This window comes from Microbacterium amylolyticum, assembly GCF_011046975.1.
Classification (GTDB): Bacteria; Actinomycetota; Actinomycetes; order Actinomycetales; family Microbacteriaceae; genus Microbacterium; species Microbacterium amylolyticum.
The window spans coordinates 1,592,902-1,823,587 of sequence record NZ_CP049253.1 but is presented as its reverse complement, the minus strand read 5'-3'; the positions used below and the strand labels follow the sequence as shown (position 1 = coordinate 1,823,587).

Here is a 230,686-nt window from a genome sequence, read left to right as displayed (position 1 = left end):
GTCTCGACCCCGAGGGCATTCGCTGGATTCGTCTGCTGATGCGCCGTTTCGCCGATGAGGGTCGCACCGTGCTGATGTCGTCGCACGTGCTCAGCGAGGTGGAGCAGGTCGCCGACTCACTGATCATCCTCAACGAGGGTCAGCTGTTGTTCGAGGGACCGATCGAACTCCTCAGCGAGGCAGAAGGCGGCCTCGTCACGGTTGACGCCGACGATCGCGTGGCCCTGCTGGAACTTCTCGACGACAACGGGTACGCCTATCGCGTGCTGCGGTCGGGAATCGCGATCGACGGGACCACCACGTCCGAGATCGGCGCGCTGGCAACCGCGGCCGGGGTTCCGCTGCGCACGCTCACGCATCGGGGCCCATCGCTCGAAGACGTTTACCTGCAGATCATCGACGGCACATGGTCCGCGCCGGCGCGAACGGCTGCTCTCGATCCCACGGCTTTTGCCGCCGCGTCGGCCGTAGCGGAAGACGAGCCCGTGGCCGAGGAACCGGCGCACGACGAACCGGAAGCCTCGGAGTCCGATGTGGCCGAGGTCATCGCTGATGGGACTCCCGCCGAAGAAGACGCGGAAGACGAGATCGTCGAGATTGCTGCGTCTACCGGGGTTGTCGCGACGATGGCCGGAGCAGCCACGGTGTTGCCCGGAGCCGCGTCGCTCGCCGCGCTCGCCAGCGACCTGCGTGACGAAGAGGACGAAGCAGCAGAAGACGCGGAGGAATCGGACGACGCCGAAGCCGCGACCGACGTTCCGCCGCGCCCGCACGGATTTACCGCGACGTCGTTCCGGTCCTGACCGATCGAGGGCCGCTCCGCCGGGTTCAGTCGGCGACGGCGGAGCCGCCCTGCTCCGGCTCGTCGTCTCGCTGAAGCGCCTTGACCAGAGCGACGCCATGACGCGTCGCCAAAACGACACGTTCGAACTCGCCCCCGGCATCGAGATCGATCACAACGCCCGGACGTCCCGTGCGGATCGCCGCAAAATCATCGCCGAAGACAGACTTCCACGTGCCGAACGCCAAACGACCGGGCACGTGTGTTCCGGGCGCGCGAACACCGCGTAGCCACGTGAACGGATCTTCGGTCAGCTGGACCTTGACAATCGACGCGCGATCGATGCGCAGCGGCTCCTTCCGGCGGGCGAGAACCCGCTCGAACGGCGCGAGCTGCACCTCGAGGGTGTCGGAATCAACGAGCAGGCTGACCATGAGTCCATCCAAACACGTCCCGCATGCCTCCGCGACGATCCCGTTCCGACGCACCCCTTAGCGCAATCCGGTGCGAGACTAAGAATCTGATGACGCTGTTGGATCACTCCCTTCTCTCCGATGTTCTTGCCCGCGCGGAACGAGGAGAACGCCTGTCCGCCGCGGATGCCGAAGCGCTGCTCGGCGCCGACGACGCGGCGTTCGAACGGGTGCTCGCCGCGGCTTCCCGTGCCCGCGACGACGGGCTTCGCCTGGCCGGACGGCCCGGCATCATCACCTACTCACGCAAAGTCTTCGTTCCGCTCACGACGCTGTGCCGCGATCGATGCCACTACTGCGTTTTCGTCGACACCCCCGGGCAGCTCCTGAAGAAGCGCAAACCCCCCTTCATGTCGCCAGCGCAAGTGCTTGCCGTCGTGAAACAGGGCCAGGCGCTCGGTTGCAAAGAGGCCCTGCTCACCCTCGGTGATCGTCCCGAGGATCGGTGGCCAGAAGCACGCGAATGGCTGGACGCCAACGGCTACGCGTCAACGCTCGAGTACGTTGCCGCTATGGCGCGGCTGATCCGCGAAGAAACGGGCCTTCTCCCCCATCTGAACCCCGGGGTGATGCGGCCGGACGAACTCGTCATGCTGAGAAAGATGGCGCCATCGATAGGCGTCATGCTGGAAACGACCTCCCGTCGCCTTTTCGAGGAACAGGGACAGGTCCACTACGGGTCACCGGACAAAGACCCCGCCGTGCGCCTGCAGCTCCTTGAAGACGCCGGGGCGGCGCGTATCCCGTTCACAACCGGCATCCTCGTCGGTATTGGCGAGTCGCTCCGTGATCGCGCGGAGTCCATGATCGCCCTGCGTGACAGCCACGATCGCCACGGCCACATCCAGGAAGTGATCGTGCAGAACTTCCGCGCCAAGCCGCGCACGGCGATGCAAAACGTTCCCGACGCGGCACTGCGCGAATACGTGGCCGCCGTCGCCGTGATGCGTCTGGTGTTCGGGCCGCGCATGCGCATTCAGGTTCCGCCCAATCTGCAGGATCCGGTCGAACTGGAGTTGCTCGTTCGCGCCGGAGCCGACGACTGGGGCGGTGTTTCGCCCCTCACCGCGGATCATGTCAACCCCGAGCGCCCGTGGCCGCACCTGGACGATCTCGCCGCCCGCACGCGCGAGCTGGGCTTCGTTTTGTCGGAGCGGCTCACGGCGCACCCCGAGTTCCTCGGCCCCGAGTGGGTGGACGAGGGCCTCCGCGACGCGGTCGATGCGCTGGCCGACCCTGAAACAGGCCTGGGCCGTGCGAGCACGATTCCGCGCGGTGTGGCGCGCTCGGACGTTCCGGAAGAGCGCGCGGAGGATCACACGCCAACGTTGAACGCGCCGGGCGGGCTGATCGCCGCGATCATCGAGCGCGCGGCGCAGGACCCCGCGTCGCTCGACGATAGCGAATGGGAGCGCCTGCTCACGGCAACGGGCGACGAACTCGAGGCCGTCGTTCGTACGGCCGATGATGTTCGCCGCTACACGGTGGGTGAGGCCGTCAGCATCGTCGGCAATCGCAACATCGCCTCGACGCACGTCCGGCTGCGCCGGGACGAGCCCGGCACATTTATCCTCGCCGATGCCGAGGACATGGCACGCGATGCCTGGCAGCTCGGACTTACGGAGGTTTGTGTGCAGGGGATGATCCCAGCGCATATGCCCGCAGAGACATATCTCGACATCGCGCGCTCCGTTCGGCGCGGGGCGCCCGATATTCACCTGCACGCCTTCCGGCCGCAGGACATCCGGGACCTCGCCGATCGCACGGGCCTCGGAACTACAGCGGCCCTCAGCGCGATGCGTGACGCGGGCGTCGACACCGTACCCGGGACGGGCGTCAAGGTCCTCAGCGAACGCGTGCGCCGAGAGCTCATGCCGAGTGATCTTGAGATCGATGCGTGGACCGAGACCATCATCGCCGCCCATGGCGCGGGTTTCACCTCAACGTCCGTTCTGTTTTACGGCCACATCGAGACGGCGGCGGAACGCATCGCCCACCTGCGCGAGCTCATGCGCATCCACAACCTCACCGGCGGCTTCACGGAGTTCGTCCCGATCCCCCTGCCGGGTGCCGGCACCCCCCTCGTGGGCGGTCGGCAACCGATCGATGAGCATCGCGCGATGGCGGCTGTCTCGCGCCTGATGCTGACGGGAACGATCCCGCACATCCAGATCCCCTGGACCCGCCACGGGCGCGCCGTCACCGCCGAGCTCCTGTGCGCAGGAGGCGACGACCTGGGCGGAACGCTTCTCGACGGGCGGGTGAGTCCCCTCTCCGGCGTGGAACACGGCCAGGAGCTCCCCCTCGATGCCGCCGGGGCGCTCGTTCGTCCGTTGATGCGCCCTCTCCGCCTGCGCACGACGACATACGGCGAGATCAGCGCCGAGCGCCGCGCCGCCGCGGCACGCGGAGCGGCCGGAAGCGAGGCGACACGATGACCGCTTCGCTGCGCGTCGACGTCGTTGTTATCGGTGCCGGATTCGCGGGGATCGCACAGGCGATCGCGCTGCGCGAGGCGGGCGTGGAATCGTTCGTCGTGCTCGAACGCGCCCCCCGCATCGGCGGAACCTGGCGCGATAACACCTACCCGGGCATCGCCTGCGATATCCCCAGCCACCTCTACGAGCTCGGAGCGCACCCGTGGCCATACTGGTCGCGCGCCTTCGCCCCCGGCGCGGAGATCCAGGCCTACCTCGAACGCGTCGTGACAGAGGAAAGCCTCTCCCCACACATTCTGCTCAACACGTCGATGTCGGCCGCCCAGTGGGATGGCGTCGCATGGCGCATCACCGCCATGCGCGGTACCGGACACCCGGATACCTCGGCATCCGAGATTATCGCCGACCACCTCGTTCTGGCCTGCGGGCGCCTCACAGAACCGCGCATTCCCGCGATCGCCGGGCTCGGGACGTTCCGCGGCCCCCTCTTCCACTCCGCCCGTTGGGACCATGGCGCCCTCCACGGCGACCTGACCGGACAGCGCATCGGCGTCGTCGGAACCGGGGCCAGCGCCATCCAACTGGTGCCGGAACTTGCCCGACGCGGCGCCGACGTCGTCCTCTTCCAGAGAAGCCCCGCCTGGATCGTTCCGCGCGGCGATCACCCCGTCGACGAGGCCGACATCCGCCGCTACGCCGACGACCCCTCGGCGCTGAGAGCACATCGCGAACGGCTCTTCGCCGAGGGGGAACAGCGCTTCGCTTCGCGCTCCGGTGACGAAAATGCCGCGGCCGCCACGCGCGACGTCGCGCTCGACCACCTCGCCGAGCAGGTGCCGGATCCGGATCTTCGCCAGGCGCTCACGCCGGACTACGCGTTCGGCTGTAAGCGCGTGCTCCTGAGCGATGATTTCTACCCCGCGATCGCCTCGGGCCAGGTGCGCCTGGAACCCAGTGCCCTCGAGCGCGCATCCGGGTCCACCCTGACCGCCGCATCCGGTGCGACGTACGACGTCGACGCGCTCGTTCTCGCAACGGGCTTCGAAACGGCGGAGCAACCCTATGCGCGGCTCGTCACGGGAGACAACGGAGAAACACTCGCCGAACACTGGTCGACGGGGATGGCGGCGGTGGCCTCAACGCTCGTGGCGGGGTTCCCCAACCTGTTCGTCGTCAACGGGCCAAACGCCTCGCTTGGGCACAATTCGTCGGTGCTCATCTCCGAAGCGCAGGCGGAGTTCGCGGCAGCGCTGATCGCCGAGCGCACCGCCGCGCCCTTCGCCTACCCCGACCCCGTTCGCGTCACTCAGGCCGAAGAAGATGCCGCCTCTCGCGACGTCGCCCAGCGCGCCGCGCGCACCCCCTGGGTAACAGGAGGGTGCTCAAACTGGTACGTTGACGATCGCAGCGGCAGGCTGACGCTGCTGTGGCCAGGCACCGTCGCCGATTTCCGACTGCGCCTCTCCAGCGCCCGAGTGCGCTCACGTCGACTCACACAGAACGAAGGAGCCCCCTCGTGACCGTTCCCTTCCGCTTCGGCTACAAAGCTTCCGCCGAACAGTTCGCCCCGCGCGAGCTGCTCGACTATGCCGTTGGCGCCGAGGAGAACGGATTCGACTCCGTCTTTCTCAGCGATCACCTGCAGCCATGGATGCACGATGGCGGCCACGCGCCGGCAGCGCTGCCCTGGCTCGGATCCGTCGGCGAAGCCACCAAGAAGGTCCTGCTGGGCACGAGCGTGCTCACCCCCACCTTCCGTTACCACCCGGGTGTGATCGCCCAGGCGTTCGGAACGCTCGGCGCGATGTACCCCGGGCGAATGATCCTCGGCGTTGGCACCGGCGAAGCCCTCAACGAGGTCACCCTCGGCCAGACCTGGCCCGATCCGCCCGAGCGATTCCAACGGATGAAAGAAGCCATCCTGCTGATCCGCGAGCTCTGGCGCGAGGAACGTGTCACCTACGAGGGCACCTACTACTCCACAAAGGACGCGACGATCTACGATCGCCCCGAGCAGGAGGTTCCGATCTACATTGGCGCCTCCGGACCCGCCGCAACACGCCTCGCGGGACGGATGGCCGACGGCTGGATCACCACCAGCGGGAAGGCCGCTGAGCTCTATACCGACAAGCTCCTGCCTGCCTTCGATGAGGGAATCGAAAAGGGCGGCCGCGACCGCAACGACGTCGACAGGATGCTCGAGGTGAAGGTGTCGCTGCGACCCGACCGAAGCGCCGCTCTCGAGAACACGCGCTTCTGGGCGCCGCTGGCGCTCAAGCCCGAGGAGAAGATGGGCGTCGACGACCCGCAGGAGATGCAGCGCCTCGCAGAAGCGCTGCCGATCGAGCGTGCGGCAAGCCGATTCATCGTGTCGGATGATCCCGACGAGCACATCTCCCGCATCCAGCACTATCTGGATCTCGGTTTTACGCACCTCGTCTTCCATGACCCCGGCCACGATCAGGCCGACTTCCTTGAGCTGTACGGCCGCGAGGTCCTTCCGAAGCTGCGCGGGCTGGTCGCGTGAGCGGCTCCTGGTCGCTCGTCATCCCGGTCAAGCCGACAGCTGATGGCAAATCGCGTTTGGACGGCGCTCGGCTTCCCCGGCCAGCTCTCGCCCTCGCAATCGCGCTCGACACCATCGCAGCCGCTGCTGATGCGCGTTGTGTCGATGAGGTCATCGTTGTCACAAGCAGCGCGGATGTTATCGCGGGCCTTGAGCACATCCCCGGAACGCGTGCGATTCCCGACCCCGGCATGGGCCTCAACGGCGCCGTGCGCGCCGGGCTCGCGCAGGCAGCCGGTCCCGCCCGCGCCGCGATGCTGGGCGACCTCCCCGCCCTCTCCGCTCACGATCTCGACGGGGCGCTCACCGCAGGAACCCAGTACGCGCGCGCCTTCGTCCCCGATGCCGAGGGCACGGGCACAACGCTCGTGATGTGGCGCGATGTCACCCTGTATGAGTCGCGATTCGGCGCCGGCTCTGCCAACGAGCATCGCGCGGCTGCCTTCGTTGCCCTTCCGGTGGACGCTCCCGGCCTCCGGCGTGACGTCGACACGGCGGAGCAACTGAGGGACGCCGCTCAGATGGGCCTCGGACCCCGCACCACCAACCTGCTGCGGGCCGTCGAAGCCGCGTGACCTACCGCTACACGGTTCACGCCACACCGATCGGTGCGGCCGTGGCGGTGTTCGCGGACGACGCGATCGTCGCCCTCGGAACCGCCGAGGAGCCCCTGTGGGTCGTCGAAGCCGTCGCCCGAGAACTGCGCGGCGACCTCCGTGCCGAGCGAACGGACATCGCCGGGCTCGGCGCTCAGATCGGCGAATACTTCCGTGGCGATCGCACGGGGTTCGACGTGGAGATCGACTGGCGCCTTGCCCGTGGTTTCGCCCGCGACGCCCTGCAGGCCGTGTGCCGCGTTCCCTATGGGGAGACGACGAGCTACGGCGACGTGGCCGCAATGGCCGGCCGGCCGCGCGCCGCTCGAGCGGTGGGCACGGCCTGCCGGCTGACGCCGCTGACGCTCGTCGTCCCGGTGCACCGCATCATCCGCTCCGATGGCTCGCTCGGCGAATACGGCGGGCGAGAACACATTAAACAGCAACTCATCGACCTGGAACGGCGTCGTTAGGAACTCCTCTCGCGCGGGGTCACCGCGAGCGGGGCACCTGTTGACCGCTACCCTCCGCGAGAGGGGGCCTTGCAGCAACCACCCTGCCGCGAGAGAGGGCGTTAGGCAGCCGCCGAGGCAGCCGCCTTTGCCGCCGCGGGGAGGACGTCGACGATGCGGCCGAGCGCCTCGTCGTCGTGGGCGGCGGTGAGGAACCAGGCCTCGTACACGCTCGGCGGAAGGTTGACGCCCCCGGCCAGCATCGCGTGGAAGAACGGTGGGTAGCGGTGCGCCTCCTGCATCTTCGCGATCTCGTAGTTCGCGGGGGCACGGTCGAAGAACGCGAGGCCGAAAAGGGAACCAACGCGAGGAATCGCGTGAACAACGCCCTCCGCGGCGAGCGCGGACGTCAGCGCCGAGGTGACGGTGTCGGCAGCCGCGTTGATGTGCGCATAGACCTCGTCGGTGGCCAGCTCGAGGGTGGCGAGGCCCGCTGCCACCGAGAGGGGGTTACCCGAGAGGGTGCCCGCCTGGTAAACGGGGCCGGTTGGCGCGAGGTGCTCCATGATGGCGCGCTTGCCGCCGAGCGCGGCGAGGGGCATTCCGCCACCGACGACCTTGCCGAAGGTGATGATGTCGGGCTCGTAGGCGGGTCCGTTTTCGACCTGAAGACCCCAGGCGCCGGCGCGGTGCACGCGGAACCCTGTGAGCACCTCATCGAGGATCAGCAGCGCGCCCGCGCCGTGAGCCATTTCGGCGAGGTCGGCGTTGAACCCGTAAGGCGGCTCGACCACGCCCATGTTGGCGGGGGCTCCCTCGACGATGATCGCGGCGATGCGATCGCCATACGCGGCGATAACCTCGCGGACCGCTTCGAGATCCCCGTAGGGAACGACGAGGGTTTCCGCCGCAACACCGGCCGGAACACCGGCTGTTCCCGGAAGGGCAAGCGTGGCCACGCCGGATCCTGCCGCGGCGAGGAGGCCATCGGAGTGCCCGTGATAGTTGCCGTCGAACTTCACGAGAAGATCGCGGCCCGTGACGCCGCGCGCGAGACGAATGGCGGTCATCGTCGCCTCCGTGCCCGTTGACACGAGGCGGACTTCCTCGACCGGCGACAGCCCCGCGGCCTGAACGCGGTCGGCGATCACGCCAGCCAACTGCACCTCACCTTCCGTGGGGGCGCCGAAGGACAGCCCCTTCTCGGCGGCGGCCTTTACGGCATCGACCACCTGCGGGTGAGTGTGGCCGATCAGCGCCGGCCCCCAGGAGGCAACGAGGTCCACGTACTCCCGACCATCAGCGTCCGTCACATACGCTCCGCGCGCCGACTGCAGGAACAGCGGTGTTCCGCCGACCGAGCCGAATGCCCGCACGGGGGAGTTCACTCCGCCGGGGATGACGTTTCGGGCGCGGTCGAACAGTTCGTCGTTGCGTGTCATACCCCCATTGTCTCGTGCCCATCCCCGGATCAGCCGACCGGAACGGAATCGATCGCGCGGCCTAGAACAGCCCGACGGTATCGCCGTTCTCGTCGATGTCGATCTGTTCGGCGGCGGGGGCCGAGCCGAGCCCCGGCATCGTGCGCATATCACCGCAGATCATGTAGACGAAACCTGCTCCTGCCGACAGCCGCACTTCCCGCACGGGGAGCCGCCAGCCGGTGGGCGCGCCCGAGCGTTTCGGATCGCTCGACAACGACAGATGGGTTTTGGCGATACACACGGGGAGGTGCCCGAATCCCTGCGCCTCGAACGCGGCAAGGTCTTTCGCGGCCTGGGGACTGATGTCGACGCCGTCCGCGCCGTACACCTCGGTTGCAATGGCCTCGACCTTTTCGACAAGCGTGGCCTCATCAGGGTAAAGGAACCCGAACGATGTCGGCTCGGACGTGGCCTCTTCGACGAGCCGCGCGAGCTCGGCAGCGCCGGGGTTCTCGGCGAGCAGTTCCTCGGGCAGGGGTTTCCCTGCCACGATCCGGTGGCGCCCTGAGTGCGCCTTCATCGATCGCACGGTGGTGACGATCACGGCGGCGTCTGGCGCCATTCCGGACACGCGGCACTTGATGTTGAAGAACCGTTCGGCCCCCATATCGGCCGCGAACCCCGCCTCAGTGACGAGGAATTCGCCGGCGCGCGATCCGATCAGATCGGCAACAACAGACGAGTTTCCGGTTGCGATGTTCCCAAACGGTCCGCAGTGGACGAAGGCGGGCGTGTGCTCGATGGTCTGCAGCAGATTGGGCCGTAGCGCCTGTTTCAGCAGAACGGTCATCGCCCCGGCCCCGCGAATGTCTTCGGCGGTGACCGGATCGCCGGAACGGTTCCAGCCGATGACAATGCGCCCCATTCGTGCGCGCAGATCCTGCAGGGAGGTGGCGAGCGAGAGGGCGGCCATGACCTCGGACGCGGCCGTGATGTCGAAGCCCGTTTCGCGCACGGGGCCGTTGTCGTTGTCTTCCCCTCTCCCAGCGGCGTCGGAGTCACGGCCGTCACCAGCACGTACTTTGCGCGGGGACGATCGCTCATCGCGTCGATGGCCGCCAGGTCGATCTTGGCGACGCCCGTTCCGAACGGCTCGACGAACTCGTCGGGAATCCCCGCCGCCGCCGCCGCCACCTCTCCAATGGGCAGAAGGGTGGCGCGAGCAGCGATGTCGAAGCTATTGATGCGGGAGCTCATCCACCCACCTCCTCGCCGTGGAGGGCCTGTTTCGGTGCGTCTTTGTCGGGATCGATGAACGGCTTGGGGACAACCGTTGCGGGCACGATGCCCTCCAGGGTCTGCACCTGAACGACGTTTCCGATGTGGCCGAGAGACGTGGGCATCATGGCCAGTCCGATGTTCTTCTCGAGGCGCGGTGAAACGCGCATGTCCCCCAGCTCGAACTCGCGCAACCAGTAGTAGCCGACGGCGCACTTGGACAGGTCACGCGGCACGAGCATGTTCGTAAAGGTGAAGGCGTCGGGCCCGGTGATTTCGATCTGGCGTTCAACGCCGACATCCCAGAGCGTGACGCCGTTGACCAGTGCCCAGTATTCGTCAACAGGATCGCCGTAGTGGCGGGGGTGGTACGTGTGGTTGTAGACGCTGTACATGGCCACACCGTGTTGCCGTGAGGCGTGGAAGAACGGTGACTTCCGTAGCCTCGGGTAAAGCAGGATCCGCGGATCCGGGATGACGTGCATGAGGACCTCCTTGTCCAACGCCGGCGCGCTCACAGGACAGAGCCGACCGATGCCGCACGAGCGCGCTCCCGACTATGCCCGCGCCGACGACAATCGTCTCCGCGCGTTCGGGTCGTCCACACATCGCCACCATCTCCTTCGACAGTGATCGACGTGCTCGGTTCCGGTGACCCTACCCGTGTGGATGCGTCGAACGGAAGGGGTATCGAGGCACACCATCGACAACGGCGCAGGATGCGCCAAACGGCACACGATTCGGTGATTTTCGTGTGCCGTTTGGGCGGTTCTGCGGCGCCTGCACGTCAGATGTCTTCGCGCAACCAGCCTGCGGCTTCTGTTGCCGCATACGTCAGGATGGCATCGGCTCCCGCGCGACGGAATGCCAGCAGCGAATCGGTCATCGTGGCTCGGCGATCGATCCACCCCTTTTCTGCCGCAGCCTCGATCATCGAGTACTCACCGGAAACCTGGTACGCCCACACGGGAACGTCGACAGCAGCGCGCACGTCGGCCAGAACGTCGAGATACGGAAGACCCGGCTTGACCATGACGATGTCGGCGCCCTCCTCCACATCGAGAAGGGCTTCGCGCACGCCCTCTCGCGCGTTTGCTGCGTCCATCTGGTACGTGCGGCGGTCCCCGGTCAGCTGCGAGTCCACGGCTTCACGGAAGGGTCCGTAGAACGCCCCCGCGTACTTCGCCGAATAGGCGAGGATGATCGTGTCGGAGAAGCCCGCCCCGTCCAACGCCTGGCGCACAACGGCCGTCTGGCCGTCCATCATTCCCGACAGGCCGAGCAGGTGCGAGCCGGCTTCGGCTTGGGCGATGGCCATGGCGGCATAGCGATCGAGCGTCGCATCGTTGTCGACGGCGCCGCCCGCCGTCAAAACGCCGCAGTGACCGTGGTCGGTGAACTCGTCGAGGCACAGATCGGTCTGCACGACGATGGCGTCGCCCACCTCTTCGATCACCGCGGACGTGGCGACGTTGAGGATACCGGTCGGATCATCGGCGCCCGATCCGATCGCGTCCCGCACGGAGGGGACGCCGAAGAGCATGATGCCACCGACCCCCGCCTCGGCTGCTTCGGCTGCAGCGCGGCGCAGGGAGTCCAGCGTGTGCTGCTGCTGGCCGGGCATGGAGCTGATCGGCTGAGGAGCGTCGATGCCCTCGCGTACGAACGCCGGAAGAACCAGCTGCGAGGGAACCAGGTGCGTTTCGCGCATCAGACGCCGCACGGGGGCGGAGGTGCGCAACCGGCGGGGGCGGTGCGTGGGGAACGACACGCTAGTCCTTCTTCTTCGGCACGTCGGCCACATCGACCGCTCCGGTGTTCGGCACCGAGAGCGCCTCGGGTGTCGGCGCGGGAACCGGGATGTCGGCGAGAGCATCGATCAGCGACGAGATCGACCGGCTCGGCGCGACGACCTGAATCGGAAGGCCATCGGCCTTCGCATCACGGGCCGTCTGCGGCCCGATCGCCGCGATGATCGTCTGATCGGGGATCACGGGGAACTGTTCGCGGACCTGCCACGCAACGGAACCACTCGTGACGAGGATCGCGTTGATCCGCCCGTTGTTCACATCACGCAGCGCGCGCTCCGTGGCGGGAACACCGATCGTCCGATACGCCACAACACTGCCCACCTCGTGACCGGCGGCGCGCAGCCGGTCGGTCAAAACGGGCTTCGCGATTTCACTGCGGAGTGCCAGGACGCTGACGGGCTCTTTTTCGATCGCGATGAGCTGTTCGGCCAGGCCTGCCGCCGAGTTATCGCGCTCGGGCACAAGGCTGACGGGATAGCCGACGGCCTTGAGCGCGGCCGCCGTTGTCTCGCCAACCGCCGCGATTTTCGTCGTTTCGGGAATCCGTGCGCGATAGGCGTACAGGACGTCTACCGTGGTTGCGCTCGTGACCGTCAACCACGCGTATCGTCCGGCGGCGAGATCGGCGAGCGCCTGTTCGAGCGCGGCCGTATCTTCCGTCGGCGCGAAGTTGATCAGCGGCGACACAACGGGGACGGCGCCCTTGGACCGCAACGTGGCGGCAACACCGTCTCCCCAGGGTCCCCCACGCGGCACGAGCACGCGCCAGCCAGTCAGGGGCTTACCTGCTTTGGCTTCGATTGTCATGAGGTGGGGGCCTCTCTCGTCACGATGTCGGCTGCCCCGTTGTCCAGCAGTCGACGCGCGAGGTCGCTTCCGATCTCACGTGCGCGGGCGATGAGCCCGTCGCGGTCGACAGCTTCGCCGCTGCCACGCCCCTGAATATACCCCTCGATCAGGGCGTCAAGCGAGATCAGGGGAACAGAAACATCCTCCGAGACGTCGCTGGCCGCCTCCGCCCCGTACACATCGGCGCGCACGCGCACCTCGTGGTCATCGACGGTCGCATGAACACCAACGGGAGCGTGGCACCCCGCTTCGATGGCGCCCAACAACTCGCGTTCCAGGGTGACCGCGAAACGCGTCACAGGATCGTCCAGCTCGGCAATCCACGCGAGCAGCTGCGGATCGGCATCCTGACGCGCTTCGATTGCCAACGCCGCCTGCCCGGCTGCCGTTGGCCAGCTCACCAGATCACGGTGTTCTGCGTGCAATCCGCCGATGGTCGACCCGTCGGCATCAATGCGCCCGATTCCGGCCGCCGCAAGGACCACGGCGTCCAACTCGCCGTCGCGCACGCGCCCCATGCGCGAGTCGATGTTGCCGCGCAGGTCGTGTGTTTCGACGCCGGGGTTCGCGCGGAGCACCTGCGCGATGCGGCGCGGCGATCCCGTTCCCACGCGCGCGCCCGTCGGCATCGCATCCAGCGGTGTTCCGTCGCGCGTGATGACGATGTCGCGAGCGTCGGCGCGTGCCGGGGTGGCCTGGATGACGAGTCCGGGTGCGGGCGCGACAGGGAGATCCTTCAGCGAGTGCACAAGAAGGTCGCACTCCCCGGCAGCCAGCGCCTCGCGGAGCCGGGTGGCGAAAACGCCGGTGCCCCCGAGCGACGCCAGCGACGCGCGGTTGGTGTCGCCCTCGGAGGTGATCTGGACGAGCTCGACGGTGCGGCCCGAGATGCGTTCCAGGTCGCGGGCGACGAGGCCCGACTGTGCCATCGCCAATTTGCTGCGGCGCGTTCCCAGCCGGATTGCGGTGTCTGACATGCCGCGTCCTACCGGAGAACCTCAGCGATGTCGGACACGGGGATCCGCCGCCCGGTGTAGAACGGCACCTCCTCGCGAACGTGGCGTCGCGCCTCGGTGTACCGCAGCTCGCGCATCATGTCGACGAGCGCTGTGAGGTCGTCGGATTCCAGCGGAAGCATCCACTCGTAGTCGCCGAGGGCGAACGACGCCATCGTGTTAGCAACGACGTTGGTGAAAACGGAGCCCTTGCGGCCGTGATCGGCGAGCATCTCGCGACGCTCAGCATCGGGCAGCAAATACCACTCATAGCTGCGCACGAAGGGATAAACCGTGAGCCAGCCGCGGGCCTGCTCGCCGCGCAGATACCCGGGAACATGACGCTTATTGAATTCGGCGTCGCGGTGCACTGCCATGGCGTGCCACGTGGGCAGCAGGTTCTGCAACAGCTCCGTGCGACGGAGACGACGGGTCGCCTTTTGGAGATCTTCTGGAACGGCACCGTGCAGCCAGATCATCAGATCGGCGTCGGCGCGCATGCCACTGACATCGTAGAAACCACGAACGGTGACGCCCTCCGCAGCGAGCTGCGAAACAAGGGCGTCGAGTTCCGCCGTGTCGTCCGTCAGAACGGGATGATGAGGGTCCCGCCGCCAGACGGTCCACAGACTGTAGTTATCGCCGGAGGGAGCAACGAAATCGGCCATGCCCCCATCATGCGCCCCCGACCCTTACATGCCGTAATCGTGATGGATCGGGTGTGGTGCCGTAACTGCCTATCGGCGCGACGCGATGCGGGCGATGCCCCACACAGCGGTTCCGGCTGACGCGGCAAGCGCGATGATGCCGACAAGCGCAACCGCAGGCCGACGTGCGGCGAGTGCTTTTGCGTTCTCGACCGCGCGGTTGGCAGCTTCTTCCGCACGTCGCGGGAAGTTCGACTTCTGCTCGATCGCCGCGAGCGCCGCCTTCAGCTCGGCGCGTGCCAGCTGAACGGGGTCGGAGATGCCGCTCGGCACAACGGTGGGTGCGTGCTCAGAACTCATCGGCAAACTCCTTCACGATCGCGGCGTCGGCCTTTGCGGCCGCTCCCGGGCTCTCCAGCTTCTGGATCTTCCGGATGTGGAAGAGGTAGGCACAGATGCCGCACACGGCAATCATGACCACCCCGATGCCGAGCACGATCAACGCGGATGCCCACAGGGGCAGCCACAGCGCGAGGAAGATCGTGAAAAACGCCAGGAATGCCGGAATCGTCCAGAACAGGAAGAAGAGAGCGGCGAATGCCCACAGTGCGGTGAAGCCACCGTGTTTGATGAGCTGAATGGCATATGTCTTGATCGCCGCGAACTCGGCACGGAGAAGATTCTTGACCAGCTCGGGAACGTCGGCGATCAGGGACAGCAAGCTGTCGTCGGCGCGATCGCGGATCGGTGACGGACCAGGCGTTTTCTTGGCCATCAGCTCGCGGCCTTCTTGATGTCGTCTGCCGTTTCATCGGCAACCTTGCGGCTGGCTTCCGCCTTTTCGCTAGGCGTGCTCTGACTGTCAGAGACGACCTTCACGATCTTGACGACCCCGGCCCATGCGGCACGCGGAACGGCCATCGCGCTGTTCGCGGCAAGATCTTTCGCCTTGTCGACCTGCTTCTGAACAGGCTCAAGTTCCCATACCTTCTGGGCCTGCTGCTTGATCTGCTCGTAGCGCGCGCGTCCCGCACGCGTTCCGAGCACGTATCCGATGCCCAGGCCGACAACCAGCCCGATCTTTCCTCGCATGTCGGTTCCCCTCCGTCAGACGTTGACGCCATCTCGCGCTTCCACGTTAGGGCATATGAGGAGAATCCTCGCCTCCGCCGTGGCGATGCGTCAGGTCACGGGGCAAAAAGGAGGGCCCGGCGCACGCGATCGGCCTCCTCGATCGCGTCAGGAACGACCTGAGCGAGGCCCGTTCCGGACAGCCAGGCGCCGACAGATCCCACGTGCCGCGCACTGCGGATCGCGGCGCGTGCCGCGTCCGTTTGTTCGCGCAGTCCGATCATGGCGGCGGGCTGCGACTGTGCGTAGCGTTCGGTGCGGTGCCCGAGCAACTGCTGGCGGGTCAGAGCAACCCCGAGCAGCGAACTGGCCTCCTCCAGAGCAAGAAGCGCGGCGTTGTCGGGTGTCAGGCCGTCCGTCGCCGGTTGTTCAGATGCCGTGCCGAACGACACGCGAATGACGTGAACGCCCGCTCCCGCCTGTTCGCGGACCCAGGCCCACTTGGCGCTCGCGTGAGTGAGCGCTTTCGCACGGTGGGATCCGGGAACTGTGAGAACGCCCGTTCCGCGCGGTGCGTCAACGAGAGCCGGACTGCGCACGACGAGGGTGACAATGTCGACAACGGGGCCGGCCACCGGCGGCAGCGCGCTGAGCGCACCGTCCGTGTGCGGGGCGATGAGCTCCCGCGCCGTCTTCTCGTCCGTTGCGACAACAACGGCGTCCGCCGCGATGGTCTCGGACTCCTCGTCGTGCCCCTCAATCGCCTCGCAGCGGACGATCCACCCCTCGCCGTCGCGCATCAGCTCCGCAACGGGGACCGACGTACGCACCTCGCCGCCGAGGTGCTCGATTCGTTCCACGAGAGCCGCGACGAGGCGGTACATTCCGCCGCTCAGGCCCTGCACCGCCCCTCCGGGTGCGCTCGCGCGCTGCGACGAGAGGTCGAGCACAGCGCCGGTTAGAGAGCCGGCGCGGGTGATGGCCGTGTTCAGGCCGGGGGCCGCCACATCGGGATCGATGTCGTCGGGCGACGCTGAGTACACACCGCTCGTGACGGGCGCGACGAGGCGGTCGAGAACACGCGTTCCAAGTCGCGATCGAACCAGCTTTCCGAGCGAACTCGCGTGCCCGATCGTGAGCACGGGACGAAGACGGTCGAGGTATGCGCGCCAGGCGCCGCCCCAGCCGATCACGCGCCGCACATCGTCTGCGAAGGGGTTGCCAGGGATGCCGAGAACACCGCCGCGCGGTAACGGTGCCGCGCCCACCCCCGGGATGCCGGCCACCCACGCGCCGCCAACGCCATGTTCCGGAGAAACGACATCGTCGCTCAGCCCGAGTTCCTCGATCAGCGCCGCAACGTGGCCGCCGCGCGTAGCAAAGCTCTCGGCGCCAAGGTCCAGGGTGAGCCCGGCGACCTCACCGGAACGGAGTGCGCCTCCGCAGTGCTCCGCGGCCTCGAGAACCGTCACGCGTATGCCGAGCTTGGCGAACTCCAGCGCAGAGACAAGCCCGCCGATTCCGCCGCCGATGACGACAATGCGGCACTCAGCCGCCCGATCGCGCAGCGCGAGCAGGTCGATTCCGTCGGTCATCGAAGCTCCCGTTAGATCGAGTGAACGAGCTCAACGATGCGGGTGAGCACCGTCGGGTCGGTTTCGGGGGGAACTCCATGACCGAGGTTCACCACGTGAGCGCGCGCCGACTTTCCGCGGGCAACAACGTCACGAACGTGCGCCTCGAGAACGTCCCACGGCGCCTGCAGCATTGCGGGATCAATGTTCCCTTGCACCGTGATGTCGGGGCCGACGATCGCGGCCGCCTCGTCGAGCGGAAGGCGCCAGTCAACGCCAACAGCGTCAGCGGTGCCCCCCAGCGTCATGTCCGCCAAAATCGGCCCTGTTCCGACGCCGAAGTGGATACGGGGCACATCCGTGATGCCGGCGAGTGCGCGCTGCGAATGCGGCGCAACGAACTCTCGGTAGTCGGCCGGAGCGAGAGAACCCGCCCACGAGTCGAACAGCTGCACGGCCGATGCGCCCGCTTCCACCTGCGCGCCCAGGAAGGTCGCCGACACCTCGGACAGCCAGGAGGCGAGACGGTGCCAGGAGTCGGGGTCGGCATGCATCATCGCGCGAGCGCGCAGGTGTTCCTTGGACGGACCGCCCTCGACCATATAGGCGGCGAGCGTGAAGGGGGCTCCGGCAAAACCGATGAGCGGCTTGCCCGACTGCTCCAGCTCGGCCACCGCAAGCCGCACGGCCTCGCGGATCGGCTCCGACTTCTCGGCGACCAGCTGCGGAGACACGCTCGTGACGCGGGCGACGTCGTCCGCCGTGCGGATCGGATCCGCGAAAACGGGACCGCGGCCGGGGACGATCTCCACGTCCAGCCCCGCCAGCAGCACGGGAACGACGATGTCGCTGAAAAAGATCCCCGCGTCGACGCCGTGCCGTCGCACCGGCTGCAGTGTGATTTCCGCCGCCAGATAGGGCGTGAGACAGGCGTCAAGCATCTGCGTTCCGACGCGCAGCTCGCGATACTCGGGCAGTGACCTTCCGGCCTGGCGCATGAACCAGATCGGGGTGGTGGCGGGTCGGTCGCCGCGCAGGGCGCGGATCAGCGGTGCGTCGGGGAGAGCCATAGTCCCATCCTCGCACCGTCGCCTGTGACGGCGTTATGCCCAGCGGGAACGGGGTTTCAGCGGGCTGTCGGCTGCCTGTTCATCGCCGGAGAGCCATCTCAGCCAGGACGTCGACGGGTCGGACTCCAAAATCAGCGCGCGCCCCAGAAGCGTGAGCGGAATGGAGAGAATGGCGCCAAGCGGACCGAGGACCGTTGTCCAGAAGATCACCGAGAAAAAGCTCAGCGTGAGGCTCAGACCAACGGCATCGGAGATGAACTTCGGCTGGATCAAGACCTGCAGCGTGACGTTGGCAACGCAGTAGATGGCGAGAACCGCGACCATCGTGACCCAGTCTCCGACAACGAGGGCCAGGATCGCCGGCGGCGCAACCCCCAAAACGAAGCCGATGTTCGGGATGAAGTTCGTCACGAACGACAAAATCGCCCAGACGACCGGGGCGGGAATGTCGAGCAGGTACAGAGCAACGCCATCGATGATCGCGGTGACGAATCCGAACGATGCGTTGACAACGAAGTACCGCCGCACGCTGGAGCAGTAGGCACGCATCCTCTGCAGGATCGGCCGCACGCGGGCACCGAAGGCTTCCTCGGCACGCGCGTAGCGTGCCGAGTCGACGCCCATGAAGATCACGTAGGCCAGAACGAAGAAGAAAGCGATCGTGATGCTGAAGGCGCTGGAGGAGAGCGCGGTGACATAGCCGATGATGTTCGACGCGCTGAAGATCGACGTGACCTCGCTGCCGATGACCGCTTCGACTCCCAGGTCCACCATCCACGCGTAGACATCCTGCGTCATCCGCGTGAACTCGGGCGCGAGGTCGGTGACCAGGCGGATGAACTCCATGATCGCCCACGTCATCAGAGCAGCCAGCACGGCGAGAACGAGATACGACAGCAGGATGACCGCCGTTGCCCCGGCCCAGCGCGGTGCTCCGCGCTTCACGATTGCCGGCCCGATCGGATAGCAAATGATGACGATAATGGCCGCGAGCGCGAGGGGCCCGAAGATTCCGCGTGTGACCCACAGCCCCGCGAGAACGGCGATAACGGCCGCAACCACCACGAGTACGCGGATCACGGGCGGCATGGCGGGGCCCGCGGTTCGTTCAGGCGTCATTCGGCCAATGTAGGGCAAGCCGCCGACAATCCGACTCGGCAAGGGCGCCCTTCCTTTTCTGGAATCATTCAGATCTGGTTTCGACGGGATGTAGAATCACGGTGTGCTGCTGTGTGTGTCCGCGAGTCACAAGACCGCCCCTTTCGAGCTCCTCGAACGGTTGAGCGCGCACACAAACCCCGTTGCTCCTCTGATCGCACAGGCGCACGACAGCGTCGACGGCGCCGTTGTGCTGTCCACCTGCAACCGTTTCGAGGCGTACATCGACATCAATCAGCCCGCCGCCGCTGCGCACGATTCCGGCGTGGCCGTCGCCCGCGATGCCATCGCCCGCGCAACGGGCGTCGCCGCAGAAGAACTGACGGGATCGTACGAGGTCAAGACCGGGGCCAAGGTTGCCGAGCACCTCTTCTCCGTGGCGTCCGGGCTGGAATCGGTTGTTGTCGGCGAGGGCGAGATCGGCGGACAGGTGCGCCGCGCACTCGACGAAGCCCGGCAGACCGGAACGGCGTCCAGCGAGCTTGAGCGCCTGTTCCAGCGCGCAACCGAAACGCAGAAGTCCGTGAAGAACTCCACGGCGCTCGGCAGAGCCGGCCGATCGCTGGTACGCCTCGCCCTCGATCTCGCCGATAGCCGCATTGCCGACTGGTCCGAGATTCGCGTACTCCTCGTGGGAACCGGCGCCTACGCGGCAGCAACTCTTGCCGCCGTGCGCGATCGCGGCGTTGCCGAGATCCAGGTGTACTCCCCCTCCGGCCGCGCCCAGTTCGCCACAAAACATGGCCTCGCGCAGGTCTCGGATGAGAACTTCCCCGCAACGGCCGCGAACGTCGACATCGTCATCACCTGTACGTCGCGCGAAGAGCCGGTTGTGAACGCCAAGGTGCTGCGCGCCGGCGGATACGATCGCCGCTCGCTGGTGATCGACCTGGGGCTCCCCCGCAACGTCGACCCCGATGTGGCAGAGGTCACCGGCGTCACCCTGCTCGATCTCGAAACGATCCGCCTGCACGCGCCGCTGGAAGAGCTTCAGGCCACCGACGCCGCGCGTGAGATCGTGCGCGACGCCGCCGAAAAGTACCTCGCGAAGGGCCGCCAGCAGACCGCTCAGCCCGCCGTCGTCGCCCTCCGTAAGCACGTCTTCGAGGTGCTGGAACGCGAGCTGGCCCGCGACAAGAGTGGCGACCCGAACATCGAGCAGGCCCTGCGCCACTTCACCGGCATGCTCCTGCACACGCCGACGGTTCGCGCCCAGGAGGCCGCCATCGAAGGACGTGCCGCCGAGGTCTTCGACGCCATCGAAACCCTCTTCGGCATCGATGCCCGCCCCGCCTTCGCATCAGCCGCCCCTCCCGCGGAGTGCCCCGCGCACCAGCTGCACGCAGGCTAAGTCGGCTTCGGAGCACGTCGGGGGTACACATCGCCCCAGGCCACGGGTCGCGTTTCCACTCTCGCTCCCCATCTGGGGTCGGCGTCACGACCTGTACGAAATGGTCGGTGCCGAGAAGACTGATGAGGAAATACGGGTCCACCTTCTCGGACGCGAGCACCCTGACCTCGCAGGGTCTCTCACGATCAACCTGCAGCGGCGCATTGCCACACGGATCGATGTCCCCACGCTCCACCTCGAGTTCCACGACATCACGAACGATGTCTTGCTGTGATCGATTCAGGCATCACCCCCGCTCAGAGACAATCTCCCTCTCGGATTAGCGACGTTGCCTTTCCGTTGTCGGTCGCAGCGCGATCACAGCCCGCCCGGCCATCACACCTCGTCCCACCACCGCAGGATGCGGAGCGCATAGAACGTCAGCCACGGCGACGCCTGCCCCTCCGGCACGTCCACCGTGAACCACACGCGCCCGGGCTCGACGGGACCCTGCAGCCAACGCCCGTCGGGTTGCCGCAGCGACTCGACGATGTCGATTGCGTCTCCTAAGCGCCCTGCATGGTCACCTCCCTCGTAGCGGTTCGCCGCGCGGAAATAGTCGAGCGCCCGCAGAAGCGAGTACCGCCACCGCACCGGGTACGTGAAGTGGTCCGCGTCCCGGACAATCGGCTCGCCCGTGGACGCACGGTACGTCAGCGCCCGCTGCAGCAGATAGTCCTCCGCTGCGGCTCGTGCGGCGCGGATCGCATCGGTGCCACCGGTCTTGCGCTCGACGTCAAGGAGACCGACGAGAGCGTTCAGCGTGGAGTGCACGGATGCGCGCGTGGATCCCTCCACCCAGTCGCAGTTCCAGCCGCCCTCGGCGACCTGGTGCTCGACGAACCACTGCGCGAGGTCGGACATATCCCGCCCCAGCCACACACCGTTTGACAGCGTAAAGGCGTTGTTGCAGACGTCGATTTCCCCCACCCAGAAGGGCATGTCGCCGTATTCCCAGCGACAGTTTTTCTCGAGCCGGTCCGCCGTATCACCGAGCGCAGCCACTGGAACGCCCCACTGCCGCAAGGCGTTCAGCGCCCACGTCGTGGCGGTCCAGGCACGCTCGGGATCTCCCGGTTCGGGAGCACCCGCGGATCCCGGAGCGGGAACGGAGGCGCCACCTGACCACTGCCCATCGTCGTCCTGCAACGCCAGAAGCCGCGCACCGTATCCCTCGTGTGCGGTGCGCTCTCGCGTCTCACGCCACACGTGCTCCGGAGCATCCGCGAGATCGCGTTCCACCTGCCAGCGCAGGGCGGGATCCGTCTCGAGCAGCCACTCGAGAACGTCTCGGCCTACCCGTCGCTCCACACTGAGCTTCATGACCCGATCCTACGGGTCGTTGCGGCCGCGCACGAGGGGGATCGTCCGCTTTTGTACCCCGCATCGCGCCCACAAGGCGGATACTGAGCTGCATGGAGGACATCGCGGAGTTCATTGCTCAGGTCACACCCGCCAAGAGAAAGCGAGACGCCGAAACGCTCCTCGCGCTCATGGCGGAGGTCACGGGGGAGAAACCCATTCTGACGGGATCCATCATCGGTTTCGGCACCTACCACTACCGCTATGCCTCGGGCCGCGAAGGCGACGCTCCGGCTACCGGGTTCGCGCCGCGCAAGCCTGCGACGACCATCTACCTCATGGACGGCGTCGACGCGCACGCAGAGGAGCTGGCGCATTTCGGTCCGCACACGTCGGGCGTCGGTTGCCTGTACGTGAAGGATCTCGATGTGTGCGACACCGCGGCGCTCCGCCGAGTCATCGCGCGGTCATATCGGACGCTGACGGCCGGGGTGTTCGGGCAACGCGCAAGCGAGAGCGGCGAATGAGCGCGTCAATGCCCACCGCGGCGCGATGAACGCGACAAGGAGAGAGATGAGAACGGCGTACAGCAAGTCACCGGTGGCATCGCTGACGAATCCGGTCGGCGCGAAGACATGCGTCGTGAGCCCCGCCAGAACAACGATGACCGCGGCACTGGCAAGAAGAAGTCGGCGCATGGAGCGAGCGTAGGCGCTCCAACCCCACAGGTCCTCTCACGCGTGCGGCCCCGCACTCCCCAGACGGAAAGAGCGGGGCCGCACGCGGAACGTCAGCGCAGAGAACTACGCTCCGCGAAGGCGCTCGGCCAGGTAACCGTAGAGCGTATCGAGGGACACGCGCTCCTGCGACATCGTGTCGCGGTCACGCACAGTGACGGCGTTGTCGTCAAGGCTGTCGAAGTCGACCGTGACGCACAGCGGCGTTCCGATCTCGTCCTGACGGCGGTAGCGGCGACCGATCGCGCCGGCATCGTCGAAGTCCACATTCCACGAACCGCGCAGATCGGCCGCGACCTTGCGGGCAAGCGGCGACAGCTTCTCGTTACGGCTGAGCGGCAACACGGCGATCTTCGTCGGCGCCAAACGCGGGTCGAGCTTCAGGACGGTGCGCTTGTCGGTACCGCCCTTGGCGTTGGGCACTTCCTCCTCCGTGTACGCATCGACGAGGAACGCCATCATCGAACGCGTCAGGCCGAAGGAGGGCTCGATCACATACGGGACGTACTTCTCGCCAGAGGCCTGGTCGAAGTAGTGCAGGTTGGCGCCCGAGTGCTCGATGTGATTCTTGAGGTCGAAATCGGTGCGGTTGGCCACACCCATCAGCTCGCCCCATCCGCCGCCGACGAAACCGAAGTTGTACTCAACATCGATCGTGCGGTCGGAGTAGTGCGCGCGCTCGCCGTCGGGCACGTCCAGGCGGCGCATGTTGTCGGGGTTGATGCCCAGGTCAACGAACCAGTTCCAGCAGGCCTCGACCCAGTGATCGAACCACTCGGGTGCCTCGTCGGGCGCCGTGAAGAACTCGATCTCCATCTGCTCGAACTCGCGGGTACGGAAAATGAAGTTTCCGGGCGTGACCTCGTTGCGGAAGGCCTTACCCACCTGCCCGATACCGAACGGCGGCTTCTTGCGAGCGGCGGTGACGACGTTCGCGAAGTTCGTGAAGATACCCTGCGCCGTCTCGGGGCGCAGATAGTGCAGACCCGAGGCATCGTCGACGACACCCAGGTAGCTCTTGACCAGGCCGGAGAACTTGCGGGGCTCGGTCCATGCGCCGCGCTCGCCCGTGTCCGGGTTGGGGATCTCGTGCCAGCCCTCAGGGTCACGTCCGTGCTTCTCCTGGAACCTCTCCCAGAGGTGATCGGCGCGGTACCGCTTGTGGGTGGTGGTCGATTCGACGACCTCATCGTTGAACGTGCCGACGTGGCCCGACGCTTCCCACACCTTGCTGGGAAGCACAATCGAGCTGTCCAGGCCCACCATGTCGCCGCGGCCGCGCACGAACGTCTGCCACCACTGGCGACGGATGTTCTCCTTCAGCTCGGTGCCGAGGGGGCCGTAGTCCCAGGCGGAGCGAGAACCGCCGTAGATCTCACCCGCTTGAAAAACGAACCCGCGGTGGCGGGCGAGGGCGATGACCTTGTCAAGGCGGGACTGTTCGGCCACGGTGGCTCCTATGGTCGCGAGGTTGCGGGATCCGGGCAATTCTAGTGGTGACGCCTGAGCGGAGATCACATACACCTCGGATGTGTACGGCAGGGTGGCGGCATGACCGAGACAGCTTCGCCCACCGTTGGTGTCATCTTCCGTCCAGAGTCGCCTCCCGAAGATCTGCGGCCGATGGTCCGCGCCGCCGAGGACGCCGATGCCATCGCCATCCAAACCCCGGCGGACGCCCCCGATCCGCGCGTTCTCTTCGACGCACTACCGCAGTAGCGCGCCCGCGGCGATCAGCGCCAGGGCGCGGCGTGGTCGTCCGCCGTGAGCGCACGAAGGGTCGCGGGCGGCGGCCACGGGAGCTCAATGAGCTCATATGGCACGTCGATCGCGCCGAAGTCATCCGTCTTCACCAGCACCCGACCGGCGGACCCACCCGACGAGCTCCCGGTCGGAGCTACGTCGATGCGGAATCCAGTCGTCACCGATCGTCGTCATGCGGCCCAGGGTACATACGCACCACCGCGAGGCCGAGAGACGTTACGACGTGAAGAGGTAGCCGCGCTCAGGGTCGAATCCGGCGATCACGAGGCCGCGGTTGCTGAGAACACCCATTTCGCGGCGAACACGCATCCGCCACTCGTGTGCCATCGCGGGGTCGGTCTCACGCATGTCTTCGACGTTGTCGGGGATCTCGAGCGTTTCCACAACGTCCTCGGGCGCAGGAGGCGCAGCGATTTCGGCCAGCTTCCACTTCACATCGAGCCGGTCGGACTCATCACCCGCGTCGCCGCCGCCGAAGATGCCGTATTGGTTGACGACGTAGTCGGTCACCCGCGCGCCGAGCACGGTCAGGAAGAAGTGCGCGTTGCGCGCAACGAGCGGATCGAACGTCCAGGTGATGTTCCCGACGCCCTTGCTCAGCGCCCACTGGCGCTGGTGTTCCTTGAGCTCTCGTCCCCAGCCGCGTCCGCGGAACTCCGGCAGCAGCGCCGTGATGTGCGAGTGCATTGATCGCGTTGCCGGAGCGCCGAAGAAGGCCACAGACGCGCCGATCATCCGCCCCTCGTCGAAGAACCCGACGGCATAGTTCCCTGCCTGCTGCAGGGCACGCAACGTTCCTGCATCCACAACCCTTTCGGGGCCACGGATCGCATCCAGCACTCCCTGCGCCTCAAGAATTAGTTCGACGGTGTCCAGATCGCGGATCTCACGCATGCGCACCACAGTAGGCCATTCGCGCATGCGTCCGTTCACGCGTCATCGCCGTAGACCTCCTGCGCGATGCGAAACGGGCTCATCGCAATCGAGGGTGTAGTGCGGATGTGAATCCGCCGGTTTCGAGCAGACTCCGAGCGATGTAGTGGGTGATGTTGCGGAAGCGGAGTGCGGAGGTGCGGAGGTGCTCGAGTCGCCCATTGATGGCCTCGGTGGGTCCGTTGGAGGTGCCGGGATGGTCGAAGAACGCGAGGATGTCGGTGGCGCGCTGTGTCAGGGTCCGGCCGAGCTTGCGCAGCTCGATGAGCGTGCCCGGGATGCCGCGGGTGAGGGAGTCGATGAGGTGTTGGATGATGAACTTCCCGAGCTTCCGGTCGGGTTCCCGGTAGGCCGCGACGATGCGCTGGTAGGTCCCCCAGGTCGCTTCGACCTCGACATGCTCTTCGACGGCGAACACCGCGTCCAGGCGTGCGGTCTGTTTCTCGGTGAGGAAGCTCGCGCCGGTGTGCAGGGTGCGGCGTACCCCGTAGAGCGGGTCGCCTGAGTGACCGCGGTGGCCGAGGGTGTCTTGCTGGACCCGTTGCCGGGCGCGGTCGAGGGCGTCGCCGGCCAGGCGCACGACATGGAACGGGTCCATCACGGGGACCGCGTGGGTGAGTTCCTCGGCCGTAGCGGTCTTGAACCCGGCGAATCCGTCCATCGCGACCACTTCGATCTGGCGGGACCACTCTTTCGGCCGTGCGGCGAGCCACTGCTTGAACACCGCCTTCGAGCGACCCTCGACCATGTCCAACAGCCTCGCCGGGCCGGTCTTGTTCCGCGCGGGGGGGGTGAGGTCGATGATGACGGTGACGCACTTGTCGCCCCGCCGGGTGTGACGCCAGACATGCGCATCGACCCCGACCGTCCGGGAAGCCGGGACACGTCACATGGCCTGTGCTGCGGGCGTCTCGAGTGGGCCGTCCAGGGGCGACGCAGGAGCGTCGACGCGACGTGCTGAGAGGTGGTTCTAAGGCATGGCGATAGGTCAGGAACGGCGTCGCTCCCTGCGCAGGAGGGAGCGCAGAGTCTCGGCGTTCGCGTAGCCGACCCGTAGCGCGATCTCGGCGGAGGTGAGGTCCGTGGTTGCTGAGAGGTGCCGAGCTCGTTCGATGCGAAGCCGTTGGACGAAGCCGAGCGGACTGAGGTTAAGCGCCGCACGGACTCGTCGTTCGAGGGTGCGCCGGCTGGTGCCAAGCGACTGCGCGACGAAGTCCACGTTGAACGGTTCGTCCAGGCGGGCGCGCACGAAGCGTTCGAACTCGACGACGATCGGGTCCTCGTGCCGGAGATGTTCGTAGGCGACGAAGGCCGCCTGCGACGGGCGCTCGTCGATGATGAGGAGCTTGGCGACATGTTGGGCCAGGTCGGGGCTGATCGATCGCACGAGTGAGAGCGCGAGGTCGATGTGGGCGAACGCGGCGCCGGCGGTAACGAGGTTCCCGTCGGCCACGACCATGGTGTCGAGATCGAGGGCGACGGTCGGATAGCGCTTCAGGAACTCCGGCCCCAGGAACCAGCTGGTCGTCGCCCGCCGATGATGCATCCGTCCGGTCTCGGCGACAGCGAACACGCCGGTGCACGCCGCGGCGATCCGGGTGGTCGCCTCGTCGAGGCGCCCGAGCGAGGCGATGACCGAACGAGCATCTCGGCTCTGGAGGGCGTCGTTGGTAGCGGCGGCCGTAAGGGTTCCAAGCGCAGGGACGACGACCACGTCGAACTCTCCGGACTCCGACAGCGGGTGGTCCACCGACAGGGTCATCGATGCCGTCGTGGTCACTCGTCGTTTCGGTCCGAGGATGGCGAGTTCGATCGGGTCGATCCGCGGGTCGACATCGCCGCGGGCTCCGTCGGCCACCCGCACGATGTCGATGATCGACGCGATAGCCGAACCGAAGCAGCCGTCGATCGCGATCAGTCCGATACGCATGACGTAAATAATAGCAATACTGCCGTATACGCCACTCCCCACCGGCCCTCGCTCGTCATAGGCTGAACTCGTCTCAGGAAGAACCCCGATTTCAAGGAGCGTCCCTCATGTCCGCACCCGCATCACTTCCGTATGCCTTCGTCGCCAAGATCGTCGCGGCCGATGGACAGCACGACGCGCTCGCCGATCTGCTCGCCGGCGCTGTCGCACTCGCCAACGAAGAAGTAGGAACGATTGTCTGGTTCGCGGTAAGGACCGACGCCGACACCTTCTGGATCTTCGATGCATTCCCCGACGAGGCCGCTCGCGACGCCCACGCCAACGGCGCCATCGTCGCAGCCCTGATGGCCAACCAGCACCTCCTCGGCGCAGCACCCGAGATCCTGGCGGCCGACGTCCTCGCGTCCAAGCTCCCGTAGTCCGCCAACGCACGAGACGATCGCGCCCCGCCGAGCCGTCGCCAGGTCGCGACGCAACGCCATGCTGCGTTGCCGAGCGGTGCGAGGCCTATCGGCACACGGACAGGATGCCGGCCGCGAGCGCTCAGCCGGCGAGGGGTCCGTCGCAGAGGAGAGCGACGTCGGTGTCGGGCAGAGCCGTGAGGCCAGCGCATCGCACGACCACCAGAACCGAACAGCCCCTGCCCTGCGTTTGCGCAGGTCAGGGGCTGTTCGCCGGTCCCGTCGTCGTCGAAGACGTTTCAGAGGTCTTCTCAGATGACGGTGTAGGTCGGCCGGGCGCGTCGGTCCGTAGATCGTCGTCGAGGTCTCCCGACGACGGAGGTTCCTACGCCATCCATCCGAAAGACCTCGACGTGTCCGACGCTACCCAGCCGGCCGGCTTCGGCCGCCCTGACCTGACCGCCTTCGCTCGACTCGACGGCCTCGGTCTGAGCGTGACCGGACAACGACTTGAACCGGATCGTGCGGTCCTCGCGTGCCGCGTGGTGGAACCAGATCAGTGGTGCCAACGGTGCGGCAGCGAAGGCGCTGCTCGTGACACCGTGATCCGGCGGTTGGCCCACGAGCCGCTGGGCTAGCGACCGACCGTGCTGGAAGTTGTAGTGCGCCGCTACCGCTGTGCCGACTGCGGACACGTGTGGCGCTAAGACACCAGCGCCGCGGCGGAGCCACGCGAAGGTCTCGCGCACCGGGCTGCGGTGGGCGCTGGAAGGGATCGTGGTCGCACACCTCACCGTCGCCCGTGTCGCCGAGGGACTCGGGGTCGCGTGGGACACCGCCAACAACGCGGTCCTGGCTGAAGGCAAGCGGCTGCTGATCAACGACCCCACGCGGTTTGAGGGCGTGAAGGTCATTGGCGTCGATGAGCACGTCTTGCGCCACACCAGGCATGGCGACAAGGACGTCACCGTGATCATCGCCCTCACCCCGGTCCGCGATGGCGCCGGCCCAGCAAGGCTGCTGGACATGGTCGAGGGCCGGTCGAAGGCGGCGTTCAAGACCTGGCTCGCCGACCGGGACGACGCCTTCCGTGACGCGGTCGAGGTGGTCGCGATGGACGGCTTCACCGGGTTCAAGACCGCCCCTGCAGAGAAGATCCCGGACGCGGTCACGGTGATGCATCCCTTCCACGTCGTGCGTCTGGCCGGTGACGCCCTCGACAGGCGCCGGCGTCCCCAAGGTGCTCACCGAGCTCACCACCCTGGGCCGGACCCTGAAGAAGCGAGCCGCTGACGTGCTCGCCTACTTCGAACGCCCCGGCACCAGCAACGGGCCGACCGAGCCGCTCACACTCGCGGCCTAAACCGAACCTGTCACCAGTTCGTTCCTCACGCCCTTTGAGCACGCTGTCCTTCGCGGTGAGGAGCGCGAACGCGGGAACCACGTCGGCGTACGCGTCGAGGCCCACCCCGAGGAGAACTCCCACGGTCATCACGCCGAGCACTCCGGGGATGCGCGCACGCGACACGATGAGACCACCCACCGTCGCTCCCGCGAGGAGCACGACGAGTGCCATCATCTGTTCCATTGTCGCTTCTCTCTTTTCAGTCGGCTTCGACGGCCACCCCGGCCAGCTGCGCGTGCACCATGACCTCCTGCAGCGAAGCGGGGCGTCGCCTGATGTCGACGGACTCCACGCCGGCCTCTTCGAGGATCGCCCGCACGACGTCCTCGTCATGCGTCTCATCGGGTACGACTCGGCATTGACGACCATGCAGGCTCACGTGTAATCCACTCGCGCGCAGCGCAGAGAGGGCCTTCTGCCAATCAGGCGTCTCCACTCCGATGACCTCGCGCCCAGCGAGGAGCTCGTCGCGTGTACCCACTCCGACAACCTCACCCTGGACCATCAACACCAGGCGGTCACACTGCTCCGCTTCCCGCATGTCGTGGGTCGTGATGAGCACACCGGCGCCACGGTCAGCGTGTTGCCGGGCGCGGCTCCACAGCGCGACGCTGCCGAGACGGTCCATACCCGAGGTGGGTTCGTCGAGGACGAGCAGTTCGGGATCGTGGCTCGTTGCCGCCAAGACTGCGACGTTCCGCTGCTCTCCCAAGGGGAGCACGTGGACGACGGTAGACGCGATGCGGGGATCCAGCCCCTTGATGTCCTCGTCGACGTCGGCGCGGAATACCTGGCCGACGAAGCGCACGTTCTCTGCAGCGGTGAGTCCGGTGTAGAGCCCAATGCCCTGCGCCACGTAGCCAATTCGTCGACGCGCGGCCAGAGTGGACTCGTCCTCGCCGAACAACTGCACCGCTCCTGAGGTGGGGCGAGTGAGACCGAGGATCACGCGAATGAGTGTCGTCTTACCCGCGCCATTGCCACCGAGCAGTCCCACGACTTCACCCGTGGCGACGGAGAGGTCCACGCCCTTGAGCGCCTGGAAGGAGCCGAACTTTCGAGTGATGTCGGTGGCAGCGACGAGGACAGAAGATCCGACACCGCCCGCGGACGAGGGCAGGTCCGCATCACGTCGGAAGCGCTCGTACGATTCCGGCGCGTGCCTGCGGGTCGCATCCAATGCATATGCCACAGCGGCGTTCTCGAGGTCGGCGCTGGAGCCTTCATAGTACTCGCTCGGAGGTAGCGCGACCGGTGACCACCCGAACATCTGCATTCCTCGACGCCACCACACAGTGTCGCCGTCGTTGGGGAGCTTCTCCCCCGGCGCTGACACATAGAGGCTTCCGGGCGCCGACGCCGCCACACCCTCTGGTGTGTCGTCGGCCAGCAGCTCACCCCGGTCGAACAGCAGCACCCGCGCGCAACGCTCCGCCTCATCGAGATAGGTGGTGGCCATCGCGATCGACGCCCCGTCTGCGGCAGCATCGCTGACCAGATCCCACAGATCAGCGCGGCTGACCGGATCGACCCCCGTGGTGGGCTCGTCCAACAGGACGAGACGCGGTCGGTGGATGGTGGCGAGGATGAAGCCGAGCTTCTGCCGCATACCCCCGGAGAGGTCACGCGCGAGTCGGTCACGAGCATGGTCGAGCCCGGCACGCTGGAGCATATCCTTCGCGCGCTCGCGCAGTGTGGCCGCGGAGATACCCCGCACGTGCCCGACGAAATTGATGTTCTCCTGAACGGTGAGGTTGCGCCACGTTCCGGAATCAGAGGGCTGGTAGCCGACGTCCGCGGCGGAGAGACGAGTGGCCGATCCGTTACGGGACCGGACTGTGCCCGCCAGCACACGCAACGTCGTCGACTTACCCGATCCGTCGCCGCCGATGAGTCCGGTGACCGAACCCGCATCCAACGCGAAGGTCACGTCGTGCAAAGCGATCGTCCGACCGAATCTCACCTCGACGTCGGTGAGACCGATCGTCTGCGTCACCGTCGCAGTCATCAGGCACCCCCGCGACGCAGGAGGCGGTGCATCCGCACCAGAGCCAGACCGAACATGACGACGGCCATGCCGGCAAGGATCGCCAGAGGCAGGATCTCTTCGGGGAAGTCGGCGCCGCGGAGCATGACACCCCGCGCGATCTCGATGAACCATGTCAGCGGCAACGCATAGCCGATCCAGCGGACACCATCGGCCATTGCCTCGAGCGGGAAGATGAGCCCACTCAGGAGGACTTGCGGCAACACGACGAGGATCGCCAGCTGCACAGCTTGACCGGTCGAGGTTGACACCGTCGAGATGAGGACACCCAATCCGAGCACGACCAGCAGGAACACCGCGGATCCGGTGAGCATCAGGAGCACCGAACCCTCGAACGGTACGTCGAACAGGAACATCCCGAGCAAAGTGATGATCACCATGTCGAGCGCTGCGATCAAGAAGTAGGGCGCGATCTTGCCGATGATGATGCTGAAGGGGCGCAGCGGCATGACCGCCAGTTGCTCCATCGTGCCGGACTCACGCTCGCGGACCAGTCCGATACTCGTGATGACCGTGGCGACGAACGTGAGGATCAGCCCGACCAGTCCGGGGATCATCACCCAGGAAGTGTGCAGATCGGGGTTGAACCGCATCGTCACGCCATCGGAGAAGTGCTCAGACATCTCTGCCGGGTCGGGAAGCTGCAGATCGCTGTCGTCACCGAGATCGGCGTCGAGGGCCGCCAGATCGGGAAGCTGCAGCGCAGACAGCGCGGCCAGGTTCTCCGGTGTCGGTGCCGCTCGAACGGCTTCCAACGCGCCGGTGAGATCGTCGAGGCTCTCGCGGGCCTCGGCGATGCCCTCTCGCGCATCGGCGAGACGGCTCTGCATGTCGTCGAGGTCGGTCTGCGCACTCGCCGCTTGCTCGGAGTACTCCTCAATCAGCAGACGCTGGAACACCTGGACCGAGGCCTGCGCTGGGAAGATCTCTGATCCGTCCACCGCGAACTCGCCCTGCTCGATGAGGGAACCGGACTCCCTGTCGGCTCGGGTCACGATGACCGCGTCGGCGTCACCCGCTTTGAGGATCCCATCGACGTCGGCCTCCGACATCGACTCGTCGATGAGCACGATGTCCACCGATGGATCGAGGTCGTCGATGTCGTTGATGAAGTCAACGGCTGCCTGTGCCTGGGCTCCGACCACGGCGACCGACACGCGGTCGACGGTGAAGTTGGCTGCGTATCCGAAGATGATCAGCAGAACGATGGGGAGCCCGAAGAGCAACCCCAGCGTTCGATGGTCTCGGAAGAGTTCACGGAACTCCTTGATTGCAACGGCGAACATCTAGGCTTTCTCCTCTTCTTCCGCCACGCGGCGCTCCCACATGTCGCGCAGTGCTCGGTCATCACGCTTTCCGTTGGCGGTGAGGGGCAGTGCCCCCACGACCATCCGAGAGTCGACATTCATGTAGCCGGGCAAGTTCCCGGCGATGTGACGCTTCAGGCTGAGCAGACCGACGGCCCGCATTTCGACGCTTCCGAGTTCGACCGCTTGCGTCAGGTGGGCGAACTACGCACCGTTGTGGACTCCGAGGCAGGCCGTGCGTTTCTCGCCGAGGCGTACACGGGCTGGCCGATCGCGTAGCTCAGTCGACAGGCTGGTACGGCGCCATCTCGTCGGTGAGATCTCCCGCCAACAGCACGAAATCGCTTCCCGTCCACGCCATGCGCAGCACCATCGACGTGTACGAGATTCCGTCCGGAACGGGCTCGATCCGGCTAATGCCCCACGGGCGGTACAAGACGGGTTCGTCCGCACCCGGAACCTCGTCGGGCATCTCGAGGCCGCCACGCCGGAGCGCCGCCTGACCGACGGCGATCTCCCCCTCCGCCAGTTCCAGTCCGTAGGTGTCTTCGATCTGGTCCGCCCAGGCCATCGCCCACGCCCGCTCGGCCACATCATCGATCTGCTGGGTGGCCAGGATTCGTCCGAGCAAGGCGCCGGACGCCATAACCAGCAGAATCGCCGTCACCGCAACGAGCCACCGGGACGCTGAACGAGCCCGCGTACGGAGAACCTGGCTGGCGACCCATGCCGCTGCGCCCAGAACGATCAGCACGATCGCAATCGCGATCATGGGCACGGAGTCGTACAGTCTCGCCACGACGGGGAGGGCGTCGCGATAGACGTCAATATCGGGCTCGGAAACGAAGTCCATCGGTGCTCCTCCTGGTGCGTGACCCGTCCAGCCTACGGCGCTGGCCTCCCAGCAATCGAGAGGATGCGGGCGGGGCGAGGCATCCGCCGGAATAAGCTCGCGAGATGAGCCGTGATCAACCGCGTAGCGCGCGCCTTGTGCTGCTCCTCGTGACGCTGTGTCTCATCGCCGTCAATATGCGCGCGACGATCACCGGCGTCGGCCCCCTGCTGGAGCAGATGAGCGAGCACACGGGTATGCGCGTGGCCGCGCTGAGTGGGCTCGCCTCCGTTCCGCTCGTCACCTGGGCGCTGGTCTCTCCGTTCGCCCATCCCGTTGCACGACGCTTCGGTTTTGACAAAACAGTTTCCGCGGCGCTGGTTCTTCTCACGATCGGAAGCGTTGTCCGCTCGCTGCCCGGCCCCATCGGGAGCATCTGGATCGGCACCGCGCTGATCGGCGTTGGGCTGGCAATCGCCAACGTCTTACTCCCCGCCGTCGTGAAACGCTCCTTCGGGTCACGCGTACCCGTTGTCACCGCTCTGTACACGTCGATCCTCGCGGGATGCGGCGCGATCGCATCAGGCATCGTCGTCCCGATCTCACATCTGCCGGCCATCGACGGCACTCCGTGGGGGTGGCGCGTTGCCCTTCTCGCCACATCGGCGGCGCTTCCTGTCGCCCTCGCCCTGTGGATCGTTGCTTCCCGCGACACCGCGAGAACAACGGCGCCCGCGCCACCAGCGCCGCGCAGATCCGGGATCTGGCGCGACCGCCTCGCTTGGCAGGTGGCGGCATACTTCGGCGTGCAGGCATCGTCCTTCTACGTCGTTCTCACCTGGCTCGCACCGCTGTCGCGTTCAGTAGGGCGCTCCGAATCGCTCGCCGGCTTCGACGTGATGATGTGCCAGGTCACCAGCGTCGCGGGATTGCTTCTGCTTCCGCTTCTTCTGCGAGGTTCAGCCGAGCGCTTTGTTCCCGCCGTCTTGCCGTCGCTGGGGATCGCCGGCGTGTGCGGCCTCCTCTGCGCACCGGAAGGGGTGCTGTGGTGGGGGATGCTCTTCGGGTTCTCCAGCGGTGCCTCCATCGCCATGTCACTCACCCTGATGGCGTCCCGCGCACGCGATGCGATGTCCTCCAGCGCCCTCAGCGGCATGGCGCAGTCCGTCGGCTACGCCTTCGCGGCGTTCCCTCCCGTCATCGTCGGAGTGCTGTACGAGGCAACGGGCGGATGGAAGGCTCCGCTCTTGCTCATCCTCGGCCTGCTGGTGGCCCAGGCGCTGCTCGGGCCCCTCGTTGGACGTAACCGATACGTGCTCTGATCACACGCCTTTTCCCGGCACCCCGCACGCGCTAGCGTCAAGTCATGATTCCCGAGATCAACTACTGGGCGGTTCTGATCGCGACGCTGTCGTCGATGGTGGTGGGGGCAACCTGGTACGCACCGAAGGTCTTCGGAACGCGCTGGGCGAAACTCGCGAAGGTCAATCTCTCGGGCGACAGCAAAGACGCGATCGTCCCGATGATCGTCACGGTGCTGGTCGGCTTCGTCACCGCGTGGGTGCTCGCAGGGGCGACCACGATCGCCTGGCACTTCTACGACGGCGCCTACCTGACCTCCGCTCTGGTCACCGCCATTCTGCTCTGGGCGGGCCTCACGGCAGCGCGGTTCATCACACACGACGCCTTCGAGGGCAGGCCGTCTCAGCTGACGACGATGAACATCGCCCACGAGCTCGTCACGCTCGTCGTAATGGCCGTCATCATCGGCGTGTGGCCACCAGCGGGAACGGTGTGAACCTCACACCAGCGTGAGCTCGGCGTCGGCTTCTTTCGCCTGACCCCGCAGCGCCGGGAGGAAGGCGTCCATCAGCTCGTCACGGGTCACCCGCGCGGCGGACGTTGAGACGTTCATGGCGGCGATCACCCGCTCCCCTCGGCCCCGAAGCGGAACCGCGACCGACCGCACGCCCTCTTCGAGCTCGCCGTCAACGATCGCAAAGCCCTGCTGCCGGATACGGACCAGCTCATCGGCAAGCGCCGCGGGGTCGGCGATCGTGCGTTCCGTCAGCGACGCCAAAGGCCGATCGAGGATCTCCGCGCGCTCCTCGTCCGGCAACGACGCGAGCAACACCCGCCCCATGCTGGTCGCGTGAGCGGGAAAGCGAGTACCGATCGTGATGTCGACGCTCATAATGCGCCGCATTGGTACACGCGCGACGTAGACAATGTCCGTCCCGTCCAGAACAGCCGCAGAAGCACTCTCGCCGAGCCGGTGCGACAGCCGCTCGAGATGCGGATGCACCACGTCCGGCAGCGACAGCGCCGAGAGATAGCTGTGGCCGAGTTCGAGAACGCGCGGCGTCAACGAGAACGTGCGTGCCACCTGTCGCACGTACCCCAGCTCCTCCAGGGTGTGCAGAAATCGGCGCGCAGCCGCCCGCGGAATGTCGGTGCGGGCGGCAACCTCGCTCAGTGACAGTCGCGTGTGATTGGCGTCGAACGCCCGAATCACGGCGAGCCCGCGCGCCAGCGACTGCACGAAATCACGCTCAGACATCGATTGCGCTCCCGGTCCACACCCGGACCATTATCGTTCGAGAACCACGGCAAGTCCCTGACCAACGCCGATGCAGATGGCCGCAACCGCGACACCGCCGCCCCGGCGGGCTAGCTCATGCGCGGCGTGGCCGATGATGCGTCCGCCCGATGCGCCGAGCGGGTGCCCGATCGCGAGCGCACCGCCGTGGATATTGAGCTTTGCGGGATCGAGCTCCGGCCATCCCGCGAGGCAGGCGAGGCTCTGCGACGCGAAGGCCTCGTTCAGCTCGACCAGGTCGACATCGGCCCACGTGCGCCTCGCGCGGGCAAGAGCCTTGTTCGCCGCCTCGATGGGGGCGATCGGGAACTGGTCCGGGTCAACGCCGTGGGCGGCTCGACCGGTGATCCGTGCCAGGGGCTCGGCGTCAATGGCCCCGTCCGCGCCGAGCAGAACGGCCGACGCGCCGTCGTTGATCGACGACGAATTGCCCGCGGTCACCGAACCGTCCGCGGCGAACAACGGCGCCAACCGCGCCAGTTTCTCCACCGTGCTCCCGTCGCGGATACCCTCATCGCGCTCCAGCTCATGGCCGTCGACCTGCACGATCTCACCGTCGTAGACCCCGTCAGCCCAGGCCGCAGCGGCGAGCGCATGGCTGCGAACTGCGAATTCGTCCTGTTCATCGCGGCTGATGCCCCACTCGCGGGCGATCTTTTCCGCCGAATCCCCGTTGGAGATGGTCCACGACTTCGGAAGAAGCGGGTTGATCATCCGCCACCCGATCGCCGTGTTCCACATCGTCTGATTTCCGACGGCGGCGAACGGTTTGGCCGCCTTTTCCACCACCCACGGTGCGCGGCTCATCGACTCGACGCCACCCGCAAGGATGATGTCGGCGTCTCCGATTTCGATCGCCCGCGAACCCTGGATCACGGCCTCCACGCTCGACGCGCATAGACGGTTCACGGTCGTCCCCGTCACGGAGGTGGGGAATCCGGCGAGGAGCGCCCCGAAACGGGCGACATTGCGGTTGTCTTCGCCCGCCTGGTTCGCGTCGCCGAAGATGACGTCCTCGATGCGCTCGGGATCGACGCCGGCGCGCTCGGTTGCGGCGCGCATCACGGTAGCGGCAAGGTCGTCCGGCCGCACGCCCGAGAGCGCCCCACCGGCACGGCCGAACGGCGTGCGAACGGCGTCGTAGATGTATGTGGCGCTCATGTCACTCTCCCGAAAGGGTCAGGCCGGTGAGTTTTTCCAGCTGAGAAGTGGTGTTGTCGCCGAATGCCTCGCGCACGCGGAAACCGGATGCCGTCACGTCGAAGATCGCGTGATCGGTATAGACGCGCGTCACGCAGCCGACCCCCGTCAGCGGATACGTGCACTCCGTTACCAGCTTGGACTCGCCGGACTTCGCCAGCAGGTCGGTCATCACGAAGACCTGTTTGGCGCCGATCGCCAGGTCCATCGCGCCGCCAACCGCAGGGATCGCGCCGGGCGCGCCCGTTGACCAGTTGGCGAGGTCGCCGTTCTGCGCCACCTGAAACGCCCCAAGAACGCAGACGTCCAGATGCCCGCCGCGCATCATCGCGAAGGAGTCGGCGTGATGGAAGTAGGCGGCACCGGCGACGGCCGTGACGGGCTGCTTGCCGGCGTTGATGAGATCGGGATCGACCCACCCCTCGTCCGGCTGCTGCCCCATGCCGAGAAGGCCGTTCTCGGTGTGCAGGATGATCTCCTGGTCGGTCGGAAGGTAGTTCGCAACGAGCGTCGGTGCGCCGATGCCCAGGTTGACGAACGATCCCTCGGCGATGTCGGCCGCGATACGCGCGGCCAGCTCCTGCCGGGTGATCTTGGTGAGCTCCGTCACTTTTCCTCCTTCACGAGCGGGTTGCCCTCGATGTCGACGCCGCCAACGAAGGCGCCGTCCGTCAGCCAGCGCCGCTCGCCCACCGCGACGACGCGATCGACGTAGATCCCGGGGGTGACAACGTGTTCGGGGTTGATCGAGCCGAGATCGACGATGCTGTCCACCTGCGCGATCGTTGTGGACGCCGCGGCCGCCATGATCGGCCCGAAGTTGCGCGCCGTCTCGCGGTAGAGGAGGTTTCCCCAGCGATCACCCGTCAAGGCCGAGATCAGCGCGACGTCGGCATGAATCGGATACTCCAGCGCGAAGCTGCGCCCGTTGATTTCGCGGATCTCCTTGCCGTCGGCCAGTGCGGTGCCGACGCCCGTTGGCGTGTAGAAGGCACCGATACCAGCGCCCGCTGCGCGGATACGCTCGGCCAGGTTGCCCTGGGGGACGAGCTCAAGCTCAATGCGACCCGCGCGGTAGAGGTCATCGAACACCCACGAGTCGCTCTGCCGAGGGAAGGAGCAGATGATCTTCTTCACCCGTCCGGTTGCCAAAAGCGCCGCAAGCCCCGTATCGCCGTTGCCGGCGTTGTTGTTCACGATCGTGAGATCCCGCGCTCCGCTGGCGATGAGGGCGTCGATCAGCTCCACCGGCTGCCCCGCACGACCGAACCCGCCGATCATCACGGTGGCGCCATCTGCGATTCCTGCCACGGCGTCTTCGACGCCGCTCACGGTCTTGTCGATCATCCGGCCTCCCCATCGATTGTTCGCTATACGAACACTCGTTCGCTGTGCGTAAGTAAGATAGCCGACCCGAGGACGACGCGAAAGGGGTCATTCCCGACGCCGACACGGGCTCCCCTCCCGCACCCGACCCGGGACGTGTGGAGCGTTCCACACACCCGCCCCTGTGGTTCACCTTGCCCACGCTCCGCGTTCACACCGCGTTCGTAGCGTCGCGACCATGAATGCTTCTCGTTCCCTCACCTTGATCGCCTCCGCGGCCGCGATCGCCCTCGGCGCATCGGCCTGCGCCACGACATCCGCCACGCCCACAACGTCAGAGGCCCTCCCGGGACTCGGCTCCAAGTCGATTTACCCGGCGCCGGAGTCCGTCGACGTCACCGAGGCTCCGGAGGGCTTCACGCCGCTGCTGAGCCAGTCCGTGGCACGCCACGGTTCGCGCGCGCTGTCCAGCCTGAAGTACGACGACCTCAGCCTGCAGGTCTGGCACGCTGCCTCAGAAGCGGGGGCTTTGACGGAGCTCGGCGAGGACTTCAAGGTTGCCCTCGACGAATTGATGGCCGCCAACGAGCAACTCGGCTACGGGAACCTCAGCGCTCGCGGGATCTCCGAGCTGTCCGACCTGGGCAGCCGCACCGCCGAGCGCGTTCCGGAACTCTTCGCAGCGATCGCAGAATCCGGCGGGGAGATCGAGATCCTCTCGTCCGGAAAAGAGCGCGCCACCGACAGCGCAGAGAACTTCTCGGAGGGTCTCGCGTCCGCCGCCCCGGACGTCGCGTCCCACCTGACGGACGTCGTCGTGGATGAAGAGACCCTCTACTTCCACAAGAGCGACGAGGCGTATGAGAAGTACGACGAAGAGGACGAGCGACTCGAGGCGGCCAAGGACGCGCTGTCCGATCTGCCGGAAACACGAGAGCGCGCACGGAACATGCTCGAGCGGCTATATGACCCCTCGTTTGTTGACTCTCTCGCCGGCGGAGAGTTCTCCTTCACCGACCGCGGCAAGGGTGAGACACACGTTGAGGACGAGGTGGACGCCGCTGACATGCTCTACAACGCATACATCATCGTTGCCGGAATGAGCGAGGAGATCGACACTGACTGGTCTCAGTTCGTCGCAGAAGACGATGCCCTCTGGTTCGCCTACCTCAACGACGCCGAGTCGTTCTACGAAAAGGGCCCGGGCTTCGCGGGCGAAGACGTGACCTTCCGGATGGCGGAGCCGCTGCGCGATGCCTTCGTCGACGCCCTCACCGAGCACACCGCCTCCGGTGAGCCGGGCGCCGTTTTCCGGTTCGCGCACGCCGAGCAGATCTTCCCGCTGGCCGCCCTCATGCACCTTCCCGGCAGCACGCAGCAGCAGGAAGAGGGCGACCTGTTCACCTACGACAACAACGACTGGCGCGGTGGCGAGGTTGCGCCGATGGGCGCGAACATCCAGTGGGATACGTTCGTGAACGCCGAGGGCGACACCATCACACGGATGCTCTACAACGAGCGTGAAATCGCCTTCGCCACGCCCTGCGAGTCGATTGAGGCTGATTCCCCCTTCTACGAGACGGCGGAGCTCGAGCGCTGCGTGCCGTTGATCTAACCTCGTGTGACCGCCGGTAACGTCACCCATCGCCAGGAGCGCACAATGAAGCTCTTTTCCGCCGACGCCGTCCGCATCACGGATGGCCCGTTCGCCGAGGCGACTCAGACGGATCTTGATTACGCGCTCCGACTCGACGCCGACCGGCTGCTTGCACCGTTCCTGCGTGAGGCCGGTCTGAAGCCGAAGGCTCCCTCCTACGGCAATTGGGAGGACTCCGGGCTGGACGGCCATATCGGTGGCCACTGGCTCTCGGCGCTCGCCCTGCTGTATGCCGCGACGGGCGAGGAGGAAGCCATGCGGCGCCTCCGCTACGCCATCGGGGAGCTAGAGCGCGCGCAGGACGCGGCAGGCTCGGGCTGGCTCGGGGGTGTCCCCGGAGGCGCGGCGCTCTTCGATGCCCTGCGCGAGGGAGGCGTCACGGCCGCTCGCTCGCTGGGATCATCGACGCACTGGGTGCCCTGGTATAACCTGCACAAGCTCTTTCAGGGCCTCCTCGACGCGCACACCATTGCCGGCGATGAGCGTGCACTGCGCATGGTCGTTCGTCTCGCCGAGTGGTGGCTGGACATCGCCGCGGAGATGTCCGACGAGGCGTTCGAGGCGATGCTCGACACCGAGTTCGGCGCCATGAACGAATCGTTCGCCGAATTGGCCGCGCTCACCGGCCGGGAAGACTTCGCCGTCATGGCGCGTCGCTTCTCCCATCGCGTGATCCTTGACCCGCTTCTGAACGGACGCGACGACCTCACCGGTCGGCACGCGAACACGACGATCGCGAAGGCCGTGGGGTATGCCGCGAACAGCGACGCCGCCCTCGTCGATGCGGCCGGTGTGTTCTGGCGGACTGTTGTGGAACGTCGCAGTGTGGCGATCGGCGGCAACAGCGTTCGCGAGCACTTCCATCCCGCCGACAACTTCGCGCCGATGATCGACGACCGCGAGGGGCCGGAAACGTGCAACACGTACAACATGCTGAAGCTCACGCGGTTCCTGGCGGAGCGCGATGCTCGCCCTGAGCTGTTCGACTATGCCGAGCGTGCCCTGTTCAACCATGTGCTCTCCGCGCAGCACCCCGACGGCGGATTCGCGTATTTCACGCCGATGCGTCCGCGCCACTACCGCGTCTACTCGCAGCCCCACGAGGGTTTCTGGTGCTGTGTGGGAACGGGAATGGAAATGCAGGCCCGATACGGAGAATGGCTGTTCGGTGTGGAGGACGGCGCCATCGCCGTGAACCTCTTTGCCCCGGCCGAGCTCAACGCCGCCGCGTTCGGCGTTCGTCTGCGCATGGTGACGGAATTTCCCCTCGACGATCGCGTCACGCTCACGATCGAGGCGGACCAGCCGCGGGCTTTTCCGATCCGGGTGCGGGTTCCGGGTTGGTCGAACGGGCTCGAGGACATTCGCGTGAATGGCGAGGCCGTCGCCGTCACGGAGATGATCGGCGCCGTGTGCGTGGATCGGGTGTGGAACGACGGCGATCAGCTGACGTTTCGTGTGCCGCTTCCCCTCCGCGCCGAGCCTCTCGCAGACGGCTCGCCGTGGCAGGCCTATCTTGCCGGCCCCATCGTGCTGGCAGCGCGTGATGACAACCGCGACCTCGACGGGCTCCGCGCTGATGACAGCCGGATGGGTCATATCGCGGCGGGCCCGCTCCGCGAGGTGGCCGATATGCCGCTCGTCGAGGAGGGAGCGGATGCGCTCGATCGCGTCAAACCGTTGCGCTACCGGCTGGCGACCACGGATCCCATCGGCGCGGTCACCCTCGAACCGTTCGCCGGGATCCACGACAGCCGGTACACGGTGTACTGGCCGATTGCGACGGGCCCCGGCCGGCGCTCAGCTCTCAGCGCTCATGACGCACATTTGACGATCGACGCCGCAACGGTCGATTCTGTGACGTTCGGCGAACAGCAGCCGGAGTCTGACCACGCGTTCTCGGGTGATGGCGCCCCGCTCCGCGTGAACGGCGACCAGCGCTGGCGCGAATTGCATGCGCCCGTGTCTTTCGAACTGCGCGATCCGGGCTGGCAATCGCGGCGGATCCACGTGCGGTTGCGCGCGTCGGAGGTGCCGACGGCCATGGCGGTGAGCCTCGGCGAATTCGACTTCCCCGTGCACGAAATCCCGGCGGGCGAAGACACGATCAACGTTGTCATCGCGCCTCCCGCACCCGGAACCCGCATCCGCCTGTCCCCTGTCGCCGGTCACCCGACACCAGACATCATCGAGGCGCGGCTGCTGTTCTAATCGCCTGCAACGGACCCACCTCGTAGACTCGCGGAGGTGACGAAGCGCACGGTTTTTGGGCTGACCCGCCTCGCGGCGGCGGCGCTGTGCGCGGTATCGCTTGTTCACCGACTGCTGTGGGGACTCAGCTCACAGACGATCGCCGGTCAGAACTTTTTCGCGTACCTCACGATCCAGTCGAACATCGCGTTCGTCATCATCGCCGTGATCGCGGGAGTGGTCGCCTTGCGCACTCCTGAGGACCCCCGGTGGCTGACCGACATTCGCACGGTCGTGCTGAGCTGGACCATCACGGCGGGCTTGGTCTTCGCGATCCTTATCTGGCAGGCGGGGGCGCGCGGTATTCCCATGACGGTTCCCTGGTCTGATCACGTGCTGCACTTCGGCCTGCCGGCGTTCACGATCCTCGCGTGGATCTTCGGCCCGGGGCGCCGCGAGGCCCGGTGGCGGTTGTTGACCTACGTGCTGGCGTTCCCGCTAGTGTGGGGAGTTTTCACCCTCTGGCGCGGTTCGATCATCGGTTGGTACCCGTACTACTTCCTCGACGCTCGGCAGGTCTCCGGTTTCGCGGAGTTCGCGCTGACCTGCCTTCTGGCCCTCGCGGTATTCGCCAGCGTGGCGGCAGGTCTGATCGGCGTCAGCAAGGTGCACCAGACTGTCGAACGTTAAGTGACGACCGCGGTGCGCCGGGGTGCCGATTCCTGGATATGCTCACGGATGTCGCATTCGACGAGGAAGGGAATCCGACGTGCCGCAGTTCGATCTGCCGCTCCCGCAGCTGCGTGAGTACCGCCCCGATCACACCGCTCCCGCCGATCTCGGTGAGTTCTGGAAAGCGACGCTCGAGGAGTCGCGCGCGGCCGGTGCAGCAACGCGCACCGAGCCCGTCGACAACGGGCTGGCTCTTGTCGACACCGTCGATGTGACGTTCTCGGGTTTTGCGGGAGATCCCGTCAAGGCCTGGTACCACCGTCCATCTCATGTTGAACCGACGGCGATCATCGTCGAATACCTCGGCTACAGCGGCGGCCGCGGACTGCCCCACCAGCACGCGGAGTGGGTGTCGGCGGGCTATGGCCATCTGATCGTCGACTCACGCGGTCAGGGATATGCGCACGGCAACCGTGGCGACACCGCCGATCCGCATGGCGGCGATCCCTCCGCTCCCGGTGTGATGACGCGGGGAATCGGCGATCGATCGACGTACTACTACCGCCGGCTTTTCACCGATGCTGCCTTCGCGGTCGATGTGGCGCGCGAACTTGCTCCGGGCGTGCCCGTTTTTACCGCTGGAGGAAGCCAGGGCGGTGGCATCACGATCGCCGCGACGGCACTGTCCGATGGCATCGCGGGCGCGCTTGTCGACGTGCCGTTCCTCTGCGACTTCCCCCGCGCGACGACGATGACCGACCGCTATCCGTACCGCGAGATTGTCACCTATTTGGCGTCTCATCGGGGCGCGGAAGACACCGTTTACCGCACGCTGAGCTACTTCGATGGTGCGAACCTGGCGTCGCTTGCCAGCGCCCCAACGCTGTTCTCGGTGGGCCTCATGGATCTCACCTGCCCTCCGTCGACGGTCTTCGCCGCGTTCAACGCGTGGGGCAGCGACGATCGTCAGATCGAGGTGTACCCCTTCAACGACCACGAGGGCGGCGGGCCGCACCAGCGCCGAATCCAGCTCGACTGGGTGCGCGCGCGGGTGTAATCACCGTCCGATCAGGTTGTGTGTCCGCAACCGCGCAAGTTTCTCCGGGTTGCGGACGTAATACATCTCGCGGATCACGCCTGCGTCAACCGAGAACGAGATCACGCCGTCCACCGCATCACCCACCAGCGCGCGGAGGCCGGCGGTTCCGTTGACCTCGGCGGCTTCGACGGCAGAGCCCGGGTTCTGCTCGAGAAGTCCGGCGATGAAGCGGATGACGTTATCGGCGCCGATGATCGGGCGCCGCGCCGCGGTGACGTTACCGCCGCCGTCACTGAGGAAAACGACGTCGGGGGCAAGGACGTCAACAAGACCCTGCAGATCGCCTGTTTCGGCGGCGATCCGGAAGCGTTCCACAACGCGGGCGGCTTCCTGAGCATCCACCGTGGTCCGCGGACGGCGCGCCTCGACGTGGCCGCGCGCACGATGGGCGATCTGCCGCACGGCCTCCGGGGTCCGTTCAACCGCGTCGGCGATTTCCCTGTGCTCGAATCCGAAAACCTCGCGGAGCACGAAAACGGCACGCTCGATCGGTTGGAGCGTCTCGAGCACCAGCATCATCGCCGTCGACACGTTCTCGGCAAGGACAACGTCATCGGCGACATCGCCGCGGGTGATCAGGGGTTCCGGAAGCCACGGGCCAACGTAGTCTTCGCGGCGCCGCGCCAGTGTGCGCAGCCGGTTGAGGGACAAGCGTGTGGCGATCCGCGCCAAATACGCGCGCTCGTCGCGCACGGCCGAGCGATCAGCATCGTTCCACCGCAGCCACGCCTCCTGAACAACATCCTCGGCGTCGGCGACGGAACCGAGGATCTCGTAGGCGATGGTGAACAGCAGCCGGCGATGATCGGAGAACGCGTCGCTGCTCATGCGGGAGACGGTACAGCCAGAGGAAGCTCGCAGACAGAGGAGAAGCCCTGGCTTTCGAGCCCCGCCGCCGCGTTGAAGCGCGAACGCATGTTTTCAAGAGCGATCAGCTGGGTCAGTTCCACCATTGCCGCCGCGCCGAGTTGTTCGAGAAGCCGAGCGGACAGCGCATCGGTGACGGTAGGCGGCGTCGCCGTCATCGCCTCCGCGTATTCCATCACGTCTCGTTCTGTCGCGGTGAAGCGATCGCTCTCCCGCCAGCGAGGGACGTCTCGCACCTTGTCGAGGTCGAGCCCTGATCGGTGCGCCTGGAAGTATCCGAAGTCCAGGCACCAGCTACAGCCGATGACGCCAGCGGCTGCCATCTCGGCGTAAGAGGACAGCTGCGGATCGAGCGCCTTCCATCGCATCGCGCCGAGTTCCATTCTCAGAACGCTTTTCATCACGCGCCGGTTGTGCCAGAGCGCATAGGCGTTGTCGGGTACCTGCCCCCACATGCCCTTCACGAATCGGGTCAAGATCGCCCCGTACGGGCCGGCGATGCGGGCTTTGGGGATGCGGAACGTGCTGGTCATGGCGGCTCTCCTTCGCAGGCGAGGGCACCCGGTCGGCACCCTCCTGCTCATGAGACACCGCTCACGGGTGATGTGTGACAGCCACCGCCTCACACCAGCTCACGCGCCCACGGAAGGTCTGCTCCCGCACGAGACACCGTGATCGCTGCCGCTCTGGCCGCCGCCGTACCGATGCGCTCCAGATCTGTTCGACTGAGAGCACTGCTACCCGTTTCCAAAACCGAATTAATCAGCGACGTCATAAAAGTGTCACCGGCACCGATTGTGTCTGCAACGGCTACTGCGACGGGAGCAATTCTCACGCGGTCCGCTGCGCTCGCAAGGATCGCCCCATCTCCTCCGAGCGTCACGGCAACAACCCGAGGCCCCATCGCAAGCGTGCGATCGATGACCTCATCCGGCGTGCTGCCGGGGAAGAGCCACGCGGCGTCCTCATCACTCATCTTCACGACAGTCGCCAAGCCGCAGATCTGCTCGAACCGCCGCAGCGCGTCGTCACGCTCGCCAACGAGAGCGGGGCGAATGTTCGGATCGAAGGTGACCTCTTGTGCCCCGATCTGCGAGAGGAGCTCGACAACCGACTCGGCTCCCGGCTCGGCGAAGGCCCCAATCGATCCCGTGTGCACCAGGCGCGGCGCCGGGTAAGCGGCGTCAGGGAGCGCCTCCCAGTGGATGTCGAAAACGTAATCGGCCGCGCCGTCTTCAGCAATCCGGGCACGGGCGGTCGAGGTGGGCCGCGAATCCACCGACTCGCGCAAGATACGCGCCCCGGAGCCCTCGATGTGGGACATGATTCGCTTCCCCCGTTCATCGTCGCCCACCTGCGTGAGAAGAGCGGCGTTGACCCCGAGACGGCCGAGCCCGAGCGCGACATTGGCGGGGCTGCCGCCGACGTGCTCATGGACATCACTGCCCGATTCGACAATGTCGATCAATGCCTCGCCGACAACGAGGACGTCCAGTGCGATACCCATGCCAGCAGAGTAGCCGCCAGCAACGGATCAGATCACGCGGCCTGTGCGGCGCGGAACGGAACGAGCGATCGGGCGGCGATGTCGAGCACATCGTCGTCGTTCATCGCGGCGAGCGCACGCGCAGCGCTTCCCCCGACAATGCCAACGAGAATCGGTTCTCCCGTGGCCGGCAGAAGATTGATCCAGGTGCGAATCGTGGTGTCGGTCCCGTCCTCGTCGGGCTCGACGCCGTCGACGGGCCCAACAACGTGCCACATCGCTTCGTCTGCATCCCAGAACGGTTCGTCATATCGAAGCCACACACTTTCCACCGCCCCCATCTCGAGCGCGCCCATGGCAGCGCGCTTCTCGAGCGGCAGCGGCGGGTCGAACGCGATGCTGTTCGCCTGCAGGACGCCGAGCGGCACGGTGAGAACAACGCGGTCGAAGGTGAGCGCCTCCCCCGTGGCGAGCCGGAGGCTGACACCGTCCTCGTCATAGGCGACACCGGAAACGGGAGTGGAGAAGGTCACATCGAGGTCGCCGAGAGGATCATCGATGAGCGGGGAGGTGCTGCTGACAATCGCATCGACCTGACCGCCGGGCGCCGCCGGAGGAAACCAGGTCGACGCCGTTTCAGGGTCTGCTCCGGTTTCGGTGGCCATCCACGCCAGGTAGGCCGCAATGTCCTCAGTGATGTCGACGCCGTTTTCCTCCAGCGCCTGCGCAATCGTGAGGTCGACGGGCCCATCTGCGGCGCCGCGGATCACCTCGGTAACACGCTCCCCCTCCGGGATCTCGGTGGCACCGTCCGCACCGCGCGCCGCTGCATCGTTCAGACTGATCGTGCCGATACCGACCAGCGCCATGCGCGCCGAGAGAGCCTTTTCGCGCTCGTTCAGCAGCCACGCGCCGCGCTGCGGCTTCACGGGCCAATCGGTGTCTTCCTGCGTCGAAATGCGTCCGCCTGCGTGCTCGCGCGCCTCGAACACCGTCACGTCCAGTCCGGCCTCGGCGAGACGGGCAGCCGCTGTCGCTCCGGCCAGCCCCGCTCCGACAACCGCGACGCGATCCCGATCGAGGGCCACGTGAATCATCTCGTCGGCAACTCTGTCACCGGATTCCGCGGCGCCGGTCACGGTGCCGGGGCGATCGAGGCTCGTCGCCTCTCCGGCGAAAAAAAGCCGGTCGAGGACGGGCGCGCCGAGCGTTTGCCGATCGACGGGTGATGACCCCGCAGGTGTCACGCTACGCGAACCGTGTGCGAACGGGTCTTCTGCCCAATCGGTCCGGAGAAACGCTGAGGGCGCGGGGACCCCGGGAACAATGGGCTCGGGGGTTCCTGTGGGCCGCGGCGTGGGCGTGGGCGTTGGCGTCGGAGCAGGCCCCGGGGTGTCCGGGGTGCAGGACGCAAGGAGCACCGTGAGCGCTCCGGCTCCGGCGCCCATCATCAGCGTGCGACGCGATATCCTCATCGCCGCCACCTTATCTCGCAGCGTGCCCGCTCAGGAGATCTCTCGCGAGTTCCCCTCGGCCAAACGCCGGAAGCGGTCGTGCATACGATTGCGCCGACTGGAGGCGCCTTCTCCTCCGACGCGCCCCACCTGCAAAATCGCACGGGCGAGAACCGCGTCAGGCTGGGTGCGGCGCGCCTGGTCGTCGGCCACCATTTCGACGAGCGCCTCCACCTCGGCTTCCGCCCGCGCGGCGATCGGGAACCACGGCAGCGCCGATCGCCAGGCTTTGAAGGCGACCAGCAGCACCTCGTGGCGCTGTTCAACGTGGGCGCGTTCGTGCGCGACAACAGCGGCGAGCTCATCGTCGTCGAGCGCGTCGAAGAGCCCCTTGGACAGCACCGTCACCGATCCGACGCCGCGCGGCAGGCAATAGGCGACCGGCGCGTTGTCGTCGAGCACCACGGTGCGCTCGCGATCCGGATCGGGGTGGCTGAGCAGGAGCAGAAGCTGCAGGTGTCGGCGGCGCTGGCGCTCGAAGCGCACCATCGTGATCATCAGGTGCGCCAGCAGGTACGCGGCGAGCGCCGCTGCGGGAATTCCGGCGAGCCACGGGTGCGTGGGAAAGAAGGCCGTTCCGAGCAGCCAAAGGGCGCCGATCATCGTCAGCCCTCCGGCGATCGCGATGGCCTGCCACAGGAGGAGGGCGCGAATGGGAGCGCGGGCGGGCCAGGCGGCGCGTGAGAGGAGGATCGGCGCGGGCCACGCGAGCACGACGGCAACACCGCCGAGAACAACGGCGGCGATCAGCGCCGGGAAGAACATACCTCGAGCCTACGAGGTGAGGTGGGGCTCTCAGCCCTGGAGGAGTTCGCGGAGGACGGCCTGATCTTCCGCAGAGACGCCGCCGACGAAGCGTGCCAGAACGGCGGTGCGGTCTCCCGAGACGCCGAGGACCTCATGCATGAGATCGGCCTGGTGCTCAGCTCGTGTACTGACCGGGTGGTACCGGTGTGGGCGCACGGTCTTGTCCGGAGCGACGAAGCCCTTTTTCTCGAGACGCGCGAGAACCGTGAGCACCGTGGTCGCGGCCATTTCGCGGTCGCGTGTCTCCTCGATTGCGTCCTTGATGTCGTAGGCGGTGACCGCCTCTTCGGCATCCCACAGCACGTCCATGACGGCTCGTTCCAGGTCTCCGAGTGTGCCCAAGTGCTACTGCTCCTTCGTGCGCGAGGCCCGCGTCCGGGCGCTTCTGGAAACTATTCTACAGCGTGTCGAGAAACATCTACGAGTTGTCGAAAAAGTTCTACACAACGTAGAACTATCTTCTACACTGAGTAGAAATTGCGCGGGTAGCCGCGCCCTCCCGCTCAAAAGGAGCCCCGAGTGGACGTTCTCGACATCGCACGGTGGCAGTTCGGCATTACGACCGTGTACCACTTCCTCATGGTCCCGCTGACGATCGGCCTGGGCCTCGTCGTCGCCATCCTGCAGACCGCCTGGGTGCGAACGCGCAACGAGCAGTACCTGAGAATGACGAAGTTCTGGGGGAAGCTCTACCTCATCAACTTCATCCTCGGCGTCGCCACCGGCCTCGTACAGGAATTTCAGTTCGGCATGGCGTGGAGCGAATACTCGCGCTTCGTCGGGGACGTCTTCGGCGCTCCCCTGGCCCTCGAGGGACTGCTCGCCTTCTTTGTCGAGTCGACGTTCCTCGGCATCTGGATCTTCGGATGGGGCCGCATTCGCAAAGGCCTCCACCTCATGGCCCTCTGGCTCGCCGTCGGCGGCTCGTGGATCTCGGCGTACTTCATCATCGTCGCCAACTCGTGGATGCAGCACCCCGTCGGCGTCGAGCTGGGCGACGACGGACGCCCCTACATGACGGATGTCTGGGCCGTTCTCTCCAACAACACGGCGATCGCCGCCTATACGCACGCGCTCGCGGGCTCGCTCGTCGTCGCCGGAATGTTCCTCGTCGGCATCGCCTGGTACCAGCTCTGGCGCCGCCGCCACGACGGCATCGACACGGTCGACGCCACCGGCAGGGTGATCGTGGGCGAGGCGCCGATTCCCGGACGCGACCGCACCGACCACTCCGTCTGGCTGACGTCCCTGCGCCTCGGAGCGATTGTGGCGATCGTCGGTTTCGCCGCCACCGTGGGAACAGGCGATGTGCAGGCAAAGCTGATGTACGAGCAGCAGCCGATGAAAATGGCGTCCGCCGAGGCGGCCTGCCACACGGGATCGTCGTTCTCCGTTCTCTCTCTCGGCGATCCCGGTACGACCAGCTGCGAAGACGTCATCACCCTGATCGAGATCCCCGGCCTCCTCGGTTTCCTCGGGGCGGGCGACTGGGGCGCCGATATGCCCGGCATCAACGAGCTCGAGCCCCAGTACATCGATCAGTACGGCGAGACGATTCCGAACGACGCGCTCTACGGCGACCGTGCGGGCAGCACGGTGCAGTACGTGCCCCCGATGTGGGTGACCTACTGGGGTTTCCGGCTGATGATCGGCCTCGGCGGGATCACGGCGTTCGGCGCCGCCGTTGCGCTCTGGCTCACGCGGAAGGGAACAGTTCCTTCCTCCCCGTGGATCATGCGACTCGCAATCCTCGGCATTCTCGCCCCCTTCGCCGCCAACAGCGCCGGGTGGATCTTCACCGAGATCGGCCGCCAGCCGTTCGTCGTCGCGCCGAATCCCGACCCCACCGGAGTCGACGGCGTCTTCATGTTCACTGCCGCTGCCGTCTCCCCCGGGGTCACGGCCGGGGAGCTGCTGTTCTCCACCATTGCGCTGACATCCATCTACGCGGTTCTGGGCATCGTCGAAGTGTTCCTTCTGACGAAGTACGTCCGCGGCGGCGTTGCCAGCGCCATGCCGGAGCTCACACACGCTGATGACGACAGCACACCACCGTCGAAGAAGACCGGCTCCGGCGACGACGTGCTCGCCTTCGCGTACTGACCGAAAGACCAGGACTCCTCATCATGGACATTCTTCCCGTCGTCTGGTTCGTGGCCATTGCGGTCCTCTGGACCGGCTTCCTGTTGCTGGAAGGCTTCGACCTTGGTGTCGGCATGCACATCCTCTTCTCGGCGAAAAACGAGAAGGAACGCCGCACGATGCTCAACACCATCGGCCCCGTCTGGGACGGAAACGAGGTGTGGCTGATCACGGCTGGCGCCGCGATGTTCGCCGCCTTCCCGCTCTGGTATGCGTCGCTGTTCAGCGCGCTGTACATCCCGCTCACCATCACCCTTCTCGCCCTGATCCTGCGGGCCGTTTCCATCGAGTGGCGCGGCAAGGTGCATACCCCGCGGTGGACGATGGCCTGGACCCGCGCCCTCGGCTGGGGATCCCTCGTCGTGGCGTTCTGCATCGGGGCGGCCCTCGCCATTACGTCGACGGGTCTGCCGATCGATGCCAACGGCGACCGCGTGGGACACCCCTTCGTGTGGCTCACCGTTCCGGCTGTTCTCGGGGGTCTTGCGCTGGTCGGTTTCGCCCTGCTGCACGGAGCGGTGTTCCTCACGCTCAAGACCGACGGGGAGATCCGTGATCGCGCGGCCCGGTTCAGCGGCACCTGGGCGCCCGTTCTGCTCCTGCCGGCGGCTGCCTGGGCGCTGTGGGTGCAGTTCGCGCACGGCGGGGGAACGTGGCTGTCCTGGGCCCTCGTTGCACTCGCCGTCGCGGGACTGCTGACGACCTGGTTCGCTGCGCGGGGTCGCCGCGAGGCGCTCGCTTTCCTCGGGTGCAGCGGGTTCATCGTCGGCGGCGCCGGCGCCGTGTTCGCCGCAATGTTCCCGTGGGTGTTGCCGTCCACGCTGGACGAGGCATTCGGCCTGACGGTGTGGAACGCGTCGAGCTCTACCTACACGCTCACGGTGATGACGATCGTCGCGGCGATCGGCCTCCCGATCATCATCGGCTACCAGGCGTGGTCCTACTGGATCTTCCGTCAGCGCCTCACTCCCGGCATGATTCCCGATGCGCACATCGTGATTCCCGCGATTCTGCGCGATCGGGATGAGGCGAGGTAACGCTGTCGCTGCCAGGGATGCGCTCGCGATCAGGTAAACAGGAAACATCATGAGCGTGGACCCCTGGGACATCGAAGCCGCCCGACCCAAGAATCCGTCGCGGCGCCCGCAGCTCGGGCCGGTCGGGCGGTTCCCGCTTTACGGCCTCGGCGTTCTCGCCGCACTCAAGGCAGTCGGCCTCGTTCTGGTCGCCGGCGCGGTTGCCTCGGGTATCGCGGGGCTCATGGATGGCGCGCTCGACACGCAGCTGATCATCTATCTCGGTTGCACCGGTGCTGTTTTGCGCGGCCTCGCCGCCTGGGGCACTCAGGTCCTCGCTCGGAACATCGCCATCGGAGCGAAAACGCGGCTGCGCGCCCAGTTGTGGGCCCGTATCGCAAACGGCGATGCCGAGGGAGCGGACGCCGGCGCTGACCCGGAAGACAGCGAAAAGCCGGCAGCGCGCGCCCGGATCTCATCGTCTGGCGAGAGCGAGGGGTCGGTTGCGGTGCTCGCAACGGACGGTCTCGACGACCTCGACGACTATTACACGAACAGCCTTCCCGCCATGATCCAGATGGCCGTCGTTCCACTGATCATCGGTCTGCGCATTCTCGGCGCCGACTGGATCAGCGCCCTCGTGATCGTTCTCACCATCCCCCTCGTCCCGCTGTTCATGGTGCTGATCGGTAAGCACACCCAGGCGCGAACGGACGATGCGATCTCAGCGCTGGCGCGCCTGTCGAACCACATGACGGAACTCGCGCGCGGGCTGCCCGTTCTCGTGGGACTGAACCGGGTGGAAGAACAGGCGCGTGCGCTCGACGACATCCAGAACGAATACCGCGCGGGAACGCAGACAACGTTGCGCTGGGCGTTTTTGTCGGCGCTCGTCCTCGAGCTGATCGCCACGATCTCCGTCGCCATCGTCGCCGTTTTCCTCGGTCTCCGGCTGCTCTACGGAACGGTCGGCCTGGAGGCGGCGCTTCTCGCGCTGATCCTCGCCCCGGAATGCTTCAATGCCCTGCGCGAGCTGGGCTCAGCATTCCATTCGTCGCAGAACGGCCTCTCGGCGCTACAGCGGGTGCGCACAATCCTTTCCGGTTCACGACGCGGTGACGTTCGCGGCGCGGAACTGCGCGTGGCCGCCGATATCACCCAGGTCGACTCACAGCCGCTGACGCGGACGTTCGTGACGCACACGGGCCCGCCGAAAGACTTCCCGACACTCAATGAGATCGCGTCCGGAAAAGCATGGGCGAACGACCCCACCCCCGAACAAGAGCACGAGCCCGTGGCCGTCGTCGTCCGAGATCTCACGGTGCACTATGTGGGCCGCGACGAGCCCGTTCTGGATGCCTTCTCCGCCGATATCAGCGGCATCACGGCGATCACCGGCACGTCCGGGGCGGGGAAGTCAACACTTCTCAAGGCACTCACCGGCACCCTTCCGGCAGACGCCGAGGTGTCGGGCTGGATCGTCGGAGTCGATCACGACCAGGTCGCGTGGGCACCGCAGGCACCGCGCAGCTTCACAACGACCCCCTGGGATGAGGTTGCGCTCTACGGCGCGAAGAACCCGGAAGCATCGCTGCGCGAAGTGGGCCTGAGCATGGTCGCCGAATCGGCGATCGCCGAGCTCAGCCCCGGCGAGCTTCGGCGTCTGGCTGTTGCTCGCGCGCTCGCCCGCGTCGATAGCGGCGCGACGCTACTCGTTCTGGACGAACCAACCGCCCACCTCGACACACGATCGGCCGAACGCGTCCGTGCCGCAATTCGCCGGCGCGCGGAACGCGTCACCGTTGTGCTCGCAACGCACGAGCCGGAGACGCTCGCCCTGGCCACGCGCATCGTTCCGGTGCGTCAGCCGAAGGAGCATGCCGCTTCGCGGGCCGAGGAGGCCGCGACGGTGGCGGCGAGCGCCACGGACGCCGCGCCAGGGCCGATCACGGACGAAACCGAACAGATCGCCCCCGCCCGCCCCCGGCCAACGACCGGCGCAGTGGGGATGCCGATCATCACCGACGCCATCCGCCTGGCCGAGAGCGCGCACACCGACACCACGCGCCTGCCTCGTCTCAAGGGCCCCCGGAACCTGGCGTTCGCGCCGCTGAAGGGTTCCGCGCGTCCCGCGCTCTGGCGCATTCTGGCAACGGCGAAGGGGGCATGGACCCGTGGTGTTCTCCTCGCGTTCCTCACGATCGCGATGGGCCTGTCGCTCACCGCCATCTCCGGCTGGCTCATTGTGCGCGCCAGCGTCGAAGAGCACATCATGTATCTCCTCGTGGCGATCGTCGGCGTGCGGTTCTTCGGCATCGGCCGCGCCGTCTCCCGCTACGCGGAGCGCCTCGTCACACACGCCGCCGCGTTCCGCGTCACGGATGCGTTGCGTCTGCGCCTGTGGCGCTCGATCGCCGCGCGCGGAGCGGGGTCACGACGCCTGCTCGAAGGCGGAGCGCCTCTGGACTACCTCGTCACCCTCACGGACGAACTGCGCGACCTGCTCCCCCGGGTGATTCCCCCGATCGGCGTCGGTGTGCTGTCCATCGCCGGCATCTCGGTCGCCACGAACCTTGTCGCCCCGCATCTGACCCTGATCGTCTCCTTCACCCTGCTGATCGCCGGCATCGCGGGTGTTGTTCTCGCCATCCTTTCCGCGCGCGGAGCGGGGCGTGCCCGCATTCGCGCGCGATCCGCTCTTGTGCGCGGAACGTCCGCACTGGCAGCGGCATCGGATGATCTCCGCGGCGGCGGGGCGACAACGCCGGCTCTTGCCCGCCTGGAGATGGCCGGAGAGCGCCTGGCGACCGCCGAACGCCGGCAGGCGAGGTCCGCTGGAGCCGCATCGGCCGTTGTGGCGTTCGCAACGTCGCTGCTGGCCGTTGCCGTTCCCCTCGTGTCGCCCGGCATGCCCGCCGAGCTGATCTGCGTTGTCGCGCTGCTGGCTCTCGCCGCCTTCGAACCACTCGATGCCCTCGTCAGCGGCGCACAGCGGATCCCGGCACTGCGCGAAGTGGTGCGCCGTATCGCTCCCCTGCTGGACGCCCCCGCTCCCGTCTCGTCGGGAACTGCCTCCGCGCCGACTCCGCTGGACGAGCTGCGGCTGGACGGCGTAGCCGCGACGTACTCGGGGCGTTCTGAACCGGTGTTCCTCGATGCCACGGCGACGGTGAAAACGGGTGAATGGCTCATTGTCTCCGGCCGGTCGGGATCGGGGAAGTCCACCCTGCTGTCCGTGATCATGGGGGCCATTCCCGCGTCGTCGGGTGCCGTCCGCGCGGCCGGGGTGCCCCTGACCGACATCTCTCCGGCATCCTGGCGGGCACGCATCGCCTGGTGCCCGCAGGACGCCTATGTGTTCGACTCGACGATCCGCGCGAACCTCCTTCTCGCACGTTCGCGGGACGACGCCCCCTCGGACTCCGACATGATCAGCGTGCTGCGGCGTGCCGGCCTCGGTGCGCTCGTCGCGTCGCTTCCGGATGGCCTTGACGCCCGCGTCGGATCCGGCGGTTCTGCGCTCTCGGGCGGCGAACGCCAGCGCCTCGCCGTTGCCCGGGCGCTCCTCACCCGCGCCGACGTGATCCTGCTCGATGAGCCCACCGCACATCTCGATGCTCCGACGGCTCACGACATGATGGTCGATGTGCGGGAGGCGACAGCGGATCGCATCGCGGTTCTCGTGAGCCACCGGCCCGACGACCGCGTTCTCGCGAATGCCAGCGCCGTCATCGAGCTGTGACGCGTCGTCCGGCTTTCCACCGTCTCGATACGTCAGAATGGGCTGATGACCGGACGACTCTCGCTTCCCGTTGACCACGCGTGTCTCATCGTGGACGGTCCCGACCAGTCGGGCCTCGTTTCCGCGGTGACGACGCTCATCTCGCGCCGGGGCGGCAACATCGTCTCGCTCGATCAGCACTCAACGGACCCCTCCGGAGGGCAGTTCTTCCAGCGCGTGGTGTTCCACCGGCCCGATTTTGCGGGAGCGCGGACACAGATCGAGGCCGACCTCGCCGAGACCCTGTCGCCGTTCGGCGTCGGCTGGTCGCTGCGCGATATGTCCGTTCCGAAGCGCATGGCGATTCTTGCGTCCAAGGATGACCACTGCCTTCTGGACCTGCTGTGGCGGTACCGCCGAGGCGAGCTTCCGGTCACCATTCCGATGGTGATCGCCAATCACACGAACACGGCCGAGGACGTGCGCTCCTTCGACGTTCCGTTCTTCCACGTACCGTCGCAGAAGGGCCCGGACAAGTCGCAGTCGGAGGCCGAGATCGTGCGTCTGCTGAAGGGCAACGTCGACTTCATCGTGCTGGCGCGGTACATGCAGATCCTCTCGAACGACTTCCTCGAGAAGGTGGGCGTTCCCGTGATCAACATCCACCACTCGTTCCTGCCCGCGTTCATCGGCGCCAACCCGTACCGAAAGGCGAAGGAACGGGGCGTGAAGCTGGTCGGCGCAACAAGCCACTACGTCACGGAAGACCTCGACGAGGGCCCGATCATCGAGCAGGACGTTGTGCGCGTCACCCACGCCGACACGGCAGAAGATCTGCGCCGTCGCGGCGCCGACGTCGAACGGGCCGTGTTGAGCCGCGCCGTGCGCTGGCACGCCGAAGACCGCGTCGTCCGACACGGCAACCACACGATCGTGTTCTAGGGCCGCTCACGATGATGCCCGGCCACGTTCTCACGGGGCCGGGCATCATCGTATGGTGTCGGGGTCAGCCGCGCGGATCAGCTCATGACCTGGTGTGCCGGCTTCCTCGTCGCCCCATGACCAGGACAAGAGCGCCAGTCAGCAGAACCGACAACGTCGCCAGCTACACCCACGGCGTAAGCCTCACCCCCGTTGCGAGCAATGAACCCGCGACAACGTCGAACTGCGCCGTGACGGAGCCCGATTCAGCACCTGACAGTGTCACGGTATGAACGCCGATATCGGTGTCCGTGTCAAGGTTCGCACGCTTGTTGCCGATGCTCAGCGGTGCGGAATGCATAGCGGCGCTGGCGAGCTCCTGGGGCGAAGCAGTTCTGGCGTTTCACAAGTCCACGGCGCCAGCCCGACGGCCTACCGCGACACCCGCAAGGGCTGACCGCGGCAGGGGGCCGGGGCTCCCTCGTGACGTTCACCACCCGCTCGTCAGTCGCGTGCCTCCCAGCGGAGATCACCGTCCGTCACGCGGAGATGTGCGCTCCAGCGGACTCAAAGCCCCGCTTCGCCCCGCGCCGGTGCACATCTCCGAAGGAGCGCACACGATGTCCCCGCGGGGCCGCGCGCTCAGCCGATGATCTCCAGAATGTCCTCGCCGAGGGTGCGGAACGCGCGGTGCACGCGGTGGCGCGTCAGGAGCGCATCGTCGTGCATCTGCACGAACAGCGCATACGCGAGAGAGCGTCGGCGGCCGAAGGCCACGCCGGACTCCGCGCGCATACCGGGCGCCCGGCCCACCTGGTTCACGAGAATGATGTCATCTTCGCGCCCCACGGGGAACGGGTCGACGGCCATTGACGCCCCGACGAGGCTCACGTCACGCTGCATCGCCAGAAGCGCCGTCAGGTGGTCGGCCACGGCATCCGAGATGCCCTCACGACGGGCGATCCGTGCGAACAGGGCCGCGTATTCACGCGCCGAGCCGATCGCCGCGTGCGGCGCATCGTCGGGCCCTCGCTCATCGCGAAAGCGATCGAGAATTGCCGAACGCGTCATGCCGAGGCTGGTCATTCGGCGGGTGACGGACTCGGTTCCCACCAACTCCAGCAGGGCGTTCGACGCGACCCTGTCCGCGGAGGCCGCGGCGAGCGCCGTGACATCGGCCAGGGGGAGCTCCGGCGTCTCCAGATGACGCCACAGCCCACTGCCCGCGACATCGTCGTCCGCGCGGGAGATGAACTGCTGAGGATCGAGGTCACCCTCGTGCATCCGGGTTGTGACCTCGAGCAGCATCGGCAGGATTCCCACCGCGCCGATCGGCATGGGCACGTGCGCGTCTCCCGACAACACGCTGTGGCCGGTTTCGACATCGGTCACCTGAATGCCGATGTGCACACCGGCCCTCGCTAAGTGCTCCAGGTCGCGCATCGTGGCTGACAACCGCGACGATCCCGGCGCACGCCGAGCGGCACGCCGTAGCGTGATTGCGCTGCGTCGCTCCCCCCGCAGCGACGCAGTCCGAGCTGGGGGCTCTGTGCCCACGATGCCTCCTTGAAGGCGAGAAAGTAGACCCCGGTTGGGCCTGCGTCAGAGCTTCAATTGTGCTCTACGAACAAAGGTTATTCGGGCACCGTCACCAGATCGTCACACGCTTGTTCTCTGGGAGCCACAGCGCATCGCTTTCCGTCACATCGAATGCCTCATAAAACGCGTCAATGTTGCGCACGATCTGGTTGCACCGGAACTCACTCGGCGAGTGCGGGTCGACCGCGAGAAGCCTGATCGTCTCGGCGGCGCGGCCCTTCTGCTGCCACACCTGTGCCCACGAATAGAAGACGCGCTGCACGCCCGTGAGCCCATCGATTTCGGGGGCCTCCTCGCCGTCGAGCGAGAGCGCGTAGGCCTTCAGCGCAATACCGAGCCCGCCAAGATCGCCGATGTTCTCGCCGATCGTGAGCGCGCCGTTGACGGTGTGCGAGGCATCGAGACCCTGAGGAACCAGTTCGGAGTACTGGTCGATGAGGCTCTTCGTGCGCTCCTCGAACGCGGCGCGGTCCTCATCACTCCACCAGTTCTCCAGCGCACCGGTTCCGTCGTACTGCGAACCCTGATCATCGAAGCCGTGGCCGATCTCGTGCCCGATCACGGCGCCGATTCCGCCGTAGTTCGCAGCGGCGTCCCGCTCGGGATCGAAGAAGGGGTGCTCCAGGATGGCCGCGGGGAACACGATCTCGTTCATCAGCGGGTGGTAGTACGCATTGACTGTCTGGGGCGTCATCAGCCACTCCTCGCGGTCGATGGGCTGGCCCACCTTCGCCAGCTGACGATCGTGCTCGAAAACGCTCGACCGGCGCACGTTGCCCACAAGATCATCGGCCGCGATGTCGAGGGTGCCGTAGTCCGTCCATTTGGTGGGATAGCCCACCTTGGGCGTAAAGCTGTCGAGCTTTGCCAGAGCTTTTTCGCGCGTGACGGGGCTCATCCATTCGAGCGTCGTGATCGACTGCCGGTAGGCCTCGATCACGTTGGCAACCAGCTCGTCCATCGCATCTTTCGCCTGCGGCGGGAAGTGACGATCGACGTAGATGCGGCCGATCGCCTCACCCAGCGCGCCCTCGGCAAGGCTGACGCCGCGCTTCCACCGTTCCCGCATCTCCGGAACACCCTGCAGGGTGGTTCCGACGAACGAGAAGTTCTCCTCGACCAGCGCATCCCCCAGGTACGGCGCGGCGGAGCGCACGATCTTCCAGCGCAGCCACGCCTTCCAATCGTCAAGCCGCTCGGAGGTCAACAACGAGCCGAGACCCTCGATGAACGACGGCTGGTACACCGTGACCTCGTCGAACGCGGCGGCGGTTTCGGGCGCGAGGGCCGTGAGCCAGGGGCCGAGGTCAAGACCGGCAAGCGACTCGACGTCCGACCAGCTCATCGGGTTGTAGGTGGCAACGGCGTCGCGGCTGCGCACGTTGTCCCAGTGGTGACTGGCCACCTCGGTTTCGAGCGCGATGATGCGGTCGGCCGTTCCCGCAGGATCGTCAATTTCGGCCAGGGCGAGCATACGTTCCAGGTGCGCACGGAACTCCGTTCGCACCTCGGCGAACTGCTCATCGCGGTAATACTGCTCGTCGGGAAGGGAAATACCCGCCTGGACGAGGAACGGAATGTAGCGCTGCGGGTTGCCGGGATCGGGCTCGACAAAAACGCCGATCACGTTGCTGACGCCCTCGCGATCGAGGGTGCTCACGGTGCGCAGGAACGACGGAACGTCGCTGATCGCGTCAACCCGGGCCAGCTGATCCTGGATCGGAGTCAGACCACGCTCGGCGATCCGATCGGTGTCCATAAAGCTGGCGAATGCGTCGCCGATTTTGCGGGCTTCCGTGCCCGGCTCAGCCGACTGTGACTCCTCGACGATCTCGCGCACCCGCTTCTCGGCCTGTTCGGCGAGAACGTGAAAAGCGCCCCATCGCGCCTTATCTCCGGGGATCTCCGTTCGATCCATCCACGAGCCATTGACGTATCGGAACAGATCGTCCTGCGGGCGGATGGTCTCGGAGAACTCGCTCGTGGCGATACCGGAAGGAAGCGTCATGCCTGACATCGTATGCGTCCAGAGGGCACCGCGGGCGGGCGGGCGGGCGAACTCAGACCGGCGCCAGCATCCACGCCGCCGTTGTGAGCAGAACGGCGATACCGGTTCCGAGCACCACCTCGATCTTCGAGTGGTGCCCGAGCTGCAGGCGACTCCAGACGACGATCGGCAGGGCCGCGGCGAGCGCCAGAAGCCACCACGGTGAAAAGAGAAACGCCGCGAACATTCCGAGCGAGGTGAGGCACATCGCGTGCATCGACACCTTAGGCCCGATCAACGTGATGGTTCCCGCGATGATGAGTCCGGCAAACATCGTCGCCAGCGCCCACAGCAGAAGGGGAGGCGCCCCCAGAAGGGACACCACAAGAACCCCGACGATGACCGACGTGATGCAGATGGCGTAGGCGAGCGGGCGCTGACGGTGGGTTGTGACGTGCCGGTTCGTGAAGTGTCCGCGACGTGCCCCCACTTCGAGCGCCACGTAGGGGATAACACCGCAGAACAGGGCCAGGAGCGCGCCCCAGCCGAGCCCCTGCCACCCCGGCGCGCCTCGGATGCCGCACAGCAGCGAAATGGCGACAACGGAAAGCGCGGGAGTGCTGAGCTCCGTGATGACGCGCGCGATGCGATCGGTGCGCGCGCTCACGGCGATCCCGTCGGTGCGTTTGCCTGGCAGCTCACGGCGCGATCTCCTCGTTATCTCGGACGCCCACTCACGCCCCGGGCTCGACTCTAGTGGGGTGCGCGGACGGCCTACGCTGGAGGCGTGACATCCCCCTCCCTGAACCGCGACATTCTGCGGCTCGCGGTGCCGGCGCTGGGATCGCTGATCGTCGAACCGATCTTCATCGCGCTGGATTCGGCAATGGTGGGGCACCTGGGCGTTACCCCCCTCGCGGGGATCGGTATTGGGTCGGGTGTTCTGAACACCGTCGTCGGCCTGATGGTGTTCCTGGCCTATTCGACGACACCGGCCGTTGCCCGTTTGTACGGCGCGGGGAAAACCTCGGGCGCGGTGTCGCGCGGGATCGACGGGATGTGGTTGGCGCTCGGCATGGGTGCTGTTCTCGCCGTCGCCGGTTACCTCGCCTCTCCGTGGCTTGTCAGCCTGTTCGGCCCATCGGCTGCCGTTGCGGAGCAGGCGGAGATCTATCTCTCGCTGTCGATGTGGGGGCTGCCGGCGATGCTCGTCGTTTTCGCCGCAACAGGACTGCTCCGGGGGCTGCAGAACACCATGACGCCGCTGTGGGTGGCGGGCATCGGTTTCGCGGCAAACGCGCTGCTGAACTGGCTATTCATCTACGGCCTCGGCTGGGGCATCGCAGGTTCCGCCGCCGGCACCGTTGTCGCCCAGTGGGGGATGGTGGCCGTGTACGTTGTCATCGCCGCCCGCCTCGCGCGGCAACACAGCGCCTCGACGGCCCCGTCGCGCGCCGGGGTGCGCGGCACGGCAACAACCGGCGGGTGGCTGTTTCTCCGCACCGTCACGCTGCGTACGGGGCTCCTGCTCACGGTGGCCGCGGCGACGTCACTCGGAACGGAGGAGCTGGCGGGCTGGCAGGTGGTGTTCACGATCGCCTCGATCGCGGCGTTCGCTCTGGACTCCCTCGCCATCGCGGCACAGGCCCTGATCGGCCGGTACCTCGGCGCGGGAGACGAACGAACCGTGCGCCTGATCCTGCGCCGCACCGTCACCTGGGGCGCGGCCGCGGGGGCCGCCATCGGGGCGCTGATCGTGCTGACCTCTCCCCTGGCCGGCGCCGCATTCACCGGCCAGTGGGAAATGTCATGGCTGGTTCTGCCCGCGCTGGTGCTCATGGGCATCATGCAGCCCCTCGCCGGCATCGTCTATGTGCTCGACGGTGTTCTCATGGGCGCGAACGATGCGCGCTATCTCGCGTTCGCCGGCGGGATTGGTTTGGTGCCGTTCATCGCCTACGTGCTGGTGCTGCTGATGTTCGCCCCGACGGGATCGTGGGGACTGGCCGGGGTGGCGGCAGCCTTCTTCGTCGTGCTGATGGGCGCGCGGTTTCTCACCCTCGGGCGACGCATCCGCGGCGACGCCTGGTTGCGTCAGGCGGCGTAGTCGGCCAGTTGTACGCGAAGTTTGCGCACCGACACCGGCCGGCATCCGGCCGCCGTCAGCTCGGCAAGAATGGCGGGCTCGTTGCGCGCGAGGCGCAGCCCGCGGCGCAGCAGCACGCCAAGTGATTTTCGGCTCTCGCGAACGTCGCGCAGAAACCGCAGCCACATCGTCAGCCACCGCGATCGCCGAACGCAGACCGCGTCCTGCAGGATGCCCCGGCGACGAGCCTCCGCAACAACCTCGCCAACGAAGATCCCCTCGGCGAGAAAAACACGCGCACCGTCCAGCGCCACCGTGCGCGAACCGATCACGCTGCTCGAGGAGATGTCGTAGATCGGCGCCTCTGCCCTCCCCGAATGCGCGAGCGATTCCAGGGCGTCGACCGCCGCGGCCGCGTTCCACGATCCGCGGTGGTCCCAATCAACCTCGCCGGAATCGAACCGGGGCAGCGCGGGATCGTCGTGTTCACGGTAGAAATCGTCGAGCCGCAACAGGGGAAGACCGGATGCTTCCGCCAGCCGTGATTTGCCCGATCCGCTGGCCCCGCCGATGAGGACGACGCGGGCGAGGGGTTCGTGGCTGGGCATCCGACTATTCTTCCGGACGTGGCTGAAGCACCCCTGCAGGTGACAGCCCGGCAGGGGCTCAGGCGTGACGCCTGGCCCACTCGTACATCACCACGGCGCCAGCGGCCGAGGCGTTGATCGACCGCGTCGACCCGTACTGCGTGATCTCGATGTGGCCATCGGCCGCAGCGAGCGCCTCCTCGGTCAACCCCGGGCCCTCCTGCCCGAACAGGAAAACGCAGCGCTTGGGCAGGTCCGCCTTGTCGACGGGAACCGCTTCGCCCACGTTGTCGACGGCGATGATCGGAACGCCCTCACCCCGCGCCCACGCGGCGAAGGTGCCGACGTCGGGGTGGTGAACAACGTGCTGATACCGATCGGTAACCATCGCCCCGCGTCGGTTCCAGCGCTTCCGGCCGATGATGTGCACCGTATCCGCGAGGAACGCATTGGCCGATCGCACAATCGAGCCGATGTTCATGTCGTGCTGCCAGTTCTCGATCGCCACGTGGAAGCCGTGTCGGCGCGTGTCCAGATCTGCGATGATGGCGTCCATCCGCCAGTACCGGTAACCGTCGACCACGTTGCGGCTATCACCGTGCTCCAGAAGCTCGGGATCGAAGTGATCGTCCTGCGGCCACTCCCCCGGCCACGGACCCACGCCGTGCGTCGACTGCTCGGGATGGGGTGCGGGGGTGTCGGTCATCCCCCTATTGTCTCGCCACGAGCTGACGAATCCGCCACCGGCCGCTCAGGCCGAGAGCCAGATCACGTCGGAGGCCCCGGCGGGCAGCTCAACGCGTCGGCCGCCGATCTCCACCCCGTCGCCGCGCACGGTGAGGCGCGTCCCGACGTCGATGCCGCTGGCCTCGATTGCGCGGAGGAGAAGCGGATCGCGATCGCTCACGCGCAACACGCTGCCCTCGTGGCCGTCCTCGGCTTCGAACAGCAGCACAAACGGCACGCGCACAACGGATCCGTCGGGGCGCGGAATCGCATCGCCGTGCGGGTCATGTGTGGGATGACCGAGCTTCTGATCGATTTTCTCCAGAAGCCGGTCGCTGACAGCGTGCTCCAGCACCTCGGCCTCGTCATGCACCTCGTCCCACGTGTACCCGAACTCGCGCACCAGCCACGTTTCGATCAATCGGTGCCGACGCGTCACGGCGACAGCGCGCGCATGACCGCCCTCGGTCAGCGTGACGGGGCGATACGGTTCGTGGGCAACAAGGTCGGCCGCCGCGAGTTTTTTCACCATTTCGGTCACGCTCGATGGCGCGATGCCGAGGTTCGCCGCGAGCACCGACGGCATGATCGGCTGATCCTGCCACTCGGTGTGGGCGTAGATGGTCTTCAGATAGTCGTCCGCCGCGGGGCTGGTGGCCATGGAACCAGCGTACGCGGCGGCAGCTACCGTGCTGCTTTGGCGGCCTTGTCGAGCGGCCAGGTCAGGCCGGACAGCTCCTCGCACGCCTCCCACAGCTTCCGGCGCACCTCGGGGTCCGACGACGTTGACGACGGGCGCTGCATCGTGGGTCCGCCGCGTGTGAGCATCCGGGGGCCCCAGTAGTCGCCGCTGCGTACCTCGGGGTCGATGAGCGCGCGAATCACCGAGTCCGCCCCGCGCTCCTTCCCCTGCGAGAACGGTGTCTGCAGGGTGTCGCGCAGGCGCTTCATCAATCGCGGCTCGTTGACACCCTTGACGATCGGCGTTCGACCACCGATCGAGTATCCGGGGTGGGCGATGACGCTATCGACGGGAACACCGGCGTCTCGAAGCCGCGCGTCGGCCTCCAGCCCCAGCGCCTGCACCGCCACCTTGGACTGCACATAGGCCTTCCACGCCGAATATCCCTTTTCCAACTGCACATCGTCGGGGGCGTAGCGTCCCATGCGCGTCGAAACGCTACCGAGCCACACCATGCGCGGTGTCCAGCGCGGTGAGGAGGCTTTGGCAAGGGGAACGATCAGCTCGGCGCCCAGCACGAAGTGCCCCAGCGCATTCGTCGCGAACACCAGCTCGCGGCCATCGCGGGTGATCTGCCGGGTCTTGGGCGTATGAACCACACCGGCGTTGAAGACCACGCCATCCAGCCGCGAACGCTGAAACAGCCCGCCGCGCACACTGGCGGCGGCGGCACGAATCGACCCCGGGTTCGCAACGTCCATGAGGAGCGTCTCAACTGACGCGCCGGGCACCCGGGCTTCCAGGGCCTCGTGAGCGGCCTGCAGCTTGTGGGGGCTCCGCCCGCTCATGATGACGTGCGCACCGGCACGAGCGAGTTGTTCGCAGGTGAAATAGCCGACGCCCGCGTTCGCACCCGTGACAAGAAAGCTCTTGCCATCCTGCGGTGGCAGCTGCTGTGGATCCCACGCATTCTGCGCGCTTATGCTCACAGTGCCGAGCGTAATCCCGCCAGATGACGCACGCATTGCGGCGCGCGGATACCGGGAAGCGAATACGCTGAAGTCATGGCGAATCGTTCCGACATCGAGTGCTGGCTGACAGACATGGACGGGGTTCTCGTTCACGAGAACCGCGCCATCCCCGGCGCCTCCGAACTGCTCACACAGTGGCGGGACGATGGAACGCCCTTCCTCGTTCTGACCAACAACTCGATCTTCACCCCGCGCGATCTCTCGGCCCGGCTGAAGTCGAGTGGCATCGAGGTGCCCGAGGAGCGCATCTGGACCTCGGCCCTCGCAACGGCCACGTTCCTGCAGCACCAGTCGCCCGGTGGCACGGCGTACGTGGTGGGCGAGGCGGGCATCCTCATGGCGATGCACGAGGCCGGGTTCATCATGACCGAGTCCGACCCCGAGTACGTCGTCATCGGCGAAACGCGCAACTACTCGTTCGAAGCCATCACCAAGGCCATTCGTCTCATCAACGGTGGGGCGCGCTTCATCTCCACCAACCCCGATGCCACGGGCCCGTCAGCCGAGGGTGTTCTTCCCGCAACGGGCGCCATCAACGCCCTCATCACCAAGGCCACAGGCAAGGAGCCCTATATCGTCGGCAAGCCCAATCCGATGATGTTCCGCTCCGCGCTCAACCGCATCGGCGCGCACAGCGAGAACACCGGCATGATCGGCGACCGCATGGACACCGACATCGTCGCCGGTATCGAGGCCGGGCTGCACACGATTCTCGTGATGACGGGCATCAGCGACAAGCGCGAGATCGACAAGTACCCGTTCCGTCCCAGCGAAACCCTCGCAAGCGTGGCCGACCTTCTCCGGGAGCCCCTCAATGGGTGAAGCCTGGCTCATCGTCGCCGCGCTGATGTGCGCATCGGGCATCGCCGTGGTGATCATGCGCCTCGGCCGCATGAAAAACGGCGGTGGCGATGACGACGACGCCTTCGGGCCGCGCCGGCCACCCGAGAAGTAACGGGCGGCGGGGCAAGTCCTCAGCCGAGCATCGCCAGAAACGTCCGTTAGTTCTGCTCGGGAATCATCGTGCCGAAGCGATACGTATTACTCCCTAGCTGTACTGGCCGGGGACGTTGATCAATCGTGAGAAGGGCGGCTGGTTGTCACAGGCGGTGTGGGGTCGGTGCTGGTTGTAGTAATGCACCCAGCCTTCGAGGGCATCACGACGTTCGGTCTCGGAGGTGTAGCAGCGGGCGTAGGCCCAACCGTCGGCCAAGGTGCGGTGAAACCGCTCGATCTTCCCGTTGGTTTGCGGGCGGTAGGGGCGTGTCTTCTTCACGGTGATGCCGAGCTGGGCGCAGGTCTGGTGCCACAGCCGGGATTTGTAGGCCGATCCGTTGTCGGACAGGACTCGCTCGACGGTGACGCCTCGATCGGCGAACCGGTCGTGAGCCCGGATGAGGACCGCGGTGGCTGTGAGGGCCGTCTCGTCGTCATGGATCTCGCTGTAGACGACGCGGGAGTAGTCGTCGATGACGGAGTGGATGAATGCGTGGCCCATCTTCGGGTTGTGCCACTTGCTCTTGGGCTTGTCGGGTGTGGCGGCGCGGTTCTTCTCACCCTGTTGCCGGCCTGCGAAGCGCCATCCGCCGCCGTTGGGGATGTTGCCGATCTTCTTCACATCGACGTGGACCAGGGAGCCGGGGTGGTCGTGCTCGTAACGGCGGACAGGTTGGCCGGTAGCGCGGTCGACGTGGGACAGCCGGTTCAAGCGAGCGGTCGTGAGGATGCGGTGAACCGTCGACGGGGCGATGCCGAGTCTGGGGGCGAGCTGCACAGGCCCCTCCCGGAGCCGCAGGCGCAGACTCACGCACCGCTTGACCACGTCCGGAGCCGTCCTATTGGGGCTGTTGTGGGGTCGCGAGGAACGGTCAGTCATGGGCTGGCCTGTGCGATAGCGCTCGGCCCAGCGCTTGACGGTGGGCCATGAGACCTGGAATCGGGCCGCGACCTCGCTGATGGGCCAGCTCTCGTCGACGACCAGCTGGGCGACCTTGAGGCGATGACGCGGGGTCAGCGCAGCGTTCGCGTGTGACATGTGTGTCTCGTTGAGGTGCGGTAACGGCTGGCGACCGCAGAGGTCACCGGCCGTGGCGGGTGCGTCGTTTCGGAGACGGGTTGCAGTCAGTGCTTCCGGCGGTGAGGGGCTTCGAAGTCCGTCGAGAGTGGAGCCACGTCTGTGTCGTGCGACGTCCTCGACCACCTTGTGGTCAGCGTGCAGCCAGGTTCCTCGTCAGGTCAGCCTGGGTGCATGCCAAGAGGCGGAACCCCTCCGCGACTTTGGACCACTGGTGCGTCACGGTCGGGTACTGCAGGCCTCCCAGGATGCGTGCTTGCTGTTGGATGTTGGTTGCGATTTCTATCTCGTCGATCCGCGCAAGCCAGGTAGCTGCGTCTTGGCGTCGGCGAGCGCCGAGACGCAGGCTGAAGTTGATCAAGACATCCCGGAGGTCGTCGGAGAGACCTTGGTCGCACCTGTCGGCCATCTCCATGAGGGCGGCAGCGCCGCCCACGGTTCCGGGCGGCACCGGCAGATCTCGCCCCTGGGCCCAGCTGATAGCTTCGGGCAGCATGCCTCTCAGGGCGTCCTCGGTGGGCACGTCCACCGTGCGGGTGAATCCGCTGCGGTACGTGAACGGGGGCACATAGTCGATCTCATCGGCACGCCAGGCCTCTACGAACACCTCAATGGGAAGTGCGGCCCAAGGGTGTCCCTGCGGGTCATGCATCCAGACGGTGTCCTCGGTCACGTCCAGCACCGCCACATAGTGATCAGCGCCCGTGGCTCGGTCGGAACCGGGTTGATGGACAAGGAGGCCCATGTCGAGAGGCCCGACGAAGACGGGGCGCTGTCGTTCGACCTCTGCGCGAAGGAGGTCCATCGCGTCGGAAGAGCTGGCCGCGTGGTGAGTCTGCCATTCGTAACCGAGCAGTCGAAGTGCTTGGTCGATGCCCTCTTCAGGGTCCCATCCGAACGGATCGGTGAACGGCATCTCTCCTGCGAGCAGCTGGTAGCCGAACGCCGAGGACGTGAGGGTTTCGATGAGGCTCGGTTGCAACGCCGGGTCGTCCAGGGTCATGACGAGGGTGTTGGTGTAGCAGAGTGGCGCCGATCCAACGTAGGGAAGAAGCGCGGCACCGGGGCTGGGGGTGCTGTTCTCGATCATGCGGTCAGCATCGCATCTGACACCGTGTAAGGGTCCAGTCGAACATCCTTCGCTGGCGGGTCATCTCTTCCCCAACCTCTTCGATCAACGTGTCCGGTCAGTACACCTAGCGGCGAGTCTCCGTGCAGTTTCACGAGCGCTGACCTGCGCGGCTGGGAAAATTCGAGATACTTCTCATCATCTACTTCGACGAAGATTTCGAAAGGGTCCCCGCCCGCGCGTTCGATCGACCACTCGAGCACCTCAGATGAGCTCCACGACCGCGCTCGACCCGTTGCCCGGCTTCGACTCCCATGCCCACGTCTCCTCAAGGCGGAGCCGGCGATCGGTCGTAGCCGTAATCTTTGCCGTGCAACGCCCAGAGGCTGTCTCGCGAGCCTGGTTCATCTGGCTGTACCGGAAGGACAGAGTGTCACCCTGACGTGTGCCGACGAGGTAGCCTCGGCGCACCTCGCCACCCGCGTACGTCGCCCAGATGTCACCATCCGCCTCGTGATAGGTGAAGACCGTCTCCGGCCCCACCCCGCCCTCCGCGGCCTGCGACTCTGCGACGAAGATGCGTCCGTCGAGGGAAGGGGATGCGTCTCGTCCCGTCATGCCGCAAGTTTAGAAGGCCCCTCAGCCGAGCATCGCCCTGTCGTCGAAGCTGGCGCCCTTGATCTTGCCGAACTCGGCCAGGAGCTTCTCCACCGTCAGCTGACGCTTGGTCTGCGCGTCGGCGGAGAACACGATCCGGCCCTCGTGCATCATGATGAGCCGGTTGCCGAGGGCAAGGGCCTGCTCCATGTTGTGCGTGACCATGAGCGTCGTGAGCCCGCCCTGCTCCACGATGCGGCCCGTGAGGCCGGTCACGAGCGCCGCCCGCTGCGGATCCAGTGCCGCCGTGTGCTCGTCGAGCAGCAGGATCCGGGGGTGCGTGAAGCCGGCCATCAGCAGCGACAGGGCCTGCCGCTGACCGCCCGAGAGCAGCCCGACCTTCGCCTTCAGCCGGTTCTCGAGGCCGAGCTCGAGCGACGTCAACTCCTCGACGAAGCGTTCGCGCCGCGCCTTCGTGACGCCGCGCCGGAGGCCGCGTCGCTTCCCGCGTAGCAGCGCGAGCGACAGGTTCTGCTCGATCGTGAGATCGGGAGCCGTGCCCGCCATCGGATCCTGGAACACGCGCCCCACGAACCGCGCACGCTGGTGCTCCTTCAACTTATTGACCGTCGTGCCGTCGATGTCGATACGGCCCGCGTCGACGGAGATCCGGCCGGCGACCGCGTTGAGCAGGGTCGACTTTCCCGCGCCGTTCGAGCCGATCACGGTCACGAAATCACCCTCGCCAAGACGCAGATCGACCCCGGCAAGCGCGCGACGCTCGTTCACGGTTCCGGGGAAGAACGTCTTGCTGATGCCATCGATCGCGAGCATTGTCACGCGCCCTTCGTCTCGGCGCCCGCAGGCACCTGCCCGCCGCGCAGGTCCCGCCACGACGGGATCCGCTTCAGCACGCCCCAGCGTGGTAGCAGCAGCGCCAAGACCACGAGAGCCGCCGTGATCGCCTTCATGTCGTTCGGGTTCAGACCCACCTGGAGCGCGGCGAAGATGATCACCCGGTAAAGCACCGCGCCCACCACGACGGCAAGGCTCGCAAGGAAAATGAAACGCTGGCCAAGCACCGCCTGGCCAAGGATCACTGAGGCGAGGCCGACGAGGATCAGACCGATCCCCATGCTGATATCGGAGAAGCCCTGGTACTGCGCAACAAGCGCTCCGCACAGGCCAACGAGCCCGTTCGACAGCGCCAGGGTAAGAATCGTGGTGCGATCGGTGTTCGCGCCGAGGCTGCCGATCATCTGCTTGTTGTTGCCGGTTGCCTGCACCGCGAGGCCGAGATCGGTCGAGAGGAACCAGTCGACGATGAGCTTCAGCACGAAAACAGCCGCGAAGAAGATCAGCACACCGATCCACGTGCGGCCGAGCAGCTGCGCGTCGCGCAGCGGAGTCATGAGCGTCCCCTCGCGCAGGAGCGGCACATTCGCGCCGCCCATGATGCGCAGGTTCACCGACCACAGGGCGATCATCGTGAGGATGCCCGCGAGCAGCCCGTCGATTTTGCCCTTCGTGTGCAGCAGCCCCGTCACAATTCCGGCAATGAGGCCGGCGCCGCCGCCCGCGAGGGTCGCGAGCAGAGGGTTCTGACCTGCCGTGATCATCGCCGCGGCAACCGCTGCGCCCGTCGTGAAGCTGCCGTCAACCGTGAGGTCGGGGAACTTCAGCACGCGGAACGTCAAATAAACGCCCAGCGCCATGACTCCGTAGAGGAGGCCGAGCTCGATCGCTCCGATCATGCGGCGCTACTCGATGACGCGGTCGGCGCGGTCGGTCACCGACGCGGGAAGCTCAACGCCCATGCGTTCGGCCGCGTCCAGGTTGATGATCAGCTCGACATCGTTGGAGGTCTCGACCGACATCTCGGCGGGGTCCGCACCATCTTGCAGGATCTTCACGGCCATCTCGCCCGTCTGGTAGCCGAGCTTGCCGTAGTCGATGCCGATCGTCGCGATCGCGCCGTTCTCAACCGGGCCGGCGTCGCCGCTGACGACGGGGATTCCGTTTTGCTCGGCAACCTGGATCAGCGCCGCGATGCCCGACACGACCGTGTTGTCGGTGGGGACGTAGATCGCGTCAACATCGCCAAGCGACTGCGTGGCCTGCTGCACCTCAGCCGAGTTCGAAACCGTGGCCTCCTTGATCGTGAGACCCAGCTCTGCCGCGGCTTCCTTGGCCAGCTCGACCTGCACCTCGGAGTTGACCTCGCCCGAGCTGTAAACGATGCCGACTGTCTCGGCGTCCGGAGCGATTTCGGCGAGCAGCGCCAGCTGCTCAGCAACAGGGTTGAGGTCGCTCGTGCCCGTGACGTTCGCGCCGGGTGCCTCGTTCGCGTCGACGAGACCGGCCGCCTCAGCATCGGTCACGGCGGTGAACAACACGGGGGTGTCGAGAATCGACTGCGCGGCAGCCTGAGCGGCGGGCGTGGCGACGGTGAAGACGAGGTCGTGTCCGGCGCCCGCGAACGTCGTCGCGATCGTGTTCGTGTTCGGCACCTCGCCCTGCGCGTTCTGGTCGTCGTAGACGACCTCGATGCCCGCGTCCACGAGTGCGGTTTTGAAGCCCTCGGTCGCCGCGTCGAGCGCGGGGTGTTGCACGAACTGCAGAACACCGATCGACACCTGGTCTCCGGCGGGCTCTCCGCCCGATCCGGCGTCGTTGGACGACGAGCAACCGGCGAGGGCAAGCAGCGCGGCGGCGCCAATGCCGGCCGCGGCGAGGAAGCGGGAACGGGGCTGAGACATGTGACGTCCTTGTGGCATGCGACGGGTGGAGCTGACCTGTGAATGGTACCCGCTCAGCGGGCGCGATCACGGCTCACCGACCCAAAGAACTCCCCCTACCGCAGGGCGAGAGCAGCCGCGCCGACGAGGGGGCCATCGGCACCCAGACCGCTGCGCACCACCCGCGTACGGCGGGCGTAGGGCAGCGCAGCCCATTCGCGGACAACAGCGCCGACGAGCTCGACATAGTCGTCGGAAACGAACGAGAACCCGCCCGATATGGCGATCACGTCGAGATCGAGAAGAACAGAAGCGTCCGCGAGCGCCCGACCGACGGCGTCCGCCGAACGCACGATCGCATCACGCGCGATGCGATCGCCGCGGCGCGCATCCTCCGAGAGCTGCTCCCCCGTCGTTCCTTTCCACCCCGCCAACCGCGCCCACTGCACGCTCGCCGGGCCAGAAGCAACCTCTTCCAGCGTCAGCTCGCCGCCATGGCCGGCCGCGCGCACCTGACCGAGGTGGCCGGCGTTGCCGCTCGCGCCGCCGATCGCCTTCCCCTCAACGACAATTCCGCCGCCAACGCCGGTCGACACCACGATCGACAGCGACGAGCGCGAGCCCGCTGCGGCGCCCAACCACGATTCGGCGAGCGCAAGGGCGCCGCCATCGTGCCGAAGCGTCACCTCGGCGTTCGCGCTTCCCGCGCCGACGACAACGGCGTCACTAACCGCCTCGGCGAGACCGAATCCGCGGGCGTGCGGCATGTTGACGGGCGAAATCGTGCCCTCACGCAGGTCAACGGGACCAGCCGATCCCACCCCGGCGCCCACGAAGTCAGCCCCTCTCGGGAGCTGTTCCAGCGCATACCCGACAACTGCGCTCACGGCTTCACGCAGGCCGTCATGCGTGATTTCTCGGCCCGTTGGTCGACGGTTGCGGCTGGCGGCAAGCACGCGGCCCGACTCATCGACGAGACCGGCCTCGATTTTGGTGCCGCCCAGGTCGACGGCAAGCGCAATGCGGGTCATGGGTTCTTCTCTGTCGCGGCGGAGGCAGTCACGGCTTCGGCGACGTGTGCCATCACGCGCATACCGCTGAGGAGACTATTGCGGCGCGAGGCCGAGGTCGTCAAGGTCGATCGCAGCCCGCCACTGAAGCCCCTCTGCCTCGATCGCGGCCTGAGCGCCGGTTTTGCGATCGACGATCACGGCAACGGCGGCGATCTCGGCGCCCACCTTGCGCAACGCCTCGACGGCCTTCAGAGCAGACTGGCCCGTTGTCGACGTGTCTTCCAGAACGACAACGCGCTTACCGGCGACCTCTGCGCCTTCGATCTGACGACCACGCCCGTGGTCCTTCGGCTCCTTGCGCACAACGAACGCATCGAGCGGGTGATCGGTTGCGGCCGTTGCGTGCATCACCGAGTTCGCGATCGGGTCGGCTCCGAGCGTCAAACCACCCACCGCAACGATCCCGTCAAGATCACTGATGAGGTCGCTCATGATGCGACCGATCGCGGGCGCAGCCCGGTGATCGAGGGTGAGCTTGCGCATGTCCACGTAGTAGGTGGCCTTCTTGCCGCTGGACAGCGTGAAGTCGCCGTGGAAAACGGCCTCGTCCTTGATCAGTTCGATCAGCTGCTGACGGTCGGACTCGAGCTCGGGCGTAGATGCGATGGCCATGCCCCTAAGCATACGGATTTCGATAGCCTGCCCGCATGGCACAACAGACCCTCACCGACTGGCTCAAGAGCCACCGTCTCCCCCGCCCCGGCCTGTTTCAGAAGGGGTACGACGCGTCGTCGGTCGATGTTCTCCTCGACAAGGTCATCGCCCGCATGGACGCAGGCCGCCAGTTCACCGACCTCGTCGAGCGCCCCACGTTTCCCTCCGCTGCCCGCGGTTCCGCGTACGCGATCGATGCGGTGGACGATCTTCTCGACAACCTGAAGTGGGGCTCGGACCCGCGCGACTAACGCCCGCTTAGGCTGAACGCATGCGGATTGCGACCTGGAACGTCAACTCTGTTCGTGCGCGTATCGAGCGCGTGATCGGCTTCGCCGAGAAACAGGGCATCGATGTGCTCCTGATGCAAGAGATCAAGTGCAAGCCGGCGCAGTTTCCCTACCAGGCCTTTGAGGACGCGGGCTACACGGTGGAGGCCCACGGGCTCAACCAGTGGAACGGTGTCGCGATTGCCAGTCGCCTCCCCGTGGACGATATCGAATATTCCTTTCCGGGAATGCCTGGCTTCCAGAAGGGATACGACGGCGACGATGCGCCGCTGGAGGCGCGCGCGATCTCGGCGCTGATCGAGGGTGTGCGGCTGTGGAGCCTCTACGTTCCCAATGGCCGCGGGCTCGACGACCCGCACTATGTGTACAAGCTTGCGTTCCTCGACGCACTGCGCCAGTACGCGGCACACACTCTGGAACGCACACCGGACCTTCCGCTGGCCCTCACGGGCGACTTCAACATCGCGCCCACGCCCGAGGATGTGGGCGATCCTTCGATCATTGAGGGCGTCACAACGCATGTGTCGCCCGAAGAGCGCGCAGCGTTCACCGCTTTCGAAGCCGCGGGCCTGATCGACGTCGTGCGTCCGCTGGTACCGACCGGATACACGTTCTGGGACTACAAACAGCTGCGTTTCCCCCGCAACGAGGGCCTGCGCATCGACTTCATCCTCGGCTCGCCCGCGTTCGCCGACCTGGTGGAGGGGGCATCGATCGAGCGCGACGAGCGCAAGGGTGAGGGCCCCAGCGACCACGTGCCCGTTGTGGTGGACCTCAACCTCAGCGACGACGATGACGACGACATGCCGATGATCTTCGGCTGAGCTACGAGGCTTGCGCCGTCGCGGTCTCGGCCGTTCGCGCCGACAGCGCCAGGAAAGCGACCGCGGCAACGAGCGTCAGAGAAGGCCACACGATGAGCGGGATGAGAATGCCCGCCTGATCAGCGAGGATGCCCCCGCCCAGCGCCGCAATCGGCACGCTTCCCATGGTCAGCATGCGGCGCGCGCCGATCGCTCGACCCAGGACGTCGGGTGGAACAGTTTGTGCCGCATATGCGCTGCCGGCGATATTCGTGACGGTCAGAACGATCGCCCACGTCGCTTGAAACACCGCCAAGATGACGTGTGCCGACTGTGGATTGAGCAGCGCAACAAGGGGAAGCGCCGCGACGAGTGCCTGCGCGATCGCGCCGATCACGAAGATCCGTTTCACCGGAATCGTTTGGACGATGCGTGGCGCGACGACGCTTGCAAGCAGACCGGCGCACGCCGCGATCGTGCCGAGCGCACCATAGAAGAGCACACCGAGGTCGAGCACGCGCAGGACAAGAATCGCCTCGACGGAATCACCGATTGCGAGACCGATGTTTCCCGCAGCGATGAGCACCGTAGTACCGAGCAGGAGTCGGTTTCTGACGAGCACGCGAAAGCCCTCGAAGAGGCCGGCTGTCGGGGTGTTCCCGGAGCCGGCCAGATCGGCCTCCTGCTGCCGCGCGTTCCGTCGCACGCGGAGAGCGGCAAGCGCAGCCAAGGTGATCAGCAGCAGCGAAACACCCAGTGTCCACGTTCCTCCCACCTGCACAATCAGAAAAGCAGCGATCGCGGGGGCAAGAACGCCGGCAATGTTGTCGGCCGCAGCCATCTTCGCCACCGTCGATGCAATACGCGTCGGGTCGGAGGTGAGGCGGGGAACCGTCGACACTTGCGCGTTCTCCGTCACGAGATGACAGACACCGAGCGCTGTCACGATTGCCAGGATCGCCGGGGTCGACAGACGCTCAGTGGCAGCGAGGCGAACGGCCGCGGCGATGAGAAGGACCTTCGTCGCGAGCGACAACACGAGAGTTCGGGCGGCACCCACCCGGTCGACGAGAGCCCCTGCGGGGACCGCCAGCAGCAGGAATGATGCACTGCCGAGTGCGTTCATCAGACCGACCTCGGTGGCACTAAACCCCGCGACGGTCACCACCAGGATCGAGATGGCGACGTCAAAGATCTGGTTTCCACCGGCATCCGCGCCATTGGAAACGTACAAGCTCCCGATTCGTACGCGCGCGTGTTTCGCCATATGTGCCTTCCGTAACAGGTCATCGCCTTGGCGATCGTGAAGTCATTCACGTGCGCAACGATCTATGCAGCGAGCATGCCCGAGATGTTGACCTAACGAAGGAAACGTGAGCCTCTCAGCCCCATCTTCCGGGCATCGGGGGCGATCTGCTCGCAGTTTTCCTTCGTTAGGTCACGCGGACAACGCTCCGCGACCCTACGCGACCCCGTGCCGGTAGGCCCAGACGACGGCGGCCACGCGGTCGCGGGAGCCGGTCTTCTGCAGCACGTTCGAGACGTGTGTTTTCACCGTCGCTTCTCCGATGAACAGCTCCGCGGCGATCTCAGCGTTGCTCATCGCGGCGGCGAGGAGCCGCAGCACTTCCTCCTCGCGCTGCGTCAGCTCAACGACAATGGCATCAGATTCCTCTGTAGGAATATGATTGCCACTCCCCCGCCGCTCGATCACGCGTCGTGTGACCTCTGGGGCGAGAAGTGCGTCGCCCGTCGCGGCGATGCGGGCGGCGTTCACCAGCTCTTCCGGCCCCGCGTTCTTCAGGAGGAACCCGCTGGCGCCGGCATCGAGCGCGGCAAACAGATAGTCGTCCCTGTCGAAGGTCGTGACGATCACCACACTCGCCGTGCCGCCGGAGGCGACGATGCGCCGTGTTGCTTCGATGCCGTCCATGTCGGGCATCTGCACGTCCATAAACACGACATCCGGTTCGAGTGCGGCGGCACGCTCGACGCCCTCAGTCCCTGTCGCTGCTTCGCCGACGACCGTGATGCCTGAGGCTTCGAGGATCATCCGAAACCCCGCCCGCATCGTGGCGTGATCGTCGACGAGCAAAACGGTGAGAGCGGTCATCCCTCCATCATGGCGTGTCAGCAGAACCCAGCGGCACGCGAACGCGAACGAGATATCCGCCGCTCTCCCGCGGACCGGCCTCGAGGGTGGCACCCATCGCTGTCGCACGCTCGCGCATTCCCAGCGTGCCCAGCCCTGCTCGGGAGCCGAGCGCAACACGGCCGGTGTTCGTCACTTCCAGCTCCACGGCGCCGGGCGAGTATCGAACGCGGGCATCGGCCGTCACTCCGGGCCCGCCATGCCGCCGGGCGTTGGTCAGCGCCTCCTGCGCGATGCGGTACAAATTCACCTGCACAAAATCGGGCACGGGAATCTGATCACCGATGAAGCGCAGTGATGTCGGCGTTCCCGCCGCCTCAACGCTGCGCACCAGCTGGGGGAGACACGCTAGTCCGACGGTCGACGGAGCCTCCCCTTCTTCCTGGCTCTCGTCGCGGAGGGTGTCAAGAAGATGGCGGAGCTCATCGATCGCTTCTCTGGCCGACGCCTCAACGGCGGCTAGCGCCCGTTCTGCCGCAGCAGGATCGGCATCCATCACGGTGCGCGCCGCCCCGGCCTGCACCCCCATGGCTGACACGTGGTGTGCGACCACATCGTGCAGTTCACGGGCAATGCGGACGCGGTCAAGCGCAACCGCCTGGGCGCTCGTGAGCTCCTGTTCCTCTTCCAGCTGCCGTGACCGGTTGGCCAGTGCCTGTCGGTTCAAGGCACTGTCATATGCCCTCTCGCCCATATAGTAGGCCCCGCCGAAATAGAAGAGGTTGATCAACCACATCAGGAGGAGAACAGCCAGCGCTGGCGTGAGAACGCCGCCGTATCCTTCCCACTGCTCGGGAATGGGCTCCGTTGCCGTGCGGAACGTCGTGATGCAGAGCCACACGAACATCGCGCCGATGATCAGTGCGCGCCAGCGCATCGCACGCCGGCGATCGTTCACCCACGCACCGATCGTGTAGATCGAACAGAACAGTGCGATCTGGCTCACGTAATACTCAATGGCGTTAAGCTCCGCGCCGACGATATATGCCGCGTTAACGATGAGCGCCACGGTGATCGGAAACCGTCGGCGCATCACGAGCGGAAGTGTCATCAGGAGAGAGAAGAGCAACATCAGCGGGAGGCTCTGCTCCTCGTCAAACGATCCGTATCCCGCGATGAAGCTGAGGACGTCGCTGATGACCACCGCAACGACGAGGCCTCCGCCAAGAAACCAGTCGTTGCGAAGCTCGGCGGGGGTTGGCGCCTCGCGTGCGAGATCCTCGGCTTCACTCCGGAACGACGAGGCGGCACGGGGGAGAGGGGTGTCGATCACGGCCATAGTCACCACCGTATGGGCGAGACGGCGACCGCGAATCCCCCGGACGGCGGATCCTCTTGATTCCCCTGGCGCACGGGGCCATCCTGGTGCGACAGACCACGCGAAGGAGATCATCATGTCCACGAACGTGTTCATCAATCTGCCCGTGTCCGACCTGGACCGCTCTACGGCGTTCTACCGAGCACTCGGCGCAGAGATCGAGTCCAACTTCTCGGACGAGAACGCCACCTGCATCCGGTGGGACGAGAACGTCTTCTTCATGCTCCTCACCACCGAGTTCTTCTCGACGTTCACCGACCGGAACGTTGTCATGCCGTCGGAGGGCACGCAGGTGTTCACATCGATCAGCCGCGACTCCAAGCGTGCCGTTCGCGACGCCGTCGACATCGTTCTGGAGCACGGTGGCACGGTCAACCAACCGTTCGCCGACCACGATTTCATGGTGCAGGCCTCGATGGTCGACCCAGACGGCCACATCATCGAGTTCATGTGGATTGATCCGAACGCGGCGACGGAGGATGCGGACGTATCCGACGACGAGCCCGCCTACGAAGAGGATCACGTTCGTCCCGACGCAAACGATCCTGTTAGCGATGCTGAAGAGGAGGGGTGGCCGGCAGCCCCGCGGTAATCCGCCGTACGGGTGATCCCGTAATCCGTCGCATGGGGGAGGTGCCGGGCGCTCGCGCTCCGTAGCGTCGGTGTCATGCTCGAACTCACCGGGATTACCAAACGCTTCGGCGAACGCACGGCTCTCGACGACGTCTCCTTTCAGGTGGCGCCGGGCCGCATCACGGGTTTTGTCGGCGGAAACGGCGCCGGCAAGTCGACAACGATGCGCATCATTCTCGGCCTGCTGTCGAAAGACGGTGGCGATGTCACCCTCGACGGCGTCCCTCTGGGGGCCTCGGCGCGTCGCAACTTCGGGTACATGCCGGAGGAGCGCGGGCTCTATCCGCGCATGAAGGTGCGTGAGCAGATCGCCTACTTCGCGCGACTTCATGGCCTGGGCAAACGCGAGGCCGCAGCGCGAGCGGAAGAGTTCCTCGTGCAGCTCGGCCTGGAAGAGCGGATGACGGACTCCCTGCAGGATCTGTCACTCGGAAACCAGCAGCGCGCGCAGATCGCTGTTGCTCTCGTGCACGATCCCCGGGTTCTCATCCTCGACGAGCCGTTCAGCGGCCTCGATCCGATGGCGGTCGATGTGGTTCTCGCGGTTTTGCAGGATTTCGCCGCTCGTGGATCGGCCGTGCTGTTCTCCTCGCATCAGCTCGATCTTGTCGAGCGCCTGTGCGATGACCTCGTGATCATCGGCGGAGGGCAGGTGCGCGCGGCCGGTCCGCGCGACCAGCTGCGTGAGGAGCACTCCAGTAACCGCTATCAGTTGGTGTCCTCTGGTGACACCGGTTGGCTGCGTGAGGAACCCGGCGTCGAGGTGATCAGCTTCGACGGCGGCAATGCCATCTTCGATGTCGATAGCGCGGACACTGCTCAGCGTGTGCTGCGGCGGTCGGTGGCTGACGGTGACGTCGCGAGCTTCGCCCCACAACAACCATCCCTGGCACAGATCTTCAAGGAGGTCGTCCGATGAGCGCCCAGAACCCCGGCGGGCTCACCCTTCCGCAGGCCACGGCGCTCGTCGCCGAACGGGAAATTGTCGACAAGCTCCGCTCGAAGGCGTTTCTTGTCACAACGACCATCCTCGTCCTGGGCGCTATCGCTGCCGTCGTCATTATGAGCTTCCTCGCAAACCGCGATTCGACGACGTCCGTGGCGACAACACCCGACGTGGGCAACGTGATCGTCGGCGTGGACGGTTTCGATGTGACACCCGTTCAAAACCGCGAGGCGGGGGAGGAGCTTCTGCGCGACGGAGACGTCGATGCCCTGATTACGGGCGGCGCAGGCAACACCGGTTTCACGGTTGTTGCACTCGATTCGGTTCCGCAAGACGTGGTTCTGTTGCTTTCGCAGCAGCCCGACGTGGAGTTGCTTGAGGGTGATCCGGCCTCCACCGGCATGCGAATGATCCTCGGCATCGGTTTCGGGGTCGTGTTCATGATGGCCGGAATGACCTTCGGCGCTCCCGTCGCGTCCAGCGTTGTTGAAGAGAAGGCCACGCGAATTGTGGAGATCCTTCTCTCGGCGATCCCTGCCCGGGCACTCCTCGCCGGAAAGGTTCTTGGGAACACCGTGATCGCGATGTCGCAGATTCTGCTGCTGGTTGTTGCGGTGGCCATCGGGCTCATCGCCACCGGGCAAACGGATGTGCTCGCAACCCTCGGCGCCCCGGTACTGTGGTTCGCCGCGTTCTTCCTGTTCGGCTTCGTTCTGATCGCGTCGATGTTCGCGGCCGCCGGTTCGATGGTCTCGCGCTCGGAAGACGTCGGCGCGACGATGACGCCGATCATGTGGATCGTCATGATTCCGTACTTCGTGGTGATCTTCTTCGCCGAGAACGCCGTGGTGATGACCGTGACCTCGTATGTGCCGTTCGGTGCCCCGGTCGCCATGCCCATTCGCCTGTTCTTCAACGAAGCCCAGTGGTGGGAACCTCTCCTGTCGCTCGTGCTGCTGGTGGCGACGTGCGCCGGAATCGTCACCCTCGCGGCGAAGATCTACGAGAACTCTCTGCTGAAGATGGGCTCGCGCGTGAAACTGCGCGAGGCTCTCGCGAAGTAGGACCACAACCACCGCGGCCGGACGACTCGGGGAGCAACGTCCGGCCGCGGTTCTCTGCTGTCGATCGTGGGCGCGGCGCGCCTTTACCCCGCTACGGGCATGCCGAAGCGGGGTAAAGCACGATCACCCAAGGATCCAGATCAGGTCGATCTCGCCCGTAGGGGTTTATCCCGGGCGTGGTTCCTCACCGGCCGGTAGATGCGGCGCCGGTCGACCCACTCCGGTGCTTTGACATACGGTCTACCGTGTCTCATCTGGATCTCCCACCCGCTGGTGTCCAGCCGGTGGTGATGATGCCAACACAGCAACACCCCGTTATCGGTATGCGTCGGGCCGCCCCGAGAGTGTTCGGTGACGTGATGCACTTCGCACTGCGACGCCGGAACCGGGCATCCCGGGATGATGCACCTACATACCGTCTCGGCGCGAGGGCCCGCTGGGCGAAGAGCATCTTCGCGTCCGACAACCAGCCCCACCGGATGGCACTGTCCGCGTCACATTCAAATTCATCGGAATAGACTGTTTGCCGCGCGGGTTCACCTCCCGTAGCGGGCAATGGCGCCCGCCTGTCACCTTCCGATCCCTCTAGGAGCGAAAATCATGGGCGCCACAACGCTGAACCGCACGGCAACAACCGACCACCCCGTTCTCGATGTGCTCGCAGAGCGCTGGAGCCCCCGGGCATACGACGCCGAGAACACCATCGACGAGCAGAAGCTCGCGAGCGCACTGGAAGCGGCCCGCTGGTCGCCCTCGGCCTACAACCTGCAGCCGTGGAAGTTCATCGTCGCTCGCCGCGGAACCCCTGAGCACGCCAAGGTGGCCGACGCTCTCATCGAGTTCAACGCGGCGTGGGCTCCGGCGGCCGCCGTTCTGATCGTGGCCGTCGCCGTCACGGCAGACGCTGATGGTCGCGAGATCCCCGCGGCGATCTATGACCTCGGTCAGGCCGTCGCACACCTGAGCGTGCAGGCGCACTCTGACGACCTCATCGTGCACCAGATGACCGGCTTCGACCCCGCCGCGATCTCGGCGTCGTTCGCGCTGCCGGACAACGAGCGCCCCTTCACGGTGATCGCGCTGGGCGAGCTGGGCGATATCGACGCCCTGCCCGAGGCAGCGCGTGAGCGTGAGCTGGCTCCGCGGGTGCGCAAGCCGATCGCGGACACGCTGATCGTCAACGCATAGCGACTACGCAGAAGGCGGGGCCGGAACAGGTTGTTCCGGCCCCGCCTTCTGCTGTTTAGGAAACGAGCACCAGCTCGGACCCCTCGGCAGAGACATCCACCTTGACGGTGTCGCCGTCGCGCACGCCGCCCGCGAGAATCGCACGCGCCAGGCGGTCCTGGATCTCTTTCTGGATGAGGCGGCGCAGCGGGCGCGCGCCGTATACCGGGTCGTACCCGCGTTCGGCCAACCAGGCCCGGGCATCCGGCGTGACGGCCAGCGTCAACCGGCGATCCGAGAGACGCTTCTGCAGGTGATCGACCTGCAGTTCGACGATCTGCGCAAGGTCATCCTGGCTGAGAGCCTGGAAGACGACGATGTCGTCGAGCCGGTTGACGAACTCGGGCTTGAACGAGCGTTGCACGAGCGCCAGCACTTGCTCGCGCTTGGTGTCGGCAGAGAGCGTCGGATCAATCAGGATGGGCGATCCGATGTTGCTTGTGAGAATCAGGATGACGTTCTTGAAGTCGACCGTTCGGCCCTGGCCGTCGGTCAAACGTCCATCGTCCATCACCTGCAGCAGCACGTCGAACACCTCGGGGTGTGCCTTTTCCACTTCGTCGAGCAGAACCACCGAGTATGGGCGCCGACGAACTGCCTCTGTCAGCTGGCCACCCTGGTCGTATCCGACATATCCCGGAGGGGCGCCGACCAGACGCGACACCGAGTGCTTCTCGCCGTATTCGGACATGTCGATGCGCACCATGGCCTGGTCATCGTCGAAGAGGAACTCCGCGAGCGCCTTGGCCAGCTCGGTCTTACCGACGCCCGTGGGCCCGAGGAACAGGAACGATCCGGTGGGGCGGTTGGGGTCGGAAATCCCGGCACGCGATCGGCGAACGGCGTCCGACACAGCTGTGACGGCCTCGCGCTGGCCGATCAGGCGCTTGCCCAGCTCATTCTCGAGGTGGAGGAGCTTTTCGGTCTCTCCCTGAAGCAGACGCCCCACGGGAATACCAGTCCATGCCGCAATCACTCCGGCGATGTCCTCGTCGGTGACCTGATCGCCCACCATGCGCTCGTCGGACTGCTCCAGCTTCTCGGCCTCGGCCAACTCGCGTTCGAGAGCGGGAATGTCGCCGTACAGCAAGCGGCTGGCCTGTTCGAGCTTTCCCTCACGCTGGGCGCGGTCGGCGTCGATGCGTGCCTGATCGAGCCGCGTTTTCAGATCGCCCACCTTGTTCAGCGATGCGCGCTCGGCCTCCCACCGGGCCTGCAGCTGCGTCAACTGCTCCTGCTGCTCGGCAAGAGTTTGGCGCAGGGTCTCCAGACGCTCTTTCGAAGCGTCGTCTTTCTCCTTCTTCAGCGCGAGTTCTTCGAGATTCAGGCGGTCGACGTGGCGGCGCAGCTCATCGATTTCGAGGGGCGCGGAGTCGATCTCCATCCGCAGCCGGCTGGCGGCCTCATCGATCAGGTCGATGGCCTTGTCCGGCAGCTGACGGCTGGGGATGTAGCGGTGCGAGAGGGACGCAGCGGCGACGAGGGCGGTGTCGTTGATCGTGACCTTATGGTGCGCCTCGTAGCGTTCCTTTAGCCCACGCAGGATGGCGATGGTGTCTTCGACGCTCGGCTCACCCACGTACACCTGCTGGAAGCGTCGCTCGAGAGCCGCGTCCTTCTCGATGAACTCGCGGTATTCGTTGAGGGTGGTCGCGCCGATCATGCGCAGCTCACCGCGGGCAAGCATCGGCTTGAGCATGTTCGCGGCGGCGACGGATCCTTCTCCGCCTCCGGCGCCCATCAGCACGTGGAGCTCGTCGATGAACGTGATCACACGGCCGTCCGACTCGGTGATCTCCTTCAGGACGTTCTTGAGGCGCTCTTCGAACTGCCCGCGGTACATGGCACCGGCCACCAGGGCGGAGATGTCGAGAGCGATCAGCTCTTTGTTCTTGAGGCTTTCAGCGACGTCACCGGCAACGATGCGCTGGGCAAGCCCCTCAACGACGGCGGTCTTGCCGACGCCGGGCTCACCGATGAGAACGGGGTTGTTCTTGGTGCGTCGCGTGAGCACCTGGCTGACGCGGCGAATCTCGCTGTCGCGCCCGATCACGGGGTCGAGCTTGCCACTGCGGGCGCGCTCAGTGAGGTTAATGCCGAACTGCTCGAGCGCACTGCGCTCGTCCTGTTGACTCTCCGCCATGCTGACCTCCCGAATCTAAACTTGAGTCGAACTGACTCAACTTTATCACGGTGTGGTCACCGGAGGAAGGGTTGCGCTCAGCTCACGGCTCGACGGACGAGTTCGCGGATCCGTTTTTCGGCAGCATCGGTCATATCGATCACGGCGAACGACGTGGGCCACATCTCGCCGTCGTCGAGGTTCGCGGTGTCGTCAAAGCTGACCGTGCCATAGCGGGTGTCGAACTTCGAGGCGGGCTGGTAGAACACCAGAACCTTGCCATCGCGGGCGTACGCGGGAAAGCCGTAGAAGGTCTTTGGCTCGAGGTCGGGCGCCTCCTCCGAGACAATCGCGTGCAGCCGCGCCGCAACCGCACCGTCGACGCCGTCGAGTTCGTCGATCGCCGCGACACAGGCTTCCAGCTCGCGAGCGAGCTTTGCCGCGCCCTTCAGCCCCTTCGTGGAGCGCAGCTCATCCGCGCGCTGCTTCATCGCAGCGCGCTCGTCGTCGCTGAATCCGCTTTTTGTCTCGGCCATGGTGACCCTTCCTCTTGGTTATTCGAATCGTGCACATCAGACGCTACGGCGAGAGAACAGCCCGCACTTCTCGATTCCTGATCACTTCGCCGCACGTGCATCTATGCGGCGGGAGCCATGTCCCCGCGCGTCATAGCGGTGCCACAGAATCGCTCTCGGTAGGCAGTGGGCGTGAGCCCCAGCACGCGGGCGAAGTTCTGCCGCAGCACGGCGGCCGATCCAAAACCGCTGTCCGCGGCAATCAGATCAAGCCCCCAGTCCGTTCGCTCCAGCAGTCGCTGCGCGTGCATCACGCGCTGACGCCCCAGCCACGCCGCCGGCGTCACGCCGTAGTCGGCCTTGAAGCGGCGCGCGAACGTGCGCGACGACATGTGGGCGCGCGCCGCCAGATCGTCAACGCTGAGGTCGTCGCGCAGCCGGTCAAGCGCCCAGTCGGCCACCGGCGCGAGCGAAAGCGCGTGGTGCTCGGGCAGCGGGCTGTCGATGAACTGCGCCTGGCCGCCATCTCGGTGCGGGGCCACCACCATTCGTCGGGCGACAACGTTGGTCAGCTCAGCGCCGATTTCTTGGCGCAGGAGGTGCAGGCACGCATCGATTCCCGCGGCCGTTCCCGCGCTCGTGATGATGCGGTCGTGCTGCACATAGAGAACATCGGGGTCGACGTCGATGGCGGGGAAGCGCCGGGCCATCTCGTCGGCGTACATCCAGTGGGTCGTTGCTCGTTTTCCGTCGAGCACCCCCGCGGCCGCAAGTGTGAAGGCGCCGCTGCACACCGACAGCACCCAGGCACCGCGCGCGACGGCTTCGCGAACGAGGTCGAGAACCCGCGGATCCGCGCCGAAGCGGGCCAGAGGCGGGGTCGAAACGATGACGATCAGATCGGCCTCTTCCGCGAACGAGAGGTCGTTTTCCACCTCGATGCGGAAGCCGATCTTCGCCTCGACCATGCCGGGCTCGGGAGTGACGACCCGGAAATCGAAGGAGGGCACGCCCTGCTCCGAGCGGTCGAGAGCAAAGGCCTCGCACACCACGCCGAACTCGAATGCGGTGAACCCTTCCTGCAAAACGCAGGCGACGGTGCGGATCATGGAGCCTCCTTGGCAGGATTCCTACGACAGTTGAGGATCCAGCCACTCGTGGCAGGATCGCTTCAACCGTAGCGTCTCAGCCATGATCATCACAGGCATCGTTCTCATCACCCTCGCCGTGACCAGCCTGGGCGCAACCGCCATCCTCGGCCCGCGCGACGGCTACGGCATGCGCCGTCACGGCACGGACGACTGGCCACACGGGCCGTGTTAGGGGTTACGAAAGCTGCCCAGTGAAGCCCGAAGAACCTGCACGTACCCTTTGGCCCGAATCAGAGCCTCCGTCGCTCCTCCTCATACCAGTCGAGCTTCTCGTCGAGGCGGGTGCGCCAGCGATGCAGTTGCTCGATCTGCCTGTCCACGGCATCCGCATGCTCGCGGAGCAGGGCGATGCGCTGGAGGATGGTGTCCGGGTCACGGCAGAGCTCGCCGTAGCGCCGGAGACGTTCGATCGGCATGCCGGTGTCGCGGAGGCAGCGGAGGAAGTCCAGCGTCGACAGGTCGCCGTCGCTGTAAACGCGACGGCCGCCAGGAGTGCGGGCGATGGGCGGAAGAATGCCCTCGCGCTCGTAGTAGCGCAGGGTGTCGATCGAGAAACCGCTGCGCTCCGCGGCCTCGGCGGGAGAGTAGCTCGTCATCATGTCACGATAGTCCTTGACCTAGAGCGCGCTCCAGGTTGCAGGCTGGGCGCATGACGAAGAACAGCACCTCTGAGCTCCCTATCGCACCGAGCACGCCGCTGGTGCTCGGTGCGATGGCCTTCGGCACTCGGGTCGACGAAGATACCTCCTTCGCGCTCCTTGACCGTTTCCTCGAGCGCGGGGGTCAGTGGATCGACACGGCCGACTGCTATGCGTTCTGGGAAAGCCCCGACGGCCATGGCGGAGCGAGCGAGCGCGTCATCGGCCGCTGGCTCGCGGCGCGACCCGGTGCGCGCGAACGCGTCCTGCTCTCGACCAAGGCGGGTGCTGAGCCGCTGTGGGCGGGTTCCTGGCCGGAACACCGCGCGGGTCTGAGCAGGCGAGCGATCCACGACGCCGTCGCCGGGAGTCTCCACCGCATGGGCACGGAACGCATCGACCTGTTGTGGCTGCACCAGGAGGACCGCGCGACTGCGATCGAAGAGAGCATGGACGCGATCGCCGAGCTGACGGATGCGGGAACCGTGCGCCGGGTGGGCGCCTCTAACCACCCTGCGTGGCGGGTCGAGCGCGCCCGCGCTCATGCGATCGCCCGAGGCACCGCCCCGATCGACGCCCTCCAGCTCAGCGCGACCTACCTGCGTCCCCGCCCCGGCACGCGGCCCGAAGGGGTCATCCACCCCTTCGGCGTCCTCAGCGACGAGCAGCACGACTACGCCCGTGCGCACCGGCCGGATCTTTGGGCGTACTCGCCCCTCATGTCCGGTGCGTACGACCACCCCGGCAAGGCGATCTCCGAGGCCTACGACCATCCAGGCAGCACCAGGCGCCTAGCGGTCCTCGACGATGTGGCGGCCGAGCTCGGGGGGAGTCGCGGACAGGTGGTTCTCGCGTAGCTCGTCAGCCACGGCATCGGGCCCATCCTCGGAGGCAGCAAGCTGCACCAGCTGGATGCGGCACTCGACGCGGCCGCCCTGGAGCTGAGTCAGGAGCAGCGCGAGCGCCTCGACGCGGTGCGCTGAGCGGGAGGCTGCGCATTCGCCGATGTATTGGCCGGATGAATCGAAAGTGGCGCATCGCGTCAGCGAACCGCGTTCGTAAGGTCCGGGGCGGTACGTCTAGGTGTATGAGGCCAGGACGTTGTTGACGCGTGACGGTGTAGCGGATGCCGGTGGCTGCTTGCCGTGTGCGCCGTGAGGTCGGTGGTAGTTGTAGTGCTGGTTCCAGATCTTGAGCGCGGCTGATCGCTCGACTTCTGATCGCCAGACGCGGGCGTAGAGGAACTCTTCGGCGAGGATCCGGTTGTAGCGCTCGATCTTGCCGTTGTGGCGTGGCGTGTAGGGGGTGATTCGCTGGTGTCGACTCTCGCCCCTCGCGTCGGTGAAGGCATGCGCGCGGTAGCACGAGCCGTTATCGGTCACGATCCGCTCGATCCGGGTGATGCCGTGAGCGGCGAACCATGCTCGTGCGCGGTCGAGGAACTCGACTGCGGTCGCGGCCTTCTCGTCCTGCAACGCTTCGGTGTAGGCGAGCCGAGAGTATCCGTCGATCGCTGAGTGCAGGTAGACGTAGCCAGTCTTCGCGCCGCGCTTCTTCGCTCTTGCGACTGCCTTGTCCTCTGCGCTGCCCTTGCCGTGAACGCGCCATCCACCACCGTCGGGGATGCGGCCGGTCTTCTTCACGTCGATATGGACCATGTGGCCTGGCCGCTCGGCGATGATCGTCTGCGGCTCGCGGTTCGTGTCGCCGTTCGGGTCGATGAACTTCCGGTGGCTCAGGCCGAGCTGTCCGAGCAATCGAGTGATCGTTCGGCGGCTGACCGGGGTGCCGCCCTGTTGGAGCTCGAAGGCGATCCGCGAGGCGGACCATTTCTGATCGCGCCTCATCGCCTCGATCTTCTTCACGATCCGACCTGGTGTCGCTGTGGGTTGCCGCGCAGGGGCGGACGAGCGATCGTCGAGGCCGAGTTCGCCATAGCGTGCTTGGCGGTTCACCCACTTCGATGCTGTCGCGCGAGAGATGCCCATCTCGGCCGCGACGTGCGCGATCGGGCGGGTTCGGCAGCGCTCAACGAGTCGACGGCGTCCCTCCGGCGTCAGCGGAGCGTTGCGGTGAACCATCGCCCAGTCCTCATCCGAGGTTGGTTCTGATCCAGATCCGCATCGCTTCTCGGATCGTTGCTGCGTTGTGCTCTCCACCATAGGTCGCGGCAAAACGAGCATCGGCGACATACAGCTCGGAGAGCCCGGTGTAGGCCTCGCGGTCGGGTGCCTTTCCTCCCCAGTAGGCAGTAACCCACCGGTGGTGCTCCGCGATCAAATCCTGGAAGCGTGCGCTGCTGGGGTCTTCGTCGGCCTCGGCTGCGGCCCGAAGCGCCGCATTGACGTCGAGGCTCTCCTTGTCGTCTTCGTCGCGCTGTTCCTCGGTCATATCGGCGCGACGCTTCGCGGTACGTTCCCACGCCGCATCTCCCCAGCGGGTGCGCACCTCGGCCTCGTACTGGCTCTGATCGACTCCGGCGAACACTTCTTCAATGGGCATTGCTTGGCCTTTCCTCACCGCGTCGAGCGTGTGGCGGACGATGGTGATCTGCTGGTTGGTTCGGTCTCTGCGCTCTTCTAGAAGCGTCAGATGGGTCTCGATCGCGTCAGCGAGCGATGTGTGGTCATCGAGCGCGAGTTGGATCGTGGCAAGCGGGAGCTCGAGCGCACGTAGCGACAGGATTCGGTAGAGGCGCGAGATCTCGCCCTCTCCGTAGAAGCGGTAGCCATTGCCGGCCACCCGTGAGGGGCGGAGAAGGCCAATCTGCTCGTAGTGTCGGAGCGTCCGGCTAGTAAGGCCAGTCGCCTTGGCGAGGTCTCTGATCGGCCACTCCGTCATCGTGCTCTCCTCAGCGCTCGTTCCCGATCACAGGCGTGGCCCCAGGGACCTCGAAGTCCCCCGTGATCTGAGCGCTCGCCCATTCGCGCGCCGCGGCCTGATCCGCCATACGGGGCACAGTCAACGTGACCGTGTTCCCATCGCGATCCGTGAAGGTGACGTCGGTCGTGAACCACGCCGTATCGACCGGCCCCGTGACTTCCGCGCCCGACGACCGAAGACGTTCAGCGACTTCCCCCAGATCAACTTTCCCCGCCGCGAACGACGCCGACACCGATCCGCGCACCGCTGCACCTTGGGTCATGAGGATGTCCTGGTTCCTCTCCCTGCGCAGATGCACTAACGCAGGCTCGCCACCCGGGCCAGGGACCGTCGCGAGAGTCACGAACCCCGCAGCCGCGTAGATATTCTCCGACACAGTGAAGTCACTGACCACGAAGTTCACGAACATCGGCATCACGTAGATGGACCGGTCGATCGCCGGTCCGCTGTGGCTCTTCGTAATTGGGGGTGTAGACGTGGTGTCCGGAGTGGCATCGAGGAAAGGGGGTCGAGGCCTCTCGATGATGGAAGTTCTCACACTGCCCATCCGAAAGACCTCGACGTGTCCAACGCTACCTTCTCCGCCCCTGATCTGACCACGTTCTGCCGTCTTGATGAGCTCGGCCTCGAAGCCATCGGACAGCTCATCGAGCCCGACCGGACGATCATCGAGTGCCGAGTGACGGAGCCCGATCCGTGGTGTCGTCGTTGCGGAGCCGAAGGCGTTCCTCGAGATACCGTGACCCGGTTGCTCGCGCACGAACCGTTCGGGCATCGCCCCACCACGCTCAAGATCAGGGTGCGCCGATACCGGTGCTCGTGGTGCCGGACAGTATGGCGTGAGGACACCAGCACGGCTGCTGGCGAACGGGCGAAGATCTCCCGCGCCGGAGTCAGATGGGCGCTCGAAGCGCTCGTGCTCGACCACCTCACCGTTGCTCGTGCGGCAGCGGGCCTCGGGGTGTCCTGGCATACCGCGAACACCGCGATCCTGGACGCCGGCAAGCAACTCCTGATCCACGACCCACACCGCTTCGATGGGGTCACCACGATCGGCGTGGACGAGCATGTGTGGCGGCACACCCGCCGAGGCGACAAGTACGTGACCGTGATCATCGATCTCACCCCCGTCAGGGACAAGCGCGGCCCGGCCAGGCTGCTCGATATGGTGCCGGGCCGCTCGAAACAGGTGTTCAGCGACTGGCTTGCCGCGAGAACCCAGGCCTGGCGTGACGGGATTCAGGTCGTTGCGATGGACGGGTTCACCGGGTTCAAGACTGCGTCCAAGCAGCATCTGCCCGACGCTACCGAGGTGATGGATCCCTTCCATGTGGTCCAACTCGCCGGCGACGCACTCGACCGGGTGCGGCAGCGGGTACAGCAGGAAACCCTGGGGCATCGCGGGTGGCGGGGTGACCCGCTTTACCAAATCCGCCGCGTGTTGCGCACGGGCGAAGCATTCCTGACCGAAAAGCAGCAGACCAGGCTTGATGCCGTGTTCGCTGACCCTGCGCACGCGGATGTGTGGCGGGCCTGGCGGGCTTACCAGCAAGTCGTCGTCGCGTATCGAGAGAAATATGGCGGGCTCGGGCGGAAGCGGTTACGTGAATTGATCGATACGTTGAAAGCGACGACCCCGGCCTGGCTTACCGAGTTGCGCAGACTCGCGTACACGCTTGATCGGCGCCGGGCAGACATCCTCGCGTACTTCGATCACCCGGGCACCTCGAACGGGCCGACCGAAGCGATTTGTGAGTCTGGCTCTGGCTGATCTGGGATCGGCTGGTCAGGATGGATACCGGTCGTATCGAACCGGGTGTGACTCTCGAAGCAATTGGCCCGCAGCTTGCGGTGTCTTCCCGTTGAATTGTCCGCTCGGTGCGGCGCGGCCGGCGCCGTCCGGCCCACCTCGGTGACCTCATCAGGAGACTGCCCGACCCTCCGGTCGTGGCCCATCACAGATTCGCCCCGAAGTGACCTCTTCCCGGACCGGCGCCGGCCGTTCAGCGACCGTGACCATGTCCGTCTCGAGGAGAGGAGCGTCGATCGCCATGGCTATCGTCGCGCATGCTCGTCCGTTCGTCATCGGCGTGGACACCCACGCCCGCAACCACGCCGTCTCAATTCTCGCTTGCCCGACCGGCGAGATCGTTGATGAGGCCCAGTTTCCAGCTACCGCCGCTGGCCTGTCTCGGGCCGTGTCGTGGGCCGGGCGCCGCACTGGCGGTGACGTCACTGTGCTCTGGGTGATCGAGGGCACCGGTACCTACGGTGCTCGTCTGCGCGCAGTAGCCGCGGACAACGGATACACGGTCGTCGAGGCTCCGCGGATAAACGCCCGCGCGAACCGCACGATCGGCAAGTCTGACCCGCTCGATGCACGCCGTATCGCTGCTGCAGCCCTCCCGCTGCACGAGACGCAGCTGCGCGAACCGCGCGCCGACGACGGCGTCCGCGCGGCAGTCAAGGTGCTGCTCGCCTCTCGCGACCACATGAGCACCGAGCGCACCGCGACGATCAACGCGCTTACCGCGCTGCTGCGCGTCGTCGACCTCGGCATCGACGCTCGCCGCCCGCTCACCCAGGCCCAAATCGACGCAACTGCCGCATGGCGGGCCCGCCATGAAGCCCTCGCCACAGCGACCGCACGTGGCGAGGCCACCAGGCTCGGCAAACGGGTCGCTGCGCTCGACAAGGAGCTCAAGGACATCACCAAGCGCATCACAGACCTTGTTCGCCAGAGCCCCGCTGGTGGCCTGCTCGACCAGCCCGGCATCGGCCCGGTCACCGCCGACGTCGCGTTGACGTCCTGGTCGCATCTGGGTCGGATCAGATTCGAGGCTGCGTTCGCCAGCCTCGCCGGCGCCAGCCCAATCCCCGCGTCCTCGGGCAACACCGTGCGGCACCGCATCAACCGCGGCGGTGACCGCCGTCTGAACCGCGCCCTCCACATGGCCATCGTCACTCGCATGCGCATGGACCCAAGAACTCGCGCCTACGTCGAGCGCCGCACCGCTGAAGGACGCACCCTCCGCGAAATTCGTCGCTGCCTGAAGCGATACCTCGCCCGCGAGATCTACCGCCACCTCACCACCGCAGCCCGCGCCCAACTCGCCGCTTGACAAACATAGGAGATTCAACGGGAGGCTTGAGCACCTCCGCGGGTCAGCGCTTGGGTTTCGGAACCTGGCCCACTACATCGTGCGGTCGCTGCTCGAGACCGGCGGGTTTAGACCACTTCTACACTCCCAATTACGATGAGCCATATTGCGCATCGATATGTCGCGGTACTATATTGATAGTGCCCGCCAGGGTTGTGACCACGTCCAACAGCGATCCTCACGGAAGTGCCCACTCAGATGCAGCAAACAGCCACCATCATTGCCCTAACCACCCTCACCTTCCTCGCTGCGGTGCAGATCCTGGCCGCGTGCGGCCTCCCCGTTGGCAGGCTCCTGTGGGGCGGTGCGAAACGCGTCCTCCCCGTCGGCATGCGGTGGGCGAGCGTCGGCGCTGTCGTGCTCTACGGTGTCTTCGCGTACATCCTGCTGGTTCAGGGCGCCGACCTCCCGTTGAACGGCTCCGGGTTGATCATGGTGCTGTCGTGGGCACTCTTTGGGTACCTCGTGCTCGCGACCTTCGGCAATCTGCGCTCACGGAGCAGGGCCGAGCGATATGTCATGGCACCCGCATCGGCCATCCTTGCCATCGCGACGCTCATCATCACGCTGACCTAGGCTGAGCCACGCACACGAGTGGCAGAAGCCGTGTCCCTCCGATAAGTTCGGACAATGCGCTACATGATCCTCGGGCTGCTTCTCGGCGGACCGCTTTCGCTATATGACCTGCACAAGAGATTCACCGCCGGAATGGCGCAGTTCTACAGCGGCAGCATCGGGGGCATCCGACGGGCTCTGACGCAACTCGTCGCCGCAGGCTGGGCGACGGTAGAAGACGCAGAGGACGGGCGGCGCGGAAAGCGCGAATACACCATCACGCCCGAGGGAAAGCAGGCATGGCGTGAATGGATGCAGGCACCACTTCCGCCCTCGTCTGACAGCGAGACGATGATCCTGGCCAAGGTGTTCCTGTTGGGATGGCTGCCGGAGGATGAGCGCGTTGTCACGATCCAGGCGCTTCATGATCGAGTATCAGAAGATGCGAAAGATATCGACGCTCTGCTGCAATCGGTCGACTCGAACGATATCGCCGCAGACGAGCGCGACGTCTTCGACTTCCAGAGAGCGACGCTCGAATACGGTGCTCATGCGCATCGGCTCCTCGGCGACTGGCTGGCGGCGCTGGAAACGCCCGGCAGCGTAGGTGCCGCCGCGGCTCGGGCCTCAGTTCAACAGAATTCGAGCAGCTCCGCAGCAGTTGCCGACTCGATGCAGACCGCGTCGCGCTGATCATGGCAGAGGGCGAGTACATACTGCCCCCAGTCACGCACGTGCATCGACGGTGACGAGTCGCCAGCGCCGTCGATGACAGCGAGCTGTTCACCGTGCACCACGCTGAAGTCGCGTAACGGCAAGCCCAGCCCGACGCCGAGGTATTTGATGTAGCTCTCTTTGAGCGTCCACACCCGTGTGAAGCGCCGTGCACGCTCGACAATGTCACCGCCTTCGACATAGTCACGCTCATCGGGCGAGAATATCTTCCTCAGATCAAGTCCTGGACACATGACAGCCTCGACGTCGACGCCGAGGTTCTGTGCCGATACCGCACATACGACGCGGTCACCCGCATGCGAGACGTTGAAGTGAAGCGCCGCACCGGGCAAGAACGGCTTGCCATGTTTGCCAGCCGATAGCCGGTGCTCTCCGGCGGGATCTTCGCCCGAGCGTGCCAGGGCGCGTCGGATCAGCGCACCCGCGACATGACTGCGCCGGCGATCATCAGCAAAGCGATACCTCGCGGCTCGTTCCCGGCGCGCTGGAGCTATCGCTCCCGCGATTTGACGCTCGACGTCGTCTGTCAGCTTCGCGAGGTCGAAGGTGATAACGGTCACGTTCGCCAGACCGATAGCCGTGGTCACACGGTCTGTGGCCGGCGCTGCCATGCGAGGTTGATCCGAGACTCGATAAGTGCAGCGATCGCCTGACGATGTTCGTCGATGAAGAAGTGACCGCCGTCGAATTCATGCACTTCCACGGGCCCTTCCGCGTACCAGGGCCATTGCTCGATCTGCACTTTGTCAGAGCGCCCTTCCAAGAGCACGAGTGGACAACGCAGCCGCTCAAACTCGGTGTCCTGGTACGTCGACAACAGCCTCAGATCCGCCCGGATTGCCGGGGCGAACCATTTCATGAAGTCTGGATCGGCCAGGCTTGCTTCGCTGATGCCCCCGTAACTGCGCAGGACGTCCTTCATCGACTCGTCGGTGGCCAGGTCATCCGCCCGGGTGAATCTGCTCACGCTCGGCGATGACGCTCCGGAACTGAAGAAGACCAAGGGTGGGCCGAAACGCTCCTGTGCGATCTTCGCGACCTCATAGCCGACGACACTGCCCATGCTGTGGCCCCAGATGACGTACGGGCGCGAGAACACCGGTCTCAGCTCCTCGACCAGGTCAGCGGCGAGCTCTCGCACGCTCCCCGGCATCGGCACGGCGAGCTTCTGCTCGCGCTGCGGGTATTGTGCGACCGTCAGCTCGACGCTCGTTGTGAACGCCGCACGCCACCGTCCGTAGTACAACCGGCCCGCACCAGCGTGCGGGAAGCACACCATCGGAACTTTTTGCTCATGCATGTCGATCCTTTCGCGCTCCAGGGGCGGCGGTGATGTCAGCACCGCAGCCCCTGGCGTGCTGATTCTGTTAGGCCCGCTCAAGGAACCGCGCGGCTCCGAAGAAGCCGATCAGCGCCCAGACGCCGAGAATGATGTAGCTGATCGGATCTGCGCTGAACACGGACTGCGCCAGTGCCGTACGCATGACCTCAGCCATGTGGTACAGCGGCAGCCCCATGTGCACGACCTGCAGCCACTCCGGCAGCCGATCGATCGGAAAGTTGATCGGGGTGAACATAAGAGCCGTGAACGCGATGACCTGAGAGAGCGCCATCGAGAGCTCGGCGGGCATGACGAACGAGTACCCGTATCCGATACCGAAGCACGACGCCACGACGAGAATGAACACCGGAACGATCGTCCACGAGATGTCATATCCCGGGTTGAAGACCAGGTTGGCGACGAGGATCGAGATTGCGATCGCCGGAACCGTGATCGCAGCCCAGATGGTCACGTCTGCGATCAGGAAGGACTTTCGGCTCGACGGCAGCGCCTTGATGAAGTCGATGTAACCCGACATCTTCGCGCCGGCGTTCTGCATGGGCACTGTCACCAGCGCCGTCATGACCAGCACGATCGTCGGCGCACCGGTAGCAAGATAGAGCAGCTGAGTGTCGTCTTGCGCTGGCATCAAGAACGAGAAGCCAATCACGACGCCGAGTGCGATGATCACCATGATGATCGCGAACACGACAAGATAGCTACCCTGTTTACGCAGCTGGAGCTCGAAGATCGTGCCCAGTTGATTCTTAGCGGCCACTGGTGGCTCCTTCCTTGCTCGACAGGACGTCGATGTAGATGTCTTCCAGCGTGACTTCGGTGAGCGCATAGTCGCCGATTCGCCGCTGGGCTGATTCCTCAGTAGCCCAGGCCAGTGCCTCAGCCGATCGCTCGCGGGTAAAGGTGACGGCGAGCTCCTGCTCGCGTACCGTCGCCTCCTCTGCCCAGGCGAGCAGAGGTGCGTCGAAGGCACTGTCGATGACGGGGGCGATCAGCTTCATGCGCCCCTGTCCTTCGGCGGCCTTGATCGTGCTCGCGTCTCCCTGCAGGAGCACGCGTCCCTCGTCGAGGATCGCGATCTTATCGACCACGCCCTCTGCTTCACGGATGCTGTGCGTCACCAGCAGAACGGCTGTGCCGTCGTCGGTGAGCTCTCTGATGGCAGACCACAGCAGGCGACGGCGTACCGGGTCGACGTCGTTCGTCGGCTCATCCAGAATGACCGCGCGTCCGGGGCGAATCGCAGCCATGCAGAATCCGGTAAGACGCAGGACGCCGCCGGAGAGCTTGTTGCCCTCGACGTCCGCCCACTCGCGGATGTTGAGAGCATCCAGCAGCGCGTCGGTTCGTTCGGTTACCTCGGCGTCACTGGCGCCGCGCAGCTTTCCCATGATGCCCATGGCAGCACGCGGTGTGAGCTCGCCGAGCGGCGTCTTCGACTGCGGCTGAACCGAGCACAGATACCGGCCACGATTGCGGTTCTTGACGATGTCCTCACCGGCGATTCGGATCTCGCCCGAATCAGGCTTCAAGAGCCCGAGAAGCTGGTTGACAAGAGTCGTCTTGCCCGCGCCGTTGTGACCGAAAAGGCCGTAAACCTCTCCTTCTTCAACAGAGAAGCTCACGTCCTGGTTGGCGACGCGTGTCTTTCCTCTGCTCTTGTATGACTTGGTTACGTTTTCCACATTTATCAATGTCATTGATTCTTCCCTGATGTGTGTCGGGCAGTTGGTTGGTCGATCGGTTACGGTGCGTGGATGTCTTCGCGCAGCGCCTCCACCTCCTCGAGGAGGATGCCGTGCAATTCATCGGACGGAACATCCCAGCGGGTAAGAAAGAGCAAATCGAGGCGCGTTCCCGTGGTCTTCGCGACGCAGTAGAAATCGGCGTAGTCGAGCTTGTCCTGCTCGGTCGACAACTGATCGAGGGTCATGTCCCAGATCTCGTCGTACTCGGCTTCGAGGTTTCCGGCGTAATTGAGCATGCAGGTCTGCGAGTTCCCCTTGGGCTTGACCGACTTGGTCGCAGTGAAGACCTTGCCGAACTTCATCATGAGCCGAAGACTCGAGAACAGGTTCAAGAAGTGAATGTTATGCCTGTCCATCAGGCGGAACTTCTCTTGCACGATGTCTTGCGCCGAGGCGTGCGAACCGCGCTCGGCCGGAACGACAACGGGAACGCTGCCGATCATCATGCCCATCATGTCTGAGTAATCGCGTCCCTCGTACTCACGCGCTCGAAACAGTACGTCCAGGGCGACTTCATCAACCTCGAGAGTTCGAGCGACGAGTCGGGAATACAGGTGCACGACCGCGGCGAACGGATCGATTCCCGAACCGTCCTCGTCACCGCCGAGGTCGGTGGAGAAGCGCAGCTGGCGCACTTCCGCGGTAAGCCGCGACGCCGACCGCTCCTGAATCTGCTTCGCGCCGCTCGTCCAGCGCTCCAACTCGAAGCGCTCGACGATCTCGTCCGCTGAGATATCGACAGGGCCCTTGGCGAACTGCTGCTGCAGGTGTCGATAGCTCACCGCAGCAGGCATGGCGGCAGTGGTTCCGGCGACGAGCTGTCGATAACGACGGATGAGGTCACTGCGCAGCACCTGCCCTGAGCCTGCGTCGAAGATCGAATGGTCGAACTGGAACAGGATGTCGTAGCTGCGCTCATGATGCTTGATCAGAACGGCTGTGTACATGGGCCGCCCGAGCACCTTGAAGTCGATCGTCCACTTGCGACGCACGAGCGCACGATGAATCTCTTGTGCTTCCTCGGGCGAGAACCTGGACAGATCGAGCAGCGGAAGAGCGAAGTCTGACGGCGGCTCGTGCTCTCTCCACACCATGCGTCCGCGTGATCGACCAAGAGCCATCCGCATCACGCCATGACGGCCAACCACGTCGCGCATTGCCTGGTTGAGGAGATCGATGCGCACGGGCTCTCGCAAATTGATGAGATACATCTGCAGCGGCGTCTTGCCCTTGAAGTGGTACTTCTGCACACCCGTAAGTGGGTAGCTCCACCGCACGGGCTTGGACGTGACCATTCGGCGCACGTCGTCTTGACGTCGATCGATCTCGTTGAAGACAGCGTCCAGCGAAGTGGCCGCTTCGAACGGCTCAGTCTTCACGACAGGAAGGTCCACGCCTTCTACGTCGCCCGTGTCCGTTGTGATCGGCCAGATCAACTCCGGCGTCTGATCGGGGCCGACGCGCAGATCGGCCAATTCCCGCATCACCCGTGCACGCTGCTGTTCGCTCGTTTCACCGGCGAGCAACACAAGCCTGCCGAACTCCCCGTCGTCATCGCGAGTGCGAGCGAACCGGCACACGAAGCCGACGTTGGCGCTCAGTTGCTGTTCGATCGCTGTGACCCCCCCCTCCGACACATCTTGTGACCCGGCTTGCTCGATGAGAAACGCACTCAGTTGCGCAATCGACGGATTGTTATGCACATCGCTGTCGAGCAGTTTGACGCCGCGCCCATCCAGCGCCCGAGTGAAGGTGGTCAAGCGCACCGAGTCGAGGCCGAGATCGAACACATCGGCACGCGGAGGGATGGTTTCGAGCCCCAAGAGGGTGCGCAGCTCTTCGGTCAGTACGCCGGCGATGTTCGCTCGCCCTTCGACGACGGTCTCGGGTTCGGCCGGTCGCGCAGGTGCCACGAAGGGGTCGTCACCCAGATAAGCGACGGGAATGCCCGATTCCGGCATCCGCGCTGCAAGATCGAGCACCGAGGCGGCAGCGCCATCTCCCAACAGCAGCACAACCGGAATATCCGCAGTGCGACGATGAAAGCTATTGAACCATTCGGTCGTCTCGCCGCTCCAACCGTCGACGGAAGCATCCCAGGCAGCTACCACGGTGACACGACGCTGCATCGGCACCGGCGGAGCCTGAAGCTGTGACCGCAGCTCACGCCCAAGGTCTGGAACACTGCCACCGGTCGTGCGCGGCCCGTCGTCCCACACGACGATCTCTCGATTTCCCGGACGATTGCGGATGCCGTCGACAAGAGCTCGCGCCAATGCATGGACGCCGCGCGCATGCACGGTGTCCCCCACCGTGCACCGCTCGTTAGTCACGCCGATGTCGGCTGTCGGACCCGGCACTGTTGCGTAGGGGACAATGTGAAACCGCCGTAGCGGATGCGTCGGCACGAGCGCGTTCATCGCCGCTGTGACCGCGTGAGCGGGGCACACGATGACGGTCGCGTCACTGACCGGGTCGACGTCCTCAAGCATCACGGGATGCAGCCGCACGATCTGACGACCGTCTGCACTGTGCCGCACGGCGATCTCCGGCTCTGCGCTGGAGTCAAGTTCTGCGAGCAACGCCGCGCCCAGTCCGCCATCGGCTTGCAATGCGGTGACGGCCACCGCGTGCTGCTCACGGGCAATACCCGCCGCCCACGACGCCGCGATGCTGTCGGCGGTGCCGTCGGGCGCAGCATCGGTCAGCGCCACTATACGTTCGTATGCCGGAGCCTCTTCCTCGTCGAGCAGGCGAAGAAGCGAGCGGGTCGATGCTTGCACGGCCTTGAAGTCACCGCTGGCGACGATCGCGTCGCCGTGCTGACGGTGCGCCTTAAGGTCATCGAACAGGCGGCGGATGTCACCGCTGTGATCGACGCGCACGTGGGCGCCGCCTGCCGGGTCGAATTGGTACGACGCTCCGAAGCGCACCGGGAATGCCCGCCAGTGCGGCACGGCATCGACGGCGGCACGAGCCCGATCATCATCGCCGAGACAGATAATCACTCGACCGCGCCCCTGTCTGTCCACCACTGGCGCGACCGTTCTCGTCCATTGGAGTTGACCGACCGTCATGTCGAGAGCCGCGCGCTGCGCCGGCCCGACGGCGGCTGATCCGCCCTCAAGCAATGCGGTGAAGCGGTCGACATCGACGGGGTACGGCGTGCGGTCAAAGGCGTAGAGCGGAAGCGCGACGCGCCGCACCGACCTGTCGGCGTGGAAGCGCGCCCAATCTGGCGCGACACCAGCCTCCCACATACGCCCGATTGCGCGTGCCAGGTGATGTGCGTCCGTCACAGTCTCTTTACGGTGTCGCAGCAGGTTGACCGCGGTGCTCTCCCCACCTGCGGCGATGCGCCGGACGAAAGAGCTCAGTACCCGCCCAGGTCCGAGTTCGAGGAAGACCGCGGGGCCATCCGCCAGCACGGTATCAACGTTCGCCTTGAACTTGACGGTGTTTCGCAGATGGGCCAGGTAGTAGCCGATGCGCTGTGCATCGTCAGCAGTGATCCAGTCGCCGGTCACATTCGAGGTGTAGCGCAGAGTCGGTGCGGACAGCTCGATCCCTTCCAAGCCGCGTGCGAAGTCGTCCAGCACCGCATCCATAGTGCGCGAATGGTTCGCACGTGGTGAGTCGATTCTCGAGTAGGTCAAGCCCTCTTCGCAGCGCTGCTCAAACGCGGCGATATCCGCCTCAAGGCCGGTGACGGTGATGTCTTCGGCTGAATTCTCAGCTGCGAGCTCGACTCCTGTACCGAGCAGTGGCTCGATGGCGGCAACAGAGGCCTTTACCGACGTCATCGCTCCGGCAGCGGAGCGCGCCATCATCGTTGCGCGCAGGTGCACAAGCCGAACGCCCGACTCATAGCTGAAGACACCGGCGAGGCAGGCTGCGGCAAGCTCACCCGCGCTATGCCCGATCATCGCGTCGGGCGAGATCCCCCATGCCATGACCGTGCTCGCGAGTGAGTACTCGGTCAGAAACAGCAGCAGCTGGGTATTGACGATGTCGGTCAGCAGCGCCTCGGCGGCCTCTCCCGTCTCAAAGAATGCCTGGCGCGGCTCCTCGACGCCTAGGCTCGCGCAGTATTCGAACCCTTCGTCCATGTTCGCGCGGAACACTGGTTCACTTTCATAGAGTCCGCGCGCCATTCCGGCGTACTGAGCACCCATTCCGCTGAAAAGGAAGACGATGCGGCGAGTCGGCGCGGCCGTCAGATCGTGTGCATCTCCCCCGGCGGCGACCGCCTCGTCCAGTTGCGCACGCAGATCGTCGAGTGAATCGAACGCGGTCGCAAACCGGTACGGAAGGTTTCGCTGGCGCTGCTGCAGCGTCCATGCGAGGTCTTGTGGACGCACATCAGCACCGGATTCGAGAAAACGAAGGAACGATTCCTGCGTCTGGCGAATCGCGCTCTCGGATGCTGCGCCGAGCACGAACGAATGCGCGTCACGCGCTTGTGCTGCGTCTGCGACGACGACGGGCGGCTCCTCCAAGATCACGTGCGCGTTCGTCCCCCCGATGCCGAACGAGCTGACGCCTGCGCGTACCGGCGACGAAGCCGTCGAATGAACTGCGAGATCGGTCGTCTCAGTCACGACGTGGAAGGGACTGCCTTCCGCGACGATGTTCGCGTTCCACTCTGTGAAATTCAGGCTACGCGGAGCAGTCCGTTCACTGACGACCTTGCAGGCTTTGATGAAAGATGTCACGCCGGCCGCGGTATCGAGGTGACCGATGCTGGCCTTCGTCGATCCGAGCCCAATCTGCCCCGTGGTCGTCTCACCGAAGGCTCGACGTAGAGCCTCGACTTCGATGGGGTCTCCGAGAGCGGTTCCTGTTCCGTGAGTCTCTAGGTAATGGATCTCTTGGGGAGCAACCTGCGCGACCCGATAGGCGCGACGGATCACCTCGGTCTGTCCTTCGATACTCGGTGCCGTGTAGCCCACCTTGCGGTGACCGTCATTGTTGACTGCCGAGCCTTTGACGACCGCGTAGATTCGGTCTCCGTCGCGCAGGGCAGCTTCAAGTCGCTTGAGGACGACGACGCCTGCGCCATTGCCCTCTACCGTTCCTGCCGCGTCGCGGTCGAAGGGACGGCAGTGGCCATCGGGCGAGTGAATCATGCCTGGCTGATACATGTAGCCGTTCTCATGCGGCAGCGTGAGCCCGCTGCCGCCTGCGAGGGCGACCTGGCACGCCCCGGTCCACAGATATCTGCACGCCATGTCGATAGCCACGAGCGAGGTCGAGCACGCCGAGTGCAGCGTCATCGCCGGTCCGGTGAGACCCAGCGTGTAGGCGATACGCGTCGCCGCGAAGTCTTTGTCGTTGAGCTGGGTTCCCGCGAAAGTCGATCCCGAGGGGATCACGTACTGCTGCAGCGAATGCGCCTCCCACGCGAGGTTGTTCGTTGCGCCAAGAAACAGTCCAACACCCTTGCCACGGCCCTCGGCGCTGTATCCGGCATCCTCCAGGGCGTGATAGACCTCCTCGTGCAGCGCGCGCACCTGCGGATCGAGCACACGTGCATCCGCCGGAGTGTAATTGAAGAAGCCAGCATCGAATGCGTCGAGTTCAGGAAACACACCGCGGGCGCCGACATAGTCGGCTTGCGAGCGAATCTCCGACGGTACACCGCGATCACGTAGTTCTTCGTCGGTGAAGTGCGTGATCGCGTCGACGCCGTCGATCAGGTTGCCCCAGAACTCGTCCACCGTCCGCGCACCGGGAAAACGACCCGCCATGCCGATGACGGCCACCTCCAGTCCGGTCGTCGGCGAAGTCTCCTGTGCGCGTGCCAGATCGGTCATCTCAGTCCTCTTCCTCAAGATCAAGGGCAAGTCGGTTCAGCATGGACGGCGCCGCAACCAGGGATGCGTCATCGTCAACGTCGTCGGCCGATTCGGTTGCATTTGGCGTTGTCAGGCGCACGATGCGCTCGTCCAGCGCTCGCACCGTGGTGTGTTCGAACAGCTCGGTCACGGCCAACTCGACGCCGAGCTCGGCGCGGATGCGGTTGTTCACCGTGAGCAGAGTGAGCGAGTTGAGCCCGAGATCAAAGAAGTTTGCCTGCACGTCGACGGATGCCACTTCAAGCACATCGGCGAAGATCTGCGCGAGTACCGCGCCGCTGCTTCCGGGAGCCGCAGTCACCGGCACCGGCGTCGTGCTCGGCTCGGTGGTGACGGCCGCCAGCAGCTGCGCGCGATCGACCTTGCCGTTGCGAGTGAGCGGGATCGTGTCAACACGATCGATCGATGAGGGAACAAGATACGCAGGCAGTGCGGCTCCGAGCAGACGCCTCACCTCTGCCGGCGCAAGGTCACCGTGCGTCGTGAAGAATCCTGCCAGGCGCAACGCTCCCGCCGTCTCGATCGCGAGCACGGCCGCTGTGCTGACACCCGCCACTGCTGTGAGAGCGCGTTCAACCTCGCCAATCTCGACACGGTAGCCGTTGATCTTTACCTGGTCGTCTGCGCGGCCGAGGTACACGAGCGTCCCATCAGCACGCGAGCGCACGAGGTCGCCCGTCCGATACACCCGCGCACTGCCGACAGCTGCGAGTGAGATAAAGCGTTCAGCTGTGAGCTCTGGGCGCTGCAAGTATCCGGCGGCGACGCCCGCGCCTCCGACGCACAGTTCGCCGAGCGCTCCCGGGGGCAACAGATTCAAACCACGATCGACGACGAAAGCACTCGAGTGTGCAAGGGGGCGGCCAATCGGAATCGGCCCACCGCGCAGATCGTCGGGGGTGATCTCGTGCGTCGTCGAGAACGTGGTGTTCTCTGTGGGACCATAGCCGTTCGTGATGCGCAGTCCGGGACAAGCCGCCTGGACCCGCTCCACCTGGCGCGGTGCGAGCGCGCTTCCTCCGATGAGGAGGTGGTCGAGATCCACAAACAGGGCCGGGTCGAGATCCGCGAGCTGATTGAACAGCCCGACGGTGAGCCACATCGCCGTGATGGCTCGCTCGGCGATTACCGACCGCAGACGATTCCCGTCGAGGACGTCCATCTCGTCGGCGAAGACGAGAGTGGCGCCGGATAGCAGCGCTCCCCACATTTCGAACGTGAAGGCGTCGAAAGCCGGTGAGCTGGTATGCAGGATGCGCTGTGCCGGGGTGAAGTCGAAATAACTCTGATCAGTGACCAGGCGCACCACGTTGCGGTGCGTGATGATGCACCCCTTCGGTGTGCCGGTCGACCCCGAGGTGTACATCACATATGCGGGAGCGTCGGGCGTGGGGATTCGCGTGATCACGGCCGAGGTTCCGAGCTTTTGCACGTCGACACTGAGTAAGCGCAGATCAGTGGGGATTCGCGACGCACGATCGTGGTCGACGCAGACGACGACGGCCTCGGCATCGCGCAAGATTGTCGCGATCCTCGAATCCGGATCCTTGCCATCGAGCGGCAAGTATGCCCGACCCGACATGAGCACACCCAGTAGCGCGGCCACGAGGTTCGGGGATCGGCCCACGAGCACGCCAACGGGGGCATCGCTGCCCGCCGCCGCTGACTCGACCTCGGTGGCTATCCGGCGGGCCCGATCGTCGAGCTCGCGGTAGCTCAGAGAATCCGGTCCGGCATCCAGCGCGATAGCCTCCGGAGTCGACTGCACCCAGCGTGCGAAGTCTTCCAGAATCGTACTGTCGATGATGCCTTCGTGAATGTCGACGTTTGATGCTTCGACAAGGGCGATCTCATCGAGCGCGAGCGCGGGCTGGTCCAGAGCGATGGTCAGGATGCGCACCAGGCCGTCGGCCAGCATCTGCACCCGTTCCTGGGGCAAGCGTGCCTCGTCATACGTGAACGTGACGGTCGGCGTATCGCCCGGGTTGACGACCACGTGCAGGGCGTAAGGTGTGCGTTCGAAGACATCCAACCCGGTGACCCGCAGCCGTTCGTCGTCGTCGTCACTCATGAAGGATTCGACCGGCGGATAGTTCTCAAATGCGAGCACGTGATCGATCAGCTCGCCTGCCCCGGGCACCAGCGCAGCCACCTCGTACAGCGGATGATGCGCGTGAGCCGTTGCGAGCCGGGAGTCCTCGTGCACGGCACGGCACATTTGCTCAAAGTTCGCATCTGCTGTGCTGGTCACGCGGACGGGCGATGTATTGACGAAGAGCCCCACCATGTGTTCGATGCCCTCAACAGGTACGGCACGACCGGAAACCACGCTTCCGAAGACCACATCGTCGCTGTACGCCACCTTTTGAAGCAATACGCCCCAGGCGGCATGAAAGATCGTACTTGCGCTGACGCGCCACTCACGTGAGGCGCGTGCCATGGCACTGACGACCTCGCTGCCGAGCTGCACGGTGTGCATTCGCGTGACGGTGGCATCAACCGACACCGCCGCGTCTACGGGGATGAGCGTTTTGCGTTCATAACCGCTCAGCCGCTCCGCCCAGAAATGCTCAGCGTCGGCGCTGGGAACCGACTGGCACCAGTCGATATAGCGGCCGAAAGGATGCTCTTCCCGACGCTGTATGATCTCACCGCGTTCCTGTGCCTCGCCGAGATACTCGAACAGTGTCGCGAAGAGCGGCCCGAGCGACCAGCCATCGAGCACGATGTGATGAAAGGTCAGCAGCAGATGCGTGGTGTCGTCGTCGACGAGAAGTACAGTGGCGCGCATCAGCGGGTCAGCCGCGAGGTCGAATCCGCGAAAGCGATCGGCAGCCTTCACATCGTCGAGTCGAGACAGCGCATCGCCGTCTCTGCGCAGATCAACCACCTCGACCGGCATGGTGCGCTCGCGCATCACCACTTGGAAGGGGTCGTCCGTGTTTCGATACGAAATTGCTGTGCGCAGCACCGCGAAGTGCGCGCAGGTCGCAGCCAAAGCCTGGTGCAATGCGTCGAGCGGCAGCGTGCCGACGAGAGTGAAATCGAACTGCTCGATGTAGGCGTCGCTGTCAGGGTCACGAACAGTGCTGAAGTACATGCCCTTCTGCATCGCGGTCAACCGATTGATCGACTCGACGGCGGGCGCGGCGGTGTCTGTCATGAGTTCCTCAGTGCGTTGTCAGCGCCGGAAGCGCTGTGCGTTGGAGTGTTCGAAACGGATGCGTCAACCGCTGAACCGAGATCGAGACCGGCGAGAATATCTGCCAGAGTGTCGGCGCCGAGATCAGCGGGCGCGATAACTGACCGCGCCTGTGTGGAGGCGAAGGCATCGAAGACCTCGGTGAATGCCGAATCGAGTGCCATCGAGAAGGCCGGCGCAATCGGATCATTCGCCGGCAGGCGCACCTCAACCACCAGCGCGTCCGTCCGCAGCTCCGCGACCACATCGATCCAGATGTCTGAGGCGTAGTGCGCATCCACCGTCATCTCAGCGGGAAGGTGCTCAACCTCGAGCACAGACGACGATGCCCCGCCCGAGTGCTCCTGAGTCCCCAAGAAATTCACGCGCAGCTGTGGGCGCATGGCTTCCAGCAGCGAGCGATCGTCGTCATCGAGATCGTCGTGCTGAATCAGAGGCCGAAAGCCCGTGCCGTGTGCCGGAAGCTCGTCGATATCTCGACGCAGCTGCTTCGCGTCAGCAACAGCATCCGTGGTCACCGCGACCAGCTGAGGATAGACCGTCGTGAACCAGCCGACGGTTCGGGACACCTCGGCGGCATCGCCGAGAGCGTCTCGCCCATGCCCCTCGCGAGCCACGAGCAACTGCGATCTGCTCCCCCACTGCGCGGCTGCTCGCGCCATCACAAGCACGACGACGTCGTCGCGGCCGAGACCGGCATGCTCCTGCGCGGCTTCGAACAGCGCCGTAGCGCGTTCGCCATCGATCATGTGTTGCCCCTGTACGGTCTCATCGCGTCGCAGCTCACCACGAGTGAACAGTTCGACCTCATGTGTCGCACGTGCCGCGAGCGCCCGCCAGTAGGGCAGCTCGCTGCGGCGTTGGCCGCGAGCTGATTTCTCTGCCATCTCCGCGGACCATTGCGCTATTGGCCGCGTCGCCACCGGGTCGATACTTTCGCCGCTCAACGTGCCGACGATCTCAGGCAGCAGCACCGTCCACGACACGACATCGACGCTGAGGTGATGGGCTGCGAAGACGATGTAATCGTCCTCGACACCGGCTGCGATGAGCGGGCCGTGCTGCTCGTCTACAGCTGCCTGCACCGCCGCGATCGGGTCGTCGATGTCATCGGCGCGGGCGTCGATCACGATCGGTGCCACCAGCTGATCTGTCGAACGCAGCCTCAGGGTGCGGCGCGCGGTAAGCGTCGTGCGCAACGCCTCATGACGCTCCACTGCCTGCTCCAGAGCGCTACGCACGGCCGTGGCCGGCACAGACGAGTCGACGCGCACGCGGATGCTCTGTGTAAAGAGCTTCCCGCTATTGTGCTCCTCATCGAGGTAGGCCTGCTGTGCTGGAGAGGGCGTCACCACACCGAGCGGTGTCGACTGAACAACTTCCCTGACGCGCTCGACGCTTGCGCCACCTGATCGCGACCGGTCTGAGAAACGATCCGCTAGCGTGCGAATGGTCTCGTCTCCGAGAAGGTCAGCGACCTCGATCTCGATCCCCTTATCGCGAAGCCCGGCTACGACCTGGATCGCCTTGATCGAGTCGCCCCCGGCTTCGTAGAAGACGGCATCGATGTCATGCACGACAACGCCCAGGCAATCCGACCACACCGATCGAATGTCGTCGATCAACGAGTCCGCGATAACGTCACTTACCTCAACGGGCTGCGGCGTCGGTGCCACGTCCTCGCGCGCAGCCAGTGCTGCCACATCGACCTTGCCGTTGGGCGTCAGCGGCACCTCGTCCACTTTCGTAAGGAACGCGGGCACCATGTAATCGGGCAGCTCCCGGCGCAGGTGCGTACGCAGCTCGACGGATGTCGGCCCGTCAACGTCTCCGGTGAACCACAGGCACAGGCTCGGCGTCGCCCCACCGCGTGCGAGCACGGCGGCGTGAGCCCACGTGACTCCTGCGGCACGGCAGGCGCTGCGGGCGATCTCCTGCGGTTCGATGCGGAAGCCACGCACCTTCACCTGGTCGTCGATCCGACCGCGGTGGTAGAAGCATCCGTCTGACCCCAGCACTGCCAGATCTCCGGTGCGGTAGAGGCGCTCGCCGGGCGCCGCCGGAAGCGAGACGAACTTCTCAGCCTGCAGCTCGGGCCGGTTGACATAGCCGTCAGCCACGCCGCGTCCGCCCACGTAGAGTTCGCCTTCGACACCGACCGGGCACGGGGCTCCCGTGGCATCCAATACTCGAATGGTTGTCGAATCGAGAGGACGACCGATGGGAAGGGGGTCAGAGCTGGCGGCATCCACTTCCGTCACGGTCGCGAACACGCTCGTCTCCGTCGGACCGTATGCATGGATGAAGGTCGTGTTCGTGAAGGTCAGGCACGCACGCTGCACGTGCGGGTACGAGGCGGTCTCCCCGCCAAAAATAATTCGGCGCACGGCTCCCAATGCCTGCGAGTCATGCTCGACGAGCACGTTGAACAGTGCGGTCGTGATGAAGAAGGTCGTGACGCACTCGCGGTCGATGAGCTCGACCAGACGAGGTACGTCGGCGGCTGTCTCTACCTCGGCGATCACGACGCGTGCACCGTTGAGCAGAGCGCCGTAAAGGTCATAGACAGAGCCGTCGAATGAGTAGTCCGAGATCATGAGGAAGGTGTCGTCCTCGTGCACGGGCGCATACCAGGCGTCCACCACGACCCGCAGGATTCCCTCCTGACGGATGACAATTCCCTTCGGACGCCCCGTCGTGCCAGAGGTGTACATGACGTACAGCGGATCGGCTGGCGAGGTCTCACGAACGGCGGGGCGTGGAGCATCCGCCGCCGCGCGGCACTCGGCGACGTCGATCACCGCTGTTGCCGCTGGCGCTGCCCGCTCGGCCGCATCGCGACGATCCTGATCGCACAGCACCAGACGGGCTTCAGAGTCCGTCAGGATGCCGCGCAGTCGTTCATCGGGAAAAGTGGTGTTCAACGGCACATACACGCCACCGGCCGCGCAGACAGCCAGCATGGCCGCCATCATCTCAGGGCCGCGCCCGACGAGAATAGCAACGCGATCACCCGGCATCACGCCTCGTGCGTGCAGGCCACAGCGCAGAATCTCGATGCGCTCACGAAGCTCGCCATAGCTTGTGCGTCGTCCTCGGTATACGATCGCATCCCGCTCGGGGTCACGTTCGGCCATGTCAAGGAACCTGCTGAACACGCCCTCCGGCTGACGCTTGTCCAGTTCTACCGCCGGCGAAACCGCGTAGCTGCGGATGAGATCGCGCTCACGCGCATCCATGCGCTCCAGCGAATCACGTGACGAAGAGGCGTCGGATGCGATGAACTGACGCAGCACATGGACGAAGCGATCCGCGTAGAGCTCGATCGTCTCCGCGCGAAACAGTGCTGTCGCGTACTCCCACTCCAGCGCGAGTCCGCCAGCGGCGGGGCGTGCTGACAGGGTGATGTCGAATTTGGCGGTGCCCGTGTGGAACGGCACCTGTCGCTCGCCGTCGTTCTCTAACGCCATATCGATGTTCTGATGCGCGAAGTATACGTCGAACATCGGGCGCCTGCCTGCCAGGCGCGGGGCGTCCACTGCGGCGGCAAGCGACTCAAGCGGGAAACTCTGGTGCGCCACGGCTTCGCGCACACGCTCGCCTGTGCGCGAGACCACATCGGCGATCGTGTCGCTCTCTTTCGTATCGATGCGGACGGCGACGGTGTTCACGAACATACCGACCAGATCGTCGGAGCCCGGTGCCGTGCGGCCCGTCACAGGCATGCCGATCACGATGTCTTCTTGTCCACTGGCTATCGCCAGAACGCGGTGGTAAGCGGCAAGCAAAACCGCCGTCAGTGTCACACCGCGTGCGCGTGCCCAGGCAGTCAGTGCGGCGAGCATGTCATCCTCGACCACACGCACGTGCTGCGTTCCGTCGACCGACAGCGTCGTCGGCCGACGGAAGTCTGTGTTGAGGTCGAGAACGGGCACACCATCCGAGAAACGCTCACGCCAGTAGCCGCGGTGCTCGATCATCGCGGCATCCGTGTGCGCAAATACCGAATCACGAGCGATCTGTTCGGCGTCGGGCAACGCCGGCAGCGCCGCAGAGTCAAGCAAGTGGCGCAGATCGCGGAAGAGCACGCCCATCGACATTCCGTCGGTGACGAGATGGTGCATGTCGATGGCCACGCCGCTGGTGCCGTCGGCAAACTCGGCATAGCCGACTCTGATGAGCGGCGCCCGAGTCAGCTCGAACGGGCGCACCCACTCTGACATCGCCTGGGCTGCGACAGCCTCATGCTCGTCGGTCGTCTCCGGGTCAGCCAGGGTGAGCCTGTCGATCTGGACGGATGCTGTGGCATGCACGCGCTGCACTGGCGTGCCATCGATCAGGTGGAACGAGGTGCGAAGGGCAGGGTGACGGGCAATCAGTGCGTCCAGCGCCGCCTGCAGAGCGGAAACATTCTGAGGCTCAGGGGCCAGGAGCATGCCCGAGACGTTGTAGTTCACCGAGTCATGGAAGTACTGCGCTGAGGTGAAGATGCTGCGCTGTTGCGGCGTGATCGGAAGGTCGATCGATTCGCTTTCTCCCCCGCTCACCGACTCTTGCGCTGCGCGCTCAGACAGCGTCTCCGGGCTGAAGTTGCCTTCCTGATGCAGCGCGCGAACGAAGTCAGCCAGCTGCGGCTGTTCCAAGATCGCAGTCTCCGAGATCGCTGAACCGAGAACCGCACTCGCCTGCTGCGTGAGTTTGACCGCTGTGATTGAGTCTCCGCCCAGTGCAAAGAAGTCAGCTGATTCATCGATGTGTGCGTAGCCGAGAACGCCGCTCCATACGGCGCGCATCGCGTTCGTGAGCGGGTCGCCGTCGCGGCGTAGCGCGTCGGCGAGGATGCTCTTCGGATCGGAACCGGATGCGGCCGAGCGTCCGGCGAGGACGGCTGTCGGAGCACTAGCTGATCGTTCCTCCCACACGCGCGTGCGGCGAAGAGGTTGCGGAGGTAGCGGGATTCGTCGGCCGTCATCCGTGGCGAAGAATTCTTCTGCCGTCGGATCGCCGCCAGCGAGGTATCGCGACAGCGCACCGTGAGCGCTCGTCGAATCGAACCGGACCACGGCGTCATCGCCGCGGCGCAGCACTGCTTCGTCGATTCGGCTCTCGGCGACAGAGCGCAGCGCGCTTCGCAGCCCATCTCGGTCACGAGCATGCACGACAACACGGGTCTCGTGGTGCTCGCGCCCCTGCACGGTGGTGAAGAGAATGTCTTCCATAGCCAGCTCGCTGTTCGCGGTCAGACGGCTCTCCAGTGCGCTCGCGGCGCGTGCGAGCAGGTCTTCATCGCGTGCTGAGAGCGGCAGGAAATAGTTCTCGCGCTGCGCTACACGCTCGCGCTTGTGCTCGTGACCTGCCAGGACCACATGGCAGTTCGTTCCGCTCAGGCTGAAGCTGCTCACTCCGGCGCGTCGTTCAGCGATCGGTGTCGCCCACTCGGTCGTGCGATCGACAACGTATACGGGAGAGCCGGAGGGATCGCTTAGAGGATTGGGGGCGGTGAAGTTCACCGTCGGCGTCATCACACCCCGCTCGATCATCAGAAGCGTCTTGATGAGCGACGCGAGCCCTGCTGCCCCGACGCTGTGCCCGATGTTCGACTTGACCGATCCGATCCCGCAGAACTGTCGACGATCGGTCGACTGCGCGAAGGCAGCTGCCAGCCCCTTCAGCTCGATCGGGTCGCCGATCGTGGTGCCGGTGCCGTGCGCTTCGATGTACTCGATCGACTCGGGCACCACTTTGGCGCGCGACCAGGCCTGCACAAGAAGATCACGCTGTGCGGTGGCGTTCGGGGCTGTGAGACCGTTGCTCTTGCCATCGTTGTTGACAGCGCTGCCCAGAATGACACCGTAGATGTGGTCGCGATCGCGCTGCGCCGCGTCAAGCGGTTTGATGTACACGGCCGCCACGCCCTCGCTCCAGACCGTGCCGTCGGCGGCGGCGTCGAAGGGGCGCACGCGGCTGCCATCGGATTCTGTCTCGTTGCCGATGCTCGACGGTGAGAGGAAGAGGTTCGCGCCGGCGACGAAGGCCGTGTCGCAGTCGCCCTGCGAGATCGCCTTGATCGCAGCGTCCAACGCTACGAGGCTCGACGAGCATCCGGTATCGATGACCTGTGCCGGACCGCGCAAATTGAGGTGATAAGACAGCCTGCTGGCGAGGATACCGGTCCACGACCCGGTGATGCCGCCAAAGTCAGTCTCCTCGAGAAATGGCAGATACGACGTGATCAGACGATGCGTATGGTCATTGCCGACGAACACGCCCGTTCGGGTCCCCTGAAGCTGGTCTCGCGGGTGGCCGGCGTCGTCCATCGCCTCGATGAGCGCATGCATCAACACCCGATGGTAGGGATCGATCTGCTGGGCCGTACGCGGTGGGATCCCAAAGTACTCGGCATCGAACTCGTCGATGGCCGCGAGATATCCGCCGCGGCGTACATTCGCGGCTGCGTCCGGGTCAACCCGCAGCAGATCCGCCAGACGGTCAGAAGGGAACTCGCCGATCGACTCACGCCCTTCGGACAGTGCGTCCCAGAATTCTTCTTTGCTCTCACCACCCGGGAATCGGCAGGCTATGCCGACGACGGCCATAGGTGTCGACTCCGGTCGCGACGAAGCCAGCGATGCAACGAACTGTCGGGCGCGGTCGGCATCGAGTCGACGCTCCTTCGCCTCCAACAGCACGTAGCGCAGCAGATCCTTGCGGGCATCCGTCACGGTCTCACTCATGGCTGGCTACCCCCTCGTTAGCGAACATGGCGCTGAGCTCGTCGTCTCGTAGCTCGGCGAGAACTTCGCCGAGCAGGTCATCGCGCGGGCTCTCGGTTGCCGGCTCTTCCTGCCCGGTCGACGAAGCGATGAAGTCAGCGAGGTCGACGACCGTGGAATACGAGAAGAGATCAGCGATGTCGACGACGCCCGGATAGCGTTCGCCAAGCACACCCAGCAACTGCGTGGTCACCAGGGAGTTGCCGCCGAGCTCCTGGAAAGATGCGAAGGCATCGATCTTCGACAGGCCGAGAACCGCCCCATAGCACGAGCCCACCGCGACCTGCACCGGGGTGGGATCTGCGATCCCGGTCAGTTGCACACTCGTGATCTCATCACCGGAGGGGATGTTCTCCGGCTTCGCGGCGATCTGCGCGGCGACCTCGGCAGGGATCTCAAAGGGCAAGCCCGCCGCCTCGTCTGCCAGCACACGTGTGTCGAACGTCGAGGGCACGATGTCGTCGGCGGGCTCTGCGAGCACGCCCAGCAGCCACTGAAAGCCGTCGTCCAGCGAGATCGAGCGCACAGGCGCCTGATCGTCGACGCCATGCTCCACGGCCATGCCCGCGCCCGACCATGCTGGCCAACGAACGGATGCCGCGTGCACACCGCGCGAGCGCAGATCTGCAGCGAGGCCGTCCATATAGGCGTTCGCGGCGCAGTAGTCGCCCTGTCCCGGCCCACCGAGCAGTGAGGTGATCGACGAGAAGAACACGATTCGCCCCTGATCCGGCACCGTCAACAGCTGGGTGGCAGCGTGAGCACCCGAGACCTTGGGGGCCAGAACCGCGGCAAACTCCGCTTCCTCCTTGCGGGCGAGGAACCCAGCACCGGCGATGCCAGCAGCGTGCAGCACGATATCGATCGCGATCTGTTCGGTTCGCAGCCACTCGGTGAATGCGTGCACGTCATCTTCCCTGGCGAGGTCAACGCCGAACCACCGCGCTCCAGGGATTGCGTCGATGCGCGCACGTGTCGCCTCATCAGGGGTTCGCCGTGACAACAACAACAACCGTGCCGCACCGGCAGCGGCGAAGCGTTCGGCGAGAGCGAGGCCCAGACCGCCCGTTCCCCCGGTGATGACGATCGTGGCGCCTGTGACCGTGTGGTCTTCGACCGTGCGACCTGCGGCGAAGTCTGCGCGGCGGATGAGCACGCGCGATCCGACGACCGTTCGCGGCGTGGCACGATGAACGTCCACGATCTCGCGGACGAGCACGGCGTTATCGGCGTCGCGCCCGGCAGAGACGACATCGACCAGCAGGTTCTCATGCTCCTGTCCGACCACGATTCCTAGCGCCGCCGCAGCCGCCGCGGCCGGGGCAACGCGGTCATCCGCCGAGAAAGACCAGGCGTCGCGAACCGCGATCTTCAGCCCCTCGGACGGTCGCACTCGACTGTCGACAAGGTGGCGCACGAATGAGAACAGCTGCTGAGCATCGGTTGCTTGCTGGCCATCGCCACCGTCAAACGCCCAGACGATGCCCTCCGCCCCCGCGGCTACACGATCCGTCACCGCAGTAAAGCTCGTCGTATCCGCTTCGATATCTCCCGTCAGTCGCACGACCTCTACGGCGCGGCCGACTGCTTCGAAGGTCTGCTCCCACTGGCGGCCCGCCGGGGAATCACCGATGACGAGAACCCACGACCCCTCGGATACGGCTACCTGCTCTGCATCCGGCACCTCGCGCCATGAGAACTCCAGGCTTCGCGGCGCACTGTCGAGTTGGAACCGGCTCCACTCGACCCGCTTGACCGAGTAGTCGCGCACCTGTGCGAACACGTTTCCCTCGGCATCGACGAGATCGACGTCGTAGGTGATGACCTCATCACCATCGGCCCCGCGGCGCTTGGTGATGACGGAGTGGAACTCGTCAGGCATCGGCCCATGCAGCACGAGCTCTTTATAGACATACGGCAGGTAGGTGTGCTCGCCCATCTGCGATACGAGGTTGACGGCGTGATCTAGCATGGCCGGGTGAAGCGCGATCTCGCTCTCGCGTGACACACCATCACGCAGGCGGATGCGCGCTGTCGACTCGGTCTCACCGATCCAGGCTGCGCGAACGCAGTCCCACCGCGGCCCGAATTGAAAGACGTCGGTCTCGGGTTCGGCGTCATAGGGATCATGCACCTCGGCGGCGGCCGCTGCGATCGCGATGAGATCGACCTCACGCCGCTGCACTGTCGAGTCTGACGCGCCGATACGACCCTCCACAAGCGGCACCGATTCGCCGTCTCGCGCGCCGGCGATACGGAACGCATATTCATTCCCATCGCGGGTGAGCGTCGTCGTCACGACGGCCGACTCATCTTCGTCGAGGGAAAGCGGGGTGAGGAAGAACACCTGCGAGAGGCGCATGTGCTCGGCACCCGTGACGTGTGCATAGGCCGCTCTGGCCATCTCCAGGTAGGTCGTGCCGGGAATGACCGCTGTGCGGTTGATGCGGTGGTCATCGAGCACCCAGTGCGTTCGCGGTGACATCGTGCTGGTGAAGACGATCTCGTCGGCCTCTGATGAAACGATCGTGCCGAGAATGGGGTGGCTGAAGGAGGTGGCGGGGCCCTGCAGTTGCACCCGCGACGTCAGAATCGGTGCCCAGTGCCGGTCGGGGGCATAAGGATAGGTCGGCAGCGGCACACGCCGACGGCTTTCGCGCGGATAGAACTCGGCGAAGTCGACCTGCGCTCCGGCGACATAGCATTGTCCGAGCCGCTCGAGGTGGCGAACATCGCCGTCACGCAGATAGTCGCCCAGTGCCGTCGCGGCATCCGCCGTGATGCTCCGGCGCTCTTCTGCCGTCAGCTCACCCGGTTCGCGATCGCGCTTTTTCGCACTCACCAGCGCATGCGAACCGGCAAACACAGCTCGAGCAGGCCGCGAGGCGATGCCATCGCTGTACACCTCGCGCAGGCGGTCGCGGATCTCTTCGATCGAACGGGCGACGATGAGCAGACGATGCTCGTAGTGCCCGCGCCCGAGGTTCACGGTCGCACAGATGTCGTTGAGGCTGAACGGGGTGTTTTCGAGTGTCCGCGCGAAACGATCGACAAGTTGGCGAAGCGCAGTCGGCGTCTTCGCGCTGAGGGTGAACAGCGATGCGCTGTGCGCGGGCTCAGAAGGACGATACGCCGGCGCTTCTTCCAGCACCATGTGAGCGTTGGTGCGGATGAAGCCGAATGAGCTCACCCCGGCACGGCGGACCCCATCGACGGGCTCCCATTCCGACAGCCGGTCGTTGACGTACAGCGGACTTCCCGTGAAGTCGATGTAGGGGTTCGGCGATGCGAAATTGGCCGACGGCGCCAGCTGGCCTGCTTCGAGCATCTTGACGACCTTCGTCACGGCCGCGACGCCGGATGCCGCGACCATGTGCCCCATTGACGTCTTGAGCGAGCCGATTCCGCAGAACTGACGCGCCTGAGTGTGGCGGCGGAAGGCGTTCGTCAGGCCCTTCGCCTCGATGGGGTCACCGAGCACGGTACCGGTACCGTGCGCTTCGATATAGCTGATCGTCTCGGGATCCACGCTGGCGCGGGACCAGGCATCGAGGATCACACGTTCCTGCATGAGAGCGTTCGGCGCCGTGATGCTGTTCGAAGTGCCGTCGTTGTTGATGGCCGTGCCTTTGATGACGGCTCGAATGTGGTCTCCGTCGGCTAGTGCACGCGCCAGTGGCTTGAGCACGACGATGCCCGCTCCCTCGCCCCAGAGCGTGCCATCCGCGCGCGCATCGAAGGTACGAACAGTACTGGCACTGGATACGACGTTGTCCATGGAAGCGCCGTTGATGTGCTCGGGGCGAACCTCGCCGCCCGACGACAGGTTGATGCCACCCGCGAGGGCGACATCGCACTCCCCCAGAGTCAGGGACTGGATCGCCTGATGAATGCACACCGCGCCCGCAGAACAGGCTGTATCGGTCATCATGGACGGACCGGTGAAGTCGAACAGGTATGAAATGCGACTTGCGACCATGCCTTCCCATGAGCCAGACAACTGCATGGGGCTGCGTTCAGAGAACATCTTGTAGTAGGAGTAGTTCGTCTGGTCTCGCCCGACGAAAACTCCTGTTCTGCTCCCGCGCATAGCCTCGCCGCCGTATCCGGCGTTCTCCATCGCCTCGTAGGCGATCTCGAGAGCGACCCGCTGATGCGGGTCCATGTAGTCCGCCTCCAGCGGCGGGATCGAGAAGAACCCAGCGTCGAAAGTGTCGATGCGGTCCATGTATCCACTCAGGTCATAGATCCGATCGAGATCGGCCTCAGCCACGGGCGCACCAAGCAGAAGCTCGGCATGTGCGGGATTTCGAAGGATCTCGCGCTGGTCGTCTTTACGCAGCTGAGGGAAGTCACGCAAACAGTTCGCCCCCTCGACGAGGCTGTCCCAGTACTGCTCTTCGTCGCCTGCGGATGCGAAGCGTCCCGCCAGCCCGATGATCGCGATATCTTCCCGAACCGCCGCATCCGATATCTCCCGGAGGAGCTTTTTGGTCTGCGCGCGATCGATATTCTTCGCGACGTGCTGGGCAAGGATGAATTCTCGGACGTTTTGCATGGCATTCGCTTTCTAGATGAGCCCGGGCGATTCCTCGATGCTCAACTCGCCGCGTTCGATGCGGTCGAGCAGAGCGTCGAGATCGTCTTGATCGTCTGCGGAAGGTGTTGCGGAGCCAGCGGTGCGCTCTCGCAGCACCTCGGCCTGCGCGGACACCGTCGTGTAGCGGAAAAGATCAGTGATGTCGAGCGCTCCGGGGAAGCGCTCGTCAAAGATGCGCATCATCTGCGAGCTGATGAGCGAATTGCCCCCGAGCTGCTCGAAGTCCTCATGAGCGTCGAGTTCGTCGACGCCGAGACATTCTGCCCAGATAGCAGCGACCGCGCGGTCGATGTCATCAACATGCGCCAAGCCCAGGAGTCGAACATCTTCGCTTCGCGGCTGTGTGGCCGTCGACGATGTCGAGGTGCGCACCGACTGCAACGTGCCCGGCATGATCACCGCGGGCGCATCGCGCCAGTTGATGAGCCGCCGCAGCAGATCGATGCCGACGTCTGGGTCGAGTGGCACGAAACGATCCTGCTCGTCGACGGCACCGAGTCGGTGCGCCATACCGACCTCGCGCCAGGCCGGCCACTGCACGCTCACAGCAGGCATTCCATGACGTGCGCGATGGCGCGCGAGAGCGTCGAGAGACCTGTTCGCAGCCGTATAGTCGGACTGCCCGATATCAGCGGTCAGCGCTGCGATGCTGGAGAAGAGCACGAAGAAGTCAAGTTCGTCCTCAGCGGTCGCCGCGTGCAGATTCAACCCGCCGATCGCCTTGGGCGCGAAAACCGATTCAAACTGGTCTCTGGTCTTCGTGTGCAAATAGCCTGCACCGGGTCGACCCGCCACGTGCACTACCCCCGTGATACTGCCGTACCGCTCACGGACCTCAGCGACGACCTCGCGAGTGCGAGCCTCATCGGCGATATCGAAGCGTTCGACAACGATGCCGCTCGCCTCCAACAGCTCATCAGAACGAGGGGTATCAGTCACGGAGGAGCCGAACACGACGACCGAGTCGTAGCCATCTGCCTTGAACGCGAGCGCCGCTTCGCGTCCAAGAGCGCCGGTTCCGCCCGACACGATTACCGCTCCCTCGCCGTGGCTCTCACGCTCAATCAGGGGAATGGGTGCTGGGCGCAGATCGGTGACGTGGGCGATGCCGCCGCGATATGCCACAGCACGCGGACGTTTTGGACTGAGCATCTCGTCTACCAGCAGAACCGCTTCGCTCGCAGAGTCAATGTCGATGAGGCGGATCCCCAGCTCACGGAACTCGGTGGCGGCAACGTCGAAGAGACCGCCGACGGCGGCGTGGCCGGGGCTCGCGTCGTCGGCAGCTGGGTCAATCTCATACGCACCGCGTGTGATGATCGCAAGCCCATGTTCAAAGCCGACGCGGCGCGTGGCGATGAGATCGAGCACGTCGAGACCGGCTGTGATGGCACCGCGCGAAGCATCCGCAACAGCGCGCTCATCGGCGAGGGGAACGAAGTAGCCGAGCGCGAACTGCGCATCGGTGGCGACGTCTTCGGCGTCCAAAGGATCCAGCACCCGGGTGACAGCCATTCCGCGCCGCTCAAGTTCGGCGACGAGCGCGTCACTGGTGGCGCTGACCCTGCCGATAACAAGCGCACGACCACCAGGTGTGGCTGTGCTGACCTCGGCCGCGTCAATTCGCTTCGCCACCGTGAGGTGGCCGTAACCGTCGTCGCGCTGGTCGCGAACGGCTGTGATGCAGTAACGCTCGGCGGTGAGCACGATCGTTCCGGCTGCGTCCGTGACGATGACGTCGAAGACGTGCATCCGATTCTCGACCGACTCCGGACGGTGGATGAAATGTGCAAACGCTCGCGCAGGAAGCCTGCCGTACACCTGCAACTCACCGTATGAGAACGGCAGGTAGAGGGCTGCGTCTTCTGTCAGGTTGTTCGTCGCGTTCACGAGCAGATCCAACAGTGCCGGATGAAGCAGATGCTCATCGATCTCATGCGCGTTCTGCGGCGGCAGAGCAAAATCGAAAAGATACTCGGTCGCCGTCGCGTTCGTCCTGCCCGAACGCGGGCCGTCAGTCCAGCGTGAGCCCAAGACGAGCCCGCGATCCACGTCACGATCATCGTCGAGATCTACCTCGACCGAGAGTCGATCCCTGATCGCTGCGAGATCCAGTGCCTCCGGAGTCTCGGCGTGCGAGGTGACCTCGAGCTCTGCGCGCACGTGCGTCGTCCATTCGCCGGTGTCGCCGCGCGAGACGATGCGCACGTCGTATTCATGCTCATGCGCATCGACCTCGCGCTCGTCGAGATGAATGTGCAGCTCGCGCGGCTCAGCGTCTTCGACCGTCACGGGTTCTTCGAACACCATCCGTCGGATCCGCACGGGCGCCGCTTTCGCGCTCAGCGCGCTGGCCGCTGACAGCACGAGGTCGATGAGCCCCGTGCCAGGAAGCACGCTCACACCCTGAACACGGTGGTCTGACAGCAGCCAGTGCTCGCGTGCATCCAATCGATGCACCGCGACGGCGCGCCCCGCAGAGACCAGGATGCTGTTGTTCACGATGCTTGCCATAGCCGATGTCCTAGCTGCTCTCGGAACCCAGCAGTGGATGTCTTCGAAGGGGTAGGTGGGCAAGGCGATGCGGCGGCGCGATACGGCATGTGCGCGCCTGAAATCGACGTCGCCGCCGCGAGCATAGGCCTCGGCCAATGCTGTGGCCGTTTCGCGATCTGCCGCCTCACTGTGTTGGGCAGCGAGCGAATCGGCGCGCCGCGTGAGGGCCTCATGCTCAGCCTCGGTGAGATCGCCGTCACGGGCCCCCCGCTGCGTGCGCAGGACGACACGGCAGCTTCCCCGACTGACGGCGGGGTGAGCGTAGCCGTTCGAGAGGCAGCGCAGGGCATCGAGTAGCTCATCGTGATCGTCAAACACGATCCCCGCCCGCACGGAATGATGCGTGCGCCCCACGCCCGCGGTGTAGACCATGTCGTCGGCATCGATCGTGGCCGACTCGAGGAAGGCGACATACCGCTGCGCGAGCCGACCGAGCGCCAGATCATCCTGGGCGCTGAGCGGCAGCACGCGCGAGACGCCCTGACGACTCGCACCAGGAGCAACGGCGTCGGCGCTGCGCACGATGAGATGGCAGTTGGTGCCGCTGAGACCGAAGCTGCTGATGCCGGCGTGCAGGTGACGCTCATCGTCCCACGCAGTTGCCCTGTCATTGACATACAGCGGTGATCCCACGAAGTCGATCTGCGGATTCGGCTCGCGAAAGTTCAGGCTCGCCGGCAGCTCACGGTGCTGCATCGAGAGCACGACCTTCGCCAAGCCCGCCAGGCCCGCCGCGTTGTCCATGTGTCCGACGTTCGTCTTCACCGTTCCGACCGCGCAGAACTGCTGACGACTACTCCGCGCGCCGAACGCGCGTGTGATTCCAGAGATCTCGATAGGGTCCCCGAGGCGTGTCGCCGTACCGTGCGCCTCGACATAGCTGATGCGTTCGGCGGGTGTTTCGGCATCCGCCAGCGCCGCCTGAATGAGCGCGGCTTGTGCCGCAGCATCCGGCGCCGTGATTCCGTTCGACGTGCCGTCTTGATTGACAGCGCCGCCCAGGACGACAGCGCGCACGGTGTCACCGTCGCGCTCAGCGTGGTCGAGACGTTTTAGCACGAAGGCGAATGCGCCTTCTGCTCCTGTGGTGCCATCACTGCGCCGATCAAACGTGCGGGTACGGTGATCGGCGGCCTCCGTGGCTGCGATATCGACCACGCCGACGCCCTCGTGCTGCGCGATGACCGGCACCAGATCGCATTTGACTCCGCCCACGACCGCCATCGTGCACTCGCCTGACTGCAGCGCGCGCATGGCCGTATAGATCGCGACGAGCCCGGAAGAGCACGCGGTGTCGATCAACATCGCCGGCCCAGAGAAATCGAGCAGATAGGAGAGCCGACTCGCGATGATCGAGCGGACGTTGCCCGCAACGGCTGCCTCAGGCGGGCGCGGCTGCGATGCCTGCACGATCGAGCGGTAGTCGTGGCCGAAGTCCGACGACATTCCCACGTAGACGCCGATACGCTGACCGCGGACGTCTTGACCGAGGTGTCCGGCATCCTCCAGGGCCTCCCACGCCGTCTGCAGGAAGATGCGCTGATTCGGATCGAGCATTCGCGCCTCCTGACGCGACATACCGAAGAAGCGGTGATCGAAATCCGCAACAGAGGGCAGGCGCGCGCCGCCGATGAGATCCGCATCGCTCAAGCTCGCTGTGCCGCGCGCGGCGAGGAAGTCCTCAACATCATCACGGCGTTGCCCGGCGATGCGGGTGAAATCCTGCTCACCGTCGCGCAGCAGCTGCCAGAACTGCGCCAGGTCGCGTGAGCGCCCCGCGCGCCCAGCCATGCCGACAATCGCGACCGGCTGCCGTGCATTCCCCGTATCCGGGCGGCCTTTCGCCAGAGCGACGTCTGTGAGATCCAGTATGCGGCTCATCGTTCGTTCGTCATCCCACCAGCTCGCGTGCTGCGCCCGAACGACGCAGAATCTCGTCCAGGCGTTCGTTCCGTTCGGATGCCGGCACCTGCTTGACGGTCATGATGTCGGAGAGCAGACGCAGGGCCTCGCGCATTTCAGCCTCGCTACGCACCGGCGCAACCCCGTGCTCATCAACACCCTGATTGAGGGCAACGAGCCGCTGGTACGGCTCAACGACACCGCGGGTGAACTCAGCGTCATCGAAGTTTCTGTTTCGGGTTGACGCCACAGCTCCCAGGCAGAGCCCGATGATCCCGGGCGTGCGGCGCGCGATCTCACGCGCGTCGAAAGCAGCATCGACGGCGGCCTCGTCGTCGTAGAGATTGGCCGTCGACGAACCAGAGACGATGTCGGTGATCATCCGGGTAAGCACGGGCTTCGGTCCGATTTCAACCCACACGCTGACGTCGGCGCGCGCGATAGAGCGCACGGCCTTCTCCCACAGCACGGGCGCCGTGAGCTGGCGTGCGAGTGCATCGCGGATCTGATCCGCAGTCTCGACGCGGTCGCCCGTGACTGTGCTCCAGACGTCCAGGCGCGGGGCGCGCAGTTCGATCTCGGCGACGACGGCCGCATACTGCTCTCGTGCGCTCTCCATGAACGAGCTGTGGAATCCGCCGGCGACGTTCAGCGGTACGCATCGTCCGTTCATACCCTCGACGACGTTCGCCAGCTCCGCGAGGCCCGAAGGTGCGCCAGAGACGACGGTCTGCCGAGCGGTGTTAAAGTTCGATACCTCAACGCTGTGCCCGGCCCCGCGCAGGCGCTGCACCGTATCGGTCACCTGATCCGGAGTGAGATCGAGCACGGCCGACATTCCGGACGGTGTCTCGGCAGCCGCGGCGGCCATGGCCTCTCCCCTGGCTTTCACCAACCGCACCGCATCCACAAACGAAAGCGCGTCTGCAGCGACGAGGGCCGTGATCTCTCCGAGGCTGTGTCCGATCACGACCAGGCCGTCGTTACCGCGACGTTCGGTGAGCACCTCGAACATCGCGTACTCGAGTACGAGCAGCGCCACCTGAGCCCGGTCAGTTCGGGTCAGCTCATCGGCCGCGCCTTCGAAGGTCAACTCTTCCAACGAGTATCCGAGCACCTCCGAGGCCTGCAGATAACGCTGCCTGACGCTCTCATGCTCGTCGTACCAGTGTTTGCCCATCCCGATGAACTGGGCGCCCTGACCGGTGAAGGCGATCGCGATCTGGCTCATTTTGACTCCTGTTGTGGGTCGGCAGACGGGACAGTAGACGAGACGCGCTCGTCTGGGTCGTGGGTCATCGTCGGTGCGGCCGACGCGGTGATCAGGTTCAGCAGTTCGACGACGCCATCCAATAGGTCGTTCATCGCCGCTTCCGACATGCGAGGGGCGTAGTGCACCTCGACGCTTTCTTGGGTGAGCTCGTCAATGACCACGGCGACATCGACGTGCGAGACGAGATCGCGTCGAGAAGTGTTCGTCAGGGCGAGCGCAACCTCGTCGCGTCTGCTTTTCGCCGGGGTGAAAGCGTCGAGCTCGTGCGCCGGAGCGGCGACAGACCGGGCGATCACGTCATCGAGGTCGGCGCATCCGTCCAGGTCGAACGTCATCACGCGCGCTGTCTCTGCTGAGGCCGGGATGAGCAGAGGCACAAGCGTCCGTTCGCTCAGCCGTCCTGCCGTGACCGCCAACGCCGCCTGCAACACCTCGCGCACCGAGCGATCCGATCGGGTTGCGACATCGGCGAGGGCGGAGGTCACTGCCAGATCCAGCGAGCGGCTGAGCCGCCCGCCCGCTGACGTCAGGTCGCGCCAGTTCGTGGCGCGCAGCGCGTGCCCTGCTGAGGCGGGAGCGAGCAGTTCGCCCAATCGTGTGCGAAGCCGATCGAACGTGGGGTTGGCGAAGACGTCGGCGACATCGACAGACACATCGAACGCAGCGTTGACCTTCTCGATCAGAATGACAAGGCTGAAGGAGTTTCCGCCCACGTCGAAGAAGCTGTCATGAACCCCGAACTCGACCTCGCCGAGCACCTCATGCCACGCCGATAGCAGCGCTGTGGTCACATCGACTGTCTTCGGGGCTTCATCGCTCGCGGATGCCGCTGATGACCGAGGCAAGGCCCGAAGCGCAGGTCGGTCGACCTTTCCGCTCGTCGTCATCGGAATCTCGGCCAGCACCTCAACAGAGGCTGGCACCATGTACGACGGAAGCCGCTCGGCTAGCGCTGCGCGAATGTGCGCTGCTTCCCAGTGCGCGCCCGTCTCACACCGTACGAAGCCGCGCAGCAGCATGTTTCCCGGTGACTCTTCGGTCACTGTTGTGGCGGCTTCGGCAATTCCCGGAAGCTGTGCCAGAACACGATCGATCTCTTCGAGCTCGACACGGTAGCCACGCAGTTTCACCTGGCTGTCCTGCCGTCCTCGGTGGCGGAGCTCGCCATCGATCCATACCGCACGATCACCCGTGCGGTAGATGATGTCGTCTCCGAAGGGGTTGGCTGCGAAGACAGTGCTGTTGAGATCGTCGCGGCCGAGATAACCGGGCGACACGCCGTCGCCGCCGATCCACAGGTCGCCCTCGACGCCATCCGGCACGAGAGACAGCTGAGCGTCCAGGACGTACAGCGTCGTGTTGGCCAGAGGCGTGCCCAACGAAACGGGTGCCTCGGGCTCGATTCGCCGCACCGATGACCAGATGCAGGTCTCCGTCGGTCCATAGGCGTTGAAGACCTCGAGACCCTCGAATGCCGCCAGCTTCTCCCGGAGATCGTCTGGGAAGGCCTCTCCGCCGATGATCAGCGTGGTGATCTGACTCAGCGCCTGCTGGAAGGCACCGATGTCAGCTGCGAGCATACGTAGCCGCGTGGGCGTCATCTGCAGGATCTGCACCTCAGCCTCAGCCACCAGCCGGGCAATCGCGGATGGTGTGGTCGGTTTCTTCGGGTCGGGGAACGCCACCGCTCCGCCGCGAACCAGCGTCACCAGCGTCTCCAGCAGATGGATGTCGAAGGAGGGCGTCGTCAAACACGCAACAGCGCTGCCCTCACTCCAATCGACCGCTTCAGGGAACGCGGTGAGGAAGTTCCCGAGAGCGCGATCTGTCTGCACGACGCCCTTCGGCATGCCCGTGGATCCCGAGGTGAAGATCACGTAGGCGACATCCGCTCTCCCGCGTTCAGCGACCTCACGGCTTTGAGCATCGCCGCCTGCCACCTGGTCGATGCTGACGCCGAGGCCACCCAAAGCCTCCGATTTCGCGAGCTCTGCTGTGGTCAGTACGAGTACGGCCGCTGACGTCTCGAGAATTGATTGCAGTCGCAGCGCGGGGGTGCTGACATCGATCGGCAGCCATGCGGCACCCGCCAGGTGGACGCCGATTGTCGCTGCCAGCAGTTCTGAGCCGCCGGGCAGGCTGATTCCGACGACATCTCCGGACTCGATGCCGCGTGCACGCAAGTGAGCGGCAAAGTCGTGCGCACGAGCCCAGAGCTCGGCGTAGGTCGTCTCACCCTCGGCCGAGCGCACAGCGATGCGTTCGGGCCAGGAGGTGAATGACTCAGCGAGGAGCTCGATCGGCAGACGCACCGGCTTGGCGGGGCCGGTGCCCGCCGTGATGATGGTCTCCCGCTGAGTGCCGACGATGTCCAGCGTTGCCGCCGTAGTTCGCGGATCGGCGAGCAACGAGGTTGCGAGTGCGACGAACTGCTCACCCAGTCGCTCTGCGTTCGCACGCCCAACCGGGTCGGAGAAGGTCACATCACCTAGGACGATCCCCTCAACCTCGGTGAGTTCAAGGGCGAGAGCGAACATCGCCCACGGTGATTCAACGGGAATGAGTTGCGTACGCGCCTGCCCGATCTGCTCGGGGATGCCACCGGCACGGTTCAGCGTGAACATCACATCGAACAGCGGGTTGCGCCCGAGCTGGCCGTGCACACCGAGGTCGGCAACGAGATTGTCGTATGAGTATGCAGAGTGCTCCAGCGAATCGATCGTGGCCTTCTGGGTACGACGGATCACCTCGAGCGCTGACTCATCCGACCCCACACCGACCCGCAGCGGGACGGTCTGCGCGAACATTCCCATTGTGTGCTCGTATGCGCCGTTGCGCTCATCGACTGGGATGCCGATGCATACGTCGTCAACCTGGCAGACGCGGGCCAGCAGCATGATCCACATTCCGGCGTACAGCGATGACAGGGTGACACGGTGCTCACCAGCGAGCTTCTTCAGGCTCGCTGCGAGATCCTCTGGGATCGTGAAGGTGACATGTCCGCCGCGGAAGTCCGAGATATCTGGCATCGGCTTCGCCAGCGGCAGTTCAAGCGCCGGAGGCAGAGTCTCAAAGGCCGACAGCCACCAGCCACGGTCATCGGCGTACGTCGGAGCTACCTTCTTCTGTTCGACGACAAAGCTCTCATAGGAGGCATCCGGCCCGATGATGCGCCCGGTGTCGACGTGATGCGCGATGTCAGCGAAGAGAATCTGCATCGACGTACCGTCGGCGATCGCATGGTGCATGCTGATCAGCAGCCGGTGCACACCCTGCTGGTCGATCACGTGGGCATATCGCCAGAGAGGAGCAACCGCGAGGTCGAAGGGTGCTGTCAGCTCGCGGACGACACCTTCGAGACTTGTGTCGGCCTCAACACGGAGGTCGACGTGCACTCCCGTCACGGTTGCCGAGGCATCGACGTGTGCTTCGACGTCTGCGCCATCGACGCGATAGCTCGTGCGCAGCGCCGAGTGCGCCGTCGCCGCCGCATGTAGCGCGGCTGTGAGCGCATCGACGTCTGGCGCCGTATCGAACTTCAGCCCGCTGACAACCTGGTACGCCTCATTACCGCCTTTCAGCTGTGAGAGGACGAAGACGCGCTTCTCCTGTGTGGAGATCGCCCGCGCTCCCTCCGCATCGGCGTCTGCGTGCACTGCAGCTGCGACTGTCGCCGAGCGACGACCGGTTCGCTGAAAACTGAATCCTCCTGAGCGAAGGGTGTCGATGCTTGCCTTGAGCGCCGCGAGGATGTGATCGGCGTGCTGGGGGGTGTGCTCCATGGAGAAGAAGCCGATGTGCTTTTCCCACACGAAGATGCCGTGCTCGAGGAGCAGTTTGAAGTACAGGTTGGTCTCGTATCCGAGCATCGCCATGTCGACCGCCGGCAGCGTTTCATAGCGGTAAACCGAGGCGAACTGCAGTACGCGCAGTGGCACATGCTCCGACTCGAAAAGCGCGTTCGCGCGACGTGCGAAGTCGGCTGTCAGGTCATTCAGACGCGTCAAAGCCTCCTCGCCGCCGTCACGCAAGCGCTGCAGCACCGCGCGGCACGCGACCATCGTCAACGGATGCTTGCAGAATGTGCCGGCGAAGAACGTCGTCGGTGTCGCTGGCTTCGAGTCGTCGTCTGTGTTGAACGAGCCACCGTCAACCGCATCGAGATACCGTGCGTCACCGGCGATGATCCCGATCGGCATACCGCCACCGAGCAGCTTTCCATACAGCGCGATATCGGCGCGGACGCCGAAGTACGATTGCGCACCACCGAGCTCGACGCGGAATCCGACGACGATCTCATCGAAGATCAGCGCGATCCCGTGCCGCGTGCACACTTCACGCAGCTTCTTCAAGAATGCTTCCGGCTGCAGAGCGAGGTTACGTGTCTGAACCGGCTCGACAAGAACCGCCGCGAGGTTCTCGGCGTTCTCTTCGATCCGGCGCAGCGCCTCATCGCTTCCGTAGGTGAGCACAGTGGTGTCATCGATCGCGCTCTGCGGAATGCCAATCGACATCGGCATGCTTTCGTCGCCGTCCGCTTCAGCGAGTACACCGTCGTATGCGCCGTGGAATGAAGTCGTGAAGCGCACGATGCCGTCACGCCCTGAGACAGCCCGTGCAAGACGCACAGCAACCATGACAGCCTCGGTGCCGGTGTTGCAGAAGGCGACGCGTTCGGCACCTGTCATGCCTGCGATGAGCTCGGCGACCTCGCCGACGACGGCGTTCTGTGGGCCGAGGTCGTAGCCTTTCTCTAGCTGGGCACTGATCGCATCGACCACGAAGTCGGGGCTGTGTCCGAAGAAATGAACGCCGTACCCCATGGTCGTGTCAAGGTACTCATTGCCGTCGACGTCCCAGAAATAGGCGCCCTGTGAACGCTCAGAGACGACCGGATACACCGTCTCTTTCAGGCTCGGATTAAAGTTCAGCGAGGCGATCCAGTCGGCCAAGTGGCCGCGGTGTCGCTCGGCGTATGCTTTCGATTTCGCTGTGCGTGCCACATAGCGTCGCACGAAGCCACGCACGAATCGCTCCTGCTCGGCGCTGAGGCCGTCATCGTGCAGGGAGATGTTGTTCGAGTGCGATCCCGTGCGGCGCACAGTCGGCACTCCCGATGGGCTAATCCTGCAGGCGACAGCAGAGCCCGGCTGGGCGGGCAGAATTGTCGGCTCGGGTGCGGTGAGAGTCTGCGGGCTTGGCGCTGTGACCGGTGCGAGAGAAGCGGTCAGCGCGGCCTGCTGTTCGGCCGCTTCGATGCCGACGCTCTGCCCGCCGAGCACCGCGAGCTGCTGCTGCATGAGTGCAAGTTGGCGCTCGATGACTGCGTGGGTGCTTTCTGCGGGCGCGGAAAGCGGCGCGATGCTCGCCTGCGCGGGGGCTGCGGTCGGCAGATTCGGAACGAGTGCTGCATTGGATTCGCCAGCGGCCGTACCCGGCGCGCGGCCTGCGGATACGGCGGTGCTCGGCGTCTCCTCGACCTGAGCCGGCTCAACCTGAGCTGGCTCCGTCTGAACCGCGGGAACCGTGTGCGCCGATACATGTTCGGCGATCAGCCCGAGCGTGTGCAGTGATTCGAAATACTCGCGTACGGCGACGGCGAGCCCGAACTGCCGCTCGAGGCGGTTCGAGAGTTGAACGAGCATCAGCGAGTCCACTCCGAGCCCGAACAGCTCGCTGTCCGCCGTCAACCCGGTGGCGCCGGTGATCTGCTCGAGCGCGCCGATGACGTAGCTGAGCACCTGGGCGTGGTGCTCTGGGGATTCCTGTGCTGTCTCCATGTGCTCATTCCTTAGGTCGCGGTACCAGACCCGCTGGCGGCTGAAGGGGCGTGGGGTTCGGTCGTGCAGTCGGTTTCCCCGGGCGACGGGGAGACGAGACAGGCGCACATCGGCGCCGAGTTCCCAGAGGCGACCGGCCGTCTGCACGAGCTGCTCGGCATCCGGCCGCCCGGCCCGAAGGCTCGTGAGAACCTCGGAACCGGCGCTCTGCTGAGCGATGAGGCCGCCCACAGTCGCCGTCGAGCCGATCTCGAGGAACAGGTCGTAGCCGGCGGTTCCGGCGGCGGCCAGCGCCGCTTCGAATTGCACCGGTTCGGCTAGGTGACGTGCCCAGTAGTGCGAATCAATCCCCTCGATCTGCTCGCCCGTGACGGTCGAGAACCAGGCGGCCGTGGGCTGGCTGAATGTCGCGCTCTGCAGCGCCGTACCGAGCGCGGTAGCCTCGCGTGCCATGAGCGGCGAGTGAAAAGCGCGCGGGACGTCGAGCCTCTCCACAAAAATGCGCTCAGATCGTGCCTTCTTGCGCAGCGTCGAGACGGCCTCGACTGTGCCTGACACGGTGGTGTTCTCTGGCCCGTTGACAGCGGCGATGCTGATGTCGTTGATGTCTTCGATCAGCGTTCGCACGTGCTGTGCCGGTGCGAGCAGGGTCGCCATCGCTTCATCAGCAACTCCCGTGCCGACGGCGCGTCCCCGCTCGACGACAGCGTGCACGCCCTGCTGCCAAGTCATCGCCCCAGCTGCGACTGCCGCAGCGTACTCGCCGATGCTGTGGCCGATCACGGCATCCGCCACGACGCCCAGATCGCGCCAAAGTTCGACGAGTGCAACCTGCACGGAGAAGATCGATGCTTGCGTCAGCAGCTGATCGCTGAACACGGCTTCATCATCGCCGAGAATCGCAGTGCGCACTGGCAGATTCGCGGCGTTGTCGAATTCGTCGGCCAGTTCGTCGATGCGTGCGCGGAAAGCCGGCGCATGCTCGTACAGGTGGGCTCCCATGCCGAGGTACTGCGTCCCCTGACCGGAGAACACAAAGACCACTCCGCGAGTTCGAACCGATGTCGGGGCATCGTCGTCTAGCGATACGGCGACGAGTTCACGGCTATCGCTGTCATCGATTGTCATCAGCGCGCGTCGATAGCCCAGGGCCCGGCGGGTTGACCACGTGGCGGCGATGTCGGCGACATGGTCGCCGTGCGATCGCCACTCGGCGACCTGGGCGGCTGACTCTTCGAGTGCGTCCGCGTCGTTGGCTGACAACCCGATCAGCACGGGTAGCCCATTTACCTCGCGCACCGCACGCTGCGTTCGCGGTGCCTGCTCGACGACCAGGTGTGCGTTGGTGCCGCTGATTCCGAACGAGCTGATCCCGGCTCGCCGCGGAGAGCCATCCGTGTTCCACGGTTGGCCGTGCGCCGAGACCCGCATGGGAATGCTGTCCCAGGAGATGAGCGGATTGGGCTCGGAGAAGTGCAGAATCCCCGGGATCGTGGCGTGATCCATCGACGCGATCACCTTGCACAGTCCGGCCATGCCAGCCGCCGCCTCCAGGTGACCCAGGTGCGATTTGATGCTGCCGACCGAAAGTGGCTGCTGACGATCGCGGAATACGCGTGCGAGGGCATTGACCTCTTGCGGGTCGCCGATCGGAGTTCCCGAACCGTGCGCCTCGATGTACGAGACGTCGTCAATGCCGAGCCCGCCCTGAGCGAGAGCTCCGAGAATGACCTGGGCCTGTGCTTGCCCGCTGGGCACAGTGAAACCACCGTCACCACCGTTGTGGTTGACCGATGAGCCGCGCAGCACGGCGATGATCTCGTCACCGTCGCGTTGTGCGTCAGACAGTCGTTTGAGTGTCACCATGGCAGCGCCCTCGCTGCGGATGTAACCATCGGCACCGGCGTCGAAGCTGCGGCAACGCCCGCTCGGCGCCAACGCCTGAAGCGCTGAGAACGACACATGCCACTCCGGGCTGAGGATCAGGTTGACGGCGCCCGCCACCGCCACGTCGCAGTCTCCCTGGCGCAGTGCACTCGCGCCCAGGTGAATCGCGTGGATGGACGAGGCGCATGCGGCGTCAACCGCGATGCTCGGGCCGGTGAAACCAAACGTGTGATTGACACGACCGGCGGCCACGTTGCTCAACACGCCCAGCACGGAGTATGCACCGGGTGCGTGCCCGAGATTGCGGCCGACCTGGCCGTAGTCATCGGGCATGATCCCGACGAACGCGCCGACGCGGCTCTCGCGGCCAATGCGGAACGGGTCGTACCCGGCGTCTTCTATCGCTTCCCACGTGAGCTCGAGAAGCAGGCGCTGCTGCGGGTCGATGACCTCGGCTTCCTTCGGCGAGATACCGAAGAACAGCGGATCGAATTGATCAATATCGCTGAGATAGCCACCATCGGTCGTTGTGATCTCGGACAGGTCCAGGTCGCTATGTTCCCAGCGCCCGGCGGGAACGGGCGTGACGACGTCGATCCCTTCGTCAAGGATCTTCCACAGGGCGCTTCGCGTCCGGATGCCACCGGGCAGGCGCATACCCATACCGATGATGGCAATCGGCTCGGCAAAATCTGTCGCACTTTCGCTGCGTACGGATGTCGCCGCGGCCGGGGCTGGCGCTTCATCCGGCGTCCGGCGTCGAGCGATTTCTGCCACAATGTGCTCGACAGTCTGATAATCGAGCACGAAAGTGCTTTCGAGTTCGACACCGGTGCGCTGCTGCAGAAGTTCTGCCAATTCCACGAGTTCGATCGATGTCAAACCCAGGTCGAACAGACTCGTCGTATCGGCGTTCGTGCCGGCCGCGGCCGCGAGCACGGCAGGCGTGTCCGCACGCGTGCCGTCGAGCAGAGCAGTGACCCGGGCTGTGAGCGCTGCGAGCAGGTCGCTCTCATTGCCGGGATCGGACGCTTTGACCGCCGCCTGCGTCGCGGGAGCCACGGTTGCCGCAGTGATGTGAGGCAGGGCAACCGCGAGCGCGGCCCAGTCGACATCGACACCGTTAGCGAACGCGAAGGCAGCGGAACGCGCGAAACGTGCGGCATCTTGCTGATCACGGCGAAGGCTCGGTACGGCGATGGCATCGACGTCGATGGCAGCGAACGTCTGCGAGAGCGCTTTTCCGAGTCCGGCGTGCGGCTCAAGGTCGATGAATGCGTCAAAGCCGTCGGCGCAGGCTGCTGTAACGGCAGCGGCGAGATCGAACGGCTCGCGCAGCAGGTCGTACCAGTGTTCAGCCCCGAGGCCAACGGTATCGAGGAGTCCGCCGCGCAGGCTCGAGTAGAACGGCAGCCGCGACGGGCCCAGCTCGCACGTTCCGAGTAGTTCGAGGATGCGGTCACGCTCGGGTTCCACCGCGGGCGAGTGTGCGGCGAAATCGACCGAGATGTTCTGGGCGTAGCCACCGCCGTCGCGTGTCGCGCGCATAACGGCTGCGACTTCGTGCTCTTCACCCGAGATCACGGTGGATGTCGGCGAGAGGCGAGCCGCGATCGACACGGACGACAGCGAGGTGATGTGGGGTTCGACATCTTCGGCCGAGCGGCCGAGAACAGCCATGACGCCTGCCCCCGCAATGGGCTTCTGCCCACGTGCCCACGCTACGGTTACTCGTGCGACCTCATCCAACGACATAGCGCCGCAGAAGCCCGCCGCCGCGATCTCGCCGATGCTGTAACCGATAACGGCCTCGGGCTCGACACCTGCTGCACGCCACAGTTCAGCGAGCGAGAGCATGATCGACACGATGACGGGTTCGAGCACGTCGAGATCAGTGAGCGGGGGCGCTGACGGGACCTGGTGGATGACATCCCAGACCGACCAGCCGGTGACAGCCTGAAACGCAGCATCGCACTCACGCATGCGAGCGGCAAATACCGGCGATTGCTCGCACAGCCCAGCGCTCATCCCGTCGAAGACCACTCCCTGACCGGGAAAGAGAAAGACGGCGCGACGCCGATGTGCCCCAGATGCATGGAAGAGGTCCGCGGGCTGCTCCCCCGCCGCGAAAGCTGCGAGGGTCTCGGCGGTGATGATCTGTGACTCGCTCATGCGATCTTCCCGAGGTTGTTCCTGGACGACGTGAAGCCAGCCAGGGCATGTTCTGCGATGATGAGCTGCTGAAGCTGAGTAGTCCCCTCGATGACCTCGAGAATCTTCGACTCGCGAAGAAGTCGCTCGGCCGGATGGCCCTCCCAGCAGCCGTTCGCACCCAGCACCTGCGCGGCGTCGGCAGTGACGCGCGTCGCGGCGCGGGCAGCGAACTGCTTCGCAACGTTGGTGTCAATAACGGCGCTGCCCGCCCGCGCTTCAACCGATCGCGCCGCCGCGACGGCCAGTTCACGCGCAGCCGCTGCATCGACGAAGGCATCCGCGATGAGAGCGCGCACGAGCTGATGGGAGCCAATGACTGCGCCAAACTGCTCACGTTGCGACGCGTACTCCGACATCACATCCAGCGCCTCCTGGATGAGCGCGACACCACCCCACGCGACGCTGAATCTCCCGAACTGCAAGGCTGTGTTTGCGATGAAGGCAAAGCCAGCACCCTCGGCACCAAGCCGATTCGCCGCGGGCACCGGAACATCGTCGAACCAGACGTCGGCGATCGCACTCGCGCGACTGCCGATCATCCCGTCGATACCGCGCGTCGTCACCCCGCCGAAGTCACGCTCGACGAGAAAGGCACAGGGTCCAGCCTCACCCGTGGCGATGACCAAGAAACAGTCTGCGATCCCGCCGAACGAGATCCAGCGTTTGCGGCCCGACAGGCGGTAGCCGTCGGCAGTGCGGGTGTAGGTCGTTCGCACGGCGCTGGCGTCCGATCCGACTTCCGGCTCCGACAGTGCAAAGCAGGCCAGCATCCGGCCGGCAGCCAGCTCGGGAAGGTAGTGCACTTTCTGTTCGCGACTCCCTCGCCGCTGAATCGTCTGGCCGACCAGCGACGAATGCACAGTCATGAGCGTCCTCGTCGACGCGCAGGCACGGCCGATGATCTCAGTGATCTCGCCGTACTCGTGCGCGGAGCATCCGGCTCCGCCCCACTCGGTGCCGATCGGCGCACCCAGCAGCCCGAGACCGGCCATCTCATCGATCACATCGCGCGGCAGCCAGCCCTGGCGATCAAAGAAAGCGGCGTTAGGTCGCAGCGTCTCGTCGGCGAAGCGCTGTGCACGCTCAGCGATGGGCGTCACGGGCGCGGTAAGCACCTGCGGCTCATGCAGCGTGGTCATCACGCAACCTCGTCACGAGCGCGGTAAGACGTGCGACGCTGCTGAAGTTCGCCAGCGTGATCTCATCATCAGGAATTTCAACGCTGAACTCTTCCTCGACGAAGTCCAGAAGCTGCATGGCGAACAGCGACGTGACGAAACCAAGTTCAAAGATGTTGTCGTCATCAGTGAGAGCCTGCGCTGACGGTGAGCTCATTCCGCTGGTCATGTAGTCGCGGATCGATGCGGCGACGTGGCTGCTGTCGGTGCTGATCTGGTCAATGCTCATCTGTGGTCACCTTGATGTAGTCGGGGTATGTGGGCAGCTCGTCGCCATCCCACTCGAATGTCTCGAGGTCGGAATCGGTCTGCTGCACAAACCCGGCGAAGCGATACGTGAGCAGCATCTGACGGTTTCGGTCCGTCCGGCGGAAGTCCGCGTGCAGCGCGACCTCATGCGCCGCTGCTCGCCGAATAAGAAAGTTCAGCAACACCGTGCCAGCACCCGTCGAGAGCGTGCGGCATGACATCAACAGCAGCTTGATGGTCCAGGTGCTCGATGTCCGATGTACCAGCGCGAGGCCGATCTTGCCGTACGAGCCGTAACGGTCATCGAGCTCACACACCCACACGTCATGTTCATCGCTCTCAAGCAGCTGTTCGAGATCTGCGCGCGAGTAGTGGATTCCCGTCGAGTTGAGCTGATTCGTGCGGAATGTGAGCTCTTCGGCCCTGTCGAGGTCGTCTGCTGTGGCGTGCGCGATGTCGAACGTGAGATCCAAGGTGCGCAGAAAATCATCGTGCGGCCCGGCGTGGGTCTCTTCGTCCTGCGTGCGCTGACGGTTAGCGACATACATCGAGCGACGACGTCGGGCATCTTCTGTCACGACCTCTGGACTCAGCCGAGGCATCGCCAACAACACGCTGAGGTCTGCCGAGTCGACGGTCTCGACGCTCGGGTGCGCGAACGCCACCTCGTCGCGCTCCATGGCGCGATCGTCGACGAACACAAGGGTGTCGATCCCGATGCTGAGAAGCTCGCTGAGCCGCTTTACCGATGCCGACTTCGGGCCCCAGTTGATCTGCGGCTCCAGAAAGTACTCGTCGAGACTGAACGCGACCACCTGCGCCCAAGCGTCGTCATGGTTGTTCTTGCTTGCGATCGACTGCAGGATTCCGCGCTCATCGAGGGCCATGACGATCTCGCGCACGCCGTCGCGCAGCACAAGGTCATCGCCAGCGGAAAGGGTTCCCGTCCACAGGGTGTCGTCCAAGTCCCAGACGACGCATTTGGCGACGGCTGAGACGGCAGGAAGCGTCATCGAATTCGTCATGCGGAAGCCACCTTCGTAGTCGTCTTACTGCTGTAGTCGTAAAAACCGCGGCCAGATTTGCGCCCGAGATACCCCGCGTCGACGAGTCGGCGCAGATAGGGCGAGCACCGAAACTTCGTGTCTTTGAACTCGGCGAACAGAACATCAAGCGAGTTCACGACGGTGTCGAGTCCGATCAGATCGGCCGTTTCCAGCGGTCCCATCCGGTGCCCATAGCCATCGCGGAAGATGCTGTCGATGCGCCCGGGCTCTGCGACCCCCTCGCTCACGAGCATCGCCGCCTCGTTCATGAGCAGGTGCGACAGCCGGTTCGACACGAACCCGGGACTGTCACTGACAAACAGCGCGTTCTTTCCGAGCGAGGTAAGAAACGCAGCGGCCTGCTCTTCTGTGTCGACCGAGGTCTGTACGGCTGGAATAACTTCGACCGCGTCAATCGAGGCGACCGGGTTCATGAAGTGCATCCCGATCACGCGTGTCGGGTCTGTAGCGCGGGCTGCCAGACGTGTGATGGGCACGCAACTCGTGTTTACGGCGATGACCGCGTCCGGCCGAACGATGTCGCTCAGTGCGTCGGCGAGGGCGATCTTCGCATCCTCGTTCTCGACGATGCAGTCGATGATCCAGTCGGCGTCGCGCACCGCCTCGACTTCATCAGGCACACGGATGCGGCCGATGAGATCAGCCTGCGGGACACCTGATTCGCCAGCGAGCATGCGCTGCCGGCGAAGCTGTCGTTTGAACTCGTGCGGCAGCGCTGCGCGCCGGACGGGGTCTTTCTCAAAGGCGATGACCTCGTGTCCTGAGGAAGCCAACAGGAGTGCGATCCCCAGCCCCATCTCGCCGATGCCGATGACGGCGACGTGGGTGCTGGCGGAGGGTTCGTGCTGCATGTCTCTGACTCTGACACAGGCGTCCAGTCGTCAACATCCTCCCCAAGGAGAAGAACTCGCCGTACTTTCGGACGACTTGGCCGCGCCCGATCAGACAGCCACGTCAGCTGAGGAGCACGAGCCCAGCACGCGCAGCGCGGATCAAGATCTGCACGCGGTCGCGCGCACCCCACTTCACCATGATGCTGCGTAGATGCGTCTTCACGGTGCTCTCAGAAACGTGGAGCGCGCGCGCAATCTCTCCGTTCGAGCGCCCTAGGGCCAACTGGTCGAGGACGTCACGCTCACGGTCAGAGAGAACTTGATCCGGTGACAGTTCGACGTGAGAGACCGGCTGCGCATCCTGGATCGTTTCGATCAGGCGTCCCGTGACAGCCGGAGACAATGCACCTTCGCCCGCGTGCACGCGACGAACGGCGGCGATGATGTCTTCCGGTTCCGAGTCTTTCAGCAGATAACCGGACGCACCGGCCCTGATCATGGGAACCACGACATCGGCGGTTCCGAACGTCGTGATGGCGAGCACACCCGTATCGGGCAGCTCAGCTCGAATAGCTGTCGCGGCCTCGATACCACCCATTCGCGGCATATGAAGATCGAGCATCACGACGTCAGGCTTGGTCGCACGAGCAACTTCGAGCCCTTCGACCCCGTCGGCGGCCTCGCCCACGAGCGTGATGTCCTCTACGGCGCGGAAGAAAGTGGCTAATGAACGTCGTACAAGTTTGTCGTCATCGACGACAACCACACTGATCTCCCGCATATTTTCAGCTTATCAATCGCTCCTTCATTCGCATGAGGTAGTTCTACCCAAAAGTACGATGGTGGCACGCCTCCGATTCCCTGCATGATGAAAGTGCTTACCCTCCGCATCTACAGAAAGGCCCGACATGTCGTCGCTTCTCCTTGCTGTCATCATCCCCGCCGCCGGGCCATGGGCTGAGTTCTGCCGCTTGATTCGTGTCTGCTCCTGATCGGCGATACTGGACCGTATGAGCCACATTCGGTCCGCGATCGAGCGGTTCGCTGAGGTCCTCCGACTCGATTCCGCCCCACCGCTCAACAGGGCCGAAGGCGTCACGTCTGTTCTGACACTGTTCGCCGTGCTGGTGGTCGGTGGCGTCATGATCAGCTCTGACCCTGAAGTCACCCTCACTCAGGCCGTCTTCGACCGCCTCCTCACGGTCCTCTTTCTCACGTTCTTCTTCTCCCCGACGCTGGCGATCGCATTGTTCGCCGTGGCCATGGCGGCCTCTTTCCCTCTCGATGTGTCGGGGGAGGCTTTTTCTGCACTCGCGATTGCGACGGGGGCCGTCACCCGTTTGGGGTCGCCTCTGCTGATGATGATGTTCTCCGTCCTGCTCATGGTGTCGGCGGCAGGCGTCACGCTCAATCAGAGCTCTGCCGACCCTCCCATGGTCGCGCTTGGGTTACTGATTGCGGCCGCGGCTGGATCGTTCGGGCTTGTCCTGCGCACAGTGCGCAGCCGCGAGCATACGTTCAACATCCATCTGGAGACACAGGCGGCGGCGTTTCGCGACGCTCGCCGTGAAGAGCGTCTGATGCTCGCAGATGAATTGCATGACGTCATTGCGCATGACCTGACAGCAATCGCCATGCAGGCGCGGGTCATGGATCATGAAACCGACCCGGTTCTCAGAGCACAGACGCAGCAGGAGATCGGAGACTCCGCCCGCCGCGCACTGCACGATCTGCGCAGGCTCATCGCACGTGAAGAGATGGAACAGCCGTCGACGCGCGCAGACGGGTTGCAGGACACCGTGGAGTCGACGGCTCTGGCACTGCGGACAGCCGGACACCGCGTGCAGACCGACATCTGTTTCGAGCACCCGCTCCCCCGGCTCATCGACGTGACGCTATCGCGCGTGCTCCGAGAGAGCACGACCAATGTCATGAAACACTCCGACCCAGGGTGCGTCTCCATCCGTGTCGTCGCCGACTCGGAGGCCATCAGCCTGGAGATTCGCAATACACTGGGGCGCCCGATCTCACGAAACATTCCCTCGGGTGGATACGGAACGGTTCGGCTGAACGAACGGGTCACCCTCATGGGAGGCCAGTTCTCGTCGCAGGCGCATGAGAAGGAGTGGGTAGCCACGGCCACGATTCCGCTCATATGAAGGAAGGCGCCGATCTCGATTCTCCGAGATCGGCGCCTTCTTACTTGGCTCCCCGAGTTGGATTCGAACCAACAACCTGCCGGTTAACAGCCGGTGTATGAGGCCAGGACGTTGTTGACGCGTGACGGTGTAGCGGATGCCGGTGGCTGCTTGCCGTGTGCGCCGTGAGGTCGGTGGTAGTTGTAGTGCTGGTTCCAGATCTTGAGCGCGGCTGATCGCTCGACTTCTGATCGCCAGACGCGGGCGTAGAGGAACTCTTCGGCGAGGATCCGGTTGTAGCGCTCGATCTTGCCGTTGTGGCGTGGCGTGTAGGGGGTGATTCGCTGGTGTCGACTCTCGCCCCTCGCGTCGGTGAAGGCATGCGCGCGGTAGCACGAGCCGTTATCGGTCACGATCCGCTCGATCCGGGTGATGCCGTGAGCGGCGAACCATGCTCGTGCGCGGTCGAGGAACTCGACTGCGGTCGCGGCCTTCTCGTCCTGCAACGCTTCGGTGTAGGCGAGCCGAGAGTATCCGTCGATCGCTGAGTGCAGGTAGACGTAGCCAGTCTTCGCGCCGCGCTTCTTCGCTCTTGCGACTGCCTTGTCCTCTGCGCTGCCCTTGCCGTGAACGCGCCATCCACCACCGTCGGGGATGCGGCCGGTCTTCTTCACGTCGATATGGACCATGTGGCCTGGCCGCTCGGCGATGATCGTCTGCGGCTCGCGGTTCGTGTCGCCGTTCGGGTCGATGAACTTCCGGTGGCTCAGGCCGAGCTGTCCGAGCAATCGAGTGATCGTTCGGCGGCTGACCGGGGTGCCGCCCTGTTGGAGCTCGAAGGCGATCCGCGAGGCGGACCATTTCTGATCGCGCCTCATCGCCTCGATCTTCTTCACGATCCGACCTGGTGTCGCTGTGGGTTGCCGCGCAGGGGCGGACGAGCGATCGTCGAGGCCGAGTTCGCCATAGCGTGCTTGGCGGTTCACCCACTTCGATGCTGTCGCGCGAGAGATGCCCATCTCGGCCGCGACGTGCGCGATCGGGCGGGTTCGGCAGCGCTCAACGAGTCGACGGCGTCCCTCCGGCGTCAGCGGAGCGTTGCGGTGAACCATCGCCCAGTCCTCATCCGAGGTTGGTTCTGATCCAGATCCGCATCGCTTCTCGGATCGTTGCTGCGTTGTGCTCTCCACCATAGGTCGCGGCAAAACGAGCATCGGCGACATACAGCTCGGAGAGCCCGGTGTAGGCCTCGCGGTCGGGTGCCTTTCCTCCCCAGTAGGCAGTAACCCACCGGTGGTGCTCCGCGATCAAATCCTGGAAGCGTGCGCTGCTGGGGTCTTCGTCGGCCTCGGCTGCGGCCCGAAGCGCCGCATTGACGTCGAGGCTCTCCTTGTCGTCTTCGTCGCGCTGTTCCTCGGTCATATCGGCGCGACGCTTCGCGGTACGTTCCCACGCCGCATCTCCCCAGCGGGTGCGCACCTCGGCCTCGTACTGGCTCTGATCGACTCCGGCGAACACTTCTTCAATGGGCATTGCTTGGCCTTTCCTCACCGCGTCGAGCGTGTGGCGGACGATGGTGATCTGCTGGTTGGTTCGGTCTCTGCGCTCTTCTAGAAGCGTCAGATGGGTCTCGATCGCGTCAGCGAGCGATGTGTGGTCATCGAGCGCGAGTTGGATCGTGGCAAGCGGGAGCTCGAGCGCACGTAGCGACAGGATTCGGTAGAGGCGCGAGATCTCGCCCTCTCCGTAGAAGCGGTAGCCATTGCCGGCCACCCGTGAGGGGCGGAGAAGGCCAATCTGCTCGTAGTGTCGGAGCGTCCGGCTAGTAAGGCCAGTCGCCTTGGCGAGGTCTCTGATCGGCCACTCCGTCATCGTGCTCTCCTCAGCGCTCGTTCCCGATCACAGGCGTGGCCCCAGGGACCTCGAAGTCCCCCGTGATCTGAGCGCTCGCCCATTCGCGCGCCGCGGCCTGATCCGCCATACGGGGCACAGTCAACGTGACCGTGTTCCCATCGCGATCCGTGAAGGTGACGTCGGTCGTGAACCACGCCGTATCGACCGGCCCCGTGACTTCCGCGCCCGACGACCGAAGACGTTCAGCGACTTCCCCCAGATCAACTTTCCCCGCCGCGAACGACGCCGACACCGATCCGCGCACCGCTGCACCTTGGGTCATGAGGATGTCCTGGTTCCTCTCCCTGCGCAGATGCACTAACGCAGGCTCGCCACCCGGGCCAGGGACCGTCGCGAGAGTCACGAACCCCGCAGCCGCGTAGATATTCTCCGACACAGTGAAGTCACTGACCACGAAGTTCACGAACATCGGCATCACGTAGATGGACCGGTCGATCGCCGGTCCGCTGTTCTCAGTCATGAACACCACCATGTCGGTTGACGTTACGGCAGAGTCAAGCCAGCACCGCGATCAGAGCAAACCCGGGCATGCAGGCGTCAACAACCTCATGGCCAGCAACATCTAGCCGAGCACCCGCCGATAAACGGCCAGCATCGCCTCGGTGCGGCTGGACTGTCGAAACTCCCGTCGCACCCGCTCGCTCGGAACCGGAATCCGGCCGGCGCGAATATCCGCGTCCGCCTCGCGCAGCGTCTCGGCGAGGCTGTCGCCCACGCGCCACACACCATCGCCCATCTCGTCGGCGATGTCGGGATCGGACACGATCGCGGGAGTCCCCAGCTGTGCCGCTTCGAAGGGCGTCATCCCCTGTGTCTCAAACCCCGTGGACGTCTGCACCAGGGCGTCCGCCGCCGCAATCCGCTCGAGCGTCTCCCGGTAGGGCAGCCTCCCGCGAAATGACACGTGATCGCCAAGATCACGCTCGGCGACGACGCGGCCCGCGGCGTCCCATTCGAATCCCGCGCCGATGATCTCCAGGCGCGCGGTCACACCGCTGTCGGCGAAAGCGTGCAAAAACGGCAGGAGGCGCTTCTCAGGGCTCATCCGGCCCACCCACACCAGGGACACACCGTCTCGTCGCGGGGCAGGCTCGATGTCGCCGAGAACGTCATCGTCGATGCCGTTCCACACCACGTCAACGGGAGAAAAAACGCCGTGCTCCTCCAGGCGACGGGCGAAGTGCGCGGACGGTGCGGTGACTGCCGAGGCTCCCCTCGCGAGACCGCGCAGATACGCCCAGCCGTCTGATCCGGGTCCCGAACCGGGCAGCTGCGACCGGCGCCACGCGTTCAGCGCCCGGAGAACCAGGGCCGGCGCCGGCAGGGTCGCCTCAATACCCGCGTCAACGCGATTGTGCATCGTGTGCACAACGGGAACGCGCAACCGCTCTGCCAGGCGATACCCGAGAAAAGCGCCCCAGTAGTCGGCCTGGACGTGCACGACATCAGGCAGCGGCGCCCCCCACGCGATACGCCGCGCGAGGCCTCGGTCAACGGCCAGATCCGCGCGGGCGCCCGGCCACAGCGCCGAGTACTCTCGATCCGGCGGCACCGCAAACGCCGGCAGATCGATGAACTCCTCGTGCACCTCGCCGACTGCCGATCGCGCATCGCGGCGCGGACCGACCATCGTCACCGTATGACCCGCACGCTGCAGATACTTCTTCTGCAGGCTCATCGCCACCTGCGCTCCGCCCGCCGAGAAGGCGTGCTGATCGCCGAACATGACGATGTGCAATGGACCGCCCGTTGACGGCGGTACCTGTGCAACGTCGGCGGCGCTCATCACACCGGAAGCGGCTCGCCGCGATACAGCGCCTCGAACACGTCGACCGTGCGATCGAAGTCGTGAACGGCGACGAGCGAGAGCGATGCTCGCTGCATCCGCTCGCGATCCTCGGAGCGGGCCGTCAGAACCGTGCGCAGGTGCTCAGCCAGGTCGCCGACATTGCCCGGTTCGAACAGATAGCCGTTCTCGCCGTGAGAGACGAGATGGGGGAGGGCAACCGCATCTGCGGCGACGATCGGCAGGCCCGAGGCCATCGCCTCCATTGTCGCGATCGACTGCAGCTCGGCGATGGACGCAATCGCAAAAACCGACGCACGCGTCAGTGTGGCGCGCAGTTCCTCATCGCTGACATGCCCGTGGAACGTGACGCGATCGCCGAGCCCGAATTGCTCCGCCAGCTCGGCAAGGGCCTGACGTTGGTCGCCGTCACCCACCAGGTCGACGTGCACGTCCAGCGCCGGATCCAGCCGCGCAGCCGCCCGAATAATGTCCTCAACACGCTTTTCCGCCGTAAGGCGGCCAACGAAAACGATCCGGTTGTCCGGACGCGGTGACAGATCGGCCGTGTACTGAGACATGTCGATTCCGCAGCTGACGGGCACCACACCGGCAACGTTGATGGTGCCTTCCAGGAAGTCGGCCGCCTTGCGCGTGGGGGTTGTCACAGTCGCGCACATCTCGAAGGTGCGCCGTGCGTCCGCCCACGCCGCACGGACAAGCCGGCGATTGGCCCAGTCCGGAAGGCGCGTCGAGTCGAGCACGTTCTCCGCCATCGTGTGGTTCGTGGCGATCACGGGAATACCGCGCTTACGCGCTTCCCGGGTGAGACCACGACCGATGACGATGTGCGACTGGATGTGCACAACATCCGGGCGCACGCTATCGAGCACCCGGCGCGCGTAATGCTTCGAACGCCACGGCCACACGAAACGCAACCACTCGTGCCACGGCAACGGAACCGACGGAAGGCGGTGCATCGTCAGGTCCTCACCCTCGATGCGCTCCGTGCGCGCAGGTGTCCGGCGATACTGCTGGCTCGGAGCGCTCACGTGCACGGCGTGGCCCCGCCGGACGAGGCCGGCGGCCAGGCGTTCGGCAAAACGCGCCGCCCCATTGATGTCAGGCGAAAACGTGTCACACCCGAGCAAAACGGTCAGGGGGCGGGGATGAGGGGATGCAGACACGAGCGAAACGCTACAGGCGTTGCGCCCGCGAACGGGGACCACGGCCCGACATTCGGGGGTTACCCAGAGATCAGGACTGCTCCGCCCACCAGGCGCGCAGCCGCTTTTCGGCCTCGTCTTCGCCCAGCGGACCCTCGTCGAGTCGAAGCTCCAACAGGAACCGGTAGGCCTTGCCCACATCGGGTCCCGGCCGAATCCCCAGGATCTCCTGGATCCGATTGCCATCGATATCGGGGCGAATCGAATCGATCTCTTCCTGCTCGCGCAGAACAGCAATGCGCTGTTCGATATCGTCGTACGCCGCCGCCAACCGCCGAGCCTTACGAAGGTTGCGGGTGGTCACATCAGCGCGCGTGAGGATGTGCAGGCGATCCAGCTCGTCTCCGGCGTCTCGCACGTACCGGCGAACGGCCGAGTCGCTCCACGCGCCCTCCGCATAGCCGAAGAAGCGCAGGTGCAGTTCGATGAGCGTGGCAACGGAGGAGATCGTCGCCGAGTCGTACTTCAGCTTCTCCAGGCGCTTTTTCGCCATGCGCGAGCCGACGACGTCGTGGTGATGGAAGGTCACGGCGCCACCGGGTTCGAGCTTGCGGGTGCGCGGCTTTCCGATGTCGTGCAACAGCGCCGCGATGCGCAGGGCAACGTCCGGTTCCGCGCCGGGGTTGCGGGCCGTCTCCAGTTCGATCGCCTGCTGCAGAACCGTCAGCGAGTGCTCGTAAACGTCCTTGTGATGGTGGTGTTCGTCTACTTCCAGGCGCATCGCGCCCAGTTCGGGCAGGAACTCATCGGCAAGACCGGTGTCCACCATCACGCGAATTCCGCGCACCGGGTCGGTTTCGCGCAGCGTGCGCGAGAGCTCGGCCTGGATCCGCTCGGCGCTGATGATGCTGAGGGACCCGGTCAGGTCCTCGATCGCCTGGCGCGTGTTCTCTTCCACGTCGAACCCCAACTGCGCGGAAAACCGGGCGGCGCGGAGCATGCGGAGCGGGTCGTCGCCAAAGCTCATCCGAGGATCGATCGGCGTGCGCAGGGTTCCCGCGACGAGATCTTCGACCCCGCCTGTCGGATCAACCAGCGTCACGGCCGGCACGCGGAGCGCCATCGCGTTGACGGTGAAGTCGCGACGGGTCAGATCGCCCTCCAGGTCGTCTCCGAAGGCGACAACGGGCTTGCGCGTGGCCCCGTCGTAACTGTCGGCACGGTACGTGGTGATCTCGACCTGTTCGCCGCGGATGCGGGCACCGATCGTGCCGAAGGCACGCCCAATGTCCCACTGGGCGGAGGAGACGGGTGTGACGATCCGCAGGATGTCATCAGGGCGGGCGTCCGTGGTGAAGTCGAGATCGTGCGTGTGCCTGCCCAGCAACGCATCACGAACAGGTCCGCCGACGATAGCGAGATCGTGCCCCGCATCGGCAAAAGCCTGCGCGAGAGTGGAAACGACGGGGTGGTTCGCGAGGTCGCCGAGGCGTGCAAGACCGGCGGCCATGTTCAGCATGCTTTCCAGCGTAGTCGGGGCGCCCTGAAGGATTCCGCGGGTAGCGTCGAGGTATGCGTGCCACCCTCATCTACGGCGAGCGAGACATCCGCTCGGAGATCGTGCCCGACCCTTCCCTTTCCGGATCCGGACAGGACGCGATTGTTCGCGTCACCGCCGCCTGTGTGTGCGGATCGGATCTCTGGCCGTACCGCGGCGTGACGCAGCCGAACATGCCCAAGCGCATCGGCCACGAGTTCATCGGCGTCGTCGAAGAGGTTGCGGCCGGCGTGACCTCGGTTCGCGCCGGAGACTTCGTGATCGCGCCGTTCTACGACTGCTGTGGAACGTGCGCCAACTGCGTGGGCGGGTTCACCACGTCCTGCCTCGAGGTGGGCTGGTGGGGCGGATCCGACCACTGGGGCCACGACGTGGACGGCGCGCAGGGCGAGCTGGTGCGTGTTCCGCACGCCGACGGCACGCTGAAGGTTGTCGAGGGCGGACTTCCGTCGGCCGACATGATCCCCGACCTGCTCACGCTGAGCGATGTCTTCCTCACCGGCCACCATGCCGCGATCTCGGCGGGCGTGACGGCGGGTTCCACGGTTGCCGTTGTTGGTGACGGAGCGGTGGGCCTGTCCGCTGTTCTCGCGGCCCGACGCCTCGGCGCCGAACGCATCGTCGCCATGTCGCGTCACGCGTCACGGCAGGACGTTGCTCGCGCATTCGGAGCCACCGATATCGTCCCCGAGCGCGGGGATGAGGGCGTCGCGAAGCTCAAAGACATGTTCTCGGGCATCGGCCCCGACGCGGTGCTCGAATGCGTCGGAACAAAGGAGTCGATGGACCAGGCGCTTCGCGCTGCTCGCCCCGGCGGTCAGGTGGGCTTCGTCGGCGTTCCCAACGGCGGGCCAGAACTGCCGATGCGGACAATGTTCGGCACGAACGTCGGTGTTCGAGGCGGCATCGCCCCGGTGCGCAATTACATCGACGAGATCCTCCCCGAGGTACTTGCCGGTGATCTCCGCCCCGGACAGGTCTTCGACGCGCGCTTCGCCCTCGCGGATGCCGCCGCCGCCTACGCGGCAATGGAGGAGCGCCGGGCGATCAAGAGCCTGCTCACGACGTAGCCGTCACAGTGTCCTGTCCGAAGCCGCCGGCGTCGTTCTTCCCGATGCGAACGCGTGCGCCAACGGAGGAGTCGTCGATCGCCACCTTCTGTGTGCGGGCAACCGCCTGCAGCGCGGAGTGGAAGCACGCCGCATAACCTGCCGCGAACTGAGGAACCTCCTGTGAACGCGGGACAATGGGGGAGTGCTCACCCCGGATCCCGCTCTGTGCCAGGCCCTTTCGTCCGATCTCAACGCCGCCGATTTCCGCTCGGCGCCGCTGCGCGCCGCGTGGGGTGTTGAGGCCGATGACGCGATCGCACGATCGCTGCGCACGCCCGCGTTGCGTCGCCTGGGCGAACGAACAGACCCGCAGGCCGTTCTGGCCCGGCTACTGATCTTCGGTGTGGCGCAGGCATCGGACGCCGTTGCGGCAGCGCTTCCGTCGCTGGGCGTGAGCGGTCTGATCAGCCTGGGGCTGGCGCGGCTCGATGCTGATGACGTGGTTCCGTGTGCCACGGTCCGGCCCCGACCATTCCACGACGATCGCGGACCAGGTGAATGGTGGATCGCCGCGGATCTCGACGAGCTCGCGCTCGGCGGTGGCGCTCTTGCCGAGGATCACGTTCTCGGCGTTGGCGGCGCCTCTCTGACCCTGGCGGGGCTGCAACTTCCCACGGCAGCAGGCCGGGTTCTGGACCTCGGGACGGGCTGCGGAATCCAGGCGCTGCGCGCGGGCCGCTATGCGGAGAGTGTGGTCGCCACCGACATCTCCGAACGTGCGCTGGCGTTTACGCGCCTCAACGCCCTCCTGAACGGCACGACGGCGATCGACGTGCGTCATGGCTCGCTCTTCGAGCCGGTCTCCGGTGAGCAGTTCGACCGCATCGTCTCCAACCCTCCTTTCGTCATCACACCGCGCGCCAGCGGCGTCCCGGAGTACGAGTATCGCGACGGCGGCCTCGTGGGCGATGCTCTCGTGCAGGCCGTCGTCGCGGGCGCCGGAGCGCATCTGACCCCCGGTGGCACGGCGCAGTTCCTGGGCAACTGGGAGACGAAGGACGGCGTCTCCGGGCTCGATCGCTTCCGCAGATGGGTGGAGGAGTCGCCCGTTGCCCTTGATGCGTGGGTGGTGGAGCGCGAAAGCCTCAGCCCGACCGCCTACGCGGAGATGTGGATTCGGGACGGCGGCACGGTGCCGGGGTCGGCGAAACATGACGCGCTACTCGGCGCGTGGCTCGACGATTTCGCGGCGCGGGGCGTGACCGAGATCGGATTCGGATACGTGCTCCTTCGACGCGCACAGGCTGAACCGACCCTCGCGCGCTACGAGCGTCTTTCACAACCGATTCCCGCGGAGAACGGGCTGGGAGCTCACCTTGCGCTCGCCCTCGCGGCGCACGACGCACACACCGCCCTCACGGACGATCAGCTCCGCGCGGTCACGCTTCGAACGGCGCCGGATGTCACCGAAGCCCGGCACTACACACCGGGCGCCGAGGACCCCACCGTCATCGAGCTACGTCAGGGAGGCGGTTTCGGTCGCAGCCTGCAGACCGACCCCGCCGTCGCGGGCCTCGTGGGTGCCAGCGACGGCGATCTAACGGTGGGTCAGATCCTTGAAGCGCTCGCCGAGATCCTCGACGTCGACCACGACGCTCTGCAGGACGCCACACTCCCGGCCGTGCGATCGCTCATCACCGACGGCTTTCTCACCATCGCCGAATAGGGAGCGTCGCTTTCGCCGGGACGGGGCTACCGGTCGCGAAGCAGGCCGTGCGAGGCCGTGACGGTGAACTGGCGAGGAGCGCGGAAGCCCTGACGTTCAAAGGCATCAGCGATCGTCGTCTTCGTCTGGGCAAGCTGATCGCGTTCGACGATCGCGATGGCGGAGCCGCCGAAGCCGCCTCCCGTCATCCGCGCACCGATGGCTCCCGCGTCAAGCGCGGCGGTCACGGCGGTGTCGAGTTCGGGAACCGAGATCTCGAAGTCGTCGCGCATCGACACATGGGACTGCACCAGCAATCCGCCGATCGCGCGTGGCCCTTCGGCACGCAGCGTGTCCACGGTGTCGAGCACCCGCTGGTTCTCGGTAACGATGTGCCGCACGCGGCGGAAGGTCACATCGTCCAGCGTCTCCGCCGCACGGTCGAGGTCATCCATGCGGACGTCACGAAGCGAGACCACACCCAGTTCGCGCGCGCCCTTATCGCAGGACGCGCGGCGTTCGCCATAGCCGCCGGTGGAGTGCGCATGGGTGACACGCGTGTCGATCACGAGCACCTCAAGGCCCTCGCGTGCGAAGCCCAGATCAACCGTGCTCGTTTCGAGCGTGCGGCAGTCGAGGAACGTGGCGGAGTCTGTTTCGCCCATGAAGGACGACACCTGATCCATGATTCCCGTCGGCGCGCCAACGGCGATGTTCTCGGCCGTGCGTCCCACCTTGGCCATGTCGAGCGGCGTCAGGCCGATCTGCCACATCCAGTCGATCGCGGCGAGAGCAGCGCCCTCGAGCGCCGCGGAAGACGACAGCCCGGCGCCAACGGGAACATCAGACGCAATCGCAATATCAACGCCGAACGCGCGGTTTGCCGCGCGCTCATGCGCTTCGATCGCGGCCCACGCAACGCCCAGTGGGTATGCGGCCCATTCGGGAACGGCACCGGAGGTCACGGCATCGCCGGGCGCTCCGCTAAAGAGCGCCCGCAGCTCGACAAGCGCAACCTCAACGGGAGTCGGGTCGAACGTCGACGTCACGCGAATGACCCCGTCGCTTCGCCGTCCGATCGCTGCGTAGGTGCGGTTCTGAACGGCAAACGGCAAAACGAAGCCCTCGTTGTAGTCGGTGTGCTCACCGATGAGGTTCGCGCGGCCGGGTGCCGACCACACGGCCTCGGGCTCGGCGCCCGTCATCGTCGTGAACAGCTCTGCAGCCTCCACGAGCGACGCGCCCGTCACGCGATCTCCCCGACGCTCTGAATAGCGGCGCGCAACCGTTCGGCGCCGGCCTCCGGAGGGATCTCGGCGGTCCAGGCCCCCATCGCCGCCTCGGAACCAGCGAGGAACTTCAGCTTGTCGGCTGCTCGGCGGGGGGAAGTGAGCTGCAGGTGCATACGGACACTCTCTCGCCCCACGCTTACCGGCGCCTGGTGCCACGCCGCGATGTAGGGCGTGGGGGTGTCATAGAGGGCATCAACGCCGCGCAGAAGCTGCAAGTACACCCGCGCCAGTTCGTCTTTTTCTTCGTCCGTGAGTTCCGTGAAGTCGGCCGCGTGACGCTTGGGCACAAGGTGCGCCTCCACGGGCCAGCGCGCCGCGAAGGGCACGTAGGCAAGCCAGTGCTCGGCATCGATCAGAACGCGGGGGCCGGCCTGCTCGAACTCGACAATGCGCTCGAACAGATCCTCACCTTCACGCTCAATCTGTCGAAGCAGCGATGTGGTGCGCGGCGTGACATAGGGGTAGGAGTAGATCTGCCCGTGTGGGTGGTGCAGGGTGACACCGATCTGCTCGCCGCGGTTTTCGAATGGAAACACCTGCTCGACGCCAGGGAGGGCGCTGAGCGCGGCCGTGCGATCCGACCACGCTTCGATCACCGTGCGAGCGCGCTGCGCGCTCTGTGTTCCGAACGATCCCGTGCGCTCAGGGCTGAAGCACACGACCTCACAGCGCCCGATCGCCGTGCGCGTGCGACCAAGTCCCGGCTGCTCAACGTCGTGAGGGCCTTCAGGTGCGTTGTCCGCCCGAGGCACGCCGCCGATGGCCTCTGCCAGGGCCGGGCCGAGCGAGGGGGAGCGGTTCTCGAACACGGCCACGTCATAGAGGCTGGGGACCTCTGACGGGTTCGTGTCGGTTTGCGGTGCCAGCGGATCGAACTCCGCTGGCGGCAACATCACGCGGTTCTGGCGGTTGGCCGCAATCGTGATCCACTCGCCCGTCAGCACGTCGCGGCGCATATCGGCCGTTTCCGGACGCGGGGCAAGGTCGCGCTGATCGAGACGCCGCTCCGCAGGAAGGGTGGTTCCGGCGTCGTCGTAGTAGATCAGGTCACGACCATCAGCAAGGGTCGTGTCGCGTCTGACGATGCCCCCGCTGAGCGCGGTGATCGTGGGGTCTTCCGCCTGCCGCGACGGTGCTTCTGCGGGCATGTCCGAACTCCAGTGAAAGGAAGGGGGCAACACGCCGATCCTATCGAGCACGCAGACCGTCTCGTCCCATTGCGGCACGGCTCACACGATCGTTATGAGGTCGATCCGTAGAATCGTCACGGCCGCTCATGTGGCCGCCCTTTCTATGAATGACACGACGAGCTTGCTGCCACGAGGCAGAGTGCTCCTCGCCGCGATGGCGATGGGAGCTGTTCTGGCGTGCGGCGGGACGGCGAGCGCCATCGCCGCTCCGCTTCCCGCGACGGTCGCGAGCCTCGACGAGGAGCCCGCTCCCGACGCCGACATCGCCGACCGTCCGGCGCTGCGCATCACGCCCACGTCCCGCGGCGTGGCGGCAGACGGAAGCCTCTCCGTCACCCTCGACATCGCGAATGCGACCACAGAGGAATTCGCCGCGGACGACGTCACTCTCGCCATCGGCGCTCCGATCACGCGTCGAGGCGACGTGGCCGCGTGGCTTTCCGGCAACGATTCGCCGTCGATGACGGAGCTGGCCACGGTTCCTGTCGATGATGTCGAGGCGAACACGGCCGTCACGCTGAACTCTGCCCTCAATCTCGAAGACATTCCGTTCGGGGTATATCCACTGCGCGCTCAGTACGAGACGGGATCAGGCGCCGTCGAAGCGCGCACGATTCTGATCGTGCCCGACGAGAGTCAGCCCGCCGTCACGCTCATCGTTCCGATCACCGGACCCGTCGACACCGTCGGCCTGTACGCACCGAACACGCTGGCGACGCTCACCGGTGCGGACGGCCTGCTCACGGCCCAGCTCGATGCCGTCGAGGGCACATCCGCCGTGCTCGCGATCGATCCGGCGATTCCGGCGGCAATTCGCGTTTTGGGTGACGCGGCGCCGGCTTCCGCCGCCCTGTGGCTTGATCGCCTGATGGAACTGCCGAACGAGCGTTTCGCTTTGCAATTCGCTGACGCCGATGTGTCGTCACAGATGAGGGCAGGCCTCGAAGAACCCCTCACACCCGTCAACCTCGATACATACCTTGTGGGGAATGCGTCTGCTGATGGTGCGGGCGTTCCCGAGGACGCCCCGTCGCTCGACGAGCTCCTGGCCATTTCCGACCGTGAGACGCCACAGCTGTTCTGGCCGACCCCGGGGTCGGTCGATGAATCTGTCGTGACGTCGCTCACCGACGATTCCGATGCGCGCGTTCTCGTTCCGGCGTCGCACACAGCGTCGGGGAACACGGCGATTGGCGACGACACGATCGCCTACGACGACGCGCTCGCGACGCTCCTGCTCGACGCGGCAGACGAAGACACCGTTGCCGCACGCGACGACAAACTCCTCCGGGCCACGGCGGAGATGTGGATTGCATCGAACGCGTCCGAGCAGCCGCTGCTCATCGCCCTCGACCGCCTGGGCTCCGATTCCCTCACAACCGATGACGAGGGCGACACGGTGGCCGTGACAACGCCTCAGGTAACGGCGGATGGCCTGCGCGACGCTGTACGCGCCGTTGCGGGGCGCACCGATAGCGCCTCCGAGGATCTCACGGCACTTCTCTCGGCTGACACACAAGAGGTCGCGCTCACCGATGCCGTAGCGAACGACACGTTCATCGGCGCCGTCAATACCTTCGTGGCCGACGAGCCGGCGATCGCCCACACGGCGTCAGCCCTCGTTCACCCGGCGCAGTTGATCGGACAGGTGCGCGCCGAAATGCTCCGCGTCCTCTCGGTGTCCTGGGCGACCAACCCCGATGGCGCTGAAGCACGCGCGGAGTCATTTGCGGTTCTGACGGATCAACGCGCACATGCGATCGACATTCAGCAGCCGCAACCGGTCCAGCTCCTCAGCCCTGAGGCACCGATGCCTGTCTGGATCCGAAACGATCTGGCGTATCCGGCGCGCGTTGTGATCACCGCCATCCCCGATGATCCGCGCCTGAGCATTGAGCGCCGCACCGAGGTCACGGCGCAACCGCAGTCGACAACGCGCGTGACGATTCCCATCGAGGCGCGTGTGGGTAGTGGTCAGGTCGTCGTTCACTACAGCCTCACGTCCCTGTCTGGTGAGCAGATCGGCCCCGCCCGCGACATGGATGTCACCGTCCGCGCCGACTGGGAGCGAATCGGCATCGCCCTGTTCGCCGTCTTGGTTCTGTCACTTCTCGGCTTCGGGGCGTACCGTCAGGTCCGCCGCCGGCGCCGCGATCGCGCTGAGCGGGACGAACAAGCACGACAGGAACCGCGTAACGAGGCGCATTCCGAACAGGGAATGAAGGAATCTGAATGAGCCTCGGACGCTCCAGCGCTGTTATCGCAGCGGGCACGTTTGCCTCGCGGATCACGGGGCTGTTGCGCTCCATGGTGCTGATCACGGCCATCGGTGGTGCCGGTCTCAGCGCTGACGCTTTTGCGATCGCCAATCAGGTGCCGAACTACGTCTTCCAAGTGATCTCGACGGGCGTTCTCACGGCCGTCTTCGTGCCGCAGATCGTCAAGTGGTCACAGCTCGAAGACGGCGGGAAGCGGATGCTGTCCAAGCTGTTCACGCTGGGGACGCTCATCCTCCTGGTGGTCACCGTGGTGGCGACGTTGGCCGCGCCCCTTCTCATCTCGGCGTTCTCCGACTTCGACACGAACGAGCAGTATTCACTTGCCGTCGCGTTCGCGTACTGGTGCATCCCTCAGGTGTTCTTCTACGGGGTGTTCGCGCTCGTCGGCGAAACGCTCAACGCCCGCCGCATTTTCGCCCCGTACGCGTGGGCACCGATCGTGAACAACCTTGTCTCGATCGCCGGATTCAGCACGTTCATCTGGCTCTTCGGCGGCGGGCGCCGTCCCATCGAAGAGTTCGACACCACGATGATCGTTCTTCTCGGCGGCACAGCAACGCTGGGCATCGTCGCGCAATCGGTGACGCTGCTGCTGTTTTGGCGTAAAACGGGCCTGAAGCTGCGCGCGGACTTTGTGTGGCGCGGAATGGGCCTCGGCCAGATCCAGCGCATCGCCTCCTGGAGCATCGGCATGCTGCTGCTTGGCCTGCTCGTTGCCGCCGTTCAGCAGCAGGTGATCTCCACGGCGTCGACCGATGAAGCCGTCAACGCATCGTCCAACATCTGGTTCAACGCCTGGCTCGTGTTCATGCTCCCGTACTCACTCATCGTGATGAGCATCGGCACCCCGTACTTCACGCGCCTCAGCGAGCATGCGCACGCCGGCCGCGACACCGAGGTGAAACGGGACATCAGCGCGGCGATCAAAACGCTCGGACTACTCGTTGTTTTTGCGGCGGTGACGCTCGCCGCTGCGGCCGTTCCGGCCGCCCGCCTGTTCTCGAACGATATGGCGGAGGCGTCGGCCACCGCGCCGGTTCTGGTCGGATTTCTCGTCGGGCTCGTTCCGCTGGCCGTGTTGTTCATCGTTCAGCGGTCGTTCTACGCCTACGGAGACACCCGCACGCCGTTCTTCTTCACCCTGTTCCAGGCGATTCTCACGGCGTCGGGCGCACTGCTCGCACGCTCCTTCTTTACCGCTGGTGACCTGACGCTCGGCGTTGCGCTGATCCAGTCCTTCGCAAGCACCGCACAGGTTCTCGTGGCGATCTGGTTGCTGCGCCGCAAACTGGGCCCGCTCCACATCGGCGGGGCGCTCTGGGCCATCATCCGCTTCACCTTCGCGGCCATCCCCACGGGCCTGGTCGGCATCTCCGTCTACCTGCTCTTTGGCGGGCCGGACAGCTGGATGGTCCAGAACAAGCTCTTCGCCGCCGCCGGTTGCGCCGTCATCGGCTCAATCTGCGCCCTCGTCTACGGCGGCCTCCTCGCCGCCTTCCGTACGCCCGAGTTGACCGCGATCGTGACACTGATCCGCGGGAAGCTCGGGCGGTAGAGCCTACGGAATCCGTTCGGCGGAGACCCTTCCCGTACCGGGCTCAGTATGGGAAGGTCTGGAACGTGTGCACCCACATCGCGGGCATCCCGACTCTTCACGTGAGGCTCTCATGCTGAGGCAAGGACAACGGACGCGGCGATCAACGCTGCCCCTCATGGCAGTTCTGGTGCTCTCGGCCTGCGCGAGCGCCGAGGTTCCTCCGGGCATCGCTGTGCTCGAAACATCGGGAGCGGAAGTCGGTGTCGGGCACGCTGCATCATTGGACGGCACACTCGTTCGTGAAAATGGATGTGTGTACGTGGTTGACGACTTTCAGGAGAAATGGATTCCCCTTTTCTCCGCGGGCGCGGTGTCGGAACGCGATGGAATGATCATCTACGGAGCGATGCGCTTGACGTTCGGGGAGGACGTCAGTCTTCCCGGCGGTGAGAGCATTGGCGGCGTCGAGGACGCGCTCATTCCGGACGTCTGTGACGCGGATACAGAGCAGTGGGTTCTGCCCGCACAGTGACGGGGACGCGCGAGGGGTGATGCGGCGTCACGACGCCTGTCCCGATGATCGCCCCTTGACAGCACGTGATCCGCGCGCTCATACTTAAGCAACTCACTAATTAAGGAGTTGTCGAAATGCGCGCAACGGATCGCCTGAGCCTCGTGTTCGCCGCTCTCGCCGATCCCACCCGCCGGGAGATTCTGTCTCGGCTGTCCCGCGGTACCGCCACCGTCGGCGAGGTCGCGGTGGATTTCGTGATGAGCGCACCCGCAATCTCACAGCACCTCAAGGTGCTCGAGGGGGCGGGCCTCATCACCCGCACGGCGCGGGCGCAGTGGCGGACGCTCTCACTCCAAGCTGAGCCCCTCGATGAGGCAAACGCATGGGTGGAGGAGCAGCGTCGCGCCTGGAATCTGCGCCTCGACGCACTGGACGATCACCTCGCCGCGAAGAAGAAGAGCATCTCGGAAGACCATGATTCTCAGGAGGCAGAACGATGAGTGCAACGCTGGATAAGACTCCGGAATTCTCCATCACCCGCACGTTCGACGCCCCGCGTGAGCTCGTCTGGCGCGCATGGACGGACGAATCGGAGCGCGCGCAGTGGCTGCGCCCCTTCGGCGTCAGCGCCGAAACGGTGTCGTTCGACGCCCGCGTTGGCGGCCGCTACGCGTACACGATGACCAACGATCAGACCGGCGCGACAATCCCCACGGGCGGAGTTCTGCTGGAAATCGAGCCGGTCGAACGCCTCGTTTTCACATGGGGCGATCCAGACACCCCTCCCAACGATGCCTCGGTGATCACCATCACCCTGACGGCGCTGTCGGCCGATCGCACGGAGCTCGTGATGCACGTGCGCGGTTTCGAGGGGAAACCGGGAGACGGTTTCGTCTACGACGGCTGGGCCACAGCGCTCACGAACTTCGGTCGGCACCTGGCCGGGGAGGCTCTGGACTGAGGTTTCACGACGCGGTCCTCGGCGCGGACGAGCGCCACGTGGGGGCCAGAACGAATCCCCGCCCCCACGTGGCGGAGATTGTTGCCCGGCGCGGCGTCGAGCAACAGGGTAACGAGGCTGGCGCGGGAGGCTGGGCGAAAATAGTGGCCGCTCCTGCGGCAGGTGAATCCGACGGGCGGGCATGGTTCGGGATGTCGCAATACAGCTCTTCACTATGGGCTGTGTGGACCAGTTGGTCTGACTCCTTGATCGCAGAGATGAGTGATGCCGTCCTGTTTCGAACATCACCGGAAAGAAGATCAACAAGAAGCGAGGGCAACTAGGAATGAGTCAGTCACTAGTTGACTCGGGTGCCGGTTGGCGTACCGTCCAGAAGCGTCGGGGCGTCGCTATTCCGCTCGTGGCGGCCTCAGGGCCGGCCGGTGCTGCCATCGCGCTCACGGCATACGCGCTCGGCGTAAACGGCTTCCTGTACTGGGTCGGGACGAGGTGCCCGTAGATAGGGTGGTGGCACGATGACGAACAAAGCCCAAGCACGCACCCAGCGGTATGTTCTCAACGCGGTGATCGCGGTTCTTGGCACTGTGACCATTGGAGGTGCCCTCTTCTTCGCTGCGGTTGATCGTCCGCTACTGACCGCCGCTATCGGGGTTGTGGGCGCTGTTCCGCTCGTAGCACTCGCTTTCGCCGTCGGTCGAGTCGACCCTCCGGCGGACGAACGCGATCGTCTCAGTCGGCAAACAAGGACAGCAGTCGCCATCACGATCATCGGAACGGTCATGACGGCGACCGGCATACCGCTGTTATGGACCACGTACACCACGCTGGCGACGATCCTGCTGTTCACCGGCCCCGGATTCGCTGTTGGAGGGCTTATGGCCCGCGCGACGCTCCGGCACGGTGGCCCTCCCCGCGAGCAGCACCCGTAAAGCCGACGCGCACACTCACGCCGACCTCTCCCGGCAATCACCTCAACGCGAAGAAGAATGATGAGTGAAAATACGAAGCCTCGACCCCGTCGCGAACGACTTGGTCTGGCGTGGGGGCCGGAACGCATCCCGGCCCTCACGTAGCGCTCTCTCGCCTGCTCTACCGCGCGAGAACAGCCACTCCGCGCGGCGGAAGCGTCTCGGTGCCAACGAGGTACTCGCCCGTAAGACCGGCGAGCGAGAGCTCGTCATCGGTGCGGTTGATGAGGAAGTCGTATCGACGATCTCCCTCACGCGTCACCAGCTCGACGCGGCCGCGCAGTGCCTGTGGCAGCTCCGATTCGACACCGGCGCGCGGGAGAAGGACGGGCAGAAGCGCCTCGACGCCGTCCATGCCCAGGCGCGTCGATACATACGTCGCCGAACCCGTTCCCACCGGACGTCGCGTGACGGCGGGTCCCCCAGCGATCTCGTCGCCGTCGACGTAGGTCACAAGCACCTCGACCTCGTCTGCTGTCACCTCGACCGGCTCGCTCCAGAGGTCGCCGCTCTGGCCGTTCGACAACGCCACCGTCTCGCCGTCCCACAGGGGCCGGAACTCTTCAACGCGCACACCCAGCAGATCGCGGAATGCACCGGGGTACCCGCCGAGGTACGGGTGATCGTTCTCGTCCACGATGCCCGAGAAGTACGTCGTGACCAGATGCCCGCCGCCCTCGACGTAGGCCGTGAGGCGGTCCCGGGTCTCACCGGAAACGCTGTACAGAACGGGAGCGATCACCAACCGGTACTCCGAGACGTCCTGTGCGACGGGGACCACATCGGCGCGAATGCCCGCATTCACGAGCGCCTTCCACCAGTTCAGTGCTTCGCGACGGTAGCGCAGGCGGTCGGTCGGGTGCGAGTCCAGCTCGGCGCCCCACCACGATTCCCAGTCGAAGAGGATGGCAACGTCGGCCTTCCCTCGATCGGCGCCCGCCACCTCGTCCAGCTGACGCAGGATGCCGCCGAGTGCCACAACGTCGCGGTAGACCCTGGTGTTCTCGCCGCCGTGCGGCACCATCGCCGAGTGGAACTTTTCCGCGCCGGCAGCTGACTGCCGCCACTGGAAATAGCACACGGCGTCGGCACCGTGGGCGACGTGCGTGAGCGAATCGCGGATGAGCTCTCCCGGACGCTTTGGCCGGTTGATTGGTTGCCAGTTCACGGCGCTGGTGGAGTGCTCCATGAGGAACCACGGCTTGCGGCGCGCGATTCCGCCCATGAGCGACGCGGAGAACGCCAGCTCGTCCAAATCCTCTGTGACGTAGTGATCGTTCGAGACGAAGTCGATTTCGAGGCCCATCTTCGCGTAGTCCGCGTGACGGGTATCGCCGACGACCATGAAGTTCGTGGTGACGGGAACATCGGGCGAGATCCGGTTCAGGATGTCGCGCTCGTCCGTCAAGTAGTCGATCAGCGCATCGGACGAGAACCGTGCGAAGTCGAGCTGCTGCGTGGGGTTGGGGAAGGTGGCCGCCGTGCGCGGGGGCAGGATCTCGTCGAACGAGCCATACCGCTGCGACCAGAACGCGGTTCCCCACGCGTGGTTGAGCGCTTCGATCGACCCGTATCGGGTCTGCAGCCAGCCGCGGAAAGCGACGGCCGCATCGTCCGAATAGTCGTAAGCGTTGTGGCAGCCGAGCTCGTTGTTCACGTGCCACGCAACGACGCCGGGGTGGTCGCCATAGCGCTCCGCCAGGCGCGTCACCAGTTCCAGCGCGTACTCCCGGAACACGGGAGAGGTGGGTCGCCAGTGCTGGCGCCCGCCCTGCGTCAGCGTCACACCGTCGGCCGTCACGGGCAACACCTCGGGGTGCTTCATCGTCAGCCACGGCGGCGGCGATGCTGTGGCAGTAGCCAAATCAACACCGATGCCGTTGGCATGCATCAGATCGATCACATCGTCGAGCCACGCGAAGTCCCACTGACCGTCCGCCGGCTGGATCTTCGCCCAGGAGAAAATCGCCACCGAGACAACGTCAACGCCGGCCTTCTTCATCAGCCGAACGTCGTCATCCCAGACCTCCCGCGGCCACTGGTCGGGGTTGTAATCGGCGCCGTACGAGATGCGGCGGGGCGTTCCTTCTGGCGTCCGGAGCCAGCGGTGCTGCGTCATGAAAGTCCTTTGTGTGTCCAGGGGACGAGGAGAGGCCCGAGATTTCTCCCGGGCCTCTCGGGGGTGTGGAGAAGGGGGAATTACTCGATGCCGAAGCCCTGCTCGGCGGCGTAGCTCTTCATCGCGTTCTGCCACCCAGCGAGACCGTCAGCGAGCGTTGTCGAGCCGAGGTACGCCTGACCGGCGGTGTCACCGTAGATCGTGTTGGCGTACACCTGGAAGGGAAGGTACTGCCACCCCTCGACGACGTCAGCCGACGACTGGGCGAGAACCTCATTGATCTTCTGACCGCCGAAGTAGTCCCACTCGACGTCCTGGAATGCGGCCGACTCGAGGTGCTCGGTGGTTGCGGGGAAGGCACCGTCGTCGAGGCGCATCTGCACGCCGTCCGTCGAGGCGTTGGCGTATTCGATGAAGGCGTAGGCCAGTTCCTTGTTCTGCGCGTCTGTGGGAACGGCCAGCGAGCTGCCGCCGTTCTCCGACGAGGCAGCGGCTCCGGCTTCCCACTGCGGCATGGGCGCAACACGCCAGTCGCCAGCGCCGTCGGGGACGTTGCCGATGAGGTTCGCGGGCATCCACGCACCGATCACGAGCGAGGCGATCGTGCCGTTTGCCATGCCCTGGAACCATTCGTCGGTCCAGCCGTTGATGGGTGCAAGCACCTCATCGTCGATCAGCGGCTGCCACAGGTCGGTGAAACGCTGCGTCGCGGCGTCGTTCTCAAGATCGATGGTCAGATCGGTTCCGTCAACCGACCAGGGGGTGCCGCCACCCTGCCAGATGAGCGAGGTGTTCCATCCCGCATCTCCGAGGTCGTTCGTGATGTACACATCGGGGTCGGACTCCTGGAAGTCACGCGCGGCCTGCGCGAACTCGTCCCACGTCTCGGGGACCTCAACGCCGTGCTCTTCGAACACGGTCGCGTTGTAGAACATGGCCATGGGGCCGGAGTCCATCGGCAGGCCGATGATCTCCTCGCCGGAGTGAACCGCGTCCCAGGGGCCGGGGGCGAACACGCCGTCGAGGTCACCGGCGCCGTAGGGGGTGAGGTCCGTCAGCGAGTCCTGCAGGGCGAACTGCGGAAGCGCGTAGTACTCGACCTGCGCAACATCGGGCAGACCGGAGCCGGCCGAAATGGCGTTCTGCAGGGCGGTATACGAGTCGACGCCGGTTCCGACGTTGACGATTTCCACCTCGACGCCGGGGTTGTCGGCCTCGAACTGCTCGATGACAGGGCCGAGCGTGGGTTCCCAGGCCCAGACGAGGATCTTGCCGCCCTCTTCGAGGGCCGCGTCCGGGTCGCCGGCATCAGACGAGCCGCAGCTCGCGAGAACGAGAGCGCCGGCACCGGCGATTGCTGTTGCGGTGAGAAGGCGCTTGCGCGCCCGTGTGATGGTGGTCATTCTGTGGACTCCATTGTCATTGTTGGTGCGGGTGGTGAGGGGAGGGAAGTCATTCTTTGACGGACCCGGCTGTGAGGCCGGACTGCCAGTAGCGCTGCATGAACAAAAACGCGACGATGAGCGGCACGATCGTCAGCAGCGAGCCGGTGAGGACGAGGTCGAAGATCGGCTGGCCGCCCGCCGTTGAGGCCTGGCCGTTCCACTGGTTCAGTCCAAGAATCAGCGGGTACCACTGCGGATCGCGAAGCATGATCAGCGGCAGGAAGTAGTTGTTCCACGTGGCGACCATGGTGAACAGCAAAACGGTGACCGTTCCCGGGCCCAGAAGCGGAAGGCACACGTTCCAGAAGGTGCGGAACTCGCTCGCACCATCGATACGCGCGGCTTCCATGAGCTCGGTGGGGATCGCCTCCTGGGCGAACGTCCACATCAGGTACAGGCCGAACGGCGAGATCAGCGACGGGATGATCACCGACAGCGGGGTGTTCGTGATGCCCATCTGGCTGAACATGAGGAAGGTCGGCACCGCGAGCGCTGTTCCGGGAACCGCGACGGCTCCGATGACAACGGCGAAAACGGCCCTCTTGCCCGGGAAGGTGAACTTGGCGAGCGCATACCCGCCGAGAACGGCGAGAAGGGTTGCTCCTCCGGCGCCGGCAACCACATAAAGAAGGGTGTTGCCGAACCAGCGCAGGAAGACGCCGTCGTTGTAGGTCAGAGTTCGAGCGATGTTGTCGAACAGCGCGAATTCGCGCCCGAACCACAGCCCGAACGTGGAGAACAGATCGCCCTGTGTTTTGGAGGCGTTGATGAACAACCACAGAAGGGGAAGCAGCGAGTAGACCACGATGATCGCGGTCAGAATCGTCAGCACCAGGTTGCGGCGCGGCTTGTCAATCGTGCCAAGGGCCGCCCGACGCTCACGCTTCGTCGCCGAGGGGGAGAGGGTCACCAGGGAGGTCGTGGACATGTCAGTTCCCCTTTCGCATGCCGCGCAGCTGCACGACATAGGCGACGATCATCGTCACAACGCCCATGATGATGGCGACGGTGGCGGAGTAGTTCAGTTGCTGACCGGCGAACGCGAGGTTGTAGGCGTACAGGTTCGGCGTGAACGAGGTGGTGATCGTGTTGGGCGCCATCGACTGCATGATGCTCGGCTCGTTGAACAGCTGGAAGCTGCCGATGATCGAGAAGATCGTGGCGATCACGAGGGCCCCGCGGATGGCGGGGAGCTTGATCGCCGTGATGATGCGCAGCTGGTTGGCACCGTCGATCGCGGCCGCCTCGTAGAGCGAGGACGGCACAACGCGCAGCGCCGAATAGAAGATCAGCATGTTGTAGCCGAGGAACTGCCAGGTGACGAGGTTACCGATCGAGAGCATGATCAGATCAGGCGAGAGCAGATCGGGGATGTTCATCCCGAACATGTCGTTGAGGTTGCCCACCAGGCCGAAGCGAGTTCCGTACATGAAGCCCCACATAAACGTGGCGACGACGGCGGGAACCGCGTACGGCAGGAAGATCGACAACCGGAAGAAACTACGTCCGTAGAGCCGGCCGCTGTCAATCGCCAGCGATGCCAGCAGCGATAGGAACAGCATGATCGGCACCTGGATCAGCAGGAACAGGGCAACGCGGATCACGCCGTCCCACAGCTGTCCGTCGCCGAACGCGCGCACGTAGTTGGCGAAGCCGACGAACTCGGTTCCTCCGACCAATTGCGTGCGGAAGAAGCTGAGATAGAGCGCGTAGATGATCGGTGCGATGAACACCAGCGCAAAGACCAGAGCAAAGGGGCTGAGGAATCCCCATCCCGTCCAGCGTCCGCGCACGGCGCGTCGCGGCGCGGAGCGTCCGGTGGGTGCGGCCATCTGAGCCACCTGCGGTATCGCCGTCATTGGTGTGCCTCGCTTCATTGCGGAGAACGTGCGAGACTATGTTTACGCAAACATCGAAAATTCGCCAGTCCACAACCCGATCCGTTACACAGGAACTATGAACTCACAGTTTCGGCCGCAGCGTCGCGTGTCGATGGCAGACGTCGCAAAGCACGCCGGCGTCTCGGCCCAGACCGTCTCCCGCGTGGCAAACGGCACCGGAACGGTCATCCCGGACACACGCCGCCGCGTGATCGATGCGATGGACGCCCTCGGATACCGGCCGAACAGCGCCGCTCGCGCCCTGAAGCTCGGATCGTTCCGCACGATCGGTGTGCTGTCCCAGTCTCTCTCCACCCTCGGCGACGTGCGAACGATCGAGGCGATCGCCACGTCTGCCGCCATAGCCGGTTACGCAACAACACTCGTTCCCGTGCACGTCGCGGCTCACAGCCAAGCAGACGTCGACCGCTTGTTCTCCCGCATGCAGGAGCTCGCCGTCGACGCCCTGATCCTCAATCTGGAGTCTCCGATGCTGGCCCACGCGGCCGAGATGCTTCCTCCTGGCGTCCCCGTTGTGTACATGGACCCCGAAGCTCCCGACGCCCGCGTTGTTGTCGACACCGACCAAAATCGCGGAGGCGCCGACGCCGTGCGGCACCTGCTCGATCTCGGACACCGCACGGTATGGCACATCGCCGGGCCGGAACGGTCGCGCCCGAGTGGGCGACGCGAAGACGGTTGGCGCACCACTCTCGAGGCAGCCGGACGCGACGTTCCCCCCGTGCTCCGGGGCGACTGGTCCGTGGAATCCGGTTATCTCGCCGGCAAACGCATCGCCGCGCGCGACGATGTTACGGCCGTGTTCTGCTCGAACGATCAGATGGCCCTCGGCTTCTACCGTGCGGTCGCCGAGGCCGATAAACGCGTGCCCCAGGACATCAGCGTTGTCGGCTTCGACGACACGGCCGACGCACGCGGCTACGCGCCGCCGCTGACCTCAATGCATCAGGACTTCGCCGAGGTCGGCCAGCGCTGTGTGTCGTCCGCGCTCGCGCTCGTCGGGGGCCGCGACGTTCCCGCTCTGTCTGTTGTTGTGCCCCAGCTCGTCGTTCGCGACAGCACCGCGCCCCCCGCGCTCTAAATCCGCACGAGCTCGATCAGCACCGACTGCTGCGGCGCCAGCGCGGGCAGCGGCAGCCCGCGGCGACCGAGAACCGCGGCGGGAAGGACAAGATCATCCGTGTTCTTGGCCGCGTCCGTCCAGCTCGGCGGCTGTCCGTCGTACATCACGCGCGCCGTGCCGACGCCGTCAGCGTGACCCTCACCGGTCGGTGTTCCCGCCCATCCGTCGCGGTGAGTCGCCCAGAGCGTGAATCTCCTCACGGCATCGGGCTCCGACCCCGCAATGCCACCGTCGTCCGCGCGGGCGATTGCCGCACGCTCCGGCGGCGTCAGCTCACCGAGATCGGATCCCCAATGAACGATTCGCGGAACGTTCTCATCGACGGCGAGAAGGAGGCTCGCGCCGCCTCGTCGCAGGAGCACCGGCACATCTTCGTGAGTCACGCGGAGATTGTGACGGTTCCGCCTGTGCATCCGCAAGGTGAACACATCGTGTCCATCCGCTTCTGTCTCGTGAAACTCGCAGGGGGTGGGGGAATACGTGGCACGTACGATGGGTTTTACGCGTCGAGACATACGCCCGAAGGAGGCACAGATGGTGCGAGAGCTCATCATTATCGGATCCGGTCCCGCCGGTTGGACCGCCGCGATCTACGCAGCCCGCGCCAACCTGCAGCCGCTGGTCATTGCAAGCCAGGTGGAGGTCGGCGGCGAGCTGATGAACACCACCGAGGTTGAGAACTTCCCCGGCTTCCCCGAGGCCATCATGGGCCCCGATCTGATGGCCAAGATGCAGCAGCAGGCAGAGCGCTTTGGCACCGAGGTCTCGTACGACGACGCCACAGAGCTCGACCTGTCCGGTGCCGTGAAGAAGGTCACCCTCGGCTCTGGCGATGTCGTCGAGGCGAAAGCCGTGATCTTCGCCACAGGATCTGCCTACCGCAAGCTCAACCTGCCGCGCGAGGACGAACTCTCCGGCCACGGTGTGTCCTGGTGCGCCACCTGCGACGGTTTCTTCTTCCGCGAGAAGGAGATCGCCGTGATCGGCGGCGGCGACTCCGCGATGGAAGAGGCAACGTTCCTCACGAAGTTCGCAAAGAAGGTCTACCTGATTCACCGGCGCGACGAGTTCCGTGCGTCGAAGATCATGCAGAAGCGTGCCTTCGACAACGAGAAGATCGAGGTGATCTGGAACTCCGAGATCGCGGAGCTGCAGGGTGACTCCGCTCTGACCGGCGTCGTTCTGCGCGACACCGTCACGGGCGATACGCGTGAGTTGGCGCTCGATGGTCTGTTTATCGCCATCGGCAACGACCCGCGCACACACCTCGTCCACGACAAGCTCGACCTCACGATCGATGGCACGATCGCCGTCGACGGACGCTCCTCGCGCACGTCTGTTCCCGGCGTCTTCGCCGCGGGCGATGTTGTCGATCCCACGTACCGGCAGGCGGTCACCGCGGCCGCCAGCGGAACGGTTGCGGCGCTCGACGCCGAACACTTCCTCGCGGCGCTCGCCGACATCGCTCCGGAACCAGAAGCGGCGGCTGTTCCCGCCTGATCGGGAATAGCGCAGCGCTTCGCACGGTTCCGGTAGACAAGACTTCCACTAAGGAGACACAGTATGACCGCTCAGGCAACATCTTCAGCCACGTTCGAACAGGATGTCCTGAAGGCCGACGGCCCCGTGCTCGTCGACTTCTGGGCAGAGTGGTGCGGCCCCTGCCGCATGGTCGCGCCCGTTCTCGACCAGATCCAGGCTGAGAACAGCGACAAGATCACGATCGTCAAGCTCAACGTTGACGAGAACCCCGATCTGGCCATGAAGTACCAGATCACGTCGATTCCGGCGATGAAGGTCTTCAAGGATGGCGAGGTGGCGACCACGATCATCGGCGCCAAGCCCAAGCAGGCTCTCGAGAAGGACCTCGCAGCCTTCCTCGCCTAAGACGCGAAATACGCCGAAGGCGCCTTCCTGATTCGATCGGGGAGGCGCCTTCGGCGTATGAACGTGCTTCAGAACCGCTGGGGCACCCTATGCGCCGCCGAGAACGCGAACAACGGCATCCCATCGCCGATGTGTGTTCTCAGCGCCCAGCATGCCCTCTACGGCTCGTGAGAGCTCAGGATATTGGGCGGCGATCTGTCGCATCAGGCGTTGGTTGCGTGCGTGTGTCGGACGGAGTCCGCCGTCACCGACAATGTGCTCCGCCCGGAGAAGAAACACCACGAGCTCGTCGATCGTCGGAAGATCCTCCATGAAGTCCCACGGATCTTCTCCCGCGCGCAGACGTTCCTCGATGAGGGTGTCCCGCTCGTCCTGTGCCTCGGCGCGCAACACCTCGACGCTCTCGCGCCGGGGAAGGAGGGGATCGGGATTCATCACCCCTCCAGGTTACGGACGCACCGCTGATCGCGGGCTGGTGTCAGTGGTTTCGGAGGCGCTCGATGAGCTCCTTCTTCCTCAGGGACGAATATCCCGTGAGGCCCACCTCCTTCGCCCGCTGGCGCAGCTCCGCCACGGTGCGATCCTCATAGTTCTCAGCACCGCCACCGCGCCGGCCCATTTCGGAACGACCATCGCGCGCGGCCGCGTTGGCGATGCGCGCCGATTTCTCTTTTGACGCTCCGTCGTCGCGCAACCGTTCGTATAGTTCTTCGTCATGAATACGGGGCTCGGGCATGGTTCACGGGCCCCTCAGAACGGCCGGCCGCCGGTCACCGGCAAAACGGCGCCAGACGTGTACGTCGCTTCGTCACTGGCCAGGTAAACATAGGCACCCGCCAACTCAGCGGGCTGTCCTGCGCGGCCCAGGGGAGTGTCCTGCCCGAACTCCGCCACCTTGTCGTCCGGGAAACCGGTCGCGGGAATCAGGGGCGTCCAAATAGGGCCGGGAGCCACGGCGTTGACACGGATACCCTGCGGCCCGAGTTCCTCCGCCATGGCCTGCATAAAGGCCACCTGAGCGGACTTCGTCATGGCGTATTCGACAAGGCCGTGCGAGGGCGACGCCGCCTGAACGGACGAGGTCACGATGATCGATGATCCCTCGGGTAGATGCGGAACGGCTTCTCGGACGAGCACCATCATCGACACCAGGTTTGTGTGGAAGGTGCGTTCGATCTCACTCGTCTCGATCTGATCGATTCCGTCACGCTGCTTCTGATAGGCCGCGTTGACAACGAGGAGGTCGATTCCGCCGAACCCCTCTCGAACATCTCGGATGGTATCGATGCACGCCTGCTCGTCGCGCAGGTCTCCCGGCAGAAGCAGGCATCGCTGTCCCGCCGCATCCACGAGATCACGCGTGACCTCAGCGTCCTCCCGTTCTTCCGGCAGAAAACCGATCGCCACATCCGCGCCTTCTCGAGCGAAGGCGATAGCGACCGCGCGTCCGATTCCCGAGTCTCCTCCGGTAATCAGCGCTTTACGCCCCCGGAGGCGGCCCCGGCCCTGCCAGCTTTCTTCTCCGTGATCAGGGCGTGGACTCATCTCACCCGTCACACCGGGCTGGAGGTCTTGCTGCTGTTCGGGGAACGGCTCTTCCTGCTGCGCCGTACGCGGATCGATTCCAGACTGATCGTTCATGGATCACACCTTTCGTAGATCTCGACGGTTGCGTGCGGCGGCCACGCTAACAGTGTCGACAAAAGGGGATCCACCCCCTTGCGAAGGGGGACAGTGGTGCGTTACAGGCTGATCAGGGAAGACATCCTGCGGTCAGGACTCGTAACCTGTTTCGCCGAGCTCTTCCAGGATCCGATTGAGATCCTGAATAGATGCAAAATCAATGCTGACCTGGCCTTTACGTGCCGTCAGGGCGATCTTCACCTTCGTGTTCAGGCGATCACCCAGCCGTTCGGCCACATCATCCAGGTAGGCACGGCGTGCGCCGTTCTTGTTCGGGGCCGGGGCTGCCGGCTTCTCGCCCGCTTCCACGATCCGGCGAGCGGCCTCCTCGGACGCCCGTACCGAGAGTTCCTCGTTGACGATCTTGTCGGCGAGCTTCTGCATCGCATCAACATCGCCATCAAGCGACAGAATCGTTCGTGCGTGGCCTGCGCTGATCACGCCAGCCGCAACGCGCTGCTGCACGGCTTCTGGCAGGCGCAGCAGACGAATCGTGTTGGAGATCTGGGGACGTGACCGCCCGATACGCGAGGCAAGAGTGTCCTGCGTGATCCCGAAGTCTTCGATCAGCTGCTGGTATGCGGAGGCCTCTTCGAGCGGGTTCAGCTGCGCACGATGGATATTCTCCAGCAGTGCATCGCGCAGCATGTCCTCATCGGCGGTCTCGCGAACGATTGCCGGAATCTGTGTCAGGCCAGCCTCGCGCGACGCACGGGTGCGCCGCTCGCCCATGATCAGCTCGAACGTGCCGTCCTTCTTGTCTCGGACGACAATCGGCTGCAGCAGGCCGAACTCACGCACCGAGTGAACGAGCTCCGCCAGGTCCTCAGCGTCGAACAGCGTTCGCGGCTGGCGAGGGTTCGGAACAACCGACGCCGGGTCAATGTGAATAAGCCGCACACCGGGAACCTCGGCCAGCTCGGGCTCGGGGGAGGAGGCTGCCGCGCGTGTGTTCGATGCCTTGGCTGTCGACGTCGCGGTGGGCGTTGCGGAAGCCTTCGCGGCCGATCGTGCCGGGGCCTTCGGCTCCGCCTTTTTCGTGCGAGCAGCCGGACGCTTCGTTGCCGGGGCCCCACCCGCGGCGGCTGGCTTCTTCGCCGCCTTCTGCGGCGCCGGGGTCGCATCCGCGGACGGAGCGTCCGCGGGTTCGGACACGGCGTCAATAGTCACGGCGTCTTCGGACGTTTCGACCTCGTCGATCAGGCCAGCGCCGGCGAAGAACACATCAGCGGGGCGCTCCTTCGTCTCAGACGACGTAGGGATCAGTGCGCCGATTCCCCGGCCCAGCCCAGTGCGCTTCGCCATCAGTTCCGCCCCTTCTTCTTGCGGGAGGACCCGCGCTTCACGATTTCGACAGCAGCCTCGCGGTACGCGATCGCGCCCGCCGAAGACGAATCATATGAGATCACGGTCTGCCCAAAGCTCGGTGCCTCGGAAACTCGCACGGAACGCGGGATGACCGAAGCGAGGACTTCCTTGGGGAAGTGTTCGCGAACCTCATCGGCCACCTGCTGCGACAACCGCGTCCGTCCGTCGAACATGGTTAGGAGAATCGTCGTCACCCGCAGACGGGGATTGAGGTGCTTTTGGATCATTTGCACGTTACCCAGGAGCTGACTGAGTCCCTCAAGCGCGTAGTACTCAGCCTGAATCGGAAGGAACACCTCGTCAGCTGACGCGAACGCGTTGATCGTAAGCAGCCCCAGAGAGGGCGGGCAGTCGATCAGAACAAAGTCGAACGGCTGTTCGTAGGTATCGAGGAACTCGCGTAGCGCTGTGTCCAGACGCTTTTCACGTGCCACCTGCGACACGAGTTCGATCTCGGCTCCCGCGAGGTGAATCGTGCTCGGAACACAGAACAGCAGGTCGTTCTCGGGGCTGCTCTGAACCGCATCCGCCATCAACACGTCGTTGATGAGCACGTCGTAGATACTCGTCGTATCGGCCGTGTGGGGGATACCGAGAGCCGTTGACGCGTTGCCCTGCGGGTCCAGGTCGATGACCAGCACCCGACCTCCGAGGTCTGCAATGGCCGCGGCAATATTGACCGTGGTCGTCGTCTTTCCGACGCCGCCCTTCTGGTTCGACACCGTCATCACGCGGGTGTCACCGGGGAAGTCCACGGTGACCTCATCCAGACGCTGACGCCGAGCGCTCAGATCCTGCAGCTGCTGCATGATCGGGCTGTCGTCGAAGGCGGCCGCAATGTCATTCGATCGCTGGCTCACACGCGTCCTTTCCGTACCGAAGCCGACCTGCCCACTCTATCCCGCCCGCCTGATGACACGCACGGGTGATCGACGTGTTTCACGTGAAACATCATCCCGTCTTTATGTGCGCTCCATCGCGTCCCACAAACGACCGAAGGGTGCGCGCGCTCTCGTCGCCCGCCGCAGGGCGTGTGTTGCTGCGACGTCGCACGAAGCAGGGCGCACGTCTCGTGTGACCGTGGCCGTTTCACGTGAAACATTCGCACGACCCGGCGCAACACAACAAGTCCTCGGCATCGCGGCGCGCGGTAGTGGTGCTCGCATCCCTGCTCGCTCCTTCGATGCTCGCCCGTGACGCGGGGCGCGCTAATCATGTCTTTTATGCATCCTTCCTGCGGCACTGGCGGACAACGCCAGCGCCAATATGACACATCTTGTCTCCCACGGATATCCCGCACAGCCCGAGCGTCCGGCCGAGTAGCGCTCCGTCGGACACTCATGTTTCACGTGAAACATCGTTCCGTGACCCGACACTCGTACTCCATGCCGCCCGATGCGCGCGGCCGACGCCGCGGATGAAGCTGACGCATGCCGTGCGAACCTCAGGATCTCTTGTTCGCCCCGGGCGACGGTCCCGCCCCCATGCAAGCTCGGCACCACCGAGGATCACTCGAGGTGATGTTTCACGTGAAACCACCCCCACGTGATCCACGTCGCGTTGTGACAGGGGCGCAGGCGTCCCGCGAGGGGTGACGTCTCCGCGAGGAGCGTCAGGCCCCTCCGCCTGCCCGGTCCCACACTAGCGGGCTGACTGCTCACCACGCGGGTGGTGATCTGCGTTGTGCGGCACTTCCTCTCACGCACGGCCGAAGTCGGCGAATGAAACTCGCCGTCTCCGCCGCGGATGACTGTCGACATCGCAGGGGGTTGAAGCTCACCGGTCCCTCCCCAGGGGATGCCCGTGTCACGGGTGCGGGAAGGGTGCTGATGACTGACGCTTGCCACGCCCGTAGGCCGGCAGAACCGAAGGGAACGTCGTCCACGTGCCCCGGCGTCGGAGCTGGTCCCCGTCCCCATGATCCTTCTCGCACCAAAATCGCCCACGCGATGCCGATGCGTTGAGGAAGCAGCGGGGGTGGGGCAGTCGAGAGTTTCCTTCCATCACCGTCCTTGCCGGCGCCGCGGGTCGGTGCGCGTCTACCCCGGGAAACGCATCGCCCGCCAGTCTCAGCGCACACTCCCACAAGCGTTCGCGCTAGCGGCAACACAGGCCCGTCGTGGCCTGGACCGTAGCCTGTCGAGTTTTGGGTCAACGATCCTCAGATCACCCCATTCGGCACAGCATCGAAATCACGCCGCACGCCGCGTGACGGGTGTTGTGGGCGGCCACATGTTTCACGTGAAACATCCTGTTCCCGACGCGGCGCGGATCGAGCGTCTTGTCTCAGACGATGGATGTCTCGGCTTCATTCCTCGCTGTGGCATTGATGGAGCAGGCGCCACCTCGCGTATCCAACACCGCCCGCGATGAGCAAGGCCGCACGCGGTCGCCACGCATAGGACGTGTCTCGTACTCCCAAGGTCGTGGGTTCTGGGCCCCCGACTTCGGAGGCTCCGCGCGGCGCGCCAGCGATGTGTGGGGAAGCGTCGGAGAGCACCGCCAGGGGGAAGAGGGAGCCGATGCGCGGGGCACCATCGACCGACGATAACGCCGCGAGGAGCGTGCTTGCGGATTGCGCAGTCTGCGATCAATAGAGAGCGAGGTCCTAGCGCCATGGTTTACGCGACGGAGTCCTCTCACCGTAGGTCCTGCTGAAACTTCGTCTGTCGACTTCCCAGACATCGCGCGCGGGCCATCGCGCTGCATCTTCGGCAAGGCCTGGCTACATCACGGTAAGTCGCTCGGTGTTCACACCGTGCGAAATCGCGCGGTCGCCACCCCCGGCTCAGGGTTTCTGCGGCGTCCCTGCTTAGAGCGCAGACGTTGCTCGCATCACGCTTCACTCACCCCGCATCGTGATCCCGACGCCCGGAAATTGCCGAGCCGAGCCGAGCCGATCCGACAGTGAGCGTACCGTAGCGGGATCGATGTCCCGGCAAGAACGTCCAGGCCTCACCTCGATAGACGCCCGCCCCGTGAACCGCTGTTCCCCCCGACCGCATCGAAGTCTGACCGTCACAAACGTCGCTCCGCCCCGAGCCCGTGCTACCCGCACCGCACGCCACACCACTGTTGATAGCCCTGCCGACCCGCGCCGGGCGCACGCTTCTCGCACGTTCCGCCCACGCAACGTGTCGTCTCCGAATATCGGGGAGTAGCGCTGCCGGGAGCGCATCCGGGACTGACACCCTCGCCCCTCCAGTAGTTTCAGTGCCTCTTCACGCGGGTCCGTCCGAAATGGCTTCCGGAGTCCATAGCTCCATGCCGCACACGCGTGGGACGGATCACCGTTGGGGCCGGCTTTACACACGGCGAGATGCACGGCGCTCCGGGAGGCTCCGCGCCACACGAACGCGTCTGTCGCTGGGCACATACGGCACCCGCGGATCGTGGTCCCGCGCAGGGATAGATATAGCGCACCCATCCGCCAGCTCATTACCGTGACGGACGCACTTCCCGCTGTTCTCAACCACGGGGGAGGAAGAGAGCATCAACCATCGAGCCACCACCCTTCGCAATCGCGGCAAGTCGATCGTCTCAGTCCCGCGACGCGCAGCCGGCGATCCGCACTCCACGCTCCGCACTGATTCGATCTTCCCGGTTCGAGGCTCGCGCGACAATCGCTTTGATCTGTCACCAGGGCAGGATGAGACGTCCGCGGCGAACCGCACATGTTTCACGTGAAACATCTGAGCCACGCTCCACGTCAATAGCGAACGGACCCTGTGGCCTACATCGGCGACGCACGGGATTAGCCCTCCTCGTGAAGGTCCGCCCACTGCCGCGTTTCTCCTTCGATGACCTCCCGCGATGCCGTTCGATGAACGATGCACATAATGCGACACCATCCCACGCATTCGGACGCCCCGCCACGACGTTCCCCGGAGCCACATGTTTCACGTGAAACCATCCACGCCAAATCGCGAGTCAGCACACTCCTCCTCCCAGAAGCGCGGGGGACAGCTATCGCCCCCCCTTTCACCCAGGGGACAACTCGTCCCTTACTGCGCGTACGAGCTCACGATGTGGCGAGGGCGCGCGATCGTCGAATATCCACGAGAGCCAAACAGCCCGCCGACCGTGGACCGCTCTCTCAGGGGAGTGGACAGTGCGTGCGATCCGGCGTGCGCGCAGCGCGCTACAGAAGACCCGACAACAACGAGGATTGGGCGTGATCAGCATCACCGCCTCGGGGCAGAGGTGCTCTCGGATCCGAGCGACCAGCGATGCCGCGGAAGGAACACACCCGCGTGCGTCCACACGTCCACCGCGGCATGTTTCACGTGAAACACCAGCCGCCAAGATCACGCGAATCGCCCCCCGGACCTCATACGGACCCCGGCCGCCCGCCACCAGAGTTCGCCACACAGCACTCCTCCGGCCACGGGACGCGCGACAGAGGGCCGAACCTGCGGGGCGGCAGCCACATTCCCCCTCGCCCCGCAAGTTATCCACAGAGGCACGGTGTCGGTCGAGAGGCCGCGCTCCGCGATCATGCTCGCCGGCGTCCCGCGCGGGACAACAGTTTCGCGTCCATCAAGGCGGCGCTCAACGACACCTCAGCGTGATCACCGAAGCGTTGTTTCTCCACAGGTGTGGAATCTACACATCGATGTGCAAATTAAGCGTGGGGTGACCGCACCGTCGCGCGAACAACGCGGGTGGGCTCGGCGATCTCCCCTTCGCCAATCACCTCGACCCGTACATCGCTCAGCTTGTACTTTCGGATCGCTTTCGCCGCCGCCTCGATCTCCTTCGGCGCGCTGTGGCCCTTGAGGAGAACCAGCTCTCCGCCATCACGGACCAGGGGAGCAGTCCACGGGATCAGCGTCCGCAGAGCCGAAACGGCTCGAGCCGTCACCGCGTCAAGCACTTCCTCGTAGCGGCCGGCCTCTTCCGCACGGGCCCGCTCAACCGTCACATTGTCGAGACCCAGGGCGTCCACCTGTTCCGTCAACCACGCCACACGACGCTCCATGGGCTCAATCAGCACCCAGTGCACATCGGGACGCGCAATGGCCAGAACGAGACCAGGAAGGCCTGCTCCGGAGCCCACGTCACCCACCCGCGACCCGGCAGTGAAGAGCGGAGCAGCGATCGCGCTGTTGAGGAGGTGACGGTTCCACAACCGCGGAACTTCGAGGGGACCGATCAGTCCGCGCTCTTCGCCATGCTGAGCCAGATTGTGTGTGAACTGTCGAGCCAGATCGATGCGATCTCCGAACAGCGCGGCGGCTTCGGCCGGCTCGGCCTCCAGGCGGGCGAGGGCATCAGTCATGGCAGAGTCCTTCCCTCGCGAAATGTCCCGCGAGAAGAATTCGAAGAAGAGAAGTGAAGTGTCAGCTCAGGAAGATCTTCCCAGCTCACCGGAAAACAGACCAGGGCTCGCCTCCCGGTAAGGGAGGCGAGCCCTGCATGCGTCAGCGTCAGGCCTGGCGAATCACCGTGTGACGCGCGTCGCGCTCACCATACGATTCGGAGACGAAGCCACGCTCGGCAACGATGTCGTGGATCAGCTTTCGCTCGTACGAGCTCATCGCGGGAAGCGATGCCTGGGTTGCCCCATCACGAATCTTCGTGATCGCGGCGTCGACGAGGGTGGTCAGCTGCTCACGTCGCTTGTCGCGAGACCCGCCAATATCCAGAATCAGGCGGGAGAACTCGCCCGTCTCTCGCTGAACAGCGAGGCGGGTCAGGTCCTGCAACGCCTGCACCGTGTCTGGATCCGTCAGCGGATGCAAGGAGTCGTCGTCGGACTCCACGGAAACATGCGCGCGGCCCTGACGAACATCCAGTTCAAGATCGCCGTCGATATCAGCGATGTCGAGGAGCCCCTCGAGGTAGTCGGCGGCGATGTCGCCTTCGCGCTCCAGCTGTTCCGCCGACGGAGCCTGGTCATCGTGGGTCATGGCGTGCTCCCTTCCTGAGACGATGCGTCCGGATCGTCCTGCTGCTTCTTCTGCTGCGCGCTCTGCTGCGCGGTGCGCTTGGCGCGCTTGGCGCTCTTCGGTTGCACACGCTTGGCGCGCTGCTTCCGCTCGAGCTCCTTCTGACGCAACAGCTCTTCCTGTTCACGCTCATACTCGGCCATCGAGACGACCTTGCCTTGAGAGTTGACAGCCTTGCCCTTCTTGGCGAGGCGCTCCTCGCGAAGCTTGGCGGCCTCGGACCCGGGTGTGGGGTTCTCGTGGATGATGTAGAACTGCTGCCCCATGGTCCACAGGTTGTTGAAGAACCAGTAGGTGACAACACCCAGCGGGAAGAACACACCAGAGAAGATCATCGCGAACGGGATGATCCAGAGCATGATGCGCTGCATCTGGTAGGCCTGACCGGTCTTGGCCTCGGGGGAGAGGTTCTTCGACACGATCTGTAGCTGCGTGATGAACTGCGTTGCGATCATCAGGGCGACGAGGATGATCAGCATCACGATCGCCGACGCGGAGCTGTCGATCGGATAGTTGAAGTGATCCATCAGCGTCATGCTGAGGGGCGCGATTCCGAACAGCTGCGAGTCTTCGAACTGGTGCACGAGCTCGGGCGTGAACAGCCACGAGTTCAGACCTGACTTGTCCTCTTCCGCCCAGATCGCGATATCGCGCAGGGTCCAGAACAGCGAGAAGAAGATCGGCATCTGCACGAGCAGCGGAAGACACCCGGAAACCGGCGTTGTTCCGTGCTTCTTGTACAGGCCCATCGTCTCGCGGCTCATCGCCTCTCGCGAGAGCTGATCCTTCTTGCCGCGGTACTTCTCCTGGATCTTCTTGATCTCAGGAGCGAGCTCCATCATCTTGCGCTGGCTCTTGATCTGCTTGACGAAGAGCGGGAAGATCGCGATGCGTACGACCACCACGACGCCGAGAATTGACAGCACCCAGGTGAGGCCGCTGGCCTCTGGCATCCCGATGGCAGTGAGAACCCAGTGCCATCCGACGAGGATCGCCTCTATCACCCATCGAATGGGGAAGAGGATCATTCCGAAGAAGTCCACGGGGTGTCAGTCCTTTCGACGCGGCACGACGAAGCCGCGGGAGGTTAAGTCGTAAGAGAAGTCCGCATGAGGAGGAACATCGTCCTCGCCGCCAGCCGCCCAGGGGTGGCATCGCGCGATACGGGAGATCGCTCTCCCTGATCCTCTCACGAGACCGTGTTGTTGAACCGCCGTGACGGCGTACGCGGAACACGACGGGTAGTAACGACAGACGTCGCCGTAGAGCTTTGAGATCGTTGCTCGATATCCGGTGAGTAGCAACAGGCCGATGTTGCGCGGGATGAGCGGCAACACCACGGCATCGGAAACGCGAAACCGCGCCGGCCCTGTGGCCGACGCGGGAAGCACGCTCATGCCGGTGCCTGACGTTCCAGGCACCGCAACACATCGCGGCGAAGATCCGCAAAGGATGTTGTTGCGGAGGCAGGAAGGGCGCGAATCACAATGTCCGCTCCCTCGCGCACACTCGGAGACGCCTCATGGCAGATGGCCTTGAGCCGGCGACGCACCGTGTTGCGGACAACAGCGTTGCCAACGGCCTTGCTCACGATAAAACCGAAGCGCGCAGGACGTGCTTCTTTCGTGAGGATGACGTGCGTCACACCGGATGTGCTCGCGCACCGCATACCCCGCCGGACGACTGTTCGATAGTCAGTCCCGCGAGTGATGCGCTGTGGTCGCGCGAGCACTCCCGTAGCTCTGCGTTACGCCGAGAGCTCGGTGCGGCCCTTGCCGCGGCGTGCGTTGAGGATGGCGCGACCGGCGCGGGTGCGCATACGGGCACGGAAACCGTGCTTCTTGGCGCGACGACGGTTGTTGGGCTGGAAAGTGCGCTTGCTCATAGTGTTCTCACTCCGGGAGGAAGTGTCACCGGAATCTACGGGGCCGGAGACGTCATGCAGGGATGCCCGAAATGGGCACAAGTCAACCGGAACAGGCTACGACGACAAGCTGTGGTGCGCAAACTGTTGGGCCAACCTGTCAGTACCTCCACAGCCCTGCCGCTGTTCGCACAGAGACACGCGACAACTTCGTGCACACCGTTTGCGTGATTCCCGCGACGTGACTACCGTAACCACAGTTATCCACAGGTTGTGGAAATAATTCTACTCAGGGGGAGAGTGCGGATGACCGACGCTCCGGACGTGCCAATCTGGCGCCTCGTCATCGCGGAACTCGAAGAAGACGAGCGGATCACTCCGCAGCTCATGGGCTTCCTGCACCTGGCTGTTCCGCAGGGGACGATGGGCGGGTCCCTCTACCTGGATGTTCCGAACGACCTGACGGCCGGTCAGATCAACAAGCGCATGCGCGAGTCGATCATCGATGCGCTGCAGAAGATCGCCGATCCCGAGGTGACCTCGTTCAAGGTGGTTGTGAACCACGAGCTCGCCGACCAGCCGTACGTTCCCGAGAACGACTCCTCGTCGCCGGAGGCAGCGCGGGAGCCGGAGCGTCAGTCGACGCGTCCGATCGAGACGCCCCACGTGCAGTCGCGAAGCGAAACGCGCCTCAACCCGAAGTACACCTTCGACAACTTCGTCATCGGACAGTCCAATCGGTTCGCTCACGCCGCGGCGGTGGCAGTGGCCGAGGCCCCGGCGAAGGCATACAACCCTCTGTTCATCTACGGCGACTCCGGGCTGGGAAAAACGCACCTGCTGCACGCCATCGGCGACTACGCACAGAACCTCTTCCCCGGCGTGCGCGTTCGCTACGTCTCCAGCGAAGAGTTCACGAACGACTTCATCAACTCGATCGCGAACAATCGCGGCGCAGCATTCAACGCGCGCTACCGCGACCTCGACATCCTGCTGATCGACGACATCCAGTTCCTGCAGGGCAAGGCGGAAACGCAGGAAACCTTCTTCCACACGTTCAACACGCTCCACGATCACGACAAGCAGGTCGTCATCACGAGCGATGTGGCGCCGCGTCTTCTGACGGGCTTCGAGGACCGGATGCGCTCCCGCTTTGAGTGGGGCCTGATCACCGATGTGCAAGCCCCCGACCTCGAAACGCGTATCGCCATCCTCCGAAAGAAGGCGTCCAGCGAGCGCATCTACATCCCTGAAGACGTGATCGAGTACATCGCGTCACGAGTGTCGACCAACATCCGAGAGCTCGAGGGCGCGCTGATTCGCGTCTCGGCCTTCGCCAGCCTGAACCGATCGGACGTCACTCGCGAGCTCGCCGAGGGCGTTCTCCGGGACATCGTTGACAAGCCGGAAGACACGGTTGTCTCACCGTCGGACATCATCGACGCGACAGCGCAGTACTTCCGGCTCTCCGTCGACGATCTCTATGGCCCCGGCCGCGCCCAGGCTGTTGCTCAGGCCCGGCAGATCGCCATGTACCTGTGCCGGGAACGAACGAACCTCTCCCTGCCGAAAATCGGGCAGCTCTTTGGCGGTCGCGATCACACAACCGTGATGTACGCCACGAAAAAGATCACTGAGCTGATGAAAGAGAAACGGCACGTGTACAACCAGGTGCAGGAAATCACCGCTCAGCTCGGCCGTCGCTGAGAGTTCTCTCCACAGCCGCGACACCTTCGGGCGCGTCGATTTTGACGAGTTATCCACACGTTTTCCACAGGGCGATGTGCCGTCGATGCGCGTCATTCCGGGGAACGTGCGCCCCGCCACGGTGTCTCCCGCGTGAACAACGGGTGTCGTTGTCCCCATGAGGCTCTTGACAGGCCACAGCTCCACGCGTTAAGAGCTCTCCCCAGTGTGCATAACCTGTGGATAACTGTGGATGAGTGAGCCCTTAACTGTGCAGGACACGCGCTAGGTGTGTGTAAACAGCTGTGCACACTCCGAAGGCCGGTTTCCCACTGTCCACGTGCCGTCCGCAGCTCATCCACAAATGCCAACCGTGTAGTTCCTTACTCCTGACCAGCATCCACAGAGTTATCCACAGTCTCCACAGCCGTTAACGCTGTTAAGAGATCTCTGTTTTAAAGGGGCTCCGATCACCTCAAGCGGCGACGAGCGGCAAGCGGGATCAGACCAGCCCGCTAGCATGGGTTTCCCGCGACCAATGGATCTGGCAACAGCCAATTCCGCTGTCGCGCAAACGCTCTCGGATCCCAGAGGGGGAGTTACGTGAAATTCCACGTGAACCGCGACGTCTTCAGCGACGCCGTCTCGTTCGTCGTCAAGCTGCTCCCGCAGCGCAACCCGCAGCCGATTCTCGCGGGCGTGCTGATCGAAGCAACCGACGATGGTTCGATTTCACTCTCCGCATTCGATTACGAAGCATCAGCTCGGACGACTGTCGACGCTGTTGTTGATGAGCCCGGAACGATCCTGGTCCACGGCAAGCTGCTCAACGACATCGCAAGTCGTTTGCCGCACGCACCGATCGAGATTTCCACCGAAGAAGATGGCAACGTCGCCGTCGTTTGTGGTCCTGCTCGGTTCGCCCTGGCATCGATGCCCGTCGAGGAATATCCCGCGATTCCCGAGGTGTCGGGACAGTCCGGCCTTGTTCCCGGAGAAGATTTCGCAACAGCAATTGCGCAGGTCGCGTTCGCCGCATCGCGCGACGACGTCACCCCAGTTCTCACTGGCGTGCAGCTGGAAGTTTCCGAGAACGGGCTGAGCCTCGTTGCGACCGACCGTTACCGCGTTGCGCTGCGACAGATTCCGTGGGACGGCAGCGAGGGCGCACAGTCCGCGCTTGTTCCGGCACGCACTCTGACCGAGGTCGGTAAGACCTTCTCCAACGGCGGAAACATCTCCGTGGCGTTCTCTGGTGAAGGTGACCGCGAGATCATTGCCTTCACGGCGGGCAACAAAACGGTGACGTCGCTATTGATTAACGGCAACTTCCCTCCCGTGCGCCGTTTGTTCCCGGAACAGACCGGCCACTACGCCGTGGTGAACACCGCGGATCTCCAGGAGGCCGTTCGCCGCGTTGCTCTTGTTCTCGACCGGTCGGCGCCGCTGCGCTTCACGTTTACGCAGAACGAGGTCACGATGGACGCGGCCGGAGGCGATCAGGCCAGTGCCTCCGAGTCGGTCGACGCCACGCTCACGGGCGGCGACGATGTCACGTTGGGCCTGAACCCGCAGTACCTCCTCGACGCACTCGGCGCCGTCAAGAGCGAGTTCGCGCGCATCACGTTCACGTCCAGTGACAATGCGAACAAGCTCAGCCCGATTCTTGTCACGGCGCAAACATCGGTCGATGACGCCGGAAACGACAACTTCAAGTACCTTCTGCAGCCCAACTTGCTCTTGCGTTGATCCCCGGCCCGTCGACTGAAGTGCCGGTGGCGCGGAATGGAGGCGTGCAGACATGATCGTTGAGCACCTCAGCCTCGTCGATTTCCGCAACTATGCGCACGCGGAGCTGGAGCTTCGGCGAGGGACGAACCTGCTCGTTGGGCGCAACGGACAGGGAAAAACGAATCTCGCTGAGGCGATCGCCTATCTTGCGACGCTGGGTTCCCATCGCGTTTCCGCTGATGCTCCTCTCGTTCGGGAGGGGAAAGATGCGGCTTTTGTTCGTGCCCGTCTCGTTCACGGAACGCGCGCCGTCACCCTCGAGCTTCAGATCAACAAACAGGGGTCCAACAAGGCGCGCATCTCCGGCAACCCGGTGAAGACAAACGAACTGCCGCGTTACGCTCACGCGGTGTTGTTCGCGCCGGAGGACCTACAGATCGTGCGCGGAGATCCGTCATCGCGTCGCCGCTTTGCCGATCAGCTGCTCGTTCAGCGAGCGCCACGGATGTCGAGCGTTATCGCCGACTACGACCGCACGCTGCGACAGCGGACGACACTGTTGAAGTCCGCCCGAGCGCGGGGAATGAAGCTCGAACAGCTCACGACGCTCGAGGTGTGGGACGACAAGCTCGTTTCGCTCGGCACGCAAATTATCGATGCTCGCACCGCGCTGGCGGCCGATCTTGCCGGTCCCGTTGCGAGGGCGTATGCGGCGATCGCCGGAGAGGACCACTCGCCGGAGCTGGCGTGGGCGTTGTCGATCGGCGGCGCCGACCCCGAAGAGAGCAAGTTGGAGGCCACGGACTCCGGTCCGACCGCCGATCTGTTCCGCCGCGCGTTGGTGGCTCGACGCTCGCAGGAGCTCGAACGCGGTCTGACTCTTGTTGGCCCGCACCGGGACGATCTCGTGATGCGGCTGCGGGGGCTGCCCGTGAAGGGATACGCCTCCCACGGGGAAAGCTGGTCATCGGCGCTGTCGCTTCGCCTTGCCTCGGCCGAACTTCTGCGGTCAGAATCCCCGGGAGGCGACCCGATCCTCATCCTCGACGACGTCTTTGCCGAGCTTGATGCTGCTCGGCGACGCCGACTGGGTCAGGTCGTTGCCGACTATGAACAGGTGATCGTCACGGCCGCCGTTGCCGGCGACATCCCCGATCACCTGCGGGAGCATGCCGTTCGTATTGAGGGCGGAGAGGTTCTCGGGCCACTGGCCGAGCACCCGATCGAGGAGGGCGCGTGAGTGACGAACGCCCGCCGGGGATTCCCGAGACGATCGCCACCTATTTGCGCCTGCGCGGTCTTCCGCTGAGCAAGGCTGCTCAACGCCGCAAGCGGTGGCGAGGGGAACCGGACGGCAGTCAGCCGTTTGCCAAGGGGCGCGATCCCCAGCCCCTCGGCGATGCCATTGCGGCGCTGACGACGGCCAGCGGATGGACACCGCAGCTGGAGCGCGAGGAGATCGCCCTGAACTGGGAGACGATCGCCGGCGCCGATAACGCCGCGCACTCGCACATCGAGACATTCGCGCAGGGCCTTGTTGTTGTGCGATGCGACTCCACGGCGCGCAGTAAACAGATGCACCTGCTGCGCTCTCATGTGCTCACACGCATCATGGAGCTGTACCCCGAGGCCGGGGTGAAGGAGATTCGCTTCTTTGGGCCCGACGTCCCTACTTGGAAACATGGCTTCAGGCGTGTTCAGGGGCGCGGACCGCGCGATACCTACGGGTAGGACAGGGGACATCCTCTCAAGAGGCATTTTCTCGCGCGAGAGGGCCTGTCACGGCGTTCGCGCGTGCGCGAGAGGGTAGGATGAAAGGTGCTGTCCTACCTGAAGGAGCGACCTTTCCATGACGAGCGATTCCCCTCAGAACGAGCCTGACAACATCGGCCACGACGCAGGGGGCGATCACACGCCGGGCGAACCGCAAAAGGTCGCAAACGAATACGGTGCGGACGAGATCCAGGTCCTTGAGGGCCTGGAGGCCGTTCGCAAGCGGCCCGGTATGTACATCGGTTCGACGGGTCCGCGCGGCCTGCACCACCTGGTGTACGAGATCGTCGACAACTCCGTCGATGAGGCGCTTGCCGGGCACTGCGACACGATCACGGTGACGATGCTGGCCGACGGCGGCGTGAGCGTCGTCGACAACGGCCGCGGCATCCCCGTTGACATGCACAAGATCGAGAACCGTTCGACCCTTGAGGTTGTTCTGACGGTTCTGCACGCCGGCGGAAAGTTCGGCGGCGGCGGATACGCCGTCTCCGGTGGTCTGCACGGCGTTGGATCCTCGGTGGTGAACGCCCTGTCCGTGCGCCTGGAAGCTGTTGTCAAGCGCCAGGGCAACGTGTACCGACAGTCCTTCGAAAAGGGCGGCGTCCCCCTCGGCCCGGTCCAAAAGGGCGAGGAAACGACCGAAACCGGAACCTGCATCACCTTCTGGCCTGACCCCGAGATCTTCACCGAGACGGTGGAGTTCGAATACGAGGTTCTTCGCACGCGCTTCCAGCAGATGGCGTTCCTGAACAAGGGCCTGCGCATCGAGCTGTTCGACGAGCGGCCGACGTCAGTCGAAGAGGTCGAGACGGCTGAGGGCGCTCCGGAAACCAAGCAGCGTCACGATGTCTTTCACTACGAGCGTGGCCTCATGGACTACGTCGACTACATCAACAGTGGCCGTAAGGCTGAGCGCGTCCACGAGGACATCATCAGCTTCGAAACCGAGGACGGGGACCGCAAGATCGCCCTCGAGGTGGCGATGCAGTGGACCACGTCCTACAGCGAGAACGTGTTCACCTACGCGAACACGATCAACACGCATGAGGGCGGAACGCACGAAGAGGGCTTCCGCTCGGCGCTGACGAGCCTGGTCAACCGCTACGCACGCGCGAACAACATCCTCAAGGAAAAAGACGACAACCTCACGGGTGACGACGTCCGCGAGGGCCTCACCGCTGTCATCTCCGTCAAGCTGTCCGAGCCCCAGTTCGAGGGCCAGACGAAGACGAAGCTCGGCAACACCGAGGCGAAGAGCTTTGTGCAGCGCATCGTGACGGACGAACTGGGTGACTGGTTCGAACGCAACCCGAAACAAGCCAAGAACGTCATCACGAAGGCCATCGAAGCCGCAACGGCTCGCATGGCGGCCCGTAAGGCCCGCGAGACCGCTCGCCGCAAGAGTGTTTTTGAGTCGGCCGCGATGCCCGACAAGCTCAAGGACTGCACCAGCAAGGACCCCTCGATCAGCGAGGTGTTCCTCGTCGAGGGAGACTCGGCAGGCGGATCGGCCGTCAGCGGCCGAAACCCCACAACGCAGGCGATTCTCGCCCTGCGGGGCAAGATCCTCAACGTTGAGCGCGCGCGTATCGACAAGGCCCTCGGCAACAAAGAGGTCCAGGCGATGATCCAGGCCTTCGGCTCTGGCATCGGCTCCGAATTCGATGTCGAGAAGTCTCGGTATCACAAGATCGTGCTCATGACCGATGCCGATGTCGACGGTCAGCACATCACGACGCTGCTGCTCACCCTGTTGTTCCGCTACATGCGCGGGCTCATCGAGGCCGGTTATGTCTACCTCGCGATGCCGCCGCTGTACCGCTTGAAGTGGACGAACGCCACCCACGAATACGTCTACAGCGACCGAGAGCGCGACGCGCTTCTGGCGCTCGGCAAGGAACAGGGCAAGCGTCTGCCGAAGACCAACGAGGGCGGTGTGCAGCGATACAAGGGTCTCGGTGAGATGAACGCCGAGGAACTGTGGGAGACCACGATGGACCCGGAGACGCGCACCCTGCGTCAGGTGACGATCGAAGACGCGGCCGCCGCCGACGAGATCTTCTCGATCCTCATGGGCGACGACGTTGAGTCTCGCCGCAGCTTCATCCAGCGCAACGCCAAGGACGTCCGCTTCCTCGACATCTGATCGAGAACAGCGGAGAGAGATTACGGACATGACTGACCAAGAACGTCCCGACCCCAACGCCGGCCACAACCACGGCCGCATCGACCAGGTCGACCTGCAGTCCGAGATGCAGCGTAGCTATCTCGACTATGCGATGAGCGTCATCATCGGGCGCGCGCTGCCCGATGTGCGTGATGGCCTCAAGCCCGTGCACCGCCGCGTGATCTACGGCATGTACGACGGCGGATACCGACCCGATAAGTCGTTCTCCAAGTGCACCCGCGTTGTCGGCGAGGTCATGGGTCAGTACCACCCGCACGGCGACTCGGCGATCTATGACGCGCTCGTTCGCCTCGTGCAGCCATGGTCGATGCGTTATCCGCTGGCGCAGGGCCAGGGGAACTTTGGCACCCCGGGTAACCAGGGTGCGGCCGCGCCGCGTTACACCGAGACGCGCATGGACCAGCTCGCTCTCGAGATGGTGCGCGATATCGAAGAAGAGACCGTCGACTTCGAGGACAACTACGACGGACGTACCCAGGAGCCGACCGTGCTCCCGGCGCGCTTCCCGAACCTCCTCGTCAACGGCTCGGTGGGTATTGCCGTCGGCATGGCCACCAACATTCCGCCGCACAACCTCCGTGAGATCACGGAGGGCGCGCTGTGGGTGCTGGACAACCCCGAGAAGCCCCGCGAAGAGCTGCTCGCCGGCCTGATGCAGATGATTCCCGGACCTGATTTCCCCACCGGTGCGCAGATTCTCGGCACCAAGGGCATTCAGGACGCGTACCGCACGGGCCGTGGTTCCATCACGATGCGCGCCGTTGTGAACATCGAAGAGATCCAGGGTCGCACCTGCCTCGTCGTCACCGAACTGCCGTACCAGGTCAACCCCGACAACCTCGCCGTGAAGATCGGCGAGCTGGCCCGCGAGGGTCGCGTTCATGGCATCGCCGACATTCGCGATGAAACCTCGGGCCGCACGGGACAGCGACTGGTCGTTGTGCTCAAGCGCGATGCTGTGGCGAAGGTTGTTCTCAACAACCTCTACAAGCACACCGATCTGCAGACCAACTTCGGCGCCAACATGCTGGCGATTGTCGACGGCGTGCCGCGCACGCTGCCGCTCGACCGTTTCATCACCCTGTGGATCGAGCACCAGCTCGAGATCATCGTGCGCCGCACGCGTTTCCGTCTCCGCAAGGCGGAGGAGCGCATGCACATCCTGCGCGGATACCTCAAGGCGCTTGACGCGCTCGACGAGGTCATCGCCCTCATCCGTCGTTCGCCGACGGTGGACGACGCGCGCTCCGGCCTGAAGTCGCTGCTCGACATCGACGATCTGCAGGCTGATGCGATTCTCCAGATGCAGCTGCGCCGCCTCGCGGCCCTCGAGCGTCAAAAGATCGTGGACGAAGCACAGGAGCTCGAGGCGAAGATCGCCGACTTCCGCGAAATCATCGCCTCAGATGCTCGTCAGCGGGCGATCATCAAGACCGAGCTCACGGCGATCGTCGACAAGTTCGGTGACGAGCGTCGCTCGCAGATTCTGCACGGCTTCGACGGCGATGTGTCGATGGAAGACCTCATCGCCGAAGAAGAGGTTGTTGTGACGGTTACGCGTGAGGGCTACGTCAAGCGCACCCTCAGCGCCAGCTACCGTTCGCAGCACCGTGGCGGAAAGGGCATCCGCGGAGCGCAGTTGCGCGCCGACGATGTTGTCGAGCACTTCTTCGTTACAACAACGCACCACTGGATCCTGTTCTTCACCAACTCCGGTCGTGTGTACCGCGTTAAGGCGTATGAGCTTCCCGAAGCCGGTCGTGACGCCAAGGGCCTGCACGTTGCCAACCTGCTTGCGCTACAGCCCGACGAGACGATCGCCGAGGTCATCGAACTCAAGGGCTATGACGACGCGGAGTATCTCGTTCTTGCCACACGCAACGGCCTGGTGAAGAAGACGCGTCTTACCGAGTACGACTCGAACCGTCAGGGTGGCATCATCGCCATCAACCTGCGCGATGGCGACGAACTGACAGACGCCATGATCGTCAACAGTGACGATCACCTGATGCTGATCAGCCGCAAGGGCATGTCGCTGCAGTTCCCCGCATCCGATGAGTCGCTGCGTCCCCTGGGCCGCGCAACCTCCGGCGTCAAGGGAATGTCGTTCCGTGAGGGTGACGAACTGCTCAGCGCATCGGTCGCACGGGAGGGCACCTTCGTGTTCACCGTGACCGATGGCGGATGGGCCAAGCGCACGGCAATCAGCGAATACCGCCAGCAGGGTCGAGGCGGTCTCGGAATCAAGGTTGCCAAGCTCGCTGACGACCGCGGCGAACTGGCCGGCGGCCTCATCGTTCAGGAAGACGATGAAGTGCTGGTCGTGCTCGCCAAGGGCAAGGTGGTACGCTCGGCCGTCGTCGAGGTCCCCGCAAAGGGCCGAGACACCATGGGCGTCGTCTTCGCACGCCCTGCCAAGGGAGACCACATCCTCACAATCGCCCGCAACAGCGAACGCGGTTTGAGGGAGGATGAGGAAGAGGACGCAGCCTCGGCAGAAGAGACTGCACCCGAGACCACAGAGAGTGACGAATGAGCACGGTAGCCGACAAGCTGGCCAAGAAGTCAGCGCAGAAGTCGAAGTCGAAGCAGGTGCGCCTGCGCCTCGTCTACATCGATTTCTGGTCCGCAGTGAAGCTGTCGTTCCTCGTGGCGATCGCCATCGCGATCGTGACGCTGGTGTCCTTCCTGCTGATGTTCCTCGTGATCCAGTCCACGGGCCTCATCGCCCAGGTGGATGAGTTCGTCGGAAGCTTCAGCGACGGCCGATTCTCGATCGAAGCTGCCGTCGGGCTGCCACAGGTGTTCGCCTTCGGCTCCGTCGTCGCGATTCTCAATCTGGTTGTCGTGACGGTGCTCGGCGCCGTCGCCGCCGGTATCTACAACATGTGCGTGAAGATCACCGGCGGGCTCCTCGTCGGCTTCACATCAAACTAACAGGCGCGCCCGGGCGGCTTGATTTTTGCGATCCGCCCGGGGTCCGATAAACTCTTGCAGGTTGGCAGGTAGCGATACACGCCACATGGGGCTATAGCTCAGGCGGTTAGAGCGCTTCACTGATAATGAAGAGGTCCCAGGTTCAAGTCCTGGTAGCCCCACTCTGCAACTGAATATCAATACCCATTTTCGGGGCCTTAGCTCAGTTGGTAGAGCGCCTGCTTTGCAAGCAGGATGTCAGGAGTTCGAATCTCCTAGGCTCCACAGTCAGAACCCCCGGCCACGCGCCGGGGGTTCTTTGTTTCTGGGCGCCGGCACCGTTCGCGGGCGGCGCTCGGGTAGCTCAGCATCGCCCGCCGTCACACAACGTCGTCATTTTTCGTTTATGTGCGTGCGGGATGTCAGGGTGGGAGCGCCGCCACTCGACAAACGGGTGGCGTTTCTCGTCACCACCTGGAGGCCCGCATGATCGAACTGCGTCAGGTCAGCAAGGTGTACCCGGGCGGTGTGACGGCGCTCGACGGCGTTGAGCTATCGATTTCCGCGGGAGAAATCCACGGGATCGTTGGCCGATCCGGCGCGGGGAAGTCCACGCTGATCCGCTGCCTCACGGGGCTGGAGCCCGCCACAAGCGGCGAGATAACGATCGACGGCGCCGATATCGCGACCGCACGCGGAAACGCGCTGATGAAGGCACGTCGCAAGATCGGAATGGTCTTCCAGCACGTGAACCTTCTCGATTCGCGAACGGCGGAGAAGAACATCGCACACCCCCTGGAGGTGGCGGGTGTTCCGGCGGGTGAACGTCGACGGCGCGTGAACGAGTTGTTGGAGCTGGTGGGTCTCAGCGACCGGCGAGACAACTATCCGGCGCAGCTGTCGGGTGGGCAGAAACAGCGCGTTGGAATCGCCCGCGCTCTGGCCGCCGAACCGCGCGTGCTGTTGTGCGACGAGCCGACATCAGCGCTCGACTCCGCGACCACACGCCAGATTCTGACGCTGATCCGCTCGCTCCGGGATCGCCTGGGGATCACGGTGGTCATCATCACTCACGAGATGTCCGTCGTTCGGGAGATCTGCGATTCGGTATCGCTGCTCAGCGAGGGACGGATCGAGCGCACAGGTGCCCTTCTCGACGTGATCCGCGACACCGACTCCTCTCTGTCGAAGGAGCTCATTTCCCTGCCGCCTTCGGCGCACCTCGATGCCGGGGAGACCATCGTCGAAGCCCTCGTCTCCGAGGGAACGACCGGGGTGGGTGAGCTGTTCGCGTTGTTGGGCCGCAACGGTTTTCGTGCACAGATCGCGGCAGGAACGATCGAGACCATTCAGGGCCATCAGGTGGGCCGGCTTCACTTCACAACCGAGCGCCGCGATGAGGCGGAGCGCATGGTTCTCGCCCTGCATGAGGCGGGCGTTCACGCCGAGCTGACAACGGCGGGCGCCGTCGACCGAGAAGAGGCCGCACGCCGCGATGACGAACTCACGGACGGGGAAGAGCGATGATTCGCGCCGCGGAGGTCTTCTGGGACAACCCCGTCTTTCACGGACGGCTGTGGGAGGCAACAGCAGAGACCGTTCTGATGATGGTCTTCACGACTCTCGTGGTCGCTGCGCTGGGACTTCCGCTCGGCGTGCTGCTGCACAGCACGAGCGCGAAGGGGTTGACGCCCACGCCCGCTGTCTATCGCATCGTGAGCTTTATCGTCGACATTGGCCGGTCGATTCCCTTCATCATCCTGATGATCGCGCTGATTCCGTTCACCCGTTTTGTCGTCGGCAGCGCCCTCGGGTGGCAGGCCACGGTTGTTCCCCTCGCCGTCGGCGCCATTCCGTTTTTCGGACGGATGGTGCAGAACGCGCTGCGCGAGGTCGACGCCGGCAAAATCGAGGCCGTGCAGATGATGGGCGCCACCCGGGTTCACATCACCTTTCAGGTACTCATCCGCGAGGCCCTGCCGGCGATTGTCGGAGCGCTCACCGTGACGGTCGTGACGCTGATCAGCTACACGGCCATGGCGGGAACGATCGGCGGCGGCGGTCTCGGCGCTCTCGCCATCGACTACGGCTATCGCCGGTACCAAAGCGACACGATGGTCGCGTGCATCGTTCTGCTTGTCGCGCTCGTTGCGCTCATGCAGTGGATCGGCGACACCATCGTGAAAAAGATCGATCACCGCTGAGAAGCGGTTCCTACACATCACAGAAAGCAGCATCACTATGCGACGCATTGTCACCATTTCGGCCGCCGTGGCGGCATCCGCCCTCGTTCTGAGCAGCTGCGGAGCTGCCGGCGGCGGGGACCAGCAGGTCGGCTCGGAGAGCGACGGTATCACCACCCTCACGGTGGGCGTTTCGCCCGTTCCGCACGGAACGATCCTCGAGTTCGTTGCCGACGAGCTGGCCGCGGACGCTGACCTCGACATCACCATCGTCAGCTACGACGACTACGCGCTGCCGAACCGCGCACTGGTGGACGGGGAGCTCGACGCGAACTACTTCCAGCACCTGCCCTACTTCGAATCGGAGTCGGAGAGCCAGGGGTATGAGCTTGCTCACTTCCCCGGTGTGCACATCGAGCCGTTCGCGCTGTACTCCAACGACTACGACGACGTCTCGGAGCTGCCGGACGGCGCCACAATCGGGATCAACAACGATCCCTCCAACCAGGGCCGCGCCCTCGACCTTCTTGCGAAGGCCGGGCTCTTGACCCTCGACCCCGACGTTGAGGTTGTTCAGGCAACGGTGGGCGATGTTGTTGACAACCCGCACGACCTGCAGTTCATCGAGGCCGATGCCGCGTCACTCGCACGCACACTCGACGATGTTGACGCATCGGTGATCAACGGCAACTTCGCCATCGAGGCGGGCCTGTCGCCCACGCTCGACGGTCTGATCGCCGAGGGCGGGGAGGACAGCCCGTACGCGAACTTCCTCGCCGTGCGCGCAGGAGACGAGACAAATGAGGCGATCCTGAAGCTGGACGCCCTTCTTCGCTCCGACGAGGTGCGTGCCTTCATCGAGGCCACATGGGACGACGGAGCGGTTGTTCCGGCGTTCTAAACCTCCTTTAGAGACGACGGTGGCCCCGCGCACTGCGCGGGGCCACCGTCGTCTCTAAAGGCCCATCAGCCAGGTGGCAACGCCGAAGTACACCAGCAGACTCGTCGCGTCGCAGAACGTCGCGATGAACGGCGTCGAGAAAACGGCCGGGTCGGCGCGAACGGCCTGGGCGATCAGCGGCATCGCGCCGCCGACGGTCGCGGCGAGGGTGCAGATGAAGATCAGCGTCAAGCCGATGACCTCGCCGAACTCAATGCCAAACACGAGGCTCGCGAGCACAAATCCCAGCCCGCCCAGCAGCGCGCCCAGCATCATGCCAACGCGCACCTCGCGCCACATCACCAGCAGAATGTCGCGCGGTCTCACATCACCCATTGCGAGAGCGCGCGTGAGCGTTACGGCAGCCTGCGACCCGGTGTTTCCGGCCGTTCCGGTCAGAAGCGGAACGAACAGCGCCAGCTGGATCACCTGTTCCAGCTTGTCTTCGAACGCCCCCAGCACTTGCACGGTCAGCAGGGCGGAGACGGCAAGCAGCAGCAGCCACACCACACGCGAACGGACGAGGCCGAATAGCGGAGAGGCCAGGTAGGGCCGGCGCAGGGGTTCCGCACCACCCTGACGGGCCGCGCGACGCGTTTCCGTGCGTTCCAGGATCTGCTGGGCGTCGTCGATCGTGACTAGGCCCAGGAGGCGGTTCTCGCTGTCCACAACGGGCGCTGCGAGCAGCTGCGCGTCCATGATTTCGCGCGCCGCATCTTCGGCCTTGTCGATTGAGTGCAGAGTGATCGGCTGGTCGCGCATGTGCGTGCGCACGAGATCGTCGGGGTCGCCCATCACCAGCCGACGCAGGCTGATCACACCGAGGAGTCGCCGATGGGCGCTGGTCACGGGCAGTTGGTAGATCGTCTCGGCGCCGATACCGCGCGCGCGAACGTGTTCGAGCGCTTCACGCAGGGTCATGTCGCCGCGCAAGCGCACGTACTCCGTGCTCATGTACCGGCCGATGGCATCGGCATCGAAGCCGAGCATCGGAGCGGTCAGAGCGCGTTCGGCAGGCGAGAGGCCCGACATGAGAGCTTTCGCCACGCCCGCCGGAAGCTCGTCGATCAGCTGAGCACGGTCATCGGGGTCGAGCTCCTCGAACACCTTCGCGGTGTCCTCGTCGCGCAGCCCCTGAATCAGCTCCGAGCGCATTTCGGGCTCGAGAAGCTCGAACACCTCCAGCGCACGGTTGCGCGACAGCAGCCGATAAATGATCGCGCGATCGCGCGGATCTTCACGCTCCAGAAGGCGCGCAACATCGTGGGGGTCGTAATCCGTGATCACCTTCGAAACGGAGGAGAGCGACCGTTCTCGGAGTGCCCCATCCATCCGCTCGATAAGTTCGTTGAACTCGTCGTCCATGCGCACCTCCTCCGTGATTCCGTGTCGTGCCAAGAGAACCCTAGACCAGCAAAGACAAGATGACGCGTGCGTCACGCTATCGCGCCGCCCAGACGTAGGCTCGCGGGGTGATGGACCTGGACCTGCTCACCGTGTGCCTGCTGCTTGTCGCCGGTCTTTTGGCCGGATGGGTCGACGCTGTTGTGGGCGGCGGCGGGCTGATTCAGCTACCGGCATACATGCTCGTTCCGGGGATCACACCCCTGCAGGCGCTGGCGACGAACAAGCTGTCAAGCATCATGGGAACGTCGGTTGCGGCGGCAACCTACGCCAAACGGGTGAAACCGGATCCGCGCACGGCGCTGCCTCTGGCTGTGGCCGCACTCGCCGGCGCTATCGGCGGGGCGATGCTCGCCACGTACATTCCGGAGGACGCATTTACGCCGATCATTCTGGTCGTACTCATTGGCGTCGGCATGTTCACGGTGTTCAAGCCCAAGATGGGCGTAGCGACAGTGCAGCGCTGGCAGGGGAAGAAGCACATTCTTGCGGCGACGATCATCGGGCTCACGATTGGTGTGTACGACGGTGCGCTCGGTCCCGGCACGGGATCCTTCTTCGTCATCGCGCTTGTCAGCATTGCCGGCTATGCCTTCATGCCAGCCTCAGCGCTCGGAAAGATCGCGAACTTCTGCACCAACCTCGGCGCACTGATCTTCTTCGTTCCGGCAGGACACGTGATCTGGGGACTCGGGCTGGCCGTTGGCGGCGCCAATCTCGTCGGCGGCTGGCTGGGCGCACGTATGGCCGTTTCCCGCGGATCTCGGTTTGTCAGAGTGGTATTCATCTGTGTGATTGCCGCACTGATCCTGAAGTTGTCTTACGACTTGATCAGCGGCACCTGATTCACGGGGTTCGGCTCGTTACGCTCGGAAGATGGGTGACGAGGGTAAGCGCCGCGGGATGTTCGACGGCGTGAAGCGGGCGCTGTGGAGCGACCCCGCCAAACGCGCCATGACCGAGGCGATGCCGATCGTCGATGACGCCATGGCCCAGCGCGTTATCGATCTGGCGATGCGCGTTTCCGAGGTGATGCTGTCGGTGGGCGCTCCCGCGAAAGAGGTTGTTCTCGCGGCGCTGCGCATCTCACGCGCGTACGGCCTCAAGAGCGTCCACGTTGATGTCACCTACAACTCCGTCACGGTGTCTGACCACCGCAATGGCACGGGAAGCCCGATCACCGTGATGCAGGTCGTTCGGTCCTCAGCGCCCGATCATCGCAAGCTACAGCGACTGCAGCAGTTGGTCACGGACATCGAGGACGGGATGCCGCTGAACGACGCCGTCGGGGCGTTCCACGCCATCCGCCGCACCCCGTTCATGTACCGCGCTGGTGTCGTCGTGCTTGTCCAGGCGCTTCTGGCGGTATCCGTTGCGCTCATGTTCGGTGCGAGCTGGGTAATGCTCCTGGCCGTGCTCATTGCGGGGTTCGGGGTGGCCATCGCGCGGCTCGGGCTCGCGCACCTGCGCGTTCCTGCCTTCTTCAGCCAGGTGCTGGGAGGCGTCGTTCTGGTGTCGATCACCGCGTTCATCGCCTGGCTGGGCAACGCCGGGATAGAACCGTTCGTCGATGTCAGATCGGGACTCGTGGTCTCGGCCGGAATCGTTCTGATGCTCGCGGGCCTTGCGGTTGTTGGGGCGGCGCAGGACGCCATCGACGGATTCTCGCTGACGGCTGGTGGCCGCATCCTCGACCTCACGGTGCTCACCATGGGCGTTGTCGTTGGCATCCTCATTGGCCTCGAAGCCGCCAGCCATTTCGGATTTGGACTGGTGGTGCCGACGGAGGCCATGCAGCTTGGTTCGCTTGCCCAGCAGATCGCCGGCGCAACTCTTGTGGCCGTTTCCGTTGCCATCATGAACGGTGGCGGAATGCGCATCGTCCTCGTCAGCGCCGGGCTCGGGGCGATCGCGTGGATCGTGCAGGACATCCTCGTCGGACCTGCTGGTCTGCCCGCATCGGCGGCCGTGTTCGGAGGAGCGCTGCTGGCCAGTTTCATCGGGTCGCTCGTGTCCGATCGCCTCCATGTGCCGTCTGTCGCCGTGACAACAGCAGCCATTGTGCCGATGGTGCCGGGCGCTGTTTTGTTCCGCGGTCTTCTCGGCGTGATGGGCGCGGGAGACGATGTTTCCGGGTTCATGGCGGCGTTTGACTCGCTCTGGACCGCCGCGATGATCGCAATCGCGCTGGCGGCTGGCGCCACACTCGGCCTGTTCATGGGGAGTCCGCTGCGCGCGCGCATCGGTGGCAAGCGCGTGGCGCTGCGCTCAAAGCCCCGCGTCCTCGCGGGCGCGGGTACCGCCGCGTTCGAGGTTGTTCCTTCGTACATCGACGAACAAACCCGCCCCGTCACCTCGGCCGACGTTATCTCGACGCTGCCGATCGCCGCAGCAGACCAGACCCCAACGGTCGCAGATACCGACGATCCCCACCCGCTGACCAAGCCCTACGATCCGGAGGAGGACGAGCGCTGAGCGCTACGGCCTGCGATTATGAATAGCCTTGGATAGCCAGGGCATCAGTGCGTAGTGCATTACCGAACGGGCTTATCGGCAACGCGATGCGCAGAGTCCATGTCGTGTCGTCACGTTCCGCTGTCAAGACGCCGCTGAGCTGGTCCACTCGGGCACCGAGCCGGGGGAGCCCGCGCCCCGATGTGGTTCGGGCGTTGGGTGCGGGAACCAACTCGTTGGTGGTGGTCAAGATGACGTCACCGTGCTCGATCGTGAGTGCGTAAGAAACGGGCGAATCGGGACGGGCGTGTTTGATGATGTTCGTAGCTGACTCCCGGATTGCGCGTGCCAACGTCGACTCGAGCAGCGTTGATGGCACATCGGGTACATCCGAAGTGGTCACCGCGAACCCGAGCTCGCTGAGCTCCAGTGTGACATCTCGCAGGGCGTCGGTGATGGTGTCGTGTGGGGAAAGATCCTCACGCCCGTCAATCAGGCGGCGCACGTCCGCGAGAGCCTTCGCCGCCGACTCACGGATCGCACGCAGCGAAGTGTGAGCTTCAGAACTGGTCTGAAGACGCGTGAGTAGGTGGCTGTGCATGATCACCACCGTGAGGTCGTGAGCGACGATGTCGTGCAGTTCGTCGGCGATGCGTTCGCGCTCGTCCGCGAGTGTGGTCGCTGCCATCAGCTCAGCGGTTGCGAGATCGTGCGCGGTGCGTTCGCGTGCGTTGACGAGAAAACGGGTGGTTGCTCCCATAAAGGTACAGATGGTCGCAAGAAGGAGGATTGCGAGAGCCGCACCGGGCGGACCTCCATTGATGGTGACAAGATACCCGCAGATCACCAGGGCGATGACATGGCTGGCGCTGAGCCACAGGCTGCACGTGTAGACGACGAGGCCGGCAGCGAAGACCGCGACGCTGAGCGCCACGCCAGGCTCTTCATCAATGAGCCAGGTGTACGACAGCGCCGTCATCACGATTGTCGCAACGGGTGGATGCCACAGGAACAGTGTCAGCGACAGGAGAAGACCGAGGTCGAAGACGTAAAGAATTGGTGCGTAGTCGAGAGGCTCCCACAGTTCGAGAAGTTTTCCTCCGATAAGGATCACGAGGAGGATCGACAGGACAAGCTTCGCGACGCGGCCCAGGGGACGAAATTCGAAGAACCGATATTGCCGCAGATCGGCTAACTCGAGCCGAAACGTGTCCAGCACTCCTGTTTGCGCGCTCACCGTTTCCCGCACACCGTGAACACACTGCACCACCACGGCCGACGTCGGGCCAGAATCTGCAACACATCAACCATGGTTGTGATGCTCCTGTTGTGTCCAGTCTGACGGAGGGCCGCAGACGAGTGTGGGTGATCGAGGGGGAGGTTTTGATCAGATTATCCTGAGTCAATGGCCACGATCCGCGTTCTGATCGCCGACGACGAACCGCTTATCCGGCGGGCGCTCTCGGCGTACCTCGAGGCTGACGCCGGAATCGAGGTTGTCGGTGAAGCCAGAAATGGGCTGGAAGCCGTGTCGATGGCTCGTGCGCTCCGCCCCGACGTGGCGATCGTGGATCTGCGCATGCCGCGGCAGAACGGGACGACAGCGGTTGCGGCGATCGTCGAGCAGGCTCCAGAAACGAAGTGCCTGTGCGTGACCAGCCTCGGGACGGAGCGAGCCGTTCTCGATGTGATTCGCGCTGGGGCGCGCGGGTACATCGTGAAGGACGCTCTGCCCGACGACTTTGCGCAGGCGGTGCGGACGGTGCACGACGGGGGCTACGCGTTCGGTGATCACGCCGTCGGTCGATTGATTGAGAACGCCCGATCTCGTCCCGAGAAGCGCGCTCTCACAGAAGCTGAGGCTCTGACGCCGCGCGAACTCGAGGTTGTGCAACTCCTCGTTCGAGGCCTCTCGAACGGCGAGATCGCGACGGAGTTACACATCGGTGAGTCCACGGTGAAGACTCATGTCAGCACAATTATGGCGAAGTGGCAGGTGCGAGACCGCGTGCAGGTGGTCATCCGCGCATCAGAAGTCTCCCTCGACGAAATCTGAGATCAACGTCTCCAGCTCACCTTGGGCTTTCATCGTTGATTGCTGCCGGGCTCGCATCATGAATGAGAAAAGTGATCCTGACCTGGGATAATAGTACCTATCGAGAGTACGTATTCAGCGTCTTCGCGGTGAAGAATACTGGGCCGTTTCCCCGTCTTCATATCGACACGGCGAATATCCCATTGCCGGGCACGCCGGTGGGGATGATGACCGAGACGATCCGGACGACGGGCCTGTACAAAGACATGTCCGAAATGCTCGAACTGTCGTGGAGACTTCTGGCCACTCAGGACTCGGCGAAGGTGATCCTTGACCCGGCGATAAACCTCGCGCTGGGAGGTGGTGATCTCAGAGATCCGGCCACCTTGTGCGCCGAACTCGCGCTCTACGGCCCGGTCGCGTCGGACCCGACCATGTCCCGCACGATCTTCACGCTCGCTACAGAACCTCGCCGGGCACTGACAGCGATTAACGCAGCCAGGCAGACCGCGCGACAGGCTGCGTGTGGATGCTCGCCGGTGAACACGGGTCGAACGAATGCGCCACCGCGGATAATCCCCTGATCGTCGATCTGGACGCAACGCTTCATTCACCACGAACGCCCGCCCGAGGTCAGTTGCAACGCCGGCAGCTACGGCACCGCCTGCGGGCGCGCTGTGAGGACCGCATCCGCCAGGCGAAAGACATCGGCCTGCGCAACCGTCCGCTACACGGCACTCTGTCGCACCAACAAGAATGAAACGAGAGCACCGACGCTCGGCCGGTCGTACCGAAGAAGCTAACGAGATATTGAGGATCGTGCCCCAGAACGGGCCGATTCCGCGAAGAAATCCCAGGTCAACAGCACTCAGATCCTGGAAACCTGCGCAACCCAATCCAGGTCGGGACAGTGAACCCCTGGAAACGGCCTGACGGTGAGGTAAAATGCCGACCTCATACCTCCGGAGGATATTTGATTGTTGACCGCGGGAAAATCTTGACGACTGCTGAACATGCGTATTACGGTGACCGAATCGGCAGGTAACCTTCGCAGCGAGTTGTTTTTATTGAAATGAGAAACATGAATGCACGACGTCGCATCTCAGCGGTGGTAATCGGTATAATTGTGGCTTTCGCCACGGTGGTCCCTTTGGCGCCTGCTACTGCGAAAGTTGTGGTAGGTATAGACGGTCAGTGGATAAGTTCATCCGGGGCCAATTTCTCCATCGACGATGGTGAGTCCGCCTTCTGTACGGGTTGCTCGGCTTATAAGCGTGAGACTGTCGTCGTTAATGGGCCGACCCATTACTCTTTTCGTCATGTGCGCGACCTAACGCACGTGTGGGGAAAGACTGATGGGTACACCTGGAGCACAACGACTACGACTTCCGCCACGCTTTCCGCGGATATCGGGGTCAGTGCCAAATCGATCGCGGGGGATATCGGTGTATCGAGTAGCAAAACCAAGTCCTATGGTGTCAACTTTAAGGTCAAGGCTGATGCTCGAAAGTTCTCAAAGCTAGCGCTATATTCAGACTTCAAGCGGTATTATGTGAAGTCCAGGACGACGAACATGGGTGTCACTGGGAAGTGGAAGTACGCTTATATATATGCGCCTACCAATGATCAGTATCTCCATCCTCGGTACAAGTGACCAGTAATCCATCGAGGAATTGGGTATTCATGTCAGCGCGTCGATCGGCAACGGTTGCCGGATTTGCTGTTGCGATCATGGCCATGACGGGGTGCTCTGGCGAGTCGCACGGCGTCCATTTTTCACGGAGTTCCGTTGACGTGCTGGTTGCTCCGGGGGATAGCTTCCCGGGAAACTTCGTCTTTCTCGCTCATTCATCCGATCCGATATGGCAGGGCATCGAGAACATGACGCTTTCCGGAGGCGGTAGGGATATCATCTTCGGAGCCAGCGCGATCACTGTTGAGCGTGGTGATACTGTCCGGGGAATGCGCCTCGGGAATCTGATGGTCGATATTCCAATGGGGAATGAGAGCATAGAATTCACGACAGTCGACATCAGCCTCGGAGGTGGAAGAAGTGATTACCGTACTGATGTCGGGTCGTGGCTGCTCGAACCAGAATCGGAATCGATCGTTCTGGGGCCGACCGAGGGGTTGCCTGTTGCTTCGTCTCGGTGCGGTGATTTCGAGTTCATGCTCAGTCAAGAATCGGGTGATCAGATCACCCCGATTGGTGTTCAAACCGGGGCCGACGGCACGCAAATAGAGAACGTATCACTTCCGCACGTGCTGTATCCAGGACAGAAGAGTGAGGCGAGTTTCACAATTGTTTGCGACGAGGATTTCGACGTCCACTACGTAACGCCGAGGCTTGTTTACACCGATGGAGACGGCGAGCGCGAGGCCGCCTTGATCTCGATGAATATCGGTCTCTTGGGGATAGATGATCATGCGATCGACCGTATTCTTGATCATCCCGCGGCGAACTGAGGTTCGAACCCTCCGCGAGGATCCGGTGAGGTTGGGGAGTAGACGCATGCGCAGGTCGATTCGGGCGCTCGTCGCTGCCACAGGGCTCGCCGTTCTTGGCGGGGTGGCCGGATGCGCTGGAGGTTCGGGTGCGGCGGACGTGGCGTTCGCCCATGTGTCTGGTGACGTCGTCGTGACACCCGTTGGCGCCGGCGATACGGCGACTCTGGTCCTCGTTGCTCCGCCGGGTAACGCTGTGTGGGAGCAGATCGACGAGCTTCACGTTGTGAACGATGCCGCCGATGGCGCGGCGATGGTCTTTGTCCCCGGCACGGACGAGCTTGAGCCAGGAGAGCGTCACGGCGGTGTGCGCTTCGGATCGATTTCCGTCGACGTTCCCGAGGACACCAGCGAAATGGAACTCAGCACGGTGAAGCTCCGAGTGGGCGACAGCGCCGACCTCGTGTCGTATGACGTTGGAGACTGGCGCATGACGCGTTCGGCATCCGACCCGGGGCTCCGCGCCCTGGATACGTACCCCGGTGTCCAGAGCTGTAGCAGCGTCCGGTTCGATGTCGAAGACGTGAACGGTGAGGATTTCGAGGTTCTCGATGTCACAACGGCCGCTCCGGGCCTCGGCTTTGTAAACGTCGACGTGCGTCCTCAGGCGGGGGGAGTGACGAGCATCGAGTTCGACCTCGACTGTGATGACGCATACGACCTGTACACCTTCTCGCCTCGCCTCAGCGTCGACCGGAACGGAGACGTGCAGGAAGAGGCGTTCCTTCCGATCACGGTGGGCACGTCCGAGCTGGCCAGCGATGAGGTTATTGCGCGCATCCTGGAGCGATGAGGTCGAGCAGTTTCGGCGGAAAAATAACGCTTGACGTGGTCTTTTTCGCTTCGTTTGTCAGGGGTGATTTTCTAGAATTGGGGTACGTCGCTTCTGGAATACCTCACCGGGGCGTCTCGGCCCGCGATCTACGCCCGTAAACGGCTCGACCGGTTCACCCGATGCGGTGTCAGCATTACGGGAGAAACACTCCCCGCGGTGTTTCCCGACGTCGGTGAGGCGCTCCTGGCCGGTGAGCTGGGTATCGACTCAGCCCTGTATGTCACCACCGCGCTCGACAAGGTCGCGCAGCGGGGAGCTGGTCATCCGGTAAATCTCGCCGCTGCAGAGCAGGGCATCGTTGCCCTCGCCACCCGCACCCCGCAGGACCTTGCAGCGGACGCGCCCGTTGCCACCCACCGCGATGTCGTCGACGTCACCGAAGTGTGGGTCACGGCCCTTGATCAAGACGGTGTGGACCCCGACGCCGAGCGCGCGGAGCGCGGCAGGGGTGTGTCGTTGGGGCGTGTGCGTGACGGGTTGGTGTCGCTGAGCGGGTATCTCGTTCCGGAAACCGCCGCGGTGCTGCAACGCCTATTCGATGCTCATTTCGCGTCGCCGGTGCGGTTCCAGCCCCACCCGGAAGAACAGCCCGCGGATGCGGAGTGGGACGACACCGAGAGCATCCCGGAGTTCCGGACCCTCACGCAACAGCGTCATGATGCGCTCACCAGCATCCTCCACGGGGCAGCAACCGCACCTGCCACGCCCCGAGCTTCTGTCTCTTCTCTACCACGACGCGTACGAACCGCGGATGGCCGCGTTTTGTGTGCTCGACTTTCAGGCACGAGGCGCGCTGAGCGACGGCGATCGCGCCGATCGTGCCCGGCTATACCTCGACCGCCACGATGCGATCACGACCTACAGAACGCATGCGCACCGGCGGCTGGAACGATCAGGACTAGAGCGCTTCAGCCTTCTTGCGGCCCCCACGCGCGCACCCGGTGAACGCGGGCGAATCGGGGAAAGGGGCCCGGAGCGCGGGACCCATCCGGGAGCGGAAGCTCATAGAGATTGAGCATGAGCTGCATCGGGTAGGTGATCCCCTGATCGACCGTGCGCACGAGATGCCCATCAACGAAGAATCGCGTTGCGTGGGCGAGCCGCTCGACGCTATACGTGTGCGCACCCAGAACATCATCAACGTCGACCGTCGCGAAATCGTCCTGGACCTCTGAATCACCGAACGGATGGAGTCCCATCCCCACACGACCGGAGGGGCGGGAGGCGGAGGGATCGATGAGATCGCGCCCGAATTGCTCCACGATGCACACCTCGGCCGAGCGCTCAGGAACGTCTTCGAGGCCGATCATCCACAGCGCGATGAGCGCCGACGGGTCTGAGACACCTTCGAGCGTCACTTCGACGACGCCCAGGCCCGCCGACCACAGGGTGCGCGGTTCGCGCGGGGTTCTGACGATGAGGTCGGGACGGAAACGATGCTGGCCTCGTTCGCTCCCGACTGGCCCGGACCCGACGCCGGTCTGCAGGTTGGAAACGCGCAACTCTCCGTTCCACTCTGGCGACCACGCCGGCTGATCCGCGTCAATGCGCAACTCCAGACCAACGCCCGTGCGATAGCGAGCCGCGCAGCGATCCGGTGTTGTCCACTGCGGAAGGTACTCCGGCAGCCATATGGCGGGATCGAGGACGGGCTGCGTGAAGTCGTCGTCGAGCAGGAGCCGGCGGTGCGTCAGATCAAGGTCCACACTTCACGATAGAGCTCGGTGAGTGCAGGCGGTGCCGGTGCACTCGCTCACCGGCACCGCCTGACGTCAGCACACGTTCATCGGTGTGTTGACGCGCGTAAGGTTACGGAACACGGAGTTCTGTCCGCAGGGGTTCTCGGTGATCGTCGTGTCGCGCAGGGAGAGGTTCTCCAGCGTGATGTCGCGATTGTTCGGGAACTCCGAGCGCGCCGCCAAGCGCACGTGTCCGGGGCCAGCGATGGTTCCGCCGTTCGTCCCGATCTTCACGTTGTAGCAGTTCTCGATCAGCACGGAATGGTTCCCCGTGTTGGCGATGTCAACGCTGCGGATCTCGGCTCCTCCGCTCTGTGAGACGCAGAAGACTCCGCGTCCACCGCCGCGCGCGACGACGCGGTCAACGTAGACGTTGGTTGCGAAGGAACCGTTGCTCAGGCGGCCGTTCGCGTTCGCCATGCGGAAAGCGGCATACCCTGTTCCCGTTCCGGCGCCGACGGCATCGATGAGGCCAACGTCGGCGTTTACCGTTGCGTTCAGGAGGAGCCCTGAGCCGCCAACATTTCGTGCGGTGATCGATCCGATCGTGAGACCATCAACGCCATAGGTTTCAACGCCGTGTCCGCCGGTGTTCGACACCCGCACGTCGTCGATGCGGACGTTGCGAACGGGAACCGACCGGTCGCCCGAGTGGTTGTCGATGCGAATGCCCAGGCCGCCGCCATCGATATCGATCTGCCCCAGGATGACGTTGCGCACGTCGCGCATGAAGATCCCGTACCAGGCGGTCCCCGCGATTCCGGCGTGACGGATCTCGATGTCATTCACTCCGCGCGCGTAGATCGGGGAGCGGTCGCCCCTTCCCTCGCCCGTCGCGGTGATCGTGCCGCACAGGTCGAGGATCGTGTAGCTCGGAATGGCAAAGCGGTCCGAGGCTGAGATTGTTCCCGAACCCCGCACAACGAGCCGCTGCTTCTGTGTGCGGTTCGGGGTGAGGCTGGCCGTGCCGGCGTTCAGCGCCGCCAGCATGTCGGTTCCGGTATGTACAACATTGCCGCCGCGACGCACGGTCCAGGTGTTGCCGTTCTTGACGGCTTCCGCGTCAAACGCTCCGGCACCGCACGTTGATGCGGCGGGAACGAGGTCCCACACCTGGTTGTTCCCGCTGTTGGCGTTGTACTGACTCAACCGCGCCAGAGGAGCGCCGGAACGCTCCCACACCTCGAGAGCCTTACCGCTGTTGCGGTTGATCAGCTGAACGCCGCCGTTGGTGTCGACAAGCCGGAACTGCTGGTTGGCTCGCTCATGCGGGGTGTACTGAACGATGTCCGCCCCGTTGTCCATCGAGGAACGCGAGACATCGATCGCTTTGCCGGAGTGCGCCGACACGATGCGGTAGTAGTCGCTGCCCATCGACTCAAATCGCCAGCGCTGCCAGGCCTCGTCCGTACGCGTGAACTGGACGATCGACGCGCCGTTCTCGGTTGAGGCGTTGAGAACGTCGGCCACTAAGCCGCTATGACGATTGACGAGCACATACTCGGTGTTTTCGTCGACGGTGGCCGCGTGTGCCGCTGGCGCCGCTGCCAGCGTCAGCGCCGAGACGGCGAGGGCGGCCGAGAGGAATGATGCGACGAGACGGCGCCTCGCGGGCCTATGCCCCTTTGGGAATATCTTCAGCACAGTGAGCTCCTTTGCTACGGAGTGCTCGACGAAGCCTGCCTTCGCCGCGCAACAATATGGCACGGGTAAGCGGTTTCCGAAAGGGGTGCGGCATCGAACGTGACAACGTTGCACAGGCGACGCCACGGCCGAGCGGGGGCGAATCGGTGGTGCGCGGCGGTGCGTCGTCTACCGCGCCGAGTCCAAGAAGTCCTCAGCGAAGGACACCTGGTCAGCGTCGCCGAAATCGATCGTTGTCCACTCGCCTGAACCCCCAAGGCGAGCTTCGACGCGGTGCGCCAAGCCGACCTCATCGATCCAGAAGCGAAGAACGGCGTCGCTCCCATCACCCGCGCGCCCGGACGACGCGGTAAACGGGGTGTCGTCGGTCGGGCCAGCGAACACGTCCAGGGTCACGCCATCAATCGACCTTTCGGCAAGCCACCGCGCATCGGTTTGCTGCAGAAGAGACGCATTGTCCGGGCGGTCCGAAACGATCGAGAGCCCCAGGGCAAGAACCGTGTGCAGCCGGGACTCGGCCGGTGCGAGATCTGTCGAACGCCAGTCTGGCGCTCCGTCGGCGAGACCGGGCGGCGGGAGGGGCGGCGAGGAGTCCTGTTGTGTCCAGGGAAGAACGCTGATTGATGAGTCCGTCCAAGCGATGAGGGATGTCTCTTCACGCGTGACGAGCGCGGAATACCCGAGCCCCGCCGAGTAGTCGATCCACCCCGTCAGCGAGGACTCCGTGCCGCTGTCCGTCACTACGGCGGAAAAAGAGCGCACGCCGGAGTTGAAGTTCAAAAAACGTGCCAGAGCGAGACGTTCTGCTTCGCTCGAAGTGAGCGTACGGGCATCCTCCGTATCGACCGGTGCTTCTTCGCCCGGCGAGCACGACAACAGCACGCTCGCGGTTGCCGCAAGAATCGCGATGCTGACGATGCGCCGGACTCGGCCAGCGCGAGAGGGCATCAGCGGGTGGGTGCCCCGACGTCGAGAGCTCGTGGTGAGGGGCATGGGGACGATGATAGGCGTATCTTTCGCGGCGGCGCGGAAAGGGTGAGCAGGCGGGTGAATTTCCGGATCGTGTGCCATTCGGCGAGAGCGTCGCTGCTCCCGCGTGGAGTCATAGCTTCTGGCGTGAGGACGTCAACGGATGAGTGAGAGGCGGCAGCAGTGGCAGCACGCCCGCAACCGCCGCGACGGGGATCGCGAGGAGCACATACATGCCGGTATAGGCGTCATCAAAGCCGAGCGCCGGCGCGATGGTTAGCAGCCACGCGGCGAAAAGGGGAGCAATGAGACACAAGCAACGCCCTCATCACGGGGCGGGTGTGAGTTCCGCGGCGATCGCTTCGAGCGCCGGGAGGCCAACAACCTCGTCGACGAGGGGAATGCGGGTGAGGGGTGCGCCGAGAGAGAGATCAGCGATCAGCGTATTCTCGCGCGCGCGGCGCAGCGGCATGAGGTCGGCGGGGGAGAGCCGGTTCGCCACCGCTCCGATCAGCACGATTCCCAGATCGCGTAGGCTGGCCGCCACCTCGATACTCTCCGCGATTGGCACCGGCTCGGCGACGAACACGAGCACGAACCCTGTTCGATCGCCGTCGTCCAAGAGGTCCCGGATCAGGGAGAACCGTGCGCGTCTGCGCAGCAGCATTCGCCGAAGTTCCGCGTCGCGATCGGACGTGTCCTTTGTGCCTCCCAGGGCGCCGTAGGCGGAACGAAAGCGCTCCGAGCGGTCGCGGTTGGCGAGGAGCTGTTCCGTCCACCCTGTCATGCGTTCCGGCATCGCGAGCAGGTGCAGAGTGTGACCGGAGGGGGCGGTGTCGAACAGGACGAGGTCGTATCGGTCCAGCCCCAGTTCCAGCGTTTCCGCGACGCGCTCGAGAACCGCCGATTCGTGTGTTCCAGGCGCATCGCGCGCCTGCTCGAGATGCGCCCGCGCGGCGCGGTGCAGCCGATCCGGCAGCATCCGCGTCATTGTTTCGCTGACAGCCGCGAGGTGCCGATCCACTGTCGCCGCCGGATCGATCTCGATTCCATCGACGCGCCCGGGCCCGTCGCCGGCGGCCCAGAGCAGCGTCGCGGAATTGCCGACAGCCCGCTGCCAGAGGTGCCCCAGGTTGTGGGCCGGGTCCGTGGACACAACGAGAACGCGGGCACCCTGGCGCGCTCGGGCAAGAGCGAGTGCGGACGTCAGCGAGGTTTTGCCGACCCCGCCCTTTCCGCCGACGAAGATCACCCGACGGCGAGCGATGTCGGTTAGCAGCATGAGATGTGATCCAGGGGGCTTCTGTCCATGCCGATACGGGTATGCCAGGCGTGGAAATCCTCGTACACCGCGGGCAAGAGTTCGACCGTGTGATATGCCGCGGGGTCGGGAACGCCCAGAGACTCCGCGAGAACCACCAGCATGAAGTGGTCGTCTTCGTCGCGCTGAGCCCGGGCCAACGTTGCCCGGTAGGGCCCGGCATAGAACTCATTCAGCCCGCGGAGAAAAGCGGCCCAGCGCGACGACGACATGCGGCTACCGGCGATCCGCCGTGGGAATGGTGCCAGTGACGTGGTCCATCAGATCCGAATCGTGCTCTTCTTCCGGCTCTTTTCCAGAACGCACCATCGCCACGATGCCCTCCGCAGCGACCCACACGGCGGCGATGATGATCAAGATGTCGATGATCAGCAGCAGCCAATTGGTGTCGACCCCACCGTTCCAGAACGTTCCCAGCTGGACGATCGCCGCCCAGAACGCGGCGACGAACACAAGTGTGAGCGGGATCAGCGCGACGAGGAAGTTGCGGCGTTTCCGGATCAGCATGATCGACACGATGATCAGGGTGAGCGAGGCGAGAAGCTGGTTCGTGGTTCCGAACAGCGGCCAGATGGTGAGCCCGCCCGAACCGTCGATGCCCTGGCTGAACACAAGCGCCATGCAGACCACAAGAACAAGAACGGTTCCGACGATCGTGTTGATCTTCAGGCCGACGATCTCACCCGCCTCCTGGAAGACGAAACGTAGAAGGCGCACGCCCGTGTCCATCGTGGTCGCCGCGAAGAGCACGGCCATCGTGGCGAGCACCGTCACGGACAGCGACGCGGGCAGGCCCAGCCCCATCTCGATGATGTTGCCGCCGCCCTCGACGAAGGCGTTGACACCGCCCTCGTTGAACGCGCTGTAGATCTCGTTCCAGCGTTCGACCGACTGGATGCCCGCCGTTGTCGCCAGGATGGCGCCAAGAGCCAGCATGCCCTCGCCGACGGCCCCGAAGTACCCCACGAATCGCGCGTCCGGTTCCTTGTCCAGCTGCTTCGAGGTGGTTCCGCTGGCGACCGCACCGTGGAAGCCGCTGATCGCGCCACACGCGATCGTGACGAACAGCAGGGGCCAGATCGCGGGCGTGCCATCGGGGACCGCGGTGTTGATCATCGGCGCGACGAAGCCGTTGTCGAAGAAGATGCCGGCGATCAACGTGCCAACGAACAGCAAGGCGAGACCGATGAACAGCTGCACCCCGTTGATGTAGTCACGCGGCTGCAGCAGCAACCACACGGGAAGCAACGAAGCGATTCCGGCGTAGAGGAACAGCGCCACGATCCAGAACGTCGCCGGGCTCATCCCGAGAATCGGATCGGGGAGAACAACGGGAACGTTGTCTCCGATGAAGATCAGCGCGTACAGCGCGACCACACCGACGATCGTCACCGCGCCCAGGTTCCAGCGGAACCGGTACACGGCCACGCCGATGAGGGCGGCAACGGGAATCGCGCCCCACGCGGGGATCACGGCCGACGGATTCCCGATCAGCAGGTTCTTGATGACAACGGCAAACGCTGCGATCACCATCAGCAGGAGGAGGGCGATGACGAGCAGGAAGACATACGATCCGCGACGACCGATGTACCGGCTGGCCAGCGCGCCGATCGACCGGCCCTTGTTGCGCTCCGACGCCCAGAGCGCGCCGAGATCGTGCATACCGGCGAAGAACACCGTTCCGATCGTCACCCACAAGAACGCGGGGAGCCAGCCCCAGATCACCGCAACGGCAGGGCCGACGATGGGGGCGGCGCCGGCAACCGACGTGAAGTGGTGACCCCACAGCACGAACTTGTTCGTGGGAACGTAATCGACGCCGTCTTTCTTCTCGTGAGCCGGGGTGCGGAACGCGGCGCTGAGCTGGAAGACGCGTCGGCCGAGGTAGCGGGAATAGATCAGGTAACCGCCCGCGAAAATCGCGAGACCGATGAGAAGCAGGAACACGGAGTCCATCGTTGAGCCTTCCGTCGTCGTTGACAGTGGCGCTCTCCGCGCCGGGCGGAGAGGCAAGGTGCTGTGGTGTCTCGAGAATAGCGCCACCGAGCCGTTACGGTTGTCGCATGAGTAACCGGATCCTTCTCGTCAACGGGCCGAACCTCAACCTGCTCGGAACACGCGAACCGGCTATCTACGGAACCGCAACACTCGCCGATGTTGAGCGCATCGCCCGGGATGCCGCGCAGGAGGCCGGGTGGGACCTGCGGGCCGTTCAGTCGAATCATGAGGGTGTGCTCATCGACGCGATCCATACTGCGCGCGAGGATTGTGCCGGCATCGTGATCAACGCCGGCGCGTACACGCACACCTCAATCGCGATTCGCGATGCTCTGCACGGTGTTGCGCTGCCGTTCGTCGAGGTGCACATTTCGAACGTGCACGCCCGTGAGGACTTTCGGCATACGTCCTATCTGAGCGACATCGCCGCGTGCGTCATCGTCGGCGCGGGCGTTGCGGGATACGCGGACGCCGTGCGACACCTCACCCGCAGCAGCGCCTGACTTCTCCGTCCCTATTGCGCGACGGCTGCCGATGGCCGAGCATGTTCGGCGAGGGCGGACATCGTTCCGCGAGGGCGGACATCGTTCCGCGCTGTCGAGGTCGAGGGAGATCGCACGATGAAAAAGCTCATCAACGCACCGGAGGATGTTCTCGTCGAGTCGCTCACGGGGGTGGCATTGGCGCACCCCGAGCTCTCGGTAGACCTGGAGACCCACGTGATCACCCGGGCGACGCCCAAGGCGGAGGGCAAGGTGGCCATCGTCTCGGGCGGGGGGTCTGGTCATGAGCCCCTTCATGGCGGATTCGTCGGGCCGGGCATGCTCGACGCCGCCGTCGCAGGAGAGGTCTTCACCTCGCCAACGCCCGACCGCGTTCAGGCCGCGACGCAGGCGGTCGACCGCGGGGCCGGAGTTCTGCACATCGTGAAGAACTACACGGGTGACGTACTGAACTTCGAGATGGCTGCGGAACTGGCCGCCATGGACGGTATCGAGGTGCAATCGATCATCGTGAACGATGATGTCGCCGTTCAGGACTCGCTGTATACGGCGGGGCGCCGCGGCGTTGGACTCACGGTGCTGCTGGAGAAGATCGTTGGTGCGGCGGCAGAAGAAGGACAGACGCTGTCCGATGTCGCGGATCTCGCGGCGCGCGTGAACGCTCAGGGACGCTCCATGGGAATGGCGCTGACCAGCTGCACGGTGCCGGCCGCGGGTAAGCCCACCTTCGATCTGCCCGATGACCAGATGGAGATCGGTATCGGGATTCACGGGGAACCCGGGCGTCACCGGGAGGCCCTGGCCCCCGCGAAAGAGATCGCCCGTCAGCTGCTCGAGCCGATTCTGGCGGATATCGACGTCACGGGATCCCCGGCGATCGTGATGCTCAATGGCATGGGCGCAACACCGCTGATCGAGCTCTATCTCATGTACGGCGAGGTTGCGGAGCAGCTGAAGGAAGCGGGTGTCACCATCGAGAGAAATCTGGTCGGCAACTACATCACCTCGCTCGATATGGCGGGGTGTTCGCTGACGGTGCTGAAAGCCGACGACGAGATGCTGCGGCTGTGGGATGCCCCCGTGCAGACCCCGGGCCTCCGGTGGGGCGTCTGATGGCGGGCGTTGTCACGATTGACGTCCTCCGCGAATGGCTCACGCGGTTCCGCGATGCTGTCACCGAACAGCGCGAGTGGCTGACCGAATTGGACTCCGCCATCGGTGACGCCGACCACGGTGCGAACATGGCGCGGGGGATGGGCGCCGCGGTCGAGAAGGTCGTCCAGGCGGCGCCCGAAAAGGTCGACGCGCTGCTGAAGACGACGGGTATGGCGCTTGTCAGCTCGGTCGGTGGAGCCAGCGGACCGCTGTACGGGACGTTTTTTCTCCGCGCTGGGGCATCAGCCGGACCCGTTTCAGAACTCGACGGACCAGCGCTCGCCGCGGCTCTGCGTGCGGGCCTGGGCGGAGTTGTCGACAGAGGAAAGGCCGAACCCGGGGATAAGACGCTGATCGACGCACTCCTGCCCGCCGTCGATGCCTTTGAAGTGGGCCTCGCGAGCGGCGACGAGGAACTCGCCGCCTCCGCCCGCCGGGCTGCTGATGCGGCGGCCGCGGGGCGCGACGCGACCCTGGACCTCGTGGCACGAAAAGGTCGGGCGAGCTACCTCGGTGAGCGTAGCGTCGGGCACCTCGACCCCGGTGCCGCGTCGACAACGCTGATGTTCGAGACTCTCGCCGACGCGATTGCGGAGAGTGGTCGATGATCGGCATCGTCGCCGTTTCGCACAGCGCACGGCTTGCCGAGGCAACGGCCGAGCTGGCGGCCCAGATGGTGCCGAAAGGCGGCGTTCCGCTTCGCCTTGCGGGCGGCGCCGGAACCGAGGCGGACGGAACTCCCATCCTCGGAACCGACGCGATGCTGGTGGCCACGGCGATCGACGAGCTCGCCCCGGACACCGACGGCGTGATCGTGATCATGGATCTGGGATCCGCCGTGATGAGCGCGGAAATGGCGCTCGAGTTCCGCACGAGTGACGTTCCGGTTCGCTTGGTTCCGGCCCCCTTCGTCGAGGGGGTTCTGGCAGCGAGTGTTTCTGCCGCGGGCGGCGCGTCTCTCGACGCCGTTGCCCAGGAGGCCGAATCGGCTCTGCTGGCGAAAACGGCGGTTCTTGCCCCCGCGCCCCCCAGCGCCGCACCCGAGGAAAAACCGAACCCCGAGTCCGAGATTGTGCGCCGCGTTCCCGTTCTGAACAGCCTCGGCATCCATGCGCGCCCCGCCGCGCTGATCGTGGGGGCCGCCCAGGGAGATCGCTCTGTGCGTCTGCGCGCCCTTCCTGGCGGGGCCGAGGCATCCGCCGCGAGCCTCACCCAGCTGCTCGTGCTCAGCGCGGCGAAGGGCGACGAGGTCGAGCTTCTCGGACCCGTCGCCTCCGAACAGGCGATCGACCGCATCGCCGCCCTCTTCCACGATGGTTTCGGGGAGCTGGAGAGCTAGGGTCGTCGTTCCGCGCCGCGCGATGAGGTGGGAGGAAACCGGCCATCCGGCCGAGGCGAGGATGTGCGCCGCGGGCGGAAGCTGGGGCCATGAACACGTCATCTCGTCTTCCGGCACGCGAGTGGTGGTTGCTTGCGGCGCTGCTGCTCTTGGCTATCATCCCCTCCATTGCGGGCGGTGCGCGTCTCGGTGACGCGGTGGTCAGTCAGGTGACCGCCGAGAACGCCCGGTTTGTTGCCGCCCTCATTCCCATCGTTCTCCACATCGTCGGAACCGCCACCCTCGCTTTTCTGACACTGGGCGTTGTCGCGATCCGTCGACGACGCTTCGCCGAGCACGGGGCGTGGATGATCCGTGCCTACGGGCTGGCGATGGGGGCGGGAACTCAGGTCCGAACCGCGGGTCTGCCGCTTGTCATCTTCGGGCCACCCGACGAACCGTCACGTGCCATCACGATGATCGCCGGCTGGGCGCTCAACGCCGCTATCGCCGAGGTGATCATCGTGCGGCGCCGAGTGCGATCAGGGCCGGGGGCTCCCGAGCACCAGAAGGTATCGGTACGGTGAGCGCTATGCCGTCGCCGAGGCGCTGCTGCGAACAGACCTCGCCTGGCCGCTCGTGTCGGCCCTGTTCACGATCGCGCTGTTGCCGGCGTTTCTCTGGCGGCGTACCGACCCGCTCGCCGCCGTCGCAGGGATCACGGTATTGTCTGTTGCCTTTCAGACCCCGCAGGCGATTGCGGGCGTTTCCGATGCGATGGTGTCCACCTTCATCGCCATCACCGTCCCGTACGCACTCTTCCGGTGGGGAACGGGAGGTGCACGGATCGTCGGCGGCGCGCTGTTGGGGGCGGGGCTGATCGTGTCCGTCGTGCTCGATGGATCGGGAGTTCCCGGGGCCATCGCCGGCCTTCTGTTCGTCGGCGGTGCCTGCATGTTCGGGGTGATCCGCCGCCAGCGGGTCGATGCTCGTCAGGGTGAGTATGACCGTATCCGCTCAGCGGAGCGTGAGGTGCTGGCACGCGACCTGCACGACACGGTCGCTCACCGCGTGTCGGCGATCGTGATTCGCGCCCAAGCTGCCAGGGCGATGCCGCCAGAAAGCGGTCATTCCCCGGGGAGACGACGCATGACGCGGGTGCTGATCGCCGACGATCAGCCCGCGGTTCGGGAGGGGCTGGCGCTTCTGCTCGAGTCACAGGGCTTCGACGTGGTCGGCCAGGCGGCGGACGGACACGACGCTGTTGCCGCGGGGGACGCGCTCATCTCACCGGGCATCACCGCCCGCCTTCTCGCGACGTTCGCCGGACGCAATGCCCACGCGCCCGCGGAGCCGCGATCTCCGCGGGAGGAGGATGTGCTGCGACTTCTGGCACGGGGTTGACGAATGCCGAGATCTGCTCCGAGCTCTTCCTGTCACTGGGCACCGTGAAGACCCATATCGGCGGAATCCTCACCAAACTCGGGGTCCGGAATCGCGTCGAGGCCGCCATCTGGGCCCACGACAGCGGCGTGGTCTGATGCGCCGCTCTGCGGGGCGTGCCGTCGTCGCCGGTTAACGAATGACGTCGATCGGCTCGGTGATATCGGCAACCGTCGCGTCGTATGAGGCCAGAAGCGAATCGGCGTCGACGAAGAGCGTGTGGCCGTGCGCACCAGCCCCCATCGAAATACGCTTCCCCTTCATGCGTTCATCGGCATATACGGGCCATTCGGTTGTCGAGCCGAACGGGACGATCGTGCCACGCACGTACCCCGTGGCATCGAGCGCCTGATCGGCGTCGGGCAGGCGCAGCTTGTTGACGCCGACCGTCTTGCGCAGTTTGGTCCAGGAGATCGCGCGATCACCGGGGACGAGCACGAAGAGGAACTGATCTCCCTTGCCCTTCACGACAAGCGTCTTGACGATGTCCGACGGATCGATTCCGCGGAGCGTCGCGGCTTCTTCGAGAGACGAGGCAGGCGGCGACTCTCGGATCTCGATGTCGACACCCCGACGGGCTGCGGCGTCTCGGACCCGCTGTGTGGGGTCTGTCATGGTTCCTCCTGCAAGAAACGACAAAGCGGGGCCCTTGCGGACCCCGCATTGTCGGGTTGTCTGTGCTTATGCGTCGGGCGCTGCCGCCGGATCGTCAGCTACCCAGAGCTCATCATCGGCGCTCAGCGTCTTCCACGCGGCGACGAAGATGCCGACGGCCGCCGCAATGCCGAGAACGGCAGCGATCACCGCACCGGCGCTGGACTTCTTCTTCGGCGGCTCGACGATGATCTGCTTCTTGCCAAGCTTGGCGGCGGTTGCGTCGTACGCGCCGAGGGCGCGGCCGACGGCGCTCCCAGCGGCAGGAAGAACGCTCTTGTTGAAGAATCTCTTCCCGCGGACGTAACCGTCCTCAACGTAGGGCTGTGCCTTTTCGACGTAAGGCTCCACGTACCGGCCATACTTCTTGCGGGCCTCAGGGACGAGAACCTCGCTGTTGACAGCGCTGAGCTGGCGGCCGGCGGCACGAGCAAGATCTGCTGCGTCGGCGGCGACGAGTCGCTGCGCTTCAAGCACCCTGTTCGCGGTGCCCTGTAGCTTGCGGAGCTCTTTCTTTCGCTTCTTGCTGAGACGTACGGCCACGTGTGCCCTCCCGCGTTGGTGTCCTTTCTCACATCCTGCCAGATTCCTGCGCATGTCGGGCGGGTGATTCGGCGGTTCTGCGAGAATGGACGGTATGACTCAGCACACCGCCGTCGCAACGGTCCACACGAACCATGGCGACATCGTGATCAACCTCTTCGGGGACCACGCCCCCGTTACTGTCGAGAACTTCATCGGACTGTCCACTGGCGAAAAGGCATGGACAGACCCGCGCACGGGCGAGGCGGGCGAGGGCGCTCTGTACAAGGACGTCATCTTCCACCGCATCATCCCGAACTTCATGATCCAGGGTGGCGACCCACTCGGTCAGGGCATCGGTGGCCCCGGGTACAACTTCGACGACGAGATCCACCCCGAACTGAACTTCTCCGAGCCCTATGTTCTCGCAATGGCCAACGCGGGGAAGCGTCGCAACGGCTTCGGTGGCGTCAGCGGCACCAACGGATCGCAGTTCTTCATCACAACCGCTCCCACGCCGCACCTGATGGGCGCGCACACGATCTTCGGCGCCGTGGCTGACGACGCATCGAAGAAGGTCGTCGACGCGATCGGTGTTGTAGCAACGGGCGCTCAGGACCGCCCCCTGGAAGACGTCGTCATCTCGTCGATCGACATCGAGAAGCTCTAAATTCACACCATCACGAGGCTCTGCCAGATCGGACCCTGCTCGCAGTGACGTCGAAGTCGTACGCCAATAACCCCGACAACTACTGCTACCGGCACCCTGATCGGCAGAGCTTCGTGCTGTGTCAGCGCTGTTTGAAAACTGTCTGCCCGGAGTGCCAGACCCCTGCTTCGGTCGGGGTGATTTGCCCCAAGTGCCTCACGAATCAGAAGAAGAGCCGCACGCCCGCGCAGAAGCGCGCGGCGCGGCGGTGGGGCCGTGGCTCTGTCGCCTCCGTTTCGTTCGGGGCCGGGAGCACCCGGGTGATGACCGCGATCTTCATCGTCACGGCCGTGACCTACCTGTTGCAGATGGTGAGCATCGTCGCCCCGGGCTTCCAGGTACAGGCCTGGCTGATGTTCTACGCCCCGTATCTGTATCCCGAATTCGGGACCTTCCAGCCCTGGCGTATAGTGACGGCGGCCATCGTCCATTCGGGCTTCTGGCACGTTGCGCTCAACATGATCGCGCTGTGGATGGTCGGACGCATTCTCGAACCGATGCTCGGCGGCGGACGATTCCTCACGACGTATCTAATGAGCGCTGCGGGCGGATCCGCCGCTGTTGCGCTGCTGTCGTTCGGAACGCCGGTTGTCGGCGCTTCCGGGGCGGTCTTCGGCCTGTTCGGGGCGCTCCTCGTCATTGGCCGGTCGGTCGGGGCCAACATGACGGGGCTGTTCATCGTCTTGGGCATCAACCTCGTGCTCGGTTTCGTTCCCGTCTTCAACATCTCGTGGCAGGCGCACGTCGGCGGTCTCGCTGTTGGCGCGCTGATCGGCTTGATCTTTAGCCGCACGCGTCGCCCCGATCAGCGCCGTCGGCAGACGTTCTTTCTCGTCCTTCTGGGCCTGGGGCTGATGGCCGCGTTCGCGGTTCCGCCGCTGACGGGGTATCTCACCCTCACGCGCTAGCGGGCCCACAGCACCTCGCGAGCACCAGCCTCGCGGGGTGCTTTTGCGTGCCTGTGGACAGTGTGGATAACGTCGATGCCTTGTACGGAAGAGGAACGGCCGGTGTCTCGGCGGTTGGCAGCGGGGAGTTTGTCCCCAGATTGGGCCGACTTATCCCCATATCGAGGAAACTTATCCACTGAATGGGGGAGGTTCTCCACCGGCTCTCCACCCTTAACGCGGGTTCTCCACGGACTTATCCACAGACTTGTCCCCAGGTGGGGATAATCACACTGGTGTTATTCACATCATGACCGCGCACTGTGGATGAATGACATGGATGTCATTCGATGGCGCCTGGCCAGAAAAAAGCCCCGTTCGGACGGCGACGTCCGAACGGGGCTGAGGTCTTTCTTTACCGCCAGCGTGTGGCCATGAGCAGGCCGATCATGGCCAACCCACCGCCGATGGCGAGGTTCCAGTAGTTGATGCCGGGAACCGGGTACTGGGCGCCCGAGAGGTAGAACACGAGGATCCACGCGAGCCCCAGCAGGAAGAACGACACCATAACGGGGAGGAACCATACGGGATTGGGCAGCGGCTCACCCGGGACGTGGGTGAGCTCGTCGTCGTCATTCTGCTTGCGAGCCATACCGGGAAGTCTAGTGGAATCGCTGACGCGGCATCGACGCTCGAGAAGCGAATGTCACCAGGATTCTTCGGGTTCGGTGCCGATACCGGTGCCGTCCGCTGACGCCTCGTCGTTCTCGTCATCCGCCGGGGCCTCGCCCGTGCACTGATAGAGCGTGATTGAGGTGCCGACCGGACGATCGCCGACGGGCGACTGTGTGTGCACCGTTGGCGTGGTTTCCGCCAAGCAGGACGTATCGTCAGACAGCTCAACGGGAAGGTTGAGTTCCTCCAGGCGGCCCGTAGCCGCCGCGATCGTCCACCCGGCCAGGTTCGGAACCGTGACGCGGCCGGTAGCCACCGTCAGGTCGATGATCGCCCCCTGGATGAGCTCATCCCCCGGCAACACCTCGCGGCCGTTGCTCGTGGTCGCCAGAACCGTTCCGTCAGAGGCCTCAGGGTCATTCACAGGGGTGATGCGACCCACTTGCAGGGTCGCATCGGAGATTGCCGAGCGCGCAGCCGATTCGCTCAGGCCCACGAGCTCCGGAACAGCGGCCAGCAATTCCCCCTCGGAGACGATGACCTCTATCGTCGTTCCCGGTGTCACAGCGGTCCCCGGGTCGGGACTCGTCCGAATGACGATGCCCTCCGGCACGGATTCACTCGGCTCATCTCTGCGGGTAACGGTCAGCTCGGCTCGTTCCGCCTCGGAGAGGGCTCGTTCGAACGTCATGCCCGCCACGGCGGGAACATTCACCGAGTCGGCCACACGCAGGTCCCACGGGTCCATACGAACGACCCACACGATCACGGACGCCACCAGCGCCACGAGCAGGATCATCGCCGTCCAGATCCACGCAATGGGCGGGCCCGACTGGGTGCGCGTCAGGTTGGTTTCGGCGGAAAGCTGTGTGAGGGTGTGCTCCGTTTGCTCCTGTTTCTGCGCGCTTTCGCCATACAAATCGTCGGTGAAAGCGGCCAGCTGGCGCTTGGACATGCTCTTTCGGTCAAGCGATGCGTCGAGCTCCTCGCGGAAGACCGCGGCGCTGGGAAAGCGTTGTGCAGGATCCTTCGCGAGAGCGCGCAGCACGATCGGGTCGAGCTGCGCCGGGGAGTTGTCATGCGCATGCGACGGCGGAACGGGGGCTTCCCGCACATGCTGATAGGCCACGGCAACGGCCGAATCCCCGCGAAACGGCGGGAGGCCCGTGAGCAGCTCGTACAGCACGATTCCGGTGGAATACAGATCGGCGCGAGCATCGACAACATCGCCCTTTGCCTGTTCGGGGGAGAAGTACGCTGCCGTGCCGAGGATCGTCGTCGTTTCGGCGACGGTTGCGGAGGTATCGCTGATCGCGCGCGCGATGCCGAAGTCCATGACCTTGACCTGGCCATCGTCCGTGACCATGACGTTGGCTGGCTTGATATCGCGGTGAATGACCCCGGCGCGATGGGAGAACTCAAGTGCTTCCAGAATGCCGTCGACGTAGCGTGCGGCGTCCTCCGGAGAAACGGGGCCGTCGCGCAACAGGTCGCGCAACAGCGTGCCCTGGACATACTCCATCACGATGTAGGGAGTGTGGCGTGTGCCGCCCTCGCCATCATCTTCCAGGTCCTCGCCGGCGTCGTAGACGCGAACGATCGACGGGTGGGCCATTCGGCTGGCCGCCTGTGCTTCGAGACGAAAGCGGGTACGGAAGGTGTTGTCTCCGGCGAGATCACGCTTCAGGACCTTGATGGCCACGGTGCGGCCGAGCGTGAGGTCGTAGCCCCGAAAGACACTCGCCATGCCGCCGCGCCCGATGAGGGAGTCCACGCGATAGCGCCCCGAAAGGACGCGTGTTCGCTGTACCGGTGCTTCCATTGCCTGCGTGGGCTCGTCCGACACTTCTGCCCTCCCCAGGTGCTCGTGCGGCGTATCTGTGCACAGCCTAACCGAGGCGCTGATGAGCGCCTCGGTCGGCTATCAGCCTTCGTCGCCGGGAACCGGCAGCTGGTTGTCGATCTCGCCGGGCTGCGCAGGAGCGCCGTCGTCCGCGGGCGGAGTCTCGGTCTCTTCAGGCTCGGTCTCTTCAGGCTCGGGCTCTGGCGGCGCCTGCGTCTCGATGGCATCGGTTGCCGTTTCGCCCGAGGGGCGTTCTTCGTTACCCGCGCAGTGGGCAAGGTAGGACGCCGTTACGAAGAATTGGTCTTCGCCGATTCCGATGAGAGCCTGCGTCACACTCGGGTCGAAGCGGCGTTCGTCGGAGCCATCGTCGAAGGTCGCACCGCTGAGCTTCACGGTGTAGCCGGAAAGAGTTCCGGTTCCGCTGGGGCAGGTGTAGGGCGCCCAGGCCACCGTCACGATCTCGCCGCGGACGAGTTCCGATGAGCCAAACGAGGGCGCCGTTGTGGGGGCAGGGATGTCAACGAGCTCACCGTAAACGGTGGCCTCGATCGTCGTTCCCTCGTCGACAAAACCGCCCGGGGCCACGTTGTAGATCACGCCCACCTGGTCCTGTGTATCGGCGGGGTCGCCCGTCGTGCAGTTGATCGTCAGGTCGACGTCTCGTTCGGAGATGATCTGGCGGGCCGCGTCGCAGCTTTGACCGTTGAAGCCGAGGGCCGTCACGTCGATGCGCGCGACCGTGGGTTCCGGTGTCGGTTCCGGTGTCGGCTCCGTCGTCGTCACCTCGACCGTGGGCTCTGGCGTCGGCTCGTCCGCACCGAACCATCCCGAGGAGAACATTCCCCAGACCGTTCCGCCGAGAACGGCCACGAGGAGCACGATGAGTGCCACCAGCGGCCATGTCCACGGACTGCGCTTCTTCTTGGGCTTCTGGGCGGCGTCAGGCAGATCGGCGCCCGTCGGCAGCGGGCTTGTCGCCGGCATCATCGTCGTGGCTCCGGCCGTGCCGGTCAGCAGTTGCGTCATGTCGTCGCCGGTGCCGACCGCGCCGGTGCCAGCGAGCATCGGTGCGGCAGCAACGGCAGCTGCCATATCGCCGCGGCGCAGCGCGTTGCACGCGCGCGAAACGGCCGCAGCGGACGCCGGACGCTCGTCGGGCTTCTTGGCGATCATCGCCATGACCAGACGCTGAACGGGCAGCGGGATGCTATCGGGAAGCGCCGGCGGCGCGTCGTTAATCTGCGCCATCGCGATCGCCACTTGCGACTCACCCGTGAAGGGCCGCTTTCCGGCGAGGGCTTCATACGCAACGATCCCCAGCGAGTAGATGTCGGTTGCGGGGCTCGCGGGATGCCCAGACGCCTGTTCGGGCGACAGGTACTGCACGGTTCCCATCACCTGGCCGGTTGCCGTCAGCGGCACCTGATCGGCAATGCGGGCGATACCGAAGTCGGTGATCTTCACACGCCGGTCCGGCGTGATCAGCAGGTTGCCCGGCTTGATGTCACGGTGGACCAGGCCGGCCGCGTGCGCGGCCTGAAGCGCGGAGGCCGTCTGCGAGATGTAGTCGAGCGTGAGGTCGGACGACAGAGTGTTCTCGCGTTCGAGAACGGTCGACAGCGCCTCTCCGGGAACGAGCTCCATGACGAGGTACGCCGAGCCGTTCTCCTCGCCGTAGTCGAAAACGCTCGCAATGCCCTCATGGTTCACGAGGGCAGCGTGCCGGGCCTCGGCGCGGAAGCGCTCGAGGAACCCGGGGTCCCCCATGTACTCATCCTTGAGGATCTTGATTGCGACCGTACGGCCGATGACGTGGTCGGTAGCCTCCCAGACCTCGCCCATTCCGCCAATGGCGATGCGCGAGCTGAGTTCATACCGCCCGCCGAACGTCACACCCTGCGTTGGCCTCATTGTGCGAGCACCGCCTCCATGACCTTCTTCGCGATGGGAGCCGCGATCGTGTTCCCAGAACCTTGTTGACCCATGCCGCCGCCGTTCTCTACCACGACCGCCACCGCAACCTGTGGATCGTCGGCGGGTGCGAACCCGGTGAACCACAGCGTGTAGGGCTCATCGCCCTCGCCCACCTCGGCTGTACCCGTCTTACCGGCCACGTCGACGCCATCTATTCTTGCACTCGTTGACGAGCCGTCTGCGACGGATGACACCATCATCTCGGTAACAGTCTTGGCGGTTTCCGCATCCATGGCCTGTCCGAACTCGGAGGGGGCGAACCGCTCTTGCACCGAAAGGTCGTGCCCCATCACCTGATCGACCATCCGCGGGTCCATCAGAACGCCATCGTTGGCGATCGCCGCAGACATCATGGCAATCGCGAGCGGGGTCGATGTCACGCGTCCTTGACCGAAGCCGGTCAACGCGGTCTGTGCGTCGTCGAGCCCGGTGGTCGGGTACGTTGACGGCGTTACGCGCAGCGGAATCGACATCTCGGCGTTGAAGCCGAGCTTCTCGGCCTGTTCGCGGATCGCATCGTCGCCGAGCTCAACGGCGAGCTCCGCGAGGGGAACATTGCAGCTGAGGCGAATGGCGGTCTCCAGCGTGACCTCGTCGCCCGATCCGCACGTGCCCCGCGTGGCGTTAAAGACGGAAGCCGTCGTCCCGGGAGGGGTGTACGAAACGGGGTTGTCGAAGGTGCTCTCTGCCGTGTACTCGCCCGATTCGATGGCGGCAGCGGCGAGGACCAGCTTGAACGTGGAGCCCGGAGGATAGGTGTTTCCCGAGATCGCGCGGTTGTCCAGCGGGCGACCCTCGTCGTTCTCCAGGTTGTTGTAGGCCTCGTTGGCGGATCCCGGATCGTGGGAGGCAATGAGGTTCGTGTCGTACCCGGGCGTCGAGACAAGGGCGAGGATCCGGCCCGTGTCGGGCTCGATGGCAACAACCGCGCCCGTGTAGCCCCGGTTCGCCATCTCTTCGTAGGCCACGCGTTGAACATCGGGGAGCAGGCTCAGCTCAACGCTCGAACCGCGTGGTGTCTGGCCCGTAAAGATCTGTTCCAGCCGGGAGAGGAAAGCGGAGTCGGCAAAGCCGGAGAGCTGCTGATTCATCGCCTGTTCGATGCCCGTCGCGGAGTTCAGCGCGGGGTTCAACCACCCCGTAACAGCCGACCACATTTCCGGATCCGGATATGTGCGCTGGAAGGCATAGATGTCATCTGTCGACTGCGAACGGGCGATTTGCTCTCCGCCGGCGATGATCGGCCCGCGGCGCACCTCGTACGAGTCGTACAGGGTGCGCCGGTTGTTCGGGTCTTCCGCAAGTGTGCGCTGGTTGAAGACCTGAATAAAACTCGTCGACGCGAGAAGCGCGACGAACATCAGCACAACGATCATGCTGAGGCGCCTGATTTCTTTTGTCATCAGCCGATCACCGCCCGGGGCTGTTTGCGAACCGCGTCACTGACGCGGAGAAGAATGGCGACGATGATCCAGTTGGCCAGCAGCGACGAGCCCCCGGCCGCGAGGAACGGCGTTGTCAGACCCGTCAGGGGAATCACGCGCGTCACGCCGCCGACCATGATGAACACCTGCAGCGCCAGCGTGAAGGAGAGCCCAACCGCCAGCAGCTTGCCGAAGTCGTCCTGGCCGGCAACGCCGATGCGGGCGCCGCGGCTGACGAAGACGAGATACAGGGCGAGAATCGCGAAGATGCCCACAAGGCCGAGCTCCTCACCGAGACTCGGGATGATGTAGTCGCTGGAGGCCACGGGGGTGAGATACGGACGTCCCTGACCCCAACCGGTGCCGAACATGCCACCGTGAGCAAGGCCGAACAGGCCGTTCACCAGCTGGAAACTGCCGCCGGCTGGGTCGTTGTACAGGTCGTTGTCCATGGCGTTTAGCCACGCGTTGAAGCGGTTGTGAACGTAGGGCATCACAAACGTGGCGGCAACGGCGCCCGCTGCGGCGAGTCCGACACCGATGAGGACCCATCCGGTCTTCCCCGTTGCCACGTAGAGCATCGCCACGAACATGCCGAAGATCAGCATTCCGGTTCCCAGGTCGCGCTGCACAACGATGATTGCCATCGAGATGGCCCAGATCACCAGAAGCGGCCCAAACTCGCGCGCTCGCGGGAACGTGAAACCGAGAACGCGCTTTCCTGTGGACGTGAGGCTTTCGCGGGTGCGGACGAGGTAGCCGGCGAAGAAGATCGCCAGACAGATCTTCGCGATTTCGCCCGGCTGGAAGTTGAAGGGGCCGATCGAGATCCACACGTCAGCATTACCGCCGCCGTGCAGGAAGGGCACGAACGGCAGAACGAGCAGGACAATGCCGGCCAGCCCGAAGATGTACGTGTAGCGGAACAACACGCGGTAGTTGGCGAGGAACCAGACCACGAGCCCGCACAGCGCCATCGAAACGGCTGCGTATGCCGCCTGCTGCATTCCGCCTGCGCTTGAACTTCCGATGCTCTGAGCGTAGAGATCCAGCCGATAGATCATGGCCGTTCCGAGGCCGGTCAGCAGGACCGCGATCGGAAGCAGGAAGGCGTCTGCCTGCGAGGCCCGTATGCGAAGGATGATGTGAAGAACGAGCGACAGTGCACACATTCCACCAACCGCATAAAGCAGAGTGGGCTCGAGTTCTCCGAGAACGCCGAACTGTACGAGCACGAACGCCATCATCGTCACGGCGAACGAAAACAGCATGAGCAGGAGTTCACGGTTGCGCAGGCGCTGCGGCTGGCGCATGCGGCGCAAATCGCGCTTCACGCGTTTCACGGCCTTGGTGTCGGCGCCGAGGTTCGGCGACTCATCGGTCATTCGTCACCTCCGTCATCGGGGGTGGGGGTCGGCGTCGGAACAGCGTCGTCCTGATCTTCGTCAGCATTCGGCGAGGAATCCGGAAGGGACTCGCGCACGTTTTCGACGATCTGCTGTGCGTGGCTGAGGTCGCGGGCGGTGATCGTGCGCTCGATCTCCGAGCGGTAAGGATCGCGAAGGTCGGCGAACGGGATGCCGGTGTCCTCGTATGGCGTCGACAGCGAAATTGGTCCGATGGACTGCTGGATGCCCTGGTAGATCACGACGGTGTTTTCATCGGAACCGACGTAGTACCGGGTCTGTGTCCAGTTGTAGAACAGGGCGAAGCTCGTGACGATCGCGCCGATGAGCAGAACAACCGACGCCAGGCCCACCGTTCGCCGCCGACGTGTTCGCCGGCGGTCTTCCGCGATGACCTCTTCGAGATAGTCGTTGTCGGGTTCGAAATGCGTTGGTTCGTTCGCCGCCGCCCGGGCCGGATGAAACCACCCCGTCGGCAGGAGGGAACGCGAGGCAGGAACAACCACACCATCGGGGTTCGACGCCGATCCGACGATCGTCGGTGTTCCGGTGTAGAGCGGGTGCTGACCACCGACGTCGACGATCACGAGCGTGACATTGTCGGGGGCGCCGCCGTCGAGCGCCTGCTTGAGCAGGCTGTCCGCTGTGCGCGCCGGGGTCATTTGTTGCCGCAGCGTCTTCGCCATGTGGAGTTCGTCCACAACGCCCGAGAGGCCGTCCGAGCAGAGAAGCCACCGGTCGCCGGGCCGCGTCGGCATGATGAACGTGTCGACTTCGGGGTCGGGGTCCATATCGCCGAGCACCCGCATCAGAACCGAGCGTCGTGGATGGAAGCGCGCTTCCTCTGGGGTGATACGGCCCGTTTCGACGAGGCGCTGCACGAACGTGTGATCGGTGGTGATCTGCGTCAGCGCGTCATCTCGATACAGGTAGATGCGGGAGTCGCCGATATGTCCGATAACGGCATATTCGTCGACCATGACGATTCCGCTGACCGTGGTGCCAAGGCCCGCGAGCTCGGGGCGCTGGGCCGCCACATCGATAAGATCGCCCGCTGTTGAAGCGATCGTCGTCCGCAGTGCCTCCTCGGCCTGCGCAGGGGTGGCGTAGTGATCGTCGAGAGGTTGAAGCTTGCTAATAGCAACGGCTGATGCAACGTCGCCGCCCGCATGTCCGCCCATGCCGTCTGCGACGACGAACAGATTCGATCCGGAGTATCCGGAGTCCTGGTTGTTCGATCGCACCCTCCCGGTGTGGGAGATAGCGGCGCTGGAACCCTCGAAGACCACGCGCGACTACTTTCGCAGCTCGAACGTCGTGGCGCCGACCTTGATGGGGGCGCCGACCCTGATGGCAACGGGAGAATTCGGTGACACGCGCTGCCCGTCGTGAAATGTTCCGTTTGTGGAGTCGAGGTCCTGCACCATCCACTGGTCCGCGTATCGGACGAGGCGCGCGTGGTGGCTGGATGTGTAGTCGTCACGGATGACGAGCCCCGAGTCTGCCGATCGGCCGATCGTCAGTGGCTCCGAACCGAGCGGGATTTCGAGCCCCTGGCGGGGGCCCGCCGTGATGAGGATCCGCGTGGCAGTTGTGTCCGTCGCCGGTGCTGCCGGCGCGGCGACTCCGTGTGCGACCGTATGGGCACTGGGGTCGCTTGGGTCCGCTGGCGGGTGCGTTACCGACGCCTGAGGCTCGGGAATCTTGCTGACCCTGCCCCCGAACACGTCCGCGCGGAGCGCGAAGATCAGCACGAAGACGAAGATCCACAGCAGCAGCAAAAATCCGTACTGCAGGAGGAAGAGGGTCAGTTGACTCATCGGTGGGAACCTCCGTGGAAGGCATCGATGATCTGGGTGGCGTCTTGCTGCTGCGGAAGTCGTTCCGACTGCGCTGTCGCAAGAATGCGGAACACGATGTTCGTGCGCCCGATCGTGATGGTCTGGCCATCGGCGAGTCCCGCCTGACGAACTTTCTGACCATTGAGTTTTGAGCCGTTCGTTGACCCCAGGTCGCGCACCATGGCGCGCTCGCCGTCCCACAGCACTTCGACGTGCTTGCGGCTGGTGCCGGGGTCGCCGATCGTGATGTCCGCGTCGCTCCCGCGGCCGATCACCGTGCGCGCCCGGGTGAGAGTATGGCGACGTCCGTCGATATCGAGCGCGGCCTGCCAGGACACCCGTCCGGCGACGGCGTGGCTGGTGACATCGATGGTTCCGATTGAGACGCTCTCGTCAGCGCGGACCGTGATCGTGAGGGCACCGGAGAAGCTGTATCCCTGAGTCCGCGCGTGCGCCGTGAGCATCGTCCGCAGCTCATCTTCCAGAGCTGATCCGATCGCGCTCATCCGTTCGGCGTCCGCCTGGCTGATGCGGGCCTCGTAGGAGTTGGGCACAAGGATGCGCTCACGGCTCACAATCGCTGCGCGCGTGTCCATCTCCCGTCGAAGCGCTGAGGCGATTTCGACGGGCTGGATGCCGCTGCGGAAGGTCTTGGCGAATGCGCCGTTGACGACACGCTCAAGACCTCTCTCGAAGCTGTCAAGCAATCCCACGGTTCTCCTCGCATCGGGTCGGGGTTAGCGTCATGGTACTTGTCCGGGGTGGATGCCCGCGTCCAACGGGAGGATGACACGCGGTTTGGTCGATTGGCGTTCGCTGTTTTCTGCATGCTATTCTCGGGAAGTTGAGTTCGCGGGAAACCGTGGGTTTTAGCGCAAGTGGCGGAATCGGTAGACGCGCTGGCTTCAGGTGCCAGTGTCCTTACGGACGTGGGGGTTCAAGTCCCCCCTTGCGCACAGAATGTCCTGAGGGGCGACATCGTGGAAAACGGGTCGCCCCTCAGGACTTTTTGTTGTCGGCACGAGGCGGCGGTGCGCTCCGCTGCTCGGCGTAGCCGCCTCCCTACTCTGATGCGTCGTCCGGTGCGGCGAGCGTCGAGAACGTCGGCATCGCCGCGACATCCTGAGCATGGGGGGCGAGCCCCCGCCGGACGATGGTCATCATGCGTTTTCTGAGCGCCGCGGTCGCTGCTTGTTCGGCGGGTGTCGGGCCCGATGTGAGCGTCCCCGCCGCGAGGCGGGCCACGCTGACCAAGTCGGTTCCGGAGATGTCCGGTGCGAGCAGCCCGGCGTTCTGCCCGGCGGCGATGACGGAGCCGAGCTCAGCGACGAGAGCGGGATCCGGGACACTGTCGGGGCGGAGGCGGATGCCGCGGGCCGCGAGCTGGCCGTAGCAGGGGCGCTCCAGCATTCCCGTGACGACCGTGTTGAGGAGAGTGTCGAGCCGTTCCTGAGCCGATTCGTCCCGAGCGTTCACCAGGGCGGCCACCACGCGATCTGACAGCGCCGTCGCCGCCCGCTCGTAGACCTCGACGATCAGCTGGTCACGGTTAGCGAAATGCCGAAAAACCCCGGCGTTGCTCACCCCCGCGTGCGCTCCGATCTCTCGGAGCGGAACATCGAGCCCCCTCGCGTCGAAGAGTTCGAGCGCGGCGTCGAGGAGTTTTGCGTGGTTACGGATGTGGTCTTCGCGAACAGCGCGTTGGCGGGCGCCTGTTGCTGCGGCCATCAGAGGGTCCTTGCTGTGACGTGTCGTGGCGAGAATCGCGGCGCCGGGTCCTATGCGGTGGTGTGCTTCTGCCGACGATTACGGCTTCATGCGCGCCGGCCACCACACCCGGTGCCCGATGTCGTACGCCAGAGCGGGTACCAAAAGGGTGCGGACGACGAATGTATCGAGCAGAACACCGAACGCCACGATGAAGGCGAGTTGTGCCAGGAAAAGGACAGGAATAACGCCGAGGGCGGCGAAGGTCGCCGCGAGAACGATTCCCGCAGACGTGATCACCCCGCCCGTCGACGTGAGCCCGCGAAGGATTCCGTCGCGCGTGCCGTGGATCTTCGATTCCTCGCGCACACGCGTCATGAGGAAGATGTTGTAGTCGATGCCGAGGGCAACGAGAAAGACGAAGCCGTAGAGAGGAACCGCGGGGTCTGCGCCGGGAAACCCGAGTACGTGCGTGAAGAGCACGCCCGAGACACCCATCGCGGTTCCGAACGACAGCACGGTGGTGGCAATGAGCAGAACGGGCGCCAGGATCGAACGCAGCAGCAGCGCGAGGATCACGAGGATGACGACGAGAACGACGGGGATGATGAGGTTTCGATCATGGATCGACGCGTCATTCGTGTCGATGGCCGTCGCGGTCACGCCTCCGATCAGAACGCTGTCCGGCACCGCGATCCGTAGATCACGGACTGTCGCCTCGGCGCTGGCCGAATCAGCCGCGTTCGACAGCGTGGCCTGCAGCATGACGCGGCCGTCCACAACGGTGGGGTCGGGAGCGGGCGTGCCGGGAGGTCCGACGGGCGATGTTGTGCCATCGGTATCAATGGGAGCCGAGCCACCGGGGGCGTCAGCGGTGAGAACAGCCACGGAAGACACCCCGGGGTGATCCGTGAGAACAGAGACGGTGGCGGGAACGTCATCCTCTGGGGTGAGAACCTCGGCCGGGCTGCCGGAACCACCGGGGAAGTGTTCTCCGAGCGCCTGCTGACCATCGCGGGCCTCTGACGCGCCGAGGACAAGGTCCGACTGCGCAACACCGGACGCATCGAGCTGGGTGATGCCAAGGCAGCCGATGGCGAGCACGATCGTCGTACCGATCCACACTCGGCGCGGACGGCGGCTGACGAGGCGGGCCGCGCCCGCCCAGACGCCTGCAGTCGCGGCGGTGGCAGCGGCGCCGGGCGCGCCGGGGCGCGGCACGCGCGGCCAGAACGCGGAGCGGCCCAGCAGGAGCAGAAGCGACGGCAGAAGGGTCAGGGCGGCGAGCATCGCGAAGGCGATGCCGATGGCGGCGACCGGGCCGAGAGAGCTGTTGGAGCGCAGATCGCTCAGGAGCAGGCAGAGTAGCCCGGCGATCACGGTGCTGCCCGATGCCAGGATCGGCTCGATGGAGGCGCGCAGCGCGCGTCGGAGCGCGGCGGTGTGGTCGGGTTCTGTGCGCAGTTCGTCGCGGAAGCGGGCAACCAGCAGCAGCGCATAATCGGTTGCCGCGCCAATGACGAGGATGAAGAGAATTCCCTGGGTCTGACCGGTGAGCAGAAGGGCGTCAACCTTTGCCAGCCACCACACCACGAGGAGTGCCGTGCAGAGCGCGAAAACGCTCGTGGAGAGAACGATGGCGGGGAGCAAGAAGGAGCGGTAGACGAGGATAAGGATGACGAGCACGGCGGCGAGGGCAACCCCGAGGAGGAGGCCGTCGATTCCGGCGAAGCCTGCAACGAGGTCGGCGGAGAAGCCAGCGGGACCCGTGATCTGCGCCGTGATGCCCTCCGGGAGGGTATCGAGCAGCACGCTGCGGATGTCATCAATCGCGTCAGCGAGGTCCGCGTCCGTGGAGACAGGGACGAATGCTTGCGCTGCGAGCCCGTCTTCCGAGGGGAGCGGGGGTGAGACATCGCCGTCGGTTGCCTCGAGGTTGGCAACGCGGTCGAGAGCCGCGCCGATATCGTCCAGTTCCTGCGCACTTAGCTGGACATCTCCTGTGAAGATGGCGATCGCGGGGATAGCCTCTGACTCCGCGAAGTCGCGACGGGTTTCCTGCACGGCGGTGGCGTCGGCGGAGGCCGGCAGATAGGTGGTCTGATCGTTGGACGAGACCTCGCTGATCTTCCCGAACAGTGGTCCTCCGAACGACGCGGCCGCGAGCCAGACGAGGATCAAAGCCGCCGGGAGGAAGACGCGGATAAACCGGGTCGGAGATGCTGGGATCGTACGCATAGTGCCTCTCACAGGGGGAATGGCCCCAACATACTTGTGCTCTGGCCGTTCGTCCGCGACACGCCGACGCCCTTCTGGGCGGTGTGTGCTTTCCCGTCGCGGATGCTGATTTCGCCGGGTGAAGGTCACCGTGACCTTATATCCGGAATGAGCTAGCACTCTCGGTGTGCGAGTGCGTGCAGATGCATGTAATCTGGCCGAAGACGTCCTCTCTCGGTCGTCCGGCCCTCGCTGTTTCCCCCCAACAGTGAGGGCTGTTTTTGTTTTCCCCCTGTTGCTCGCACATGTCTGTGGGCTAAGTTGGCCTCGTCGGCGTGAAATTGTGCCGGCTTCGTCTCGAAAGAACGGCAGTACATGAGCACGCAGGGCACCGTTAAGTGGTTCAACTCGGAGAAGGGCTTCGGCTTCATCTCCCCCGACGAGGGCGGCCAGGACGTCTTCGCGCACTACAGTGCGATCCAGAGCAAGGGCTACCGTGCGCTGGAGGAGAACCAGCGCGTGGAGTTCGAGGTTGCTGAGGGCCCCAAGGGTCTGCAGGCCGAGAACATCGTTCCGCTGTAAATCAGCGCGATTCTCGGAAGAGCCCCACACCGATCGGTGTGGGGCTCTTCCTTTTGTCGCCACCGCTATCGGCGGCGTGTGCGGAACTTCGCCAGCGCGGCGGCTTCTTCGGCATCCCGGATGGCGCGGCGCGATGCGTCGAGCGCCTCAACCGGGTCGTGCGCCTGTCGGGCGACGGCCAGTTCGCGACGCGCGCTGTCCAAGCGGACGCGGGCGTCCACCTCGGGGCCGGTCACGATCGCCTCGGCGCGGGCGAGGGCGCTCCGCGCTGCGTTCAGCGACCCGGGGAGAGCGCTTCGTGCACCGCGCTGACGCTGCTGCTGGGTGCGTGCATTCGCGAGCGCCTTGTCCAGGCGATCGCGAAGACGCGCAATGCGTTCGTTGGCGGTCACCGGTCGGCGGTACGCTACGCGTTCAGCGGCCTCGAGCGCGACCGTTGCGACCCGAATCGCCTCGCCCAGCCGGGGGGCTTCTTTGTCGTCGAGAGCTTTCTGCGTTCCCATCGCGGCCCGGATGGCGGCGTGCGCCGCCTTCGCCTCATCGCCGACGGCAAGATACGCGTTCGTCACAAGGCGATGCGTTTCCTCAAGGTGCCGGGTGTTTCGCTCGGCCCGCATGAGGGCCTGCTCGCAGGCTCTGATCGATTCGCGCACAGATGCTGAGGCGTCATTCTCTGCGGTCTGACGCGCGTCCTTCCAGTGATGTTCGGCTTCCGCGAGCGCGTCACGAGCCCGCTGGTCGGCCTCGGCGGCGTCTTCCCACTCGCTTTCGTCGGCGATGCGCTCCAGATCGGCGCGAAGGGCCGTTGGATCGCCGATGCGTTCTGTCACGGCATCGATGCGGTCGCGAGCTACCGTCACCTGCTCGGATGCCGAGGAGTGCTCGGCAATCCAGGTTTCGTTGTCGGCGTGTGCGGCCTCGACGATCGCCAGCGCCTCGTTGATACCCGCCAGGAGCTTCGTCGCCCGGCGTTTTCGGTCGGACGGGAGCAGTGCGTCTTTTGACAGGTCGCTATATGCGGCGAAGGCGTCGTCTCGCGTGTGCTGCGCCGTGAGGCGCGCGCGTCGCAAGGTCGCCGGTGGGCGACCGTCGTAGAGCGCGCTGGCCATCCCGATCTCTCGCTCGATATCGGCCGTGGCGTCATCGAGCTCCACCAGGCGGGCGCCCACCTCATCGAGCGCCTTCAGCGCCCGCGCCTGTGCTCGCTTGCCGCGACGAATCAGGCGGACAAGGACGATGAGGGCGATGAGCGCGATCACCGCCGAGCCGACCGCGATTGCCGCGGCCCCCAGCCACGATGGAAGAGCTTCTGAGGAGAACTCAGGCAGGTCCGGAAGGAAGTCGAACATCGCCGATCAGTCGGGCAGGAGCAGCTGTCGCAGCTGCTCGGGAGTGTCGACAACGTGGGCGGCGCCGGCGCTTTCGTCCTCGCGGCCGAAACCCCAGCGGACAAAGATCACGGGAACGTCGAAGTCGGCAGCGCCGTCGATGTCGTGGTGGCGGTCGCCAATCAGCACGGGCTTCGAAATGTCGACGCCCTTCTCGCCGAGATCGCGGAGGGCACGTCCGAGCACGTTCGACTTGGTATCGAGCACCTCAACATCGGACACGGCGCCGTGGATGGAGACGAACAGCGGCGCAAGGTCATAGTGGGCGAGGATTGCCTCGACCTGGTTCTCCGGCTTCGTGCTGGCGGTCGACTGGGGGATACCCGCATCAGCCACCGCCTGGATGACGTCGGGAACGTCGTCGTATATGCGCACGCTGGTGGCATAGCCGGCCTTGCCTGCCAATTCGCGATAGGTCGCGACGGCCTCGAGTGCCTGTTCCGGCGTGAGCCCGCCGAGTTGTTCGAATGATTCCAGAAGGGGCGGGCCGATCCAACGATTCACCTGCTCAGCGGGAATCGGTTCTTTGCCGAACCCGGCGAGAACCTGGGCGATACGGGGAACGATCCCGGCCGATGCGTCGGCAATCGTCCCATCGACATCCCACAGAACACATGACCACGGAGATTTCGCCATGACCCCACCCTATGTATTCCCGGCCACCGCCGAGCCACGCGACGCTTAGAAGAGCGTGGGGATTCCGCTGTCGGTGCCCTTCATCGCCTCGTAGTCGAGGGTGACACAGCGAATGCCCCGGTCCTGTGCCAGGGTGCGCGCCTGCGGCTTGATCTCCTGCGCGGCGAATACCCCGCGGATCCCGGTGAGGATCGGGTCGCGGCCAAGGAGGTCGAGATAGCGGGTGAGCTGTTCGACGCCGTCGATGTCGCCGCGGCGCTTCACCTCGACGGCAATGGCAACGCCCTCAGAGTCGCGGATGAGCAGATCGACGGGACCAATCGCGGTCGGGTGCTCCCGCCGCACGAGCGTGGCGCCCTCCGCGATGAGGTCCACCTGCTCGGCGAGGAGCCGCTGCAGATCGGCTTCAACGCCGTCCTTGATGAGCCCAGGGTCAACGCCGAGGTCGTGCGTCGTATCGGCGATGACCTCGTAGATCCGCACGGTCAGGGTGTCGCCCGTCTTTTTGTGCGTCACGCGCCACATCTCGGTCACGCCTGCTGTTGTCAGCTCGTCATCGATCTCGAGCTGGTCGAGGCGGCAGGGCGGGCTCATCCAGTTGAGGGGCTTGTACGACCCGCCATCCGAGTGAATGAGCAGGCTACCGTCGCCCTTGTGCATGAGCACGCGCGTGGCGAGCGGCAGATGGGCGTTGAGCCGACCGGCATAGTCGACGGAGCAGCGGGCAATGACGAGACGCACCGTTGGAGCCTAGCCGAGCGCCATTTCCGCCGCGTTCAGGGTCGGATATCGCGTTAGCCGCCCGTATATATATGCCTCGTCCGTAAGATAGACGACAGAGTCCCGCCAGCTGCCCCGCATTTTGCGGCCCCACGACGAGGAGTACGCCCATGATTGTGCTCCTCGCGGCGTTCGCCGGGCTGGCAATCCTGCTGGTGCCGATCGCACGCTGGCTGGGACCGAGGGTGTTCTTTCTTGCGGCGGCGCTTCCCCTCGGGGCCTTCATTCACGCTCTGTTGCAGACGGGGCGCGTTCTCGAGGGGAACATTCCTCTCGAAGAATACGAGTGGATCGCCCCGCTGGGTGTGTCGATATCGATGCGGATGGACACCCTCAGCTGGGTGATGACGCTGCTCGTGACCGGCGTCGGGGCCCTCGTGCTGCTGTACTGCCGCGACTACTTCCGCGGCACGAAGAACGGACTCGGCCGCTTCGCCGCTGTCCTCTTGGCCTTCGCCGGGGCGATGTACGGGCTCGTTCTCACGGACGACATCATCATGCTCGTCATCTTCTGGGAGATCACGAGTGTTCTGTCTTACCTTCTGATCGGTCACTACTTCACGCGTGCGGCGAGCCGACGTGCGGCGTTACAGTCCCTCTTGACGACCACCCTTGGCGGCCTCGTCATGTTCGTTGGCGCGGTGATCCTCGCGGTTGTTGCGCAGACGAACAGCATCCAGGTGATCCTCCAAGAAGCCCCCAACGGCATGCTCGTCGACGTTGCTCTTGTGTGTCTCCTGATCGGCGCCATGAGCAAGTCGGCGCTGTTCCCCTTCCACTTCTGGTTGCCCGGCGCGATGGCTGCTCCCACTCCCGTCAGCGCGTATCTGCACGCCGCGGCGATGGTGAAAGCCGGCATCTATCTGCTCGCCCGCTTTGCTCCGGCTTTCGGGGAGGCCGATCCGTGGCGGCCGATCCTCGTCAGTTTCGGCATTTTCACGATGCTCCTCGGCGGGTACCAGGCGCTGCGCGAGCGAGATCTCAAACGCGTTCTTGCGTACGGAACCGTCAGCCAGCTCGGTTTCCTTTCCGTTGTCATTGGATACGGAACTCAGGACACCGCTCTTGCGGGCATCGCCATGCTTGTCGCCCACTCGCTCTTCAAAGCCACCCTGTTTCTCGTTGTCGGAATCATCGACCGTCAGCTCGGAACGCGTGACGTCGATAAACTCAATGGCCTCGGCAAACAGGCTCCAACGCTCGCGGCGATCTCCATCATTGCGATTGCGTCAATGGCCGGCTTGCCGCCTTTCCTCGGTTTCGTCGGCAAGGAGGCCGCGCTCGCCTCGCT

At 64.9% G+C, this 230,686-nt stretch carries 201 protein-coding genes, 3 tRNA genes and 5 pseudogenes (2 of these 209 running past the window's edge); 81 read left to right on the top strand and 128 right to left on the bottom strand.

What is annotated here, in order from left to right:
* Positions 1-803, top strand: partial view of an ATP-binding cassette domain-containing protein gene (locus tag G6N81_RS08890; RefSeq protein ID WP_206527861.1) — the 3' portion only. 502 nt of this gene lie to the left of the window's left edge; only the last 803 of its 1,305 coding nucleotides appear in the window; its start codon lies off the left edge, out of view; it ends in the stop codon at positions 801-803.
* Between the two features lie 25 nt (positions 804-828).
* On the opposite strand, the gene G6N81_RS08885 is transcribed toward G6N81_RS08890, so the two are convergent.
* Positions 829-1,215 (bottom strand): hypothetical protein, encoded by a 387-nt coding sequence (locus tag G6N81_RS08885; protein WP_165135809.1) that lies wholly within the window; start codon positions 1,213-1,215, stop codon positions 829-831.
* An 89-nt stretch (positions 1,216-1,304) separates the two neighbouring features.
* On the opposite strand from G6N81_RS08885, the gene cofG reads away from it, so the two are divergent.
* Genes cofG through G6N81_RS08860 form a run of 5 tightly spaced genes read left to right on the top strand, consistent with a single transcriptional unit; the run spans position 1,305 to position 7,327 of the window.
* Positions 1,305-3,692 (top strand): 7,8-didemethyl-8-hydroxy-5-deazariboflavin synthase CofG, encoded by a 2,388-nt coding sequence (gene cofG, locus G6N81_RS08880; RefSeq protein ID WP_165135807.1) that lies wholly within the window; start codon positions 1,305-1,307, stop codon positions 3,690-3,692.
* Positions 3,689-5,212 carry a flavin-containing monooxygenase gene (locus G6N81_RS08875; protein ID WP_165135805.1) on the top strand — a complete coding sequence of 508 codons (1,524 nt, stop codon included), beginning with the start codon at positions 3,689-3,691 and terminating at the stop codon, positions 5,210-5,212. Before cofG ends, G6N81_RS08875 begins: the two co-directional genes overlap by 4 nt.
* Positions 5,209-6,219 (top strand): glucose-6-phosphate dehydrogenase (coenzyme-F420), encoded by a 1,011-nt coding sequence (gene fgd, locus G6N81_RS08870; protein ID WP_165135803.1) that lies wholly within the window; start codon positions 5,209-5,211, stop codon positions 6,217-6,219. Before G6N81_RS08875 ends, fgd begins: the two co-directional genes overlap by 4 nt.
* Complete coding sequence (gene cofC, locus G6N81_RS08865; protein WP_165135791.1) at positions 6,216-6,833, top strand: 2-phospho-L-lactate guanylyltransferase; 618 nt, start codon at positions 6,216-6,218, stop codon at positions 6,831-6,833. Before fgd ends, cofC begins: the two co-directional genes overlap by 4 nt.
* Positions 6,830-7,327: a methylated-DNA--[protein]-cysteine S-methyltransferase gene (locus G6N81_RS08860; protein WP_165135788.1), complete on the top strand. Its 498-nt coding sequence runs from the start codon at positions 6,830-6,832 to the stop codon at positions 7,325-7,327. Before cofC ends, G6N81_RS08860 begins: the two co-directional genes overlap by 4 nt.
* Positions 7,328-7,428: 101 nt before the next feature.
* On the opposite strand, the gene hemL is transcribed toward G6N81_RS08860, so the two are convergent.
* The 14 genes and pseudogenes from hemL to G6N81_RS08795 form a co-directional block, all read right to left on the bottom strand.
* Positions 7,429-8,748 (bottom strand): glutamate-1-semialdehyde 2,1-aminomutase, encoded by a 1,320-nt coding sequence (hemL, locus tag G6N81_RS08855; RefSeq protein WP_165135784.1) that lies wholly within the window; start codon positions 8,746-8,748, stop codon positions 7,429-7,431.
* Between the two features lie 61 nt (positions 8,749-8,809).
* Complete coding sequence (locus tag G6N81_RS08850; protein ID WP_338143993.1) at positions 8,810-9,745, bottom strand: formate--tetrahydrofolate ligase; 936 nt, start codon at positions 9,743-9,745, stop codon at positions 8,810-8,812.
* A gap of 78 nt (positions 9,746-9,823) precedes the next feature.
* Positions 9,824-9,987 (bottom strand): annotated as a pseudogene (locus G6N81_RS12905) (hypothetical protein); the annotation flags it as partial.
* Positions 9,984-10,493 (bottom strand): glycine cleavage T C-terminal barrel domain-containing protein, encoded by a 510-nt coding sequence (locus G6N81_RS08845; RefSeq protein WP_165135781.1) that lies wholly within the window; start codon positions 10,491-10,493, stop codon positions 9,984-9,986. The pseudogene G6N81_RS12905 and the gene G6N81_RS08845, both read right to left, overlap by 4 nt.
* A gap of 302 nt (positions 10,494-10,795) precedes the next feature.
* Positions 10,796-11,779, bottom strand: coding sequence for a porphobilinogen synthase (hemB, locus tag G6N81_RS08840; RefSeq protein WP_165135778.1), 984 nt, complete (start codon positions 11,777-11,779; stop codon positions 10,796-10,798).
* 1 nt (position 11,780) lies between these two features.
* Positions 11,781-12,626: a uroporphyrinogen-III synthase gene (locus G6N81_RS08835; protein WP_165135775.1), complete on the bottom strand. Its 846-nt coding sequence runs from the start codon at positions 12,624-12,626 to the stop codon at positions 11,781-11,783.
* Positions 12,623-13,645 (bottom strand): hydroxymethylbilane synthase, encoded by a 1,023-nt coding sequence (hemC, locus tag G6N81_RS08830; RefSeq protein ID WP_165135772.1) that lies wholly within the window; start codon positions 13,643-13,645, stop codon positions 12,623-12,625. Before hemC ends, G6N81_RS08835 begins: the two co-directional genes overlap by 4 nt.
* 8 nt (positions 13,646-13,653) lie before the next feature.
* Positions 13,654-14,331 (bottom strand): hydrogen peroxide-dependent heme synthase, encoded by a 678-nt coding sequence (gene hemQ, locus G6N81_RS08825; protein ID WP_165135769.1) that lies wholly within the window; start codon positions 14,329-14,331, stop codon positions 13,654-13,656.
* A 69-nt stretch (positions 14,332-14,400) separates the two neighbouring features.
* On the bottom strand, positions 14,401-14,670 hold the full coding sequence (locus G6N81_RS08820) for a hypothetical protein (protein WP_165135766.1): 270 nt from the start codon (positions 14,668-14,670) through the stop codon (positions 14,401-14,403).
* Positions 14,660-15,085: a phage holin family protein gene (locus tag G6N81_RS08815; RefSeq protein WP_165135763.1), complete on the bottom strand. Its 426-nt coding sequence runs from the start codon at positions 15,083-15,085 to the stop codon at positions 14,660-14,662. The genes G6N81_RS08820 and G6N81_RS08815 overlap by 11 nt, the downstream gene beginning before the upstream one ends.
* A complete protein-coding gene (locus G6N81_RS08810; protein WP_165131323.1) occupies positions 15,085-15,402 on the bottom strand; it encodes a hypothetical protein in 318 nt (105 codons plus the stop codon). The genes G6N81_RS08815 and G6N81_RS08810 overlap by 1 nt, the downstream gene beginning before the upstream one ends.
* Before the next feature lie 95 nt (positions 15,403-15,497).
* Positions 15,498-16,976: a protoporphyrinogen/coproporphyrinogen oxidase gene (locus G6N81_RS08805; RefSeq protein WP_165135760.1), complete on the bottom strand. Its 1,479-nt coding sequence runs from the start codon at positions 16,974-16,976 to the stop codon at positions 15,498-15,500.
* 11 nt (positions 16,977-16,987) lie between these two features.
* A complete protein-coding gene (hemE, locus tag G6N81_RS08800; protein ID WP_165135757.1) occupies positions 16,988-18,025 on the bottom strand; it encodes a uroporphyrinogen decarboxylase in 1,038 nt (345 codons plus the stop codon).
* Positions 18,026-18,058: 33 nt separating this feature from the next.
* On the bottom strand, positions 18,059-19,144 hold the full coding sequence (locus G6N81_RS08795) for an AI-2E family transporter (protein WP_165135754.1): 1,086 nt from the start codon (positions 19,142-19,144) through the stop codon (positions 18,059-18,061).
* Positions 19,145-19,259: 115 nt separating this feature from the next.
* On the opposite strand from G6N81_RS08795, the gene G6N81_RS08790 reads away from it, so the two are divergent.
* Positions 19,260-20,534: a glutamyl-tRNA reductase gene (locus G6N81_RS08790; protein WP_241244935.1), complete on the top strand. Its 1,275-nt coding sequence runs from the start codon at positions 19,260-19,262 to the stop codon at positions 20,532-20,534.
* Positions 20,535-20,634: 100 nt separating this feature from the next.
* Complete coding sequence (locus G6N81_RS08785; RefSeq protein WP_165135748.1) at positions 20,635-20,808, top strand: hypothetical protein; 174 nt, start codon at positions 20,635-20,637, stop codon at positions 20,806-20,808.
* Positions 20,809-20,909: 101 nt separating this feature from the next.
* Here G6N81_RS08785 and G6N81_RS08780 read toward each other — a convergent pair whose 3' ends face one another.
* Positions 20,910-21,896, bottom strand: coding sequence for a prenyltransferase/squalene oxidase repeat-containing protein (locus G6N81_RS08780; RefSeq protein WP_165135745.1), 987 nt, complete (start codon positions 21,894-21,896; stop codon positions 20,910-20,912).
* Positions 21,897-21,988: 92 nt separating this feature from the next.
* Between G6N81_RS08780 and G6N81_RS08775 the strand changes: the two genes are divergently transcribed.
* Positions 21,989-22,402: a DUF1801 domain-containing protein gene (locus tag G6N81_RS08775; protein ID WP_165135742.1), complete on the top strand. Its 414-nt coding sequence runs from the start codon at positions 21,989-21,991 to the stop codon at positions 22,400-22,402.
* Here G6N81_RS08775 and G6N81_RS08770 read toward each other — a convergent pair.
* On the bottom strand, positions 22,343-22,573 hold the full coding sequence (locus G6N81_RS08770; protein ID WP_165135739.1) for a hypothetical protein: 231 nt from the start codon (positions 22,571-22,573) through the stop codon (positions 22,343-22,345). The two genes, G6N81_RS08775 and G6N81_RS08770, sit on opposite strands and share 60 nt — an antisense overlap.
* Positions 22,574-22,678: 105 nt before the next feature.
* On the bottom strand, positions 22,679-24,061 hold the full coding sequence (locus G6N81_RS08765; RefSeq protein ID WP_165135736.1) for a glycine--tRNA ligase: 1,383 nt from the start codon (positions 24,059-24,061) through the stop codon (positions 22,679-22,681).
* Between the two features lie 102 nt (positions 24,062-24,163).
* On the opposite strand from G6N81_RS08765, the gene G6N81_RS08760 reads away from it, so the two are divergent.
* Positions 24,164-24,331: a hypothetical protein gene (locus tag G6N81_RS08760; protein WP_165135733.1), complete on the top strand. Its 168-nt coding sequence runs from the start codon at positions 24,164-24,166 to the stop codon at positions 24,329-24,331.
* A 14-nt stretch (positions 24,332-24,345) separates the two neighbouring features.
* Here G6N81_RS08760 and G6N81_RS08755 read toward each other — a convergent pair whose 3' ends face one another.
* From G6N81_RS08755 to G6N81_RS08740, 4 genes and pseudogenes are all read right to left on the bottom strand, one after another.
* Positions 24,346-24,537: a hypothetical protein gene (locus G6N81_RS08755; RefSeq protein WP_241244934.1), complete on the bottom strand. Its 192-nt coding sequence runs from the start codon at positions 24,535-24,537 to the stop codon at positions 24,346-24,348.
* A 55-nt stretch (positions 24,538-24,592) separates the two neighbouring features.
* The gene (locus G6N81_RS08750; RefSeq protein WP_165135730.1) at positions 24,593-25,270 is read right to left on the bottom strand and encodes a GNAT family N-acetyltransferase; all 678 of its coding nucleotides are present in this window, start codon (positions 25,268-25,270) and stop codon (positions 24,593-24,595) included.
* 79 nt (positions 25,271-25,349) lie between these two features.
* A pseudogene (locus G6N81_RS08745) lies at positions 25,350-26,177 on the bottom strand (ISL3 family transposase); the annotation flags it as partial.
* 120 nt (positions 26,178-26,297) lie between these two features.
* Positions 26,298-27,239 (bottom strand): GlxA family transcriptional regulator, encoded by a 942-nt coding sequence (locus tag G6N81_RS08740; protein WP_165135727.1) that lies wholly within the window; start codon positions 27,237-27,239, stop codon positions 26,298-26,300.
* Between the two features lie 107 nt (positions 27,240-27,346).
* On the opposite strand from G6N81_RS08740, the gene G6N81_RS08735 reads away from it, so the two are divergent.
* Both G6N81_RS08735 and G6N81_RS08730 read left to right on the top strand, forming a co-directional pair.
* Positions 27,347-27,658: a putative quinol monooxygenase gene (locus tag G6N81_RS08735; RefSeq protein ID WP_165135724.1), complete on the top strand. Its 312-nt coding sequence runs from the start codon at positions 27,347-27,349 to the stop codon at positions 27,656-27,658.
* A 395-nt stretch (positions 27,659-28,053) separates the two neighbouring features.
* A pseudogene (locus G6N81_RS08730) lies at positions 28,054-28,988 on the top strand (ISL3 family transposase); the annotation flags it as partial.
* 256 nt (positions 28,989-29,244) lie between these two features.
* On the opposite strand, the gene G6N81_RS12845 reads toward G6N81_RS08730, so the two are convergent.
* From G6N81_RS12845 to G6N81_RS12840, 3 genes are read right to left on the bottom strand one after another with little or no spacing between them, the layout of a single operon-like run.
* On the bottom strand, positions 29,245-31,053 hold the full coding sequence (locus G6N81_RS12845; RefSeq protein ID WP_165135721.1) for an ATP-binding cassette domain-containing protein: 1,809 nt from the start codon (positions 31,051-31,053) through the stop codon (positions 29,245-29,247).
* Positions 31,053-32,378, bottom strand: a complete 1,326-nt coding sequence (locus G6N81_RS08720) for an ABC transporter permease (protein ID WP_165135718.1) — start codon at positions 32,376-32,378, stop codon at positions 31,053-31,055. The genes G6N81_RS12845 and G6N81_RS08720 overlap by 1 nt, the downstream gene beginning before the upstream one ends.
* Positions 32,379-32,501: a hypothetical protein gene (locus G6N81_RS12840; RefSeq protein ID WP_277602640.1), complete on the bottom strand. Its 123-nt coding sequence runs from the start codon at positions 32,499-32,501 to the stop codon at positions 32,379-32,381.
* 24 nt (positions 32,502-32,525) lie between these two features.
* On the opposite strand from G6N81_RS12840, the gene G6N81_RS08715 reads away from it, so the two are divergent.
* Positions 32,526-32,678: a hypothetical protein gene (locus G6N81_RS08715; protein ID WP_165131320.1), complete on the top strand. Its 153-nt coding sequence runs from the start codon at positions 32,526-32,528 to the stop codon at positions 32,676-32,678.
* Position 32,679: 1 nt separating this feature from the next.
* Here the strand turns inward: G6N81_RS08715 and G6N81_RS08710 are convergent, their stop codons facing one another.
* Entirely contained in the window at positions 32,680-33,252 is a 573-nt protein-coding gene (locus tag G6N81_RS08710) for a hypothetical protein (protein ID WP_165135715.1), read from the bottom strand.
* Between the two features lie 104 nt (positions 33,253-33,356).
* Here G6N81_RS08710 and G6N81_RS08705 point away from each other — a divergent pair, with 104 nt between their 5' ends.
* Positions 33,357-34,553, top strand: coding sequence for an MFS transporter (locus G6N81_RS08705; RefSeq protein WP_241244933.1), 1,197 nt, complete (start codon positions 33,357-33,359; stop codon positions 34,551-34,553).
* Between the two features lie 44 nt (positions 34,554-34,597).
* The gene (locus G6N81_RS08700; RefSeq protein WP_165135712.1) at positions 34,598-35,029 is read left to right on the top strand and encodes a DUF1761 domain-containing protein; all 432 of its coding nucleotides are present in this window, start codon (positions 34,598-34,600) and stop codon (positions 35,027-35,029) included.
* Between the two features lie 3 nt (positions 35,030-35,032).
* Here G6N81_RS08700 and G6N81_RS08695 read toward each other — a convergent pair whose 3' ends face one another.
* The 4 genes from G6N81_RS08695 to G6N81_RS08680 are packed head-to-tail and all read right to left on the bottom strand — an operon-like array spanning position 35,033 to position 38,377.
* Complete coding sequence (locus G6N81_RS08695) at positions 35,033-35,791, bottom strand: IclR family transcriptional regulator domain-containing protein (RefSeq protein WP_165135709.1); 759 nt, start codon at positions 35,789-35,791, stop codon at positions 35,033-35,035.
* 30 nt (positions 35,792-35,821) lie between these two features.
* Complete coding sequence (locus G6N81_RS08690) at positions 35,822-36,991, bottom strand: thiolase family protein (RefSeq protein ID WP_165135706.1); 1,170 nt, start codon at positions 36,989-36,991, stop codon at positions 35,822-35,824.
* Between the two features lies 1 nt (position 36,992).
* On the bottom strand, positions 36,993-37,640 hold the full coding sequence (locus tag G6N81_RS08685) for a 3-oxoacid CoA-transferase subunit B (RefSeq protein ID WP_165135703.1): 648 nt from the start codon (positions 37,638-37,640) through the stop codon (positions 36,993-36,995).
* A complete protein-coding gene (locus G6N81_RS08680) occupies positions 37,637-38,377 on the bottom strand; it encodes a 3-oxoacid CoA-transferase subunit A (RefSeq protein WP_165135700.1) in 741 nt (246 codons plus the stop codon). Before G6N81_RS08680 ends, G6N81_RS08685 begins: the two co-directional genes overlap by 4 nt.
* Before the next feature lie 217 nt (positions 38,378-38,594).
* Between G6N81_RS08680 and G6N81_RS08675 the strand changes: the two genes are divergently transcribed.
* The 4 genes from G6N81_RS08675 to G6N81_RS08660 all read left to right on the top strand — a co-directional run bounded on the left by G6N81_RS08675 (position 38,595) and on the right by G6N81_RS08660 (position 43,932).
* Positions 38,595-39,971: a histidine-type phosphatase gene (locus tag G6N81_RS08675; RefSeq protein ID WP_165135697.1), complete on the top strand. Its 1,377-nt coding sequence runs from the start codon at positions 38,595-38,597 to the stop codon at positions 39,969-39,971.
* A gap of 45 nt (positions 39,972-40,016) precedes the next feature.
* Positions 40,017-42,224: a beta-L-arabinofuranosidase domain-containing protein gene (locus G6N81_RS08670; RefSeq protein ID WP_165135694.1), complete on the top strand. Its 2,208-nt coding sequence runs from the start codon at positions 40,017-40,019 to the stop codon at positions 42,222-42,224.
* Between the two features lie 36 nt (positions 42,225-42,260).
* Positions 42,261-42,893: a Pr6Pr family membrane protein gene (locus tag G6N81_RS08665; protein WP_165135691.1), complete on the top strand. Its 633-nt coding sequence runs from the start codon at positions 42,261-42,263 to the stop codon at positions 42,891-42,893.
* 79 nt (positions 42,894-42,972) lie between these two features.
* Entirely contained in the window at positions 42,973-43,932 is a 960-nt protein-coding gene (locus tag G6N81_RS08660; protein WP_165135688.1) for an acetylxylan esterase, read from the top strand.
* Here the strand turns inward: G6N81_RS08660 and G6N81_RS08655 are convergent, their stop codons facing one another.
* The 6 genes from G6N81_RS08655 to G6N81_RS08630 all read right to left on the bottom strand — a co-directional run bounded on the left by G6N81_RS08655 (position 43,933) and on the right by G6N81_RS08630 (position 48,990).
* Positions 43,933-44,802, bottom strand: a complete 870-nt coding sequence (locus G6N81_RS08655; protein ID WP_165135685.1) for an RNA polymerase sigma-70 factor — start codon at positions 44,800-44,802, stop codon at positions 43,933-43,935.
* On the bottom strand, positions 44,799-45,374 hold the full coding sequence (locus G6N81_RS08650; RefSeq protein ID WP_165135682.1) for a carboxymuconolactone decarboxylase family protein: 576 nt from the start codon (positions 45,372-45,374) through the stop codon (positions 44,799-44,801). The genes G6N81_RS08655 and G6N81_RS08650 overlap by 4 nt, the downstream gene beginning before the upstream one ends.
* 89 nt (positions 45,375-45,463) lie before the next feature.
* The gene (locus tag G6N81_RS08645; protein ID WP_165135679.1) at positions 45,464-46,348 is read right to left on the bottom strand and encodes a carbohydrate kinase family protein; all 885 of its coding nucleotides are present in this window, start codon (positions 46,346-46,348) and stop codon (positions 45,464-45,466) included.
* A gap of 32 nt (positions 46,349-46,380) precedes the next feature.
* Positions 46,381-47,802, bottom strand: coding sequence for a flavin monoamine oxidase family protein (locus G6N81_RS08640; RefSeq protein WP_165135676.1), 1,422 nt, complete (start codon positions 47,800-47,802; stop codon positions 46,381-46,383).
* 30 nt (positions 47,803-47,832) lie between these two features.
* Positions 47,833-48,606, bottom strand: a complete 774-nt coding sequence (locus G6N81_RS08635; RefSeq protein WP_165135672.1) for a M56 family metallopeptidase — start codon at positions 48,604-48,606, stop codon at positions 47,833-47,835.
* Positions 48,607-48,636: 30 nt separating this feature from the next.
* A complete protein-coding gene (locus tag G6N81_RS08630) occupies positions 48,637-48,990 on the bottom strand; it encodes a BlaI/MecI/CopY family transcriptional regulator (protein WP_165135669.1) in 354 nt (117 codons plus the stop codon).
* Between the two features lie 177 nt (positions 48,991-49,167).
* Between G6N81_RS08630 and G6N81_RS08625 the strand changes: the two genes are divergently transcribed.
* Genes G6N81_RS08625 through purU form a run of 4 tightly spaced genes read left to right on the top strand, consistent with a single transcriptional unit; the run spans position 49,168 to position 56,469 of the window.
* Complete coding sequence (locus G6N81_RS08625; RefSeq protein ID WP_165135666.1) at positions 49,168-50,751, top strand: cytochrome ubiquinol oxidase subunit I; 1,584 nt, start codon at positions 49,168-49,170, stop codon at positions 50,749-50,751.
* Between the two features lie 23 nt (positions 50,752-50,774).
* Positions 50,775-51,827, top strand: coding sequence for a cytochrome d ubiquinol oxidase subunit II (gene cydB / locus G6N81_RS08620; protein ID WP_165135663.1), 1,053 nt, complete (start codon positions 50,775-50,777; stop codon positions 51,825-51,827).
* A 49-nt stretch (positions 51,828-51,876) separates the two neighbouring features.
* A complete protein-coding gene (gene cydC, locus G6N81_RS12835; protein ID WP_165135660.1) occupies positions 51,877-55,548 on the top strand; it encodes a thiol reductant ABC exporter subunit CydC in 3,672 nt (1,223 codons plus the stop codon).
* A 45-nt stretch (positions 55,549-55,593) separates the two neighbouring features.
* Positions 55,594-56,469, top strand: a complete 876-nt coding sequence (gene purU / locus G6N81_RS08610) for a formyltetrahydrofolate deformylase (RefSeq protein ID WP_165135657.1) — start codon at positions 55,594-55,596, stop codon at positions 56,467-56,469.
* A 163-nt stretch (positions 56,470-56,632) separates the two neighbouring features.
* Here purU and G6N81_RS08605 read toward each other — a convergent pair whose 3' ends face one another.
* The 4 genes from G6N81_RS08605 to G6N81_RS08590 form a co-directional block, all read right to left on the bottom strand.
* Complete coding sequence (locus G6N81_RS08605) at positions 56,633-56,809, bottom strand: hypothetical protein (protein ID WP_165135654.1); 177 nt, start codon at positions 56,807-56,809, stop codon at positions 56,633-56,635.
* Between the two features lie 281 nt (positions 56,810-57,090).
* Complete coding sequence (locus tag G6N81_RS08600; protein WP_165135651.1) at positions 57,091-58,005, bottom strand: serine hydrolase; 915 nt, start codon at positions 58,003-58,005, stop codon at positions 57,091-57,093.
* A 91-nt stretch (positions 58,006-58,096) separates the two neighbouring features.
* Positions 58,097-60,064, bottom strand: coding sequence for a M13 family metallopeptidase (locus tag G6N81_RS08595; protein ID WP_165135648.1), 1,968 nt, complete (start codon positions 60,062-60,064; stop codon positions 58,097-58,099).
* Between the two features lie 43 nt (positions 60,065-60,107).
* On the bottom strand, positions 60,108-60,701 hold the full coding sequence (locus tag G6N81_RS08590) for a hypothetical protein (protein WP_165135645.1): 594 nt from the start codon (positions 60,699-60,701) through the stop codon (positions 60,108-60,110).
* A gap of 120 nt (positions 60,702-60,821) precedes the next feature.
* Here G6N81_RS08590 and G6N81_RS08585 point away from each other — a divergent pair, with 120 nt between their 5' ends.
* Positions 60,822-62,141 carry an MATE family efflux transporter gene (locus G6N81_RS08585; RefSeq protein ID WP_165135642.1) on the top strand — a complete coding sequence of 440 codons (1,320 nt, stop codon included), beginning with the start codon at positions 60,822-60,824 and terminating at the stop codon, positions 62,139-62,141.
* Here G6N81_RS08585 and G6N81_RS08580 read toward each other — a convergent pair.
* From G6N81_RS08580 to G6N81_RS08565, 4 genes are read right to left on the bottom strand one after another with little or no spacing between them, the layout of a single operon-like run.
* Complete coding sequence (locus tag G6N81_RS08580; protein ID WP_165135639.1) at positions 62,129-62,728, bottom strand: ATP-binding protein; 600 nt, start codon at positions 62,726-62,728, stop codon at positions 62,129-62,131. The genes G6N81_RS08585 and G6N81_RS08580 overlap by 13 nt on opposite strands.
* A 58-nt stretch (positions 62,729-62,786) precedes the next feature.
* Positions 62,787-63,413, bottom strand: coding sequence for a TrmH family RNA methyltransferase (locus G6N81_RS08575; RefSeq protein ID WP_165135636.1), 627 nt, complete (start codon positions 63,411-63,413; stop codon positions 62,787-62,789).
* Between the two features lie 45 nt (positions 63,414-63,458).
* A complete protein-coding gene (locus G6N81_RS08570; RefSeq protein WP_165135633.1) occupies positions 63,459-64,094 on the bottom strand; it encodes a metal-dependent transcriptional regulator in 636 nt (211 codons plus the stop codon).
* Between the two features lie 23 nt (positions 64,095-64,117).
* Positions 64,118-65,104: an SDR family NAD(P)-dependent oxidoreductase gene (locus tag G6N81_RS08565; RefSeq protein ID WP_241244932.1), complete on the bottom strand. Its 987-nt coding sequence runs from the start codon at positions 65,102-65,104 to the stop codon at positions 64,118-64,120.
* A gap of 75 nt (positions 65,105-65,179) precedes the next feature.
* On the opposite strand from G6N81_RS08565, the gene G6N81_RS08560 reads away from it, so the two are divergent.
* Both G6N81_RS08560 and G6N81_RS08555 read left to right on the top strand, forming a co-directional pair.
* On the top strand, positions 65,180-65,968 hold the full coding sequence (locus G6N81_RS08560) for an HAD-IIA family hydrolase (RefSeq protein ID WP_165135627.1): 789 nt from the start codon (positions 65,180-65,182) through the stop codon (positions 65,966-65,968).
* Positions 65,961-66,101: a hypothetical protein gene (locus G6N81_RS08555; RefSeq protein WP_165135624.1), complete on the top strand. Its 141-nt coding sequence runs from the start codon at positions 65,961-65,963 to the stop codon at positions 66,099-66,101. The genes G6N81_RS08560 and G6N81_RS08555 overlap by 8 nt, the downstream gene beginning before the upstream one ends.
* Positions 66,102-66,194: 93 nt before the next feature.
* Here the strand turns inward: G6N81_RS08555 and G6N81_RS08550 are convergent, their stop codons facing one another.
* From G6N81_RS08550 to pyrE, 8 genes are all read right to left on the bottom strand, one after another.
* The gene (locus tag G6N81_RS08550) at positions 66,195-67,181 is read right to left on the bottom strand and encodes an IS481 family transposase (RefSeq protein ID WP_165135621.1); all 987 of its coding nucleotides are present in this window, start codon (positions 67,179-67,181) and stop codon (positions 66,195-66,197) included.
* Positions 67,182-67,353: 172 nt separating this feature from the next.
* Positions 67,354-68,310 carry a hypothetical protein gene (locus G6N81_RS08545; protein ID WP_165135618.1) on the bottom strand — a complete coding sequence of 319 codons (957 nt, stop codon included), beginning with the start codon at positions 68,308-68,310 and terminating at the stop codon, positions 67,354-67,356.
* Between the two features lie 243 nt (positions 68,311-68,553).
* Positions 68,554-68,907, bottom strand: coding sequence for an avidin-fold protein (locus tag G6N81_RS08540; RefSeq protein ID WP_241244931.1), 354 nt, complete (start codon positions 68,905-68,907; stop codon positions 68,554-68,556).
* A gap of 21 nt (positions 68,908-68,928) precedes the next feature.
* On the bottom strand, positions 68,929-69,720 hold the full coding sequence (locus G6N81_RS08535) for an ABC transporter ATP-binding protein (protein WP_165137866.1): 792 nt from the start codon (positions 69,718-69,720) through the stop codon (positions 68,929-68,931).
* A 2-nt stretch (positions 69,721-69,722) separates the two neighbouring features.
* Positions 69,723-70,640, bottom strand: a complete 918-nt coding sequence (locus G6N81_RS08530; RefSeq protein ID WP_165135615.1) for an ABC transporter permease — start codon at positions 70,638-70,640, stop codon at positions 69,723-69,725.
* A 6-nt stretch (positions 70,641-70,646) separates the two neighbouring features.
* On the bottom strand, positions 70,647-71,645 hold the full coding sequence (locus G6N81_RS08525; RefSeq protein WP_165135612.1) for an ABC transporter substrate-binding protein: 999 nt from the start codon (positions 71,643-71,645) through the stop codon (positions 70,647-70,649).
* Positions 71,646-71,740: 95 nt separating this feature from the next.
* Positions 71,741-72,655: an ROK family protein gene (locus G6N81_RS08520; protein ID WP_165135609.1), complete on the bottom strand. Its 915-nt coding sequence runs from the start codon at positions 72,653-72,655 to the stop codon at positions 71,741-71,743.
* A 75-nt stretch (positions 72,656-72,730) separates the two neighbouring features.
* Positions 72,731-73,309: an orotate phosphoribosyltransferase gene (gene pyrE / locus G6N81_RS08515; protein WP_165135606.1), complete on the bottom strand. Its 579-nt coding sequence runs from the start codon at positions 73,307-73,309 to the stop codon at positions 72,731-72,733.
* A 35-nt stretch (positions 73,310-73,344) separates the two neighbouring features.
* Here pyrE and G6N81_RS08510 point away from each other — a divergent pair, with 35 nt between their 5' ends.
* Both G6N81_RS08510 and G6N81_RS08505 read left to right on the top strand, forming a co-directional pair.
* Positions 73,345-73,602, top strand: a complete 258-nt coding sequence (locus G6N81_RS08510; protein WP_165135603.1) for a hypothetical protein — start codon at positions 73,345-73,347, stop codon at positions 73,600-73,602.
* A gap of 20 nt (positions 73,603-73,622) precedes the next feature.
* Positions 73,623-74,465, top strand: coding sequence for an exodeoxyribonuclease III (locus G6N81_RS08505; RefSeq protein ID WP_165135600.1), 843 nt, complete (start codon positions 73,623-73,625; stop codon positions 74,463-74,465).
* A gap of 1 nt (position 74,466) precedes the next feature.
* Here the strand turns inward: G6N81_RS08505 and G6N81_RS08500 are convergent, their stop codons facing one another.
* From G6N81_RS08500 to G6N81_RS08490, 3 genes are all read right to left on the bottom strand, one after another.
* Positions 74,467-75,711 carry an MFS transporter gene (locus G6N81_RS08500; protein WP_165135597.1) on the bottom strand — a complete coding sequence of 415 codons (1,245 nt, stop codon included), beginning with the start codon at positions 75,709-75,711 and terminating at the stop codon, positions 74,467-74,469.
* Positions 75,712-75,906: 195 nt separating this feature from the next.
* Entirely contained in the window at positions 75,907-76,557 is a 651-nt protein-coding gene (locus G6N81_RS08495) for a response regulator (RefSeq protein ID WP_165135594.1), read from the bottom strand.
* Between the two features lie 7 nt (positions 76,558-76,564).
* Entirely contained in the window at positions 76,565-77,875 is a 1,311-nt protein-coding gene (locus tag G6N81_RS08490) for a sensor histidine kinase (RefSeq protein ID WP_165135591.1), read from the bottom strand.
* 115 nt (positions 77,876-77,990) lie between these two features.
* On the opposite strand from G6N81_RS08490, the gene G6N81_RS08485 reads away from it, so the two are divergent.
* The 3 genes from G6N81_RS08485 to G6N81_RS08475 all read left to right on the top strand — a co-directional run bounded on the left by G6N81_RS08485 (position 77,991) and on the right by G6N81_RS08475 (position 80,557).
* The gene (locus tag G6N81_RS08485) at positions 77,991-78,506 is read left to right on the top strand and encodes a VOC family protein (protein ID WP_206527859.1); all 516 of its coding nucleotides are present in this window, start codon (positions 77,991-77,993) and stop codon (positions 78,504-78,506) included.
* A gap of 75 nt (positions 78,507-78,581) precedes the next feature.
* The gene (locus tag G6N81_RS08480; RefSeq protein ID WP_165135588.1) at positions 78,582-79,466 is read left to right on the top strand and encodes an ABC transporter ATP-binding protein; all 885 of its coding nucleotides are present in this window, start codon (positions 78,582-78,584) and stop codon (positions 79,464-79,466) included.
* A complete protein-coding gene (locus tag G6N81_RS08475) occupies positions 79,463-80,557 on the top strand; it encodes an ABC transporter permease (protein ID WP_165135585.1) in 1,095 nt (364 codons plus the stop codon). The genes G6N81_RS08480 and G6N81_RS08475 overlap by 4 nt, the downstream gene beginning before the upstream one ends.
* A 140-nt stretch (positions 80,558-80,697) precedes the next feature.
* On the opposite strand, the gene G6N81_RS08470 is transcribed toward G6N81_RS08475, so the two are convergent.
* On the bottom strand, positions 80,698-80,922 hold the full coding sequence (locus tag G6N81_RS08470; protein ID WP_241244930.1) for an HNH endonuclease: 225 nt from the start codon (positions 80,920-80,922) through the stop codon (positions 80,698-80,700).
* Between the two features lie 235 nt (positions 80,923-81,157).
* Here G6N81_RS08470 and G6N81_RS08465 point away from each other — a divergent pair, with 235 nt between their 5' ends.
* Positions 81,158-81,745 (top strand): nitroreductase family protein, encoded by a 588-nt coding sequence (locus tag G6N81_RS08465; protein ID WP_165135578.1) that lies wholly within the window; start codon positions 81,158-81,160, stop codon positions 81,743-81,745.
* A 55-nt stretch (positions 81,746-81,800) separates the two neighbouring features.
* Here the strand turns inward: G6N81_RS08465 and G6N81_RS08460 are convergent, their stop codons facing one another.
* The 3 genes from G6N81_RS08460 to G6N81_RS08450 form a co-directional block, all read right to left on the bottom strand.
* Positions 81,801-83,927 carry an ATP-dependent Clp protease ATP-binding subunit gene (locus G6N81_RS08460; RefSeq protein WP_165135575.1) on the bottom strand — a complete coding sequence of 709 codons (2,127 nt, stop codon included), beginning with the start codon at positions 83,925-83,927 and terminating at the stop codon, positions 81,801-81,803.
* A gap of 77 nt (positions 83,928-84,004) precedes the next feature.
* Complete coding sequence (locus G6N81_RS08455) at positions 84,005-84,442, bottom strand: iron chaperone (protein ID WP_165135572.1); 438 nt, start codon at positions 84,440-84,442, stop codon at positions 84,005-84,007.
* A gap of 101 nt (positions 84,443-84,543) precedes the next feature.
* Entirely contained in the window at positions 84,544-85,530 is a 987-nt protein-coding gene (locus tag G6N81_RS08450; protein ID WP_165135569.1) for a GlxA family transcriptional regulator, read from the bottom strand.
* An 82-nt stretch (positions 85,531-85,612) separates the two neighbouring features.
* Between G6N81_RS08450 and G6N81_RS12830 the strand changes: the two genes are divergently transcribed.
* Positions 85,613-85,744: a hypothetical protein gene (locus G6N81_RS12830; RefSeq protein ID WP_277602639.1), complete on the top strand. Its 132-nt coding sequence runs from the start codon at positions 85,613-85,615 to the stop codon at positions 85,742-85,744.
* A 58-nt stretch (positions 85,745-85,802) separates the two neighbouring features.
* Here the strand turns inward: G6N81_RS12830 and G6N81_RS08445 are convergent, their stop codons facing one another.
* Positions 85,803-86,171, bottom strand: a complete 369-nt coding sequence (locus G6N81_RS08445) for a MerR family transcriptional regulator (RefSeq protein WP_241244929.1) — start codon at positions 86,169-86,171, stop codon at positions 85,803-85,805.
* A gap of 50 nt (positions 86,172-86,221) precedes the next feature.
* Here G6N81_RS08445 and G6N81_RS08440 point away from each other — a divergent pair, with 50 nt between their 5' ends.
* Positions 86,222-87,067, top strand: a complete 846-nt coding sequence (locus G6N81_RS08440; RefSeq protein WP_241244928.1) for an aldo/keto reductase — start codon at positions 86,222-86,224, stop codon at positions 87,065-87,067.
* Between the two features lie 222 nt (positions 87,068-87,289).
* Here G6N81_RS08440 and G6N81_RS08435 read toward each other — a convergent pair whose 3' ends face one another.
* Genes G6N81_RS08435 through G6N81_RS08425 form a run of 3 tightly spaced genes read right to left on the bottom strand, consistent with a single transcriptional unit; the run spans position 87,290 to position 89,502 of the window.
* Positions 87,290-88,291, bottom strand: coding sequence for an IS481 family transposase (locus tag G6N81_RS08435; RefSeq protein WP_165135566.1), 1,002 nt, complete (start codon positions 88,289-88,291; stop codon positions 87,290-87,292).
* A gap of 10 nt (positions 88,292-88,301) precedes the next feature.
* Positions 88,302-89,051 (bottom strand): MerR family transcriptional regulator, encoded by a 750-nt coding sequence (locus tag G6N81_RS08430; protein WP_165135506.1) that lies wholly within the window; start codon positions 89,049-89,051, stop codon positions 88,302-88,304.
* Positions 89,052-89,061: 10 nt separating this feature from the next.
* Positions 89,062-89,502 (bottom strand): VOC family protein, encoded by a 441-nt coding sequence (locus G6N81_RS08425; protein ID WP_241244927.1) that lies wholly within the window; start codon positions 89,500-89,502, stop codon positions 89,062-89,064.
* A gap of 153 nt (positions 89,503-89,655) precedes the next feature.
* Between G6N81_RS08425 and G6N81_RS08420 the strand changes: the two are divergent.
* The 4 genes and pseudogenes from G6N81_RS08420 to G6N81_RS08405 all read left to right on the top strand — a co-directional run.
* Positions 89,656-90,843: pseudogene (locus tag G6N81_RS08420) on the top strand (ISL3 family transposase); the annotation flags it as partial.
* A gap of 301 nt (positions 90,844-91,144) precedes the next feature.
* Entirely contained in the window at positions 91,145-92,215 is a 1,071-nt protein-coding gene (locus G6N81_RS08415; RefSeq protein WP_165135560.1) for an IS110 family RNA-guided transposase, read from the top strand.
* A gap of 225 nt (positions 92,216-92,440) precedes the next feature.
* The gene (locus G6N81_RS08410; RefSeq protein ID WP_165135557.1) at positions 92,441-92,830 is read left to right on the top strand and encodes a hypothetical protein; all 390 of its coding nucleotides are present in this window, start codon (positions 92,441-92,443) and stop codon (positions 92,828-92,830) included.
* A 63-nt stretch (positions 92,831-92,893) separates the two neighbouring features.
* Complete coding sequence (locus G6N81_RS08405) at positions 92,894-93,502, top strand: PadR family transcriptional regulator (protein ID WP_165135554.1); 609 nt, start codon at positions 92,894-92,896, stop codon at positions 93,500-93,502.
* On the opposite strand, the gene G6N81_RS08400 is transcribed toward G6N81_RS08405, so the two are convergent.
* From G6N81_RS08400 to G6N81_RS08325, 16 genes are all read right to left on the bottom strand, one after another.
* Positions 93,442-94,155, bottom strand: coding sequence for a 4'-phosphopantetheinyl transferase family protein (locus tag G6N81_RS08400; RefSeq protein ID WP_165135551.1), 714 nt, complete (start codon positions 94,153-94,155; stop codon positions 93,442-93,444). The two genes, G6N81_RS08405 and G6N81_RS08400, sit on opposite strands and share 61 nt — an antisense overlap.
* A complete protein-coding gene (locus G6N81_RS08395; protein ID WP_206527858.1) occupies positions 94,128-94,844 on the bottom strand; it encodes a thioesterase II family protein in 717 nt (238 codons plus the stop codon). The genes G6N81_RS08400 and G6N81_RS08395 overlap by 28 nt, the downstream gene beginning before the upstream one ends.
* A 67-nt stretch (positions 94,845-94,911) precedes the next feature.
* On the bottom strand, positions 94,912-95,643 hold the full coding sequence (locus G6N81_RS08390) for an ABC transporter permease (RefSeq protein ID WP_165135548.1): 732 nt from the start codon (positions 95,641-95,643) through the stop codon (positions 94,912-94,914).
* Positions 95,633-96,568, bottom strand: a complete 936-nt coding sequence (locus tag G6N81_RS08385) for an ABC transporter ATP-binding protein (protein ID WP_165135545.1) — start codon at positions 96,566-96,568, stop codon at positions 95,633-95,635. Before G6N81_RS08385 ends, G6N81_RS08390 begins: the two co-directional genes overlap by 11 nt.
* Before the next feature lie 59 nt (positions 96,569-96,627).
* On the bottom strand, positions 96,628-102,447 hold the full coding sequence (locus tag G6N81_RS08380; protein ID WP_165135542.1) for a type I polyketide synthase: 5,820 nt from the start codon (positions 102,445-102,447) through the stop codon (positions 96,628-96,630).
* Between the two features lies 1 nt (position 102,448).
* Positions 102,449-105,652 (bottom strand): non-ribosomal peptide synthetase, encoded by a 3,204-nt coding sequence (locus tag G6N81_RS08375; protein WP_165135539.1) that lies wholly within the window; start codon positions 105,650-105,652, stop codon positions 102,449-102,451.
* Positions 105,649-112,425 (bottom strand): non-ribosomal peptide synthetase, encoded by a 6,777-nt coding sequence (locus G6N81_RS08370; RefSeq protein ID WP_165135536.1) that lies wholly within the window; start codon positions 112,423-112,425, stop codon positions 105,649-105,651. The genes G6N81_RS08375 and G6N81_RS08370 overlap by 4 nt, the downstream gene beginning before the upstream one ends.
* A complete protein-coding gene (locus G6N81_RS08365) occupies positions 112,418-117,022 on the bottom strand; it encodes an SDR family NAD(P)-dependent oxidoreductase (protein WP_165135533.1) in 4,605 nt (1,534 codons plus the stop codon). Before G6N81_RS08365 ends, G6N81_RS08370 begins: the two co-directional genes overlap by 8 nt.
* Positions 117,023-117,034: 12 nt before the next feature.
* Positions 117,035-121,501 carry a type I polyketide synthase gene (locus tag G6N81_RS08360; RefSeq protein WP_165135530.1) on the bottom strand — a complete coding sequence of 1,489 codons (4,467 nt, stop codon included), beginning with the start codon at positions 121,499-121,501 and terminating at the stop codon, positions 117,035-117,037.
* A 10-nt stretch (positions 121,502-121,511) separates the two neighbouring features.
* Complete coding sequence (locus tag G6N81_RS08355; protein WP_165135527.1) at positions 121,512-122,753, bottom strand: ACP S-malonyltransferase; 1,242 nt, start codon at positions 122,751-122,753, stop codon at positions 121,512-121,514.
* Positions 122,750-132,634: a non-ribosomal peptide synthetase/type I polyketide synthase gene (locus tag G6N81_RS08350; RefSeq protein WP_165135524.1), complete on the bottom strand. Its 9,885-nt coding sequence runs from the start codon at positions 132,632-132,634 to the stop codon at positions 122,750-122,752. Before G6N81_RS08350 ends, G6N81_RS08355 begins: the two co-directional genes overlap by 4 nt.
* Positions 132,631-133,815: an acyl-CoA dehydrogenase family protein gene (locus G6N81_RS08345; protein WP_165135521.1), complete on the bottom strand. Its 1,185-nt coding sequence runs from the start codon at positions 133,813-133,815 to the stop codon at positions 132,631-132,633. Before G6N81_RS08345 ends, G6N81_RS08350 begins: the two co-directional genes overlap by 4 nt.
* Positions 133,799-134,083, bottom strand: coding sequence for a phosphopantetheine-binding protein (locus G6N81_RS08340; RefSeq protein ID WP_241244926.1), 285 nt, complete (start codon positions 134,081-134,083; stop codon positions 133,799-133,801). The genes G6N81_RS08345 and G6N81_RS08340 overlap by 17 nt, the downstream gene beginning before the upstream one ends.
* Entirely contained in the window at positions 134,073-135,128 is a 1,056-nt protein-coding gene (locus G6N81_RS08335; protein WP_206527857.1) for an HAD-IIIC family phosphatase, read from the bottom strand. Before G6N81_RS08335 ends, G6N81_RS08340 begins: the two co-directional genes overlap by 11 nt.
* Positions 135,125-136,021 (bottom strand): 3-hydroxyacyl-CoA dehydrogenase family protein, encoded by an 897-nt coding sequence (locus G6N81_RS08330; RefSeq protein WP_165135518.1) that lies wholly within the window; start codon positions 136,019-136,021, stop codon positions 135,125-135,127. Before G6N81_RS08330 ends, G6N81_RS08335 begins: the two co-directional genes overlap by 4 nt.
* A 103-nt stretch (positions 136,022-136,124) precedes the next feature.
* Positions 136,125-136,784: a response regulator gene (locus G6N81_RS08325; protein ID WP_165135515.1), complete on the bottom strand. Its 660-nt coding sequence runs from the start codon at positions 136,782-136,784 to the stop codon at positions 136,125-136,127.
* Between the two features lie 229 nt (positions 136,785-137,013).
* On the opposite strand from G6N81_RS08325, the gene G6N81_RS08320 reads away from it, so the two are divergent.
* Positions 137,014-138,162, top strand: coding sequence for a sensor histidine kinase (locus tag G6N81_RS08320; protein WP_165135512.1), 1,149 nt, complete (start codon positions 137,014-137,016; stop codon positions 138,160-138,162).
* An 83-nt stretch (positions 138,163-138,245) separates the two neighbouring features.
* Here the strand turns inward: G6N81_RS08320 and G6N81_RS08315 are convergent, their stop codons facing one another.
* The 6 genes from G6N81_RS08315 to G6N81_RS08290 all read right to left on the bottom strand — a co-directional run bounded on the left by G6N81_RS08315 (position 138,246) and on the right by G6N81_RS08290 (position 144,526).
* Entirely contained in the window at positions 138,246-139,253 is a 1,008-nt protein-coding gene (locus G6N81_RS08315; RefSeq protein ID WP_165135509.1) for an IS481 family transposase, read from the bottom strand.
* A gap of 10 nt (positions 139,254-139,263) precedes the next feature.
* Complete coding sequence (locus G6N81_RS08310) at positions 139,264-140,013, bottom strand: MerR family transcriptional regulator (RefSeq protein ID WP_165135506.1); 750 nt, start codon at positions 140,011-140,013, stop codon at positions 139,264-139,266.
* Positions 140,014-140,023: 10 nt separating this feature from the next.
* A complete protein-coding gene (locus G6N81_RS08305) occupies positions 140,024-140,515 on the bottom strand; it encodes a VOC family protein (RefSeq protein ID WP_165135503.1) in 492 nt (163 codons plus the stop codon).
* A gap of 102 nt (positions 140,516-140,617) precedes the next feature.
* Positions 140,618-141,841 carry a glycosyltransferase gene (locus G6N81_RS08300; protein WP_241244925.1) on the bottom strand — a complete coding sequence of 408 codons (1,224 nt, stop codon included), beginning with the start codon at positions 141,839-141,841 and terminating at the stop codon, positions 140,618-140,620.
* Entirely contained in the window at positions 141,841-143,028 is a 1,188-nt protein-coding gene (locus G6N81_RS08295) for a glycosyltransferase (RefSeq protein WP_241244924.1), read from the bottom strand. The genes G6N81_RS08300 and G6N81_RS08295 overlap by 1 nt, the downstream gene beginning before the upstream one ends.
* A 70-nt stretch (positions 143,029-143,098) precedes the next feature.
* Positions 143,099-144,526: a CCA tRNA nucleotidyltransferase gene (locus tag G6N81_RS08290; protein WP_165135497.1), complete on the bottom strand. Its 1,428-nt coding sequence runs from the start codon at positions 144,524-144,526 to the stop codon at positions 143,099-143,101.
* Positions 144,527-144,579: 53 nt separating this feature from the next.
* On the opposite strand from G6N81_RS08290, the gene G6N81_RS08285 reads away from it, so the two are divergent.
* On the top strand, positions 144,580-145,635 hold the full coding sequence (locus G6N81_RS08285) for a zinc-dependent alcohol dehydrogenase family protein (protein ID WP_165135494.1): 1,056 nt from the start codon (positions 144,580-144,582) through the stop codon (positions 145,633-145,635).
* Positions 145,636-145,654: 19 nt separating this feature from the next.
* Here the strand turns inward: G6N81_RS08285 and G6N81_RS12740 are convergent.
* Positions 145,655-145,783, bottom strand: a pseudogene (locus tag G6N81_RS12740) (organic hydroperoxide resistance protein); the annotation flags it as partial.
* Positions 145,784-145,819: 36 nt separating this feature from the next.
* On the opposite strand from G6N81_RS12740, the gene G6N81_RS08275 reads away from it, so the two are divergent.
* Positions 145,820-147,343, top strand: coding sequence for a DUF7059 domain-containing protein (locus G6N81_RS08275; protein WP_165135491.1), 1,524 nt, complete (start codon positions 145,820-145,822; stop codon positions 147,341-147,343).
* Positions 147,344-147,369: 26 nt separating this feature from the next.
* On the opposite strand, the gene galK is transcribed toward G6N81_RS08275, so the two are convergent.
* Both galK and galT read right to left on the bottom strand, forming a co-directional pair.
* On the bottom strand, positions 147,370-148,527 hold the full coding sequence (gene galK, locus G6N81_RS08270) for a galactokinase (RefSeq protein ID WP_165137859.1): 1,158 nt from the start codon (positions 148,525-148,527) through the stop codon (positions 147,370-147,372).
* Between the two features lie 41 nt (positions 148,528-148,568).
* Positions 148,569-149,762, bottom strand: coding sequence for a galactose-1-phosphate uridylyltransferase (gene galT / locus G6N81_RS08265; RefSeq protein WP_165135487.1), 1,194 nt, complete (start codon positions 149,760-149,762; stop codon positions 148,569-148,571).
* A 181-nt stretch (positions 149,763-149,943) separates the two neighbouring features.
* Between galT and G6N81_RS08260 the strand changes: the two genes are divergently transcribed.
* From G6N81_RS08260 to G6N81_RS08235, 6 genes are all read left to right on the top strand, one after another.
* On the top strand, positions 149,944-152,040 hold the full coding sequence (locus G6N81_RS08260) for a DUF6049 family protein (RefSeq protein ID WP_165135484.1): 2,097 nt from the start codon (positions 149,944-149,946) through the stop codon (positions 152,038-152,040).
* Positions 152,037-153,638, top strand: coding sequence for a murein biosynthesis integral membrane protein MurJ (gene murJ / locus G6N81_RS08255; RefSeq protein WP_165135481.1), 1,602 nt, complete (start codon positions 152,037-152,039; stop codon positions 153,636-153,638). The genes G6N81_RS08260 and murJ overlap by 4 nt, the downstream gene beginning before the upstream one ends.
* Before the next feature lie 157 nt (positions 153,639-153,795).
* Positions 153,796-154,152 carry a hypothetical protein gene (locus G6N81_RS08250; RefSeq protein ID WP_165135478.1) on the top strand — a complete coding sequence of 119 codons (357 nt, stop codon included), beginning with the start codon at positions 153,796-153,798 and terminating at the stop codon, positions 154,150-154,152.
* A 116-nt stretch (positions 154,153-154,268) separates the two neighbouring features.
* Positions 154,269-154,634 carry an ArsR/SmtB family transcription factor gene (locus tag G6N81_RS08245; protein ID WP_165135475.1) on the top strand — a complete coding sequence of 122 codons (366 nt, stop codon included), beginning with the start codon at positions 154,269-154,271 and terminating at the stop codon, positions 154,632-154,634.
* Complete coding sequence (locus G6N81_RS08240; protein WP_165135472.1) at positions 154,631-155,095, top strand: SRPBCC family protein; 465 nt, start codon at positions 154,631-154,633, stop codon at positions 155,093-155,095. Before G6N81_RS08245 ends, G6N81_RS08240 begins: the two co-directional genes overlap by 4 nt.
* 515 nt (positions 155,096-155,610) lie before the next feature.
* A complete protein-coding gene (locus G6N81_RS08235) occupies positions 155,611-156,024 on the top strand; it encodes a hypothetical protein (protein WP_165135469.1) in 414 nt (137 codons plus the stop codon).
* Positions 156,025-156,184: 160 nt separating this feature from the next.
* Here the strand turns inward: G6N81_RS08235 and G6N81_RS08230 are convergent, their stop codons facing one another.
* The 4 genes from G6N81_RS08230 to G6N81_RS08215 all read right to left on the bottom strand — a co-directional run bounded on the left by G6N81_RS08230 (position 156,185) and on the right by G6N81_RS08215 (position 161,459).
* Positions 156,185-158,182 (bottom strand): beta-galactosidase, encoded by a 1,998-nt coding sequence (locus G6N81_RS08230; RefSeq protein ID WP_165135466.1) that lies wholly within the window; start codon positions 158,180-158,182, stop codon positions 156,185-156,187.
* An 80-nt stretch (positions 158,183-158,262) separates the two neighbouring features.
* The gene (locus tag G6N81_RS08225; RefSeq protein WP_165135463.1) at positions 158,263-159,585 is read right to left on the bottom strand and encodes an ABC transporter substrate-binding protein; all 1,323 of its coding nucleotides are present in this window, start codon (positions 159,583-159,585) and stop codon (positions 158,263-158,265) included.
* A gap of 49 nt (positions 159,586-159,634) precedes the next feature.
* Complete coding sequence (locus G6N81_RS08220) at positions 159,635-160,555, bottom strand: carbohydrate ABC transporter permease (protein WP_165135460.1); 921 nt, start codon at positions 160,553-160,555, stop codon at positions 159,635-159,637.
* A gap of 1 nt (position 160,556) precedes the next feature.
* Positions 160,557-161,459 (bottom strand): carbohydrate ABC transporter permease, encoded by a 903-nt coding sequence (locus G6N81_RS08215; RefSeq protein WP_206527856.1) that lies wholly within the window; start codon positions 161,457-161,459, stop codon positions 160,557-160,559.
* Between the two features lie 124 nt (positions 161,460-161,583).
* Here G6N81_RS08215 and G6N81_RS08210 point away from each other — a divergent pair, with 124 nt between their 5' ends.
* Complete coding sequence (locus G6N81_RS08210) at positions 161,584-162,609, top strand: LacI family DNA-binding transcriptional regulator (RefSeq protein ID WP_241244923.1); 1,026 nt, start codon at positions 161,584-161,586, stop codon at positions 162,607-162,609.
* Here the strand turns inward: G6N81_RS08210 and G6N81_RS08205 are convergent.
* A complete protein-coding gene (locus G6N81_RS08205; protein WP_165135454.1) occupies positions 162,606-163,034 on the bottom strand; it encodes a hypothetical protein in 429 nt (142 codons plus the stop codon). The two genes, G6N81_RS08210 and G6N81_RS08205, sit on opposite strands and share 4 nt — an antisense overlap.
* 154 nt (positions 163,035-163,188) lie before the next feature.
* Here G6N81_RS08205 and trxB point away from each other — a divergent pair, with 154 nt between their 5' ends.
* Positions 163,189-164,151, top strand: coding sequence for a thioredoxin-disulfide reductase (gene trxB / locus G6N81_RS08200; RefSeq protein ID WP_165137857.1), 963 nt, complete (start codon positions 163,189-163,191; stop codon positions 164,149-164,151).
* 63 nt (positions 164,152-164,214) lie between these two features.
* On the top strand, positions 164,215-164,538 hold the full coding sequence (trxA, locus tag G6N81_RS08195) for a thioredoxin (RefSeq protein WP_165135451.1): 324 nt from the start codon (positions 164,215-164,217) through the stop codon (positions 164,536-164,538).
* Between the two features lie 87 nt (positions 164,539-164,625).
* On the opposite strand, the gene G6N81_RS08190 is transcribed toward trxA, so the two are convergent.
* From G6N81_RS08190 to rpmH, 11 genes are all read right to left on the bottom strand, one after another.
* Positions 164,626-164,973: a tryptophan synthase subunit alpha gene (locus G6N81_RS08190; RefSeq protein ID WP_165137856.1), complete on the bottom strand. Its 348-nt coding sequence runs from the start codon at positions 164,971-164,973 to the stop codon at positions 164,626-164,628.
* 43 nt (positions 164,974-165,016) lie between these two features.
* Complete coding sequence (locus G6N81_RS08185; protein WP_165135448.1) at positions 165,017-165,274, bottom strand: DUF7218 family protein; 258 nt, start codon at positions 165,272-165,274, stop codon at positions 165,017-165,019.
* Between the two features lie 14 nt (positions 165,275-165,288).
* Positions 165,289-166,179, bottom strand: coding sequence for an SDR family oxidoreductase (locus G6N81_RS08180; protein WP_165135445.1), 891 nt, complete (start codon positions 166,177-166,179; stop codon positions 165,289-165,291).
* 132 nt (positions 166,180-166,311) lie between these two features.
* Positions 166,312-167,526 (bottom strand): ParB/RepB/Spo0J family partition protein, encoded by a 1,215-nt coding sequence (locus G6N81_RS08175; protein ID WP_165135442.1) that lies wholly within the window; start codon positions 167,524-167,526, stop codon positions 166,312-166,314.
* On the bottom strand, positions 167,526-168,398 hold the full coding sequence (locus G6N81_RS08170) for a ParA family protein (protein WP_165137855.1): 873 nt from the start codon (positions 168,396-168,398) through the stop codon (positions 167,526-167,528). The genes G6N81_RS08175 and G6N81_RS08170 overlap by 1 nt, the downstream gene beginning before the upstream one ends.
* Positions 168,399-172,213: 3,815 nt before the next feature.
* Entirely contained in the window at positions 172,214-172,870 is a 657-nt protein-coding gene (gene rsmG / locus G6N81_RS08165; protein ID WP_165135439.1) for a 16S rRNA (guanine(527)-N(7))-methyltransferase RsmG, read from the bottom strand.
* A gap of 148 nt (positions 172,871-173,018) precedes the next feature.
* A complete protein-coding gene (locus G6N81_RS08160; RefSeq protein WP_165135436.1) occupies positions 173,019-173,501 on the bottom strand; it encodes a Jag family protein in 483 nt (160 codons plus the stop codon).
* On the bottom strand, positions 173,498-174,583 hold the full coding sequence (gene yidC, locus G6N81_RS08155; RefSeq protein ID WP_241244922.1) for a membrane protein insertase YidC: 1,086 nt from the start codon (positions 174,581-174,583) through the stop codon (positions 173,498-173,500). The genes G6N81_RS08160 and yidC overlap by 4 nt, the downstream gene beginning before the upstream one ends.
* A 6-nt stretch (positions 174,584-174,589) precedes the next feature.
* Positions 174,590-174,937, bottom strand: a complete 348-nt coding sequence (gene yidD / locus G6N81_RS08150) for a membrane protein insertion efficiency factor YidD (protein WP_165135433.1) — start codon at positions 174,935-174,937, stop codon at positions 174,590-174,592.
* Complete coding sequence (gene rnpA, locus G6N81_RS08145) at positions 174,934-175,209, bottom strand: ribonuclease P protein component (RefSeq protein ID WP_241244921.1); 276 nt, start codon at positions 175,207-175,209, stop codon at positions 174,934-174,936. Before rnpA ends, yidD begins: the two co-directional genes overlap by 4 nt.
* A 78-nt stretch (positions 175,210-175,287) precedes the next feature.
* Positions 175,288-175,425 (bottom strand): 50S ribosomal protein L34, encoded by a 138-nt coding sequence (gene rpmH, locus G6N81_RS08140; RefSeq protein WP_155048808.1) that lies wholly within the window; start codon positions 175,423-175,425, stop codon positions 175,288-175,290.
* Positions 175,426-175,710: 285 nt separating this feature from the next.
* Here rpmH and dnaA point away from each other — a divergent pair, with 285 nt between their 5' ends.
* The 12 genes from dnaA to G6N81_RS08080 all read left to right on the top strand — a co-directional run bounded on the left by dnaA (position 175,711) and on the right by G6N81_RS08080 (position 188,785).
* Positions 175,711-177,111 carry a chromosomal replication initiator protein DnaA gene (gene dnaA, locus G6N81_RS08135; protein WP_165135427.1) on the top strand — a complete coding sequence of 467 codons (1,401 nt, stop codon included), beginning with the start codon at positions 175,711-175,713 and terminating at the stop codon, positions 177,109-177,111.
* A gap of 582 nt (positions 177,112-177,693) precedes the next feature.
* Positions 177,694-178,839 carry a DNA polymerase III subunit beta gene (gene dnaN / locus G6N81_RS08130; RefSeq protein ID WP_165135424.1) on the top strand — a complete coding sequence of 382 codons (1,146 nt, stop codon included), beginning with the start codon at positions 177,694-177,696 and terminating at the stop codon, positions 178,837-178,839.
* 52 nt (positions 178,840-178,891) lie between these two features.
* Positions 178,892-180,061: a DNA replication/repair protein RecF gene (gene recF, locus G6N81_RS08125; protein WP_165135421.1), complete on the top strand. Its 1,170-nt coding sequence runs from the start codon at positions 178,892-178,894 to the stop codon at positions 180,059-180,061.
* Positions 180,058-180,552, top strand: a complete 495-nt coding sequence (locus tag G6N81_RS08120; protein ID WP_165135418.1) for a DciA family protein — start codon at positions 180,058-180,060, stop codon at positions 180,550-180,552. The genes recF and G6N81_RS08120 overlap by 4 nt, the downstream gene beginning before the upstream one ends.
* Positions 180,553-180,670: 118 nt before the next feature.
* Positions 180,671-182,743, top strand: a complete 2,073-nt coding sequence (gene gyrB / locus G6N81_RS08115; RefSeq protein WP_165135415.1) for a DNA topoisomerase (ATP-hydrolyzing) subunit B — start codon at positions 180,671-180,673, stop codon at positions 182,741-182,743.
* 28 nt (positions 182,744-182,771) lie between these two features.
* Positions 182,772-185,321, top strand: a complete 2,550-nt coding sequence (gene gyrA / locus G6N81_RS08110) for a DNA gyrase subunit A (RefSeq protein WP_165135412.1) — start codon at positions 182,772-182,774, stop codon at positions 185,319-185,321.
* The gene (locus G6N81_RS08105; protein WP_165135409.1) at positions 185,318-185,722 is read left to right on the top strand and encodes a DUF3566 domain-containing protein; all 405 of its coding nucleotides are present in this window, start codon (positions 185,318-185,320) and stop codon (positions 185,720-185,722) included. Before gyrA ends, G6N81_RS08105 begins: the two co-directional genes overlap by 4 nt.
* 87 nt (positions 185,723-185,809) lie before the next feature.
* A tRNA-Ile gene (locus G6N81_RS08100) sits at positions 185,810-185,883 on the top strand.
* Between the two features lie 30 nt (positions 185,884-185,913).
* Positions 185,914-185,986 (top strand) — tRNA-Ala (locus G6N81_RS08095).
* Between the two features lie 201 nt (positions 185,987-186,187).
* Complete coding sequence (locus G6N81_RS08090) at positions 186,188-187,228, top strand: methionine ABC transporter ATP-binding protein (RefSeq protein ID WP_165135406.1); 1,041 nt, start codon at positions 186,188-186,190, stop codon at positions 187,226-187,228.
* Positions 187,225-187,905: a methionine ABC transporter permease gene (locus G6N81_RS08085; RefSeq protein WP_165135403.1), complete on the top strand. Its 681-nt coding sequence runs from the start codon at positions 187,225-187,227 to the stop codon at positions 187,903-187,905. The genes G6N81_RS08090 and G6N81_RS08085 overlap by 4 nt, the downstream gene beginning before the upstream one ends.
* A 37-nt stretch (positions 187,906-187,942) precedes the next feature.
* Positions 187,943-188,785, top strand: coding sequence for a MetQ/NlpA family ABC transporter substrate-binding protein (locus G6N81_RS08080; protein ID WP_165135400.1), 843 nt, complete (start codon positions 187,943-187,945; stop codon positions 188,783-188,785).
* Between the two features lie 54 nt (positions 188,786-188,839).
* On the opposite strand, the gene mgtE is transcribed toward G6N81_RS08080, so the two are convergent.
* Positions 188,840-190,189, bottom strand: coding sequence for a magnesium transporter (gene mgtE, locus G6N81_RS08075; RefSeq protein ID WP_165135397.1), 1,350 nt, complete (start codon positions 190,187-190,189; stop codon positions 188,840-188,842).
* A 110-nt stretch (positions 190,190-190,299) separates the two neighbouring features.
* Between mgtE and G6N81_RS08070 the strand changes: the two genes are divergently transcribed.
* Together G6N81_RS08070 and G6N81_RS08065 are read left to right on the top strand one after the other, a co-directional pair.
* Positions 190,300-191,073, top strand: coding sequence for a TSUP family transporter (locus G6N81_RS08070; protein ID WP_165137853.1), 774 nt, complete (start codon positions 190,300-190,302; stop codon positions 191,071-191,073).
* Between the two features lie 31 nt (positions 191,074-191,104).
* Positions 191,105-192,703 carry a threonine/serine exporter family protein gene (locus G6N81_RS08065; protein WP_241244920.1) on the top strand — a complete coding sequence of 533 codons (1,599 nt, stop codon included), beginning with the start codon at positions 191,105-191,107 and terminating at the stop codon, positions 192,701-192,703.
* Between the two features lie 16 nt (positions 192,704-192,719).
* Here the strand turns inward: G6N81_RS08065 and G6N81_RS08060 are convergent, their stop codons facing one another.
* Positions 192,720-193,919, bottom strand: a complete 1,200-nt coding sequence (locus G6N81_RS08060) for a sensor histidine kinase (protein ID WP_165135394.1) — start codon at positions 193,917-193,919, stop codon at positions 192,720-192,722.
* A gap of 168 nt (positions 193,920-194,087) precedes the next feature.
* On the opposite strand from G6N81_RS08060, the gene G6N81_RS08055 reads away from it, so the two are divergent.
* The 5 genes from G6N81_RS08055 (at position 194,088) to G6N81_RS12970 (ending at position 199,002) form a co-directional block, all read left to right on the top strand.
* Positions 194,088-194,738, top strand: coding sequence for a response regulator transcription factor (locus tag G6N81_RS08055; protein ID WP_165135391.1), 651 nt, complete (start codon positions 194,088-194,090; stop codon positions 194,736-194,738).
* Between the two features lie 71 nt (positions 194,739-194,809).
* Positions 194,810-195,301, top strand: a complete 492-nt coding sequence (locus tag G6N81_RS08050; RefSeq protein WP_165135388.1) for a transposase — start codon at positions 194,810-194,812, stop codon at positions 195,299-195,301.
* A 1,099-nt stretch (positions 195,302-196,400) separates the two neighbouring features.
* Positions 196,401-197,183, top strand: coding sequence for a hypothetical protein (locus G6N81_RS08045; protein ID WP_165135385.1), 783 nt, complete (start codon positions 196,401-196,403; stop codon positions 197,181-197,183).
* Between the two features lie 46 nt (positions 197,184-197,229).
* Complete coding sequence (locus tag G6N81_RS08040) at positions 197,230-198,015, top strand: hypothetical protein (RefSeq protein WP_165135382.1); 786 nt, start codon at positions 197,230-197,232, stop codon at positions 198,013-198,015.
* 93 nt (positions 198,016-198,108) lie between these two features.
* Entirely contained in the window at positions 198,109-199,002 is an 894-nt protein-coding gene (locus G6N81_RS12970) for a DUF222 domain-containing protein (protein WP_378732074.1), read from the top strand.
* Here G6N81_RS12970 and G6N81_RS08030 read toward each other — a convergent pair.
* From G6N81_RS08030 to G6N81_RS08000, 7 genes are all read right to left on the bottom strand, one after another.
* Positions 198,966-199,763 carry a glycoside hydrolase family 16 protein gene (locus G6N81_RS08030; RefSeq protein ID WP_165135376.1) on the bottom strand — a complete coding sequence of 266 codons (798 nt, stop codon included), beginning with the start codon at positions 199,761-199,763 and terminating at the stop codon, positions 198,966-198,968. The genes G6N81_RS12970 and G6N81_RS08030 overlap by 37 nt on opposite strands.
* A 66-nt stretch (positions 199,764-199,829) precedes the next feature.
* Positions 199,830-201,440 carry an RICIN domain-containing protein gene (locus G6N81_RS08025; protein ID WP_206527855.1) on the bottom strand — a complete coding sequence of 537 codons (1,611 nt, stop codon included), beginning with the start codon at positions 201,438-201,440 and terminating at the stop codon, positions 199,830-199,832.
* 168 nt (positions 201,441-201,608) lie between these two features.
* Positions 201,609-202,433, bottom strand: coding sequence for a hypothetical protein (locus G6N81_RS08020; RefSeq protein WP_165135373.1), 825 nt, complete (start codon positions 202,431-202,433; stop codon positions 201,609-201,611).
* 109 nt (positions 202,434-202,542) lie between these two features.
* On the bottom strand, positions 202,543-202,725 hold the full coding sequence (locus G6N81_RS08015; RefSeq protein WP_165135370.1) for a hypothetical protein: 183 nt from the start codon (positions 202,723-202,725) through the stop codon (positions 202,543-202,545).
* 12 nt (positions 202,726-202,737) lie between these two features.
* A complete protein-coding gene (locus G6N81_RS08010) occupies positions 202,738-203,691 on the bottom strand; it encodes an ArsA family ATPase (RefSeq protein WP_165135367.1) in 954 nt (317 codons plus the stop codon).
* A complete protein-coding gene (locus tag G6N81_RS08005; RefSeq protein WP_165135364.1) occupies positions 203,682-203,942 on the bottom strand; it encodes a cory-CC-star protein in 261 nt (86 codons plus the stop codon). Before G6N81_RS08005 ends, G6N81_RS08010 begins: the two co-directional genes overlap by 10 nt.
* A gap of 4 nt (positions 203,943-203,946) precedes the next feature.
* Entirely contained in the window at positions 203,947-205,686 is a 1,740-nt protein-coding gene (locus tag G6N81_RS08000; RefSeq protein WP_165135361.1) for a carbon starvation CstA family protein, read from the bottom strand.
* A 107-nt stretch (positions 205,687-205,793) separates the two neighbouring features.
* On the opposite strand from G6N81_RS08000, the gene aroQ reads away from it, so the two are divergent.
* The 7 genes from aroQ to G6N81_RS12895 all read left to right on the top strand — a co-directional run bounded on the left by aroQ (position 205,794) and on the right by G6N81_RS12895 (position 210,245).
* On the top strand, positions 205,794-206,231 hold the full coding sequence (gene aroQ, locus G6N81_RS07995; RefSeq protein ID WP_165135358.1) for a type II 3-dehydroquinate dehydratase: 438 nt from the start codon (positions 205,794-205,796) through the stop codon (positions 206,229-206,231).
* 117 nt (positions 206,232-206,348) lie between these two features.
* Positions 206,349-207,344, top strand: coding sequence for a dihydroxyacetone kinase subunit DhaK (gene dhaK, locus G6N81_RS07990; RefSeq protein ID WP_165135355.1), 996 nt, complete (start codon positions 206,349-206,351; stop codon positions 207,342-207,344).
* Complete coding sequence (gene dhaL, locus G6N81_RS07985) at positions 207,344-207,994, top strand: dihydroxyacetone kinase subunit DhaL (protein ID WP_165135352.1); 651 nt, start codon at positions 207,344-207,346, stop codon at positions 207,992-207,994. The genes dhaK and dhaL overlap by 1 nt, the downstream gene beginning before the upstream one ends.
* Positions 207,991-208,725 carry a dihydroxyacetone kinase phosphoryl donor subunit DhaM gene (gene dhaM, locus G6N81_RS07980; RefSeq protein WP_165135349.1) on the top strand — a complete coding sequence of 245 codons (735 nt, stop codon included), beginning with the start codon at positions 207,991-207,993 and terminating at the stop codon, positions 208,723-208,725. The genes dhaL and dhaM overlap by 4 nt, the downstream gene beginning before the upstream one ends.
* Positions 208,726-208,814: 89 nt before the next feature.
* Positions 208,815-209,291: a DUF2306 domain-containing protein gene (locus G6N81_RS07975; protein WP_165135346.1), complete on the top strand. Its 477-nt coding sequence runs from the start codon at positions 208,815-208,817 to the stop codon at positions 209,289-209,291.
* A gap of 52 nt (positions 209,292-209,343) precedes the next feature.
* A complete protein-coding gene (locus tag G6N81_RS12900; RefSeq protein ID WP_338143992.1) occupies positions 209,344-210,108 on the top strand; it encodes a histidine kinase in 765 nt (254 codons plus the stop codon).
* A gap of 44 nt (positions 210,109-210,152) precedes the next feature.
* The gene (locus tag G6N81_RS12895) at positions 210,153-210,245 is read left to right on the top strand and encodes a hypothetical protein (RefSeq protein ID WP_338144012.1); all 93 of its coding nucleotides are present in this window, start codon (positions 210,153-210,155) and stop codon (positions 210,243-210,245) included.
* Positions 210,246-210,279: 34 nt separating this feature from the next.
* Here G6N81_RS12895 and G6N81_RS07960 read toward each other — a convergent pair whose 3' ends face one another.
* Both G6N81_RS07960 and G6N81_RS07955 read right to left on the bottom strand, forming a co-directional pair.
* Positions 210,280-210,762, bottom strand: coding sequence for an aminoacyl-tRNA deacylase (locus G6N81_RS07960; RefSeq protein ID WP_165135343.1), 483 nt, complete (start codon positions 210,760-210,762; stop codon positions 210,280-210,282).
* 66 nt (positions 210,763-210,828) lie between these two features.
* Positions 210,829-211,344, bottom strand: a complete 516-nt coding sequence (locus tag G6N81_RS07955) for a DNA helicase (protein WP_241244917.1) — start codon at positions 211,342-211,344, stop codon at positions 210,829-210,831.
* Between the two features lie 94 nt (positions 211,345-211,438).
* Here G6N81_RS07955 and G6N81_RS07950 point away from each other — a divergent pair, with 94 nt between their 5' ends.
* Entirely contained in the window at positions 211,439-211,993 is a 555-nt protein-coding gene (locus G6N81_RS07950; RefSeq protein ID WP_165135337.1) for a peptidylprolyl isomerase, read from the top strand.
* A 302-nt stretch (positions 211,994-212,295) separates the two neighbouring features.
* Positions 212,296-212,940, top strand: a complete 645-nt coding sequence (locus G6N81_RS07945) for a rhomboid family intramembrane serine protease (protein ID WP_241244916.1) — start codon at positions 212,296-212,298, stop codon at positions 212,938-212,940.
* 394 nt (positions 212,941-213,334) lie between these two features.
* Here the strand turns inward: G6N81_RS07945 and G6N81_RS07940 are convergent, their stop codons facing one another.
* From G6N81_RS07940 to G6N81_RS07905, 8 genes are all read right to left on the bottom strand, one after another.
* Positions 213,335-213,571, bottom strand: coding sequence for a cell division protein CrgA (locus G6N81_RS07940; protein WP_165135331.1), 237 nt, complete (start codon positions 213,569-213,571; stop codon positions 213,335-213,337).
* Positions 213,572-213,625: 54 nt separating this feature from the next.
* Positions 213,626-215,368 (bottom strand): Stk1 family PASTA domain-containing Ser/Thr kinase, encoded by a 1,743-nt coding sequence (gene pknB / locus G6N81_RS07935; protein ID WP_338143991.1) that lies wholly within the window; start codon positions 215,366-215,368, stop codon positions 213,626-213,628.
* A 150-nt stretch (positions 215,369-215,518) separates the two neighbouring features.
* Complete coding sequence (locus G6N81_RS07930; RefSeq protein ID WP_165135328.1) at positions 215,519-217,351, bottom strand: protein kinase domain-containing protein; 1,833 nt, start codon at positions 217,349-217,351, stop codon at positions 215,519-215,521.
* Positions 217,348-218,817, bottom strand: a complete 1,470-nt coding sequence (locus G6N81_RS07925) for a peptidoglycan D,D-transpeptidase FtsI family protein (protein ID WP_165135325.1) — start codon at positions 218,815-218,817, stop codon at positions 217,348-217,350. Before G6N81_RS07925 ends, G6N81_RS07930 begins: the two co-directional genes overlap by 4 nt.
* Positions 218,817-220,223: an FtsW/RodA/SpoVE family cell cycle protein gene (locus tag G6N81_RS07920; protein ID WP_165135322.1), complete on the bottom strand. Its 1,407-nt coding sequence runs from the start codon at positions 220,221-220,223 to the stop codon at positions 218,817-218,819. Before G6N81_RS07920 ends, G6N81_RS07925 begins: the two co-directional genes overlap by 1 nt.
* Positions 220,220-221,533 (bottom strand): PP2C family protein-serine/threonine phosphatase, encoded by a 1,314-nt coding sequence (locus G6N81_RS07915; RefSeq protein ID WP_165135320.1) that lies wholly within the window; start codon positions 221,531-221,533, stop codon positions 220,220-220,222. The genes G6N81_RS07920 and G6N81_RS07915 overlap by 4 nt, the downstream gene beginning before the upstream one ends.
* Positions 221,534-221,539: 6 nt before the next feature.
* Positions 221,540-222,064, bottom strand: coding sequence for an FHA domain-containing protein FhaB/FipA (locus G6N81_RS07910; RefSeq protein WP_165135318.1), 525 nt, complete (start codon positions 222,062-222,064; stop codon positions 221,540-221,542).
* Positions 222,061-222,798, bottom strand: coding sequence for an FhaA domain-containing protein (locus tag G6N81_RS07905; protein WP_165135316.1), 738 nt, complete (start codon positions 222,796-222,798; stop codon positions 222,061-222,063). Before G6N81_RS07905 ends, G6N81_RS07910 begins: the two co-directional genes overlap by 4 nt.
* Before the next feature lie 159 nt (positions 222,799-222,957).
* Here G6N81_RS07905 and G6N81_RS07900 point away from each other — a divergent pair.
* Positions 222,958-223,041, top strand: a tRNA-Leu gene (locus tag G6N81_RS07900).
* A gap of 106 nt (positions 223,042-223,147) precedes the next feature.
* On the opposite strand, the gene G6N81_RS07895 is transcribed toward G6N81_RS07900, so the two are convergent.
* Both G6N81_RS07895 and G6N81_RS07890 read right to left on the bottom strand, forming a co-directional pair.
* Positions 223,148-223,813 carry a TetR/AcrR family transcriptional regulator gene (locus G6N81_RS07895; RefSeq protein ID WP_165135314.1) on the bottom strand — a complete coding sequence of 222 codons (666 nt, stop codon included), beginning with the start codon at positions 223,811-223,813 and terminating at the stop codon, positions 223,148-223,150.
* A gap of 78 nt (positions 223,814-223,891) precedes the next feature.
* Complete coding sequence (locus G6N81_RS07890; protein ID WP_165135312.1) at positions 223,892-226,030, bottom strand: MMPL family transporter; 2,139 nt, start codon at positions 226,028-226,030, stop codon at positions 223,892-223,894.
* 354 nt (positions 226,031-226,384) lie between these two features.
* Between G6N81_RS07890 and G6N81_RS07885 the strand changes: the two genes are divergently transcribed.
* On the top strand, positions 226,385-226,591 hold the full coding sequence (locus G6N81_RS07885) for a cold-shock protein (protein ID WP_165135310.1): 207 nt from the start codon (positions 226,385-226,387) through the stop codon (positions 226,589-226,591).
* A gap of 65 nt (positions 226,592-226,656) precedes the next feature.
* On the opposite strand, the gene G6N81_RS07880 is transcribed toward G6N81_RS07885, so the two are convergent.
* Genes G6N81_RS07880 through nucS form a run of 3 tightly spaced genes read right to left on the bottom strand, consistent with a single transcriptional unit; the run spans position 226,657 to position 229,356 of the window.
* A complete protein-coding gene (locus tag G6N81_RS07880; protein ID WP_165135308.1) occupies positions 226,657-227,940 on the bottom strand; it encodes a coiled-coil domain-containing protein in 1,284 nt (427 codons plus the stop codon).
* Between the two features lie 6 nt (positions 227,941-227,946).
* Complete coding sequence (locus G6N81_RS07875) at positions 227,947-228,615, bottom strand: HAD hydrolase-like protein (protein ID WP_165135306.1); 669 nt, start codon at positions 228,613-228,615, stop codon at positions 227,947-227,949.
* 45 nt (positions 228,616-228,660) lie between these two features.
* On the bottom strand, positions 228,661-229,356 hold the full coding sequence (gene nucS / locus G6N81_RS07870) for an endonuclease NucS (RefSeq protein WP_165135303.1): 696 nt from the start codon (positions 229,354-229,356) through the stop codon (positions 228,661-228,663).
* A 149-nt stretch (positions 229,357-229,505) separates the two neighbouring features.
* Between nucS and G6N81_RS07865 the strand changes: the two genes are divergently transcribed.
* A protein-coding gene (locus tag G6N81_RS07865) for a Na+/H+ antiporter subunit A (protein WP_165135300.1) crosses the window boundary here: on the top strand, positions 229,506-230,686 show its start. It continues 1,789 nt past the right edge of the window; 1,181 of the gene's 2,970 nt are visible here — the first part of the coding sequence; it begins with the start codon at positions 229,506-229,508; its stop codon lies beyond the right edge, outside the window.

What these genes read in the sequence shown, in the direction of transcription:
- G6N81_RS08760 (WP_165135733.1), top strand. Translation starts at nt 24,164, where the DNA reads ATGACCGAGACAGCTTCGCCCACCGTTGGTGTCATCTTCCGTCCAGAG.
- G6N81_RS08425 (WP_241244927.1), bottom strand. Translation starts at nt 89,502, where the DNA reads ATGTTCGTGAACTTCGTGGTCAGTGACTTCACTGTGTCGGAGAATATC.
- G6N81_RS08405 (WP_165135554.1), top strand. Translation starts at nt 92,894, where the DNA reads ATGATCCTCGGGCTGCTTCTCGGCGGACCGCTTTCGCTATATGACCTG.
- G6N81_RS08645 (WP_165135679.1), bottom strand. Translation starts at nt 46,348, where the DNA reads ATGGGTATCGCACTGGACGTCCTCGTTGTCGGCGAGGCATTGATCGAC.
- G6N81_RS08210 (WP_241244923.1), top strand. Translation starts at nt 161,584, where the DNA reads ATGAACTCACAGTTTCGGCCGCAGCGTCGCGTGTCGATGGCAGACGTC.
- G6N81_RS07950 (WP_165135337.1), top strand. Translation starts at nt 211,439, where the DNA reads ATGACTCAGCACACCGCCGTCGCAACGGTCCACACGAACCATGGCGAC.
- G6N81_RS08450 (WP_165135569.1), bottom strand. Translation starts at nt 85,530, where the DNA reads ATGATCCGCACCGTCGCCTGCGTTTTGCAGGAAGGGTTCACCGCATTC.
- G6N81_RS08380 (WP_165135542.1), bottom strand. Translation starts at nt 102,447, where the DNA reads ATGACCGATCTGGCACGCGCACAGGAGACTTCGCCGACGACCGGACTG.
- G6N81_RS08490 (WP_165135591.1), bottom strand. Translation starts at nt 77,875, where the DNA reads ATGGCCGTGATCGACACCCCTCTCCCCCGTGCCGCCTCGTCGTTCCGG.
- G6N81_RS08555 (WP_165135624.1), top strand. Translation starts at nt 65,961, where the DNA reads ATGGGTGAAGCCTGGCTCATCGTCGCCGCGCTGATGTGCGCATCGGGC.
- G6N81_RS08635 (WP_165135672.1), bottom strand. Translation starts at nt 48,606, where the DNA reads ATGTTCTTCCCGGCGCTGATCGCCGCCGTTGTTCTCGGCGGTGTTGCC.
- G6N81_RS08350 (WP_165135524.1), bottom strand. Translation starts at nt 132,634, where the DNA reads ATGAGCGAGTCACAGATCATCACCGCCGAGACCCTCGCAGCTTTCGCG.
- G6N81_RS08460 (WP_165135575.1), bottom strand. Translation starts at nt 83,927, where the DNA reads ATGGCGGAGAGTCAACAGGACGAGCGCAGTGCGCTCGAGCAGTTCGGC.
- G6N81_RS08080 (WP_165135400.1), top strand. Translation starts at nt 187,943, where the DNA reads ATGCGACGCATTGTCACCATTTCGGCCGCCGTGGCGGCATCCGCCCTC.
- G6N81_RS08370 (WP_165135536.1), bottom strand. Translation starts at nt 112,425, where the DNA reads ATGAGTGAGACCGTGACGGATGCCCGCAAGGATCTGCTGCGCTACGTG.
- trxA (WP_165135451.1), top strand. Translation starts at nt 164,215, where the DNA reads ATGACCGCTCAGGCAACATCTTCAGCCACGTTCGAACAGGATGTCCTG.
- G6N81_RS08845 (WP_165135781.1), bottom strand. Translation starts at nt 10,493, where the DNA reads ATGCACGTCATCCCGGATCCGCGGATCCTGCTTTACCCGAGGCTACGG.
- G6N81_RS07925 (WP_165135325.1), bottom strand. Translation starts at nt 218,817, where the DNA reads ATGACAAAAGAAATCAGGCGCCTCAGCATGATCGTTGTGCTGATGTTC.
- G6N81_RS12830 (WP_277602639.1), top strand. Translation starts at nt 85,613, where the DNA reads ATGATCATCACAGGCATCGTTCTCATCACCCTCGCCGTGACCAGCCTG.
- G6N81_RS08170 (WP_165137855.1), bottom strand. Translation starts at nt 168,398, where the DNA reads ATGCAGCAGCTGCAGGATCTGAGCGCTCGGCGTCAGCGTCTGGATGAG.
- G6N81_RS08875 (WP_165135805.1), top strand. Translation starts at nt 3,689, where the DNA reads ATGACCGCTTCGCTGCGCGTCGACGTCGTTGTTATCGGTGCCGGATTC.
- dnaA (WP_165135427.1), top strand. Translation starts at nt 175,711, where the DNA reads ATGACCGACGCTCCGGACGTGCCAATCTGGCGCCTCGTCATCGCGGAA.
- dhaM (WP_165135349.1), top strand. Translation starts at nt 207,991, where the DNA reads ATGATCGGCATCGTCGCCGTTTCGCACAGCGCACGGCTTGCCGAGGCA.
- G6N81_RS08360 (WP_165135530.1), bottom strand. Translation starts at nt 121,501, where the DNA reads ATGAGCCGCATACTGGATCTCACAGACGTCGCTCTGGCGAAAGGCCGC.
- G6N81_RS08525 (WP_165135612.1), bottom strand. Translation starts at nt 71,645, where the DNA reads ATGTCTCAGCCCCGTTCCCGCTTCCTCGCCGCGGCCGGCATTGGCGCC.
- G6N81_RS08520 (WP_165135609.1), bottom strand. Translation starts at nt 72,655, where the DNA reads ATGACCCGCATTGCGCTTGCCGTCGACCTGGGCGGCACCAAAATCGAG.
- G6N81_RS08045 (WP_165135385.1), top strand. Translation starts at nt 196,401, where the DNA reads ATGTCAGCGCGTCGATCGGCAACGGTTGCCGGATTTGCTGTTGCGATC.
- G6N81_RS08010 (WP_165135367.1), bottom strand. Translation starts at nt 203,691, where the DNA reads ATGCTGCTAACCGACATCGCTCGCCGTCGGGTGATCTTCGTCGGCGGA.
- G6N81_RS08720 (WP_165135718.1), bottom strand. Translation starts at nt 32,378, where the DNA reads ATGTTCGCCGTTGCAATCAAGGAGTTCCGTGAACTCTTCCGAGACCAT.
- yidD (WP_165135433.1), bottom strand. Translation starts at nt 174,937, where the DNA reads ATGAGCGTGCTTCCCGCGTCGGCCACAGGGCCGGCGCGGTTTCGCGTT.
- G6N81_RS08235 (WP_165135469.1), top strand. Translation starts at nt 155,611, where the DNA reads ATGACGAACAAAGCCCAAGCACGCACCCAGCGGTATGTTCTCAACGCG.
- G6N81_RS08190 (WP_165137856.1), bottom strand. Translation starts at nt 164,973, where the DNA reads ATGAATCCCGATCCCCTCCTTCCCCGGCGCGAGAGCGTCGAGGTGTTG.
- G6N81_RS08670 (WP_165135694.1), top strand. Translation starts at nt 40,017, where the DNA reads ATGAAGCTCTTTTCCGCCGACGCCGTCCGCATCACGGATGGCCCGTTC.
- G6N81_RS08655 (WP_165135685.1), bottom strand. Translation starts at nt 44,802, where the DNA reads ATGAGCAGCGACGCGTTCTCCGATCATCGCCGGCTGCTGTTCACCATC.
- dhaK (WP_165135355.1), top strand. Translation starts at nt 206,349, where the DNA reads ATGAAAAAGCTCATCAACGCACCGGAGGATGTTCTCGTCGAGTCGCTC.
- rpmH (WP_155048808.1), bottom strand. Translation starts at nt 175,425, where the DNA reads ATGAGCAAGCGCACTTTCCAGCCCAACAACCGTCGTCGCGCCAAGAAG.
- gyrB (WP_165135415.1), top strand. Translation starts at nt 180,671, where the DNA reads ATGACGAGCGATTCCCCTCAGAACGAGCCTGACAACATCGGCCACGAC.
- rnpA (WP_241244921.1), bottom strand. Translation starts at nt 175,209, where the DNA reads ATGCGGTGCGCGAGCACATCCGGTGTGACGCACGTCATCCTCACGAAA.
- galT (WP_165135487.1), bottom strand. Translation starts at nt 149,762, where the DNA reads ATGCCCGCAGAAGCACCGTCGCGGCAGGCGGAAGACCCCACGATCACC.
- G6N81_RS08230 (WP_165135466.1), bottom strand. Translation starts at nt 158,182, where the DNA reads ATGACGCAGCACCGCTGGCTCCGGACGCCAGAAGGAACGCCCCGCCGC.
- G6N81_RS08335 (WP_206527857.1), bottom strand. Translation starts at nt 135,128, where the DNA reads ATGACGAATTCGATGACGCTTCCTGCCGTCTCAGCCGTCGCCAAATGC.
- G6N81_RS08815 (WP_165135763.1), bottom strand. Translation starts at nt 15,085, where the DNA reads ATGGCCAAGAAAACGCCTGGTCCGTCACCGATCCGCGATCGCGCCGAC.
- murJ (WP_165135481.1), top strand. Translation starts at nt 152,037, where the DNA reads ATGAGCCTCGGACGCTCCAGCGCTGTTATCGCAGCGGGCACGTTTGCC.
- G6N81_RS08055 (WP_165135391.1), top strand. Translation starts at nt 194,088, where the DNA reads ATGGCCACGATCCGCGTTCTGATCGCCGACGACGAACCGCTTATCCGG.
- G6N81_RS08605 (WP_165135654.1), bottom strand. Translation starts at nt 56,809, where the DNA reads ATGCATTCCGCACCGCTGAGCATCGGCAACAAGCGTGCGAACCTTGAC.
- G6N81_RS08575 (WP_165135636.1), bottom strand. Translation starts at nt 63,413, where the DNA reads ATGACCGACACCCCCGCACCCCATCCCGAGCAGTCGACGCACGGCGTG.
- G6N81_RS08475 (WP_165135585.1), top strand. Translation starts at nt 79,463, where the DNA reads ATGAGCGCCCAGAACCCCGGCGGGCTCACCCTTCCGCAGGCCACGGCG.
- G6N81_RS08240 (WP_165135472.1), top strand. Translation starts at nt 154,631, where the DNA reads ATGAGTGCAACGCTGGATAAGACTCCGGAATTCTCCATCACCCGCACG.
- G6N81_RS08180 (WP_165135445.1), bottom strand. Translation starts at nt 166,179, where the DNA reads ATGAACGATCAGTCTGGAATCGATCCGCGTACGGCGCAGCAGGAAGAG.
- hemE (WP_165135757.1), bottom strand. Translation starts at nt 18,025, where the DNA reads ATGGCTCTCCCCGACGCACCGCTGATCCGCGCCCTGCGCGGCGACCGA.
- G6N81_RS08550 (WP_165135621.1), bottom strand. Translation starts at nt 67,181, where the DNA reads ATGTCACACGCGAACGCTGCGCTGACCCCGCGTCATCGCCTCAAGGTC.
- G6N81_RS08415 (WP_165135560.1), top strand. Translation starts at nt 91,145, where the DNA reads ATGGCTATCGTCGCGCATGCTCGTCCGTTCGTCATCGGCGTGGACACC.
- G6N81_RS08245 (WP_165135475.1), top strand. Translation starts at nt 154,269, where the DNA reads ATGCGCGCAACGGATCGCCTGAGCCTCGTGTTCGCCGCTCTCGCCGAT.
- G6N81_RS08465 (WP_165135578.1), top strand. Translation starts at nt 81,158, where the DNA reads ATGGGCGCCACAACGCTGAACCGCACGGCAACAACCGACCACCCCGTT.
- G6N81_RS08480 (WP_165135588.1), top strand. Translation starts at nt 78,582, where the DNA reads ATGCTCGAACTCACCGGGATTACCAAACGCTTCGGCGAACGCACGGCT.
- aroQ (WP_165135358.1), top strand. Translation starts at nt 205,794, where the DNA reads ATGAGTAACCGGATCCTTCTCGTCAACGGGCCGAACCTCAACCTGCTC.
- G6N81_RS07930 (WP_165135328.1), bottom strand. Translation starts at nt 217,351, where the DNA reads ATGAGGCCAACGCAGGGTGTGACGTTCGGCGGGCGGTATGAACTCAGC.
- G6N81_RS08710 (WP_165135715.1), bottom strand. Translation starts at nt 33,252, where the DNA reads ATGGACTTCGTTTCCGAGCCCGATATTGACGTCTATCGCGACGCCCTC.
- G6N81_RS08795 (WP_165135754.1), bottom strand. Translation starts at nt 19,144, where the DNA reads ATGACGCCTGAACGAACCGCGGGCCCCGCCATGCCGCCCGTGATCCGC.
- rsmG (WP_165135439.1), bottom strand. Translation starts at nt 172,870, where the DNA reads ATGACTGATGCCCTCGCCCGCCTGGAGGCCGAGCCGGCCGAAGCCGCC.
- G6N81_RS08885 (WP_165135809.1), bottom strand. Translation starts at nt 1,215, where the DNA reads ATGGTCAGCCTGCTCGTTGATTCCGACACCCTCGAGGTGCAGCTCGCG.
- galK (WP_165137859.1), bottom strand. Translation starts at nt 148,527, where the DNA reads ATGACGGGCGCCGAGCCCGAGGCCGTGTGGTCGGCACCCGGCCGCGCG.
- G6N81_RS08530 (WP_165135615.1), bottom strand. Translation starts at nt 70,640, where the DNA reads ATGATCGGAGCGATCGAGCTCGGCCTCCTCTACGGAGTCATGGCGCTG.
- G6N81_RS08305 (WP_165135503.1), bottom strand. Translation starts at nt 140,515, where the DNA reads ATGACTGAGAACAGCGGACCGGCGATCGACCGGTCCATCTACGTGATG.
- G6N81_RS08770 (WP_165135739.1), bottom strand. Translation starts at nt 22,573, where the DNA reads ATGCGCCGACTTCTTCTTGCCAGTGCCGCGGTCATCGTTGTTCTGGCG.
- G6N81_RS07895 (WP_165135314.1), bottom strand. Translation starts at nt 223,813, where the DNA reads ATGGCCGCAGCAACAGGCGCCCGCCAACGCGCTGTTCGCGAAGACCAC.
- G6N81_RS08540 (WP_241244931.1), bottom strand. Translation starts at nt 68,907, where the DNA reads ATGACGGGACGAGACGCATCCCCTTCCCTCGACGGACGCATCTTCGTC.
- G6N81_RS08535 (WP_165137866.1), bottom strand. Translation starts at nt 69,720, where the DNA reads ATGCTCGCGATCGATGGCATCAGCAAGACGTTCTTCCCCGGAACCGTG.
- G6N81_RS07885 (WP_165135310.1), top strand. Translation starts at nt 226,385, where the DNA reads ATGAGCACGCAGGGCACCGTTAAGTGGTTCAACTCGGAGAAGGGCTTC.
- G6N81_RS08395 (WP_206527858.1), bottom strand. Translation starts at nt 94,844, where the DNA reads ATGCATGAGCAAAAAGTTCCGATGGTGTGCTTCCCGCACGCTGGTGCG.
- G6N81_RS08580 (WP_165135639.1), bottom strand. Translation starts at nt 62,728, where the DNA reads ATGCCCAGCCACGAACCCCTCGCCCGCGTCGTCCTCATCGGCGGGGCC.
- G6N81_RS08510 (WP_165135603.1), top strand. Translation starts at nt 73,345, where the DNA reads ATGGCACAACAGACCCTCACCGACTGGCTCAAGAGCCACCGTCTCCCC.
- G6N81_RS08775 (WP_165135742.1), top strand. Translation starts at nt 21,989, where the DNA reads ATGGAGGACATCGCGGAGTTCATTGCTCAGGTCACACCCGCCAAGAGA.
- G6N81_RS08040 (WP_165135382.1), top strand. Translation starts at nt 197,230, where the DNA reads ATGCGCAGGTCGATTCGGGCGCTCGTCGCTGCCACAGGGCTCGCCGTT.
- cofG (WP_165135807.1), top strand. Translation starts at nt 1,305, where the DNA reads ATGACGCTGTTGGATCACTCCCTTCTCTCCGATGTTCTTGCCCGCGCG.
- G6N81_RS08090 (WP_165135406.1), top strand. Translation starts at nt 186,188, where the DNA reads ATGATCGAACTGCGTCAGGTCAGCAAGGTGTACCCGGGCGGTGTGACG.
- G6N81_RS08570 (WP_165135633.1), bottom strand. Translation starts at nt 64,094, where the DNA reads ATGGCCACCAGCCCCGCGGCGGACGACTATCTGAAGACCATCTACGCC.
- G6N81_RS08505 (WP_165135600.1), top strand. Translation starts at nt 73,623, where the DNA reads ATGCGGATTGCGACCTGGAACGTCAACTCTGTTCGTGCGCGTATCGAG.
- G6N81_RS08435 (WP_165135566.1), bottom strand. Translation starts at nt 88,291, where the DNA reads ATGGTTCACCGCAACGCTCCGCTGACGCCGGAGGGACGCCGTCGACTC.
- G6N81_RS08290 (WP_165135497.1), bottom strand. Translation starts at nt 144,526, where the DNA reads ATGCTGAACATGGCCGCCGGTCTTGCACGCCTCGGCGACCTCGCGAAC.
- G6N81_RS08105 (WP_165135409.1), top strand. Translation starts at nt 185,318, where the DNA reads ATGAGCACGGTAGCCGACAAGCTGGCCAAGAAGTCAGCGCAGAAGTCG.
- G6N81_RS08735 (WP_165135724.1), top strand. Translation starts at nt 27,347, where the DNA reads ATGTCCGCACCCGCATCACTTCCGTATGCCTTCGTCGCCAAGATCGTC.
- G6N81_RS08315 (WP_165135509.1), bottom strand. Translation starts at nt 139,253, where the DNA reads ATGGTTCACCGCAACGCTCCGCTGACGCCGGAGGGACGCCGTCGACTC.
- G6N81_RS08310 (WP_165135506.1), bottom strand. Translation starts at nt 140,013, where the DNA reads ATGACGGAGTGGCCGATCAGAGACCTCGCCAAGGCGACTGGCCTTACT.
- G6N81_RS08375 (WP_165135539.1), bottom strand. Translation starts at nt 105,652, where the DNA reads ATGACAGACACCGCCGCGCCCGCCGTCGAGTCGATCAATCGGTTGACC.
- G6N81_RS08500 (WP_165135597.1), bottom strand. Translation starts at nt 75,711, where the DNA reads ATGGCGAAACACGCGCGCGTACGAATCGGGAGCTTGTACGTTTCCAAT.
- G6N81_RS08250 (WP_165135478.1), top strand. Translation starts at nt 153,796, where the DNA reads ATGGCAGTTCTGGTGCTCTCGGCCTGCGCGAGCGCCGAGGTTCCTCCG.
- G6N81_RS07960 (WP_165135343.1), bottom strand. Translation starts at nt 210,762, where the DNA reads ATGACAGACCCCACACAGCGGGTCCGAGACGCCGCAGCCCGTCGGGGT.
- G6N81_RS08640 (WP_165135676.1), bottom strand. Translation starts at nt 47,802, where the DNA reads ATGAGGATATCGCGTCGCACGCTGATGATGGGCGCCGGAGCCGGAGCG.
- G6N81_RS08300 (WP_241244925.1), bottom strand. Translation starts at nt 141,841, where the DNA reads ATGAGCGCCGCCGACGTTGCACAGGTACCGCCGTCAACGGGCGGTCCA.
- hemC (WP_165135772.1), bottom strand. Translation starts at nt 13,645, where the DNA reads ATGTCAGACACCGCAATCCGGCTGGGAACGCGCCGCAGCAAATTGGCG.
- G6N81_RS08160 (WP_165135436.1), bottom strand. Translation starts at nt 173,501, where the DNA reads ATGACCCACGATGACCAGGCTCCGTCGGCGGAACAGCTGGAGCGCGAA.
- G6N81_RS08780 (WP_165135745.1), bottom strand. Translation starts at nt 21,896, where the DNA reads ATGAAGCTCAGTGTGGAGCGACGGGTAGGCCGAGACGTTCTCGAGTGG.
- G6N81_RS08675 (WP_165135697.1), top strand. Translation starts at nt 38,595, where the DNA reads ATGAATGCTTCTCGTTCCCTCACCTTGATCGCCTCCGCGGCCGCGATC.
- G6N81_RS08000 (WP_165135361.1), bottom strand. Translation starts at nt 205,686, where the DNA reads ATGGACTCCGTGTTCCTGCTTCTCATCGGTCTCGCGATTTTCGCGGGC.
- G6N81_RS08455 (WP_165135572.1), bottom strand. Translation starts at nt 84,442, where the DNA reads ATGGCCGAGACAAAAAGCGGATTCAGCGACGACGAGCGCGCTGCGATG.
- G6N81_RS08225 (WP_165135463.1), bottom strand. Translation starts at nt 159,585, where the DNA reads ATGACCACCATCACACGGGCGCGCAAGCGCCTTCTCACCGCAACAGCA.
- G6N81_RS08330 (WP_165135518.1), bottom strand. Translation starts at nt 136,021, where the DNA reads ATGCAGCACGAACCCTCCGCCAGCACCCACGTCGCCGTCATCGGCATC.
- G6N81_RS08065 (WP_241244920.1), top strand. Translation starts at nt 191,105, where the DNA reads ATGGGTGACGAGGGTAAGCGCCGCGGGATGTTCGACGGCGTGAAGCGG.
- hemL (WP_165135784.1), bottom strand. Translation starts at nt 8,748, where the DNA reads ATGACACGCAACGACGAACTGTTCGACCGCGCCCGAAACGTCATCCCC.
- G6N81_RS07975 (WP_165135346.1), top strand. Translation starts at nt 208,815, where the DNA reads ATGAACACGTCATCTCGTCTTCCGGCACGCGAGTGGTGGTTGCTTGCG.
- G6N81_RS08495 (WP_165135594.1), bottom strand. Translation starts at nt 76,557, where the DNA reads ATGACCGCTCTCACCGTTTTGCTCGTCGACGATCACGCCACGATGCGG.
- G6N81_RS07890 (WP_165135312.1), bottom strand. Translation starts at nt 226,030, where the DNA reads ATGCGTACGATCCCAGCATCTCCGACCCGGTTTATCCGCGTCTTCCTC.
- G6N81_RS08545 (WP_165135618.1), bottom strand. Translation starts at nt 68,310, where the DNA reads ATGATCGAGAACAGCACCCCCAGCCCCGGTGCCGCGCTTCTTCCCTAC.
- G6N81_RS08005 (WP_165135364.1), bottom strand. Translation starts at nt 203,942, where the DNA reads ATGTCGTCGTCGCGCTGGGCCGCTTTTCTCCGCGGGCTGAATGAGTTC.
- G6N81_RS08365 (WP_165135533.1), bottom strand. Translation starts at nt 117,022, where the DNA reads ATGCAAAACGTCCGAGAATTCATCCTTGCCCAGCACGTCGCGAAGAAT.
- gyrA (WP_165135412.1), top strand. Translation starts at nt 182,772, where the DNA reads ATGACTGACCAAGAACGTCCCGACCCCAACGCCGGCCACAACCACGGC.
- G6N81_RS08285 (WP_165135494.1), top strand. Translation starts at nt 144,580, where the DNA reads ATGCGTGCCACCCTCATCTACGGCGAGCGAGACATCCGCTCGGAGATC.
- G6N81_RS08430 (WP_165135506.1), bottom strand. Translation starts at nt 89,051, where the DNA reads ATGACGGAGTGGCCGATCAGAGACCTCGCCAAGGCGACTGGCCTTACT.
- G6N81_RS08215 (WP_206527856.1), bottom strand. Translation starts at nt 161,459, where the DNA reads ATGGCCGCACCCACCGGACGCTCCGCGCCGCGACGCGCCGTGCGCGGA.
- G6N81_RS08805 (WP_165135760.1), bottom strand. Translation starts at nt 16,976, where the DNA reads ATGACCGACGGAATCGACCTGCTCGCGCTGCGCGATCGGGCGGCTGAG.
- G6N81_RS08810 (WP_165131323.1), bottom strand. Translation starts at nt 15,402, where the DNA reads ATGCGAGGAAAGATCGGGCTGGTTGTCGGCCTGGGCATCGGATACGTG.
- G6N81_RS12840 (WP_277602640.1), bottom strand. Translation starts at nt 32,501, where the DNA reads ATGAATGTCGACTCTCGGATGGTCGTGGGGGCACTGCCCCTCACCGCC.
- G6N81_RS07880 (WP_165135308.1), bottom strand. Translation starts at nt 227,940, where the DNA reads ATGTTCGACTTCCTTCCGGACCTGCCTGAGTTCTCCTCAGAAGCTCTT.
- G6N81_RS08560 (WP_165135627.1), top strand. Translation starts at nt 65,180, where the DNA reads ATGGCGAATCGTTCCGACATCGAGTGCTGGCTGACAGACATGGACGGG.
- G6N81_RS07940 (WP_165135331.1), bottom strand. Translation starts at nt 213,571, where the DNA reads ATGGCTCGCAAGCAGAATGACGACGACGAGCTCACCCACGTCCCGGGT.
- G6N81_RS07920 (WP_165135322.1), bottom strand. Translation starts at nt 220,223, where the DNA reads ATGACCGATGAGTCGCCGAACCTCGGCGCCGACACCAAGGCCGTGAAA.
- G6N81_RS08785 (WP_165135748.1), top strand. Translation starts at nt 20,635, where the DNA reads ATGGTCGGTGCCGAGAAGACTGATGAGGAAATACGGGTCCACCTTCTC.
- G6N81_RS08345 (WP_165135521.1), bottom strand. Translation starts at nt 133,815, where the DNA reads ATGACCACGCTGCATGAGCCGCAGGTGCTTACCGCGCCCGTGACGCCC.
- G6N81_RS08400 (WP_165135551.1), bottom strand. Translation starts at nt 94,155, where the DNA reads ATGGCAGCGCCGGCCACAGACCGTGTGACCACGGCTATCGGTCTGGCG.
- G6N81_RS08320 (WP_165135512.1), top strand. Translation starts at nt 137,014, where the DNA reads ATGAGCCACATTCGGTCCGCGATCGAGCGGTTCGCTGAGGTCCTCCGA.
- G6N81_RS08595 (WP_165135648.1), bottom strand. Translation starts at nt 60,064, where the DNA reads ATGTCAGGCATGACGCTTCCTTCCGGTATCGCCACGAGCGAGTTCTCC.
- G6N81_RS08650 (WP_165135682.1), bottom strand. Translation starts at nt 45,374, where the DNA reads ATGACCAGCACGTTCCGCATCCCCAAAGCCCGCATCGCCGGCCCGTAC.
- G6N81_RS08020 (WP_165135373.1), bottom strand. Translation starts at nt 202,433, where the DNA reads ATGCCCCTCACCACGAGCTCTCGACGTCGGGGCACCCACCCGCTGATG.
- G6N81_RS08485 (WP_206527859.1), top strand. Translation starts at nt 77,991, where the DNA reads ATGTCCACGAACGTGTTCATCAATCTGCCCGTGTCCGACCTGGACCGC.
- G6N81_RS12845 (WP_165135721.1), bottom strand. Translation starts at nt 31,053, where the DNA reads ATGACTGCGACGGTGACGCAGACGATCGGTCTCACCGACGTCGAGGTG.
- recF (WP_165135421.1), top strand. Translation starts at nt 178,892, where the DNA reads ATGATCGTTGAGCACCTCAGCCTCGTCGATTTCCGCAACTATGCGCAC.
- G6N81_RS07875 (WP_165135306.1), bottom strand. Translation starts at nt 228,615, where the DNA reads ATGGCGAAATCTCCGTGGTCATGTGTTCTGTGGGATGTCGATGGGACG.
- purU (WP_165135657.1), top strand. Translation starts at nt 55,594, where the DNA reads ATGACCGGACGACTCTCGCTTCCCGTTGACCACGCGTGTCTCATCGTG.
- G6N81_RS08070 (WP_165137853.1), top strand. Translation starts at nt 190,300, where the DNA reads ATGGACCTGGACCTGCTCACCGTGTGCCTGCTGCTTGTCGCCGGTCTT.
- G6N81_RS07910 (WP_165135318.1), bottom strand. Translation starts at nt 222,064, where the DNA reads ATGAGTCAACTGACCCTCTTCCTCCTGCAGTACGGATTTTTGCTGCTG.
- G6N81_RS08085 (WP_165135403.1), top strand. Translation starts at nt 187,225, where the DNA reads ATGATTCGCGCCGCGGAGGTCTTCTGGGACAACCCCGTCTTTCACGGA.
- G6N81_RS08695 (WP_165135709.1), bottom strand. Translation starts at nt 35,791, where the DNA reads ATGTCTGAGCGTGATTTCGTGCAGTCGCTGGCGCGCGGGCTCGCCGTG.
- G6N81_RS08355 (WP_165135527.1), bottom strand. Translation starts at nt 122,753, where the DNA reads ATGAGCCAGATCGCGATCGCCTTCACCGGTCAGGGCGCCCAGTTCATC.
- cydC (WP_165135660.1), top strand. Translation starts at nt 51,877, where the DNA reads ATGAGCGTGGACCCCTGGGACATCGAAGCCGCCCGACCCAAGAATCCG.
- G6N81_RS08820 (WP_165135766.1), bottom strand. Translation starts at nt 14,670, where the DNA reads ATGAGTTCTGAGCACGCACCCACCGTTGTGCCGAGCGGCATCTCCGAC.
- hemQ (WP_165135769.1), bottom strand. Translation starts at nt 14,331, where the DNA reads ATGGCCGATTTCGTTGCTCCCTCCGGCGATAACTACAGTCTGTGGACC.
- G6N81_RS08325 (WP_165135515.1), bottom strand. Translation starts at nt 136,784, where the DNA reads ATGCGGGAGATCAGTGTGGTTGTCGTCGATGACGACAAACTTGTACGA.
- G6N81_RS08340 (WP_241244926.1), bottom strand. Translation starts at nt 134,083, where the DNA reads ATGAGCATTGACCAGATCAGCACCGACAGCAGCCACGTCGCCGCATCG.
- cydB (WP_165135663.1), top strand. Translation starts at nt 50,775, where the DNA reads ATGGACATTCTTCCCGTCGTCTGGTTCGTGGCCATTGCGGTCCTCTGG.
- G6N81_RS08185 (WP_165135448.1), bottom strand. Translation starts at nt 165,274, where the DNA reads ATGCCCGAGCCCCGTATTCATGACGAAGAACTATACGAACGGTTGCGC.
- G6N81_RS08705 (WP_241244933.1), top strand. Translation starts at nt 33,357, where the DNA reads ATGAGCCGTGATCAACCGCGTAGCGCGCGCCTTGTGCTGCTCCTCGTG.
- G6N81_RS07945 (WP_241244916.1), top strand. Translation starts at nt 212,296, where the DNA reads ATGACCGCGATCTTCATCGTCACGGCCGTGACCTACCTGTTGCAGATG.
- G6N81_RS08440 (WP_241244928.1), top strand. Translation starts at nt 86,222, where the DNA reads ATGACGAAGAACAGCACCTCTGAGCTCCCTATCGCACCGAGCACGCCG.
- G6N81_RS08680 (WP_165135700.1), bottom strand. Translation starts at nt 38,377, where the DNA reads ATGATCGACAAGACCGTGAGCGGCGTCGAAGACGCCGTGGCAGGAATC.
- G6N81_RS08445 (WP_241244929.1), bottom strand. Translation starts at nt 86,171, where the DNA reads ATGATGACGAGCTACTCTCCCGCCGAGGCCGCGGAGCGCAGCGGTTTC.
- G6N81_RS08175 (WP_165135442.1), bottom strand. Translation starts at nt 167,526, where the DNA reads ATGGCGAAGCGCACTGGGCTGGGCCGGGGAATCGGCGCACTGATCCCT.
- G6N81_RS08740 (WP_165135727.1), bottom strand. Translation starts at nt 27,239, where the DNA reads ATGCGTATCGGACTGATCGCGATCGACGGCTGCTTCGGTTCGGCTATC.
- G6N81_RS08835 (WP_165135775.1), bottom strand. Translation starts at nt 12,626, where the DNA reads ATGACAATCGAAGCCAAAGCAGGTAAGCCCCTGACTGGCTGGCGCGTG.
- mgtE (WP_165135397.1), bottom strand. Translation starts at nt 190,189, where the DNA reads ATGGACGACGAGTTCAACGAACTTATCGAGCGGATGGATGGGGCACTC.
- G6N81_RS08750 (WP_165135730.1), bottom strand. Translation starts at nt 25,270, where the DNA reads ATGCGTGAGATCCGCGATCTGGACACCGTCGAACTAATTCTTGAGGCG.
- G6N81_RS08220 (WP_165135460.1), bottom strand. Translation starts at nt 160,555, where the DNA reads ATGTCCACGACCTCCCTGGTGACCCTCTCCCCCTCGGCGACGAAGCGT.
- G6N81_RS08700 (WP_165135712.1), top strand. Translation starts at nt 34,598, where the DNA reads ATGATTCCCGAGATCAACTACTGGGCGGTTCTGATCGCGACGCTGTCG.
- pyrE (WP_165135606.1), bottom strand. Translation starts at nt 73,309, where the DNA reads ATGGCCATCGCATCTACGCCCGAGCTCGAGTCCGACCGTCAGCAGCTG.
- dhaL (WP_165135352.1), top strand. Translation starts at nt 207,344, where the DNA reads ATGGCGGGCGTTGTCACGATTGACGTCCTCCGCGAATGGCTCACGCGG.
- G6N81_RS08690 (WP_165135706.1), bottom strand. Translation starts at nt 36,991, where the DNA reads ATGAGCGCCACATACATCTACGACGCCGTTCGCACGCCGTTCGGCCGT.